This is a genomic window from Terrabacter sp. Root85, assembly GCF_001429185.1.
GTDB lineage: Bacteria > Actinomycetota > Actinomycetes > Actinomycetales > Dermatophilaceae > Terrabacter.
In genome coordinates, this window is record NZ_LMIW01000001.1 from 1,002,714 (window position 1) to 1,231,408 (window position 228,695).

Genomic DNA, 228,695 nt, shown 5'->3' on the forward strand with positions numbered 1-228,695 from the left:
CAGCCGCTGGCCCTCGGTGCGCGGATGGTCGAGCTCGTCGAAGAAGACCGCCGTGTCACCGGCGATGACGACGGAGCGACCGCCCGTGCGGACGACCACGACCTGCGAGCCTCGCGTGTGGCCGGGGGTCGACACGAGCTGGATGCCGGGCAGCAGCTCGAGCGTGCCGTCGACGGTCTCGTAGTCCACTCCCGGCGCCTCGACCCACTCGCGGATCGTGTAGTCGTCCTGGGTCCGCGCGTCATCCAGCTCCGCCCTCTGGACGTACACCGGCTTGCCGGCAAAGAGGTGGTTGCCACCGCAGTGGTCGAAGTGCAGATGGGTGTTGACCACGACGTCGATGCCGGCCACGTCGAAGCCGGACTGCTCGCTCAGTGGAGTCAGCCGAGGATCCATGTCGTCGACCGCAGGGTGCAGCTGCGTCATGCCGGTGTCGACCAGCACGCGCGCGTCGGGATGGTCGATGACGTGCACGTAGACCGGCATCCGCTCGCCGTCGGCCAGCAGCTCGGCGACGAGGACGGGAGTGACCGTCACCGTCGATGGCCCGCCTTCCGATTCCGCGCCCGTCTCCATCCGTGGATCACCCATGGTGGCCAGTCTGGGGCAGAGCGGCGGACGACGGTGGCCAAGTGCCGAAGTCGGCCACCGTCGCTCGCCGATGCGTCCTGCGTCAGTCGCCGGGCGCGTCCGGGCCGGTGGAGATCTGGCGCAGCGTCGAGATCACCGTGACCTCGGGCCAGTGCTCGGCGTGCAGCTCGGCGAACTTCCGCTGGTCGGCCACGGCCTCCTCGACGGTGTCGTACTGCAGGATCGACCATCCGCCGATGACCTCCTTGGACTCGGCGTACGGCCCGTCGTGCTGGGTGATCTCACCCTGGCTGACGACGAAGTTCACGGCGTCCTCCGTCCCGTAGAGCCCACCACCGTCGAGGAACACGCCCGCGGCGGCCCGCTCGCCGACGTGGACGTCCATCGCGTCGAAGAGCGCCTGCGGCGGCGTCCCGATCCCCTCTTCCATCCTCACGAACCCCATGAAACGCGGCATGTCGATCACTCCTCCTGGTTGCTGTGGTGTCCTTCGTACTCGTACGTCGACCGGGTGGGCAGGTCCTCGACACACGTCTCGAGAATTCTTCGGAAGCCCAGAATGATCCGCTCCGCCGTGCCCCGACGGTGTCGTCACCCAGCACTAGAGTCGGCACGGTCGCCAAGCACCTGCCTCGCGGCGACCACCGGCGAGCGCCTGGACCATCACGGAGGACACCGATGTCACGCACCCGGATCCACAACTTCTCGATCTCCCTCGACGGGTTCGCCACCGGCGAGCCGCAGTCGCTCGAGACCCCCTTCGGGCACGCCGGCCAGAAGCTCCACACGTGGATGATGCGCACCCAGTACTGGGACCCGGACGGCACCGACGGGGTCGACCACGCCTACGCCGAGCGCCACGGCCCCGGCATCGGCGCGGAGATCATGGGCGCCAACAAGTTCGGCCCGCCCGGCTGGCACGACGACCCGGACTGGAAGGGGTGGTGGGGCCCCAACCCGCCGTTCCACACACCCGTCTTCGTCCTCACCCACCACGCCCGCCCCTCCCTCGAGATGGAGGGCGGCAACGTCTTCCACTTCCTCGAGGCCACCCCGGGCGAGGCGCTCGAGACGGCCCGCGCGGCCGCCGACGGCCAGGACATCCGGATCGGTGGCGGCGCCACCGTCGTCCGCGACTTCCTCGCCGCCGGGCTCGTCGACCACCTGCACCTCGTCCAGGTCCCGATCGTGCTCGGCCGCGGCGTCCGCCTCTGGGACGGTCTCGAGGGCGTCGAGGACGCCTTCGACATCGAGACCGTCGCCTCCCCGACCGGTGTCACGCACTTCACCTTCACCCGCAAGGCGTCGTGAGGTCACGTCCCACGCGGGCCCGGGCACGCGGCATACGCCATCGGTGGGGGTGACGCGTCCAGACGGGCACTGGCAGGCTGGCTGCATGATCCTGCCGAAGGTGCGCGACCCGCGCCTCGTGACGATCCGCCGTGGCGGACTGCTCACCGACGCAGATCACCGGCTGCTGTCGCTGTGGGCCGCCACGTGCGCTGAGCACGTGCTGCATCTCTTCGAGGCGGAGGCGTCGTCGGACACTCGCCCTCGGGACGCCATCGATGCGGCTCGGGCGTGGGCCCGCGGCGAGATGAGGATGATGGATGCGCGAGCCCGCGGTGGGCTTGCGATGGGAGCCGCCCGGCCGCTGCAGGGAGCGGCCCGGTTTGCGGCATACGCTGCCGGCCAGGCAGCCTGCGTGGGCCACGTGGCCGAGCACGACCTGGGCGCCTCCGCGTACGCGATCAAGGCCGCTCGCGCTGCACACCCCCACGAGGTCGACGCCGGACGGCTCGAGCGTGACTGGCAGCGAGACCAGCTCGACGCCCGGGTCCGCGCACTCGTCCTCGACGACCAGGTCCGCCGGAACGCCATCTGCTGGGGCGTCTTCGAGGACTGACGATGCCAGGCCCCCAGCACCGGCCAGGCGGCCACGGGCCCACGCCACACGGCACACGGCACACGGCATCGGTCGCGGTGACGCGGCTAGCGTGTGGGCCGTGACGACAGACCTGACGGCAGACGAGACCACCGACCACGCCGCGATCCAGGGGATGGTGGACGCGTTCTTCGGGGCGTTCGTCTCGGGGCCCGGCTGCGCCGAGCGGATGGACCTGCTGCGCGGGCTGCTGCTCCCGCGGGCCGTCATCGTGCGCACGTGCGGGATGGAGCCCGCGGTCATGGGTGTCGAGGAGTTCATCGCACCGCGGGAAGCGCTGCTGACCGGCGGCTCGCTCACCGACTTCCGCGAGTGGCCCGCCACGGGGCGCGTCGAGGTCTTCGGCGACATCGCGCACTGGTTCGACAGCTACGCCAAGGCGGGCACGCAGGAGGGCGAGCCGTTCACCGGGAGCGGGATGAAGACGATCCAGCTCGTCCGCACCGCCGACGGGTGGCGGATCAGCGCAGCCGCGTGGGACGACGAGCGCGAGGGCCTGACGCTGCCGACCGACGCCGGCTGAGACCACCCGGATCCAGCCGGCGCCCGGCTGCGGTTCACTGGGATCGTGGCTGCGCAACGCCTGGGGACCGCGCCCCTGCCGGACGGGACGCGGGTCGCGTATGCCGTCACCGGCGGCGGTCCGTTCCTCGTCGTCGCCCCGGGTTGGCTGAGCCACCTCGAGATGGGGTGGGCGATCCCGGCCGAGCGGATGTTCCACGAGGCGCTGTCGTCCGGACGCACGCTCGTGCGCTACGACCGCCCCGGCTGCGGCCTCTCCGACGCCTACGACGGTCCCCGCACCATGGACCTCGAGGTCGCGACGATCGGTGCCGTGGCCGACGCGGTCGGCGCCCAGCGGTTCGACCTGCTGGGCTGGTCGCTCGGCGCGGCGGCGGCCGTCCAGTGGGCCGCCGAGCGGCCCGAGACCGTGTCGCGGCTCGTGCTCTACGGCGGGTGGCCCACCGGCAGCTCCATCGGTGACGACGACAGCCGGCAGCACGTGCTCGGCCTGCTCGCCACCCACTGGGGACTCGGGTCGGACCTGCTCACCGACGTCTTCGCCCCCGACGCGGACGCGGGCACGAGGCGCACGCTCGCTCGCTACCAACGCGCTGCCTCCTCGGCCGAGACGGCGGTCGCGCTGCTGCGTCTCGCCTACGAGCTCGACGTCAGCCCGGACCTCAGGCAGGTGGCCGCGCCGACCCTCGTGCTGCACCGGCGCGGCGATCGGGCGGCACCGATCGCCGGGGGACGCACTCTCGCACAGGCGATCCCGGGCGCCGAGCTCGTCGAGCTCGAGGGCCGCTCACACCTCCCCGCCATGGGCGACGCGCAGTCGGTCGTCGACGAGGTGCGGCGCTTCCTCGGCCTGCCGACGTTGCGCCGGGCCGTGCCGACCGGGCTGACGACGCGCCAGACGGAGGTCGCAGCACTGGTCGCGGAGGGCCTGACGAACCGCCAGATCGCCGACCGGCTCGGCATCACCGAGCGGTCTGCCGAGTCGCACCTCGAGCGGATCCGCGTGCGCCTCGGGTTCAGCTCCCGCGCGCAGGTGGCCGCCTGGTACGTCGCCCGGACCCCATAGAAAGAGACCCCGAGAAGTGGGGTAGTTCCACGGCTGTGCTGCTGACTGTCCGTGGACAGCATGAGGAGATGACCCGACGCATCGTGCCCCTCGCCGTCTCCGCCGCCGCCTGGTGCGGCTTCGTCGCCATCACCGCGTGGACGATGGCCTTCCTCGCCGGCGCGCTGCTCCCCCGCACCGTCGACGGCCCGGCACGCACGAGCACCGGTTGGGCCGTCGCCGTCGACCTCGCCCTCCTGCTCCTCTTCGCCCTCCAGCACTCGGTGATGGCGCGCCGCCCGGCGAAGGCCTGGCTCCGGCGCCGGGTCCCGGCCGAGCTCGAGCGCACCACCTACGTGCTCGCGACCGGCGTGTGCCTCGCCCTCCTGCTGGCGCTGTGGCAACCGTGGGACCAGGTCGTCTGGCACGTCGAGGGGGTGGCGGCATACGCCCTCTGGTCGCTGTGCGCGGCGGGCTGGGCCCTCGCGGTCGCGGCGACCTTCGCCGTCGACCACCTCGAGCTGATCGGGCTCAGGCAGGCCGGCTGGGGTGCCCGGACGACTCCGTCCGACGACGGACCCGCCGCGCTGCAGGTCGGCGGCCTCCACGCGATCGTGCGGCATCCGTTGATGACCGGGATGGTGCTCGCGTTCTGGGCGACTCCGCGGATGAGCGCGCCCCACCTGCTCTTCGCCGTCGCCGCGACCGGCTACATCGCCGTCGGGATCACCTTCGAGGAGCGCGACCTCCGCCGCACGTTCGGGGCGGACTACGACGCGTATGCCGCCCGCGTCCCCGCGCTCGTGCCCGGCCTCCGGCTGGGGCGTGCGGCGCACGTGGCGGCGCCGTCAGGGCGCGACCGGGCCTGACCCACCTCGCGGTCGAGGCAGCAGTCACTCGCCGCGGATGCGGTCCGGCTTGAGGAGCACGAGGGCCAGCGCGACGAGCAGACCGGCGACGATGCCGACGACGAGCCCGCGGCCGACGTCCTGGGTCAGCGCGCCGCCCATGAGCCCGGCGAGCGCCCCGATCGACGCGCACCCGGTGAACGTCGCGATCACCTTGGCCCAGAAGGGCGCCTGCACCTGACCTGCCATGCCGCCACAGTAGTCGCGCACGTGTCCCGCGGATGCCCGGCCGCAGATCCGTCGCCCTGTCCCCGCGCTCGGCTAGCGTCTCGGGCATGGTGGTCCACCGGCTCACGGTCGAGCAGGCACGTCGCATCGCGGTGCACGCGCAGCTGCTCGACCTGCCGCGCCCGACCGATCTCGTGCAGACCGTCGAGCGCCTGACCTTCCTCCAGATCGACCCCACCGCGGCCATCGCGCCGAGCGCCGACCTCGTCCTGTGGAGCCGGCTCGGCCGCACCTACGACCCCGCCGACCTGACGAAGACCGTCGAGCACGACCGCACCCTCGTCGAGACCGTCGCCTACGTGCGCAGCCCGACGGACATCCCCGCCGTCATTGCCGAGGTGCGCGAGGCCGAGCCCTACCCCTTCATGGCCACCTGGCTCGAGGCCAACGACTCCTTCCGCCGCGACATCCTCGCCACGCTCGAGGCCGACGGCCCGCTCCTCTCCCGCGACATCCCCGACACGAGCGTCGTCCCCTGGCCCTCGACCGGCTGGACGAACAACCGCAACATCACGAAGATGCTCGAGGCCCTGGCGCTGCGCGGCGAGGTCGCCATCTCCGGACGCAAGGGCCGTCAGCGCTACTTCGACCTCCCCGAGCGCGTCTACCCGCCCGACCTGCCGAGGCTCACGCTCGAGCAGGCCGTCGACCACCGCAACGAGCGCCGGCTCGCCTCCCTCGGGATCGCCCGCGCCACCGGCACCGTCATGCCCGGCGAGGGCAACTACGTCGGCGACGCCGGTGAGCCCGCCGAGGTCGACGGCGTGCCGGGCACGTGGCGCGTCGACCCGGCATACCTCGACGTCGCCGACGCCTTCACGGGCCGGACCGCGCTGCTCAGCCCGTTCGACCGGCTCATCCACGACCGGGTCCGCGCCGAGCAGCTCTGGGGGTTCGAGTACATCCTCGAGATGTACAAGCCCAAGGACCAACGGCGCTGGGGCTACTTCGCGCTGCCGATCCTCCACCACGACCGTCTCGTCGGGAAGCTCGACGCCCAGGCCGATCGCAAGGCCGGCACCCTCGTCGTCAACGCCGTCCACGAGGACGTCCGCTTCACCAAGGCCGTCCGGTCCGCCGTCGACCGCGAGATCGCCGACCTCGCGGCGTGGCTCGGACTCACCCTCAGCGGCCCCGCCGCGCCCTAGACCCCGCACCACACTGACCTCCAGGAGAGCACCGTGCGCAGGATCGTCGCCTACGTCATCACCTCCCTCGACGGCTCCGTCGACGACCCCACCCGCTGCTTCCCACCCGACGTCGACCCCGACAAGCCGCAGCCGCCGACCTTCGACGACGTCCTCATCGAGCGTGAGACCGCGCTCATCGGGCAGCAGGACGCCGTGCTCCTCGGCCGCCACATGTATGACGAGTGGGCGCGCTACTGGCCGACCTCCGACGAGCAGCCGTTCGCCGACTTCATCAACGGCGTCACGAAATACGTCGTCACCTCCACCCCGCTCACCACACAGTGGGGCGAGGCCGAAGCCGTCCAGGGACCGCTCGCCGACATCGTCCGCGACCTGAAAGCCCTGCCCGGCAACGACATCGGCGTCCACGGCAGCATTCAGCTCGCGCAGTCACTCCTGGCCGAGGGTCTCGTCGACGAGCTGCATCTCGCCGTCGCGCCGGTCCTCGACCCCGAGGGCCGCCGCCTCTTCGACGGCCTGCCCGAGCTGCAGCGCCTGACCCTCGTCAGCGCGACTCCCACGCCCGGCGGAGCCCTCTGGCTCGTCTACCGCCCTGCCTCCCCGGTCTCGTAGGCGCGCCGCCGACCCAGCGTCCCGCTGACGCGGTAGCCGGGCATCGCCCGCTGCGAACGCGCCGAGAGGATCGACCCGTCGCTCTGGTGCGAGAGCACCGACAGGCGCGACATGTTCGACAGCAGCGACGCCATGCTCATCGACGACCCGACCGACAGGAACGACGCGAACGACCCGACGCTGCCGATCGAGAGCACCGACCCCACGCTCCCGATCGAGAGCACCGACCCCGTCGACCCGATCGACAGGAACGAGTCCCGCGACGCGATCGACCACTTCCCCGTGCGCGATGTCGCCATGACCGCAGCCTAGGCACGCGTACCCAATTCCGATGGCGTATGCCGTCCCGCCCGCTCTTGAGGTATCACCCCCTCCGCCCGCTCCTCCTCTCCTGCAACGGCGGCGCCCCGCGCCACACGGCATACGCAGACCCCTCAGGAGCACCTCGTGAGCAGCACGTTCGCCTTCACCGTCCACCCGCGGGCCCGCCTCGGTGAGGACCTCGCCCGCGTCTGGTCGCCGCTCGGCCGTGTGCCGGACCCCGTCTACGACACCGCCCTGCGCCGGCTCCCGCTGCGCCCGATCTCCATGGCCGGCATCCACATCGGCGGCGCGCACGTCGGCCACGTCGTGCTCGTGCCCTTCGGGGCGCGCCACCTGCTCACCTCCCCCAGCGAAGGCCGGGCCCGCGTTCACCGTGCGGTCGACAAGGCCCGCGCCCTCGGCTGCGACGTCGTGGGGCTCGGCGCCCTGACCGCCACGGTGACCGCGGGCGGGGTCTCGCTCCGCGGCCGCTCCGACATCGGCGTGACGAACGGCAACGCCTTCACCGCAGCGATCGTCGACGACCAGGCCCGACGCCTGCTGCGCGACGCCGTCGACCACGCCTCCGATCCGCGCGTCGCCATCGTCGGGGCCACCGGCAGCGTCGGCGGGGCGGTGACCCGGCTGCTCGCCCGCGACCGCGCCGCCGCCCGGCTCACCCTCGTCGCCCGGTCGACGGGACGGCTCGACGCGCTCGCCGCCGACGTCGGCCGTCAGGTCCCGACGACGACCGCCACGACGATGGATGCCGTCGCGACGGCTGACCTCGTCATCCTGCTCACCGCCTCCGCCGACGCGCTCCTCGAGGCGCGGCACCTCGCGCCCGGCGCGGTCGTGCTCGACGCGACCCAGCCGCGCAACGCCTCGCCGACCCTCGTCGACGAGCGGCCCGACGTGCTCGTCGTCGACGGCGGAGTCGTCGACATCCCCAGCCTGCGCCTCGTCGGCGGCAACATCGGCCTGCCCGACGGCCGCTCCTACGCCTGCTTCGCCGAGACCGCCCTCCTCGCCCTGACCGGCCACCGTGGCCACTTCTCCATCGGGGTGCCGACGCTCGAGCTCGTCGACCGGACCCGTGGCATGGCGGCCGACCTCGCCCACCTCGGCTTCCGGGCCGCGGAGCCGACGAGCTTCGGCCGCTCCGTCACCGTCGGCCGCTCCGCCACCACCACGGTCTCCACGATGGCGGTGGCGTCGTGACGACGCTCGTCCGCGGCGGCCACCGCGCCCGCTACCGCGTCGTCCTCCTCGGCGGCGGCTACGTCACCCTCCACGCGTATGCCGGCCTCATGCGTCACGCCGGACGTGCCGTCCGCGCCGGCGACGTCCAGGTCGTCGTCATCAGCACGGACGACGCACACAGCTTCCACGGCTTCACCGGGGAGGTGCTCGCGGGCTTGCTGCCCTACGACCGGACGCGCACGCCGCTCGTCGACGCGATGCCGCACGCGCACGTCGTCCTCGGCCGTGCGACGGCGATCGACGCCGACCGTCGGGTCGTGCGCTACGTGCTCGCCGACGACGAGGCGGGCCGGCACGTCGACCCGCAGCACGACTCGGACTCGGACTCGGGCTCGCACTCGGACGCGAACTCCGACCCACACCACGAGCGCGTCCTCGACTACGACGCCCTCGTCGTCGGCACCGGGGGCCGCGAGCCCGCGACCGCGGTGCCCGGCCTGGCCGAGCACGGCTTCACCCTGCGAGCGCCCGGCGACATCGCAGTCCTCACCGAGCGGGTCCGAGAGGCGGCGGCGCACCGTGGCCTCCGCCGACACACGGTCGTCGTCGCCGGAGGCGGGATGGCCGGGGTCGAGATGGCGGCGGCCGTCGCCGACCTCGGCGGGGCGCGCGTTCGCGTCGAGCTCGTCCACTCCGGCGACGCGATCCTCCCCGAGCTGCGTGACGAGCAGCCCCGTCTGGCCCGCCGTGCCGAGCAGGAGCTGAGGCGTCTCGGTGTCCGGGTCCGGCTGGGAGTGCGCCTCGCGTCGGTGACGGAGGACCACGCATACCTCTCCGACGGGACGAGTCTCCCGGCGACCACCGTCATCGCGACCATCGGACAGCGCCCCGTACACGTCCCGGGACTCGACGCCCACCGCGACCCGCGCGGCCGGCTCGTGACGCGCCCCGACCTCGCCGTCGTCGACGGGGTCTGGGCTGCTGGCGACGCGGCGTGCGTCGTCCACCCCACGACCGGCGAACCCGTCCCGGCCAACGCGCTGTGGGCGATCAAGGGCGGCGAGCACGTCGGCCGCAACCTCGCGCGGACGCTGCGTGGTCGCCCGACCCGGCCGTTCGCATACCGCGGTCTCGGCCAGGCGGCCTCCTTCGGGGTCGGCCGCTCGATCTCCGAGCTCTACGGCATCCCCTTCACCGGCTGGGTGGCGTGGGTGCTGCGGCTGACCTTCTTCCTGCGCTTCATGCCGTCGCGGCGCAAGGCGGCGCAGGTCGTGACCGACTTCGCCCGCCATGCCGCACACGGCCGCAACGCTCCGGCACCCGCCGGGCCCGCGGTCGCCGAGCCAGCGGTCGCCGAGCCCGCGGTCGCCGACCTCGCCGCCGCCCGCACTGCCTAGCGCGACCCGGTCGTCCATTCGCGCGGGGCGGATGTCGCCGGAGTGTCGAGATGCGAGGGCGCCGTTCGACGTGGTGGCATGACGACCACCTCAGGAGGAGCCATGACCACGCAGCCCATGACTGGCAACCCCGCCAGCCCCGCACCCAAGGGCCCGGCGTCCTACTTCCCGTCGATCGAGAAGACCTACGGCCAGCCGATCGAGCACTGGATCGGCCTCGTCCGCGAGCAGCACGCCGCCGGCACGGTCAGGCACGGCGAGCTCGTCGCCTGGCTCAAGACCGAGCACGGCCTCGGGCACGGCCACGCCAACGCCGTCGTCGCCCACACCCTCGGGCTCATCGAGGCCGAGGCGTGACCGAAGCCCACGTGACCGAGCCGAGCCACCACGAAGAGCCGAGCCACCCCACCGAGCCGAGCCACGTCACCGAGACGCGAGCCGCCTACGACACGGTCGCCGTCGACTACGCGAGCCTCCTCGAGGGCGAGCTCGCGCGCAGCCCGCTCGACCGGGCGCTGCTCGGGCACTTCGCGGAGCTCGTCGGCCTCGAGGGCGGCGGCCCGGTCGTCGACGTCGGCTGCGGACCGGGTCGTATCACCGGCCACCTAGCGAGCCTCGGGCTCGACGTCAGCGGCATCGACCTCTCGCCGGGCATGGTCGCCGAAGCGCAGCGGCGGCACCCCGACCTCGACTTCCGCACCGGGAGCCTCGCCGCGCTCGGCCTCCCCGACGCCTCGGTCACGGGCGTCGTCGCGTGGTACTCGATCATCCACACGCCGCCTGAGCTGCTCCCCGAGGTCTTCGTCGAGCTCCACCGGGTCATCCGGGCGAACGGCCTGCTGCTGCTCGCCTTCCAGGCCGGCGGCTTCTCGGTGCGGCACGAGCAGGCCTACGGCCACGCGGTCACCTTCGAGGCCCACCGCCACGACCCGGACGGCGTCGCCGCACAGCTGGCCGACGCCGGCTTCCGCGTCACCGTTCGCACCGACCGGGTCCCGCAGGACTACGAGAAGACGCCCCAGGCCTTCCTCCTCGCCCGCCGCGGCTGAGCCTCGCCGCCGCAGAGGCTGTCCAACGTTCGGAAGTAATCCGCCGATCCGGGAGTTGTCGCTGAGGACGGCCCAACCGGGGCCCGACCGATGAGGAGCTCAGCGTGCGTGCGATCTGGAACGGCAAGGTCATCGCCGAGAGCGACGACACCGTCGTCGTCGAGGGCAACCACTACTTCCCCCGCGAGTCCGTCGACGACAGCGTGCTCGTCGACAGCAGCACACAGACGACGTGCCCGTGGAAGGGGGAGGCGTCGTACTTCTCGGTCGCCGTCGACGGAGACACCAACCGCGACGCCGCCTGGTACTACCCGACGCCCAAGAGCGCCGCAGCCGAGATCAAGGACCGCGTCGCCTTCTGGCGCGGCGTCACCTTCACCGACTGAGCGCCGCCACGACACTCACGCCCGGTGGCGCGCCGCGAGCGCCCGGGCGACCCGCTCGATGAGGTCGTAGGGCACCGGGTCCTTGTAGAAGAACTGCACCGTGTCCTTGGCCGCCCGGTGCGGCGCGATCTCGGCCTCGAGATCGGGGTCGAGCTCGCCCACCGGGTAGAGCCCGACGTGCTTCTTCCACCCCGCGAAGTGGATGCCGTAGCGGTCGGCGAACATGATGGCCGGCATGCCGTAGCGGATCTTCTCCTCGCCGCCGGGCACCGCCCGCCGGAGCGCGGCATGCACCTGCTCGAGCACCTGCCGGGGCCCGTCAGGAAACCCGTGGACGTAGGCGTCGACGGTCGTCGGTGCGCCCGGGGCCTTCGCGTCGGGCGTGGTGTCTGTCGCGGTGTCGGGCGTGGTGTCGGGCGTGGTCTCCGGCTCGCTCATCGGTCCCCCTCGTGCCCTTCATGGCTGCTGCGTCGTCCCTCGCCAGTGTGACCCACTCGGGGCCCGGCGACCATGGTCCATTCGCCGGACAGGGCGGTGCCGATCACCTACGGTGAGCCGATCACCAGGGGATCAGGGAGCACGATGCGCAGTCGCAGCACCAAGGGACTCGTCACGGCCGCGGCTCTCGTCGCGCTCGCGGCGATCGGCGGCAACGCCGCACGAGGCTCGGACGAGATCGCGCCCAGGGGCGCGGGTGCGTCGCCCGTCGTGACCGTGACGAGCACGCCGGCGCCGAGCGTGACGACCGACGGAGACGCAGCACGACGCGCCGCCGAGGCCACCGCCGACCAGGCTGCTGCTGACCAGGCTGCTGCTGACCAGGCTGCTGCGGACCAGACTGCTGCGGCGAAGAAGGCGGCGGATGCCAAGGCTGCCGCCACTCGCGCCGCCGCGGCCACGGTCGCGGCCGACCAGGCTCGGGCCGCTGCGGCGGCGAAGGCCACGGCGTCTGCCGCCACGTGGGCGGTCACGAAGGTCGTCGACGGGGACACGATCTGGGTCTCGCGCTCGGGGATATCCCGCAAGATCCGCTTCATCGGCATCGACACCCCCGAGACCGGCCAGTGCGGCTTCACCGAGGCCCGCAACGCGCTGCGCGGCATCATCGGGGGCCAGCGCGTCACCCTCACCGCGGGTGCCCGGGACGACGTCGACCGCTACGGCCGACTGCTGCGCTACGTCGACGTGAACGGCGTCGACGCGGGCCTGCGCCTCGTCAAGCAGGGGTATGCCGTCGCCCGCTACGACTCGCGCGACGGCTACGGCTCGCACACCCGGGAGGCGGCCTACGTCCGCGCCGACGCAGCAAGCCCCAAGGCCGCCTGCGCCGACCCCGGTGCCGGCACGTCCAGCGGCAGCACGGGCGGCAGCGGGTTCACCGGGTCCTGGCCGCTGGCCGGCGACACGTACCCCTGCCCGCAGTCGCGTCCGGTCAAGGGCAACGAGAACTCGATGATCGCCCACGAGCCCGGCGACCGGTACTACACCGTGACGAAGCCCGAGCAGTGCTTCGCGACGATGGCCGACGCCGAGGCGGCCGGCTTCCGCCCCGCCAAGGTCTGACCGTGCGTCGACCGTTGTCGGGAGGACGCCGCGGTCACCCGGTCCCGCGCCCCACGTCGGAACTCCACCAGCGGGAGCAGTGACGCAGGGCGCGCGTGATGATGCCGCTGGTGCCTCAGTCGTCGAGCTCGAGGATGCAGGCGGTCCCGACGTCGACGAAGCCGACCCGGCGGTAGATGTCGGCAGCCGCATCCGATCCCGCCGAAAGGAAGACGATCTCGACGCCCTGCTCGCGGCAGGCGGCGACGAGGGTGCTCGTGATCGCCGTGCCGTGACCGCGGCCTCGGTGACCCGGGGGCACGGCGATGCCCATGAGCTCGGCGACGTCACCACGCGGAGCGGCCGACCCGGCGCCGCAGAGGCGGTTGCCCTCGAACGAGGCGACGACGAGGAGGTCTCCGCGCTCCATGAGCTCGGGTCGCTTGCCCGGGTCCTTCGGCTCCACCTCGTCGCGCCCGGCGAAGCCCGCCGACACCGCGCCCATGGCCAGCGACAGGTGCGGCTCGGCCGGGTTCAGCGCCCGGGCCCGTGGGTCCGCCGCCACCGGAACGTCCGACGGCATGACGAGCAGCGGGTAGCGGTGCGGCTCGTGGCCGGCCGCACGCACCGCAGGCAGCAACGACGGCGTGACCTCGTCGACCCACTCGACGGCCCGCGGCACCTCGAGCTCGCGCTGGGTCTCGAGCACACGGCATACGTCATCGGCGCTGAAGGCGCCCCGGCCACCCAGCCGGGGGCGCGCGTAGAACTGCCACCCCGTGCCCTCCTCGGCGACGAAGAGGGTGAAGGGCCCGACCTCCTTGGCGCGGGCGACGGCGCGCGGGACGCAGTCGTAGTACGCCTCGATGCGGTCCAGCCGCGCCTCGTGAGCTCGCCCCATGGCGCCACCATGACAGTCCGCGGCACGCGCGAGCGACCGGATTACGGCGTCAGCGCTGGACCGGGTAGACGAGGTGCGTGACCCGCTCACCCTCGACGACCGTGGTCGGGTCGCCGAGCACGACCTGGCCGGCGGCCTCGGTGAAGTACGGACGCCCGACGCCCAGGAAGCACGGCACGAGGTCGATCGCCACCTCGTCGAGCAGCCCCTCGGCGAGGCACTGGCTCGCGATCTCACCGGCCGCGACACCCACGGCGGAGTCACCCGCGACCTCGCGCGCCCGGGCCACCGCGTCGTGGACGCCGCCCGTCACGAACTCGACGGTCCCGCCGGGATAGCCCCAGCCTTCGGGCGGCTCGTGGGTGAGCACGACGACCGGGACCCCGAGCGGATGCCTGCCCTTCCACCCGTCGGTGATGTCGAAGAGGTGCCGGCCGACGACGAGCGCGCCGAGGCTGCCGGCCCACGACCGCCAGTAGTCCGCGTCGGTCCGGGTCAGGTGGAAGGTCATGTCACCGCCGGCCGACTCCCACGGCACATCGCCGGCCTCGTACCAGTCGAAGAGCGGACCGACCTCGTCGTCCGGACCGGCGACGAACCCGTCCAGCGACATCGATGCCGATGACACGACCTTGCCCATGGTGCTCTCCTGTCTGCGAGGTGCTCGTCCACCAGTGCGGCCCCAGCGCTCAGCGGCGGCCCCGGCGGGTGCGAAGGTAGTCGGCGACGACGTACTCCCCGAGCCGCGAGATGTCGGGCGTGAAGACGCGCCCACCCGCCCGCCGGGCCACGGCGTCGACGAAGCGCGCCAGCCCCGGGTCGTCGCCGAGCATGAAGATGTTGAGCTGGGCCCCCGAGCGCCGCAGCTCGTCGACCTGCGCCACCGTCGCGCGCACGGTCTCCTGCGTCGCCGGCCAGTGGAAGGTCGGGCGCCCGTCCACCTCGATGTGCGCCGTCGGCTCACCGTCGGTGACGACGAGGACGACCGGCTCCGCGTCCGGGTGCCGCCGCAGGTGCCGCGAGGCGAGCATGAGCGCGTGCTGGAGGTTGGTGCCCTGCACCCACTCCGGCTCGGCCTCAGTGAGCTCCGTCGGCGTGAGCGTGCGGGCCGCGAGGTTGAAGCCGATGATCTGCAGCGCGTCGTGCCGGAAGCGGGTCTGCACGAGGTGCGAGAGCGCGAGCGCCGTCTGCTTCATCGGCCCCCACCGGCCCTCCTGCATCATCGAGAACGACATGTCGACGCACAGCGCGACCGCCGCCACCGAGCGCCGCTCCGTCTCTGCCACCTCGAAGTCCTCGACGAGCAGCTCGACCCCACCGCCCGAGGCCGTGCTCCGTCGGGCCGCGTTGCGCTGCAAGGCGTTCGAGACGGTGCGCACCGTGTCGATGGGCAGCTCGTCGCCGAACTCCCACTGACGGGTGAGCCCGGTCGGCTCGTCGGCCTGACCCGCCGCGCGGTCGTCGTGGTCGCCGCGGCCGGCCGCCTCGACGCGGTCGAAGACCCGCTTGAGCGCGGTCTCGCCGAGGCGTCGCACGGCACGCGGCGTGAGTCGCAGGCCGTCGTCCCCGCGGGAGACGTAGCCCTGGCGTTCGAGCTCGCGCTCGAGCTGGCGGAGGGCCTCCATGTCACGGGCGGCGTCCGCGCCGAGGTACTGCTCGAGCCGCTCGACGTCGACGTCGTCGAGGGTCGCGCCGAAGTAGCCCTGACCGAGCTGCTCGCCGAGCTGCTCGAGATCGGCGAGCTCGGCAACCGCCCCGACAGCCTCCCCGTAGCCCATCGGCTCGCCGCCCTGACCCGGCTGCACGGGGCTGCGCCGGTCGAGACCGGGCCGCAGGGCGCGCAGGTTGTCGGAGAGCTGCGCCATCTGCGACGCGAGGTCGGGGTCGCCGAGGGCGTCGGACATGAGCTGGCCGAGCTGCTCGCGCTGCTCGGGGGTCAACGAGGCCATGAGCCGGTCTGCTGCGGCCTGTCGCCGGGCCAGGGCGTCGATGAGCTCGTCGACGTTCTCGGGGTGCTCCGGGAAGAGGTCGCCGTGCTTGTCCATGAAGTCGCGGAACTGGTCCTCGGTGTCCTCGTCACGGGCGTGGGCGGCGAGGAGCTGGTTGAGGTCGGCGAGCATGTCCTTGACCGCCTGCATCGCCTGGGGGTCGTTGCCCGACAACGCCTGCTTGAGCCCCTCGAACTGCGCCCCGACGACCTCACGCTGGAGCATCTGCTGGATCTGCTCGTACGTCTGCTGCGCCTCGGGCGAGTGCCACGCGTAGTCCCCGAGCGCGCGGACCGCGCCGGCCACGTCGTCGGGGATCGTCGCGAGGTCCATCTCGGCCAGCCGGGCGTCGTCACCGTCCTCACCGGCGAGGGTGTCGCGCTCCTCGGCGAGCGCCTGGTCGAGCATGGCGCGCACCTGGTCGAGGGTGCCGCCGAGGTCGCCGCGCCGACGCGCAGCCTCCCGCAGACGGCGTACGCGGTCAGCGAGGTCGTCGAGGCCGCGACGTCCGTCCATGCCACGTCGCATGAGCTCGCGCAGCGCCTCCCGCAGGGAGCCACCGGCGAGGACGTCGTGCCCGACCTCGTCGAGGGCTGAGCGGACGTCGAAGGGCGGCGCGAGCGGGTCGGGCCCACCGGACCACGGCGCATAGCGGAACCGCCCGTGCACCTCGTCCCCGTCGCGCGGCGTCATCGGCACGACCTACGCCCCGTAGACGGTACGGCCGGCGACGGAGTCCTTGTCGATGCGTCGCGTCAGGTGCAGTCCCTCGAGCACGAACTCGACTGCGGCAGCGACCTGCCCGGGGGTCGCGTCGTCGCCGTGCCCGAGGCGGTCGAGCACCTTGGACAGGCCCGGCACCGGGCCCACCTGCGCAAGCAGGTCGGCGCCCGGCACGAGCTCCCCGGTCTCGACGACGGCGCCCTCGGCGAAGAGGTTCGTGAAGCCGGTGAGGTCGAGGCCCGCGAGGCGCGAGCGGTAGGTCTCTGCGACGGCGAGGCGCAGCAGGTGCGTCAGCACGTCGCGCTCCCGGCCCTCCTCCCCCATCTCGAACTCGACCTTGCCGAGCAGGGTCGGCACGACGGTGGGGACGTCGCAGACGCGCGCGACGGCATACGCCTCCCCGGAGCGGGCGGCGCGGCGCAGCGCGGAGCCGGCCACGCCCTCGGCCCCCGCGATGGCGAACCGCGCGGAGACACCGGAGCGCTGGTCGACGGCCGACGACTCGCGCAGCCCGCGGGTGAAGCGGGCGACGACCTCGAGGAGGTGCTCGGGCACGTCGGCGACGAGCGCTGACTCCTGCGCGATGAGGGCGACCTCGTCGCTGACCTCGGTCGGGTAGTGGGTGCGGATCTCGGCGCCGAAGCGGTCCTTGAGCGGCGTGATGATGCGGCCGCGGTTCGTGTAGTCCTCGGGGTTGGCCGTCGCGACGAGGAGGATGTCGAGGGGCAGCCGCAGCGAGTAGCCGCGGATCTGGATGTCGCGCTCCTCGAGCACGTTGAAGAGGGCGACCTGGATGCGCTCGGCGAGGTCGGGCAGCTCGTTGAGGCCGAAGATGCCACGGTTGCTGCGCGGCACGAGGCCGTAGTGCACCGTCTCGGGGTCGCCGAGCGTGCGGCCCTGCGCGACCTTGACGGGGTCGACGTCGCCGACGAGGTCACCGACGCTCGTGTCGGGCGTCGCGAGCTTCTCGGTGTAGCGCTCGCTGCGGTGGCGCCACACGACGGGCAGGTCGTCGCCGAGCTCGGCAGCGAGCCGGCGGCAGCGGGTGCACGACGGCGCGTGCGGGTCGTCGCCGATCTCGCAGCCCTCGACGACGGGGCTCCACTCGTCGAGCAGGCCCGAGAGCGTGCGCATGAGGCGGGTCTTGCCCTGGCCGCGCTCGCCGAGCAGGACGAGGTCGTGGCCCGCGAGCAGCGCCGTCTCGAGCTCGGGCAGGACGGTCTCCTCGAAGCCCACCATCCCGGGGAAGGCGTCGTCGCCCGCGCGCAACCGGGCCAGGAGGTTCTCGCGGATCTCGCTCTTGACGCTGCGGTGGACGTGGCCGATGTCGCGCAGCTCGCCGAGGGTGGTGGCACGACCGGTGTCGGGGTGGGTCATTGCTTCACGCTACGTCCGACTCCCGACCCTGTCGAAGGGTGCATCGAGGGCTGGTCCGGCATCGCCCTGCACGAGCCACCACCAGGGCCCGTGACGCCGGCTCGCGCCCTCGTTGAACGCGTGGTGTCGGGCGCTGCCCTGCTTCCGTATGCCGTGTGCCCGGATCCGCCGGGACGCGTGACGTGCGCGAGGTGTCGTCGTGCGCGCCCGGGCGGTCCTCCGTTCAGTCGGTGGAGGACTCTGCGCGGTCTCCGGCCCAGTCGGTGTGGAAGGTGCCCCCGCGATCGACGCGTGTGTAGGTGTGCGCGCCGAAGTTGTCGCGCAGCGCCTGGATGAGCGCGGCCGGCAGACGGTCGCGGCGCAGGCCGTCGAAGTAGGCGAGCGAAGACGCGAAGGCCGGCGCCGGGACGCCGCGCTCGGCCGACACGGCGACGACGCGGCGCCAGGCCTGCACCCCGTCGCCGATGGCGTCGGCGAACCACGGCGCAGTCAGCAGCGTCTCGAGGTCGGGCTCGGCGGCATACGCCTCCTTGATGCGGTCGAGGAAGCGGGCGCGGATGATGCAGCCACCGCGCCAGATCGTCGCGACCTCACCGAGGTCGAGGTCCCAGCCGTGCTCCTGCGAGCCGGCGGCGAGCTGGTCGAAGCCCTGGGCGTAGGCGACGATCTTCGAGGCGTAGAGGGCGGCCCGGACGTCGTCGACGAAGGCGTCGCGCTCGACGTCGCGCTGCGTGGCGGGGTCGAGGTCGGCGAGGTCCGTGAAGGTCTCGCGCACCGCGGCGCGCTGGCTCGTGTGGCCCGACAGGCTGCGCGCGAAGGTCGCCTCAGCGATGCCCGTGACGGGGACGCCGAGGTCGAGGGCGCTCTGCACGGTCCAGCGGCCGGTGCCCTTCTGCTCGGCCGCGTCACCGACGACGTCGACGAACGGCTTGCCCGTCGAGGCGTCGGTGTGGGCGAGCACGTCGGCGGTCATCTCGATGAGGAAGGACTCGAGGTCGCCCTCGTTCCACTCTCGGAAGACGTCGGCGATCTCGGCGGGCTCGAGACCGAGGACGCTGCGGAGCAGGTCGAAGGACTCGGCGATGAGCTGCATGTCGGCGTACTCGATGCCGTTGTGGACCATCTTGACGAAGTGGCCGGCGGCGTCAGGGCCGAGGTGCGCGGCGCACGGCGTCCCGTCGACCTGCGCGGCGATCGACTCGACGACCGGAGCCAGGCGCTCGTAGGCGTGGTCGGACCCGCCGACCATGATCGAGGGACCGTTGAGCGCGCCCTCCTCGCCGCCCGAGACGCCCATGCCGACGAAGTGGATCCCCTGGTCGGAGAGAGCCTTCTCCCGTCGGAGCGTGTCGGCGAAGTGCGCGTTGCCGGCGTCGACGACGATGTCGCCCTCGTCGAGCAGGGGCACGAGCTCGTCGATGACGGCGTCGGTCGGGCCACCCGCCTTGACCATGACGATGATGGCTCGTGGCTTCTGGATCGCGGCCACGAAGTCCTCGACCGTCTCGGCGGGGACGAAGTCGCCCTCGTCGCCGAACTGCTCGACGAGGCTCGTCATCCGCGAGGTCGTGCGGTTGTGGACCGCCACCGTGTGGCCGTGGCGGGCGATGTTGCGAGCGAGGTTGCGACCCATGGTCGCGAGGCCGGTGACGCCGATCGTTGCGCGTGTGTCCATGTGGGCGGCAACCTCCCCGGCGACCGGTCCATTCCGCGGTGTCCACCCACCGGGCCGGACCGCACAGCCTCCGATGGGGTTGAGTGGTGCCATGGGAACGGACGCGCAGCGGATCCGCGAGCTCGCCGAGGGGTTGACGACAGCGCTGGCCCGGCCGGTCGGCGCCAGTGACGAGATCGCCGGCGCCCTCGCGGAGAGCGTCGCCGCGCTGCGCCGGCTCGCCGACGTCGTCGAACGGCACTCCGATGCCGCCGCGGCCTCCGGGCGCCCCGCTCCGGTCGAGGTCGTCGCGCCCGTGCTCGGTGTCGACGGGTGCACCGCCGGCTGGGTGGGCGCGCTGCTCGAGCCGGGCGCCCCACGTCCGCGCATCCTCGTCGCCCCGACGATCGCCGAGCTCGTCGCCATGGTGCGCGAGTCGACCGGCATCCGAGTCGTCGGCATCGACATCCCGATCGGCCTGCCGGACAGCACGATCCGCCAGGCCGACGTCCTCGCACGCAAGGCACTGCCCGGCAAGGCGTCGTCGATCTTCTCGACACTGACCCGCACCGCCTACGGGGAGGCCACGCGTCTGGACGCCGACGCCGTCAACCGTGGCCTCGTCGGCCAGGGCGTGGGTGCCCAGGCGTTCGCCCTGCGCGACAAGATCGTCGAGGTCGACTCCTGGCTGCGCACGCGCCCCACCGTGACGGTGCTCGAGGTCCATCCGGAGGTGTCGTTCGCGACGATGACCGGCGCACCGATCCTCGCGAGCAAGAAGACCGACGACGGACGCGACCAGCGGCTCGCAGCGCTCGCGGCCGCGGGCATCGCGCGCCCGTCCGTGCTCCAGGGCCAGGGGTATGCCGCCGACGACGTCCTCGACGCCTGCGCGGTCGCGTGGTCGGCCGCGCGCCACGCGGCAGGCCTGGCCCGGTCCCTGCCCGACCCGCCGGAGGTCTTCTCCGACGGCATCCCGGCCGCCATCTGGGCCTGAGCGACGCACGCGCGCAGTCGTGTCCGACGATGGGCGCATGCAGATCACGCTCGACGACCTCACCCCCTTCGGCAGCTACCGCCTCGACCCGCACAGCACCTTCATGACCCTCGAGCTCTGAGTCGCCGGTCCGACGCCGGCTCCGTGTGCACGGGGCGGCGTCAGTGCCCCGCCGGCATCAACGTCTGACCGCTCTCGCCTGACGCCCGGTGCACACGGCACCACGATGCGACCGAGGTATGCCGTCACGACCGGGCGCGACGGCATACCTCGTCCGGTGGTGGGCCGGGGCTCAGGCGGCAGGTGCCACCTGCGGAGCCCGACGGATGAAGAGGACGACGACCGCGGCGAGGAGAGCCGCGCCGGCGCAGAGCGCGAAGAGCTGGCGGTACGCCGTGAGCGACGGCACCGCGAAGCTGCCGAGGATCACGGTGTTGGCGGCGAGGATGCTGCCGCCGAGGGCCGAGGCGAGCGAGCTGCCGAGGCTGCGGAAGAGCGCGTTGAGCCCGTTGGCGGCGGCGATCTCGGTGCGCGGCGTGTGCTCGTTGATGAGCGAGGGGATGGCGGCGTAGCCGATGCCCGTGCCGATCCCGACGATGGTCGTGCCGATGATGACCTCGGTCAGGCTCGAGGTCCAGACGATGCGCATGAACCACCCGGCGGCGACGACGACCGCGCCGAGGGCGAGGGTCTTCGGGGCGCCCCACGAGCCGATGAGGCGCGCGGCGATCGGCGAGAAGATGATCATCGCGATGCCGCTCGGGAGCAGGGCGAGACCGCCGGTCATGAGGCTCGCGCCGAAGCCGTAGCCGCTCGCCTCGGGGGCCTCGACGAAGGCCGCCGTGCCGAGGAACGACGCGAAGAGGGCGAAGCCGAAGAGCACCGAGGCGACGTTGGTCAGCACGATGGGACGGCGGCGCAGCGCCCGGAGGTCGACGAGGGGGTCCTGGATGCGGGTCTGGCTCCAGCCGAAGACGGCGAAGAGCACGGCGGACGCGGCGAGCAGCCACCACACGCGGGGGTCGGACCAGCCCCAGGCGGCGCTCTGGGTGAGCGGGAGCAGGAGCGTCAGCAGGGCGGCACCCATGAGGGTCGCACCGACGAGGTCGACGCGGCCGCCGCTGCGGCCCGGAGCCTCGGGGACCATGATCCGGATGCCGGCGAAGGCGATGAGCCCGGCGACGGAGGTGATCCAGAAGAGCGCGTGGAAGGAGAAGTGCTCGGCGACGAAGCCGGCGAGAGGCAGGCCCAGCGCACCGCCGACGCCGAGCATGGCGCTGACGAGGGCGACCGACGACGCGACGCGTTCCTTGGGCATCGTCGTCATGAGCAGGCTGATGCCGAGCGGGATCGCCGCAGCCGCCATGCCCTGGATCGAGCGCCCGAGGATGAGCAGGCCGATGTTGTCGGTGAGGGCCGTGAGGAGCGAGCCGAGGGTGAGGGCGGCGAGGGCCACGAGGAGCATCCGGCGCTTGCCGAACATGTCACCGAGGCGGCCCAGGATCGGCACGGAGATGGCGGCGACGAGCAGCGTCGAGGTGAGCAGCCACGAGACGTTGCTGGCCGACGTGTTCAGGTCGGCCGGCAGTGACGAGAGGACGGGGACGAGCAGCGACTGCGAGAGCGCGACGACGAGCGCACCGAGGCCGACGAAGACGAGCTGGACGGTGGCCCGGCTCGACTGTGCCCTCGACGTCGTGCTCGGTGCGGTGGCGACTGCCGTCTCGGGCGGCTCGGTGCTGACGGACATGCGGACTCCTCCGGAGGATCTGGGTGTGGTGACACTGTACGCCCGTTGTGACACTGAGTGTCAAACGCGGCATGAGATGCCATCCGGTGCTAGGATCGGGACATGCCGCCGACGCCGACCACTCTCCGCGACCGGGCACGCGGGGCCGTGCGTGACGAGGTGTCCAAGCAGGCGTGGCGCCTCTTCGCGGCCCAGGGCTTCGAGCTGACCACCGTCGACCAGATCGCCGCCGCGGCAGGCATGTCGCGCCGCACCTTCTTCCGCTACTTCGAGAGCAAGGAGGACCTCGTCCTCGACCGCCTCCTCGAGTCGGGTGAGTCCGTCGTCGACGCGATGCACGAGCGGCCGGCGGACGAGCCGCCGTGGACGGCGCTGCGCGGCGCCTTCGAGGCCATCGTCAGCGTGATGGAGGCCCATGCCGTCAGCTCCCGGCCGCTCCAGCTCATGCTCCATCGCGAGCCCGTGCTGCGTGGCACCGTCACCGAGCTGCACCGACGCTGGCTCGAGTCGCTGACCCCCCTGGTGGCCGGGCGCATGCCCCGCCGCCGTGGCCACCGAGGTCCCGACGTGCGCGCGGCCGCGATGACGAGCAGCGCCCTCGCCTGCCTCGAGATCGCGCAGACGACGTGGGCCGCCGACCCCTCGGTCCGACTCTCGTCGCTGCTCGACGAGGTCATGGGCGCCGTCTCGCCGCTCGACTGAGCACCGCCCGCACACCACCCGGACCCGCCACGACGTGACCGAGGTATGCCGTCGCGACCGGACACGACGGCATACCTCGTCCCAGCGGGGCCTGTCTCTCTGACCCCGTGGAGCTCAGCCGGTCACAGCGACCCGGAGGGCTCCGGCGGTCGCGTCCCAGCCGGGCTGGGTCGGGTGGACGAACTCGGCGACGTCACGGCCCGGCGTGCCGACGGGCACGAGCCACGCCTTCGAGTTGTCGGCGACGACGTGCGGGTCGAGACCGTGGACGCGGCCGCCCCAGGCCGCCTTGACGGTGTCGACGAAGTGGTACTGCGTCGTGGCGTCCTCCGCGTCGAGCTCGGCGATGCCGCGCGCCTGGAGGTCGTCGCCGAGGCGCTGGAGGTCGTTGAGCGCCGTGCCGGAGTCGTAGACCGGCGCGACCTCGGGGATGCCGTAGCTCTCGGTGTTGACGAGGAACGGGTAGCTGAGCAGGTAGACCTGCGCGTGCCCACCGGACCGGGCGACGACGGCACGCAGGGCCGCCTTGGTGCGGTCGACCATCTCGGGCGCCTTGGCCGTCGCCGCGTCCAGCGCCTGCTTGCAGCTCGACGGGTCGCGGACGGTCAGGCAGTTGACGACGATGGTCGAGAAGCCGATGTCGTTGCCGCCGATGGTGACGAAGACGTAGTCGGTGTCGGGCGTGACCGCGTCGATCTGCGGCCGGGCGACGAGCTGGCACGAGACGGTGCCGGTGTAGAGGCCGCCCACGCCGACTCCGGCGACGAAGGTGTAGGTGTAGGAGAAGTCGGGCTGGGTCGGGACGCCGCAGAGTCGCTCGTTGTGCGCCCGGCGCAGCCACTCGGTCTTCTGGTCGGGGTGGCGCGCCGGGTCGATCGAGTAGGTCGCACTCTTCGTGGACGGGTCGCCGAGCTCGCGCGGCTCGAGGATGTCGGCGACGACCCCACCGCTGCACGCCACGTCGCTGTAGCTCGCGCCGATCGAGGCCGCGACCTGCGAGCCGTAGTTGTCGGGCGAGCGGTAGCAGCTGCGCTCCTCGTAGCTGCCCGTGCCGTTGCCGGCCGAGTAGGAGTCGCCGAGCTGGACGACGTGCGGCGCGGTCGTCGTGGTGGACGGAGCAACGGCGGACGGAGCGACGGCGGACGGGGAGGCCGCGGCTGACGGAGCGGCGGCCGCGCCGGCCGTGAGTGCTGCGGCCGTGGCGAGCGCCGCGACGAGGGCTGCGGCGGGGCGGGCAGGGCGGCCGGTGGGTGCGGAACGGGGCACGGCGGGACTCCTTCGTCCGGTGTCGGTCTCCGAGGAGAACGACACCGACACGACGGAGGTCACGCGGGCGCCGTGGCCGCCACCCCACGCGGAGGAGGTATGCCGTCACGGACGTGCGTGACGGCATACCTCCTCGGGTCCTGGCGGGGGTCAGCCCTGCGCGAGCTGGGACACGTCGTCCCACTTCTCCCAGGTCTCGATCCGTGAGGCGTAGTCCGCCTTGGCGATCGAGAGCGGGGCCGCGCCGAAGAAGACGCGCAGCGGCGGCTCGTCGGCGTCGACGACCTCGAGCACGGCCGCCGCGGAGGCCTTGGGGTCGCCGGGGCCGGAGGTGTTGCGGGCCGCGCGCTCGCGGTGGGTGCGTTCGCGGATCTCGTCGTAGGTGGACGACGGCTCGGAGTGCTTGGCCGACGGGCCGGCCCAGTCGGTCGAGAAGCCGCCGGGCTCGATGAGCGTGACCGTGATGCCGAAGGGCGCGACCTCCTGGGCGAGCGACTGGCTCAGACCCTCGAGCGCCCACTTCGACGCGTGGTAGGCGCCGACGATCGGGAACGCGGAGATGCCGCCGATCGAGCTGACCTGGATGATGTGGCCCGAGCCCTGCTCGCGCATGATCGGCAGCGCCGCCTGTGTCACCCAGAGCGCACCGAAGAAGTTCGTCTCGAGCTGGTCGCGGACGTCGGCCTCGCTCAGCTCCTCGACGAAGCCGAAGTGGCCGTAGCCGGCGTTGTTGATGACGACGTCGAGCCGGCCGAAGCGATCGTGCGCCTGCTGCACGGCGGCGAAGTCCGCGTCGCGGTCGGTGACGTCGAGGGCGATCGGCAGCAGCCGCTCGCCGTAGGTCTGGACGAGGTCGTCGAGGGTGGAGGTGTCGCGGGCGGTCGCGGCGACGTTGTCGCCTCGCTCGAGTGCGGCGATCGCCCACTCGCGACCGAACCCACGGGACGTTCCGGTGATGAACCACGTTTTCGTCATGCGTTCGACGCTATGACTTCGAGTGCGCTCCAACGCAAGCCGCGCCGTCGCTGCCAGACCCCGGTTCGAGGTGATGCCGACGCCCCGCGTGGACCCCGCGATCACCTCGAACCAGCCGGGGGCCGGCCCTCAGGATCGTCGGGCGGTCCGGGCCAGCCAGGTGAGCGCGTCCTCGGCGGTGCGGAGCACCGAGATGTGGCCGTCGCCGGGCTGGAGCCAGAGGTCGGCGTCGGGCACGGCGCCGGCGAGCCACTGGCCGTGCGAGGCCGGGACGATCCGGTCGGCCCCGCCGTGCACGACGAGCGTGGGGGCCGACACGGCGCCGGGCTCGAAGCCCCAGTCGGAGACGTAGGCCAGGTCGTCGTCGATGAGCGCCGCAGGACCCGCAGCGAGGGCGGGCCCGACGACGGAGCCGAACCAGCCCCACGGTCCGGCGAACGCCGCCTCGTCGGCCGGCACGAACCCGACGTCGATCTCACCCTCCGGCCCCTGTGCGGCGGCGGCCTCGTGCGCCTCCTTGGACTCGCGACCAGCTGCCGCAGCGCGGAGGGAGGCCTCACCGCCGGGCGCCATGCCGGCGAAGAACGCCAGCCCCGAGGCGCTGAACGGGGCGACCGCGGAGACGCTGACGACGGATCGCACCCGGTCGCCGAGCAGCGCGCCCGACGCGAGGGCGTGCGTGCCGCCGCCCGAGTGCCCCATGACCGCGAAGGACCCCACGCCGAGGTGGTCGGCGACGGCAGCCACGTCCCGGGCGGCCGAGGCGACGTCCCGACCCGGCCGAGGCGTCGACCCGCCGTAGCCGGGCCGGTCGTAGGACACCCAGCGGATGCCGAGCCGGGCCGCGGCCTCGAAGAGGGGCCGTGGCGGTGCGCCGATGTTGGGCGTCCCGTGGTGCCACACGACGACGAGCGGCTCGACGTCGGTGGCTCCGCCGGCCCCGAGGTCGCCGGTGTCGTAGACGTGCAGCACGTGCCCGTCGCCGAGGTCGACGTCGCTCTCGGTGACGGCGCTCGGGGCGGCTGGGGTGTCGCTCACAGGGCTTCGGCCTTTCGTCGGAGGTGGTCCTGCTCGGGGATGCTCGTCGTGAGCCGGGACGCGAGCAGGTAGCTGTCGCGAGCCCCGGCGGCGTCTCCCGACATCTCGAGGAGGTGGGCGCGCACCGCGTGCAGCCGGTGGTGCCGGGCGAGCCGCTTGTCCTGCTCGAGGTCGTCCAGCACGGCGAGCCCGGCGACAGGTCCCTCGACCATGGCGAGCGCGACGGCGCGGTTGAGCGTCACGACCGGCCCGGGCGCGAGCTGCTCGAGCAGCCCGTAGAGGGCCAGCACCTGCTCCCAGTCCGTCTGCGCCGCCGTCGGCGCCTCGTCGTGCACGGCCGCGATCGCCGCCTGCACCTGGTAGGGCCCGAGCCGGGTCCGCGTCAGGGCGTCGGTCACGAGGGCGACGCCCTCCCGGACGTATGCCGTGTCCCACCGAGAGCGGTCCTGCTCGGCGAGCGGCACGAGCTCACCGGCCTCGCTCGTCCGGGCCGGCCGTCGCGCCTCGGTGAGCAGCATGAGGGCGAGCAGCCCGGCGACCTCGCCGTCATCGGGCAGGAGGGCGTGCGCCTGGCGCGTCAGGCGGATCGCCTCTGCCGTCAGGTCGATCCGGTGCAGCGAGTCACCACTGCTCGCCGTGTGACCCTCGGTGAAGACGAGGTAGAGGACGTGGAGCACCTCCCGCAGCCGCTCGGGCACGTCGTCGGGCGGCGGCATCCGGAACTCGGCCCCCGACTCGCGGATCCGCTGCTTGGCGCGGCTGATCCGCTGCGCCATCGTCGCCTCGGGCACGAGGAACGCATGGGCGATCTGCGCCGTCGTCAGACCGCCGACCGCCCTGAGGGTCAGGGCGATCCGTGACGCTGGAGCCAGCGCGGGGTGGCAGCAGAGGAGGAGCAGCGTCAGGGTGTCGTCGTGGTCGGCCGGCCCGGCGGCATACGCAGGCGGAACGACGAGGTCGCCGACCGGCACGTTGGTCGCATCGGCGAGCTCGCGTCGGATCCGCGCCTCGTCGCTGCGCAGGCCGTCGATGAGGCGACGCGAGCCGACCCGGATGAGCCACGCCTTGGGGTCGTCCGGCACGCCCTCCTCGGGCCACTGCGCTGCCGCGGCGAGCAGCGCCTCCTGGGCGGCCTCCTCGGCACGGTCGAAGTCCCGGTAGCGACGCACGAGCGCCCCGATGACCTGCGGCGTCACGCTGCGCCACAGGTCGTCGGTCACCACGGATCCGCCCACGTCACAAGCCTTCTCAGAGGTCCTCGGCCGATCCACCCATGAGCGGGCGCACCTCGACGACGGCGAACCGAGCGTCGGGGAAGCGTCCCGCGATCTCCTCGGCCCGCTCGGGAGTCGCACAGTCGACGACGAAGTAGCCGGCCATCTGCTCCTTCGACTCTACGAAGGGACCGTCGGTGACGAGGCTCTCGCCGTCGCGCACCCGCACGCTCCGGGCCGTCAGCGGGTCCGCGAGCGCCTGCGCGGTCACGAGCTCACCCGACTCGCTGATCTCGCCCATGAGCTCCTCGAAGTCGCGCAGCATCCCGGCGCGCTCGTCGTCGGTCATGGCCGCGGCCTCGGGCGTACGCAGGAAGATCGGGTGCCCCCACGTCTGCGGGTTGCTCCAGATCATGAGCAGGTACTTCACGTCGACTCCTTCGTCCTGGCGCCGTCGCGGCGGCCGGTTCACGTCTCGTCAGGGACGTCGGAGCCGTGGCCGCGATCTCGACACCGCCACCGACCCTTCCACAGACCGGTGTGGCGGGGGCCGCGGTAGCGTCGCAGCGTGTCCGCCGCCGCCCCCTCGACCGCTCCCCCGACGCCCCTCGACGAGCGCGCCGCCGAGGCCGAGCGGTCCGTCACGGCGCTCTTCGCCGGGCGGCTCGGGCGTATGCCGTTGACGCACCTCGCGCGCATCGTGCACCCCGCGCCGCCCGGGTCACGGACGTTCGGCGGCCTCCGCGGGGCGTGGCACTACTGGTGGCAGGCGCACTACCTCGACGCGGTCGTCGACGCCGGCCTCCGGTCCCTGCGCACCGGTGACCCGGCAGGCGCGGAGGCCCGTGCCCGGCAGGGTGACCGGCTGCTCTCGACGATCCGGCTGCGCAACCGGGTGCGCTGGGTCAACGACTTCTACGACGACATGGCCTGGCTCGCGCTGGCCTCCGGTCGGCTGCAGGACCTGCACGACGAGATCGGGCGCACCGCGCGTGGCCGACGCCTCCGCGCGGCCGGCAGCCACCTCACGGCGCAGCTGCGGTCGGCGCACACGGACGACCTCGGGGGCGGCCTCTTCTGGAGCCGGGACCGCGACTTCAAGAACAGTCCCGCGACGGGCCCGGCCGCGCTGCACCTCGCCCGTCTCGGCGACACGGACGAGGCCCGCCGGCTCGTCGACTGGCTCTACGCGCGCCTGTGGTCGGTGGAGAGCGGGCTCGTGCTCGACGGCATCCGGCTCCTGGGTGGTGAGGAGGTGCTCGTCCCCGACGTGTGGTCGTACAACCAGGGCACGGTGCTCGGCGCGCTCGTGACGCTCGGGGACGACCAGAGCCTCGCGCGGGCGGCCGCGCTCGTCGCCGCGGTGGACGCGCGGCTGACGACCGAGGTCGGTGGCGCCCGGGTGCTACGGACGCACGGCGGCGGCGACGGCGGCCTCTTCACCGGGATCCTCGTGCGCTACCTCGCGCTCGCCGCGAACGTCCCGGCCCTCGACCCGGAGGCGCGGGAGGCCGCACGGCGGCTCGTCACGGGCACGGCCGACGCGCTGTGGACGGGTCGCGGCAGCCTCCGGGTCGCGGGTCGGCGTGACCCGTCGGTCTTCGCCGTCGAGCCGGGCGGACCCGCACCGGTGCCACCGCTCGAGCTGTCGCCGCAGCTGCAGGCCTGGACCGTCCTCGAGGCCGCCGCCGCGCTCCGCTGACCCCGTCGGGAAGGTCTCGGATCGGGCACGAAGGCTGGGAGCGGGCTGGGAATCCCGCCTCCCACGGGTGAGACTCGAGACGTGCGCACCCCACGAGCCCTCGCCGCCGGCCTCACCGCCGCGGTGCTGCTCGGCGCCTGCTCGACCACGGGGCCCACCGATCACCGAGGGGGCGGCACGACGGGAGCCGGCCCGACGGCATACGCCAGCGCGTCCAGCGCTCCGTCCCCGGCGCCCTCCACGACGGCACCGGAGCAGACCCCCACACCCGCTCCGACCAGCACGCCGAAGCCCGCGCCCGATCCGGCGTCGATCGCGGCGCTCATCGCGATGCAGTACGACGGCGGCAACCTCAGGCTCGGGCGCGAGCGCGGCAGCACCGACGCGTACCGGCAGTACTTCGCGACCTACGAGAGCAACGGGCTGACGATCTCGGGGCGCATCAACATCCCGCGCGGCACGGGCCCGTTCCCGGCTGTCGTCCTCGCGCACGGCTACGTCGACCCCGCGGTCTACACGAACGGCGAGACCATGCTCCGCGAGCGCGACCACCTCGCGCGGCAGGGCTACGTCACGCTGCACATCGACTACCGCAACCACGCGCAGTCCGACAAGGACCCGCGCAACGACGCCAACCTCCGGGCGGGCTACGCGGTCGATGCCATCAACGCCGGGCTGGCGCTCAAGAAGGCGCAGGTCGTCGACCCCGACCGCATCGCGCTCATCGGCCGGTCCATGGGCGGCGGGGTCGTCTACACCGCCCTGGTCGTACGCCCGGGGCTCTTCCGCGCTGCCGTGGCCTACGCGCCGGTCAGCTCCGACACCGTCGACAACTTCGACAAGTGGGTGCGGCGCGACGCCTCCCGCTCGGGCGCGGCCCGCGCCGTGATCGGCCGCCTGGGCACTCCCGAGGCGCAGCCGGCGGCCTGGGCGGCGACCAGCCCGCGCACCTATTTCGGCCGCATCGCCGAGCCGCTCCTCATCCACCACGGGACCGCCGACGAGGACTGCCCGCTGTCGTGGTCGCGCGAGTCCGTCGCGGCGCTGAAGGCCGAGGGCAAGGATGTCGAGCTGCGCATCTATCCCGGCGGGCGGCACACGCTGACGTCCCCGCAGTGGGACACCTCGATCCGCCGCACCGAGGCCTTCCTCGCCGAGCACCTGGGCTGACGTCCGGTGCGACTTGCCACGGCTACGTGGTGGGCAGACCCAGCAGACGGGCGCCGTTGTGCCAGAGCACGGCACGCATCCAGTCGTCGCCGAGGTCGAGACGGGCGAGCGCGTCGACCTGGTGGGCGTAGGGGTAGGGGATGCTCGGGAAGTCCGAGCCGAGCACGACCCGGTCGCGCAGCCCGCCGAGACGGTCGACGTAGCCGTCCGGGAAGGGCGCGAAACGGTTCGTGAAGTCCGTGCCGCTCATCGTCGTGTCGAGGTGGACGCCGGCGAACTCCTCTGCGAGGTCGGCGAACTCGTGGTACTCCGGCATGCCGAGGTGGGCGACGACGAGGACGAGGTCGGGGTGCCTGCGCAGCACCTCACGCACCGCTCCCGGGCCGGTGTGGGTGCCGCGGATGGGCGCCGAGCCGGCGTGGACGACGACGGGCACGCGGGCGGCCTCGAGCCGCGCCCACGCCGGGTCGAGCCGGTCGTCGTCCGGGGTGAAGTCCCCGACCTGGACGTGGATCTTGAAGAGGCGGGCCCCGTCGTCGAGGGCCGCCGCCACCTGGTCACCCACGCCCGGCTCCGGGTAGAACGTCGCGCAGTGCACGGCGTCGGGCACCTTCCGGGCGAAGTCCGCACACCACTCGTTGAGCCACGTCGTCATGCCGGGCTTGTGCGGGTAGACGAGAGCCGGGATCGCCCGGAGGCCGAGAGCGCGAAGCGTCGCGAGACGCGTCGGCTCGTCGTCGCGGTACGTGATCGGCCACGGCGCGCCGTAGTGGCTCTCGGCCTCGTCGAAGTAGGCCCACACCTTGCGTTGCATGGCGTCGGGCAGGAAGTGCACGTGGACGTCGGCGAGCCCCGGCAACCCGAGGGAGCGGACGTATGCCGGCACGTCGGCGTCCGTCGCCGGGCCCGATGTCGTGCGGGGTGCGTCAGAGGTCGTCATCGTCTGGCAGCGTAGGTCAGGCCGGTCGCCCTCGCCGGGCGGGCGATCACGTGCCACGCACCGTCAGCACGGCACCGACCCACGATTGGTCGTCGAGGCCGTCGAGCGCGGCGCCGATGCTGCGCTCCTCGAAGGCGAAGTGGGAGTCCATGATCGCCATGAGCCCGTCGAGCTCCCCCGCGAGACGAGTCCGGCGCGCCCCCGACGCCTCCGATGTCTCCGACGCCTCCTCGGCGAGGACGGCCACCCGGGTGAGGATGCCGGCGACGAGGTGATGGTCCTCGGCGAGCTTGTCGAGCATCGGGCCGAGGTCGGGGCGCTCGGCCCGAAGCGCGGCGAAGAGTCCGTCGTCCTCACCGGTGTGATGGGCCTGGAGCGCGCGGCAGAAGCCGAGGCAGTGCGCGAGGAGCCCTGCCACCGGCGAGGAAGCGCCGACCGCCGGCGCGCCGTCCCGGCCGAGGCCGTCACGGAGGACGCGCACCCGTGCCCGCAGGTCGTCGTGCACGGCGCTCAGCTGGGCAGCGAGGGCCGCCGTGCGGTCCTGGTCGTCATGACGTGGGTCGCGGGAGCTCGGGGGCATGGTCCACCCAGTCCATCACGTGCACCCGCCGACGCAGAGCGCGCCGCTGCCTGACCGGCAGCGGCGCGCTCGACGCGGAGCGGAAGGGAGTCAGCCGGCGAGGGCGCCCATCGGGTCCCAGGCGGGGAGCACGATCGGGTCGCGGGTCAGCGCCTCCTGCAGCTCGGCGGGCAGCGCGTCGCGGCGCACGGCCACCTCGAAGACGAACTCGGCGAACCACGAGTCGTTCATCGTCATGAAGCCCTTGTCGCCCTTCTCGGTGCCCCAGCTGTTCTCGACGCGCCAGCGACGCGGGACGTCGTCGAGCAGGTCGACGCCGGTGAAGAGCATGGCGTGCGTCATGAGCGACTCGTGGTGCAGCAGCCGGTCGGCCTTGCCGAGACTCGGCTCGGTGCCGTAGATCGCGGCGCGGTCGAAGAGGCCGGCGTCCCAGAGGCCGAGGGTGGCGTTGGACATCTGGCCGGTGTCGCAGCCGAACCAGACCGGCTCGCCGCCGACGATCGCCCGTGCCGCAAGGGACTTCATGAGGTCCGGCTCGACGTTGAGGTAGGTGACCGGCGGCGCCCCGACGACGTTGCCGAGGTGCTCGACCGTGAAGGTGTGCCCGTAGGGGCTGCTCGCGCGAGGGTCGTTGACGAGGCACACGTAGTCCTCGAGCGGCACCGTGACGTAGCGCTCGGCGAACTCGAGCGGCGTCATCGTGCCGTCGCGGTGGAAGCCGCCGTCGGTGTCCTTCCACTGCCACACGAACGACTCCGGCGGCGTGCCGAGGTGGATGCAGAGCAGCCGGTGGACCGTCGCGAGCACCTGCTCCTTGGCGTCCTGGAGGTCCTCGGCGCCGGCGCCGTCGGCTGCCGCGGCCCGCAGGTCGCGCGCGGCCTGGCGCAGGATCGTGCTGAGGTCGCGGTTCATCTGACCGGTGTTGCTCGAGCTCTTCGTCTCGGGCATGGCGACCTTGGGCACGAGGCCGTGCTTGACGACGAGCGCGACGAACATGTTCCACTGCCCGCCGTCCTCGGCCGGCGTGGCGAGCAGGTGCGCCACGGTGCGGTCGTCGACGTCGCGGTCGGCCGTCGCGATGACGGACTCGAGCCAGTGGTTGGCCTTCTCGAACTTGTCCCAGAAGAGCAGGTGGTTCTGCGAGAACTCGAAGTCCTTGACCTTGAGCTTCTCGCGGGCACTCGCGCGCAGCAGGTTGGTGCCGGCGAAGAGCCAGCAACGGCCGCTCTTCTCCTGGGAGGTCGCCGTCCAGTCGTCGAGGAGGTTCGAGACCGAGTGGTCGATGCCCGTCACCACCCGGCGGTCGAGCGCGATCTCGTCGACCGACGTCGTCGTGACGGCATTCTGGAGCATTCGTGCGGTGGGGTCGGCCTCGAACGCCTTCGTGAGGCGCTCGACGAGGTCGGGGGCGAGGTCGCGCGGCATGGGCCACTCCTTCGAGCTTCTCGGGATCCCAGCATCGTATGCCGCCCCGCCGGCACCCACCCGGTCCCGCCCCACTCGAGTGAGCGCCAGGCCCCACTCGAGTGAGCGCCCCGCCACACCCGTCGCGGCAGGTCGGTCACAGGCTCTCGGCGACGACCTCGATCGGCACCACACCGGTGTACGCCTGCGCGGCAGCCCGGACCTCGTCGGCGGTGAGGGAGCCAGGGACGAGCGCCGGGTCGGGCCGGAACTGGACGACCGTCCCCGGCGGCGCCTGACCGGGCACGGCCTCCAGCACCCCCTGTGGCAGGCCGTGCTCGAAGCGCTGGCTCCAGCCACCCTCGGCACGCCGGTTGGTGTGGACGACCCACTCGCTGAGGGCGGCGACGACCGAGATGCCGGCTCGCGGCGACCCGTCGGGCAGCAGCGGTGCGTCGTCGCGGCCGTAGAAGCGCAGGTCCTTCGTCGCCATGATCGGCTTGACGCGCGCGACACCGTCCTCGTCGACGCGGGTCTCGGTGCCGCGGCCGTCGTCGGCCACCGAGACCGAGCCGTCGGCGTGGAGCACGACACGGATCCGGGTCGTGCGTCCCTCGACAGCCTCGTCGACGGGGTAGGCGAGCACCTCGAGGACGAGCCGCACCGGGCCGCCGGCAGCGAACGCACCTGCGTTGGTGCGGATCTCGTCGAGATGGTCGGTGTCGACAGCCCTGCTCCAGTCGTGCGTGGTTCCCACGCCCCCACCCTGTCAGAGGTCAGCGCGCCGTCAAGGCCATGATCGCCGCCGAGGCCGCGAGCTGGCCGGACGCCGCCGCGGCGACGACCGAGGCCATCGGCATCGGGTAGGCGGGCAGGTGCGCCATGTCGCCGGCACAGAGCACCCGCTCCCGGCTCGACCGGGCGAACTCGTCGACCCGCACGGCGCCGGACGCGTTGAGCTCGAGTCCCAGCTGCTCGGCGAAGGGCGCCGACTGGCTCAGCTCCGGCTTCACGAAGAGCCCGGCGACCTGCTCGGTCGTCCCGGCGGGCACCGGCTCGCCATCAGCACCCGCGAGCACCACGCGTACGCCCCCGTCGTGCCGCTCGGCCGAGACGACACGCTCGGTGCGCACGGTGGTCCCCACCGGGAGACCGTCGGGCACGGCGTCTCCGTCGGTGAGCACGACGATCTCGGACGCGATGCGTCCGAGCAGGCCCGACAGGTGCGGGGCGATGGTCGCCCCGAGGATGCCGACGCGCTGACCGCTCAGCTCGTGGCCGTGACAGAAGGGGCAGTGCGCGACGAGGTCGCCCCACAACGCGTCCAGCCCGGGCACGGGCGGGAGGGTGTCACGGACGCCGGTGGCGAGGACGAGGGCCCGCGCCGTCACGGCCGTGCCGTCGGTCACGTACACCCGGAACAGCCCGTCAGCCTCCTCGACCGACTCGACGCGCTGCTCCCGCACGCTCACGGTGTCGTATGCCGTGAGCTGCTTTCGCGCGTCGGCGCGGAATTCCGCCGGCGGAGTGCCGTCGTGGGCGACGACGTTGTGCATGTGGCTGACCGTGGCGTTGCGATAGGTGCCGTCGTCGAAGAGGACGGCGTCGCGGTGGACGCGACCGAGGGTGAGTGCGGCCTGGAGCCCGGCGGGGCCTCCGCCGATGACGGCGACGTCGGTGTGTGTGCTGGCGGTCATGGTGGCTCCCTGGGTGATTGATCCGGCGAGTGCTGGGCGGCTCTGTGCCTGTTGCGATCCAGCGTGTACCTTCATGTCGACATGAAGGCAAGGGCGCGCGACGAGAGCTGGACCGTCGGAGAGCTGGCGGCACGCTTCGACCTGCCGACGAACGTGCTGCGCCACTGGGAGACGCTCGGGCTGCTCACGCCCGATCGCGACGGGTCCGGCTACCGGCGCTACGGCCGGGGCGACCTCGTCCGTGTCGCGGTCATCCTCCGCAACAAGGCGGCCGGCATGACGCTCGAGCAGATCGGCGTGCTGCTCGACGGCGAGGCGGCCGGACGGCACGAGGTGCTCGAGGCCCACCTGCGCGACCTCGACGAGCGGGCACGGTCGATCGAGCGGTCACGCGAGATGACCGAGCACGCACTGCGGTGCAGGGCGCACGACATCGTCGCGTGCCCGCGCTTCTCGCAGCACGTCGCCGACCTGACCGACGGTCGCGCGGCGACGGCGCGCATCGACGACTGGGCGTAGGCACACGTCCCATCCGGACCCGCGCTGGTCTTACGTCGACAGCGAAGGGGCCTTGGCGCGGCGGCCGGCGCAGGCGAGGATCGTGCCCATGAGACTGCTCGTGCTCGGAGGCACCCACCACGTCGGCCGCGCGTTCGTCGAGGCTGCCCTCGCCCGCGGCGACGACGTCACGACGGTGACCCGGGGCCTCACCGGCACCGCCGTCGAGGGCGCCGAGGCGCGCCACGCCGACCGCCTCGACCCCGGCGCACTTCGCACGGCGCTCGGGGACGACGAGTGGGATGCCGTCGTCGACACGTGGTCGGCCGAGCCCGTCGCCGTGCAGACGTCGGCGCGGCTGCTCCGCGGTCGCGCAGGGCACTACACCTACATCTCGTCGTGCTCGGTCTACACGTGGCCCATCGCCGTGGGATCCGACGAGGGCGCGCCCGTCGTGGAGGGCGACCCGGCCTCGACGGACGCCTCCGACTACGCCGCGGCCAAGCGGGGCGGCGAGCTCGCCGCCCTGGCGGAGTTCGGCGGTGACGTGGCCATCGCCCGGGCGGGCCTGATCCTCGGGCCCTACGAGATGGTCGGCCGGATGCCCTTCTGGCTCAAGCGGATCGCGGCGGGCGGGCGCGTGCCCGCGCCGGGACCCCACGAGCGGCCGCTGCAGTACGTCGACTGCCGGGACATCGCGGACTGGGTTCTCGGGTCACGGCCGGTCGGCACCTTCAACATGGTGAGCGAGCCGGGTCACACGACGATCGGGGCGCTGCTCGACGAGGTGCGCACCGTGACGGGGAGTGACGCCGAGCTCGTCTGGCTCGACCCCGCTGCCGTCGAGGCGGCCGGGGTGCAGCCGTGGACCGAGCTGCCGATCTGGGTCCCGCCGACGGGCGAGCTCGCGGGCCTGCACGCCCTCGACACCTCTGCCGCCCGGGCGGCGGGGCTGCACTGCCGGCCGATGCCCGAGACGGTCGCCGACACGTGGGCCTGGCTGCTGCGCGAGGGCCTGCCGGAGCGGCCGACGAACCGCGGTGGTGGCCCGATGGACGCCGACGCCGAGGCCCGCCTCTGGGCCGCCCACGACGCCGCCGCCACCTGAGAGCCCCACCCCCCGTCGCGTGGGTCCGGGGGATCGTGGGGTCAGCGGGTGCGGGCGCGGTGAGCGGCGGCCTTGACGCGACTCTGGCACCGGGCAGAGCAGTAGCGGCGTGTGCCGTTCTTCGACCCGTCGACGTAGACGCGGTCGCAGACGGGCGCGTCGCACACGCCGAGCCGTCCGCCGAGGTCGCTGCCGATGGCCACGGCCAGGCCCGAGGCGATCCCGGCCTGCCAGCCCCGGACGTAGCCGTCGTCGGGGCCGTGGAAGTGCAGCTGGTGCCGGCCTTCCTCGTCGGGGTCGAGCCGCGGCCGCGCGGCCGTCGATGCGAGCAGGTCGTTGACGACGGCGGCCGCCGCCGCGAGGTCGTCACGGTCCGCGGCCTCGAAGACGACACGCGCTTGAGGCACGACCTCGAGCAGCCCCCGCGCATTCACGGCCGTCGGCCGCGAGCGCCGGTCGGGCGAGGACGTCGCGTCGGCCACGCCGCGGACGAGGTCCGCCCCCACCGGGGGGTCGTAGGCCGCCCCGTGCGCCTCTCCGGGGCTCGCAAGGTTGACGAGGGCCACCGTCGCGTCGAGCAGTCGCTCGACATGACTGTCGAAACGCATTTGACCAGTCACCGTTCCCTTCGTAGCCTCGTGACCACCAAAGTCTAGTTCGACAGTCAGGAGCCGCCGTGGACCGACCACCGCGCACGACCTCCCTGCCGCCCCGGCTGCGGGTGCTCATCGCAGCCCGCTGCGTCAACCGACTCGGCGGCTACTCGATGGCCTTCCTCGGCGTGCTCCTCGTCCGCGAGCTGGGTGCGGGACCTGCCGAGACGGCCCTCGCGCTCACCTGCTTCGGGGTCGCGACGATCCCCTCGCGCATCCTCGGTGGTCACCTCACCGACGCGTGGGGCCACCGGCCGACGATGCTCCTCGGCCTCGTCGCCTGCGCCGCGGCACAGCTCGTCATCGCCGGCGCGCCGACCCTCGCCTGGGCGCTCCTCGGTGCCGTCCTCCTCGGGCTCGCCTACGAGGTCGTCGAGCCACCGACGCAGGCGCTCGTCTCCGACCTCGTGCCCGAGCACTCCCGCGCCTACGCCTACTCGGCGCTCAACGCCTCACTGGCCGTCGCAGGCGTCCTCGCCGGTGTCGTCGCAGCAGCCGTGTCGGGTCTCGGCCTGCGCTGGCTCTTCGTCGTCGACGCCGCCACCTGCCTCGCGTGCGCAACCCTCGTGGCACACCGCATCCCCCGCGCCACGACACCCACGACGAACCGCCCCCTCGAGCAGGACGGCCGTCGGGTGGGCACCCTGCCACGCCACGACGTCTCGGCCGACGCGCGCTCGACCCCGGCCCGCGCGCGCTGGGTCGCTGCCCTGACGGACCGCCGCCTGCGCCCCGTCGTCGCCTTCGGGACGGTCGCGGCGACGGTGACGATGGTCGTCGTCTTCGGCGTGCCGCTCCTCGTCGAGCAGCGGGGCCTGTCGCCGGCCGTCACCGGCTGGGTCCTCGCCGCGGGCGCTGCGGCCAGCGTCCCGGGCGCCTGGCTCGCGGCTGCACTCCGTCACCGGACCGACGACGCGGGGGTCCTCCTCGTCGGCGAGGTGGTCGCGTCGGCGGGGCTCGCGACGATCGCCCTCGCCGGCCACCCGGTGACCCTCGCCGCCGGCCTCGTCGCCTTCGACGTCGGCGGGCTGCTCGTCATCGCGACGACGATGGCCCGCGCCGGCACCCTCGCTCCCGACGGCGCCCGCGGCACCTACCTCGCCGTGCTGGGACTGACGTGGGGTCTCGCCACGTCCGTCGCGCCGGCGATCCTCACGACGCTCGGGACGGCATACGGCCCCGGGGCACCCTTCGGCGCAGCAGCGGCCCTACTGCTCGGGACAGCCGTCGTCCGCGCCGCGCGACGGGCACCGCGGGTTGCCGGTCACCTCTCGGCCGGTCACTGACCCGGCGAGCCCCCGGACCTGGCGCGGCGGCATACGTCATCAGTGGCAACCCGGCCTCCGGGCTGGTCGACACGGCCGGGGTCCGCAGCGCCGGAGGTCGCGTCCGCGTGTCAGGGATGCGGGCCCATCGGGCATGGGGGGAGGGCGACGTCAGACGACTCGCCCCGTCGAAAGGACCTTCCCCCATGTGGGCTCTCTTCTCCCGCCGCGCCCGGCTGTGGCTCATCACCGTGCTCGTGGCTCCTGTGGCCAGCCTCGTCCTCGGCCGGCTCGGAGTCGCGCTCGAGAAGCGCAACGGCCCGAGCACCATCAGCCGCGGCCTCCGCGGCGGCAGCCGACTGCTCGACCGGACACGGTCGAAGGCCAAGGCGAAGCGGCGCTCGTAGGTCACGACGGCCGAGCCCGCACCCTCCGGCCGGCGCTAGCCCCCGGGGCTCAGCGACCGCGGTTGCGGCGGCGGACGTCCTTGGGGGGCCTGCCGCCGGCATACGAGCGCGACGGGTCGACGACGTAGCCCTGGCGCAGGGCCTCGCGGCCGACGAGCATCCGGAAACCCATCCGATCGCGCTTGCTCAGCGTCACCTCGGCCGGCACCGTGCGCCCGGCGAGCGAGAGGTCGAGGCGCACGACGTAGCGCTTCGTCACGTGGCCCGACGAGCTGCGCACGCTGCGGCGGTCGTGGACCGGGCACTCGATGGTGCGGCCGTCGTCGTCGGCGTCCTGCCAGGGGTGCACGGTGAAGCGCACCCAGGGCTGCCCGTCCCGGTCGAACTCCTCGATCTCCTCGGCGTGCAGCGACGACGTGCGAGCGCCCGTGTCGATCTTGGCCTTGAGCCACGGCAGGTCGATTCCGGGCATACCGACCCACTCCCTCCACCCGACGGGAGTGCTTGAATAGGCCGGCCCAGACACCCGCCCATCTTGGCAGGACCCTGCATGAAACTCGCGATCCTCTCCCGCGCGCCGCGTGCCTACTCGACGCAGCGCCTGCGCACCGCAGCGCTGGACCGCGGGCACCAGGTGCGGGTGCTCAACACGCTCCGCTTCGCCATCGACCTGTCGGGCCCCGAGCCGGACCTCCAGTTCCGCGGACGCCCGATCTCCGACTACGACGCGGTGCTGCCGCGCATCGGCAACTCGATCACGTACTTCGGCACGGCCGTCGTGCGGCAGTTCGAGCAGATGGACGTCTACACGCCCAACACGGCCAACGGCATCTCCAACGCCCGCGACAAGCTCCGTGCCGCGCAGATCCTCTCGCGCCACCAGATCGGCATGCCCGCAACGACGTTCGTGCGCAACCGCGCCGACGTCATGCCGGCCATCGAGCGGGTCGGCGGCGCTCCCGTCGTCATCAAGCTGCTCGAGGGCACCCAAGGCATCGGCGTCATCCTCGCGCCCGACATCAAGATCGCGGAGGCGATCATCGAGACGCTGCACAGCACGAAGCAGAACGTCCTCATCCAGAGCTTCGTCACCGAGAGCCGGGGCCGCGACATCCGCGCCCTCGTCGTCGGCGACCGCGTCGTGGCCGCGATGCGGCGACGGGCCAGCGGCGACGAGTTCCGCTCCAACGTCCACCGCGGTGGCACCGTCGAGGCGGTCGAGCTGACGCCGGAGTACGAGCAGGCCGCCGTGCGCTCGGCCCAGATCATGGGCCTGCGCGTCGCCGGCGTCGACATGCTCGAGGGCAACGACGGGCCGCTCGTCATGGAGGTCAACTCCTCCCCCGGCCTCGAGGGCATCGAGGCCGCGACGAAGCTCGACGTCGCCGGCGCCATCATCGACCACATCGCCGGCCAGGTCGCCTTCCCCGAGATCGACGTGCGCCAGCGCCTCACCGTGTCGACGGGCTACGGCGTCGCGGAGCTCGTCGTCCACGCCGGCGCCGACATCATCGGCAAGACGATCGGCGACTCCGGCCTCGAGGAGCGCGACCTCCAGGTGCTCACGCTGCACCGGGGCACGAGCGTCATCCCCAACCCGCGCCGCCGCGTCGTGCTCGAGGCCGAGGACCGGCTGCTGTGCTTCGGCCGCCTCGAGGAGATGCGCTCGATGATCCCGGAGCGCCGGCGCCGCCGCGCCAAGGTGCGCAAGCTGCCGAGCGACCCGATCCACACCGTCGCCTGACGGAGCGGGCGTGTGCGGTCAGGCCCGATGGCGTATGCCGTCAGCCCCGGGGCGTCACGTAGACCTTGCGGAGCGTCTCGGTGACCGTCCACGTCGTCCGAGCGCCCTCGGGCAACCGCACGACGGAACCGGGTCCGAGCTCGAGCGTCGCACCGCCCTCCACCCCGAGGGTGGCGCGGCCGGAGAGCACGACGAAGACCTCGTCGGCCTCGACGTCGGTGACCGTGCCCGGGGTCATCTCCCAGACGCCGACCTCGGCACCCGCGACCTCGGCGAGAGACGTGACGGCCGCGGTCGGCACACCGGCGAGCACCTCCACCCCTGCGGGGACCTGCTCGTCCAGGGGCTCCGCACCCGCGTCGGCCACGAGGAGCGCCACCGCTGCTGGCGGTGCGGGGCGCTCGGCGGCTGACGGGTTCTCGGGCTCGGCGTCGGGTCCCGGGGTGGAGGGGTCGCTCGTCACCGTCGCAGACTAGTGCGAGCCGCTCGCGTGCCTTCGCGTCTCGAGCTCGGCGCGCAGCCGGGCCACCTCGGCGTCGGCAGCCGCCACGCGGTCGTCAGCCGCCGAGAGGGTCCCGTCGGCGGGTCCGGCGGTGGTGCTCCCGGCGGGGCCGGCGGTGGCGTCGGGCTCCGACCGCATCTGGTCGACCTCGGACTTGAAGATGCGTGCTGACCGTCCGAGGCTGCGGGCCATGTCGGGCATCCGCTTCCAGCCGAAGAGGAGCACGACGGCGAGGGCGATGATGCTGAGCTCCGGCCACCCGAGATCTGCCACGGGAACCTCCTGGTGTCGGCGGCACCGGCGACTTCCGGCGCCCGGGCACGCATGGTGATGGGGCACCGTAGGAGCCGCGGGTGGGAAACGGCCGGGAGCCGGCTGTGAGCCCGCCGAGCGCGGGGTCAGCACCGGTCGGCGCGTCAGCGCGCGACAGCTCCTGCGTCGACTCCGGCGTCGACTGCGGCGTCGACTCCGGCGTCGACTCCGGAGTCCTCGCGGGCAGCGAGCGTGTCGAGGTCGCGCTCGGCGTAGAGGCGGTGCTGCCACTCCTCGTTGAGGATGGTGCGCAGGATCCGGGTCACGGCGTACGGCTCCGGCTCGGGATAGCCGGCGGCCGTGACGGGCTCGGTCGTGCGGGCGAGGTCGTCGTCGGTGAGGCCGTCGACGACGCGACGCACCGTCGCCATCCGGTCGGCCCGCAGGGCGAGGACCTCGTCGAGCGTCGGGCGCGCAGCACGGTCGCGCGGCACGGGCGGACTGTCCGGCATGTCGTCGTGCGGCAGGTCGAGGGCGTCCCAGGGCTCCGGGTCGCCGAGGAGCGCTCGGCACACCCACGCGTCGGTGGCGAAGACGAGGTGGCGCTGGGTCTCGATGAACGACCACTCGCCGTCGACCCGCTCGTGCAGCTGCTCGGGCGTGAAGGTGCGCGCCCGCTCGACCGTGCCGGCCCAGAGTCGCTCGACGACGTCCCAGCCCTCGCGATAGCCGGCAGCGTCTGTCGGCCGCATCTTGGGCCGGTCGGGGTCACGGCGGTCGAGCTCGGCCTCGATGAGCGGCGCGACGTCGACCCCGTTGATGACGAGGTTCTCGACGTCGCCGGTGATGTCGACGTCCTCGAGCCAGACGTCACGCGCCCGCAGGCCACGCAGGTCCACCATCCGCAGGGAGGCACCCCGCAGGTCGACGTCGTGCAGCCGGGCTCCGTCGAGGTAGACGTCCTCGAAGGTCGCCCCGGTCAGCCGCACTCTCTCGAAGCGGGCGCCCTGCTGGTCGTCGTAGGTCACGTCGCTCATCCCGGTCTCCTTGGCTCGTGGTCGCTGGCGCCAGAGGAAGCCTAGAACCGGTCCCGGACGATCCGCGTCCCGAGACCTCCGGTCAGTGGACTCCCTCGACGATGAGCAGGACACCGAAGACGACGAAGGCCGCGGCTGCGCCCCACGTGATGACGCGCTCGGGCAGACGCTTGCCGAGGGTGGCGCCGACGACGATGGCGAGGGCGTCCGCGGCGACCATGCCCACGGTGCTGCCCAGCCAGGTGCCGAACCACCCGTGCTGGGTCGCCAGGGTGATCGTGGCGAGCATCGTCTTGTCGCCGAGCTCGGCGAGGAAGAAGGCGACGGTGACGGCGATGATCGCCGTGCGCCTCGTCGTCCGAGCGACGGCGGCCTCCTCGTCGGAGAGGGAGTCGCCGCGCAGCGTCCAGGCGGCGAAGAAGAGGAAGGCGACCCCGGCGGTGATCGAGATGGCGTCGCGCGGGAGGTTGTCGCCGATGGCGGCGCCGATGGCGACGGAGCCGAGGTGGACGACGGCCGTCGCGATCGTGATGCCGGCGAGGACGTGGAGCATCTTGAAGCGGGTGGCGAAGGTCATCGCCATGAGCTGGCTCTTGTCGCCGAGCTCGGCGACGAAGATGACTGCTGCACTCAGCAGGAACGCGGACATCGGATCGGTCTCCTCGGCGCAGCCACGAGGCACCGCAGGGAGCCTCGACCTGGCGCGCCCGTCGGTGGGTCGGCACGAGGTCGAAAGTCTCGTCCGCCGCGGGTCCGCGCCTGCCGTGCTGGCGTCGCGATCAGGGCCGACCGCACCGGGCCGGAGCCAGTATGTCGATGCGGTCGTTGGGGACTACTCCCTTTCGATGCGCCGACCGTAGGCCGAACGCCACGCGTCGTGCAACGTCTCGGTGCGCCTAGCGATTCTTCTCGGAAACCCTTGGGACGCCGATGTGCCGACAGCCGACGTAGTGACATCCCTTGTCGTTCAACGGATCCGGCGAGGCCGGTTCGAAGCTGACGAGGAGGGCGGCGACGGCCTGGTCGCCGAGCTCGACCTCGTGGGACACCTCTGCCGGCTCGCCGGGTGGGGTGACCTCGACCCGGGTCGCGCCGCCGAAGGGCTTGCGCTCCCGGACGACGACCTCGGCGTCGACGGCGATTCCGGTCTCGGCGAACCAGCGGAGCAGCGCCGGGTCGTCGTCGTCGATGCGAGCGACGAAGCGGCGCTCCCCCGCGGGGCTCGTCGCGAACGGCTCGGCGGTCGGCTGGTGCAGCACGCCGTCCGGCGTGGGGATCGGGTCACCGTGCGGATCGCGCCACGGGCGGCCGAGCTGGTCGTCCATCCGGTCGACCATGAGCGTCGAGACGGCGTGCTCGAGCACTTCGGCGTCGTCGTGCACCTCGTCCCAGGAGTAGCCCAGGGACCGGACGAGGAAGGTCTCGACGAGGCGGTGACGGCGCACCATCCGCAGCGCCTGCTCGAGACCCTCGTCGGTCAGCCGCATCCCGCCGTAGCGCTTGTGGGCGACGAGCCCGCCGTCGGCGAGCTTGCGCGCCATCTCCGAGACCGACGACGTCGAGACCCCGAGCCGGGCGGCGACGGCCGCGTTGCTCACCGTCTCGTCCTGCCACTCACCCAGGGAGAAGATGACCTTGAGGTAGTCCTCGACGGCGGTGCGGTTCTCGGTCCTGGCCACCGCCAGAGACTACGTGAGCAGCCGGGCCAGCAGCACGAAGCAACCGACGAAGAGGATCGTCGTGAGCGTCCCGGTGACGAGCCGCCTGGTCTCGAAGTTCGGCATGCCTAACTTCTATCATGGGCGCACCGAGCGACGGTCGGATCCCCGACGAGAGGCGCGTCACGCCAGGCCGTCGGCGACCGCGACGACGAGCCCGCCGAGCATGAACGCAGCGATGGCCGCTGCCAGCGCCGGAGCGGGCAGGTCGGGGATGAACCGGCGCCAACCGGTGACCGCCCCGCTCGCCCCGTGGTGCGCGTGGGTCAGGGCGTGGCCCTTCCCCCGCGAGAGGAGCTGTCGGTTGACCGGATAAGCCGCGGCGAACGCCGCGACGAGCGAGATCGACATACCGACCCAGAAGACGGCGTTGACGAGGCCGGCATCCATGGCGCCGGGGATCACGGCCATGACGAGGTTGTCGACGACCTCCATGGTGAGGATCGAGACGGTGTCGGCGGCCAGGACGAGCGCGAGCGCGGCGCGCAGCGACAGGCCGCTGCGCAGCAGGGGGAGGCTCGAGAGCGCGTAGCCGAAGAAGAAGGCGAGGGCCACGGAGAGGGCGATGGTCGCGCCGGCGGCGAGCCCGACGGCGGTGCCGATCATGAGGCCGAGGATCTCGCCGACGGCACAGCCGGTGAGGCAGTGCAGCGTGGCGCCCGCCGCCATGGAGGCCAGCCCGCCACCCGGGCCCGCAGTCGCGTCCTGGGCACCAGGGTGCTCGTGGGCGTCGTGGTGCTCGTGCGCTGACGTCGCCGCCTCGTTCATGGTCGTCCTTCCGGTCCGGGGGCCACGGGACCCCGCGGGGCCCGTCACCCGGCATACCCCCCATGGGTATGCCGCCGCTGGCGTCAACGCGCGCCCGCCGTCGAGCATTCCCGTCCTCCTAAGTCGGGCGTTCGCCACTCGAACGGTGGAGCCATGCACAAGGATTGGATGCGTGACACAGCACGTCGACGGCGAGCACGCGCACCGGATCCTCCTCGACCACGCCGACCGGAAGGTGACCGGCCCGCTCGAGGACCCGGCGGTCCTCGCCGCGGTCGTCGGGATCGAGCGCCTCGTCGTCGCAACGGGATCCACCGACGTGCAGGTGCTGCACGCAGCGCTCGCGGGGCGGCGCGTGCCGGGCGCGGACCCCGAGCGCGTCGCCACCCTCGTCGCCGAGGCGACCCGTCACGTCGTGGCCGGACTCATCCGCCGCAGCACGGGCCAGTCCATCGACGCCGGCGTCGTCAACCCGGCCTCCGGCGGCTACGAGATCACGACGGACGCGACCCTGCTGCGTGCCGCCGTCCGGGCCGCGCAGGGCTCGATCGACACGATGCCCTACTACGGCATCCGCTACGGCGAGCGCGGCTCCCGCTTCGCCACGACGGACTCCGCGTGGCTCATCTCGCTCGCCGCGCTGGCCGAGAGCCGCGCCGTGCACCAGGTCCAGTGGCTCTCGCGCGTGCTCGCCGCACGGGGGATGCCGACCTGGCTGCTCGAGATCCACCTCGACGCCCTCGTGTCCGAGGTGCGCTCCGTGGCCGATCCGGCCGCGGTGGGGTCGCTCCCCGCGGCGGCGGACGTGTTGGCGGTGGCCCGACGCCGACACGTCGACGACGAGCTGATCCGCTCGGCAGACGACTGGGCCGACGAGGCGCTCCGCCAGGACCTGCCGGTGCCGCGCACCGGCGCCCTCATGGCGGCAGCGATCGCCGACGAGCGGTCCGGGGTGACGCGGGACGACCGCGCCCTCATGGACTGGGTCACCGACCCGGCGCGGGTGGAGACCGACGTCGCGACGCGGCTGCTGGCCCTTCGGCGACGTCTTCTCGCCAGCGCCCGCTGACGGGTCGCGGGCGCACTCGAAAGTCGGTCGCGATCAGCGCTTGACCTTGACGCAGCGTCAGGGTTGCACGCTGTCCACATGACCACGAAAACAGCCATCGAGATCGTCGGGCTCACCAAGTCCTACGGCGACCACGCAGTGCTCAAGGGAGTCGACCTCAGCGTCCCCGCGGGCACCATCTTCGCCTTGCTCGGCTCCAACGGCGCCGGCAAGACCACTGCAGTCAAGATCCTCTCGACCCTGCTCAAGGCCGACGGCGGGACCGCCGCCGTCGACGGCCACGACGTCGCCACCGAGCCCGACCAGGTCCGCGCGGCGATCAGCCTCACGGGGCAGTTCGCCGCCGTCGACGAGATCCTCACCGGACGCGAGAACCTCGTCCTCGTCGCCCAGCTGCGACGTCTCGACGGCCCGGGAGCGATCGCCGACTCCCTGCTCGAGCGGTTCGGCCTCACCGAGGCCGGCGGGAAGCGCGTCGCGACCTACTCGGGCGGCATGCGCCGCCGACTCGACATCGCGATGAGCCTCATCGGCGACCCGCCGGTGCTCTTCCTCGACGAGCCGACGACAGGGCTCGACCCGCAGTCGCGCATCGAGGTGTGGAAGACGGTGCAGGAGCTCGCCGGCCGGGGCACCACCGTCCTGCTCACCACGCAGTACCTCGACGAGGCCGAGCACCTCGCCGACCGGATCGCGGTGCTCCACGAGGGCCGCATCATCGCCGACGGCACCCTCGCGGAGCTCAAGCAGCTCCTCCCGCCGGCGAAGGTCGAGTACGTCGAGAAGCAGCCGTCCCTCGAAGACATCTTCCTCGCGATCGTCGGCCACGACGACGCCGCCCACCAAGGAGCCCAGCGATGACCACCTACGTGTTCCACGACACCGACGTCCTGCTCAAGCGGTCCCTGCGCCACATCCTGCGCAGCCCCGACACCATCATCACCACGGCGATCACGCCGATCGCCATGCTGCTGCTCTTCGTCTACGTCTTCGGCGGTGCGATCGACGTCGGCGGCGCCTCCTACGTCAACTACCTGCTGCCCGGCATCCTGCTCATCACCGTCGCCTCCGGCATCGCCTACACGGCCTTCCGCCTGTTCACCGACGTCTCGGGCGGCATCTTCGAGCGCTTCCAGTCGATGCCGATCACCCGCTCGGCCTTCCTCTGGGGGCACGTGCTGACCTCGGTCGTGGCCAACCTGACCTCGCTCGTGCTCGTCGTCCTCGTCGCCCTGGCGATGGGCTTCCGCACCGGCGCCGGCGTGCTCGCCTGGCTCGCGGTCCTCGGGATCATGCTGCTGTTCACCCTCGCCCTCACCTGGCTCGCGGTGATCCCGGGCCTCACGGCCAAGACCGTCGACGGCGTCAGCGGGTTCTCCTACCCACTGATCTTCCTGCCCTTCGTCAGCTCGGCCTTCGTGCCGACCGAGAGCATGCCCGGCCCCGTCCAGTGGTTCGCCGAGCACCAGCCGGTCACCTCGATCGTCAACACCATCCGCAGCCTCTTCGAGCAGCAGCCCGTCGGCAGCGACGGCTGGATCGCCCTCGCCTGGTGCGTCGGGCTCCTCCTCGTCGCCTACGCGCTCGCGATGCGCACCTACCGCAGCAAGCTCGCCTGACCCGGCATACGCCATCCACCTCGTGAAGGAGACCCTCATGAACAACCTGCTGAGCAAGATCATCGGCGACAAGAAGGAGTGGAAGGCCATGGAGGCGCGGGCGCACGCGTTGCCCCACGACTACCGGGTCGTCTACGGCGAGATGAAGTCGTACATGTGGCGCTTCACCTCGGGCGACGGCATGGACGTCGTCGCGGTCCTGCGCGACGTCCTCGAGCTCTTCGAGACCAGTGCTCGCGAGGGGCGGCGCGTCCTCGACGTCACCGGCCGCGACGTCGCCGCCTTCTGCGACGAGCGCCTGAGCGGCGTCACGACGTATGCCGACACGTGGCGGTCCGAGCTGAACCGCGCGGTCGCGTCGAAGGTCACCTCGAAGGTCGCAGAATAGGGCCATGCTGACCATCAGCCAGCTCGCGGCGTACGCCGGCGTCACCGTGCGCACCGTCCGGCACTACCACGCCAAGGGTTTGCTGCCCGAGCCCGAGCGCGACCACTCGGGCTACCGGCGCTACGACGCGGCGGCGGTGGTCCAGCTCGTGCGGATCCGCACCCTCGCCGACGCCGGGGTCCCCCTGTCCCGCGTCCACGAGCTCCTCGACGCCGGCGACGAGGAGTTCGCAGCGGCGGTCGAGCAGATCGACCGCCGCCTGCGCACCGAGATCCGCGAGCTGCAGCGGCATCGTGAGCGCATCGCCAAGCTCGCGGCCGGAGACAGCCTGGCCCTGCCGCCCGAGGTCGTCGCCTACGTCGACCGGATGCGCGAGCTCGGCTTCCCCGAGCGGCTCATCGAGGTCGAGCGCGACAGCTGGATCCTCATCGCGGCGCAGATGCCCGACGAGGTCGCGGCCTTCATGGAGATCAAGCAGAGCCAGATCGAGCACGAGGTGCTGCGCCGGCTCTACCTCGACATCGGCGACCTCGTCGACTGCGCCCCTGACGACCCCCGGCTGCCCGCGCTCGCCGACCGGGTGGCCGCCTTCATCGAGGCGGCGTCCGCCGAGGCCGAGGGCATCGAGGACGTGCACCCCGTGAGCGACGACCTCATCGCCCTGCTCGACGCGGCGTTCCTCGAGTCGTTCGCCTGCGCCGCCCGGCTGCTCGAGCTGCTCGAGGAGCGCGGGTGGACCGGGTGGACCGACATCCGGCGGATGGAGCCGGCGCGCTGAGCGATCGCGGACTGTCACATCTGCCGCGTCCCGCTCGTCAGTAGAGCGAGACACCCCCGCGAGAAGGAGACGACCATGAAGACGATGACCTGCCGAGACCTCGGCGGACCGTGCGACCTCGCCCACCAGGCCGACACCGCCGACGAGATCATCAAGGCCCAGGACCGCCACCTCAAGGAGGCGGAGAAGTCGGGCGACGCCACCCACGATGAGGCCCGTCAGGCGATGAAGGCCCGGTGGCGGCACCCGAAGAAGTCGATGGCCTGGTACACCGGGACCAAGCAGACCTTCGCCGCCCTGGCCGACGACTGAGAGCTGGCGTCGATCCGGCCACCCGCCGTTCGTGTGGACGGGCAGGGTGGCCGTGTCGCGCTCAGTCCAGGCAGAACTCGTTGCCCTCGACGTCCTGCATCACCTGGCACGACTCGTTGAAGCCGTCGGCGCGCAGCAGCGTCCCCCGGGTGGCTCCGAGGGCGACGAGCCGTGCGCACTCGGACTCGAGGGCCGCCAGGCGCTCGTCACCGACGAGCCCCGTGCCGACCCGGACGTCGAGGTGGACCCGGTTCTTGACGACCTTGCCCTCGGGGACGCGCTGGAAGAACAGGCGCGGACCCACCCCCGTCGGGTCGGAGCAGGCGAACGCCGAACCCTGACGCTCCGACGGCAGCGACCGGTCGAACTCGTCCCACGAGGCGAAACCCTCGGGCGGTGGCGGCACCTCGTAGCCGAGCACCTCGCACCAGAAGCGAGCCACGCGCTCGGGATCCGCACAGTCGAACGTGACCTGGACCTGCCTGACCGTCGCCATGCGCTCACCCTAGAGGCGCCCCCGCGGGGCTCGCCACGCCGATTCCCTTGAGGGTGCGGGCGTCTCCGGTTGTCGGCCCCACCCACCTGTGTGAGCCTTGAGCGCGGCCGACCAAGGGCGTCGGCCCTGAACCAGGGGATGGGACATGCGAAATCGAACGCTTGCCCGCAGCGTCGCGGCCACGGCCGCGATGGCCGCGATCGTCATGGGAAGCAGTGGTGCGGCTTCCGCCAACGACAAGACGATGGTGCTCAAGAAGGCCGACGGCACCGTCGTGGTCAAGGCCACGTGGGATGACCTGACCGACAACCTCTGCGTCATCGTCTACGGCGGCTCGGGCGCGTGGGGACAGGTGGCGATCGGCTCCCACTACGGGCTGTCCGAGCCCGACCGCGCCATCCGTTCCGCGTCGAACTCGGGTGGGGCCGGGTGGTACTGCACCGGCAACCTGAGCATCCGTGAGGACGCGTTGTACGACATGCAGCTGCGTTGGGAGAGCTCCGCCGGCACCTGGCTCTACTCGCAGAAGCAGACCTTCTACACCTGAGCCGGCGACCGCCTCGGCGCCCGCCGCTGCTGCCACCACGATCGAACGCCGGTCCGACGTCAGTCGGGCCGGCGTTCGTCGTGCCACCTCGGGAGGCGTCTCAGAAGTTGTTGGCCATGTTGGTGAAGCGGCTGAAGTGGCCCTGGAACGCGACGACGATCGTGTCGGTGGGGCCGTTTCGGTGCTTGGCCACGATGAGGTCGGCCTCGCCCTCTCGCGGAGAGTCCTTCTCGTAGGCGGCCTCTCGGTGGAGCAGGATCACCATGTCGGCATCCTGCTCGATCGATCCCGACTCGCGAAGATCGCTCATCGCGGGCTTCTTGTCGGTGCGCTGCTCGGGACCACGGTTCAGCTGCGAGATCGCGATGACCGGCACCTCGAGCTCCTTGGCGAGCAGCTTGAGGGCACGGGAGAACTCCGAGACCTCCTGCTGGCGCGACTCGACGCGCTTGCCCGAGCTCATGAGCTGGAGGTAGTCGATGACGACGAGCTTGAGGTTCTCGCGCTGCTTGAGCCGGCGGCACTTGGCGCGGATCTCCATGAGCGACATGTTGGGCGAGTCGTCGATGAAGAGCGGCGCATCGGAGACACGGCCCATGGTGGAGGCGAGGCGGGTCCAGTCCTCCTCGCGCATCGTGCCCTTGCGCATGTGCTGCAGCTGGATGCCGGCCTCGGCCGAGAGCAGACGCATGGTGATCTCGGTGCGGCTCATCTCGAGCGAGAAGACGACGGCGGCCATCTTGTGCTTGATCGCGGCCGACCGGACGATGTCGAGACCGATGGTCGAGTTGTGCGTCGGGATCATCGACTCGCCGGCGAGGTACAGGTGGTCATCCGCCGCCACCTCGATGCAACGAACCGGGACCGACGCGATGCGACGCACGTCGGTGATGAACCGCGATGACCGGCGGGTGAGCGTCTTGCGTCGAAGCTCCTTGTGCAGGAGCGCCTTCCGAGGAAGCCAGAACACGTCGTCGTCACACGTGAAGTTGACGTCGTAGGCCGTGGACGACTCGACCGAGCGGCCCTTGACCGCGCGCGTCGCGATGGTGCACCGGTAGCCCAGGCTGACGACGAGCTCACGAACGCCCTCGGCCAGGACGCGGTTCGTCACGGTGAACTGCACACAGCCGGCATTGGTCACGGTGCCGTCGGTGTCGAGCAGACCGGCCAGCAGATCGCGACGCTGGGCCTCGCTGGCGCGCAGGTACGCCTGCGGGACGTGCTTGTCGCCCAGGACGCCGAGACCGCGCAGCAACGCGGTCACCGTTCCGTGCTCGTCGCGACAGACCTGGCACCTGCGGAGACCGGATGAGGGCCGGCCGCAGTCGGGGCACGAGGGGTGGGCACTGGAACCGAGACCCTTCGCGCGACCTCCGCACGACCTTCCGCAGGTCTTGACCTGAGAAGTCCGCGGGACGAACTCTTCGCCGCAGACGACACACGTCCGGGCGACGACGGGCTCGTCGGGCAGGGACAAGGAGTAGCGCATCCGGGCCCCAAGGGGCTTGACGACGAGACCCTCGGCCTCGAGTCGCATCACCAGCTCGGGGTCCGCCGTGGTGATCGAAGCCCCGGCACTCGTGCCGTCTCCGAGCCAGGCACCGAGTACATAGGGCGGGACAGGCAGCGACCGGCTCTCGAGCTGAAGGGCGCCCGCGTTCGCGATGGAGTGGTTGAGCCTCGCCTCGACCGTGGTCGTGCGCACAGAGAGCGCAATCTCTCCGGTGGTGCGCACCGACCCCACACCCTTGCCACGCCGCTCGGCGCGCGAGTGCGTCAACCACTGGTGCTGCTCGTCGGCGACCAACACCGAGCCGTCCGAGAACTCCACCTCGTAGCAGGGGCGGTCGTCCATGACCTCGGTGGCCGCCACGACGCGAGTGGGACGGCCGTCCGAACCGATGACGAAGTCACCGACGGCGACCTCGCCCATCGTCGTCCACCCGGCGGGTGTCGGGAGCGGCGTGTCGAGGGCGAGCGCCTTGCCCATCGCCGGTCGGGCGGCGATGACGATCATCTGGCCGGGGTGCAGGCCGTTGGTGAGGGCGTCGAAGTCGGTGAATCCCGTTGGCACACCGGTCATCTCACCGGAACGGCCCGACGCGACCTCGATCTCGTCGACCGTGGCCTCGATGATGTCGCCGATGGCGTGGTAGTCCTCGCCGCCGCGCTTGTCGGCCACGGCGTAGACCTCCGCCTGCGCCGCGTTGACGATGTCCTCGACGTCGCCACCACCCTGGGCGTAGCCGAGCTGGACGATGCGGGTGCCGGCCTCGACGAGGCGGCGCAGCACGGCGCGCTCGGCGACGATCTGGGCGTAGTAGCCGGCGTTGGCCGCGGTGGGCACCGAGGCGATGAGCTGGTGGAGGTAGGCCTGGCCGCCGACGCGCCCGAGGTCGCCGCGCTTGGTCAGCTCGTCGCTGACGGTGATGGCGTCGGCGGGCTCACCGCGACCGTAGAGGTCGAGGACGGCGTCGTAGATGAGCTCGTGGGCGGGACGGTAGAAGTCGGTGCCCTTGAGCTGCTCGACGCAGTCGGCGATCGCGTCCTTGGACAGGAGCATGCCGCCGAGGACGGACTGCTCGGCCCCGACGTCCTGCGGCGGGAGACGGTCGTCCGGGGGGCCTTCGTCACGGGTCGACGACGACGCGAACGCGCTCGTGCTCAGCTCAGCGAGCGACACGTGCTCCCCTTCCCCTGAGTAATGAATGACATCGGTGCAACCCGGTCCACATCAGTAGACAGCGTGGCGCTGACAGCGCCGGGCAGGACGGCGCCGACGAGACCTACCCAGCCCGTCGCGCGCCCTTCCCGAGGAGCACCCGCCCCACCGTAGGTGCGGGGATCCACGGACAACAACCTCAGCCGCCCCTCGACCTCGTCCCCCTGTGGACAACCGGTGGACGGACACCCTCGACACGCCGTCAACAGGTGTGGACAACGTGTGTGAACAACTGTGGGCATGTGGCGCCGGTCACATCACGTCGTGCTCGGTGACCTGCACAAATGGCTGTCCACGGGCTGTGGAGAACAAGTTCTCACCCCTGTGCGTTGTCCACAGCCCGTCGCGACACGCCCGACCATGGGGTATGCCGTCCGCCGCGGTCGCGCGGGCACGCTCAGAGCCCGGCGGCCGAGGCGTCGTAGTAGTCCCGGTTGCGCAGCATCGAGGCGGCAGCCTCGTCGAGCAGCGCGGTCGCGTCGGCGTGCCACTGGAGCACCGAGGCCGGGCACGAGGCCGACAGCGGACCCTCGAGCGCGGCCGCGACGGCCGCGGCCTTGCCGGGTCCGGAGGCGACGAGCACGAGACGTCGCGCGTCGAGGACGGTGCCGAGACCCTGGGTGACGCAGTGGGTCGGCACGTCCGTGATCCCGTCGAAGAAGCGTGCGTTGTCGTGGCGCGTGCGGTCGGACAGCCGCTTGACGCGCGTTCGCGACGAGAGTGCCGAGCCGGGCTCGTTGAAGCCGAGGTGACCGTTGGCACCGATGCCGAGGATCTGCACGTCGACCCCACCCGCGTCACGGATGAGTCGCTCGTACTCCGAGGCCCCGGCGACGAGCTCGTCCTCGTCGTGGCCGGAGCCGTCGGGCACGTGGAGCCGGTCGGGCGACAGCCCCAGCGGCCCGCAGACCTCGCGGAGCAGCACCTCGCGGTACGACTGGGGGTGACCGGCGGGCAGGCCGACGTACTCGTCGAGCGCAAAGCCACGGGCGCCGCGCAGGTCGAGACGACCGGTCGCCACGGCCCGCGCGAGCTCCGCGTAGAGCCCCAGGGGCGACGACCCGGTCGCGAGCCCGAGGACTGGCTCGTCGCGGTGTGCGGCCCCGAGGCCGTCGATGACGACCTCGGCCGCCCGGCTGGCGACGTCGGCAGGCGTGGGCAGGACGAGGACCTCCATCACCCCACCCTCTCACCGGGCACGGTGACGCCGTTGAGCCCGTCCGGGGAGCCGACGGAGGCCAGCCGCGGGGCGCCGGGGAGGTCCGGTGCGGACAGCCACGCGGCGCCGAGGGCCGCCACGGGCACGTCGGCCGGCAACAGCTCGACGCGGTCGGGCAGGCCGAGGGCGTCGATCATCCGAGAGCTGCGTGCGCGCCGTTCGAGGTCAGCGCGGATCCCGTCGAGGAGCGGGGCCCCCAGCCCGGCCAGGCCGCCACCCACGACGACGCGTTCGGCCCCGGAGGCGAGGGCGAGCAGCTGGACCGCCAGCCCCACCCCCGTGCAGAGCACGTCGACGGCGGCGGCCGCGAGGGCGTCGCCGGCAGCGGCGGCCGCGAACGGGTTCGTCGCCCGACGCCCGGCCACCGGCCAGAGACGGGCGAGCGCCGAGCCCGAGGCCACGGTCTCGAGGCAGCCGACCTGGCCACACGTGCACGGGGCGTCCCCGCCGACCGGCAGGTGCCCGATCTCGCCTGCCGCCCCGTCGATCCCGCGGACCACGACGCCGTCGCGCACCACGGCCGAGGCGAGCCCCGTCCCGAGGTTGAGGTACGCGAGTGCCAGACCACCGGGGCCGGCAGGACCACCAGGACCACCAGGACCGATGTCGGCAGCCGTCGACCCCTCGGCCCATGGCGCGCGCAGCCGCCAGGCACCGAGGGCGGCGGCCTTGACGTCGTTCTCGACCGCGACCGGCACGCCGAGGCGTACGGACAGCTCACCGGCGAGGTCGAGCGACTCGACCCCGAGGTTGACGGCGTGCCGGGCGACCCCGCTCACGGGGTCGACGAGCCCGGGCATGCACGCGCCCACCGACACGACGTCCGCGGCACCCCCGGCGGCCCCGGCACCCCCGGCACCCCCGGCGGCCCCGACACCCCGAGCCTCGGCGGCGAGGACCTCCCGGGCGAGGCGCACGGCAACGTCGACGACCCCTGACGCGCCGCGTCCGGACGGTGCCGAGCGCATCGCCAGCACCGAGCCGTCGGCCACGAGGACCACAGCCGTCTTCGTCCCGCCGATGTCGATCCCGAGCCGCGGCTCGGCCGTCATCGCGCCGGCACCCCGAGGTAGCGGCCGAGGGCCTGGGCGACGACGACAGAGCCCCCGAAGGTCACGAGGTCCGCACCGCCGCGAGGCCAGCCGCAGTCGACGACGATCGTCGGATGTCCTTGCGCACGAAGGCGATCGGCGACCTCCCAGAGCGGGTGCCCCGCGGCGAGCCCACGGCCGGCCACGGCGACCCTGGCACCCTCGGGCACGTCGCCCTCGGGTGTCGTCAGCCCGGCGGCCGTCGGGCCCCAGGCGACCCGCCCGACGGCGAGGTTCGGGTCGGAGGCCACCTGCACGATGACGGCCTCGCCCGGGGCGTCGAGCCACGTGCGCACCGCGTCCCCGACCTCGAAGCCGCCGACGAGCGCGCCGTTGGCCCAGCCGGGCTCCACCACGTCGGCGGTTCTGCCGTGCGCACCCGGGCCGCCGGCTGCGAAGCCCTGGGACAGCAGGACGACCCGCGCCGCCGCCTCCTCGAGTCGCTCGAGAGGCAGCCGACCCGACTCCGCCGCCCGCACGACCGCCTCGACGACGGCGAGGTAGCAGTCCTCCGTCGTCTCGGACCCGACACAGAGCAGGTCGCACCCCGCGACGAGGGCGCGAACCGCGGCCTCGGGGATGCCCGTCTCGGCCGAGGCCCCGGCCATGTCGAGGGCGTCGGAGACGATGACCCCCTCGAAGCCGAGCCGGTCGCGGAGCACGTCGCCGAGGACGACGGGCGAGAAGGTCGCCGGACGTTCGGCGTCGATGGCGCTGACGACGACGTGCGAGGTCATGATGCACGCGACCCGCGCCTCGATCGCCGCACGGAACGGCTCGAGCTCGCGCGCGTCGAGCACGTGCGCCTCGGCATGCACCCGCGGCAGCGCGTGGTGCGAGTCCGTCACGGTGTCGCCGTGGCCCGGGAAGTGCTTGGCGCACGCGGCGACCCCGACCGACTGCACACCGTCGACGTAGGCGGCCGAGTGCCGCGCGACGTGGGCCGCCTCGGCGCCGAAGCTGCGGACCCCGATGACGGGGTTCTCGTCGGCGGAGTTGACGTCGACGACGGGCGCGAGGTCGAGGTTGATGCCGTATGCCGCGAGCTCGCGGCCGATGGCCGCGGCGGAGTCCCGGGTCAGCGCGGTGTCGTCGAGGCGACCGAGCAACGCGTTGCCGGGCTGCGTCGACCCCGTCGGGTAGTGCAGCCGCGTCACGTCACCGCCCTCCTCGTCGACGGCGACGATGACGTCCGGCGCCACCGACCGCAGCGACCCACACAGCTGGGCCAGCTGGTCGGGGTCCACGACGTTCGCGCCGTACAGACAGACGGAGGCCAGCCCGGCGGCATACTCCCGCTCGATCCACGCGGGGACGGTGGTGCCGACGAATCCGGGCATGAGCGTGCCGACGGTGAGGCGCCGCAGCGCCTCTCGTGAGGTCTTCATCTCAGCCCTTCACCGCCCCGCCGACGAGGCCGTTGCTCATGCGCCCCTGGACGACGAGGAAGAAGATGATGACCGGCACGGCGACGACGGTCGACGCGGCCATGACCTGGCCCCAGTCGGTCTCGCGGGTCGCGCTCGCCTGGACGAAACCACGCAGCCACAGTGGCAGGGTGCGCGACTGCTCCTCGGTCATGACGACCAGGGCCACGGTGAACTCGTTCCACGCCTGGAGGAACGCGTAGACGCCCGACGCGACGAGCCCGGGAGCCAGCAGCGGGAACGTGATCCGCAGGAAGGCCTTGGTGCGTGAGAGCCCGTCGACCATGGCCGCCTCCTCGAGCTCGACCGGCACGCCCGCGACGAAGCCGCGGAGCATCCACACGGTGAACGGCACGACGGCAGCGGTGTAGAGCAGCGCGAGCCCGAGCACGTTGTTGAGCAGCCCGACCGAGCTCATCATCTTGTACTGCGCGATGAAGAGGCCCTCTGCCGGAAGCATCTGGATGAGCAGCAGGGCGAGGATGAACGAGCGCCGGCCCCGGAAGCGGAAGCGGCTGATCGCGAGGGCCCCGAGGAAGGCGATGACGATCGCGGCAGCCACGGTGACGAGGGTGACGGCGAGCGAGATCCCCAGGGCGCGAACGAATCCCGCGTCGCCGAAGACCGTGGCGAAGTTGTCGAACGAGCCGCCGAAGGGCAGGAAGGTCGGCGTGCTCGACTGGAGCGTCACCTTGTCGAGGAAGGCCGAGTTGATCATCCAGTAGACGGGGAACGCCCAGACGAGGGCGAGGAGGACCGCGACGACGGTGAGGACCGAGCGCCTCCTCGAGCCACGGATCGATCGACGGGAGCTGACCGGGCCGAGGATGCGGGTCACGACTCCTCCTTCATGAGCGAGCGGACGTAGTACCAGCTGACGGCGACGGTGAGCAGGAGCATGAGGATGGAGACCGCGCTGGCCATCCCGAAGTCCCCGGCGCCCGTGCCGAGCTGGTAGATGTACGTGCCGAGCAGGTGGGTCTCGTTGGCCACGCCACCGGCGTCCTGGAGCAGCTTGATCTGCGTGAAGACCCTCAGGTCCCAGATGAGCTGGAGCAGCAGGACGATCGAGATGACCGGCGCCACGAGGGGAAGGATGATGTGCCGCAGGCGTTTCCAGCCGCCGGCACCGTCGATCTCGGCCGCCTCGAGCACCTCCGGGGAGAGCTGGGTCAGGCCGGCGTAGATCGACAGGGCGACGAAGGGCACGCTCATCCAGACGACGATGACGGCTGCGACGACGAGGAACGAGAGCGGCTCGACGAGCCAGTTGTGGCCCTGGGCGTCGACGCCGACGCGCTCGAGCGCCCAGTTGAGCAGGCCGTTGCGCCAGTTGACGATCCACGTCCACACCGTCATCGAGGCGACGACGGGCATGGCCCAGGCGAGCAGCAGTGCGACCTGGAGCACGAGGCGGCCGGCGCGGCTGACCGCGCCCATGAGCAGGGCGAGGCCGAGGCCGATCGCCACCGTCGACAGGGCGCACACGAGGCAGAAGGCGATGGAGCGTCCGACGATGACCCAGAGCTCCGGGTCGGTCACGAGGGACGCGTAGTTCGCGAGGCCCACCCACTCGGGCGGCTGGCCGAACTGCTGCATCATCCCGAAGTGCTGGAAGCTCGTGACGACCTGCCACCCGACGGGGTAGCCGAGCGCGGCGACGAGCAGGACGAGCGAGGGAAGCACGAGCCACGCGGGCGTATGCCGTCGGGCGGGGCGGGCGGGAGCCGTGGGCTCCGGCGCGGGAGCGGTCTCGGGGGGAGCGGTCGCCGTGGAGGTCATGGGCGGGCCTTTCGAACCTGACGTCCGGCGGTCGGGGTGGAGGGATCTCCCGACCGCCGGACGTGGTGTCATGCGAGGGTCAGGTCACTTGAGGTTGAGCAGCGGCGTGATCTTCGCGTCGTACTCCTGGGCCAGGGCCGTGAGGTCCGAGGCGTCCCGGATCTTGGAGAAGAACTCCTCCATGACCATCTTCGACTCGACGGTGGCCCAGCCCGGGGCCGCCGGCGTCAGCTTGGAGTTCGTCGCGGAGTCGATGAGCGCCTTGGCGAACTGGTCGTCACCGAGGGAGCTGACGTAGTCGGTGTTGGCCGGACCGAGACCGGCACCGCCGAGCTTCTTCTGGTAGTCCGCGGAGAAGATGATCTTGAGCAGCTCCTTGGACAGGGCCTGGTTCTGGCTGGCCTTGGAGATGGCGATGTTCGAGCCACCGGCGAAGACCGGGGCGGCCTTGCCGTCGTTGCCCGGGAGCACGAAGGCGCTGAACTTCGCGTCGTTCCACTCGCGGACCTTCTTGCCGTCCTTGTCCTTGAGGTCGCCGATCGACCAGTGCGCCCAGCCGGGAGCCATGATCGTCGCGGCGGCGAGCGACGTCTTGCCGGTGACGTTCCCGGACTCGTCGAGGATCTCGTCGGCGTCGTTGACGTAGAGCCACGGGGTCTGGTCCTTGGCATCGGCCGGGGCCTTGGACGCGTTCCTGTAGAGATCCTGCAGCTGGGTCAGACCCTTGACCGTGTTGGGGTCCGCGAGCGTCGAGACCCACTGGCCGTTCTCCTGCTTCGCGAGCTCGCCGCCGTTGGCGAAGATCCACGAGATGCCGTTGCGCCAGTCCTGGCCGCCGAGGAAGAAGCCGGAGAAGTTCTTGATGGTGCGGGGGTTCTTGGTGGTGATCGTCGTGACGGCGGCGTTGAACTCGTCGAGGGTCTTCGGCGCGGCGACACCGGCCTCCTTCCAGATGTCCTTGCGCGCGAACATGTAGCGCGAGCCGAAGTAGTAGGGCAGCGCGTACTGCTTGCCGTCGACGCTGCCGACGTCGACGAACGACTGCAGCAGCTTGCTGCCGCCGAGCTCCGGGTAGAGGTCGGAGACGTCGCTGAAGGCGCCGACGTTGGTGAAGGTCGGGCTCTGCGTGTTGCCGATCTCGGTGACGTCGGGGGTGTTCTTCGGGTCGGGCAGCGACGTCGTCAGCTTCGTGACGAGGTCGCCCCAGCTCTGCTCCTCGATCTTGAGGGTGGCGCCGGTCTTGCTCTTGAAGGTGTCCTGCAGGTACGTGCGCAGCTCCTTCGGGGTGTCGGTGCCGGCGAGCCAGAGGGTGATCGTCTTGCCGGCGTTGCCCGACGCGCCCGCGGTGGGGTCGGTGGTCGAGCCGGTGGCACCCCCACCGCACGCGGTGAGGACGAGCGCCGCGGTGGTCGTGGCCACGGCCAGACCCAGGGTCTTCTTCATTCCTTGTCTTCCTTTCGAAGGGCCGCGGTGCGGACCGGTTGTTCGCTGGACGCGAGTGGAGGGGTGTCCCTGTGGAGGGGAGTTCGAGGGGAGGTGCGGTGTCGTGGTGCGGTGTCGGGGAGCGATGGCGGGGAGCGATGGCGTATGCCGCCGGGCCGGGTCGGGGTGGACCGCGGCGTCAGGCGACGCCGAGCTGGTCCCAGAGCACGAGGACGGCGGCGCCGCGCAGGACGATGTCGTCGGAGCGGTGCGCGAGGCGCACCGTGAGGTCGGTCGTCGTGCGGGCGAGGAGGCGGGCCCGGAGGGTCTCCTCGACGGCGTCCCGCAGGACCCCGCCGAGCAGGTGCTCGGGGCCGCTGAGCACGACCTCCGACAGGTCGAGGGCCGCGACGACGGGGGCGAGGGCGATGCCGAGCCGCTCGCCGGCCTCGCGCAGCGGCCCCTCCGGGTCGTCGCCTGGGGCGGCGGCGAGCGCCTTCTCGAGGTTGGGCGCCGAGATCCACGTCTCGAGGCAGCCGACCTTGCCGCAGCGGCACGTCGCACCGCCGTCGGTGCCGACGGTGACGTGGCCGATCTCGCCGGACGCGAAGTGCGCACCGCGCACCCGCTGGCCGCCGACGATGAGCCCGCCGCCGACACCGCGGCCGATCTTGACGAGGACGAGGTCGTCGCCGCCGTCGCCGAGGGTGTAGTCGGCGTGGACCGCCGCGTCGGCGTCGTTGACGACGAAGACGGGCAGGCCGGTCGCGTCGGCGACGATGTCGCGCAGCGGCACGTCGGTCCAGCCGAGGTTGGGGGCGGTGTCGACGACGCCGCCCGGGCCGACGATGCCGGGGGTGCCGACGCCGATGCCGAGCAGGGGCGCGGTGGCGGCGCCGATGACCTCGTGGACGAGGTCGAGCACCGTGTCGACGACGGCCTGGCCGGAGTCGTCGCCGATCGGGCGCTCGGCGCGGACGAGGATGTTGCCGTCGAGGTCGAGCACCGCGGCGCGGAGCACCTCGTGGGCGGCGAGGTCGACGCCGATGGCCTGCAGGCCGGTGCGGTTGACGTCGACGAGCGTGCCCGGCTTGCCGGGACGCACGACCTCGGACGGGCCGAGCTCGACGGCGTGGCCGCTGTCCATGAGCTCGGAGACGAGGTCGGAGACGGTCACCTTGCTCATCCCGAGGCGACGAGCGAGGTCGGCCCGGCTCATCGCGCCGACGGAGTAGAGCATCTGCAGCACGAGCGAGAGGTTGTGCCGCCGGCCGTGCGCAGGCAGTACGGCGGTGCGGGGGGAGACGCGGCGGGCTCGCGGCAGTGCGGTGGTCACGAGAGTTAGTAAAGTTTACTAACTCTCGATGTGGCAACCCCTTCGTCGAGAAAAGTTCACCGGCCCTCCGGCCGATCGAGGTGATGCTGACACGGAGGTGGGTAGCGCCATCACCTCGAACGAGGCGGTCTGGAGGGGCCCTGCGTGGGTGCCGCGACATACAGTCGAGGCATGTGCCGCAACATCCGACAGCTTCACAACTTCGAGCCCGCCGCGACGAGCGACGAGGTCCGTGCCGCCGCGCTGCAGTACGTCCGCAAGGTCAGCGGGAGCACCAAGCCCAGCCAGGCCAACCAGGCGGCGTTCGACGAGGCGGTCGAGGCGATCGCCCACGCGACGGCCCACCTCCTCGAGCACCTGACGACGACCGCGCCGCCCAAGGACCGCGAGATCGAGCGCCAGAAGGCGCGCGAGCGCAACGCCGTCCGCTTCGGCACCCCCGCCTGACCCGCGCCGGCTGACCTCCTTGTCGTTCTTCGTCGCTGCCGTCGCGGCGCTCCTCGCGCTGCTCACCCTCATCCTCCACCGTCGCCTCGCCGTCGCACCCGGCTGGCCCACGGCCGCCCGACGCGGCATCGCCGTCGTGCTGACGCTCGGTTGGGCCGCGACCCTCTGCGCCTTCGCCGTCCAGAGCGGCGTCATCGACCCGCGCGGCACCCGGTGGCTCGCCTGGGTGGGCATGACCTGGCTCGCGTTCGCGTGGTACCTCCTGCTCGGTGCGCTCGTCCTCGGGATCCTTGCTCTCGCAACGAGACTCGCCCACCGCCCGGACGCGCGCCGGTCGATCCTGCGCGGGGGCACGCCGCTGGTCGTCGTCGCGGCACTCGGCACGACGGCCTTCCGGAGTGATGTGCCGGAACTCGCAAGCTCGTGACGCCACATCCCCGGCTCCAGCCTCCACGAGGCGTCGGAGCCCACGGTCTCGACGGTCACCGACGCCGACGTCCCGGCCGAGCTCAACGGCCTGCGCGTCGCGCTCGTCACCGACCTGCACGTCGGCCCGATCCGTGACGCGGGCTTCACCCGCCGCGTCGTCGATCAGGTCAACGCGCAGCACCCCGACGTCGTCGTGCTGGGCGGCGACCTCATCGACGGCAAGGTGAGCCAGGTGTCCGACGCACTCGCTCCGCTCGCCGACCTCGACGCCCCGTTCGGGGTCTTCGCCGTCAGCGGCAACCACGAGTTCATCTCCCAGGAGGCCGACGCCTGGATGGACCACTGGGAGACCCTCGGCATCGACGTCCTGCGCAACGAGAACGTCACGCTGACTCGGGGATCCGCCTCCATCCGGATGGCCGGCATCCACGACGAGACCGGCCGCGGACCCGACTCCCCCAACATCGACGACGCGCTCGCCGGCGTCCCCGCTGACACCTTCACGATGCTCGCCGCGCACCAGCCCAAGGCCGCCGAGTCGGGTCAGGGCAAGGGCGTCGACCTCCAGCTCTCCGGCCACACGCACGGCGGCCAGCTGTGGCCGTTCCGGTATGCCGTCCTGCTCCAGCAGCCGGTCATCGACGGCCTCGGTGCGGTCGGCGACGTGCCGGTCCTGACGAGCCGCGGCGCCGGCGCCTGGGGTCCCCCCGTCCGGGTCCTCGCGCCGCCGGAGATCCCGGTCATCACCCTGCGCGCCGGCTGAGTCCCGCCCTAAGGTGGCCGCATGGGCATCTGGGCGACCCAGGTCACTCCGCGGCTCGTCGCAGCCGGCGGCGAGGACGAGAAGGTGCGCGCCCTCCGGGCGCGGGCCTGCGAGGGGCTCCGTGGCGAGGTCGTCGAGCTCGGCTTCGGCAGCGGGCTCAACGTCGGGCTCTACCCCCACGCGGTCACCCGCGTCGTCGCCGTCGAGCCGTCCGACGTCGCCTGGGAGCTGGGCGCCCAGCGACGTGCCCGCAGCCCGATCCCGATCGTCCGGGGCGACCTCGACGGCCAGTGGCTCAGCCTGCCCGACGCGAGCGCCGACGCGGTCCTCTCGACGTTCACGCTGTGCACCATCCCCGACGTCGGCCGCGCCCTCGCCGAGGTCCGGCGCGTGCTGCGCCCCGGCGCCTCGCTCCACTTCCTCGAGCACGGCATCGCGCCGGAGCAGGGCGTGCAGCGGTGGCAGCGCCTCATCGAGCCCGTGCAGAAGAGGGTCTTCGACGGGTGCCACCTGACCCGCCCGATCGACCGTCTCGTCGAGCAGGCGGGTCTCTTCATCGAGGACATCGAGCGGGCCTACGCGCCGATGCCGAAGGTCATGAGGCCGTGGGTCTTCGGCTACCTCGGCCGGGCCGTGCGGCCGGCCTGACGGCGAGCACGACCCAAACGTCCGGCACACCCCCTCGTCAAGGCAGAGACGGACGCTTCGGCGACGATCCACACGGACAGGGGACGGTGCAGCGGGCGGACGAGGTCCTCGCCGACCCCGCTCTCGATGTCGTGGTGCTCGACGGCTGACGGTCCCGTCCGCGGCGCCGACTACGGTTGGCACATGTCGATCGGCCCGCACCCCGACCTCGTGTCGGAGGTGCGGGCCGCTCTCGTCGCCCGGGCCGACCCGGAGCGGGCAGCCGGCCAGCAGCGCTACATGAAGTCGGCGATGCCGTACGTCGGCCTCACGTCCCCGCAGCTCAAGGCGGCCCTCGCTCCCCTGCTCCGCGACCCCGGCCTCGCCATGGAGTCACGGGAGCAGTGGGAGGCGACGATCCGGGCCCTGTGGGACGGCGCCACCCACCGGGAGCAGTGGTATGCCGCCATCGCCCTCGCGCGTCACCGCCCCTACCGCGCGTGGGTCGACAGCGACGCGATGCCCTTGTGGGAGAGCCTGATCCGGGCCGGTGCGTGGTGGGACGTCGTCGACGACATCGCGACCCACCTCGTCCGCGACACGGTGCTCGCCCACCCGACGGTCGAGGGGCTACGGATGCGCGACTGGGCCGGATCGGACTCGCTGTGGGTGCGCCGAGCGGCGATCATCTGCCAAGTCGGCGCGCGTGACCGACTCGACCAGTCGCTGCTCACCGACGTCGTCGAGCCCAACATCGATGACCCGGACTTCTTCAGCCGCAAGGCGATCGGCTGGGCGCTGCGCGACCATGCCCGCGTCGACCCGCAGTGGGTGCGCTCGTTCGTCGCCGCCCACCCCGACCTGTCCGGCCTGTCGCGACGCGAGGCGATCAAGCACCTCGGACCGCTGTCGTGAGGCCGTCGTGAGCAACACCGCCCCCCTGCCCACGAACCACCGCCGCGAGATCGTCCGCCTGGCGGTCCCGGCCTTCCTCGCACTCATCGCCGAGCCGCTCTTCCTCCTCGCCGACTCGGCGATCATCGGCCACCTCGGCACCGCCGAGCTCGCCGGGCTCGGGGTCGCGAGCGCGTCCCTCGTGACGGCAGCCGGCATCTTCGTCTTCCTCGCCTACGGCACGACGAGCGTCGTCGCGCGCCACCTCGGCGCCGGCGACGAGCGCTCCGCGCTGAGCGCCGGCCTCGACGGCTTCTGGCTGGCCCTCGGCCTCGGCACCGTCACGGCCGCCGCGGTGGCTGTGTGGGCCAGACCGATCAGCGCTGCCTTCGGCGCCTCCCCGGCCGTCATCGAGCAGGCGACGACCTATCTGCGCATCTCCGCCCTCGGCATCCCCGCGATGCTCGTCATCCTGGCGGTCACGGGCGTGCTGCGTGGCCTCCAGGACACGACCACGCCCCTCGTCGCCTCGGTCGTGGGCTTCGGCGCCAACATCGTGCTCAACCTCGTCTTCGTCTACGGGTTGCACTGGGGCATCGCCGGATCCGCGTGGGGCACCGTCATCGCCCAGACCGGCATGGGCCTCGCGCTCGTCACCGTGCTGCTCGTCAAGGCCCGGGCCCGGCAGGCCCGGCTGCGCCCGCACCCGGCGCGCGTCCTCGCAGCCGCGCGGACCGGCATACCTCTGCTCGTGCGCACCGTCGCCCTGCGCGCGATCCTCATCGTCACGACGTGGGTCGCGGCCTCGCTCGGCGACGTGACCCTCGCGGCCCATCAGGTGGCGATGACGGTCTGGTCGTTCCTCGCCTTCGCGCTCGACGCCCTCGCGATCGCGGCGCAGGCCATCACCGGTCGCGCCCTCGGCGCCGGCGACCGGACGGCGGTTCGGGAGGCCATGGGCACGATGATCCGCTGGGGGGTGTGGGGTGGGCTGGCCCTCGGGCTCGTCATCGCCGGGCTCCACTCGGTCGTGCCGCCGCTCTTCACCCCGGACCCGGCCGTCCAGCAGGCGCTCGGTGCGGCCCTCGTCGTCGTCGGGCTCGGGCAGGCGGTCGCGGGCTACGTCTTCGTCCTCGACGGCGTGCTCATCGGTGCGGGCGACGGCCGGTGGCTCGCGTGGGGCATGGTCGTCACGTTCGTCGCCTACCTGCCGCTCATCCTCGCGGTGCGCGCCGCGGGGCCCAGCGGCTCCGCGACCCGCGACGTCGTCGTGCTCTGGCTCGCCTTCACCGGGTTCATGGTCATCCGCGGCGTCCTGCTCGGTTGGCGGGCCCGCCGTGACGACTGGATGGTCGTCGGCGCCCGCTGAGCGTCAGCTCGCCCGGACGGCACCGGCCACGAGGAGCCCCGCGGAGGCCAGCGACAGCGCGGCCCGCACGTGGTTCATCGCGACCCAGCCCGGCGCATACCCCTGCCAGGCCGCCGCCGCGGCGGCGGAGCCGGCGTCCACCCGGCCGAGCGCGTCGTTGCGCGGCACGTGGTAGGCCGCGGTGACCCCGAGGGCGACGGCGCCGGTGAGCGCCCCGGCCACGAGCAGGGCCCGAGCGCTGCCGCTCGAGCGGGCGAACGCCCAGCCGCCGACGGCGAGCGACCCGAGACCCGAGACGACGAGGGGCACGGCGAGGCCGCGTGGCGCCGTGACGTTGATGGCCTGCATGGCGCGCACGGCGTCGCTCGCCGCCAACCGGTCGAGGCCAGGCATGACGAAGGTCGAGAAGCCGACGAAGACGCCCCCGAGCACGCCGGTGCCGAGGGCGGTCGCGAGGGTGACGGTGCGCATGAGAGTCGTGTCCATGTCTCCATGACACTGCGCCGGGGTGAGCAGGTGAATGTTCTTTCGGCTCATCAACCTCAGCGATCGTCTCATCGGCGTACCGTGTGGCGATGGACACCCTCAGCGCCGTCATGGACGGCCACCGGGCCCGCGGCGCCTCGCTGCTGCGGTGCGAGATGCGTGCGCCGTGGGCTCTGCGGATCGAGGACGAGGCCGCCCTCGGGCTCGTGGTCATGGTGGCGGGGACGGCTGAGCTCCTGCCCCAGCGGGGCGAGGCGATCGCCCTCGGCACCGGCGACCTCGCGCTCGTCAAGGGCACCCACCCGTGGGTCTTCGCCGACGACGTCGCGACCGAGCCCGGCGTCGTCATCGAGCCCGGTAACGTCTGCCGGTCCCTGACGGGCGAGCACCTGGCCGTGTCGCTCGGGCTCGGCACACGCACGTGGGGCAACGCGGGTGACGAGCCGGGAGACACGACCTTCCTCACGGCGTCGTGGGAGCTCGCGAGCCAGGTGACGGGCCGGTTGCTCGACGCCCTGCCCGACGTAGCAGTCGTCCGTGCCGACGAGGCCGACCCGACCCTCTCGGGGCTGCTCGCCCGTGAGGTGCAGCGCGACCTCCCCGGCCAGGACGTCGTGCTCGACCGCCTCGTCGACCTCGTGCTCATCGGGGCCGTCCGCCAGTGGTTCTCGCGCGCCGAGGACTCGGCGCCCTCCTGGTGGCGGGCCGGGTCCGACCCGCTCGTCGGCCGCGCGCTCGCGGCGCTGCACGACGAGCCGGGGCAGCCCTGGACCCTCGACGTCCTCGCCGCCCACGTCCACGTGTCGCGCGCGACCCTCTCACGCCGGTTCACCGAGCTCGTCGGCCAGTCGCCGATGGCCTACCTCACCCACTGGCGGCTGGCCCGCGCCGCCGACCTGCTGCGCACGGGCAGCCTCAGCGTCGAGCAGGTCGCACACGCCGTGGGCTATGCCAACGCGTTCGCCTTCAGCGCCGCCTTCAAGCGTGAGCACGGGTCGGCGCCGCGCGCCTTCCGGTCGGCGCCCGTGGTCCCGGGAGCCTCGAGCCCCGTCCCCGGCTGACCTTCCGGCGCCTCGGACAGCGCACCTATGACGTCCCGCAGCGTCCCAGCGACCCTGACCGACGCGTGGGCTCGGTCAGGGCCAACTGCTACGGGTTTCCCAGCGTTCTTTAAGGTCGGGCGCTCATAGTCGATGTCGTGAGTTGCTCCTGTGCGACTCGGTGATCTCCTCCCCCTGTCGGATCACCGGGTCAAGGGCACCCGCCCCTGCTGGTCGAGTTCGGCGACGTGACCAGCAGGGGCGGGTTTTTCTCGTTTCCGGGCCTGCTCGCGCGCTCTCGACGGCACCCTCACACGGCACCCTCACACGGCACCCTCACATGGCGCCGTCGGCGACCTCGACATCGGACAGCAGGGCCTGGACCTCGGCCGTCGTCGGCATCGCCGTCGAGCACCCGAGCCTGCCGGCGACGAGAGCACCGGCGACGTTGGCGAAGTGCAGGACGCGCTCGAGGTCCCACCCCTCGAGCAGGCCGTGCACGAGCGCCCCACCGAACGCGTCGCCCGCACCGAGGCCGTTGACGACCCTCACGGGGAAGGCGCCGACCCTCACCTGCTCGGAGGGCGTCATGGCGAGCACGCCCCCTGGTCCCTGCGTGACGACGGCGAGCTCGACGCCCGCCGCCAGGAGCGCGCGGGCCGCCCGCTGGGGGTCGGCCTCCCCCGTCGCGACCTCGCACTCCTCGATGTTGCCGACGGCGACGGTCGCGTGACCGACGGCCTCGCGCACCCGCCGACGGGCCTCGTCGGGGTCGCTCCAGAAGGCGGGCCTGTAGTCGAGGTCGAGGACGGTGAGCGGTGCCCGGCCGCGCTCCTCCCAGGCAGCGTGGTGGGCCGCTCGGCTCGGCTCCTGGCTGAGCCCGGTGACGGTGGACCAGTAGACCCGCGCCTCCCGGATCGCTTGCAGGGGAAGGGAGTCCGCCGTGATGAGAAGGTCTGGCGCGATCGGGTAGCGATAGGACCAGATCGGGAAGTGGTCAGGTGGGAACACCTCGCAGAAGGTGACCGGGGTCGGCGGCCCAGCGGTGATGGTCTGCACGTGAGCGTCGTCGACGCCGAGCTGCAGCAGCTCGCGATGGACGAAGCGTCCGAAGGCGTCGTCGGCCGTGGCGCTGACGAGCGTGGCGCGCCGACCGTGGCGGGCCGCGGCGACCGTGACGTTGGCCGCGCTGCCGCCGAGAAACTTCTCGAAGGTGCGCACCTCGTCGAGCGTGACGCCGTGCTGGAGGGGGTAGAGGTCGACGCCCACCCGACCCATCGCGACGAGGTCGTAGACGGTCATGGGAGCCTCCCACCGGTGCCGGTCCCACGCCGGCGTCTGGACCTCCACGCTAGCCGCGATCAGGTCACGGAATGGTCACGGCTCTTGACCGATGCCCTCCGGCACCCTCATTCTCCTCGTGAGAGCGCTCTCACGGCCACGTCTCACGCACGGAGAGCGCTCCCACACCCACACTGGGGATGAGACCAAAGGAGCTCTCCATGACATCCCGTTCCACCCGGATCGGCGCGCCCTCCGTGCGCTCTCGCCACGCCGTACTCGCCACCCTCACCGTCGGACTGCTGGCCCTCTCGGCCTGCAGCTCGGGTTCGGGTGCCGACAGCCCCTCCACCCAGGCCGGCAGCACCGGTGGCGGCGGACCCGTCACCCTGACGCTCGCCACCTTCAACCAGTTCGGCTACGAGGAGCTCATCCCCGAGTTCGAGAAGTCGCACCCGAACATCAAGGTCACCCACAAGAAGGCCGCGACCTCCAACGAGGCCCGCGACAACTTCTTCACCCGCCTCTCGGCCGGCAGCGGCATGGCCGACGTCGAGGCCGTCGAGGTCGACTGGCTCCCGGAGATGCTCCAGTACTCCGACAAGTTCACCGACCTCAACTCCGCCGACGTCCAGGGCCGCTGGCTCGACTGGAAGGCCAAGGCCGCCACGGATGCCGAGGGCCACCTCATCGGCTACGGCACGGACTCCGGCCCCGAGGCCATCTGCTACCGCAGCGACCTCTTCAAGGCCGCCGGCCTGCCGAGCGACCGCGAGTCGGTCGCCAAGATGTTCGGCAACACCTGGGAGAGCTACTTCGCCGCCGGCAAGCAGTTCAAGGCCAAGTCGAAGGTCCCCTTCTTCGACAGCATCGGCGCCACCTACCAGGGCATGGTCAACCAGCTGGAGGCCGCCTACGAGAACCCGAGCGACGACGCGATCACCGCGACGGACAACGCCGCCGTCAAGAAGATCTACGACCAGGTCATCCAGGCCGGCATCACCGACGGTCTCTCGGCCAAGCTCCAGCAGTGGGGCGACGACTGGACCGCGAGCTACCAGAAGAACGGCTTCGCGACGATGCTCTGCCCCGGCTGGATGGTCGGAGTCATCGAGGGCAACGCCAAGGGCGTCAAGGGCTGGGACGTCGCCAACACCTTCCCCGGTGGCGGTGGCAACTGGGGCGGTTCGTACCTGACCGTGCCGAAGCAGAGCGCCCACCCGAAGGAGGCCCAGGAGCTCGCCGCGTGGCTGACCGCGCCCGAGCAGCAGATCAAGGCCTTCAAGAAGGTCGGTGCCTTCCCGAGCCAGAAGCAGGCCCTCGAGAGCCAGGACCTGCTCTCCTTCACGGTCGCGTCCTTCAACAACGCGCCGACCGGCCAGATCTTCGCCGACCGCGCCAAGGCCGTCACCATCACGCCGTACAAGGGCACCCACTACTTCGCGATCAACGACGCGATGCAGCAGGCCCTGACCCGCGTCGAGCAGGGCAGCTCCCCGCAGGAGTCGTGGGACAAGTGGGTCGGCGACGTCAAGGCCCTCGGCTGACCTGATCCCGCCGGTCGACGGGTCGAACGCCCGACCCGTCGACCAGCCGACCGCGGACGGCCCGGTGCACCCCTCACCGTTCACCCGGGCACCGGGCCGTCCGCCCGACCATCGGAAGCGCCATGACCGTTCAGTCCCCCACCCGCACGACGCAGCCGGACCCGCCCGGCGCCGCGGCGATCGTGCAGCGCACGCCCCTGCCGCCCCGCTCGGGATGGCGGCGCCGCCTGACGAAGCTCGACGAGAAGGCCGCGCCCTACGCATACGTCTCGCCGTTCTTCATCCTCTTCGGCATCGTCGGGCTCTTCCCGCTGCTCTACACCGCGTGGGTCTCGCTCCACAAGTGGAGCCTCATCGGGGGCCAGGGCGACTTCGTCGGGCTGAAGAACTACGCGGACGTCCTCGCGCAGCCCTACTTCTGGAACGCGCTGAAGAACACCGTCAGCATCTTCCTGCTTTCGAGCGTGCCGCAGGTCATCGCGGCCCTGCTCATCGCGGCCGCCCTCGACAGCGGGCTGCGGGCCCGCACGTTCTGGCGGATGGGGGTGCTGCTGCCCTACGTCGTGGCCCCCGTCGCCGTCGCCCTCATCTTCAGCGACCTCTTCGGCGACAAGTTCGGCCTCGTCAACCACCTGCTCGGCCTCGTCGGCATCGACCCGATCCAGTGGCACAAGGAGGTCCTGCCCAGCCACGTGGCCATCGCGACGATGGTCAACTTCCGGTGGACCGGCTACAACGCCCTGATCTTCCTCGCCGCCATGCAGGCCATCCCCCGCGACTACTACGAGGCGGCCATGATCGACGGCGCGGGCCGCATCCGCACCTTCTTCTCGATCACCATCCCGCAGCTGCGCGCGACGATCATCTTCGTCGTCATCACCTCGACGATCGGCGGCCTGCAGATCTTCGACGAGCCGCGGATGTACGACCAGTACGGCCTCGGCGGCGCCGACCGCCAGTGGCAGACGCTGACCCTCTACCTCTACCAGCTCGGCTGGACGCAGAAGAACTTCGGCCGCGCGGCCGCCGTGGCGTGGATGCTCTTCCTCATCGTCATCGTCTTCGCGGTCGTCAACTTCCTCGTCACCCGCCGGATCGCCTCGAAGGGACAGCGATGACCGCCCCGACCCTGACCCCTGCGCCCGTGGTCAAGCCCCGACGGGGCACGAAGCTCGTGCGCCGCACCCAGGCCAGCCCGACGGCATACGTCTTCCTCGCGATCGTCCTCGTCGGCTCGGCGTTCCCGCTCTGGTGGTCCTACGTCATCGGCAGCAAGGACTCCGCGGCCATCGTGCAGGACCCGTTCTCGTTCGTCCCCGGCGGGCACTTCCTCCAGAACGCGAGCACCGTCGTCACGACGATCCCGTTCTGGAAGGCCCTCGGCAACAGCATCCTCGTCAGCTCCACGGTGGCCGTGCTCGTCGTGCTCTTCTCGGCGATGGCCGGCTTCGCCTTCGCCAAGCTGCACTTCCGGGGTCGCAACGGTCTGCTCGTCTTCGTCATCGCGACGATGGCCGTGCCGACCCAGCTCGGGATCGTGCCGCTCTTCATCGTCATGAGCAAGCTCGGCTGGATCGGCAGCCTCTGGGCCGTCATCCTGCCCAGCGCCGTCAGCGCGTTCGGCGTCTTCTGGATGACGCAGTACCTCCAGGAGGCGCTGCCCGACGAGCTCATCGAGGCCTCGCGCGTCGACGGCGCGTCGACGCTGCGGACGTTCTGGTCCATCGCGCTGCCAGCCGCCCGCCCGGGTGCGGCGATGCTCGGCCTGTTCACCTTCATCGCGACGTGGACGAACTTCTTCTGGCCGTTCATCATCCTCGACCCCGGCAACCCGACGCTGCCCGTCGCCCTGCAGCAGCTGCAGGCCGCCTACTTCGTCGACTACTCCCTCGTGCTCAACGGGGTCGTGCTCATGGCGCTGCCCCTCATCGTCCTGTTCGTCTTCGCCGGGAGGCAGCTCGTCTCCGGCATCATGCAAGGAGCCGTCAAGGGATGACCGCCCAGACGCGTACCCACCAGACCCTCATCACGCCGGGCACGACGCCCGCGACGAATCTCCCCGTCGCAGAAGGACGCCCGGTGCCGCAGGACTTCCTCCTCGGCGCCGCGACCGCGGCCTTCCAGATCGAGGGGGCCCGTCACGAGGACGGCCGCACCGACTCGATCTGGGACACCTTCTCGCACACCCCCGGCGCCGTCGTCGACGGTGACACCGGTGACGTCGCGTGCGACCACTACCACCGGTATGCCGCCGACGTGGACCTCATGAGGTCGCTCGGCCTGCAGTCCTACCGCTTCTCGACGTCGTGGGGACGCATCTGCCCCGACGGCGGACCGGTCAACGCGAAGGGGCTCGACTTCTACGAGCGGCTCGTCGACTCGCTCATCGAGTCGGGCATCGCGCCGTGGCTCACGCTCTACCACTGGGACCTGCCGCAGGCCCTCGAGGACCGCGGCGGCTGGACCTCGCGCGAGACCGTCGACCGCTTCGTCGACTACGCGCTCGCCGTGCACGACCGGCTCGGCGACCGCGTGCGCACGTGGACGACCCTCAACGAGCCGTTCTGCTCGGCCTTCCTCGGCTACACCGCCGGCATGCACGCGCCGGGCCGCACCTCACCCGCCGACGGTCTCGCCGCCGCGCACCACCTCCTGCTCGGCCACGGCCGGGTCGTGCAGGAGCTGCGGGCCCGCGACGCCTCGCTCGAGCTGGGGCTGACCCTCAACTTCACCGTCGCCGACCCGCTCGACCCCTCGGACCCGCGCGACGTCGACGCCGCGCGCCGGGTCGACGCGCAGATGAACCGGATCTTCCTCGACCCGATCTTCCGCGGAGAGTATCCCGCCGACCTCCTCGAGGACGTCCGCCACCTGGGACTGACCGACCACGTCATGGACGGCGACCTCGAGGTGATCTCCACGCCCATCGACGTGCTCGGCGTCAACTACTACAACGGCGAGGCCATCGGCCACGAGCCGCCTGCCGACGCCCTCGACGACAGCGTGAACGGCGGCCGCACCACCCGATCGCCGTTCCCCGCCGCCGATGACGCCCACCGCCACCCGCGCGGGCTCCCCGTCACCGCGATGGACTGGGAGATCCAGCCCGAGGGGCTGACCCGCCTGCTCGTCCGGCTTCACGAGGAGTATGCCGGCCCGGCCGGGGTCGCCCTGCACGTGACGGAGAACGGCGCCGCCTTCGACGACGCCCCCGACGAGGACGGCTTCGTCGACGACCGCGGCCGGACGGCATACGTCCGCTCGCACCTCGGCGCGATCCTCGACGCCGTCGACGCGGGGGTCCCCGTGCGCGGCTACTTCTACTGGTCGCTGCTCGACAACTTCGAGTGGGCCTGGGGCTACGCCAAGCGCTTCGGTATCGTCCGAGTCGACTACGACACCCAGGTGCGCACGCCCAAGGCGAGCGCGCTCGACTTCGCCCGCATCATCTCGACGCGGAGGCTGCCCAGCCCGTGGGACGCCCCGGCCACGAGCGGTGACGGCGACGACCCTGCAGGAGAATCGACACCATGAGCGACGGGACGCTGGCCACCCCCGTCGGACGACCCACCCTCGAGGAGGTCGCCCGGGTGGCCGGCGTGTCCCGGGCCACGGTCTCGCGCGTCATCAACGGCTCACCCCGGGTCAGCCCGGACGTGCTCGTCGTCGTCGAGAAGGCCATCGCCGAGCTCGACTACGTGCCCAACCGGGCCGCACGGTCACTCGTCGCCCGCGCGACGATGTCGATCGCGCTCGTCGTGCCCGAGGACACGCACCGCTTCTTCGGCGACCCGTACTTCGCCGACGTCGTCCAGGGCATCAGCGACCGGCTCGACGACAGCGACTACGTGCTCAACCTCCAGCTGACGCACCCGAGCTCGCCGTCGGAGAAGACGAAGCGCTACCTGCTCGGCGGCAACGTCGACGGCGCCATCGTCGTCTCGCACCACTCCGGCGACCACTTCCTCACCTCGCTCAGCCGGTCGCTGCCCGTGGTCTTCGGCGGGCGACCGATCGGCGAGGCCAAGGACCGCGACTACTACATCGACGTCGACAACCGGCTCGGCGGCGTCCGGGGCACCCAGCACCTCATCGACCGGGGTCGCACCGCCATCGCGACGATCACCGGACCGGCCGACATGCCGGCATCGGTCGACCGCGAACAGGGCTGGCGCGACGCCCTCGCCGAGGCCGGGCTGTCCGACCACCGCCTCGCGCGTGGCGACTTCACCGAGGCCGGCGGCATCCGCGCCGCGCTCGCCCTCATCGACGAGCACCCCGACCTCGACGCGCTCTTCGTCGCGAGCGACCTCATGGCGAGCGGGGCGCTGCTCGCGCTCGACGAGCGCGGGCTGCGGGTGCCTGACGACGTCGCGATCGTCGGTTTCGACAACAGCAAGTACGCCACGCGCGGCAAGGTGGGGCTGACCACCGTGGCCCAGCCCGCCCAGGAGATGGGCGTCGTCATGGCCGACACGCTGCTGCGCCTGCTCGCGGGCGAGTCCCCGCCCCGGGTCACGACGCTCGACACGGAGCTCGTCGTCCGCGACTCGAGCTGACGGGCAGCGGAAGTGCGGGGAACTCGTGTGCCCCCCGTGACAACCTCCCGCGGTACGCGAGCGTCCTGATCTGCATCGGCTCGACGAGCGAGCCCACCAGACAGGGGATCCATCACATGTCCGTCACGCGTGCCCTCACCGCCATCGCCCTCGCCACCGCGACGACCATCGGCACGACCGCCCTCGTCGTCGCTCCGGCGCACGCCGGGGGCGCACCCGATCTCGGCACCGTGGACGTCGACCGTCAGGCCCGCCTGCACGACGGCGTCGTCACCCTTCGAGGCACCTACACGTGCACCCTGCCCGACTCGCCGGCGCTCTCCGGTCCGGGGACGCTGGGCCTCGAGCTCGTGTCGCGGTCGGGGGCAGCCGCCACGACACCGCTCACGGTCTCGGTCCCGGTCACGTGCGACGGGACCGAGCGCAGCTGGACCGTCTCCACCGCCGCGGGTTCACTGCGCCAGGGCCGGGCCTGGGTGCACGGCCACCTCGAGGTGCCCGATGCCGCCGGCAGCACGCCCTGGGAGTTCTTCGACACGACGGTCGCGGTGGTCGGCCGCCGCTGAAGGGCCCGCCTCACCGGCGAGCCGACGGCACACCTTGGGGTCAGCGACAGCTTGGGGTCAGCGGCTCAAGGAGGACGGCGTGGGTCGACCCGAGCGTGTGCGCGCCGCCGCTCGGGGAGGTATGACGAAGGGCCGGGCTCCGCCTGTGCGGAGCCCGGCCCTTCGACGTGTCAGACCTCGACGGTCAGGCGGGGACGACCTCGAACTTGAGGGTCGCCGCGACCTCGGGGTGCAGACGGACGGTCGCCTCGTAGGAGCCGAGCGTCTTGATGGCCTGCTTGACCTCGATCTTGCGCTTGTCGAGCTCCGGGCCACCGGCAGCCTTGACGGCCGCGGCGATGTCGCCGTTGCTGACGGCACCGAAGAGGCGACCGGACTGGCCGGACTTGGCCGGGACCTTGACCGACGTGGCCTCGAGCTGGCCCTTGACACCCTTGGCGGTGTCGAGGTCCTTGATCTCGCGGACCGCACGGCCCTTGGTCAGGGCGTCGACCTGCTTCTGGCCGCCCTTGGTCCACGGGGTCGCGAGACCGCGCGGCATGAGGAAGTTCCGGCCGTAGCCGTCCTTGACCTCGACGATGTCACCAGCAGCACCGAGGCCGGTGACCTCGTGGGTGAGAATGAGCTTCATGGTGTTCTCCTCGTTCCCGAAACCGGCTCAGCGAGCCGAGCTCGAGTAGGGCAGCAGGGCCATCTCACGGGCGTTCTTGACGGCCGTGGCGATGAGACGCTGCTCCTGGGTGGACACACCGGTCACGCGACGCGCGCGGATCTTGCCGCGGTCGGAGATGAACTTGCGCAGGAGCGCAGTGTCCTTGTAGTCGATGTTCTCGACCTTCGCCGCCTTCAGCGGGTTGGCCTTCTTCTTGGGCTTGCGCACAACGGGCTTTGCCATCGTGGTGCTCTCCTTCTTGATGAGAGCCCGGGGTTTGGTGCCCCGGGATGGGTTAAAGAACTAATGGGGTATGCCGTCTGGCTGCGTCACCGGACGGCGGTGCTGACCTGCTCGATCAGAAGGGGGGCTCGTCGTAGCTGGGGGCTGCGCCCCAACCACCACCCTGCTGGCCACCGGCAGCCGGCTGACCGCCACCGGAGCCACCGCTCCAGCCGCCGCCCTGCTGACCACCTGCGGCCGGGGCACCCTGGGCACCGCCGGCAGAGCCGCCGGTCGCCCACGGGTCCTCGGCCTGGCCGCCGCCGGAGCCACCGCTCCAGCCGCCACCCTGGCCCTGGCCGCCGCCGAAGCCGCCACCACCGCCGCCGGCACCGCGCTGGGTCTTGTTGACCTTGGCGGTGGCGCTGCGCAGGGACGGGCCGATCTCGTCGACGTCCATCTCCACGACGGTGCGCTTCTCGCCTTCCTTCGTCTCGTAGGAACGAGACTTCAGCCGGCCGGACACGATCACGCGCATGCCCCGCTGGCACGACTCGGCGACGTTCTCCGCCGCGTCGCGCCACACCGAGCAGCGCATGAACAGCGTCTCGCCGTCCTTCCACTCATTGCTCTGGCGGTCGAACTGCCGCGGCGTCGAGGCCACGGTGAAGTTCGCGACCGCAGCCCCGGACGGCGTGAAACGCAGCTCGGGGTCGGCGGTCAGGTTGCCGATGATCGTGATGACGGTGTCGCCTGCCATGGACCAGTCCTTCGTCGGTTGATCGAGCGGATCAGTAACTTCGCTGAATCAGGCGCCGGGGCGCAGCAGCTTGGTGCGCATGACCGACTCGCTGAGGTTCAGCTGGCGGTCGAGCTCCTGGGCGGTGGCCGGCTCGGTCGTCATGTTGACGACGACGTAGATGCCCTCGGACTTCTTCTTGATGTCGTAGGCAAGACGGCGGCGGCCCCAGATGTCGACGTTCTCGACGGTGCCCCCGTCGTTCTTCACGACGGTGAGGAACTTGTCCATCGTCTTGTCGACGGTGCGCTCTTCGGTCTCCGGGTCGAGGATGACCATGAGTTCGTACTGACGCATGCTTCTAACCCACCTCCTCTGGTCTCGGCGGTCACGAGTCTCTCTCGTGACAGGAGGGTTGCATTCGTCCCGCCGCGAGCCTGGGGCCCGGCCTGATCTTCCAGCCGGGTTCAGCCTCGCAGACCTCACCGACATCGGTCGGTTCGATCCACAGGCCACCGGGCACACGGCGAACTGGGCAAGACTACCGGCCCGGACGGCATACTCCGAAATCGGAGGGCCCTCGCGCGGCCACGGCTCAGGAGAAGCGGACGATGAGCCGGTCCTCGGCGCCGCTCATCGGGCCCGCCAGGTCGTCGGGCTCACCCTTCGACCGGCTCCACCGGTCGCGGGCCCGCAGCCACACGACGGCCACGAGCCACAGCACGGCCACGACGCGCAGCATCGAGAAGAAGGCGTACCACGACGCCGGCAGACCACGATCGGGCACGGTCGTCGCCGCGATCGTCAGCCACACCGCGACGAAGTTGAGCGTCTCGGCGCCGGCCCAGATGAGGTGGTCGCGCCACTGGAGGGCGCACCACGCGATGAGCGGCAGCAGCCACAGCGAGCTCTGCACGGTGAACGACTTGCCGGTGACGAGCACGATGCCGACCATGACGAGCGACACCTCGGCGATCGTCGGGCGTCGGGCCGACGACAGCGCGAGCACCGCCCCGACCACGAGGGCGACGAGCCAGCCGACGACGGCGAGCGCCGTGACGGCCCCCGTGGGCAGGGGGTGCCCGGCGAGCTGCGGCAGCAGCCACGGTGAGCCGTAGCCGGCTCCGGCCGACGCCCACCCCTGGTAGGGGGAGGCGGCCGCCTCGCGGTTGAGCAGCCAGAGCCCGGAGAGCAGCGCGCCGAACGTCAGCAGCGCGTAGCCGACGACGCGACCCATCTCGCGCAGCCGACCAGACCGGACGCAGAGCAGCGCGATCGCGACGAGGATGAGCACGGGATAGGTCCGCGCCCCGATGGCGAGCCCGAGCAGCACTCCGGCGAGCGTCGGGTTGCGCCGCGACCACGCCCACATGCCGGCGCTGGCCAGCGCCACACCGAGCAGGTCGGCCGAGATGAACCCGGCCAGCACGACGACGGGGGACAGCGCGACGTGCGCCGCCGAGATGGGTCGAGCGGCCGACGACGCGACGAGCCACACGATGACGAGCAGCAGCAGGGTCAGCAGCACCGACCACAGTGCGAAGTACCACGCGGCCCGCGTCTTGAGCGATCCGTCGTCGGGGCCGAGGCTCGCGACGGCCGTGAGCACGAGCCCGGTCAGGGGCGGCTGCCCGGTGACCGGCGCGCCGTCGCCGCCCTGGAGGTATGCCGCGAGGCCGGCCTTGAGGTTCGCGTCGCGGTACGCCGTGGGCAGGTCGGCGTAGCAGGCGCTCCAGAACTGGGTGTCGCCCGTGAAGCCGGTGCGCAGGCAGGGGGCGCGCAGCAGGATCGCGAGCCCGGCGGTGACGGCCGTCAGGGCCGACAGCAGCGCGGCCGTGAGCACCCACGGGAGCTCACGGGCTGCGGCATACCGTCCGCGGGGGCCTCCGATGATCTCGGAGGCCGCCCGCACGACGGGGTCGTCGACCTTCTCGGTCACCGGACGGTCACCCCGTCACCCCGTCACGGTCCCCGGCCCGCGCGCGCGTCATGGGGCGTTGCCGGGTTTGGTCGAGGTGGGCGACGGCCCTCCTCCCCCGGGCAGGGGAATCGTGATCGTCGGCTGCGTCGTCGTCGGCTGGGGCTTCCCGGTGCCGATCGTCTTCGTCGGCTGCTGCGTCGTCGTCGGCGGTGCCGTCGTGGTGGTCGGCGCCTGTGTCGTCGTCGTCGCGGGCGCCTGGGTCGTCGTCTGCGGCGGCGGCGTGAACGTCGTCGTCGGGGTCGGGATCTTGTCGTCGCCGACACCAGCGCGGTTCGGGAAGTCCTGGACCTCCATGTTGTCCGTCACGACCTTCATGAAGTCGTAGAAGACGTCGGCCGGGATCGTGCCACCCGTGAGGTTGGTGTCCTCGGAGCTCGTCAGCGTCTGCGGGTTCCCGTTCGCGTCGGGCTTGTACATGCCGATGGACACCGCGAGCTGCGGGATGAACCCGGAGAACCAGATCGACTTCGCCTCTGAGGAGGTGCCCGTCTTGCCCGCGACCGGGCGGTTCAGGCGCTGGAGCTTCGTCGCGGTGCCGCCGTCCTTGACGGTGTAGGTCATGGCGTCGGTGACGTCGGCGGTCACGTCCTTGTCGAAGGCGCGCTTCGTCTGCGGCTTGGCGTCGTAGGTGAAGTCACCGGTCGTCGAGGTGACCTTCTTGACGAAGTACGGCTTGGCCCGCACTCCCTGCGAGGCGATCGTCGAGTAGGCCGTGGCCATGTCGATGACGTGCGGCGAGGCCGTGCCGAGGACGTTGGTGAGGGTCTCGTCGAGACCCGGCGTCCGCGCGGGGATGCCGGCGTCGATCGCCGCCTGCCGGGTCAGGGCCGGCGTGATCGTGCTGTTGAGGTTGACGAAGGCCGTGTTGATCGAGCGACCGATCATCCGGCGCATGTCGACCATGCCGTAGGAGCGGTCGCCGAAGTTCGTGATCTTCGTGCCGTCGATCTCCTGGGGCTGGTCGCCGTCGAACTTCGTCTTCGTGGACACGCCGTCGCGGACCGCCGCGAGGACGGCGAACGGCTTGAAGTTCGAGGCGCCCTGCATGATCGCCTGGGTCGAGGTGTTGAACTGCGACTTGGCGTAGTCGGCGCCGCCGTACATCGCGACCACGGCACCGTCGCCGGGCCGGACCGCGACGAGGCCGCCCTGCACCTTCTTGGGCAGGTTGTCCTGCATCGCCGCGATCGCCGCGGTCTGGGCCTTCTTGTCGATCGTCGTGACGATGCGCAGGCCGCCGTTGTCGATGTCCTGCTCCGAGAGGCCGGTCGAGACGAGCTCGCGCTTGACCTGGGCGGTGATGAAGCCGTTGGGGCCCGACGAGAACTTGTTGCCCTTGTAGGCCTGGATCTTCGGCAGCTCGGTGTACTTGGCCCGCTCGGCCGCGCTGAGCCAGCCCTCCTGCACCATCCCGTCGAGGACGTACGCGTAGCGCTTGGTGAGGTTGGCCTCGGCCGTGTCACCGTTGGCCGGGTCGTAGAGGGAGGGCGCGTTGATGACCGACGCGAGCACGGCGCCCTCGCCGACGCTGAGCTTGGAGACGTCCTTGCCGAAGTACGCCTTGGCCGCGCTCTGGATGCCGTAGGCACCGCGGCCGTAGTAGATGGTGTTGAGGTACTTCTCGAGGATCTCGGCCTTGGAGAGCTGGCCGTCGATCTTGACCGCGATGAGGATCTCCTTGGCCTTGCGGGAGATCGTGCGGTCCTGGGTGAGGAAGTAGTTCTTGACGTACTGCTGGGTGATCGTGGAGCCACCGACCTGGGTCTCACCGGTGACGCTCGTCTTGACGGCGCGCAGGATGCCGCCGACCGAGATGCCGTTGTTCTGGTAGAACGTGCGGTCCTCGGCGGCGATGTGGGCGTCCTGGACGAACTTGGGCACCTGCTTGAGCTTGACCGACTCGCGGTTGCCGTCCTGGACGGCGATGCGGTCGAGCTCGGTCTTGCCGTCGCTGTAGTAGACGATCGAGACCTGCTTGTTGGCCAGCTCGTTGGGCTGCGGGATGGCGGTCTGGTTGTAGGCGATGACGACGCCGACGACGCCGAGCACGAGCAGCACCGCGGCGGCGATCGAGCCCCACTTGAGCGTGCCGATGGCCCACTTCTTCCAGCCGGTGCGGCCCTCGCCCTCACCGTCGGCGAAGCCGGCGGTCCCTGCGGACCGGCCGTTGCCGTTGCCATTCCCTGCGCGCTGGGGCCGGCCCTTGTCGGCCGCCAGCTGGGCAGCGCGGATGTCGCGCCTGCTCTGCGTCACAACCTGCTCCATTCACTGATCAGGCCCGAGAAACCGTCCCGGGCCGCCACTCAGTATGACCTGACCGGCGCCGTGACGACGAAACGACGGAGGCGGCTCACACGAGCGGCACAAGCACCCCACAGACTGTTTTCACATACCCGGGGGCGGCGTGCAACCTTTCTCCGGGGTCAGCCGCTCCTGCAGGATGTGACGACAGTGACAGGCACCGACGCCGGGGCGAGCAGCCTCTCCGCCGGGCCGCTGACAGGGGGACGAGCCGTGGACCGAGGGTCCTTCGACGACTTCGTGGCGACGCGCTCGACCCGACTGCTGCGGACGGCATACCTGCTCACGCACGACCGCGCACTCGCCGAGGACCTCGTGCAGACCTCGCTCGCCAAGGCGTGGTTCGCCTGGGGTCGCATCGACGGCCAGCCCGACGCGTACGTCCGCCGGGTCATGGTCAACACGTACTCGAGCTGGTGGCGGCGGCGCTGGAACGGCGAGCAGGCCACGGCCGAGCTGCCCGAGCGCGCCACGGCTGCCGGGCACCGCACCGAGGCCGTACGCGTGGACGACCGCACCGACCTCTGGCGGGCGCTCGCTCGGCTACCGAGGCGCCAGCGGGCCGTCGTCGTGCTCCGCTTCTACGAGGACCTGTCCGAGATCGAGACCGCCGAGATCCTGCAGTGCTCCGTCGGCACCGTGAAGAGCCAGGCGAGCCGCGCGCTGGCCAAGCTCCGCATCGACCCCACCCTGAGCCCGACCTCCGACGAGGAGCGTGTCCGATGAACCTCACCGACCTGCGCGACGAGCTGACCACCCACGCCGACGACCTCGGCACCGCCCCTGACTTCACGGCCGGCGTCGCCGGCCGGGTGCGCACGACGAAGCGCCGTCGCGCCGTCGCCGCAGGCTCGGTCGCGACGCTCGCCGTCGCCGCCCTCGCCGTCGGGGTCGTGACCTCGCTCGGCCGTCCCGCGCCGACGGTCCCGGCCGGGCCGCCGTCGAGCGCTGCTCCGATGATCGGGGCCGACGGCATGCCGTTCCGGTCCGTCCCCGACGCGCCCGGCGACGTCGTCAAGGACGGCCTGCGCTACCGAGCCCGGGTCGGCGACGACACCCTCGTCGCCGGTTTCATCGGTGACCGCGGCCAGGGTCAGTTCTCGCTCGTCTGGGAGCCCACGACGACCCACGTCTCCATCGGCGCCGAGTGCTACCTGCCCGGCCTGACCGACGCCGAGGCCGCGACGTACATGGTCACGGTCAGCTTCGGGGGGACCGCCGGCTTCTTCGGCAGCTCGTGCGCGGCCGGCCGGCCCGCGGAGCGCGACTTCCCGGCCGGGGGAACCGTCCCCGGCGAGCCGGGCCAGGGCTGGACGGAGCTGACGGTCGGGCGCACCGCCTCGGTCCGCATCCAGCTCGTCGACGCGAAGACGCGCAAGCCGGCCTCGGTCGACGGCGCCCAGCTGACCGGCGCCATCTACGCGCAGGGCGCACGGGCCCTGATCAGGGACCTGTCCGGCACGCCGGTCGCGGCGCTCCCCGACGTCATCGAGCGTGAGGGCTACCGCTACCGCCTCACGGCTTCGATCGCCGGTCCGATAGACGTCGCCGGTACGCCACTGGAGACGGCAGCCCCGCAGAGCGGGCCGTTCCTCGTCACGTCCGGCACGGTCGTCACCGGCTCCCCTCGCCGCGAGCCAGCCTATTTCCAGCTCGAGGGCCTGGTCGGGGAGCAGACGCAGTGGATGGAAGGCGGCTCGCAGACCGCACCCCAGCCGTCCGGCGACGGTCGGCCGCTGCAGCTCGTCGTCGCCGAGGGGTCGGCGCCGCCGCACGGCACGGGCTTCATCGCCATCTACACCCCAGAGCCCTGAGCCGCCCACGCGTCGCGTCGCCCAGCCGCTGAGCGCGACCGCAGGCCCGGGTCAACCAACAGGCACGAACCACCAGGACGTCGAACAGACGCCGAAACCTGGGTTCGGTCCTGTTGGTTGACCCGGCGTCGAGGAACGTGTCACGCGATGCGTCGGCGTGATGTATCGCAGCGATATATCTGGGTGTACCGTAGTCACGTGCCGAAGTCCGAACGTCCTCAGAGCCGCCGCGCTGCGCTGCTCGAGTTCGCGGTCCTCGGCCTGCTCCACGACGGCCCGCTGCACGGCTACGAGCTGCGCAAGCGCCTCACCACCGCGCTCGGCATCTTCCGGGCGCTGTCCTACGGCTCGCTCTACCCGGCGCTGCGCCACCTCGTCGACTCGGGCTGGATCCACGAGACGACCGAGGCGGCCTCGGCCAGCAGCAAGCGGCCCCGGATCACCTACGAGCTGACCGCCGACGGCAAGGAGCACTTCCAGGACCTCGTCGCGGCCAGCGGCCCCGACGCCTGGGACGACGACGACTTCGACGTCCGCTTCGCCTTCTTCTCGCGCACCGAGGCGCAGGTGCGCCTGCGCATCCTCGAGGGCCGGCGCTCCCGGCTCGAGGAGCGGCTCGCCAACATCCGCGACGCCTCCCAGGCCCGCCGCGAGCGGATGGACAGCTACACCCTGGCCCTCCAGCAGCACGGCGAGGAGCGCGCCGAGCGCGAGGTGCGCTGGCTCGAGGAGCTCATCGTCGCCGAACGCCGCGCGGCCCTCGACCCGGGCCCGGCGGCCTACGACGAACCCGGCCTGGCCACCACAGACATCACCACCCCCCAGAGCACGACCACCAACAACAAGGAGTGATCCATGGGATCCGTACGCGTCGCCATCGTCGGCGTCGGCAACTGCGCGAGCTCGCTCGTGCAGGGCGTCGAGTACTACAAGGACGCTGACGCCACCACCGGCGTCCCCGGCCTCATGCACGTCAAGTTCGGCGAGTACCACGTCTCTGACGTCGAGTTCGTCGCCGCCTTCGACGTCGACGACAAGAAGGTCGGCAAGGACCTCTCCGAGGCCATCAACGCCTCGGAGAACAACACCATCAAGATCGCCGACGTCCCCACCACGGGTGTCGAGGTCCAGCGCGGCCACACGCTCGACGGTCTCGGCAAGTACTACCGCCAGACGATCGACGAGTCCGGCGCCGAGCCGGTCGACGTCGTGCAGATCCTCAAGGACCGCAAGGTCGACGTCCTCGTCTCCTACCTCCCGGTGGGCTCCGAGCAGGCCGACAAGTTCTACGCCCAGTGCGCCATCGACGCGAAGGTCGCCTTCGTCAACGCGCTCCCGGTCTTCATCGCCTCCGACCCCGAGTGGGCCGCGAAGTTCGAGGCCGCCGGCGTGCCGATCATCGGTGACGACATCAAGAGCCAGGTCGGCGCGACCATCACGCACCGCGTCATGGCCAAGCTCTTCGAGGACCGCGGCGTCGTGCTCGACCGGACGTACCAGCTCAACGTCGGCGGCAACATGGACTTCAAGAACATGCTCGAGCGCGAGCGCCTCGAGTCCAAGAAGGTCTCCAAGACCCAGGCCGTCACGAGCAACCTCACCGGTCCGCTCTCGGGTCTCGTCGACAGCAAGAACGTCCACATCGGCCCGTCCGACTACGTCGCGTGGCTCGACGACCGCAAGTGGGCCTACGTCCGCCTCGAGGGTCGCGCCTTCGGCGACGTGCCGCTGAACCTCGAGTACAAGCTCGAGGTGTGGGACTCCCCCAACTCGGCCGGCATCATCATCGACGCCATCCGTGCGGCGAAGATCGCCAAGGACCGTGGCATCGGCGGCGCCCTGCTGTCCGCCTCGTCCTACCTCATGAAGTCCCCGCCGGAGCAGCGTCCGGACGACCTCGGTCGCGCCAAGCTCGAGGCCTTCATCGCAGGCACCGAGGAGCGCTGACCCAACCGGTCAGTCCCGAGCCCGTATGCCATGAGGCCCCTCCCAGCCGGGAGGGGCCTCATGGCTGTCGCTCCTCGAGGGTCACTCCTGGCGCCGGACGCGGCTGGACTGGATGACTGCCGTGACTCCCAGGGCCACGAGCACCAGGGCCGGCAGCAGCGCCGGTGACCGCCAGGGCGTGAACTGCGGGTACGAGGCGACGGCGACGGCGGCACTGACGGCGCACACCAGCCCGGCGAGCACCTCGAGGAGGCCGAGCGCGCGCGAGAGGCCGGCGGCTCGGTGCGGGTGGTGGGGCGTGGAGCGAACGACGTTGACCGCGACCGCACCGAAGACCAGAGCGACGCCGCAGACCGCCACGCCGATGGGGGTGTAGAGCGTCTCCAGCTCGGCACCGGACCGCGTGCCAGCCACGACGAGGACGATCCCCGTGCCCAGTGCCGCCGTGGCGACGACGACGTGCCCCATCGCGATGGCCATGGCCTGAGCGGACGGTGCACGCCTGCGTGAACCGAGGTGCGTGGAGGTTGTCATGCTCCAGCACAGCACCGATCCGGCCGCTGCGGACGAGTATGTCGACTCAGTCGGAGCCGGTGACCAGGGCGCAGCGCTCGGGTCGCGGTGGAGACGAAGGCCGAGGAGCGACCCCGACGTGCGCGCTCAGCCCGCTGACGGCATACGCGAGGGGTTCCCGCCGCCCTCCGCGTCGGCACCTTCGGCAACCCCCGCACCCTCGGCGCCCTCTGCACCCTCGGCGCCCTCGGTGCCCTCGGCGCCCTCGGCGCCCTCGGCACGGTGGCGGCGCACCTGCCAGACGACGAGGGCCACCACGACGACGACACCCACGGCGACGGCGGCGCCGCGCCCGAGCCACGTCTCGACCCGGGTGTACGAGCGGCCCGCGAGGTAGCCGGCCGTGACGACGGCGCTCCCCCAGGCGATGCCGCCGGCGGCGTTCCAGACGAGGAAGGTCGGGTAGTGCATCTTCGACATCCCGGCCAGGGCCGGCATGACGGCGCGCAGGAACGCGGTCCAGCGGCCGAGGAAGACGGCGGCGCCGCCGCGGCGGCCGAGGAAGCCCTGCGCCTGGTCGATGCGCCCGCGGTGCCGGTCGAAGGCGCGCAGGGCCACGACCCGGCCACCGAGATGACGGCCGACCTCGAAACCGACGGTGTCGCCGACGATCGCGGCCACGACGACGACGACGAGGACCGCGGCGAGCGGCACGTGCCCGAGCGAGGCGGCCACGCCACCGAGGATGGCGACGGTCTCACCGGGCACGACGAAGCCGACGAAGAGCGCGTCCTCGACGAAGACGATCCCACCGACGACGAGGAGCACGAGCCACACCGGTGCGTGGAGGACCTGGGTGGTGATGGTGTCGAGCAGGGCGCTCACGTCGGGGGCTCCTATGGGTGGCGACAGATTCCACGCGCAGTCTCGGTGAGTCGGCTGGGAGTCCACTGGATGCGCGTCACAACATTTGGACACCCATAACGTGATGCATGGTTCTGTGGTCAGAATGGCATGCAGACCGGGGCGCGCCGTGCGCCCGACCGCGAGAGGACGAGCCAATGGCAACACCGCGACTGGGCGAGATCGCCCCCGACTTCGAGGCCACGACGACCGAGGGCCCGATCCGCTTCCACGACTGGAAGGACGCCAGCTGGGCCGTCCTCTTCAGCCACCCGGCCGACTTCACGCCGGTCTGCACCACAGAGCTCGGCCGCGTCGCCGCCCTCGACGACGAGTGGAACAAGCGCGGCGTCAAGGTGCTCGCCGTCTCGGTCGACCCGATCGAGCAGCACGAGGAGTGGAAGGGCGACATCGAGGAGGTCAGCGGTGCGACCGTCGGCTACCCGATCATCGCCGACGACTCCCGCCAGGTCTCCGAGCTCTACGACATGATCCACCCCGGCGAGGGCGACACCTCGGGCGTGCGCTCCGTCTTCATCATCGACCCGGCCAACAAGGTCCGCCTGTCGCTGACCTACCCCAAGAGCGTCGGCCGCAACTTCGACGAGATCCTCCGCGCCGTCGACGCGCTCCAGCTCACCGACAGCGGCCCGTTCTCCACGCCGGCCGACTGGCGCGAGGGCCAGAAGGTCATCGTGGCCCCGACCGTGTCGACCGCCGACGCCCGCGAGCGTTTCGGTGCCGACGCCGTCGACGAGGTCAAGCCCTACCTGCGCTTCACGACCGCCCCGGCCTGAGCGGCGGGACGGACGGTGGCCGGCCCGTGCGGGGTCGGCCACCGTCGACGTACCGATTGTCCTGTCACGACACGGGTGACGTCAGCACCCGGGTCAGGCGGTCGGGCTGGCGTCGCCACTGCCGAGCAGGCGGGCGCCGACGCCGACCCCGGCCTGACCGCGGGCGACGTCCAGCAGCGCGTCGACCGCGCCGCGGGCGCTCTCGCCGCTCCACGTCATCCGCGACACCGTGAGCCCGGCGACCATGGGGGCCGCGAACGACGTGCCGCTCCAGGCGGCGAGCCCGTCCGGGAAGTCCTCCTTGCGGCCGACGAGCGGGGGCTCGCGGTAGACGTAGGTCCCCTCGGGGAAGGCGTTCACGACGTCGGTGCCCAACGCGTACACGTCGACCCAGCTGCCGTGGTTCGAGAAGCCCGCGCGGGCGCTGCCCTCCTCGTCGGCGAGCGCCCCGACCGACACGGCCCACGGGAAGGCAGCCGGCCAGAACGGGCCGCGGTCGCCGTCGTTGCCCGCGGCCGCCACGAGCACGGTCCCCTTGAGGTGACGCAACCGTCGCTCCCAGAAGACCTCGAAGGACAGCAGGGGCAGGTTGCGCCGGGTCCGCGTGCCGCCCGACAGGTTGATGACGTCCGGCGCGTGCCGGAGGGCCCGGACGAGGCCCCTGACGACGTCCGTCTCGAAAGCCGCGCCCCCGACCGAGAGCACGGCCTCGACGCGGACCTCGGCCGCGGGCGCGTACGTCCGCACGACGCCCGCGATGAACGTGCCGTGTCCGGTGTAGTGGCCGACCGTCGGGGGCTCGGGCGGGCCCGTCACACCCTCGAGCCACGAGTGGGCGGCGATGACGTCGCGCAGTGTGCCGGTGTCGACGACGACGACCCGTCCGCTGCGGCCGTCCATGTTGTCCGGGACGACGGACTCGTCGAAGGAGTCGACGGACCGGGGCTGGGGCTCCTTGGCCATGCACCACGTCACTGGCGTCACGTGGATGAGGTGGTCCGGGGTCGCCACCCCCACCCCGAGAGCGTCGTCGAGCTCGGCCACGACCGAGGGCACGTGCGCACGAGCGGGCAGGACGAGGGCGTGCAGGCCGACGGTCTGCTGCGGCGTCTCGTCCCCGGCCTTGTCGACCGGGAGGTCGAGGCCGAGGTGCGTCACGACCCTCGGCACGTCCTCGTCGCGGACGAGGACGACGCCGGGCCGGTAGAGGTAGCGGGCCACGCCGTGCGCGTCGCGCTCGACCCCGAGGTCGCGTCCTGCTCGTCGGAACGCCTTGACGATGCGGCGCACCTGGACGTCGGACCGGTCGGTGACCACCCCGTCGTCCCAGGGATCCCACCACTGGATCGCGCGCAGGACGTCATCGCGCCCGCCCACGTTCGAGTTGCTGCCATCATCACTGGTAGTCATGAGTTACCTCCGGGGCGGGGACATGAAACAGGTCCGACATGAACGCCAGACATGCAGCAGACGAGGCGGCCGCCGCGGCTGATACACGTCCCCCGAGCCCTGTCGCGGACGACCTGCTCCCTCTCGCAATATCCCAGCCCGGCCTCGCCACCACAACGGCTCTGGAGCTGCTGGCCGGACCGGCCGGGCCCCACGAGCGTTCGCTCGCACACCACGCCCTCGCCATCGTCGAGCGTGACCGCGGGCGCACGGAGGCCGCCCTCGCCCAGGCGAGACGGGCCGTGGCGTACGCCCGTCGCGCGGGGCCCGACCGCGAGGCGGAGGTGCGGGCGACGCTCGGCACGACCCTCGTCTTCGCCGGGCGCACCGCCCAGGGACTGCTGCAGCTGGAACGCGCGCTGCGGCTCAGCACCGGCCCCACCCGGCACCGGGTGCTCCACCTGCGCGGGTGCACCTTCTGGCTGCTCGGTCGCTACGACGAGGCCGTGCAAGACCTCACGCGGGCCGTGGAGCTGAGCCGGCGGGCACACGACCGTCTCTGGGAGGGAAGGGCGCTCGGGTCGCGTGGCGATGCCCGCCGAGCGCTCGGTGACGCCGACGGGTCGAGCGCGGACTACGCCGCCGCCGAGGCCGTCCACCTCGAGATGGGGGCCGTCCTGGAGGCGACGCTCTCGGCACGCAACCGGGCCCTCGTCGCCCTCCAGCGCGGCGACGTCGTCGTGGCCCTGACGCTGATGGACCAGGCGGAGGAGCGCTACCGGACGGCCGGGGTCGACTCGGTCGAGCAGCTCGTCGACCATGCCGAGGCACTGCTCACGGCCCGGTTGGCCGCCGAGGCGGAGGGCCTGCTGGAGGCCGCGCTGGCGCGCCCCGACCTGGCGCCGGTGTGGCGGGCCGACCTGCTCCTCGCGTCGGCGCGCGCCGCGCTCCTGCAGGGCCGGTGGGAGGCCGCGGCCACGCGCGCCCGTGAGGCCGAGCTGACCTTCCGCGCTCACCGTCGCCACCGGTGGGCGGCCCGGTCGACGCTGCTCGGGCTCGAGGCGGCGTATGCCGCCGAGCAGGAGGCTCGCCGGTCCACCGAGGGGGTCAGCGCCCTGCCCCGTCCGTCCTTGCCCGAGCTGCTGCACCGGACACGGACGCTCGTACGGGCGCTGCGCCGACTCGACGACCCGTCCCTGCCGGAGGCCCTCCTGCTGCTGGCGCAGGTCGCCGGCGACACCGGCCACGAGCGCCTGCGGTCTCAGTCCCTCCGAGACGCCTCCGACCGGCGCAGCTACGGCGCGCCCCTGCCCCGTGCCGCGGCCTGGCTCGCCCAGGCGCTCCTCGCCGAGCAGGCCGGCGACCGGCGCGCGCTCCGGCACTCCTGCCGGCGGGGGCTGGACGCCGTCGACGAGCACCGGTCGCTCATCGGCGACCTCGAGCTGCGCGCCCTCGCGAGCGGTTACGGGCTCGACCTGGTCTCGATCGCCGTCGCGGACGCGGAGGCGGCCGGTGACGCCCGGGCCGTGCTCTGGTGGACCGACCGTTGGCGCGCGACCGCCCTCACCGGGCCGGCCGTGCGCCCGCCCGACGACCCGGAGCTGGCGAGCCAGGTCTCGGCGCTGCGTGACGTGACGCGCCGCCTCACCCTCGGCGGGGAGGAGCACCACCTGGTGCGTGAGCGCGCGCGCCTGGAGTCGGCGGTGCGCAGCCGCTACCGCCGGCTGCGCGCCGGAGGCACCGACCACGTCGGCCGCGACCTCGACCGTCTCACCGACCGTCTAGGTGAGACGACGCTGCTCTACGTCGCGATCGTGCGCGGGTCGCTCGTCGCGGTCACCGTGGCCGACGGACGGGCTCGGCTGCGACGCCTCGGCGACGCCGCGTCGGTCGAGCGCGAGGCGACGTACGCCCGCTTCGCCCTGCGCCGGGCCGCCTACGGGCGCGTCGTCGACGTGTCGGCTGCCGGGCAACGGCTCCAGGACGCCCTGCTCGGGACGCCCGATCCGGCCTGGTGCCGTCCGTCAGTGCTCGTCGTCCCGGCCGCCTCGCTGCTGACCGTGCCCTTCGCGCTGATGCCGGCGCTGCGGGACGCGGCCCTCACCGTCTCGCCCTCGATCGCCCTGTGGGCTCGGTCGCGCGAGGACGCTCCGCCTCGGTCATCGCACGGGCACGTCGCCCTCGTCACGGGCCCGGGCCTCAGCTCCGAGCAGCGCGAGGTCGCCGACCTGCGTCGCCTCCACGGGGACGCCGTGGTGCTCGGCGGCGACGCCGCGACGGTCGAGGCCACCCTCGGTGTGCTGGAGGGAGCCCGACTGGCCCACCTCGCGGCCCATGGCGACTTCCGGGCGGATGCGCCGCTGTTCTCGTCGCTCCTGCTCGCCGACGGGCCCCTCATGGTCCACGACCTCGACCGGCTGAGACGACCCCCACGCTCGGTCGTGCTGTCTGCGTGCGACTCCGGGGGCGTCCACCCGATCGGCGCCGACGAGGCGCTCGGTCTCGTGTCGAGCCTGCTCGCCATGGGCACGCGGTCGGTCGTCGCGAGCGTCAACCCGGTCAACGACGCCGCCACGGTGAGGGTCATGTCGACCGTCCACGCAACCGTGGCCGCGGGCGGGTCGCTCGCCGACGGCCTTCGTGACGCCCGGGCCGCCGGAGCCGAGGACCCGCTCCTCGCGGCCACGGCCGCATCGTTCACCGTGTGGGGTGGCTGAGGGCCTGTGCCGTGCGGGTCAGCGGGCGTCGAACCATGGCGTCGACATGACCCGCGCGCCGTCGTGCTCCAGCACGATGCGAGCCAGGCCGAGCGGCACCCGCTCGAAGGTGAACTGGCCGTCGTCGAGGTCGAGGCGGGTCAGCGACGCGGACGTCTCGAGCAGCACCTGGGAGCCTGCGGCATACGGCCGCTCTGCCCGCATGACCACGCCGACGACGTTCGAGAAGTCACCACGACGACTCATCTCCAGCTCGATGGACACGCCCTCGTGCTCGAAGACGATGAGGTGGGAGGCCATGCCCGACCCGTTTGCGTCGCGCACGGCTGCCTCGTCCAGCGTCCCGGTCATCAGGCGCATGAGCGCCGTGTCGACATGGCGCAGCTCGAAGGCGGCCCGGCCGAGCTCGACGACGGCATCGGGCACGGGGTCGACGACCGCCGCGATCCGTCCCAGACGGTCGAGGAGCTCGAGGTCGTCCGGGTGCAGCTCCTGGTCAGACATCAGGGCCTCCCCCTCGGGTCGAAGATGTAGCCGGAGGCGCCGATGAGGTCGCGCAGCTTGTCGAGGCACCGCATCCGGGTCGGCCCGATCGAGCCGACCGACATCCCGAGCGCGTCCGAGATGGAACGGTAGTTCGGGCGGTCGCTCGCCATGAGGGCCCGGAGGAGCACCTGACAGCGCTCGGGCAGGTGGCAGAAACACGTCCAGAGCTCGCCGTCGCGCTCGTCGTCGAGCAGTGCGGCGTCGAGCGCCAGCACCTGGTCGTCGACGACACGCGTCGCGAGGTCGTCGTCGCGCACGAGGTGCTCGCGGCCCCTCTTGCGCAGGACGGCGAGGCACTCGTAGCGAGCCGTCGTCGAGAGCCAGCCCGCCAGGGCTTCGGGCTGCGCGATGGTGTCGAGGTGGTCGAGGAGCTTGAGCCACGTGTTCTGCACGACGTCGGCGGCGTCCTCCTGTCGGAGCCGGTGGCCGCGCGCGACGCCCCACAGCAGTGACGAGAAGCGCTCGACGACGGTGTTCCACGCGGCGGCGTCTCCCTGCGAGGCGCGGGCGACCAGCTCGGTGAGTTCACCAGGTTCGCCCATGCGTCGCCCCTCCTCTGGGTGCTCAGTCTAGGTCTCACACCGGGCAGACGCGGCTGTCAAGCGAATTGATACGTCCCAGGGGGCACGCGTGGCCCGGGCATGCGAAAGGGTGGCCGCTCCTCCCCTGTCCGGGAGCGACCACCCTTCGCGTCGGGTGCTGCGGAGCCGTGCTCACGCGGCAGCCGGGCTCACTTCGACGACGTCTGCTTCTGCGACTCGGCGTTGGTCTTGCACTTCTTGCCCATGGCGTCGAGCTTGTCGCCGGCGGCCGAGACGACCTGGCGCTGGCCGTGCCAGTCGCTCTGGAAGCGGTCGGCGTCGGTGCCGCCCCAGTTGCCCTTGATCGTGGAGACGGCGCCGTTGACGGCCTCGACGATGCCGTCGAGCTCGCCCTTGTAGCCGACGAGCTTGTCACCGGACGCGGACACCGCGTCGGCGTTCATACCCTTCTTGTAAACAGCCATGTCAGTTCCCCTTCAGGAGTGAAGCGTGTGTAGGTCGTGGTGAGATGAGGTGGATCAGTACTGCGACGAGGTGCTGCGCTGCTGCTGGACCTCGTGGTCGATCGTCGACTTCATCTCGGTGAGCAGCTTCTGGGCCTTCTGGAGCTCGGGACGGTGCGTGCCGGTCCACTCCTGCTCGAACTGCTTGGAGTCGTCACCCTGCCAGTTCTGCTTCAGGGACTCGACCTCCTGGTCGACCTTCGTGATGAGCTTCTGGATGGCCTCCGCCTGCTGCTGCAGGACGTTGCCCTGAGCGTTGACCTCATCGTCGTTCATTCCGAGCCAAGCCATGACCTTCTCCTTTGCCTGTGTTCCCCCGACTGATTCGGGAAGTTCTCTTCCGGACCAACCGTGCAGGCCCGCGCTGTGCCAACTCCTCGACGTCCGCTGGGCCCTTCGGGCAGTTCGTCCCGATGGGCGGCATTCGTCGACATGCAGAAACCTATGTCAGCCCTCGGGGGGTGTCGATGGGGAGCACTCCCCATGATTCGTGACCCTGTCGGGCACCGATGGCGTATGCCGTGTCGTGGCGCGAGTTCGCCTGTGCCCCAAAGCGTCTCCCCCGCAACACACCGTGAAGGTCGCAACTCACCGGCATCCGATCCCGGTGTGTCGTGACCTACTCGGTGTGTTGCGGGGGGAAGGGTCACGGGCGGGCTACCTGGAGCAGCTCGAACTTGCCCTTCTCGATGATGAAACCGCGGCCCGGGGGGAGCTCTGCCCGGTTGAGGGCGGGGAGGTTGGCCTTGAAGACGGAGAGCCCCTCGTTGCCGTCGGGGTGCAGGGCGAGGCCGGAGCGCGACGTCTTGAGCAGGGCCTGGAGGCCGAAGTTGCTGCTGAAGAACGCTGCCTCACCCTCGGCGACGACGAGCTGGTCGTTGTCGACGCAGGCCTTGGCGAGGGTCGTCAGGGCGTTCTCGGCGCCCGACGGCGCGAGGTCGTCGATGCGTTCGACGAAGACGGCGATCGGCCTCGTGACGCGCCCCTCCTCGATCTCGGCAGCGAGCCGGCTCGCGAGCGCCGACGTGGCCTCGCCGCCGACGGCGGTCTCGGCCCAGATGCCGAGGTCGAGCAGCTCCGAGGTGCGGCGCGGGGTCATGAGGTAGAGCGCCGAGCCGGAGCTGAACCGGAAGAGGCCGGCGGCGGTCGTCGCGACGGCGGTCGTGCGTCCCGACCCGGACGGGCCGGTGATGATGAACGTGCCCTTCGGGTCGAAGCCGATCGGCTCGAGCGTCGAGGACGCGACCCCGACGACGGGACGCCCGCCGAACTCCGACGGGAGGTCGCCGAGGGGGATGACCTCGGCGAGGCTCTCGATCGGCGGGGCCTGGCTGACGCCGGCCTTGCGGGTCGCGTCGGCGAAGGCCTCGATCGCGGCGGCCTGCACGGTGACGTCGGACGAGCCGCCGAGCACCGCGACCTGCACCTCGGACCCGGACATGAGCCCGCGCCCCGGGGGTGACGCCATCGTCAGGACGTCACCCGGCACGCCGAAGACGGAGTAGTCGTCGACGTTGCTCATGCGCAGGATGATCCGGCCCTGCACGGCCGCGGCGAGGTTCGTCGGCAGGCCGGTGCGCTGGTCGGACGCGATGATGAAGTGGACCCCGACCGGTCGGCCGTCCGCGGCGAGGCCGGCGAGCAGGTCGAGCCACTGGAAGCGGCCGCCGACCTCGTAGGCCTGGCGGAACGCCGTCATGTTGTCGATGAGGACGATGACGCGCGGCTCGTCGGGGCGGCCGGCGAGGCGGCGGTAGTCGGTGATCGTCGCGGCACTGACGGCCGAGTAGCGCGAGGCGCGCTCGTCGATCGTGGACCGGAGCGTGCGGAGGAGGCGGATGACGCGCTCGTGGTCGCCGCCGGGGATGATCGAGCCGACGTGCGGCAGGGCCTCGAGCATCGCGAGACCACGGTTGCCGAAGTCGAGTCCGTAGACGTGGCAGGGACCGCCGCGCACCGTGTAGCCGGCCGCGACGGCCATCGAGCGGAGGAAGACGGACTTGCCGGAGCCCGACGTGCCGTAGATCGCGATGTTGCCCTCCTTGTCGGGGCGGAACGCGATCTCGGGCTGGGCCTGGTTGTCGGGGTCGTCGGCGACGCCGAAGACGAGCTCGTCGTCGCGGCGCTGCGTCGGGAGGGTCGCGAGGTCGTAGACCGAGCGCATGTCCGGCAGCCACGGCTTGCGAGGCTTGGGCAGCTCGGCCACGCGGGCGGCCCGACCGAGCGTGCTGACGAGACGCTGGATGTCGGTGGGCCCGAGGTCCGCGGCGTCGTCGGCGCCCTCGACGCGCGGCGGCTCCCACTCGACGCCTCGGCCGAAGGTGAGCGTCTCGACCTTCATGTCGGGGGGCGGCGGGACGTCGGAGGTCCACCCACCGGCATACCCCGTCTGGAAGGGGACGAGCCGGCCGGGGCCGGTCTTGGACACGGCACGGCCGGGCAGCGCTGGGTCGAAGAAGGCGGCCTCCTTGGACCCGAGCACGTCGTCGGAGTCGTTCTCGTCGGCCATCCGCAGCGCCATGCGGAGGTTGGTGTTGGCGCGGAGGTTGTCCTTGATGACACCCGCGGGACGCTGCGTCGCGAGGATGAGGTGCAGCCCGAGCGAACGACCGCGCTGCGCGACGTTGACGACGCCGTCGACGAACTCCGGCACCTCCTGGACGAGCGCGGCGAACTCGTCGACGACGAGGATGAGCGACGGCGGGGCGTCCACCTCTCCGCGACGCTCGAGCTCGAGGAGGTCCTTCGCCTTGTGCCGGGCGAGCAGGTGCTCGCGGTAGTGCAGCTCGGCCGCGAGGGAGGCGAGAGCGCGGCGGACGAGGTGCGGCGAGAGGTCGGTGACGAGACCGACGGTGTGCGGCAGCTTGACGCAGTCGCGGAAGGCCGAGCCACCCTTGTAGTCGACGAGCAGGAAGGTGACGCGCTGCGGCGAGTGGGCCGCGGCCATGCCGAGGATCCAGGCCTGGAGCAGCTCGGACTTGCCGGCGCCGGTCGTGCCGCCGACGAGGGCGTGCGGGCCGTCGGAGCGGATGTCGACGGAGAAGGTGCCCTGGCTCGACTGGCCGACGATGGCACGCAGGTTGCCGGGCTTGCGGGGCAGCACTGCGGGCGCGTAGGGACCGGTGAGGATCGAGCGCGACTCGCCCCACTTCTCGATGACGGCCTCCTCGGAGCTCGCGAGGTCGGTGCCGGCGAGGGTGAGGAGCGAGACGGCACGCGGCAGGTCGCTCGCGTCGTCGACGGGGACGCCGGCGTCGACGACCGGTGCGAGCTGGCGGGCGCAGGCCATCGCCTCGTCGTAGCCGATGCGGTCGACGGCGACGGGCTGGACCTCCTCGCCGGCGTGGACGTAGCCGGCGAGCGAGCTCTGGTCGTCGCTGACGACGAGGAAGGTGTGGCAGGCCGCCGGGAGCAGCTGCTGGGTCTCGGCGACCCAGAGCACGAGCACGCCCTGGCGGTGGCCGCGCTCAGCGATGGCGACGAGGCGGCTGCGGTCGATGGGCGCGTCGCGCTCGACGAGCACGAGGACGGTCGGGCGCTCGGCGCTGGCCTGCTCGCGCTCTTTCGCAGTGCCCTTGGCCTCGATGATGTCCTCGAGGGCGTCGGCGAGCGCCGAGCAGGCCGGGGCGCTGGCAGCGAGGTGGTCGGTGCCGATCGGGCTGTGCGGCGACGTCGTGTGCGGCAGCCACTTGAGGAAGTCCCAGTCGCGGGCCGAGCTGCCCGAGGCGAAGGAGCAGATGGCGAGCTCGGCGGGCGAGTGCAGCGCCGCGGTCTGGAGCACGACCGAGCGTGCTGCGCCGAGGGCGTTGGCGCGCTGGCCGGCGACGCCGATGGCCCCGTCGGCGAGCGGGCTCGCGACGATCGGCACGTCGTGCACGACCTCGAGGCCGTGCAGCTGCTCGGAGACCTCGAGCCAGGCCTCGGCCTTGGAGCGGCCGACGGCCGGCATCTTGATCGCCGAGCGGGACGGACGGGTGCCGAGGCCGAGCCGGAGCTCGGCGTAGCCGTTGCCGTCGCGACGACGGGTCCAGAGCAGGGCGCTCCGGTCGCGCACCGCGGTCAGGCAGTCGACGCCGCTCGGGTGCTCGCCGCGACGGGTATGGCCCTCGACCTCGAGGGAGCCGCGGATGCGCTGCGAGAGCAGGGCGAGGTCCTCCTTGAAGTCCTCCATCGCCTGCGTGAAGTCCTTCTTCTGCTGGCGGCGGGCCTCGTAGTAGGTGCCCGCCATCATCATCGGCATCATCAGCATGAAGATGATCGAGAAGGCGCTGCGGGTGATGAGGTACATGACGATGCCCATGAGCAGCGGCACGATCATCGCGACGAGCGGCATCGGGTTGGGCTTGCCGCGCTCGGGCAGGTCCGGGACCTGGAACTCCTGGCCGGAGAAGAGCGGCGCCACGCGCGGAGAGCGCGAGAAGGCCACGGTGCCGGCGTCGCCCGACAGCACGCCGCTGCCGGGTCGCGTCACGACGCCGTCGCCCTGGAGGTGCACCTCGAGCTCGGTGTCGCCGATGCGCACGACGTCACCGCTCTTGAGGTGGGCGCGGGTGACCTGCTGCCCCCCGGCGGTGATGCCGTTGGCCGAGCCGAGGTCGACGACCTCGACGACCTCCTGGATGACGAGCTTGGCGTGCTTGCGCGAGACCGACTCGTCGGACAGCTGCACCTCGCTGCCGCGTCCGCGGCCGATGTATGCCGTCCCGCGGGCGAGCGGGAACTCGCGCCCCGCGTCCGGTCCCGACCGGATGTAGGCGACGGCCGCGGGACGGCCGCGGTCGACGAAGCCCTCACCGGCGCGGGTCGTCGAGACGCGCATGCCGGACTGGAGGCCGCTCTCGGCGACGGTCGCGCGGGGGTCGAGGCCGCGCATGTCCTGGTCGACGAGGGCGAGCGTCATCGGCGCGTCGACCCCGAGCACGGTCGAGCGGTGCGGGTCGGCCGCGGCGAGGTAGGCGGCGAGGTCCCCGACCGTGGTCGCGGAGTCCGTCGTCGCGACGAGGTCGGTCTCACGGTCTCCCGACCGGAGGACGAACTTCAGCTTCACGCGTCACCCTTCGTGCTGTTCGAGGCGTTCGAGGTCGAGCCCGCTCCGCGACGGCTGCCGCCCCGGCGTCCTGCGTCCCCGGTGGTCGGCGCGGTCGTGCCGATCCCGGCCTTGGTTGACTTGCCCCGACGGGTGGGCTGCTGGGGCCGACCCTGGCGACGGGACGTGCGCGCGAGGGCAGGTCCGAGTCCGGCCCCGGTGGGCAGGTGGTCTCGGAAGGTGCGCAGCGACACGTCGCCCCGCAGCTTCTGCCAGAAGCCCTGCCCGCTGCGGATCCGCTTGCGCGCCGTCTCGACGTCGGCCCAGAAGGCCTCGACCTCCTCGGGCGTCGGCTCGGCGACGTCGAAGACGTGGCCGTTGGCGGCGGCCGCGAGCGGCACGAGCGCCAAGTTCGGCGCCGGGGCCCCGTCCGGGGTCGCCCCCGTCTGCGAGGGCTCGCCGGGGCGGAGGGGCTCGGTGCGCCCGGGGTCGGCCGGCTCCGAGACCGAGGAGGTCACGCGGACCGGGGCGCCCATGAGGGCGCCGTCGACGACCGGGCTCGGCTTCTCGGGCGGCGGCCCGAAGACGTGCTCCTCGAGGGCGCGCGCCTGTTCGAGGCGAGTTCCCTTGACCGGCAGCGGCATCCGCAGGTCGCGGGCCGTATCGACGACCTCGCGCCACCCGCCGCTGACACGGCTCGCCGTCTCACCGGTCGTGCGCCGTCGGCGACGCCGCAGCCACTTGGCGAGTCGGATCGCGCCGTAGACGACGAGCAGGACGAGCAGCGGCACGGCGACGAAGAAGATGAGCCAGCGCAGCCAGTCGGGCCAGTTGTCGGGGTCGAGCGGGTTCTTGTCGTCCTTGGGCGGGTTCTTCAGCTGCGTCGCGTTCTGCGCTTGGTCGGGACCCTGGAGGACGCTCGGTGGGTTGTTGGCCGCGGGCGGCGGCACCTGGGCGCCGGTCTTCTTCTCCTCGGACTTCTGGATCAGCTGCTGCGGCTTCTTGTTGCGGTCTGGGACGAACTGCTTCCAGTAGATCGGCTGCCACGAGCCGTCGGTCTTGGCGACCTCGACCCAGGCATGGACGTCCTTGCCCTTGATCGCGCCGGTCGCGTCGGGCTCGGCGCCGAGCACGACGCGGGCCGGCACGCCGAGGCGGTTGGCCGCGAGGGCGAGCGCCGACGCGTACTGCTCGTCGTTGCCGGCGAGCTGGGTGGCCTTCATGAACTGGGTCATCCGCCGGAGGCTGTGGCCGGGGAGGAAGACGTTCTGGTAGTCACCGGGGGCGCCGCCGTCGGTGTAGGCGCCGTCCTGCATGGCCTTGGCCACGGCGACGACCTTCTGCCACTGGCCGTCGACGCGCTCGGTCCACGGCGAGATCTTGTCGTCGATGAAGGTGAGGTTCTGGCTGTCGACGACGGTGCCGTCGGCCACGTCGACGTCCTTGGGCAGCTGCGCGTCGACCTTCTGCGCCAGGGCGCTGACGGAGTACGTGTCGCCGGCCTGCAGCTTCTCGGGCAGGACGCCGGTGTCGGTGTCGACGTTGAAGCGCAGGTCGTCGGCGAGCTGGTCCCCCCGGGATCCACCGAAGTCGAGACCCGTGACGGTGCCGAAGGTCGGCAGCCACACGTCGCTGTAGCCACCGGCCGGCACGCCGACGGTCGCGGTGACCGGGTCACCGGCCCCCTCCGCGGCGATGTGGCTGCCGACCTTGCGGAAGCTCGTGCCCTCCGGGTCCTCGCCCGTGCCGAGGTTGGCGATGTTGCCGGCGCCCCACACGAAGTCGTCGTAGGAGTCGAGCGCCGCGATGCGCACCGGGACACCGGCCGGCAGTCCCTTGACCGTGAGCAGCGTCTTGTCGAAGAGCTCGGAGCCGTTGGGCTCGGTGTACTGGCGGAAGCCGGCGAGCGGGGAGGCGTACTGCGTCACGTCGAAGGGCGGCTGGAGGCCCGTGCGGAACACCGTGCGGTCACCGGGATCGGCACCCGGCAGCATCGGACCGACGAAGAAGCCACCCACGGTCGCGACGGCGAGCAGGGCCGCGGTGGTGACCGCGCGCGTCGCACGGCCCGCGCCGTTCTGCAGCGCGGGTCGGTTGCGGTTGCTGCGCAACGCCGTCCACCCGATGGCGACGAGGGCGAAGAGGGCGCCCTGGAGCAGCACGCCTGCCGGCGTCAGCGTGCCGAGCACGATCGACGCGACGAGCAGCACCACCGGTGCGACGAGCGCCGTCACCGCGCCGGTCCACCGGCGCGCCACGCCGTAGGTCAGCGACCCACCGACGAGCGCGAAGAGGAACGGCAGGGCCATGTAGGGGCCCTCGGAGTCGACGGGCGGGAGCGCAGTGAGCAGCTCCTTCCAGCCGGGCACGGCCATGTGCACGAGGGTCGCGAACGTCTCGCCCGACGGGATGAACCCGGCGATGAGGTCCTCGCGGACCGCGAGCGGACCACCGAGGAGGAGGTATGCCGCCGCGACCGCGAGCAGCGTGAGCACCCCGGGTGCCCGGAAGGTCGCGGTCACGTGGGCGACGAGCAGGCCGATGACGAGACCGGCCAGGCCGACCCAGAGCCAGCCGAGGCCGAAGAACGTCGTGCGGAATCCGACGAGCGCCAGGCCGACGAGCACGACGGTGAAGCCGGCGTCCACGAGGTGGGCGGTGCTGGGCCGCAGGCGGGCCAGCTGGGCGCGCGCTCGCTCGCCCGCGGTCGGCGGCGTGACCAGCGCGGAGGGCGGCGGGGCCGGGATCGAGCCGGCAGCCCCGGCGGACGTCGGAGAGCTCATCGGGCCACCCCTGAGACGAGAAGTGTGCGGAGGTCCTCGAGCGCGGCGAGCGTGAGGATGACGAGGCCGCCGCCTCGACGGATGCCGTGGTCGGCCTGCGGGTCGAGGACGACGATGACGCGCGTCACCTCGGGCGGGAACTGCCCGGCCGCGCGCTGCAGCTCGATGAACGGCCGGTGCGGACCGGTGACGATGAAGCACGTGCTCGTGTCGGGCGCGAGGTCGGCGGCGTCGAGCGAGGTGGTGAAGAGGTCGACGGGCCCGGGCTCGACCCGGGACATCGCGTCGAGGCCGACCTGCGGCACCGACTTCGTGACCTTCTGCGACCCGCAGACGATGGTGCAGTCCTGCTCGTCGAGCATGACGCGGACCATGATCGAGGAGCCGACCGAGATGGCCGTCTCGACGTCGGCCTGGATCGCCGTCGGCGCGTTCGCCGCCATGACGTCCCGCTCGACGTCGCGGTCGCTCCGGCCGGTCTTGCCGTGACCCGAGCGGTACTGCTCCGGGTCGGGGTCGACGATGATCGTCACGTGCGACCGGCGCGTGTCGAGGAACTGGCGCACGAGGAGCTTGCCGGCCTTGGCCGAGCTGCGCCAGTGGATGTATCGGCGGTCGTCGCCGGGCTGGTACTCGCGCAACGCGTGGAAGGCGAGGTCGCTCATCGACACGTCCTCGGTGGTGCTGCCCTCGAGGTCGCGCAGCAGACCGGCGCCGAGCGACTCGAGCGCGACGGTGCGGGGGTGGACGAAGAGCTCGGTGCGCTCGGTCCACGTCAGGGTGCGGCGCATGAGACCGAGCGGGTCACCCTGGACCGTCGTCGCGGGACCGACCTGGATGACGCCGCGGCGCGACGTCGGCACGACGAAGAGCTCCTCGTGGGCGTTGCCCGGGGTCAGGGCCGGGAGCACGAATCGCGCCGCCGACAGACCCACCGGCAGCTCGACGAGGATCGGCAGCATGGGGGTGCGGGCCTCGTTGGTGACGAGGATGCGCCCGGTCGCGGGGTCGCCGACGACGACGCGGCGCGGGTCGACCTCGGCGAGGATGCGCACCTTGGTGCGACCGAGGGCGAGGACGAAGCAGATCGCGAAGAGGAGCAGGGCCGCCGCGGCCACCATGAGCAGCTCGGTCCAGCCCCCGCGGGCCCCGACGAACCAGCAGACGAGGCCGAGCGCGAGGATCGTCCAGCCGAGCGGTGAGATCCACCGGAGGATGCCGGCGACCGGGCGCCACACGCCCTCGGTCCGACCCGCGACCTGCTCGATGGATCGCGTGATCGGCTGGGTGATCTGACGGATCCCCCGGCTCGTCGTGCCCGGGACGGCGCGCGCCCGACCGCCGGTCGTGGTCGCCGTGGGGGCGGACGCCGCCACGGGCGCACCGGCACCGGCCGGCGCTCCCTTGCGTGACGGCATACGGAAGCGGCCGCCGCGACGCGACGACGTGGCCCCCTGGTCCTGCTGGGTCATGCGGTCCCCTTGGTTGCTTCTGCGGTTCGCGGTCAGGCCGAGGCGCGCTCGGCCGGCGGCGCGATGTCGCCGAGGATCTGGTCGACGCACTGCTCGACGGTCGTCCCGGCGAACTGCGCCTCGGCGTTGAGCAGGAGGCGATGGCTGAGGATCGGCTCGGCGAGCAGCTTGATGTCGTCGGGCACGACGTAGGTGCGGCCCTGGCTCGCGGCCCACGTCTTGGCGCAGCGGACGTAGGCGAGGCAGCCACGGACCGAGAGGCCGAGCTTGAGCGACGGGTGACGGCGCGACTCCTCGGCGATCCGGCTGACGTAGCCGAGGATCGCCGGGTCGACGTGCACCTCGTCGGCGAGCTTGGACATCTCGACGATGACGTTGCTCGCGATGAGCGGGCTCAGCGTCTTGGCGCGGTCACGCGTCTTGGCGTCGGCGAGGACGGCGATCGTCGCCTCGTGGTCGGGGTAGCCGACGCTCGCCTTCATGAGGAAGCGGTCGAGCTGCGCCTCGGGCAGGCGATAGGTGCCGGCCTGCTCGATGGGGTTCTGGGTCGCGATGACCATGAACGGCTCACCGACGGAGTGGGGCTTGCCGTCGATGGTGACCCGCCCCTCCTCCATGACCTCGAGCAGCGCCGACTGCGTCTTCGGCGAGGCGCGGTTGATCTCGTCGGCGAGCACGATGGTCGCGAAGATCGGGCCCGGGTGGAACTCGAAGCTCTGCTTCGTCGGCTCGTAGATCGTGACGCCCGTGACGTCGCTCGGGAGCAGGTCGGGCGTGAACTGGATGCGGCTGTGCGTGCCCTGCACCGTGGCCGAGAGGGCGCGGGCGAGCTGCGTCTTGCCGGTGCCCGGGAAGTCCTCGAGGAGCATGTGGCCCTCGGAGAGCAGGCAGGTCAGCGCGAGCCGCGTCACGTGCTGCTTGCCGAGGACCGCCTTCTCGATGTTGCCGACGAGCTGGTCGAAGGTGTGCGCGAACCAGGTGACCTGCTCCTGCGTGATGCGACCTGTGGTGGGAGTGGCCGTCATGGGTGTCGTTCTCCTGTCATGTGTTTCATCGATCGTGGGGTATGCCGTGTGGCTGGGTCGGGGCGCGGCCGGCTCCCTCGCGGGAGCGGACCGTCACCCCCAGGGATTGCGTTGCGCGGAGTCGGACCCGTTCGACGACGAGCAGGTCACGCGGACCCAGCCGTTGGGGAACCCGAAGAACTTGTTGGAGTCGTTGCCGCCGTTGCTCGGGCGGTGCGACCCGCCGGAGCCGTTGTCGGGGTTGGACCAGCCGCCGTCGGAGCTGTCGACGGTGCAGCTGATGGCGCCGATGTAGTTCGACAGGTTGTAGCCGATGTGGTTGCAGTTGGAGCCGCACTGGGTGCCGTCCGGCTTCAGACACCCGGTCGCGCCGCAGCCGCTGCCCTTGTAGACCGAGTTCACCTTGGGCTTGGGCGCGGCGTTCGTCGTGCCCGAGATCGAGGTGTACGGACCCCAGCCCGAGTCGGTCGCGAAGGCGCGGACCCGGATGGTGCGGGTGTCGCTGTAGCCGAGGCCACCGATCGTCGTCGACTCCCGGCCGGCGCCGAACGTCTCGTTCTTGTCGCCGGTCACCTGGTACTGCGTGATCGGGCGGCCGTTGTTGGTCGGCGCGTTCCACGTGAACGTGATGCTGTTGTTGTCGTGGTTCTCGCCCGGGTTGCGGATGGCGTTGGTCGGCCCGTAGGGGTGCACCCGGATCGCGTTGGACATCGGCGAGCAGTAGCCGGCGGAGTTGCAGGCCCGGATGGCGATGGTCCTCGACGTCGTGTCGAGCGGCCGTGTCGTCCCGGCAGTCGGGCAGCTGGTGCCCGAGCAGGGGAACGAGCCGGTGACCCCGTCGGTCGTCCAGTGGATCCGGTCGTAGCCGCCGGCGTGCGCGCTCCCGACCCGGAAGGTGACGTCGATCGTCTTGTCGGCGCGGGGGGTCGTGGCCGTGAGGAGGGTCGGGGTGTCCGGGTAGCCGTTGGCCGTGTAGCTCGAGAAGTTGGCCTTGTCGGAGGTTGCCGGACCGCCGTTTGTGGCGGTCACGACGTACTGCACCGTCTGGCCCTCGTAGGGGATCGTGTCGCTCGCGACGCGCGAGTCACCACCGGAGCGGGTCGCGATGAGGCTCCAGGCGCCACCACCGGTGCGACGGAACACGTCGTACTTCGTGATGGGCGGACCGTTCGGGTCCGTCGCCGCCCAGGCGATGGAGACCTGGGCGTTGGTCTCGCCGGGCACCGGGTCGCGCGGGCTCAGCGTCGGAGCGGGCACGGCAGCCGGCTTGCCGAAGGACTGGGCCTTGACCTGGACCCCGAAGGGACCCCAGCCGGCCTCGTTGTTGGCCTGGACGCGGACGTTGTAGGCGTCGTTGTTGATCAGGCCGCTGATGACCTTGGTCAGACCAGGGGCCGCGACCTCCGCCTGTCCGGTGGCGCCGGCGCTGCCGCCGATGTTGACCCACTGGACGCGGTACTTGAGCACCTTGCTGCCCTCGTTGGGCGGCTCGCTCCAGCGCACCGTCAGCTTGCGGTCGCCCGGCGTGATGTCGGTGATCGACGTCGCCTTCGGCTTGGTGTCGGGCCGCACCGTGTTGCTGCGCGGGCTCTGGTCGGACCAGCCGACCGGGTTGCGGCTGCGGACGGTGAACGAGTAGTCCTGACCGTTGGTCAGACCCGTGATGGTGCACGGTGACGACGAGCAGGCCTTGGTGCCGCCGCCCGGTCCGATGGTTGTGACCTCGTAGGCCTGGATCGGCAGGCCGCCGTCGTAGGCCGGCGGGCGGAAGTCGACCCGCGCGCTGCTGCCGAGGATGCGGTCGGCGACCGCGGTCGGGGCAGCCATGGGGTCGGGCTTGCTGCGGACGCTGACGGAGACCTGGCCGAGCGCCGAGGGTCGACCGGGAGCGTCGACGGCCTGCACCGTGATGCGGGCGTCACCGCGACCCTTGTCGGAGGCCGAGACCGTGAGCTGGCACCCGCTCTGGGTGACGCTGACGCCCGTGCCCGAGACGACCCGGGCCGACTGCACCTGGCAGCGAGGGGCCGTCAGCGGGCTGTCGAGGTACTGCGAGAGGTTCACCGTGCGGCTCGTCCCGGCGATGAGACCCTCGATCCGGACCGGACGCAGGGTCGCGGCGGGTGGGGCGCTGACGACCCGGACCATGATCTTGTAGGACTCCGCCCCGCCCTTGGCCTTGACGGTGACCGCACCGGTGGAGCCCTCCTGGGCGGCCGGCTGGGCCCTGAGCACGACCTGGCGCCCACCGGCGCCGGCCTGGCTGAGGTCGACACGGTCGATGGCCGGGTCCCACGTCGCTTCGTACTGCGCGGTGTTGGCGTCCATCCCGGTGGGCAGCCACGCGTGGCAGAGCCTCGGGATGTCGAAGGTGCGGGCCGGGCCGTCGGCGACGAGGCGGACCTCGTGGTCGGGGCAGCGCAGCACCGGCACGTCGGGCCCGATCTGGACCGGGATCGTGACGTAGGCCGTCTGGGCAGTCTTGTCGGCCGGACCTGTCGCGTTCGTGACCTCGAGCATGACCGCGGCCGGACCGACGTAGCCGTTGGTCGCGGTCAGCTTGAGTGCGGTGGCCGACGTCACCGACGACTGGAGGTCATCTTCCGGCGACGTCGAGACCGTCTCGGGCGAGGTGACCGCGATCCTGCCGCCGCGCGGGTCGACGACGTAGTCGGCAAGGTCGACGTCGACCGTCGAGTCGGCGCCCATCTTGATGGTCTTGCCGTCGACGACGTAGGGCACACCGTTGGTGCCGGCCGGCACGTAGATGAGGGCCATCGCCGAGGCGCCGTCGGCGTCCTCGATGACGTACGGGACGACGCGGGCCTGCGGTCGCAGCTGGATGCGCAGCTTGCGGCCCTCGCGGGCGACGCCGTCGCCGATGAACTTCGTGATCTTGAGACTCGCCTGGTCACCGTCGAGGTCGCGGTCGTTGGCGAGCGCGTCGACGAGGATCGAGGTCTCGCCCTGCTTGGCGAGGCCGGTGTCGTCGACGGCGATCGGCGGGTTGTTGAAGTCCTTCTGGCCGCGGACGGTCAACGTCGACTTCGACGCGTCGAAGAGCCCGTCGGTGATGCCGTAGGTCAGCACCTTGGCCGGGCCGTCCTCGGGGGCGACGACCTTGAAGGTGTCGTCCTTCTGCTTCTGGAAGTCCTTGAGCACGTCGGCGTCGTTGAGCGTCGACAGGTCGACGAACGACACCGAGTCACCCGCCGCGATGAGGTCGTTGGACAGGACGTCGGCGTGGACCGTGCGCCCGGGGGCGGCGACGACGTCGTCCTCGACGGCGACCGGCGGCTGCGGGTCGCCCGGCTGGACGACGCCGACGCGGACGAAGCCCTCGCTCGTCAGGCCGAAGCGGTCGCGCAGCTGGTAGCGGATGACCTCCGTGCCGGCGCTGCGGGGGTAGGCCTCGTAGCGGATCGTCGCGGCACCGAAGCCGAGGACACGACCGAGCTTGAGGTCGACGGCCTTGCCGTCCTCGCCGACGATCCCGCTGACGAAGGTGAGGTCACCGTCGGGGTCGACGCCGCTCGTCGGCACCGTGATGGCCAGGGTGTCACCGGCCGTCACGCTGGCCGAGAAGCTGCGCGCCGACGGGGGCTGGTTGGGGTACTTCACCGCATCGGGCAGCGGGTTGATCGTGACGTTGATGCGCCCGGTCACCGCCCGGGCGCGCAAGCCCTCCGGGTAGGTGGCGTACTCGAGGATGGCCGACGTCGGGCCCTTGAGGGTCTCCTGGTCGGGGACGTAGCGCACGACGGTGCCGGAGGCGAAGGCCTGACCGCCGCCGGAGAGCACCTTGACGCCGGCGGGGTCGAGCTTGAGCGGGATGCCCTCGCTCATGGAGTCGTTGTCGAGCGCCGGGATCGTCACGGCGTCACCGACGCGCACGGTCGCGACGTCGTCGACGACCGTCGGGAGCACCTTGTCCTTGGGCTCCGGCTTCTGCACGACCGACAGCTGTCCGACCGCGGTCTTCGTGCCGTCGCTGATCGTGTAGCTGACGGTGCCGCGGCGCGGCGTGTCACCGTCGAGCGGGGCCGTGGCCTCGGCGCGGACCCACCGGCCCTGCACGACCGAGACGCGCAGCCACGCGTCACCGGTGACGACGCGCTGGACCACGAGGACGTCGCTGCGCGGGCTGTAGTCGTTGGAGAGCACGTCGGCGATGACCGGCGTCTGACCACGGAGCACGGCGGCGTCCGGCGTCGCGACGGGCGGCAGGTCGACCGACGGGTTCGGCAGGATGTCGACGCGGATCCGGCCGACGCTGACGCCGGAACCGACCTGGGCGGCATACGTCACCGTCGAGGTGCCGGGGGTCTGCCCCGTCACCGTGAGGACGCTCGTGTCGAGGTTGGTGTCGAGCTTGAGCTGGCCCGGGCCCTTGACCGACTGCGCGAGGCGCATGCGGGCCTGCGGGTCGGTCGGGTCGGCGCCGGCGATGTCGTTGCCGAGCGGCTGGAGCTGCACCGGCTTGCCGACGACCGCGCGCACGACGTCGGGCTGCGTCTTCGGCGGGACGGCCTTGCTGTCCTGCTCGCTCAGCACGTCGAGCGTGACCGACGCCTTCTGGGTGCCGCCGCGGCCGTCGTCGACGACGTAGTCGACGACCTGGTCGCCCTTGTCGCCCTGGGCCTTGACCGTGAGCGCGCCGGAGCCGTCGACGCCCGTGGTCGTCGGGTCGACCGCCGAGACCTGGATCGGGTCGTTCTCGGCGTCGCGCCAGTCGGCGATGACGCCGATGCGCACCGAGCCACTCGCCACGACGGGGTACTTCGCCTGGGCGAGCTTGGCCTGACCCGTACGGATCTTCGGCGGGGTGTTGGTGTCGGCGCCGACGATGCGGACGTTGACCTTGGCCGTGGCCCGGCCGTTCTTGGCGGTCGTGCCGTTGTTGACGGTGTAGTCGAAGGAGAACGAGCCGCTGGCCTCCTCCGGCACGGTCACCTGGACGGTCTGGCCGTCGGCCGAGGCGCTCGAGGAGATGCCCTCGACGCCGGGCTGGGTGACGTCCCCCGGGGAGATCGCGAGGATCGAACCCTGCGAGTCGGAGTCGTTGTCGAGCACGTGCAGGGTCGAGGTGCGCCCGGCACGGACCTGGAGGTTGTCCGGCTGCGCCTTGGGCGGCGTGCGGCTCACCTCGTCGTCGACGAGGTTCTCGTCCTTCTTCTTGTTCTTGTCGTCGGTCTGCGGCGGCGGGATGACCGAGTTCCAGTTGTCGATCTTGACGCGGTTGCGGTCGATGTCCCAGACGTCACCGGAGTCGAGGTCGTTGAGGACGATGAGCCCACGGTTGACGCGCAGCTTGACGCCGTCGGTGCGCACGCCCTTCTTCATCGCTCCGAGGTCGACCGTGTCGGCGTCGGTGGGCGACCCGCAGTTGCGGCCGTAGTAGACGTTGGAGGCCCCCGCCCACGCCGCGTGGATGCAGCTCGCGAGACGCACGGGCGCGGAGAGGAAGAGCCGCTGGCCCGGAGCGCCCTGGCTCAGCTTCACGCCACCGGTCGTCGGGCTGTCGCCGGTCAGGGAGACCTGCGTCAGCTGCGCCTCGTCCTGGATGAGGACGGACGCCGCGTCGGGGCCCGGCTGCTGGAGGGCGGCGAAGGCGGGGTTGCCGGGCTCGGCGTTGCCGAGCGAGAGCTGCTCCGGCTCGGTGAGCGCGTCGGAGTAGAGCTTGCCGGTGGCGGAGTCCCAGACGACCCAGTGGCTGCCGACCGCCGTCACCTGCGCCGACTTCGACGTGAAGCCGAGCTTCGTCGTGACCGGCTTGGCGAAGGCGTTGCCCTCGGGCCTCAGCAGGGTGACCGTGCCCACCTCGGCGGACACGGCATACACCGTGCCGTCGACGCCGACGGCGACGGCGGAGTTGCCGCCCACCTTCGCGAGCGGCTTGGCCTGGGTCTGGAGGGCGTCGAGGCCGGTGATGCCGCTCCGGTCGTCGACCCGCTGGGCCCGCAGCTCGCCCTTGGCCGGGTCGATCATCGCGATCGTCCCGCCGCGCACGTCGACGAGGGGGGTGGTGAAGACGCGGTTGCCGGTGGCCGTGCTCGGCTTCGGCACGACGATCGACTGCTCAGGAGCGAGGGTGCCCTCGGCCGGGTTGATCGGGACGATCTGGTTGCTCGCCTTGGAGTAGCCGACGATCGCGGCGCCGTCCTGGAAGATGTCGAGACCCGAGCCGGTCGAGCCGTCGGACAGGACGCCGGCGTCGAGCTGCCCCGCCGGCTTGTTGATGCGGCCGAAACGCGCCTGCTCGGAGTTGGTGACCCAGATGCCACCGTCGTTGAGGTCGGCCTTGCGCGCCACCTCGCCCTCGCTGCGGGCGGCGAGCCACACGAGCAGGCTCGCGACGAGGGCGACGACGACGGTGGAGATGACTCCGACCCGTCGCTTGGTGGCGGCGGTGCTCATGCGTTCCCCTGTTCGGCGACGACCATGCGGTCCTCGGGCCGGTTCTCTTCAGCTGGCGTGGTGTCGGTGGTGGCCGGGTCGTCGATGAGGGCGAGGTCGTCCTCGGTGACGAGCTTCGTCGAGAGCGCGTGCTCGACGAGTCGGGCCTTGCGGTTGGTCGCGAGCTTGCCGACGCCGCCGTGCAGGCCGCGCGTGCCGGCGTCGGCGAGCTTCTGGCAGACGTTGTCGAGCTTGCGGTTGAAACGGGTGATGGTCCAGCCGAGCCGGTCGGCGGCAGCGGCCGAGGAGGGTATCTGGCTCGTACCCGCTTCCCGGCGGCGGAGGAACGGCTCGCAGAGCGCGACGATGAGCAGCTTCTGGTCGGGGGTGAACGAGACGCGCCCGACCGTGGCCGCGCCGACCTCCTCGTCGTCGGAGTCGGCGGGTGGGTCGGCCGTCACCGACGTGAAGGCGGGGCTCGCGACGTGGATCTCGAAGTCGTAGGTCGTGGGGCCGGCCGTGAACCAGACGATGAGCTGCTTCATCGCGAGCGGGATCTTCGCGCCCGGGTTGAGCCACGCCTGGAAGAGGCCCTGCTCGTCGGCGACCGTGGCCGTCAGCGTCGAGCCGGTGTTGCTCAGCCACCAGAAGCCGTTCTCGAAGGACACGACGAGGAAGGTGCGGTGCAGGTAGGGGTTGTCGTCCACCTCGATGTCGCCGGTGCGACCGATGGTCAGGCCGGTGTCGGGTGACACGGAGTACTCCTCGCCGCAGAACACGACGGTCACCTTGCTGTGGATCACGATCAGGTCCCCTAATTCCTGTCGACACGCTCTCGCGCGGGTGCTCGCGGCTAACGATGTCCGGCCGCGCGGCGTTACGGACGTCTGTGGTGGTTTGGTGGTGTCTGCGTCGAGGTTGCCGGTCCGACCGTTTCGTGTCCACCCGCCGGCATACTCAGCAGCTGGTGCCGCCCGCCCTCACTGCGCGGTCTCGCACTGGACGTCGGCCCCCGGGGAGGCCTGGCCAGCGCGGGCCACGACGACGGTGGCACACACCTTGGCGCCCTTCGGTGCCTTGACGGTGTAGGTCCTGGCCGTGACGGAGACGAGCCTGGCCCGCTCCGGGTTCCCCGCGTCGGACGGCGTCGGTCCGTAGGACACCCGGAAGGTGTCCTTCGTGGAGGGCTGCGGGTAGTTCCACGTGAAACGGACACTGCCCCGGCCCGACGTCGCCGAGATGGTGGGCTTGTCGAAGACACCGTCGCCGATCGCGCTGTCGTCACCGGGCATCGAGACGGTGGCGCTCGGCGTGGGCGTCGCCGGACCCGGACCGGACCCGGACCGGAGCACGAGGAAGACGACGAGACCGACGAGCACGACGACCGAGGCGGCCAGACCCCAGAGCACCGCGGGCTTCGCGAGCGGGGACGTCGGTGCCGGCGCGGAAGCCGGAAGTGCTTGTGTCCCTTGCGTGCTCGCGGCGCGACGGACCGTCGCCTCCTCAGCGGAGTCGCTCCCGAGCGGAGCGGTCTGGCTCCTCACCGGGTCGGTCACGGCGGACGGACGAACCGGGGCCGCTGCGGCCGCGACGCTCGGGCTCGGCATCGGTGCGGGCGACCACCGCTGCCCGCCGGCCTCGGAGCGGCGGCGCGTCTCGTCGTCGAGCATCGTCGGCGACGGACCGACGGGTTGGGCGACCACGGTCTGCGGCGCCTTGATCCGGGTCCGGTCGTCGTCGTCACCGCCGCGTCCGGTCGGCGAGCCCTGGGTCTGGCTGACGAGCGTCGTGTGACCCTGCTCGTCGAGGACGACGATCGGCGTGCGGCCCAACCGCTGCTGCTGCTCGACCGCCTGCAGCGCCCGGGCGAACTCGAGCGCCGACGCCGGTCGGTGCGCGGGGTCCTTGGCCATCGCCTGGGCCAGCAGGCGCTCGAGACCGGCCGGCACGTCCTGGCGACCCGTCGCGGGCGGCGCGGTGCTCCGGATCCGCGGCATCAACGCATACGCCGAGTTGTCACCGCCCGGGATCTCGAACGGCGAACGGCCCACGAGCAGCTGCCACAGCGTCGCGGCGAGCGAGTAGACGTCGGAGCGCTCGTCGCCGTTGCTCTGGCCGTAGAGCACCTCCGGCGGGGCCCACGGCACCGAGACGCCGACGTCGTCGGTGGTCTCGGCCGGGGCGTCGCCCTCGCGGGCGCCGCGACCGGCGATGCCGAAGTCGGTCAGGCCAGGAGCGCCGTAGGCGCTGATGAGGACGTTGGCCGGCTTGATGTCGCGGTGCGTGATGTGGGCGCGGTGCGCCGTCTCGACGGCACTCGCGAGCTGGATGCCGGTGCGCAGGACGTCCTCGACGGAGAAGCGCTCGGCCCGGGCCCGCATCGCCAGGTTGGGCGGCGGGTAGTACTTCATGACGAGGTAGGGCCGGCCGTCGTCGGACGCACCGGAACGGAAGACCTGCACGATGTACGGGTGGTCGCCCAGGGCGGCCATGGTGTCGGCCTCCTCGACGAACTGCTGGCGCAGCGCGTCGGTCAGGCCCTCGGACTTGAGCACCTTGACCGCGACCGGCATGCGGGGGCTCTGCTGCTCGTAGAGGAAGACGTCGGCGTAGCCGCCGGAGCCGAGCGGCTGGACGAAGACGAGACCCGGGATCTTCGGGGGCGCACCCTTCTTCACGAGGCATCTCCGTCCGCGGCCGGCAGGTGGTCGGGCGTGCGGGTCACGACGCCGCCTCGAAGGTGAAGGAGACCTCGTCGGCCATGGACACGAGCGACCCGGGCTCGAGGACCTGCTGGTCGTTGGCACGCAGTCGGAGCGGGCTCTCGCCGGGCAGCGTCACCGTCGTGCCGTTCGTCGTCCCGAGGTCGCGGATGAGCACGTGCCAGCCCTCCAGGATGACCTCGACGTGGTTGCGCGAGACGTCGCGCTCGGGGCTCGGGACCTTGACCACGTGCGGTCGGTCGTGGACGGCCAGGCCGTCGCCGAGCTTCGGGGCGCGGCCGAGCAGCACGCTGCGGTCGAGGGTCACGACGTCACCCGTCGACAGGCGGAGCACGCCCAGCGGCGGTCGCGGCATCGTGAACGGCTCCTGCGGCGGGATGCTCGCGCCGCACACCCGGCAGCGATCACTGTGCGGAGGCGTCGGGTGGCCTGCTGAGCAGAGGACGGCGAGGACGCTGGGTCCGGAGAAGGTCTGGTTCTGCGCGGCGTTGCGGGCCTCGAGGAGAGCGCTTCGGTCGACGGTCAGCTCCGTCTCGTCGTCGTCCGTCCCCGCGCCGATGTCGGCGGTGTGTGCGGGCGGGTCCGCGACGGGTTCCGTGCCCGTGGCCGCCGGGGGGACCGGGGGCAGGGCGACGGGGAGCGAGACGGGCACGTCGAAGGTGGGCTCGGCAGGCGGCTGCGCCGCGCTCGCGTATGCCGTCGCGGCCGTCGGTGCGGATGGCGCGGTCTGCGCGGGGGCGGGGGCGGGGGCGGTGCTCGCCGGCGGCGGTCCGGTCGAGATGAGCGGGGTCGCCTCTGGTGCGCGGACGCCGGGGGGCGGGGTGTTCATCGGGGGGAGCAGGCTCGGGGCCGGCGGCGGCGTGTGCCGCCCCGAGAAGGTCGGGACCTCCGGCTCCGGCTTGGGCACCTCGGCGGCCGGGGTGGACCGAGCCCACGGCACGGAGGAGATGAGCCCACCCTCGGGCACGACAGGCGCCGACGGGATGGGCCGCGCCGGCACCTCGGGCGCCGGGGCAGCGTTCGTGACCGGCGCGTCGGACGCGTCGGCGACGGACGGGACGAACGGGACGGACGGGACGGACGGGTTGGGAAGGTGGTCGTCCTCGTCGTGCCCGGCCTCGTCCTCGTCGGACCGCGTCAGTGACGCGAGCACCTTGCGGTGCTCGTCGGCGGCCGTGGTGTGGCCGAAGAGGTAGTCGTAGCTCGGGGGCGCAGCGGGCTGGTCGTCGTCCGCGTCGTCCGTCTCGTCAGGGTCGTCGAGTGCGGAGGTGGTGGGCCCCGCGGCCGGACGACGGACTGCTCCGGCGACGGGGGCGGACGGAGCCGTCGACGTCGGGGACGCGTCGGGCTCGAGCACCGGGCGGGCGGCCCACGTCGAGTCGACGTCACGCGGCGCCGCCGCGGGCAGGTCGTCGGCCACGGGCGCCGGCGCTGTTGGCCCTGTCGGCGCTGTCGGCCCTGTCGGCGCTGTCGGCGCTGGCGGCGCTGTCGGTGTCGGTACGGGTGTCGTCGCCGGTGCCGTCGTGGCGACGGGTGGCGGGGACGTCGGCGCCACGGGCGCGGTCAGCGGCGAGGGCGCCGGAGCAACGGCCTCGGTCGGCGAGGAGGCCGACGGCTGAGTCGGCGACGTCACCGGCTCGGACGGCACGGACGTGTCGTGACCGGATGCAGGGGCGGGGGCGGGTGTCTCGCCGGACGCACCTACCCCGTCGCCCAGGAGGTCGCTCGACGGGGTGGCACGCACCGGCACGGCCGGGGTGACCGAGGTCCACGAGCGGAGCGCCGGCAGCGGAGCGGGGAGAGGCTCTGTGGCGACGACCTCCGGCGTGCGGGACGGCTCGGCCGCACTCTTGGAATGACCTTGCGCTGCAGGCTCTTCCGCACCCGACGTGTCGGACGTCGCTGCAGCAGAGGTGGATTCGTCGTTCGAGGTGCCGACATCGGATGTCGTCGGCGGAGTGCCACCCTGGGCCCAGCTGCGTTTCCACGTCGAGCGGCCAGGCAGGCTCCGTGCGTCAGGACGGTCCGAGGCCGCACTGCCGTCCGCTGTCGACGTGGCGAAGGTCGGGATGCCCGGCCCCATGGCGTCTTCGCGCCCGGGCGCCACCTCCGGCTCGGACACGGCCGCTGCGTCGGGAGGGTCCACGTGCTCCTCGCTCACCACCGGCGCACCGGCCCCACCGGTGGACGCCGCGGTCTGCGGCGGGGTCGCGTCGGCGGCCTCGTCCGGCACGGTGGGCTGCGCCGACTCGACGCCGAGCGCTGCAGGGGATGCGGTGCCGGGCGACGGCGATCCGGCCGCGAGGCCCTGCGTGGGCACGGGCTGCGCCCGCTCGGCCTCCTCGAGCACGCGGAGCACGACCCGGTCGGGATGGTCGGGCAGCTCGAGGTCCGTCCAGACCTTGCTGCTCGTGGCTCGCACGTCGTGCTCGGTGCCGTCAGCGAGGGTCACGAGGGCCGAGACCGGCCCGAAGGCGACGATGCGCGTGCGGGGCTGCCAGTGCACGCCGACGAAGTGGTGCGCCTTGCGCATCCCGCCGACCGTCAGCACCTCGACGACGTCGTCGATGTCACCGCCGTCGGCAGCGTCGCTCGCGGCGATGGTGCGCTCGTCGTCCTCGTCGAGTCCGATGAGCAGGTGCATGCCGGGGCCCCCGATGTGCGTCCACCCTTCGGGGGCCCGGTCGACAACCACGGACGGGCCACTCACGTCTACGACCTGCTCTCCCCTGATGAGCCGTTCACGTTCTCGCGCGGGGTCGTGTCCTCGTCGACGTCCGAGTCGGAGTCCTCGCCCTGTACGGCGACGACGATAGCAGTGACGTTGTCGCGGCCACCGGCTGCGACACCACGTCGCACGAGCTCCTCGGCGGCCTCGTGGGCGTCGGGGTGATCGGCGAGGACGGCCTCGATCTCCTCCCGGGTGAGCTCGTTGGACAGACCGTCGGAGCAGATGACGAACGCCTCGCCGGGGTAGGGCGGGAAGACCCACGTGTCGACGACACCCATCGGGTCGCGCCCGAGCGAGCGCGTGACGACGTTGCGCCCGGGGTGGCGGTGCGCCTGCTCCGGGGTGAGGAGGCCCCGCTCGACGAGCTCCCAGACCTCCGAGTGGTCGACGGTCACCTGCGAGAGCCGGCCGTCGAGGCAGCGGTAGACGCGGGAGTCGCCGATGTTGAAGACCGCCCAGTGACGCGACCCTCCGACGGACACGAGGGCGAGGCCGGCGACGGTCGTGCCCATCCCGGTCTGCTCGGGGTGTCGCGCTGCCGACGCGAGGATGCGGCGGTTGGCCTCGCCGACCTGGGCGACGATGTCGCGCACCTGCACGACGGGCCGGTCGGCGAGCTCGGCGACGGTCTCGGCGGCGATCCGGCTCGCGACCTCGCCCGCAGCATGGCCACCCATGCCGTCGGCGACGACGTAGACGGTGCCCCGCGTGCACGCGGAGTCCTCGTTGTGCGCCCGGACCCGACCGACATCGGTGGCCAGGCCTGCCGAGATGGCCGGCAGCGTCGTGCTCATGCGTCCACGTCCAGGTCGGTGGCAGTGGTGGCAGCGCCGGCGTCCGTGCGGTCAGCGGAGCCCCACGGGGTGACGCGCGCCGTCGTCAGCACCCGGCGGATGAGCTCGTAGTCGGCCACGGCGTCGGTGCCACCCACGGCGCCGGTCAGCTGGACGAGGTGTGCCGGGGCATCGGCCGCGGCGGACGCCCCGGAGGTCACGAGGTGGAAGAGGTTGGCCTGCAGGACGGTCTCGACGTCTGCGTCCGGCCACGTCGCGTCGCAGCCGACGAACTGCGCGCCCCCGAGGTCGGCGGCATACGGCTCGGAGACGGCTCCGCCCCGCGAGGTGGCCAGGGAGGCGATCTGCTCGAGGGAGTCCTCGATGCGGAAGGACGGCCCGCACTGCTCGATCGTGACGACGACGTTGGGTGCGAAGGCCCCCTCGCGCGGGAGTCGCGCCGCCATCGTCGTGCCCGGCGCGTGCGCGGGCTCCCAGCCCTCCGGCACCTCGAGGGCCACCGACGGCTGGCCCGGGAAGTCGGCGCTCGGGTAGGCGAGGGTGCTCATGGGCTCGTTCCTTTCGGTCGTTCCCGCGGGGGTCGGGGACGGCGCGGTCAGTCAATCATTCACGGCATGCCGTGTCAGATCGGGTGACGCACCGTCACGGCGGCGATGGCGGCGCGGGAACGAGGTCCCGTCGAGCGTACGACCGCACCACCGGCGCCGCGATGGGGAGAACTCCCCACCGCACGATGGGCGGCCGCTCAGGCGCAGCCCACGCGGCGCAGCCCGCTCAGGCGCGGACACAAGGGGAAGCCCGACGGCCGCGAACCGTCAGCCCACCGACTCGCGGGCGGCCCACCAGGCGAGCAGCTTCTCGCGGGCGGCGTCCTTGCCGATGGGTCCGTCGTCGAGGCGGACCGACAGGAGGAAGTCGTAGGCCTCCCCCAGCACCGGACCGGGACGGATGGCCAGGGCCTCGGCGATCTCGTTGCCGTCGAGCTCGGGACGGACGCTCGCCAGCTCCTCCTCGGCCGCGAGGCGCTCGATGCGCTTCTCGAGGTCGTCGTAGGCCCGCGACAGCCGCTGCGCCTTGCGGGCGTTGCGCGTCGTGCAGTCCGACCGCGTCAGCCGGTGCAGGCGCGTGAGCAGTGGCCCGGCGTCGTTGACGTAGCGCCGCACGGCCGAGTCGGTCCACTGCCCGTCGCCGTAGCCGTGGAAGCGCAGGTGCAGCTCGACGAGGCGCGCGACCTGCTTGGTCGTGTCCTTGTCGAAGCGCATCGCCTTCATCCGCTTGCTCGCGAGCTTGGCGCCGACGAGCTCGTGGTGGTGGAAGGAGACGCCGCCGCCGTCCTCGAAGCGCCGGGTGGCCGGCTTGCCGATGTCGTGGAGGAGGGCGGCGAGACGCAGCACGAGGTCGGGGCCCGGCACCGACTCCGGCGGACCGTCGGCGGGGCCCTCGAGGTCGATCGCCTGCTCGAGGACGATGAGCGAGTGGTCGTAGACGTCCTTGTGCCGGTGGTGCTCGTCGAGCTCGAGGCGCAGCGCGGGCAGCTCGGGCAGGAAGACCTCGGCGAGGCCGGTGTCGACGAGGAGGGTCAGACCGAGCCGGGGCCGGGGCGACAGGAGCAGCTTGGTGAACTCGTCGCGGACCCGTTCGGCCGAGATGATCGAGAGCGTGCCGGCCCGCTCGACCATCGCGGCACGCACCTCGGGCGCGACGTCGAAGCCGAGCTGCGAGGCGAAGCGCGCCGCCCGCATCATCCGCAGCGGGTCGTCGGCGAAGGACTCCTCCGGCGCGGCCGGTGTCATGAGGCGCTGCCGCACGAGGTCGGAGAGCCCGCCGTGGACGTCGACGAACTCGAGGCTCGGCAGCCGGATCGCCATGGCGTTGACGGTGAAGTCGCGCCGGACGAGGTCGCCCTCGAGGTGGTCGCCGAACATCACCTCGGGCTTGCGTGACGTGCGGTCGTAGGTGTCGGCGCGGTAGGTCGTGATCTCGATGACGTGCGCACCCTTGCGCAGGCCGATCGTGCCGAACTCGCGACCGATGTCCCAGTGCGCGTCGGCCCATCCGACGACGAGCGCCAGGATGTCGTCGGGACGGGCGTCGGAGGTGAGGTCGAGGTCGGGTGAGACACGCCCGAGGAAGGCGTCGCGCACCGGGCCGCCGACGAGGGCCAGCTCGTGCCCGGCGGCGGCGAACCGCTCCCCCAGCTCGGTCAGCATGGGCAGGACGGGTGCGAGCCGGGCGACGGCGGCCCGCAGGAGCGGGAGTCCGGCGTCGACCGGCTCGTGGCTGTCGGCGAGGGGCGTGTCGGAACGGTCAGGCACCCGACCAGCCTAGTGAGCGTTCGCGCTGCTCCTGACCGCGCGCGTACGCGAGGGGTGGGCCACGCATACGCGCCCGGGAATCGCCCGGGAATCGCCCGGGACCCGACGGGGACCCGACCGACCCCGCCCCGGGCCCGCCGGTCGGCACCCCTCGCGTGCGGGGTCTCCCCGACGACGAGAGCGCTCCGGGCCTTGCCCGTTATGGTGGCGATGTGAGCGCGCAGCCCGTCCCCAGCCCCGTGCCGGGGAGGCGTCTGCCCGCCGTCGAGGAGCGTTCTGCGGGCGGCATCGTCGTGGACGTGCAGGAGGGCCTGGCCCTCATCGCGATCATCGCTCGCCGCAACCGGGCCGGCCGCGTCGAGTGGTGTCTGCCCAAGGGCCACGTCGAGCCGGGCGAGACGCTCGTCGAGACGGCCGCGCGCGAGGTGGCCGAGGAGACCGGCATCGTGGGCCGCGTGCTCGTCGAGCTCGGCACCATCGACTACTGGTTCGCGACGTCCAACAAGCGCGTCCACAAGTTCGTGCACCACTACCTCCTCGAGGCCACGGGCGGTGAGCTCTCCATCGAGAACGACCCCGACCACGAGGCCATCGACGTCGCCTGGATGCGTCTCGACGAGGTGCACCGCAGGCTCACCTTCCCCAATGAGCGCCGCATCGCGCAGGCGGCGTGGAACCGGCTGGCGGGGACGGCGTGATCCTTGGAGGGTCGCGGCGTCCCGACACGAGGGGGCGCCGCGGGAGCCACCTCGTGCGCCGGCTGACCGCCACGGCAGCGACGCTCGCGGCAATCGGCCTGTCCGTCGGCCCGGCCGCGAGCGCCGTCCCGTCCCCGGCCGGGCCGAGCACGTATGCCGCCGGGCCCGGTTCGTCCGCCACCCACCGAGCCGCCGTGGTGCCCGCCAAGGACGTCGCCGTCGTCGTGCTCGACACGCTGACACCCGCTGTCGTCGGACCCGGCACGGACGTCACGATCACGGGCACGGTCACCGCACCGCTCACCGGACCGCTCTCGGGCCCGGAGGTCCGGGTCGTGCGCGGCGACGTGACGGTCAACCAGCGCAGCGCCCTCGACGACTGGGCCACGGGCCGCACCGAGACGTCCGGCCGCACCGTCGACACGACGTCGCTGGCCACGGTCGCCGCCGGTCAGACGCAGCCCTTCACCGCGACGGTCCCGTGGGAGCGGCTGCGGTCCGACGATGCGTTCGCGGCGCTGCCGATCTCCGTCGAGGTCGTCCAGGAGGGCGCGAGCGAGCCCACCGGCATGACGCGCACCTTCATCGCCTGGAACGGCCGCAAGGAGTACGTCCCGCTCAAGGTCGCGACGGTCCTGCCCGTGACCCTCCCCCCCACCGTCGCGCTCGCCGCGCGCGACGACGCGGCCCGCCTGGCGGCCTGGGAGCAGGCGATCGGCCCCGACTCGCGGGTGGCCCGCATCCTCGAGGGCACGCGTGGCACGCCGGTCGACCTCGCCGTCGACCCGTCGGTGCTCGGTCCCGATCTGGGCGCCGGCTCCGGGACGACCGGTCCGACGCCGAGCGGTACGTCGACTCCCGGCGGCACCGGCACCACCGCTCCAGCGCCCTCCGGCACCTCGGGCACTCCCGCCCCGTCCGCCTCGGGAGCCACGGGCACCACGGGCACCCCGGCCCCGGCAGCCGGGACGAGCGCCCCCGCCCCCGATGGCACCACCCAGACCCCGTCGACCCCGCCGACGACGTCGACCCCGCCGCCGGCCGGCACCCCGTCCGAGGCCACGCTGGCCATCGCGCGCCTCGGCGACGACGTCGTCACGCAGCTGAGCGGGCGGAGCGTCTGGGCCCTGCCGTACGCCGACGCCGACGTCGCCGCCACGGTCGGCGTCGACCCGGTGAACTCCCTCGTGCGCGACCTCGTCAGCCGGGCGTCCACCCTCGCGGGCCGCCTCGGGCAGCCGGCCCGGGCCGACATCGTCTGGCCCGTCGACGGCCTCCTCCCCGCCGGGCGCGAGCAGGGCATCAAGACGCTGCTGTCCGGCACGACGGTCAAGAAGCCCGCCGGCATCGTCGTCAACGCCGCGGCTGTGACGAAGGAGACGGCATACACCCCGACCGCGCGGCGGGTCACGGCGAGCGGGACGCGGCTGCTCGCGTACAACACGCGTCTGTCCGCACTGCTCCCGAAGCGCACCGACCCCAGCCCCGTCCTGTCGGTGCAGCGCTACCTCGCCGAGACGCTCGTGCTGCTCGGCGAGCGCGCCGGCACGCCGCGCTCCGTGCTCGTCACCGCGCCGCGCACCTACGACCCCGACGCCGCCGACCTCGCGACCTTCCTCGCGGCCACGTCGAGCGCGCCCTGGCTCGAGACCGTCGACGCCGCGTCGCTGCTCACCGACAGCGGCAACGACAAGGCCGTGCCGCAGACGAGGCCGACCACCGCCGTGGCCTCCGCCGCCCCGAAGCCCGTGCTCAACGCGCGCCGGCTCGCCCGGATGGCCGACCAGCGCGACACGCTCCTCAGCGTCTCGTCGGTGCTGCGCGACGGCGAGGAGTTCGAGCGCACCTACCGCGAGGTGCTCGACGGGCTCGCAAGCGCCCGGTGGCGCTGGAACCCTGCCGGGTGGGTCACCCTGGCCAACTCGGTGGACGCCGACATCAAGGCCGCGACGAGCGCCATCCGGGTCGTGCCGCGCACGAGCACGATCAACCTGCTCGCCGAGAACGGCACGTTGCGCATCACGGTCGAGAACGGTCTCGACTACACCGTCGAAAACATCCGCCTGCGGCTCGTGCCCGACAACCCCCGGATCCGGATCGTCGAGCAGCCCGACCCCGTGACGATCGGGCCGTCCTCGCGCACCAACGTCCCCGTCGAGGTCGCCGCGGTGGCCGCGGGGCGCGCCGAGATCCGTGCCTTCCTCACGACCGCCGACGGCACCCAGATCGGCTCGCCCGCCACGATCCCCGTGTCGGCCAACCCGCTCGACGCCGCCATCTACTGGGTCGGCGGCATCCTCGTCGGGCTCGTCCTGCTGGCCGGCGTCATCCGCGCCGTGGTCAAGGGCACCTCGCGTGTCGACGAGATCGCCGACATCGAGGCCGTCACCGCGGCACACGAGGCGCTCGGCGATGCGGACGACCGGGATCACGACTGAGTCGGCCTAGGATGGGTGGCGAGCCACGCATCCGCGCACGACATGACGAGGGAGGGTGACGCACGTGCAGGGAGTCGGACCCGGATCCGTCCTGGGCGGCCGCTATGCGGTCACGCTGCGCACCTCCGAGGGCACCCACCACGAACGCTGGCGTGCCAACGACCACACCCTCGAGCGCGAGGTCGTTCTCGTCTGCTTCCCGGCCGGTTCGTCGGTCGCCGCCGCCGCCCTCGATGCGGCCCGCCGCGCCGCCGGCATCGAGGACTCCCGTCTCGTGCGGGTCCTCGACGTGGGCACCGACCAGGGCGTCGGCTTCATCGTCGAGGAGCCGCTGACCGGCGCCGCGCCCCTCTCGCACCTGCTGCAGAGCGGTGGCCTGTCACCCGACGAGGTGCGCCGCCTGACGGGCGAGGCCGCCACCGCCCTCGACAAGGCGACCCATCGCGGCCTGCACCACCTGGCCCTGACGCCGAGCTCGCTCCTGCGCATGTCCGACGGCGCCGTCAAGGTGCGCGGCCTCGCCACCGAGGCCGCCCTCACCGACGCCGACCGGCTCTCCGACGAGCGGGCGTCCCGCGCCGACGCGGTCGGCCTCGTCAAGATCGCGTATGCCGGCCTCACCGGTCGCTGGCCGATGGTGTCCGTCGACGACGGGCTGATCCCCGCCGGCGGGCCGGTCGGGCTCGAGGCCGCCCCGACGATCGTCGGCGGCGTGGCCGCCCCCTCGGAGATCGCCGTGGGCGTGCCCAACGACCTCGACCTCATCTGCCGGATGACCCTGGGCAGCGGCCGGCGTGGACCGGTCTCGCCCGGCGACCTCGCCCTGCAGATCGCGCCGTGGCCCAGTGAGCAGGCGTCGTCCGACGGCGCCACCGGCATCGGCCTGCGCAGTCGTGACGACCGCGAGTCCCTCGAGCCGACGCGCGTCATGCCGTCGGTGCGCGCCGGCGCCGCCGCGGTCGGCGCTGCAGGCGCAGCCGGTGTGGCCGGTGTGGCCGGGGGATCGATGGCGGGCGCTGCCGGCGACTCCGGCCCGTCCAGCACGATCTTCTTCGACAGCGTCCCCGACGCACAGTCAGGCACGACGCCCGCCCGCGGCGCCACCACCGAGCGGCTCCAGGGCGGCGTCGCCGCGGCCGGGGCGGCAGCAGCCGGCGTGGCCGGAGCCATCGGCGACAAGGTCGGCTCGTTCGCCCGCGCCGCCGCCGACAAGGCCGCCTCCCGGGCCGCCGAGCGCCGTTCAGCGCACGACGACGACTTCGACGGCGAGGACATCGGCCTCGTCGACGCGCTCGACGAGGCCCCCGCGACCCGCCTCGAGCCGCCCCTGCCCGTCTTCGGCCGCGAGGCCCCTGAGGCCCCCAGCGGTGCCCAGTCCCGCATCGCGCTCGCGATCGTCGGGGTGCTCGTGCTCATCGCGCTCTTCATCGGCATCAACAACGTCATGAAGATCGGCCAGCACGACGGCCCGGCTCCCGCCGTCACGGTGACCAAGACGCGCACCCCCGCCGCCACGCAGACGCAGGGCACGACCACCCAGGCGCCGCCGAGCACGACCCAGGCGCCGCCTGCCGCCGCGGTCAGCGTCGTCGGCGGCACGGGCTTCGACCCCGAGGACGGCACCGAGGCCGACCAGAACGTCAAGCTGACCTTCGACGGCGACCCGAGCACCCAGTGGCGCTCCCGCTGGTACGGCACTGCCTCCTTCAACGGGAACAAGGACGGCGTCGGGGTCCTGCTCGACCTCAGCGCGCCCACCGTCGTCAAGGAGGTGGAGCTCGTCCTGCCCGCCGAGCAGAACGTCACCGTCTACGCCACCGACTCCGGCTCGACGAAGTCGCTCGACGGCGCGCAGAAGATCGGCTCGATGAAGAAGGCCAACGGCACCGTCGTCATCAAGACCAGCGGCCAGCTCCAGCCGGCGAGCAAGATCCTCGTCATCGTCACCAAGGCGGCGCCCGCCGAGGCCGCGAACCACTACCGCGCGCAGATCAGCGAAGTGACGGTGCGCTGACCGTGAGCCCGGGGGTTGCCGCCCCGATCGCTGATCTGAGCGACCGGGAGTTGCTGGCACTGCACGTCGACGGCGACGACCATGCCTTCGCCGAGCTCTTCCGCCGGCACAAGGACCGGATGTGGGCCGTGGCGCTGCGTACCGTGCGTGATCCCGAGCTCGCGGCCGACTGCGTCCAGGACGGCTTCATCGCGGCCTTCCGCCGTGCCGAGTCCTACCGCGGCGAGGCTGCCGTCACGACGTGGCTGCACCGCATCATCGTCAACGCCTGCCTCGACCGGCTCCGTCGGCGCAAGCCGACCGCCGAGCTGCCCGAGTACGAGCTCGCCGACCGGCACGACCACCACGCCTCGACGGAGGTCCGCCTCGACATCCAGGAGGCCCTCGCCAGGCTCCCCGAGGGGCAGCGGGCGGCGCTCGTGCTCGTCGACATGCACGCCGTTCCCGTGGCCGAGGCCGCCGTCATCCTCGGCGTGGCCGAGGGGACCATCAAGTCGCGGTGCGCCCGCGGACGCGCGGCCCTGGCCCAGCACCTCGGGCTCACGCCGGGCGTCCGTCCCGTCGAGCAGGACTGACGGCGGTCCACGTCCGGCCCCCATGGGGTACGGGACGACCGGTGACCGGTCGGCCCCTGGGCTCGCTGGGCCACCGCTCGGGCACCGGCCTAAGAATGGTTGAATCCGGTGGAACCCGACGGCCACAGGGGGCCGTCGAAACCACGGCGACCGGCATACCCCTGCCCTGCCCGTACGACCACCGCACGCTCTGCCCGAAGGACCACATCCGTGGACGAGTCCGCGCACACCCCTGAGCACGACCCTCGCGTCCGTGACCCCGACGGACGTGCGGCGACGGAGCCGGCACCTCCCGCCCATCTCGACGGGCTCTACGGGCTCGACGGGCACGAGGTCGCGGACGACGCCCCTCTGACCCGCCTCGACGCGGACGTCGAGCAGCACGTGCGCACGCTGCTCGCCGGCGCGGCCGACCCGGGACCGATGCCCGACGCCGTGTCCGAGCGCATCTCGGGCGCCCTGCTCGACGCGGCCCGGCTGCGGGTCGACCCCGGACCGCTGTCCGCCTCACGTTCCGGCTCGGACGCCATGGGGACGGACGACGCGGACCACGACACCGTGCTCGCGATGCCGACTCGCGCCGTCCGTCCCAAGCCGATCTACCTCGTGGCCGCGGTCGCCGCGGCTGCCGCCGTCGTCGCCGTGGGCGCCTCGGCCCTGCACGTGACCAAGCGTCCCAACGGCGCGGCGGTCGTCGGCGACACGTACGCCTCGGGGGCCACGACGTCCCCGCCCAGCCCGCCGGGGACCTCCGGCGGGCTGCACATCCAGCTCAGCACGACGGCATACACCGCCGGCACGCTCGCCACGCAGGCCCGAGCGCTGCTCGACCACCCCGGCCAGCCGATCCGCGACCTGGCGGCCGAGTCTCCGGGTATCGGGCCGATCGCGACGCCGATCGGGCTGGAGGCGTGCCTCGAGGAGATCGGCGCGGTCGGTGCGGCCGACCCGGCGCCCGATGCCGTGTCGGCAGACCTCGCCACGTTCGCCGGACGTCCAGCGGTCGTCGTCGTCGTCACGAGGGCCGGCGCCAGCACTGCCTGGGCCGTCGAGCGCAGCTGCACGACCGGGGCGCCGGGCCTGCTCGCGGGTGCCACGCCGGTCCCCTGAGCCCCACGAGCGCACTCGCACCACGCGCTGTCCCGCCACGCGGGCGCACCCGCGCAGGCTGACAAGCGCGGGAACAACAACCGCCTAGGATCGGTTGAGGCCTATGCGGCTCGCGGCCTCCCGCCGTACCGGTTCCAGTCGGTCACCGGGCAGGGACGAGCGGCCACGACACGAGTTTCACGAGGAGCAGCCCACATGTCCGACGTCCGCAACGTCATCATCATCGGCTCAGGCCCGGCGGGATACACCGCCGCCGTCTACGCCGCGCGCGCGAACCTCGCGCCCCTCGTCTTCGAGGGCGCTGTGACCGCCGGTGGCGCGTTGATGAACACGACCGAGGTCGAGAACTTCCCCGGCTTCAAGGACGGCATCATGGGGCCCGACCTCATGGACGGCATGCGCGCCCAGGCCGAGCGCTTCGGCGCCGAGCTCGTCACCGACGACGTCACGGCCGTCGACCTGACCGGCGAGGTCAAGACCGTCACCGACGGCGAGGGCACCGTCCACCGCGCCCGCTCGGTCATCCTCGCCATGGGCTCGGCCTACCGCGAGCTCGGCCTGCCCCGCGAGAAGGAGCTCTCCGGCCACGGCGTCTCGTGGTGCGCGACCTGCGACGGCTTCTTCTTCCGCGACCAGGACATCGCCGTCGTCGGCGGCGGCGACTCCGCCATCGAGGAGGCGACCTTCCTGACGAAGTTCGCCCGCACGGTCACGATCATCCACCGCCGCGAGGAGCTGCGCGCCAGCAAGATCATGGCCGACCGCGCCTTCGCCAACGACAAGATCCGCTTCGCCTGGAACTCCGAGGTCGCCGAGATCCACGGCGAGGGCAAGCTCTCCGGCATCACGCTGCGCGACACCGTCACCGGTGAGACCCGCGAGCTGCCCATCACCGGACTCTTCGTCGCCATCGGTCACGACCCCCGCAACGAGCTCCTCGCGGCCGGCGACGGCGTCACGGTGTCTCTCGACGACGCCGGATACGTCCTCGTCGACGGCCGGTCGACCCGCACCAACGTGCCGGGCGTCTTCGCCTGCGGCGACCTCGTCGACCACACCTACCGCCAGGCCATCACCGCGGCCGGGTCCGGCTGCGCCGCTGCCCTCGACGCCGAGCACTACCTCGCCGCGCTCGAGGACACCACGTCACCCGCCGAGGCCGCTGCCGAGGCCGCCGTCATCGACGAGACGGACTCGGGCGAGATCCCCGACCCGCGCGTCACCGTCGGCGCCGACGCCTAACGTCGATCCCGACGCCCGAACTCACGACCCAGCCCCGCCGCCCCCGCGCCAACCACGAGAAGGAATCTCCATGGCACTGAAGAACACGACCGACGCCACCTTCGCCGACGACGTCCTCATGAGCGACAAGCCCGTGCTCGTCGACTTCTGGGCGACGTGGTGCGGCCCGTGCCGCAAGGTCGCCCCGATCCTCGAGGAGATCAACGAGCAGTACGGCGACAAGATCGAGGTCGTCAAGCTCGACACCGACGCCAACGTCGACACCGCCGCCCGCTACGGCGTCGTCTCTATCCCGACGCTCAACGTCTACGTCAAGGGCGAGGTCGTCAAGACGATCGTCGGCGCGCACCCGAAGCCGAAGCTCCTGCGTGAGCTCGAGGAGTTCATCGCCTGACCGGCAAACGTCGAAGGGGTGGTCCACCGTCACGGTGCCACCCCTTTCGCGTACTACGCTGCTGACGGCGCCCGACCGCTCCGGACTGACGCACAGCCACCCGCGACCCCCTCCGGAGCCCCTCAAGGAAAGGAGCCGAGATGACCCCACAGCAGTCAGTCGTGCTCCGGCGCGGTGACTCCGGCCCGGCCGTGGCCGCCGTGTGCGAACGCCTCGTCCTCTCGGGCGACCTTCCCGGCGGCTCGGGGCACAGCGACCGCTTCGGCGACGCGGTCTACGACGAACGCGTCGAGCAGGCCGTCAAGTCCTTCCAGCAGCGTCGTGGCCTCATCGTCGACGGCATCGTCGGTCGCTCCACGTATGCCGTCCTCGACGGCGCCCGCTGGGCGCTCGGTGACCGGGTGCTGCGCTACGTCCCCGAGCACTTCGTCGAGGGTGACGACGTCGTGGCCCTCCAGTCCCGGCTCGTCGAGCTCGGCTTCACGCCCGGCAAGGTCGACGGCCTCCACGGACCGAGCACCGACGCCGCGCTGCGCGCCTTCCAGGCCGCGGTCGGGCTCGTCCCCGACGGCACCGTCGGACCCGAGACGATGCGGGCCTTCGCGGGGCTGCGCCGCTCGGTCAGTGGCGGATCGGCCAACGCCCTGCGCGAGCGCGAGCAGATCCGTCGCAGCGGCTACAGCCTCAGCGGGCGCACCATCGTGCTCGACCCCGGACACGGCGGCGGCGACGTGGGTGCCCAGGGCCTGCGTGGGCTGGCCGAGGACCGGCTCGCGCTCGACCTCGCCCGACGCATCGAGGGCCGGCTCTCCGCCCACGGCGTCAGCGTCGTCTTCACCCACACCGAGGCCACCGACGGCGGCACCGACGAGGAGCGGGCGGCCTTCGCCAACTCCTGCGAGGCCGACCTCGTGCTCTCGCTCCACACCGACCACTCCGTCACGGGCTCGGCCCACGGAGCGGCCACCTACTTCTACGGCCACCCCGACAACGCCGCGCATGCCGACTGGTCGGTCATCGGCGAGAGCTTTGCCGACCTGCTCCTGCGCGAGGTCGTGGCCCGCACCGGCCTGACCGACTGCCGCGCTCACGCTCGCACGTGGCCGCTGCTGCGACGCACGCGGATGCCCGCGGTCCGCCTCGACTTCGGCTACCTCAGCCACGAGGGCGACGCCTCGGCCCTGGCCAGCGCGCAGACCCTCGACCATGTGGCCGAGGCCGTCGTCGTGGCCCTCCAGCGCGTCTACCTCGGCGAGGCCGACACGTCGCGCACCGGGGTCCTGCGTCTCGACGACCTGCGTCGCCACCTCGAGACCATGCGCGCGCAGCAGGTGGGAGCCGAGCGCACGGTCGGCTGACGCGCGGCAGCCGTCTCGACGGCTCAGCGGCGGTCGGTCACGTGCGCGTGGCTCGACCCGTTGGGATGCGTCTCGGGCACCGGCCGCACCCGGGGCACCCGGTCCAGGGCCCGGACGATCGCTGCCGCCGCCCCGTCGCGCAACGTGACGACCGTGCGCAGGTCGATCCGCAGCCGCGGGTATGCCGGGTGGTCGCGCTCGACCCGGAAGCCGACCTTCTCGAGGAAGGCGACGTCGAGCACGCAGGTGTGCCTCGAGACGGCGAGCGGGCGCGCCGCCACCGCCTCGAGGGATCGCGTGCGGTGCCGCAGGGCGTCCTTCGCGGCCGACTGCACGAGGGCCTTGCGCAGTCCCCGGCCTGCGTACCCGGGCCTCGTGACCGCCGTGACGAGCATGAGCGTCGACGGGTCCTGCGGCGACGTCGGGAACGCCGCGAGCCGCGCGACGTGTCGCGCCGGGGCGAGGACGACGTGACCAGCCGGGGTGCCGTCGACGTAGGCGATCCGACCCGGAGGTCCCCAGTCGGCCGTCACCGTCTCGACCCACTCGGCCAGCGCGTCGAGCGGGTCGTCCGCGTCGGAGTGGCCGTTGCGCGGCACCGTCTGCCAGAACGTGCACGGCGCACACGCACCGACCAGGTCGCCGACGACGTCGGGCGTCAGGGGCCGGAGCTCACGCATCGCGTCTCCTCACAGCCCTCATGCTCCCCATTCTGACCCGCCGCCCCCCGGTCGGCAGCATGACCACGAGAACCGCCGTGTCGAGGTGGTGTGGACGCGGTGTCGAGGTGGCTCGGGGGTGGTGGTGAGTTCGCCACGTGGCCCTGCCGAGAGTGCCGGTGGGCGCTCCCCGAGCCACGCGGCATACCGAATTAGGGTGGGCAGCATGAGCGAGCCGGGCACCTACGTCGAGAAGAACTTCAAGCGCGACACGAACTACATCACGACCCGCATCACGGCCGACGCTCGGGACGGCTTCCCCGTCGAGGCGGGCCGCTACCGCCTCGTCGTCTCCCGGGCGTGCCCGTGGGCCAACCGCGCGATCATCGTGCGGCGCCTCCTCGGGCTCGAGGACGCCCTGTCGATGGGGATCTGCGGCCCGACCCACGACCGGCGCAGCTGGACCTTCGACCTCGACCCCGGCGGCCTCGACCCGGTGCTGCAGATCCCCCGCATCCAGGACGCCTACTTCACGCGCGACCCCGAATACCCCCGCGGCATCACCGTTCCCGCGATCATCGACGTGCCGACCGGCGCCGTGGTGACCAACGACTTCAAGCAGATCACCGTCGACCTCGAGACCCAGTGGCGCGACTTCCACCGCGAGGGTGCACCCGACCTCTACCCCGAGGCCCTCGCCGACGAGATCGAGTCGGTGAGCGAGCCGATCTACCGTTACGTCAACAACGGCGTCTACCGCTGCGGCTTCGCCGGCACCCAGGACGCCTACGACAAGGCCTACCGCCGGCTCTGGGAGAACCTCGACCTGCTCGAGGAGCGCCTGTCGACGCGCCGCTACCTCGTCGGCGACCACATCACCGAGGCCGACGTGCGCCTCTTCACGACGCTCGTGCGCTTCGACCCCGTCTACCACGGCCACTTCAAGTGCAACCGGAGCAAGCTCATCGAGATGCCGGCTCTGTGGGGCTACGCGCGTGACCTCTTCCAGACGCCCGGTTTCGGCGACACGGTCGACTTCACGCACATCAAACGGCACTACTACGTCGTGCACAGCGACGTGAACCCGACAGGAGTCGTGCCCCTCGGCCCGTCCCTCGAGAACTGGGCGACGCCGCACGGCCGTGAGGAGCTCGGCGGTTCGCCCTTCGGTGACAGCACGCCGCCGGGGCCGCCGCGTGAGGTCGTGCCGCCGGAGCACAACCCCGTGCTCGCCCTGCTCGCCGGCTGACGAGTCCCTCGACGGCGTATGCCGTTGGGTTGCCTTGTCACACAAGGCAACCCAACGGCATACGCGCGTCAGGAGCGATAGAAGTCCGCGAGGACCGGGGCGAGCACCGCCGCGGGGACCTGGTGGAACTCGCCGGGGAGCTCGACCGCCCGGGCGTCAGGCAGCGCGTCGGCGAGGACTACGGCCGAGTCGTGCAGGGCCGGCATCATCGTGCCGCTGCTGCAGACCGAGAGGAAGGGCACCGTCACGCGGCCCAGGGTCTCGGTGGGCAGGTTCTGGTCGTCACCCCCCAGGCAGAGGCCGTCGTACTTGACCGTGTAGGTCATCGCGAGCATCGGATCCCACATCGGTGTGCCCTTCATCCCCTCGACCATCTCGTCGGGCATCCCGACGACGATGTTGTTGAAGTAGCGCAGGATGCCCTCGCGGTCACCCGCCGCCTCGAAGCGCTCGAGGGTGCCGATGTAGTCGTCCGGTGCCGGCCAGGCGTCGCTGCGGTAGGGCACCTCGATGGCCGACCCCTTGGCGATCGGTGCGCCCGCGGCGATGGCCTCGACGACGAGCGCGCCGCCAGACGAGGCGCCGAAAGCGTAGGCGGGAGAGGCGGATTCACCTGCTGCCGCGATGACGGCGTTGAGATCCTCGACCTCGCGCGCAACCGCGTACGGCTGCGTGTCTCCACTGTCGCCGCGTCCACGACGGTCGTACGTCACGCCCGTCAGTCCCAGCTCGCCCAGCGCCTGGGCGAGGTCCCGGAACGCGCCGCGGTCACAGAAGGCGCCACCGACGACGACCGCGACGGGTCCCGTGCCGTAGGCCTCGAAGGCGATGGTCGTGCCGTCTGCGGATGTGGCCTTCTCGACCTGGCTCATGTCTGACTCCTGGCTGCGTGCGGCCCGCGTGTCGGACCCTCACTCCCATGTCGATCGGGGGTCACCCTTCTCGACACTTCGATTTTCGAAAGGGACACCTGGTCACGTGCGCTTCCGGGAGAAGACCTCGCGGCGGTCGGCCTCCGGCACCGTCTCCATGAACTCCGTGACGGCCGCCGAGAGCGCGGGCCACGTCTCGTGTTGCTCGATCGGCACCACGGTGGCGACGACCTGGTCGGCGTGCACCTCGACGAGGTTCCACGACTGGGGACCGTCGACGCCCATGAGCAGCTCACGCGGCGCTCCGACGTCGTCGACGTAGCTGACGCCACCCGCGACGATGACCGGGACCGAGCCGAGCGTCCCGAAGCTCGTGACGTGGAGGTGGCCGCTGAGGACCGCGCGGACGTCGCTGCCCTCCACGACCGCGCGCAGTCGATCCACGTCGTCGAAGTCGAGCAGCTGCATCACCGGAGATCGGTAGGTGATGGGGGCGTGGTGGATGACGAGAATCGTGCCGTGCTCCGCCGGTGTGGCCAGTTCGTTTGCCAGCCAAGCATATTGGTCGTCGGTGAAGCCCCCGTGGTGATAGCCCGGCACCGCGGAGTCGATGGCGATGACACGCAGCCCCTCGCAGTCGGTCACGGTGTCCTGCGGGGCATCCGTGTCGATGCCGTGGAGCGTGCGGGCCATCGGGCGACGCTCGTCGTGGTTGCCGCCGGTCAGGACGAGGGCGCAGCCGAGCCGCGCGACGACGGGGTCGACGATGTCGCGCAGCAGCTCGTACGCCGCGGGGTCACCGCTGTCGGCGAGGTCACCCGAGAGGACGAGGGCGTCGACCCGCTCCCCCGACGACTCGACCCGCGCAAGAGCCTTGCGCAGCTGCGCCTCGGTGTCGATGTGGCCGGCGAGCAGTCCGCCGGCGGCGATGAGGTGCGTGTCGGACAGGTGGGCGAGCACGTGGGTCGGCGCCGGCCGCGATCCGGTGAGGGCCATGGCGCCAGCCTAGGCGGGCGTGGGCCCGGCAGGGACAGGTGGAGTGTCTCTCTGTCGTCAGGCCCGTGGGAGACGTTCCGGGGTGCCGGCAGGCGTCGCGGGTGCGAGGCTGGAGGCGGAGGTCCCGATGCCGATCCCTCGTGCGGTCACGCAGCTGAACAAGAAGCTCAACAAGGCCCTCGTCCACCTCGCCGGCCATGGCTGGTTCGTCGAGCTCGAGCACGTCGGCCGACGGTCGGGGCGCACCTTCCGGGTGCCGATGATGGCCTTCGACCGCGGCGGTGTCGTCACGGTCGCCCTGACCTACGGTCGCAGGGTCGACTGGCTCGCCAATCTCGGGGCCGCAGGCGGCGGGCGCATGCACCTGGGTGACGAGGTGCTGACCCTGGGCGCCCCCGTCGACCTCGCCGAGGACGAGGGCCGGTCCCGGATGCCCCAGCCGCCCCGGATGATGCTGCCGGTGCTCGGTTGCCACGACTACGTCGAGATCCCCGTCCTGGCGCGTGCGCCGTTCAGGGGCTGGTGAGTCGCGCGGGTCTCAGTGCCGCACCTGGCACGCCAGGCACCAGTAGAGTCGACGTCCCGCAATCTCCCTCTCCTGCAAGGGATTCGAGCACCTCGGGCACGGTTCTCCGGTGCGCTTGTAGACGAGGAACCTCCGGTCGAAGGTGTCACCGAGCCGCTCCCCCGTCAGCCGTCGGCTGATCTCCCGAGCCCGCCCCGAGCGCTTGGCGCGGGCGGCGGCCTCCACCTGGTCCGGGACGGTGAGGATCTGCGAGAACACCCGACCGAGCGGCATGAGGAGGACGAGGTCGGCCCAGATCTCGCGCCAGACCTCCTCGGACACATCGACGCCTCGCGTGAGCGGGTCGACGGCGAGACGATGGAGCACCTCACAGCGGTAGACGTTGCCGACCCCGGCCACGACGGACTGGTCCATGAGCAGCTCCGCCACGGTGCGACGGCTCCGTCGCACCCGGTCCCACCCGGTATCTGCACGTTGGCCACGCCGCAAGGGGTCGGGTCCGAGCGTCCCGACGATCTCGCGTTGTCTCGCCCGGTCGACGAGGGTGCAGATCATCGGCCCGCGGAGGTCGGCCCAGTGCCCGGGACCCACGAGCCGCAGCCGGACGGCTCCCACCGGGGCCGGTGGGACGGCAGCGTCGAGATGTTTCACGGGAAACATGCCGATCAGTCCGAGGTGGACGTGCAGCGTCGCATCCCCGATCTCGACGAAGAGGTGCTTGCCCCAGGCCTGGGCCCGCTCGAACACCCGTCCGTCCAGGCGCTCGGCGTCGGCCGCGAACCGGCCCTGCGGACTCGACGCCTCGACCTCGTGGCCCCGGAAGGCCCGGTCGAGGCGGTCGGCGAGCGCGTGGATGGTGTGACCCTCGGGCATCCTCGACCTCCCTGTGCCCCTCGTTGCCCCGGTGGCTCGATCCTGCAGGACGTACCCGATCCGCGACGCACCGGGTCCTGGCATCGACGTACCAGTGACCGTGCAGGTGCTGGGGCTACCGTGGTGCGGGAGAGCAGAGTCAGGGGCTGTGCCCGTATGTTCGACCCCACCGGACCCAGGGGGCCGCATGACCCACACCGCCAGCGTGACGGCGGAGCCGGCGACGAGGGAGCGCTCGTCGTGGCGCCCTCGGCGCACACTGCCCGACTGGCTCGTGGTCCTCGGCGCCCTGTGCCTCGCCCTGGTCGTCACCGGAGCGGTGCTGCAGGTGGCACACCCGTTCATCCGGCACGACGACTGGTCGTTCACTCTTGGTCGCCACGAGCCGGGATCAACGGCACAGCTCATCCGCAACCTCTACGAGGGCCGCTGGGTGAACACCGTCTACTGGTACGTGATCGGACAGCGCACCTCGATCGTCGTGGCCTCCACGGTCTTCGTCGTGGCCTACTCCGCCTTCGTGTGGGGGTTCGTCCGCGCGCTGGCGCCGCCCACCCGGCTCTCGACGTTCGTCCTGACCTTCGCCGTGTTCGTGTCGGCGATCTGGATCCGCCTCATCTACTGGCCCGGCACGCTCTCGGCCTCGATGATCGTCGCCGCCACGGCCGTGTGGACGCTCCCCTGGGCCCGGAGACGCCGCTGGATGCTCGCGGTCTGGATGGTGGTCTTCGTCGTCCTGTCGATCCTGTCCTACCCGCCGGTGGCCGCCCTCGTGTTCCTCACGTTCGTCGTCACGGAGCTCGGTGAGTCCACGCGCCGCCTGCTCGTCGGGGCCGTCGCCTTCGTCGCGTCGTACGGCATCGGTGTCCTGACGGTGTACGCCCTCAACTGGCTCGCGTTCGGCACGTTCGGCCTGACCATCTCGGCCTGGCGTCGGCCGAACCCGCTCAGGAGCCTCGACGACCTCACGACCAACGTCGGGCGCTACGGCACCCAGTTCGCCTCCCTCGTGGCTCTTCTCGGATGGGCGGCCGTCGTCGCGGCCGTCTGCGTCGTCTGGGCGCTCGTCGACTCCACGACGCGACGCGCGGCCGTCATCGTGCTCGGCGCCGTCGTCATCGTCGTGGGACTCGAGGCGGGGCTCACCGTCTACTCCGGCGTGGTCACCGGCACGAGGGCATCGCTCTGGGCCTGGCCCGCCGTGTGTTTGCCGGCAGCCTTGCTGCTCAAAGGAATTCGGCCGTCACGGATCGCCGGCCTGGTGGCGCTGGCGCTCATCGCCGTCGTCGGCGTCGTCTCTTGGCGCACCGACCTCGGGGCGCACCGGGTGACGCGTGACCAGTACGACGTCATCGTCAGCGACACGGCAGCCCTCGTGGGCCAGCACCCCGGCGACACCGTCGTCATGTGGATGGAGCCGCGCTGGAAGGCGACGGCCCGGGGCTCGATGACCGCCGTCACCGTGCGGTCCATGCTCTACGACCAGCAGGGTCTCTACCCGCGGTGGTGCCAGCCGGCCGAGTGCGCGTCCATCGCCCAAGCCGTGCAGCAGGATCCCCACGCCGACGTGCTGCGCGTCGGCGGTCTCACCGTCGTGCGCATCCCCCGTCCGCCGGCCTGGCTCTGACGGACGGTGTGCGTCAGTCGCGCGCCGGGGACGACATGCCCATGAGCCCGAGGATGCGGCGCAGGTCCTCCATCGAGGCGAACTCGACCGTGATCTTGCCCTTGCGCTGACCCAGCGCGATCGCGACCCGGGTCTCGAGGTGGTCCGAGAGTCCCGAGGTGAAGTCGTCGAGCTGCGGGTGGCGGCTCCCTGCACGCGGCCGACGGGGCTTGGGGGCGTCATTGCCCTCGCCGAGCGCGACGAGCTCCTCGACGTTGCGCACGGACAGGCCCTCGGCCACGATGCGCTGGGCCATCCGCTCCATAGCCGCACCGTCGGCCATGCCGAGCAGGGCGCGAGCGTGGCCAGCACTCAGGACACCGGCCGCCAGGCGTCGCTGCACGAGTGGCGGGAGCTTGAGCAGCCGCAGGGTGTTGGAGATCTGCGGTCGGGAGCGACCGATGCGCGTGGCGAGCTCCTCGTGGGAGCACCCGAAGTCGTCGAGCAGCTGCTGGTAGGCCGCGGCCTCCTCGAGCGGGTTCAGCTGGCTGCGGTGCAGGTTCTCGAGCAGTGCGTCGCGCAGGAGGTCGTCATCGCTCGTGTCCTTGATGATGGCCGGGATGACGCCCAGGTCCGCAGCCTGCGAGGCACGCCAGCGGCGCTCACCCATGATGAGCTCGAAGGTCTTGCCCTCGGCCTCGTCGAGCTGGTCGGCGGGGATGCGCCGCACGACGATGGGCTGGAGCACGCCGATCTCACGGATGGAGTGCACCAGCTCGCCCATGTGGTCCTCGTCGAAGACCGTGCGCGGCTGCTTGGGGTTCGGGCGGATCGAGTCGATGTCGAGCTCGGCGAACTCGGCGCCGGGGACGACGGCGAGTCCACTGCTCGTCGTCTCCGCTTCCTGGACCGGAGCGTCACTGCTGGATGTCGACGTGCTCGGGGCGGCCGTGCTCGGCGGCGTGGTCAGATCGGCAGCCCCGTCGGGACCGGCCGGTGCACCCGGCGCCTCGGCCGTGGTGAGCCCTGCCTGCTTCTGCTCGGTGAAGAAGACGTCCACGGGTCGACCGGCGCCTCCGCTCGGCGCGCTCGGGATGAGTGCCCCGAGGCCTCGACCCAGTGCTCGACGCTTCTCCGCCATTCGCCAACCCCTCGCCATCTCCGACGCGGCCATCGCGTCCGTCGGTCAGTCTAGGTGCACGTGACCACTCCGCCCGCGCACCTGACCTCATGTCGCGCTATCACGTCGACACGCCAGCGGCGACGTTCCACGTGAAACGACGCCGGTCGCTCCGAGTCTCACGATGTTTCACGTGGAACGGTGGGTGGCCGTGACAGGCCCGTCGTCCCCCTGCTGGAGAGTGCGCCTGGACGCCCGAGTCCTCTGACGCCGAGCCGCGTCCGTCTCGTTTCACGTGAAACGAGCGTCGACGGGACTGGCAGTGACACGCCTACCCCACCCTGTCGAGCCGCTCAGCGACTTCCTCTTGTTTCACCTGGACTCTGCGACGTCTCGAGGTGCATCGAGCGGCCGCCGGGCGCAGCGCTCCTCAGCTCAAACGGATGCGAGTGCGCGTTTCACGTGAAACGGGGCCGTCACCAGACGATGACGGCCCCGTTTCGGGACGAGGATCGTGTCGAGGTCAGGTGCGACCGGCGGCTCCGCGGTCGGCGATCTCACCCGCCGCCTCGAGGTACGCGAGAGCCCCACTGCTTGCCGGGTCGTAGGTCATCACGGTCTCGCCGAAGCTCGGCGCCTCCGACACCCGGACCGAGCGGGGCACCGACGTCCGGAGCACTTCCGTGGGGAAGTGCTCGCGGACCTCGTCGGCGACCTGGGCCGACAGGCGCGTCCGGCCGTCGTACATCGTCAGCAGGATCGTGGAGACGTGCAGCGCCGGGTTGAGGTGACGCTTGACGAGGTCGATGTTCTTGAGCAGCTGCGAGAGACCCTCGAGGGCGTAGTACTCGCACTGAATGGGGATGAAGACCTCGCTGGCGGCGACCATGGCATTGACGGTGAGCAGGCCCAGACTGGGCGGGCAGTCGATGAGGATGTAGTCGAACTCGTGTCCGGCCTCAGCTGCGGCAGTGATCGCCTTCTGGAGGCGCGACTCACGCGCCACGAGCGAGACCAGCTCGATCTCGGCACCGGCGAGGTCGATCGTCGCCGGTGCGCAGTAGAGGTTCTCCACCGTGGTGCAGCGCTGCACGACATCGAGCAGCGGGGTCCCCTCGACGAGCACGTCGTAGATCGACGGCACCTCGGCGTGGTGGTCGATCCCCAGGGCCGTGCTGGCATTGCCCTGCGGGTCGAGGTCGATGACGAGGGCCTTGAGTCCCGACTGCGCGAGGGCGGCCGCGACGTTGACCGTCGTCGTCGTCTTGCCGACGCCGCCCTTCTGGTTGGCCACGGTGAGGACCCGTGGACCCACCGGCTTCGGGAACGGACGACCGGTCAGCTGGATGCGGCGACGGGCGTTCTCGGCGAGCTCCATCGCCAGCGGCGTGTCCTGGCCGGCGGTCGGGATGGCCGCTGCGAGGGCCTCACGATCGGCATGGTCGGCCCTGAGCTCGGAGGCGCGTCGGGCTTCGTCCACAGCGTTGTCCCCAGCCTCGGTCGACGTGATTTCCCGTTCAACAGAGGCATTTCCCGGAGCGTCATCCACCGCGTTGTCCACAGGGGCCGGCAGCTCGTCGTGCGCCGCTTCGACCCCCGGAACCTCGGCCTCCGAGGGTGTGAGACCCGAGTCCTCGACCGGCCGGTCGTCGGGTGCCGCTCCTGCAGCGGGCTCGATCACCTGACCCTCACCGAAGGCCGCGGCCTCGTCGGCGAGCGGCTGCTCGGTCGACGGCAGCGGCTCGTCGGAGGCCGAAAGGTCGTGCCCGAGCTCGAGGGGATCGGGCTGCGCGCCCGGCGCCTCGGTGTCGGAGGACATGGGCTCGACGTGCGCTTCCACCGTCCCGGGGCCACGCTCGCCGGCCCCGTCATCCGAAGCGATGTCGTCGCCGGGCTCCGTGGCGCCGGGCTCCGTGTCGACGGTGCTCTCGTCGACCGCACCCTCGTCGTGCGTCCCCGCCCCGTCATCGGTTCGGGACGTGGCGTCCGCCGGAGACAGGGTATCCGCGACCTCGCCGGTGCCGGAGTGCGCCGCCTCGGCAGCGTTCGCTGCCTGCGTCTCGTCGCCCGACGTCTCGCGTCCCGACTCTGCCTGCTGCCCGTCACTCGTTTCACGTGAAACGCCCAACATGCGCGCGAGCCACCCGAGACGTCGGTGCTCCGGTCCCGGTTCGGGTTCACTCGGCCAGCCCAGGTTGGTCGACATCGTCACAGGGAGTGCACCTCCGGGTTTGAGGGACGGCCCGCGGCTGGATCCGCGAGGGTCGTCCATCGAAATGGTCTGGACACGATCATGGCTGATGGCGCGGACGCCCGCCCGCTTCCGGGTCGGAGCGTCGCGAACCGCGCGGCCGATCAGCCCGACGGCGGGCCGAACCGGCACTGGACGGCTGGCGCGAGCGGAACCGTCGACGGTCCACGACCTCGCCGATCGTCGCCCGGAGCACGATGGTGGGGTCACCCAGGAGGTCCCCACCGTACTCGTGCACCTCGGCGTCGATCACGCCGAGACGCGTGAGTGCCGTACGTCCTTCGGCCAGCTCGTCGACGGCGCTGCTCCCCTTCAGGGCGAGCAGGCTGCCGCCCGACTCGAGCAGCGGGAGCGTCCATTCGGCGAGCTGCACGATGCGTGACACCGCCCGGGCCGTGACCCACGGGGCGTGCAGCCGGTCCCACATGGTCTCGGCCCGCGCCGTGTGCACCGTGACGTTCGTCAGACCGAGCTGGGCGACGGTGCCCGACAGCCACCCGGTGCGCCGGGCGAGCGGCTCGACGAGGTGCAGGTCCAGGTCGGGACGCGCGATGGCCAGAGCCAGACCGGGGAGACCGGCACCCGACCCCACGTCGATGACCTGCTGCGTCTCCCCGCTCCGGGGGATCGCCTCGTGGACGACGCCGCAGTTGAGCACGTGACGGTCCCAGAGCCGCGGTGTCTCACGAGGGCCGATCAGGCCGTGGCTGATCCCGGTGTCCGCCAAAACCGCCACGAAGTGCTCGGCCAGCGCGAGCCGGTCCCCGAAGACCGCGGATGCCGCGGCCGGCGTCGCGGGCAGCTCCGCCGGGTCGAGAGCATCGTGGGTCACGCGCTCTCACTCCTCGTGGATGCCGTCTCGGATGCAGCGGTCGATTCCCGTTTCACGTGAAACGGGGGGTGGTCAGGCAGGAAGGATGACGATGTGACGGTGCGGGTCGACACCCTCGGACTCGGACACGAGACCGGCGGCTGCGACCTCGTCGTGAACGACCTTGCGCTCGAAAGCGGTCATCGGCTCGAGCGCGCGCTTCGTCCCCGACTCCTGCACTTCGGCAATGGCGACCTTGGCCAGCTCGACGAGAGCCGAACGACGCTGCGCGCGGTGGCCGGCGATGTCGAGCATGAGGCGGCTCCGCTCGCCGGTCTCGACCTGCACGGCCAGTCGGGTCAGCTCCTGCAGGGCCTCGAGCACCTTGCCGTCGGTCCCGACGAGGCGACGCGGGACGCGGCCCTCGTCGGAGTCGACGATGGCGATCGCGGCTCGGTCGCCGTCGACGTCGACGTCGATGTCCCCATCGAGGTCGGCGATGTCGAGGAGGGTCTCGAGGAAGTCGGCCGCCACCTCACCCTCGCGCTCGAGCATCCGGACCCGCGACTTCTTCTCGCCCTTGTCGGCCTTGTTGCCCTGGTCCTCGACCTCGGGCTCGTCGGAGTCCACAGTCGCGTCCGAGCTCTCGGCCGACGAGGCGGTCTCCACCGCCTCGTCGCTCCGGGAAACCTCGACCGACGGGGTGGACTCGGGCACCTCGGTGACCTGCTCGGTGGTCTCGCCGGTGGTCTTTCCGGTGATGGGCTCGGCAGTGGCGTCAGTGGGCGTCTCGACGTCCGTGGCCTGGGTGTCGCTCATTGGAAACTCCTTCGTTCACCGGGGGGCAGATCTGTGGACAACTCACGTCTTCGCAGGTCAGAGGCCCCAAGGCAGTGTGGACAAGTGTGTGGATGAACCTCAGCGGCGGTTCTTGGTCGGCTGCGTGCGGGCACGCTTCTTGCCCTTCGGCTGCTGGCGCTGACCCGACTTGACCGCGTCGTCGGGGACGGTCTCGGTCGACTCGAGGCCCGGCACGGTCAGCTCCTGCATGTCCTTGCCCTTGCGCTTCATCCGCTCACGGCGGGCGCGCTCGGCCTCGGACCCGGGCGCCGGCATGTTGCGGATGACGTAGAACTGCTGGCCCATGGTCCACAGGTTGGTGGTCAGCCAGTAGATCAGGACGCCGATCGGGAAGTTGACGCCCGAGATCGCGAAGAAGATCGGCATCAGGTACAGCAGGACCTTCTGCTGCTTCGCAAACGGGTTGTCCAGAGCGGCTGCGGGCATGTTCTTGCGCATCAGCTGGTACTGCGTCGTGAACGTCGTGGCCGACATGAGGATGATGAGGACGGCCGTGAGGATCTTGACGTTGAGGGAGGCTCCCGGCGTCAGGAAAGAGTCCGACAGCTTGGCGCCGAAGATCGTCGAGCTCTCGATCTGCGCCGCCACCTCGCGGGTGATCGGGCCGATCGCGTCGTGGCCGGGCACCCCCTCGGCCTGGGCCTTGAGGTTGTTGAGCAGCTGGAAGAGCGCGAAGAAGAAGGGGCTCTGGATGAGGATCGGCAGGCAGCTGCTGAACGGGTTGGTCCCGGTGCGCCGGTAGAGATCCATGATCTCCGCCTGCTGGGCCTTCTGGGACTCAGGGTCTCGCTTGCCCTTGTACTTCTTCTGGATCTTCTGCATCTCCGGCTGGATGAGCTGCATCCGGCGGGAGGAGTGGATCTGGCGCACGAAGAGCGGGATGAGCAGGAGTCGGACGACGACCGTGAGGCCGACGATCGACATGGCCCAGGCCCAGCCGGCCAGGTCACCGTTGAGGCCGATCTTGTCGAAGAGCCAGTGCCAGCCGTACATGACCCAGGCTTCACCGAGCTTGATCGGATAGAGCAGGGTGTTGAAGAAGTCGATCACGTGTTTCCTCTGTGGTCTGGTGGGCCGGCCGGTTCAGCTCGGGCTCGAGGTGTCTGGGCCACTCACCACTGATCGGCAACCATATGCCGGTTGGTCAGGTCGTGGGTTCGCGGTGGGAGACCGCGTGCGGGACTGCGTGCGGGGCGTGCTCGTCGTGCTGGTGGTCGTGCTCGTCCTCGGCGGTTCCGGCCGGACGGAAGTCCTCCGGCCGCACGTCGTTTCGCGTCGCCCACGTCTGGGGAACGGGGTCGACCCCGCCCGGGTTCCACGGGTTGCAGCGGCCGAGCCGGCGGATCGCGAGCCAACCACCACGTAACGGTCCGAACCGGGTCAGCGCGGTGACGGCATACGCCGAGCAGCTGGGGTAGAAGCGGCAGCTGGGTCCGGAGAGTGGGGAGACGAACCGCTGGTAGAAGCGGACCGCCAGCAGCAGGGGCGCCGCGAGCACCTGGTTGACCGTGGGGCTCATGGCCGACACGCCTTCTCGAGCTGGCGCCCGACGGCGAGGTCGAGCTCGTCCCACGTCGCCTCCGCCGCGGCCGGGTTGGCGCGCACGACGAGGTCGAGGCCGGTCGGCATGCCGGTCAGCCGGGTCGCGACGCTGGCGCGCAGCCGGCGCTTGGTCCGGTTGCGCACGACGGCGTTGCCGACGGCCTTGGACACAACAAAACCGACGCGCGGCGGAAGTTCCGCACGCGCATCGGTCCGGTTGGCATGCACGACGATGAGTCGCCCGCCTGCTCTGCTGGCGCCGGGCCCGCGTACTGCCGTCGTGAAGTCCGTCCGCTCACGCAGTCGGTGACGTGCCGGCAGCACGCCGCGGCCTCCGGCTGCTCAGGCCGAGAGCTCGGCGCGGCCCTTGCTGCGGCGGCGGGCGAGGATGGCGCGGCCGGCGCGGGTGCGCATGCGCAGGCGGAAGCCGTGCGTCTTGGCGCGGCGACGGTTGTTCGGCTGGAAGGTGCGCTTGCTCACGAGGTTCTCCGTAGGTTGCAGGGGCCCGTCCGACGTCACGACGACGTCGGTCCGGCTCCCGTTGTGGGGCTGTCGGTGGCCGATGCGACCGCAATCGGCAAGCCCGTGGAGGGCCGAGGGGGTCCGGCTGGGCCGGGCTCGGGGCCATGGGCATGCGAAAGAGGTCGCAGACACGCTCGGTCAACGATACGGGAGCCGTCGAGAGAGGGTCAAACCGACGGAGCCGCCCCGGGCGAGCAGACCAAAACTCACGATCCTCGAAGGTCCCACGGCGATTGCAAGCCGACACGCCGTCCGGCCGGAGATCTGTGGACGACTCGATTGTCACCGGCGAGCCTGCGGCTGTAGGTTTTCGACTCTCACGATCCTCGCCACCCCATGCACAGGCTGTGGACAAACGTGTGGACAACAGGGCATCGTTCACCAGGACACGGACGGACCCCGCAGGTCCGACCCCGGCGCACTCGAGCCCTTGCTCGAGACGAACCGAGCCGGGATCGCAACAGGTGCAACGGAATTGACTCAGGGGCAGGTGGGATCAGGTGGCCGAGACAGGCGTCGATTACGCGCAGATCTGGCAGCAGACGCTCGGCACTCTCGACTCGGTGGGCCTGTCGAACCAGGAGCGCGCCTTCGTCCGGCTGTGCCGCCTCGTCGGCGTGCTCGACCAGACGGCGCTCGTGCGTGCACCCAACACGTTCACCAAGGACTTTCTCGAGCAGCGGGTGCGTGAGCAGATCCACGAGGCCCTCGCGAGCCAGCTCGGCCACCCGGTCCAGCTCGCGGTCTCGGTCGACGAGAGCCTCGAGACGGACCTCGGCATGATCAGCGACGAGCCGAGTGGTCAGGTCCACGACGGCTCGCGCAGCGGTCCGGGCGCCGGACAGATCGGGGGCGCCGGCTCCGGCTCCCCGTCCGGCAACGGCTCCGGGGCCATCGGCGGCCACCAGAACGGCGGCTACGGCCAGGCCGCCCACAACCCGCTGCGCGACCTCGCCGAGAGCGCACCAGCGCTCAACGGCGCCGACCTCGACGAGCCACGGCAGCCGACCTACGAGTCGCAGACGCGGATGGAGCTCGGCCCCGACCCGCTCAGCGGTGGCGAGAGCGGGCCGCTGCGCCTCCAGCAGCGGCCCGAGCCCAGCTCGCCGGGCGACACCAGGCTCAACCCGAAGTACACCTTCGACACCTTCGTCATCGGCGCGAGCAACCGTTTCGCCCACGCAGCCGCGGTCGCGGTGGCCGAGGCCCCGGCCAAGGCGTACAACCCGCTCTTCGTCTACGGCGAGTCCGGGCTGGGCAAGACCCACCTGCTCCACGCGATCGGGCACTACGCCCGCACGATGTTCCCCAACGTGCGCGTGCGCTACGTGAACTCCGAGGAGTTCACCAACGACTTCATCAACAGCATCCGCGACGACAAGGCGAGCGCGTTCCAGAACCGCTACCGCAGCGTCGACGTGCTCCTCATCGACGACATCCAGTTCCTCCAGGGCAAGCTGCAGACGCAGGAGGAGTTCTTCCACACCTTCAACACGCTGCACAACGCGAACAAGCAGATCGTCATCACGAGTGACCTGCCGCCGCGCGAGCTGTCCGGCTTCGAGGACCGGATGCGCACCCGCTTCGAGTCGGGCCTGCTCACCGACGTCCAGCCGCCCGACCTCGAGACCCGCATCGCGATCCTGCGCAAGAAGGCGATCCAGGACCGGATGAAGGTGCCGGACGACGTCCTCGAGTACATCGCGACGAACTTCAGCACGAACATCCGCGAGCTCGAGGGCGCGCTCATCCGCGTCACGGCGTTCAGCAACCTCAACCGCCAGGCGGTCGACCTGCCTCTCGCGGTCATCGTGCTCAAGGACGTGCTGCCCAACGAGACGCCGAACCAGGTGACCGCGGCGACGATCATGGCGGTGACCGCGGCCTACTACGCGGTGACGCTCGAGGACCTCTGCGGCTCGAGCCGCTCGCGCCAGCTCGTGACGGCCCGCCAGATCGCGATGTACCTCTGCCGCGAGATGACCGACCTCAGCCTGCCGAAGATCGGCCAGCACTTCGGCGGCCGCGACCACACGACGGTGATGCACGCCGACCGCAAGATCCGCGAGCTCATGGGTGAGCGCCGCGCGATCTACAACCAGGTCACCGAGCTGACCAACCGGATCCGCCAGCAGTCGCACTGACACCCGAGCACGCCCGCTGACGCGGCCCGATGGCGTATGCCGTCGGGCCGCGTCGGCGTCAGGCCGCGGCTCCCGCGTGGGCCGGCCTCGCAGCCTTGGCCGCGCGCCGGGCGGCCACGGTCGCCGCCAGCGCCTCGTCCCACGGGGTCGGTGCGAGCCCGAACGTGCGCTGGGTGAGCTCGGAGTCGAGGACGAAGGGCCGCTCGAACTGGTGGCGGGTCTCGCGCAGCTCGCGCATGAAGGGGACGACGATGCCGGCCGCGGTGCCGAGCGGCCGGGGCAGCACGCGTACCCGACGCTGCTTGACGCCGGCGACGCGCGCGACGTCGCCGGCGGCCTCGTCGAACGTGCGGGCCGGCGCGGTCGGCACGTGCCAGGCCCGACCCCAGCCGTCGTCGCCGGCGGCGACCCGGGCTGCGAGCCGGCCGACGTCGGGGACGTAGGTCCACGAGTGGGCCGCGTCGGCCCGGCCGGCGGGCACGAGGGGCGGTCGGCCGGCGAGCAGCGCGTCGATGACCACGTCGCCCAGGTAGCTGGTCCGCGGCGTCGTGCCCGGTCCGAAGTAGTCGCTCGAGCGCAGCTCGGTGACGCGCAGCCGGCCGGCCTCGTGGCGGGCCAGCGCCTCGGTCCACATGTCGGCACGGATGCGGCCCTTGTGACCGGACGGCCGCAGCGGGTCGTCCTCGTGCATGGGCGCCTCGACCTCGCCGTAGCCGTAGAGGTTGCCGATGATGACGAGGCCGGCTCCGGACTCCTCGGCGGCGGTGAGGGTGGCGGCGGCGATGGGCGGCCAGTCGGTGTCCCAGGTCATGTAGCTGGGCGGGTTGACGGCGTTGACGACGCTCGCGGCACCGCGCGCCAGGGCCGTCAGCGCGGACGCGTCGCTCGCGTCGACGGCGACGACCTCGACCGCGTCCGGGTGGGTGTCCTGCCAGGGGCGTTCGACGACCCGCCCCGAACGGGACGCGAGGGTCACGGTGTGGCCGAGGGCGACGAGTGCGGCGGTCGTCGAGCGGCCGACGCCGCCGGCGCCGAGGACGAGGTGGTGGGTCATGGTCTGCTCCTTCGAGGATGTGGCGTGAGCACCGCTCACATTTCGAGGGTGACAGCAGTCGGCGACGAAAGCAAGAGCACTGCTCACATTTTCGCGCGAGATGTGGCAGGCTCGGTCCATGGACCCGTTCGACGTCACACCCGCGGACGCATCCGCCCATGCACCCGCCGATGCACCCGCCGACACGCCTGCCGGCCCGCTGGGCAAGCGCGCCCGGAACCGGCTCGCCGTCGAGGCCGACATCCTCCGCGTGGCGCGTGAGCACCTGGCCACTGACGGGGCGGCCGCGCTCAGCCTGCGCGCCGTCGCCCGCGACCTCGGCATGGTCTCCTCCGGGATCTACCGCTACGTCGAGAGTCGCGACGAGCTCCTCACCCGCCTCATCGTCGACTCGTACTGGTCACTCGCCGCTGCCGTCCGCCGCGCCCACGACACCGTCCCCCACGACGACCTCGAGGCACGATGGGACGCCATCGGCCGCGCCCTGCGCGCGTGGGCGGCCGACCGGCCGCACGACTTCGCGCTCATCTACGGCTCTCCGGTCCCGGACTACGAGGCCCCGTCCGAGCGCACCGAGGAGCCGGGCACGGCCGTCCTCGTCCTGCTCGTCGCCCTGCTCGACGACGTCCGGGCAGCGGACCGGCTCGCCGACCCTCGGCGGCTCGGCCTCGTGCCGGCGCGCGCCGAGGCCGGTGTCGGCGCACTGCTCGAGGCACCGATGTTCGCTCTGACGCGGCTGGACGCCGTCGCCCTGACCCAGGGCCTGGCCGCCTGGACCCTGCTGCTCGGCGCCGTGACGAGCGAGGTCTTCGCCCAGCTGGGCCCGGTTCCGGACGGCGAGGCCCTCTTCGAGTGTCTTCTCGCGGCCTCGCGACGGTGCGTCATCGCGCCGGCCGGTGACTAGTCGGCCCCCTCCGGGACGGCTGCACCCGCCCAGGCACACGGCATACGTCCACATCCGTCCACAGGTTTGTCCACACCTGTGTGCACAGCGTGACCTCCCCGTGACCCGAGGCCCATAGACGCGACGAGACCGAGGACCACAGAGTTGTCCACCGCCTGTGGACAACTCTGTGGAAGCCGTGGGCCGGACCGTGCACAGGTGACTAGTCATCAATCATTTCAAATCGGACATATCCCGACCGCTCTTCCACACGCCTCTGTGGAAACGTGTGGACGACGGCCGGAAAGCTGCGGACAACCCACGGGCTTCCTGTGAGGACGATGTGCACGGCCGAGATCCGTCCACAGGGCGGGGCCGCCGCATCCGGCGCGACCCCACACGCCGTGCACACCCCCATCGGCAGGCTGACCTGCACCGACGCCGGTTGTCCACAGCATCCACAGCACCTATGACTATGACGAGATCCCAGTCATAGAGGGGAGCCCCGACAACGAGGGTCCGACCGGACGCCCAGGGCCGGCTCGAGAGGGTCCACGGACCCGGCGGGCAATCGTGTGATTTCGCCGCCTCGGCGATTCGGGGAGTGTCTGTGGTGCCAGTCACCGGCAGGCACTAGTGTCTGAGCCCCAATGTCCTTCCCCGTCGAAGTGAGTGCACCGTGAAGTTTCGGGTTGAGCGAGACGTCCTGGCCGAGGCCGTGACCTGGGTGGCCCGTGGGCTCCCGGCGCGCCCGCCGGTTCCTGTGCTCGCTGGCGTGCTCGTCGACGCGAACGAGGACGGCACGCTGACGCTGTCCGCCTTCGACTACGAGGTGTCCGCGCGCATCACCGTGCCGGCAGACGTCGCCGAGGCCGGCCAGGTGCTCGTGCTCGGTCGCCTGCTCGCCGACATCTCGCGCAACCTGCCCAACAAGCCGATCGACGTCAGCACCGACGGCAGCAAGGTCAACGTCGCCTGCGGCTCGTCCCGCTTCGCGCTCCGCGAGATGCCGGTCGCCGACTACCCGACGCTGCCGCTCTCGCCCGAGACGAGCGGCACCATCGCCGGCGACGTCTTCACCCAGGCGGTGGCCCAGGTCTCGATCGCCGCCGACAAGGGCGACACCCTGCCGATCCTCACGGGCGTGCGGATGGAGATCGACGGCGACAAGGTGACCCTCCTCGCGACCGACCGCTACCGCCTCGCGATGCGCGAGCTGACGTGGAGCCCGTCGGCCACCGACGCGAGCCACGTCGCGCTCATCCCGGCTCGCCAGCTCTCCGACACGGCACGCGCCCTCGGTGCGTCCGGCTCCGTCGAGCTCGCGCTCGGCCAGGGCGGCGACGGCCTCATCGGCTTCGAGGCCGGCCAGCGCCGTGCGACGACGCGTCTGCTCGACGGCGAGTACCCCAAGGTCACCTCGATCTTCCCCACGTCGGTCGACACCGAGGCGGTCGTCGAAACAGCGGCGCTCGAGGAGGCCGTCAAGCGTGTCGCCCTCGTCGCCGAGCGCAACACCCCGGTGCTGCTGAAGTTCACCGACGGCCAGGTCGCCATCGAGGCCGGCACCGGCGACGACGCCCAGGCCTCCGAGGCCGTCGAGGCCACGCTCAACGGACCCGAGATCCAGATCGCGTTCAACCCGCAGTTCCTCCTCGACGGCCTGCACGCCGTCGGCACCGCCTGGAGCCGTCTCTCGTTCACCCAGCCGAGCCGCCCGGCCGTGCTGACCGGCCAGGCCGAGGCCGACTCCGAGCCCGACACCAGCTACCGCTACGTCCTCATGCCGGTCCGCTTCGCCAGCTGACACCCACCTCCCGCACCGCCCTCGCGGCGCACCCGAGCGCCCGGTGCCGTATGCCGCCGGGCAGGCGTAGCCTCGAACCGCGCCACCCGCTCCGCCCCGCACGCTTCCCCGCCAGACTCCCCCGCAGAAAGGCTCGCGACATGCAGCTCGGTCTCATCGGTCTCGGCAAGATGGGCGGCAACATGCGCGAGCGCTTGCGTCGCGCGGGCCACGAGGTCGTCGGCTTCGACCGCAACCCCGACGTCGCCGACGTGCGCACGCTGCCGGCGCTCGTCAAGGCACTCGAGGCCCCGCGCGTCGTGTGGGTCATGGTGCCGGCCGGCGACCCGACCCGTGAGACCGTCGCCAAGCTCGCCGAGCTGCTCGAGCCGGGCGACCTCGTCATCGACGGCGGCAACTCGCGCTTCACCGACGACTTCGAGAACGCCAAGCTGCTCGGCGAGAAGAAGATCGGCTACGTCGACTGCGGCGTCAGTGGTGGCATCTGGGGCCTCGAGAACGGCTACGGGCTCATGTGCGGCGGCGACAAGAAGTGGGTCACCCGGGCGATGCCGATCTTCGACGCGCTGCGGCCGGACGGCCCGCGCGACGAGGGTTTCGTCCACGCCGGCAAGGTCGGTGCCGGGCACTACACGAAGATGGTCCACAACGGCATCGAGTACGGCCTCATGGCTGCCTATGCCGAGGGCTACGAGCTGCTCGAGAAGAAGGACATCGTCACCGACGTCCCCGGTGCCTTCAAGGCGTGGAGCCGCGGCACCGTCGTGCGGTCCTGGCTGCTCGACCTCATGGTCGACGCGCTCGAGGAGAACCCCCACCTCGACGACGTGTCCGACTACACCAACGACTCCGGCGAGGGGCGCTGGACCGTCGAGGAGGCCATCGCCCTCTCCGTGCCGATGCCCGTCATCTCGGCCTCGCTCTTCGCGCGCTTCGCCTCGCGCCAGTCGAGCTCGCCGACGATGCAGGCCGTCGCGGCGCTGCGCGGCCAGTTCGGCGGGCACCAGGTCATGACGATCGCCGAGGGCGAGAAGCTGCGCCAGGGCGACGTGCCGGCGGCCCCGGCCAAGAAGGCCGCGGCGAAGAAGGGCGCCTCGCGTCGCTCCGCGACGAAGCAGGCGAGCAAGCGTGCGTCCGCGACGGCCTCGCAGGCCAACGTCGGCGCCGCGAAGAAGGCCGCCTCCTCGGGTCGGGCATCGGCGACGACGGCCACCGACATGGCCGACTCCGCGCGCGGCCAGAAGCGCGCGGCGAAGAAGACCGCCAAGAAGGCCTGAGCAGAGCGCCGCACCCTCCTTGCACGTCCGTCACCTGACCCTCAAGGACTTCCGCAGCTACCCGAGCGCCGAGCTCGCGCTGACGCCGGGCGTCACCACGCTCGTGGGTCTCAACGGCCAGGGCAAGACGAACCTCGTGGAGGCGGTCGGCTACCTCGCCACGCTCGGGTCGCACCGCGTGGCGACGGACCAGCCGCTCGTCCGGTTCGGCGCGGCCCAGGCGATCGTGCGTGGGGCCATCGTCCGCGACGACCGCGAGACGATGGTCGAGCTCGAGATCACGCCGGGTCGCGCCAACCGCGCCCGCCTCGGGCGCTCCCCCGTCTCGCGGCCGCGCGACGTGCTCGGCACGGTGCGCACGGTGCTCTTCGCGCCCGAGGACCTCGCGCTCGTCAAGGGCGACCCTTCGGAGCGGCGGCGCTTCCTCGACGAGCTGCTCGTGCAGCGACAGCCACGGTGGTCGGGGGTCCGGTCCGACTACGACAAGATCCTCAAGCAGCGCAACGCCCTGCTCAAGTCCGCGGCGCCGGTGCTCCGCAAGGGTGCCCGTCGCCCGCCGCGTCCGCCGCGCGACGGCGACCAGCCGGTCGACGAGGCCCGCGAGGCGGCCCTGCACACCCTCGACGTGTGGAACGACCACCTCGCCTCGGTCGGGGCCCAGCTGCTCTACGCACGGCTGCGGCTGCTGCGCGACCTCGTGCCCGACCTCTCCGAGTGCTACGACGCGGTGAGCGCGGCCGCCTCGAACGCACGCGCCACCTACAAGAGCTCCCTCCACGAGGACCTCGCCAAGCGGCTCGCGGCCGGTGAGGTCCCCGAGATCGAGGAGCTGCGCACCGGGATGCTCGACACCCTCGAGCAGGTGCGCTCCAGCGAGATCGAGCGGGGAATCTCCCTCGTCGGACCCCACCGCGACGACCTCGTCCTCTCGCTCGGCGAGCTGCCCGCCAAGGGCTACGCCAGCCACGGCGAGTCGTGGAGCTTCGCGTTGGGACTCAAGCTCGCGGCATACCGGCTCCTGCGCCGCGACCTCGGCGACGACCCTGTGCTCGTGCTCGACGACGTCTTCGCCGAGCTCGACTCCGGCAGGCGCGAGCGGCTCGCGGCGCTCGTCGCCGACTGCGAGCAGGTGCTCATCACCGCCGCGGTCGGGGCCGACGTGCCCGACGTGCTCCGCGAGAACGGCACGACGTATGCCGTCGTGCTCGGTCAGGTCCAGGCCGCGGGCTCCGTGGGTGCGTCCGTGAGCGAGCCACCTCAGGCCCTCGCGGAGGACACCGCCGGCGATGAGTCGGGTGGGGAGGGCGACGATGAGTGACGACGCCCCCGGGGCCGAGCCCCCCGACACGGCGGCCGGTGCTGCCGAGGACGCTCCCGCGCCGACCGACGAGGACACCCGGATCGCCGACGCCGCGGCCTCGGCGCTGGCGCGGGCGCGGGCCGGAGCGGCCGAGAAGGGCCTGCGCCCCGGCATGCGGCCGAAGAAGCGACGCCGCCCGATCGGTGACGCGCCGGTGCTGTCCGGCTCGGCCCGCGACGGTCGCGACCCGGCCCTGCTCGGTGACCAACTCGACCGGCTGCTGCTCGATCGCGGCTGGAAGGTCGACGTGGCGGTCGGCTCGGTCATGGGCCGCTGGCCCGAGATCGTGGGGCCCGACATCGCCGGCCACGTCGAGCCGCTCACCTTCGTCGACGGAATCCTCACGGTGCGCGCCGACTCGACGGCCTGGGCCACGCAGATGCGCCTGCTCGCCTCGTCGCTGCTCGCCCGGATCGACGAGGAGATCGGGGCCGGCGCGGTCAGCGAGCTCAAGGTCGTCGGCCCGAGCGCGCCGTCGTGGAACCGCGGCGCCCGTCGCTCCCCCGACTCGCGAGGACCGCGCGACACCTACGGCTGATCGGCGGCGCCGCTCAGACCTCGCTCAGACCCCCCTTAGACCCCGCTCAGGCCGATGACGACGACGGTGGCGACGAGCAGCACGGTGCCGGCGATGACGACCCACGCGAGGACCCGCGGCACGCGCCGGGATCGCGCCGGCGCGGAGGCGTCGGTGTCCTCGGTGTCCCCTGTGTCCTCGGCGTCGGTCTCGACGGCCGCACGCTCGACGGCGGGCAGGCTCTCGGTTGTGGTCGGCGCCGGCGATGCGTCCGGCTCGGCCACCGGCCCTCTTCCGGCGGTCGGCGCGACCGGACCGACGGCACCGTGCAGCGCCGAGCCCAAGGCGTCGGCGATGGAGGACAGCACCTCGGCGACGACGGGAGGCAGGGGCGCACCGCCGGGTCCGGTGACGGTGGTGCGTCGCGTGACCGAGCCATGGGCACGCGACAGGTCGACGGAGTCGAGGCGTCCGTCCGGTCCCGGGTCGACACCGGCTGCGAGCAGCTGGGCCCGCACCTCCTCGGGCAGCGCGTCCCACGAGTCGTACTCGCGGCCCCCGACGTTGATCGTGATCACGCTGCGAACTGTAGGACCGCTCGGAGGGCGGGTGTCGGTGTTCCGACGCAGACTGTCGTCATGACCTCGACGCAGCCAACGCCGCAGACCCGGACGCCGCACTGCACGATCGTCCCGCCCTACATGCTCGAGGCCCTGGCGGCCAGCGACGAGCCGGCCCTGGCCGCCCACGCCCGCGAGGCGCTCCGGCACGACGAGGAGCTGCGCTCCTCGCGGCACACGCCGACAGCCCGCCCGACCACGCGACGGGCCCCGCGTCGTGAGGACGTCACGTCGCCGACGGCCCACGGCACGGGACCGCACCGCACGATCGCCGACGCCCAGGGCAGCCAGACGACCCCAGGCACGACGGTGCGCACCGAGGGCGCGGCCGCGAGCGGCGACGTCGCGGTCAACGAGGCCTACGACGGACTCGGCGCGACCTGGGGGCTGTGGTCGACGGCCTACGACCGCGACTCGCTCGACGGCAAGGGGATGCCGCTGCTCGCCACGGTCCACTACGGCCGCAACTACGACAACGCCTTCTGGGACGGCTCGCAGATGGTGTTCGGCGACGGCGACGGGGTCGTCTTCGAGCGGTTCACCCAGAGCCTCGACGTCATCGGGCACGAGCTCGCCCACGGCGTCACCGAGCACACGGCCGGCCTGCTCTACCAGGGCCAGTCGGGCGCGCTCAACGAGTCGATCTCCGACGTGTTCGGCGTCCTCGTCAAGCAGAAGACACTCGGCCAGAGCGCCGCGCAGGCCGACTGGCTCGTCGGCGCCGACCTGCTCAACCCTTCGGTCCAGGGTCGCGCCCTGCGCGACATGCGCAACCCCGGCACGGCCTACGACGACCCACGGCTCGGCAAGGACCCGCAGCCCGCGCACATGGACGACTACGTCGAGACCCAGGACGACAACGGCGGGGTCCACATCAACTCCGGCATCCCCAACCGCGCCTTCGTGCTCGCGGCCGACGCGATCGGCGGCAATGCCTGGGAGGGCCCGGGCGCGATCTGGTATGCCGTCGTGTCGGGTGACGGCATCAAGGCCGACTGCGACTTCGCGACGTTCGCCGGCCTCACCGTGGCCGCCGCGGGCAGTGCCCACGGTGACGGGTCCGCCGAGCAGACGGCCGTGCGCTCGGCGTGGGAGCAGGTCGGCGTGCTCACCGCGGCTGCCGGTGCTCCGGTCGGTGAGGCGGGCGGCGGCGGCGGTTCGACCCCGACGCCTGGTCCGGCAGGGGGCGGGCCCTCCGGACAGGTCCCGGGCGCCGACGCCCAGGTGCTCCTCCGTCGCTCTGGTGGCTTCGCCGGCCAGGTCCGCGAACGCCGCCTGGCCCTGGGCGACCTGTCCGAGCGGGACGCGAAGGACTGGCAGCACCTGCTGGCCGCACCGACTCTCCAGCGCATCGCCGCCTCGACCGAGCGCACCCACCCCGACGCGTACATCTACTCCGTCGTGTGCGACGAGGCCGGCTGCGACGTGACGCTCCAGGAGCCCCACCTGCCCGAGGCGATCCACTCCCTCTTCGAGCGCACCCTCGCCGACGACTGAGCACGCGCTCAGTTGTCGGCGAGGAAGTACGGGTCCTCCCCCTCGGGGATGTCCGTGTCCCGGGCCCGACCCGGTGCGACGACGATGCACTCGCCGTCGAGGGTGCAGCGCTGCAGGCTGCGGTCCCCGGTCGTCGCACCGACCTGCACGGTGACGGTGCCGTCGCCCCCCAGGCGATAGCTGACGGGTGAGGCGCCACCACGTGCGCTGCTGCTGCCGCCCTCCATCACGACAGCGCCGTCGCTGGTGCGCACGACAACCAGTCCGCCATAAAGGAACGTCCGGTCGGGGCCCAGCTGCGAGTCGTCGAGCCCGTCGATGTAGCCGGTCGCGAGCAGGTAGGCGCCGTCCGCCGAGAACGCCCGAAAGACGAGCGGCCCGCAGAGCCGCCAGATCGTCCGACCTGAGGTGAGGTCCGTCAGCTCGTTGCAGACCTGCTTCGAACCCGGCTTCGGTGCCACGCCGACGAGGGCCGTCCCACGGGCGGCATCGACGAGTGTGGGGGATCCGGCGACCGCTCGGCGTGTTCCCGTGGCGACGTCCCACGCGACCGAGCTGCCGGTGAAGCCTCGGCTGGCATAGACGACGGGCCCGACGATCCCGACGGCGTCGTACCCGGGCGACTCGGCGTCGGCCACCCCCTGAGGAGCACAGTCGCAGGTCGAGGCCGTGAGCCGGCCGATGCGGGCCCCCGCGGCGTCGTACGCCGTGAGCGAGACTCGCGACTCGATGACGAAGACGCTGCCGTCGGCGTTGACCGTGCTGGACTCGCCGTCGAGCCGCACCGTGTTGGCCCCGGTCGAGTCCACGACGTAGTAGACACCGGTCTCCCCCTGGGCCACGAGCCACCCGCCACCGGCCAGCCGCGCGAGCGAGCCGCCGGTCAGCTTGCCGGTCAGCGCGATCTGCCTCGTCCCGTCGTAGATGACGCCGTCCGCGACGTAGGGGACGGTCGTGGTCCCGGTCGGCCCTCCCGTGGCGAAGCGGACCGTGACCGGCGCGGGGGCGCCGTCGGCGGTGAGGGTCGGGATCGACGTGGGAGTGGGGGCGCTGCTGGCGCTCCCGGTCGGCGCGGACGGTCGCCCCGTGGGGGCCGTCGTCGACGCCGACGGTCCGACGGGCAGCGGCCGGTCACCGGTCGGTCGCACGGCGGACCACCCCACCGGCACGGCGACGGCCAGCACGAGGCCCGCCACGAGCGCGGTCCCGCCTAGCTCGCGGCGTCGGTTGGAACGGTCGCGAGCGATCGCGCGCTCCGCGAGGTCGGCCACGACGCGTACGCCCTCGCCGCGCTCGTCGAGCACCTGCTTGAGACCGGGGTCGATGGGGTTCATGCCGTGGCCTCGCTCATTCGGGAGCGCAGCGCGGAGATCGCGCGGCTCGTGTGGCTCTTGACGGTGCCGATGGAGCAGCCGAGCACCTCGGCGGTCTGGGCCTCGGTGAGGTCCTCGTAGTAGCGCAGCACGACGGCGGCGCGCTGCTGGCGCGGCAGGCTCTGCACGTGGTGCCAGAGGTCGATCGACGTCGCCGGGTCGAGCCCGGCTGCCCCTGGCGGGTCGAGCACCTCGAGGACGTGGCTGCTCGGTGACTCGTGGCGGCGCAGCAGTCCGCGCCAGCGGGAGTTGTTCTCGTTGACCATGACCCGGCGCACGTAGGCGTCCGGCAGCTCGGCGACCTGCACGCGGTCCCAGTGGCGGTAGACCTTGGCGAGCGCCTTCTGCAGCAGGTCCTCGACGGCGTCCCGGTCCCCGCTCAGCAGGTAGGCGAGTCGGGCGAGCGACTGCTCGCGCGCCCTGACGTAGGCCGTGAAATCGGCCCTCCGCTCTGCATCGTCCATGACCCGCGTCCCCTGTTGTCGGCTCGTCCCGGCACGTGCCGGCATCCATCCAGACCGTCATCCGCACGGAAAGGTTGTCCGCGCAGTGTCCCGACTCGAGCCTTCGCGCGGTGGCGCCTGACGTCACGATCGGGGACGGTCTGCCCGGGTCGTCCCGACGCCGCTGCCCGCCCTGCCGAAACGAGGGGAAGTCTTTACGAATCCTTTCCGGACGCGGACCTCCCGCGCGTGGTTGCCTGTGTCGTTGGCCTCCACTCCTCGAAAGGTTCGACATGCGTCGTACGCCGCTCATCGCCACCGCCTCGGTCGTCGCCGCGGTCGGTGCCCTGCTCTCGACGGCGGCCGCCGGCTCCGTCGCCGCGCCGGCCCCCGCCACGGCCGGGGCCTCCGTGCCCGCGGACCTCACGCTCGTCCAGGTGCGCCAGAGCCTGCTCGGCTCGCACAGCTGGTACGCCCAGACCTACCGTGGCGTGCCGGTGCTCGGCGGCTGGTACGCCGTCCACGCCACGGGCGCCGCCGCCTCGGTCGACGACGGTCGTCGTGCCGTCACCGGCCTCACCTCGGTCTCACCGGGTGTCGCGCGCGCCTCCGCCGCCACCGCCGCGAAGGGCCACGGCAACGCCCGCGGCAGCCGGCTCGTCGTCGTCCCCGGAGCCGCCGGGGCCGCGGCCACGCTGGCCTGGCAGGTCACGACCGACCAGGACAAGCAGGTGCTCGTCGACGCCCGCAGCGGCCGGGTCACGAAGGTCACCGACGAGCGGGTCCTCGCAAGCGGCTCGGGCAAGGTCTTCGACCCCAACCCCGTCGTCGCCCTGCAGAACGAGTCGCTCAAGGACGCGAACAACGCCGACAGCGCCGTCCCCGCGTCGGCCTACAAGACGGTGACCCTCGCCAACCTCGACGGCTCGGGCTACCTCAAGGGCAGCTGGGCCAACGTCACGAACAGCAAGAAGGGCAAGAACGCCGCCGCCTTCTCGTCGACGCTCTCCTTCCCCTACACCCGCAGCGACACACGGTTCGAGCAGGTCAACAGCTACTACGCCGTCGACCGGGTCCAGGCCTACATCCAGTCGCTCGGCTTCGCCGACGTCAACCACGAGTCCCAGGACCTCAGCGTCAACACGACGACCCAGGACAACTCCTGGTACACCCCGAGCCAGGACACCATCACCATCGGCACGGGCGGCGTCGACGACGGCGAGGACCAGGAGGTCGTGTGGCACGAGTACGGCCACGCGGTCCAGGACGACCAGGTGCCGGGCTTCGGCAGCGGCTCGGACGCGGGCGCCATCGGTGAGGGCTTCGGCGACTACCTCGCGGCCACGATGTCGCAGGGCAACTCGGCCGACACGGCCACGACGCCATGGGTCTGCGTCATGGACTGGGACTCGACCTCCTACACCTCGACGACGCCGCACTGCATCCGCCGCCTCGACACGACCAAGACCGTCGCCAACCGCACCGGCGAGGTGCATGACGACGGCGAGATCTGGAGCCACGCGCTCTGGGACGTCAACAAGGCCTTCGGCCGGGACAAGGCGACGCGCATCATCCTCGAGGCCCAGTTCTCCTACGCCCCGTCGACGACGTGGGCCGCGGCAGCGGAGAAGACGGTCGACGCCACGACCGCGCTCTACGGTGCGACCGACGCCGCCACCGTGCGCGCGGCCTTCCACGCCCGCGGCATCCTCTGACGCGGGGATCCACCCCACCGAGGTCGTATGCCGGGAGGCCGGGTTCCGCTGGGACCCGGCCTCCCGGCTTACCCGGGTTCGGTGCCCTCTTTGGTGCCCTCTTTGGTGCCCGGCTCGGGTCGCGGCAGGGCCCGGACGGCCTGTGGACGACGGCTCTCGGGCCGCCCAGGACGGAGGAGAATGGGTGCGGACGGACGCCTCGAGGTGGCGCAGGGCGCTGCGGCGGGTGAGGGTGCCTGAGGGGCGCTGGAGACCCGGGGCGTGATCCTCCCCTCGGATCCACGGGTTCTCGGGCCGGAAAGTGCCCGTTTCGCGCGTCTGAGGGCACGGTTTACGGCCCCGGACCGTTAGACTGATGAGGTTGCGGCTCGACGTCCACGTCGGGCCGCCCACATGAGGTCTGACCATCGAGGAGAGCCGTGTCCGACGCCGACGAGCCGATCACCACCAGCACCACCCCCAGTTCCACCGGATCCGACTCCGTGGCAGCACCCGACACCGCGACTCCCGACCCCGACGCGCCCGTGGTCCCTGCGGCACCGGCGGTCCCGGCCGACGTCCGGCCCAACGGCGTCGACTACGACGCGAGCGCGATCACCGTCCTCGAGGGTCTCGAGGCCGTGCGCAAGCGCCCCGGCATGTACATCGGCTCGACCGGTCCCCGCGGCCTGCACCACCTCGTCTACGAGATCGTCGACAACGCCGTGGACGAGTCGCTCGCCGGCTACGCCGACACCATCGACGTCACGCTCCTCGCCGACGGTGGCGTCCGGGTCAAGGACAATGGCCGCGGCATCCCCACCGACATCCACCCCGTCGAGAAGATCAGCGCCGTCGAGCTCGTCCTGACGCAGCTGCACGCAGGCGGCAAGTTCGGTGGCGGCGGCTACAAGGTCTCCGGTGGCCTGCACGGCGTCGGCAGCTCCGTCGTCAACGCCCTGTCGACCCGCCTCAAGGCCGCGGTCCGCCAGAAGGGCCACGTCTTCCGGATGAGCTTCACCGACGGCGTGCCCGACGGGCCCCTCGAGAAGCAGGAGGCCACCGACGAGACCGGCACGACGATCACCTTCTGGGCCAACGCCGACATCTTCGAGACCGTCTACTACGACTTCGAGACCATCCGGGCCCGGATGCAGCAGATGGCTTTCCTCAACAAGGGCCTGACGATCAACCTCGTCGACGAGCGCATCGAGCAGCCCGCGGGCGAGCGCGACGTCGACCTCGACGACCTCGACGAGGACCTCGAGCTCGTCGAGGAGTCGACCGAGGACGACGAGCCCCAGGACGCGGCGGCCGACGCCGGCTCCGGCGAGAAGAAGACGCTCACGGCCAAGCGGGTCAGCTACCGCTACGACAACGGCCTCGTCGACTACGTCAACCACATCAACGGCAGCAAGCGCAGCGAACCGGTGCACCCCGAGGTCATCTCGATCGAGGTCGAGGACGAGGCCCGCTCGCTGAGCCTCGAGCTCGCGATGCAGTGGACCAACGCCTACAGCGAGTCGGTCCACACCTACGCCAACGCGATCAACACCCACGAGGGCGGCACCCACGAGGAGGGCTTCCGCGCGGCGATGACCAAGCTCGTCAACGACTTCGCGCGCCGCCAGAACCTCCTCAAGGAGAAGGACGAGAACCTCACCGGCGACGACGTCCGCGAGGGCCTCACCGCCGTCATCTCGGTCAAGCTCGCCGAACCGCAGTTCGAGGGCCAGACGAAGACCAAGCTCGGCAACTCCGAGGTCAAGGGCTTCGTCCAGCGCGCCATGACCGAGGAGTTCGGACACTGGCTCGGCGCGCACCCCAACGAGGGCAAGGACATCGTCCGCAAGTCGGTGCAGGCCGCGGCCGCGCGCATGGCGGCCCGCAAGGCCCGCGAGGCGACCCGCCGCAAGGGCCTGCTCGAGTCGGGCGGCCTGCCGGGCAAGCTCAAGGACTGCCAGAGCAAGGACCCGAGCCTTTCCGAGGTCTTCATCGTCGAGGGTGACAGCGCCGGCGGCTCGGCCACCCAGGCCCGTGACCCGCACACCCAGGCGATCCTCCCGATCCGCGGCAAGATCCTCAACGTCGAGAAGGCGCGCATCGACAAGATCCTCGCCAACAACGAGGTCCAGGCGCTCATCTCCGCCTTCGGCACCGGCATCGGCGAGGACTTCGACATCGACAAGGCGCGCTACCACAAGATCGTGCTGATGGCCGATGCCGACGTCGACGGCATGCACATCCGCACGCTGCTGCTGACGCTCCTCTTCCGCTTCATGCGCCCGCTCATCGAGGCCGGCTACGTCTACCTCGCGCAGCCGCCGCTCTTCCGCCTGCGGTGGAGCAACGGCATCGACCACCAGTTCGCCTACTCCGACAAGGAGCGCGACGGACTCCGCGCCCTCGGCGAGAGCAAGGGCTGGCGCCTGCCGAAGGACAACCCGATCCAGCGCTACAAGGGCCTCGGCGAGATGAACTACTCCGAGCTGGGCGAGACGACGATGGACCAGAACAGCCGCACGCTGCTGCAGGTGACGCTCGACGACGCCGCCAAGGCTGACGAGGTCTTCGCCGTCCTCATGGGTGAGGACGTCGAGTCGCGGCGCTCGTTCATCCAGAAGAACGCCCGCGACGTGAAGTTCCTCGACATCTAGCCCACCGAGGACGTATGCCGTTCGCCCGGCCCCTCTGGGACGGGACGTTCCACGTGAAACGCACGACACGGCATACGCCATCACCGGTGCCCCACGAACTGTACGAATGTGACTGAGAGACAAAGGGATCTGACGTGAGCGACGACCTGCCTCCCAACGACGGAGACGACGCCAACGAGACGCCCGGCAACGAGACACCTGGCGACGAGACGCCCGACCAGAGCATCGAGGACATCCTCGGGCCCGACCCGGACGCCACCGACGCGAACGACGACGACGGCGACCCGAACGCCAGGGCGGTCGTCGTGCCGACCGACCTCCCGCAGCACGACCGGGTCGAGCCGATCGACCTCAACACCGAGATGCAGCGCAGCTACATCGAGTACGCCATGTCGGTCATCGTGTCGCGCGCGCTGCCCGACGTCCGCGACGGCCTCAAGCCCGTGCACCGCCGCATCGTCTACGCGATGTACGACGGCGGCTACCGCCCCGACCGGGGCTACAACAAGTGCGCGCGCGTCGTCGGCGACGTCATGGGTCACTACCACCCGCACGGCGACTCGGCGATCTACGACGCCCTCGTGCGCCTCGTGCAGGACTGGTCGCTGCGCTATCCCCTCGTCGACGGTCAGGGCAACTTCGGCTCCCGCGGCAACGACGGCGCTGCTGCACCGCGATACACCGAGTGCCGGATGGCCTCGATCGCGATGGAGATGGTGCGCGACATCGAGCAGGACACCGTCGACTTCGTCCCGAACTACGACGGCAAGACGATGCAGCCCGCCGTGCTGCCGAGCCGCTTCCCGAACCTGCTCGTCAACGGCTCGGCCGGCATCGCGGTCGGCATGGCCACGCAGATCCCCGCGCACAACCTGCGCGAGGTCGCGGCCGGCGCGCAGTACTACCTCGACCACCCGGACATCTCGCGCGAGGACCTCCTCGAGGCGCTGCTCGGGATCATCAAGGGCCCGGACTTCCCGACCGGCGCCCTGATCATGGGGCACAAGGGCATCGAGGACGCCTACCGCACGGGCCGCGGCTCGATCATCATGCGGGCCGTCGTCGAGGTCGAGGAGATCCGCAACCGGCAGTGCCTCGTCGTCACCGAGCTTCCGTACCAGGTCAACCCCGACATGCTCGCGATGAAGATCGCCGACCTCGTCAAGGACGGCAAGATCTCCGGCATTGCCGACATCAACGACGAGACCTCGGGGCGCACGGGCCAGCGTCTCGTCATCACGCTCAAGCGTGACGCCGTCGCCAAGGTCGTGCTCAACAACCTCTACAAGCACACGCAGCTGCAGACGACCTTCGGCGCCAACATGCTCGCCCTCGTCGACGAGGTGCCGCGCACCCTGCCGCTCGACGGCTTCATCCGGCACTGGGTCGACCACCAGGTCGAGGTCATCGTCCGGCGCACGACCTTCCGCCTGCGCAAGGCCCAGGCCGACATCCACATCCTGCGTGGCCTGCTCAAGGCGCTCGACCGGCTCGACGAGGTCATCGCCCTCATCCGGGGCTCGCGCACCGTCGAGATCGCCCGCGACGGCCTCATCGAGCTGCTCGAGATCGACGAGATCCAGGCCAACGCGATCCTCAACATGCAGCTGCGCCGCCTCGCGGCCCTCGAGCGCGAGAAGCTCATCGAGGCCCACGACGAGCTGCAGGCACTCATCGACGAGTACACCGCGATCCTCGCCTCGCCGGTGCGCCAGCGCGAGATCATCAGCGAGGAGCTCGCCGGGATCGTCGAGCGCTACGGCGACGAGCGGCGCACGACGATCGTGCCCTTCGACGGCGACATGTCGATGGAGGACCTCATCCCCGAGGAGGACGTCGTCGTCACGATCACCCGTGGCGGCTACGCCAAGCGCACGCGCGTCGACCAGTACCGCTCGCAGAAGCGCGGCGGCAAGGGCGTCCGTGGTGCATCGCTGCGTGGCGAGGACGTCGTCGAGCACTTCTTCACGACGACGACCCACCACTGGCTGCTCTTCTTCACCAACCTCGGCCGGGTCTACCGCGCCAAGGCCTACGAGCTGCCCGAGGGCTCGCGCGACAGCAAGGGCCAGCACGTGGCCAACCTGCTCGCGTTCCAGCCCGGCGAGCAGATCGCCCAGGTGCTCGCGGTCCGTGACTACGCGAAGGCCGACTACCTCGTCCTCGCCACCCGCGCGGGCCTCGTCAAGAAGACGCGCCTGGCCGACTACGACTCCAACCGTTCCGGCGGCCTCATCGCGGTCAACCTCCGCGAGGGCGACGAGCTCGTCGGCGCCGGCCTGGCCTCCAACCGCGACGACCTGCTGCTCGTCTCGCGCAAGGGCCAGTCGGTGCGCTTCACCGCGACCGACGAGGCGCTGCGCCCGATGGGCCGCTCGACCTCGGGCGTCACGGGCATGAAGTTCCGCGACGGCGACGACCTGCTCGCCATGTCGGTCGTCGAGGAGGGCGAGAGCCCCGACGTGTTCGTCGTCTTCGAGAACGGTCTCGCCAAGCGCACCCCGGTCTCGGAGTACCGCCTCCAGGGTCGCGGCGGCCTCGGCATCAAGGTCGCCAAGCTCTCCGAGAAGGGCGGCGACCTCGTCGGCGCCCTCACGGTCATCGACACCGACGAGGTCATGGTCGTCATGGAGAAGGGCAAGATCGTGCGCTCGCGCGTCGACGAGGTGCGCCACACCGGCCGCTCGTCGCAGGGTGTCAAGTTCGCGACGCCCGACAAGGGCGACTCGATCGTGGCCGTGGCCCGCAACGCCGAGTCCGCCATCGTCGTGGGCGAGGTCGAGGACGGCGAGGGGGCTGAGGGCGACGCGACGTCCGCTCCGGGAGCGCCCGCTACGGTTCCCGGCGCCGATGGCGTACCGTCGGACCAGACGTCGGGTGACGAGGCGAGCTCGTCGGACACCGACAACGGAGGTGACGAATGAGCGCGACCAGCCCTGAGGGCTCCCTGAGCAGCCCGGGCACGTCGACCCGGACGGGCAGCGGCTCCGGCTTCACCGACGACCAGGGCCAGAACGGCTCCTACTACGCCTCGACCGGTTCGAGCGGGTCGTCCGGCAGCACGTCGGGTGCCTCGAGCGCGGACCCGGCCACCGCGCTCTCGCGCGGGGCGGTCACCAACCGCACGGCCCCGACGCAGCGGGTCGGCTCCGGCCAGTCCGGCGCCGGGTCGTCGACCGCCGCCGGTGCGCGCACCACGACCGCGCACCGCAAGCCCAAGGGCCCGCGGCGCGTCCGCCTCGCCGTCGCGCGCGTCGACCCGTGGTCGGTCATGAAGATGAGCTTCCTGCTCTCCGTCGCGCTCGGCATCGCCGGCGTCATCCTCACGGCCGTCCTGTGGATGATCCTGTCGACGATGAACGTCTTCACCGACATCGAGGGCGTGCTCCAGTCGCTCCAGACGACGACGTCCGACCCGTTCTCGATCAAGGACTACGTCGGCTTCGGCCGCGTCGTGTCGCTCTCGATCGTCATCGGTGTCATCGACGTCATCCTCATGACGGCGATCGCGACCGTCATGGCCTTCCTCTACAACATCTGCTCGGCCCTCGTCGGCGGCGTGCAGCTGACGCTCACCGACGACTGAGCCGGTCCGAGCCGGTCTGAGCCGGCCCCCGTCGACTCTCGGCCGGCGTCGCGGACGCGGCCACACGGCATACGCAAGCGGCCCCTACCCTCACGGGCGGGGGCCGTTTTGTATGAGGCGAGGTGCATCGGGTAACGTTTCCCCTCGCGTCCGGTCGTCATCTCTGATGGTGTGGATCGGGCGCGCGAAGGTGACGATGGGCCTATAGCTCAGACGGTTAGAGCGCTTCCCTGATAAGGAAGAGGTCGGAGGTTCAAGTCCTCCTAGGCCCACCATCACCGCCACCACGGAGAGGATCCCTCGCATGCTGAAGCGTCTCGCCCTCGTCGGTGCAGCCGTCGCCGGCGTCGTCTTCCTTCGCAAGAAGGCCAAGCAGCAGCAGGCCGAGCAGGACCTGTGGACCCAGGCCACCGACGACGTGCAGGCGCCCGTCGCACCGGCCACCGCCCCCACGGCGACCGACGAGGCCGACACCTCGGCCTGAGGCCGCTCTCCCCCACTCGGGGCCATGGCGCAATTGGTAGCGCACCTGCTTTGCAAGCAGGGGGTTAGGGGTTCGAGTCCCCTTGGCTCCACCACATGTCAGAACCCCTTTCCGGTCACCGGGGAGGGGCTCTTTCGTGCCCGTACTGCAAATAAGTACTGCAGTTCCGGTCGTCAGGACCCTCATCCGAAGGCCTCCCCACTGCCGCCCGTCACGCGATCAGCCTGTGCCACGAGTGCCCCGTCCGCGCCATGTGTCTTGCCTCCGCGCTCGTGTTCCGCGAGGAGTACGGCGTCAGCGGTGGACTCACCCCGGGCGAACGACGGCCCCTCGAAACTCGCCTGGCTCGAGGGGAAGCACTGGGTGAGGTGCTCAGCTCGGCACTAAGCTACTCCGACGAGCGCAACCAGCAGGGTGCGGCCCGATGAGCTCCCACCTGGACGCGGCGTCGTCCACGAGCTCGCCCTCAAGGAAGGCGTCTGCGTTCGGCCCCTGCTCCATCGCGTGACGGACCGAGAGACCGGGGAGCACACCGTCGTCGTGAGCCATGCCGCTCGGTCCGCGAGTGGCGCTGCCCCAGCTGTGCCGAGGTCGCCAGACGCCTGCGGATGCAGCAGTGCTCAGAAGGCTGGCGCCTCGACCACGAGCCAGGTCGTCTCGGCGCCTCGTGGAGCGAGTTCTGAGTGTGGGCTGCCCATCCTCTTCCGGCGCGGACTCGTCCGCATTCTCCGCGGTGTCGACGACGCTTGAAAACAAGGCCATAGCGACGGTCGAAAACGAGGCCACCCAGACAGATTGGTTGGGTGATCTCAGTGGAGGATTGGGCTCTGATCGGGCGGCTGGTCGCGGACGGTGTTCCGCAGCGCCAGGTAGCCAAGGATCTCGGGGTCGGACGGTCGACGGTGGCGCGGGCGTTGGCCTCGGATCGGCCGCCGAAGTACGAGCGGCCGGCGGTGCCGACGTCGTTCACGCCGTTCGAGTCGCTGATGCGGCAACTGCTCGCGGCGACGCCGGACATGCCGGCCACGGTGATCGCCGAGCGGGTCTGCTGTGGCGGGTCGATCACGTGGTTCCGTGACAACGTCCGACGATTGCGTCCGCAGTATCGGCCGGTCGACCCCGCGGACTGGTTGGCGTGGCTGCCCGGGGACGCGGCGCAGTGCGACCTGTGGTTCCCGCCCAAGAAGATCCCGCTCGAGGACGGCTCGAAGGTCCTGCTGCCGGTCATGGTGATCACCGCGGCCCACTCACGGTTCATGGTCGGCCGGATGATCCCGACCCGGCACACCGAGGATCTGCTGCTCGGCATGTGGGTGCGGCTCCAGCGCCTCGGCCGAGTCCCACGCAGGCTGATCTGGGACAACGAGTCCGGCATCGGCCGCGGCAAGAGGCACGCCGAAGGCGTGGGGGCGTTCACCGGCACACTGGCTACCACGCTGCAGCGGTTGAACCCCTACGACCCCGAGTCCAAGGGCGTGGTGGAGCGTCGCAACGGGTTCTTCGAGACCTTCTTCATGCCGGGCCGGACCTTCGAGTCACCGGCCGACTTCAACACCCAGTTCGCCGACTGGCTCACCATCGCGAACGCCCGGATCGTGCGCACCACCAAGGCTCGTCCGGTCGAGCTGCTCGATGTCGACAGGGCGGCGATGCTTCCCCTGCCGCCCGTGGCGCCGACCGTGGGTTGGGTTAACCGGGTCCGTTTGGGTCGTAACTACTACGTCCGCGTCGACTCGTCGGACTACTCGGTCGACCCGGCGGTGATCGGCCGGTTCGTCGACCTGACCGCGGACCTGGCCAGGGTCGAGGTGCGCCACGAAGGACGCCTCGTCGCCGCTCACGACCGAGTCTGGGCACGCGGCATGACCATCACCGATCCCGTCCACGTCGCCGCGACCAAGGTGCTGCGCGAGCAGTTCCAGCGACCCCGACCAGCGCCGGATCCCCAGGAGGGCTTGGCGCGCGACCTGGCCAACTACGACCGCGCGCTCGGGCTCCTCGACGGCGGGCTCGCCGATGGTGAGGTGGCCTGATGACCACCAGGACCAACAAGGCGAAGAGCAACGGCAGCGAGCCGCTCAAGCAGCTGACCTACTTGGCGTCGGCGTTGAAAGCGCCCCGGATCATCGAGGCCGCCGCGCGGCTGGCCGACCACGCCCGCGACGCGGGATGGACCCACGAGGAATACCTCGCCGCAGTGCTGGACCGTGAAGTCGCAGCCCGCAACGCATCCGGCGCACAGCTACGCATCCGGGCCGCCGGGTTCGCCGCAAGGAAGACGATCGAAGAGTTCGACTGGGACGCCCAACCCGCGGTCCGTCAGCAGATCGCCGCACTCGCCTCCGGCGGCTTCCTCACCGAGGCCCGCAACGTCGTGCTACTCGGCCCGCCCGGCACCGGCAAGACCCACCTGGCCACCGGCCCGGGCATCGCCGCCGCGCACCACGGACACCGGGTCCCGTTCGCGACCGCGACCGAGTGGGTCACCCGCCTGACCGAGGCCCACCGCGCCGGCCGGCTCCCGCAAGAGCTCACGCGGCTGCGGCGCTACGGACTGATCATCGTCGACGAAGTCGGCTGCCTGCCCTTCGAGCAAGACGCCGCGAACCTGTTCTTCCAGCTCGTCTCATCCCGCTACGAACACGCCTCGCTGATCCTCACCTCCAACCTGCCGTTCAGCGGCTGGGGAGGTGTCTTCGGTGACCAAGCCGTCGCCGCCGCGATGACCGACCGCGTCGTCCACCACGCCGACGTCCTCACCCTCAAAGGCGCCAGCTACCGGCTCCGCAACCGCGACATCGACACGTTGCCCAGCATCAGAACCCAGGACACGGCAGACTAGAAACCACGAACTGGTGGCCTCGATTTGGAACGTCGGATCGGCCTCAGGTGTGAGCGTTGTCGACACGCGGGTCATCCTGGTCGCTGGGATCCGGCTCATGGGCTAGTTCTGCTAATCGTCTTCGTAAATGCGCAGACTCCAGCCACGAACTCGTGCTCCATAAAACCCGGGACACCCCAAAGTCTCCCGACATCCCGGGGCGGTTCAGACCGCCACCACGTCATAGGACGGGCAGCCCGCCAGTTGCGGCGCGGACTCAGCCGTGACGGTGAGCCTGCCAGATTCTGGTTCGACCTCGATCACCGTGCAGGCCCTCGAGGCCGACCAGCGCGTCGCAGTTGTCGCAGTTGTTGGTCAGGGAACACTGCAGCACAGCACGAAGCGAGCTCGGTCATCGTCGAGGTCCTCGGAAGATCCGGCTCTCGGTCGTTCCACCTCCTGGGGGCCTCGACCCCACCTCAGCGAATCACTAGCGCGGCGTGTCCACCCGCCCGTCTCAGGTACGAAGAGCCCAGCTATTGAGGCCGCTTCTCCGATGCAAGCTCACAGGCGATCGCCGCCGAGGTGAACTACCGCAAAGATCAGCGGGCCGGATCCAAGGCAAAGCGGATGCCGCGCGCGCTTATCGCTTCCACAGTTCCGAGTCAATGCTCCTATTGCGAGGACTGCTCCGGCGTAGGTTACGCGAAACATCATTGAGATCACGCGTAATGTGGCTCAACCAAGCGTGTCTATCCCCGACATCGAGGCCCAACTCGCTGAGCATATCCTCACTCCATTCCTGCTCCTCCGACAGTTCCGGCCTCAGTGAGAAGGAGACGTTCGAAATCTGATACAGACTTGGCCTCTTCTCGAAGCCGTGGCGACCGAATTTAGAACTTGAGGGGAGGCCGCCACTCCTTGATACGCCGAAAGGGTTGCCGAAAGGGGTCTCCGGACTTACATCTCCAACGACTCCATCGGCGCTCCAGTGGGAAAACCTCCCCAAAGATTGTCCTTGCATGTCGATTTCATTAACCTTAGCATTCTTCTGCACGACAACTTTAGGCACCTTGGTTCGCCTCACCCGAAGATGAGACATCCCCAAGCGGTACTCCACACGAAGGAAATCAACGTACGAAAGATAAACGTCAGTCTCAGTTCTAACATGCGTTAGGGCCGAAGGTCGAGGCGTGGAAGTCTTTACGGAGAAGACTTGATGCCTCCTCTCCGCCGTGAGTTCATCCGGCTGCCGCCAATAGTCTGGCAGGATGGCAGATTTCACGTCATCCCTAGCCTCACGAACGCGCGACCGCACTCCATCCGTCGTCTCGTACGCTGACAACGCCTCCGACAGCGAGGAAGCTGTGCCCGGCCGGAGAACCGAGTTTCGTACGGTCTCACGAATGTCGGGGACCGGCGAAACGACTAAATAGCGCTTTGGAGAAGTGGCACTCGGACTAAGTTCTGTCGGGTCTACTCGCGACAGGCACCTATCACGGCTGACCCAAGAGTGCTCGAGCACTAGGTGCAAGCGCATCATCCTAAAGATCCACTGACGATCTCCCTGAAACCAGTTGCTTCTCCGTGTCAGATCGACCGCCAGGGGGATTGACAGATATGTCGTTGTATCTGCCGTTTTCGGCAGGAGAGTCGGGGGCAGCGCGAGATCGGTCACAATGACTGGCCTCCGAGATTCAGAAAGAGTCGTGGTGCCGGAACGAAAAGCCGGGTGTATCCGGAGTGGACTCAGGCAAACCCTCATCCTCCGGATCCCGCTTGTTCCATCCCAGCCGTGAAGCGTGGATCAAAGCCGCTCTGTATACTGGCTCACTGATAAGCCTAAGTTCCTCAGCACGTTTGAGAGCGGCTAGTCTCGTGACTCCAAAAGCCTCACTGATCGACTCTACGACTTGCCACGCGAATGGCTTAATTCCGGTTGCTGGCAGTGCTTGTGCAGGGATAAGCAGAGATCCAGCAAAGCGATTTGCTTGCTTCTCGGCGAGCTTGGAAGGGGCAAATTCTCGGTGCATCAGCAGGTGCCCCAGCTCGTGAGCGGCGTCGAAACGTACACGCTTTCGACCCCCACCCTCCGTCTTTACCAAGACCAACGGCTGATCGAACACCCAGCATGAAAATGCACTGATATTCTCGGAAGTTTGTGGCATCTTTCCCAAGACAATCCCCAAGTTTGACAAGACCCAGTTGACGTTGGGGATCGGGCCGTTGCCCACACCGAGCCTGTCTCTGAGCACTGTCGCGAGAATCTCCGGAGCCAGGGCCGACGACCCGGAAATGCTCGGCTGGGGGTGATCTTGGAGAAAGGGTCGCCAATCCTCCCAAACCGCGTTCACTCTTTCGTACACCAAGGACAGGTCCGCATCGTCTGCAGCATGGGCGGCTCGAAAGTGACCGAAGTCAACGGCGTGGAACATCGGCTCATCCAGCTCGAACTTTAACTGTGTCACAACTGGCCTCCTGCGAACCGGGGCGATGATTCACGATACGGCCCGCGACCGCGTCGAGGGAACCAACACGCCGCATCACTTCGTGCCGCCTTCCAGGGTTGGAGCGGGGTGGGTCGCCTTTAGGGTGGAGACCCTTGACTCCAGAGCGGTCAGCGGGTGCGCAAGTAGGCCGCTGAGACACGCCTGTCGTACCAGGCTCCGTGCTGAGATGGCCAAAGACAGGCCACGCAGCCCCAAGACGCATGCGCACGCAACGATCAAGATCGCCATCCACAACGGAAATTTGGAAGCAGCAGACAACGCGAGGATCAGCAGGGGCAGCAGGAGACTCAACCGAAACGCGGCCTCACTCTCGTACCGGTCACACGTCGAGTAGATCTCCTTGTTAGCTGACAAAAGTTCTGTCTTGAGCGTGGCATGGTCGGTGGCTCGTTTCGCCGCCAACTCTGCTTCCAGCTCATCCATCAATTCGGGATCTATCACCTCCCGCATTTCACCCAACGCCCTTCGTGTTCTTCCAAAAGCCCAATCGCTGGACGCTTCATAGTCAGTGTAATTGGCTCCGAAGTGCCGATCGAGTCGCGAAACTAGAGCTTTCGTGATCCCCTTGTCCGGGGAAACATCCAACACGCTCCCCACGAGGAAGGCCGCGAATGCCGTGATGGAGAGCGCTGCGCCCTGACCCAGCCATTCCGGCCAGGCCAAGCCCCTAAATGGTGCCACTAGCGAGTCGAGCGCGTCGGGGAATCGCCAGGCCATTAGCAGGTAAAAAGATGCGAGCCAAGCCGCACCACAACCAAGCGGCACACGAAGTTCTCGTAGCCCGGGTAGGAGGTTCGTAAGGATGAGGGCCCCCTCTTGATTCACCCCGTGAGGAGGCCCGTGTGGCATCCACCCACACGCTACCGCTAGTGATCGGCGTGCGCACCCGATAGCCACAAGGTTGCTGGCGTGATCCAGTGGCCGAACGGCTCGGCCACCCCACTTGGCGGACCGTGACGTCGGAGCCAGGCCCCGGCCCGTTGACTCCCCTCATTTGTTGGCTAAGAACGTCCTCTCACTGCAACCACCGCGGGCACAGCCGGCCTATGGCCGACAGCCCTGCCGTACCTAGAGCAATCGAGCTCAACTGGGCCGAGCAAGACGCAGGCTGGGTCAGCGACCCTGAGCGTCGGGAGCAGCCAGGACTCGCGCCGGAGCGTGGCTTGCCTGGAGTGTGTCTTGTCTGGAGTGCCATTGCTAAATTGGCCTCTTATTCATCAAGGCGCGGCTGCGCCGCGGGAGCCCCTGCGGGCGGCGCTGGCGCGCCGTCCTCGGCGGCTACGGGATAATCTCCAGGTTCTTGGCCAACTGGGCCTGCATTCTCGTCCATCGCTTCTTCACGAGCGCGCGGTACTGTGCGTCGGTCATGGAGTCTTTGCCATTAACCTTTGGGATTGCGGTGTCAGCCGCGGCGCAGAACAGGAGCGCCTCTATCTCCGTTTGTTCTGCTGAGCTGGGCGCCCTGCTGGTGCGGTTGAAGTACTCATCAATAGTTTCCGACTGCTTTTTTCGGTTCACCGACCGCTCAAGAAGGGCGAGGTTTCCCAAAGCCCCCAAGGGCCATCCGGTCTGGCCAGCGCCGAGCGTCATCTTGAGGACTCGATCGACGGGAATCAGATGCTCGACATCGTACTGATTCTTTGCTTGATCGTGCACCGAGATTTTCTTGGAGTAGAGGAACTTCAAGATGACCTTGTCGCTCGATGACACATTTGGCCTCTTGGTCGCTGCCTCCGATAACTGCTCAGTGAGCCAAACCCCCATAGCGTTCGACCACTCCTCCTTGCTATGCACGGAAGCGTAGTGATCTGATGGCGCGCCAGTTGAGTCCCACACTCGTTCGTATGCGTACGTGTAGAGCGGCCCTCGCCACGTCTGGCGCATGATGTCGATCAGGTAGTGCTGCGGGAAGGCTGCCCGCAACTTTTGCTCCTTGGCCGCCGCGCCCGGACGGCGCGAGTAGTTCGAGGCCCGGTCATAGCCGTGCGCTGCGGCCGCGGCGACCATGCTGACTATCTGCAGCTCACCGTGTGCTAGAGCACTGGACTCCTTGGTCAGCGACAGGGCAAGGAATGGAGCGAGCGTCTCGTCAACCAGCTTGGCGGCCTTGAGGATGCACTCAGTGACAGCATCGAGCTTGTATCGGCCCCGCCCGTCCTTCTCGAGCTGGCTGGGGATCTCGTCCATGTCTTCCAAGCGCAAGCCTAGGACTAGGGCGACCAAGGGGAAGGCAGAAGACGACTTGCTCGCCTCGGCTGCGGATGCAGAGAACAGGCGTGGAAATTTCTTGCCCAGTACCTGACTGAGGCCGAATAGGTACTCGAACAGACTAGCCTCGTTAGCGACCTGGGACCTGTCGACGGTATACCCCTCGCTTTCCAACTTGGCATAGCGTCCGTCGATCGCTGCGCGAATCTCCTTATCGGCGACGCGCACCTTCATGCCAACCCACGCAGCGGCGAAGATCTCGTACTTGGACAAGATCGTGCCCTGCGTGTTAATGCGTTCGAAGATCTCAGGGAGTGCCCCATCCGGTCCCGAATAGATGAGAACTGGGATCTCATATGTACCGATGTCGACGCGGGCCTCAATCTGCTTCAGCAGTTCCAGAACGTGCACCTGCAGTTTCTTGTCTTGGGCCTTTGTAGTCTCGGGGAGGCCTAGTTGAGCACAAACGCTTTCGACCAGTTTCGACCACTCGAAGGCCGTTCGGTCGACCTTCTTAACGGTCCTAAGCCACTCGACAATCGCGTTACTGACCGCCTCGTCGGTCGGAGGCTTTCGTTTGAATAGGGCCCGCAGTTCCGCAGCAAGCTTGCCCACTTGGTCCACGGGCAGCAGTTGCGCTGTGGCCTCGGCGAACGGGGCTAGGAGGTGGTCAGCGATGGTGTTCGCTCGCTGCAAGCCATCTACGATCGCATACACCGGAGAGTCGACGGACTTGCCATTGATAGTAACGCGGCGTTTGGTTCGCTCACTCAACAGGAGGGCGCCGATCGGATACCCTGACACGATCGAGTCGATCAGTTCTTGTCGCTTCTTGGGAGGCCACACAAGCGATCGCTGGAACTCCGGAACTTCGAAGGAGATGGGATCTTCCAGGGCTGGGCCAGTCTTGACGGTCGCGAGTCTGGACAGTCGCCAGAGAACCGGTTGCGTTGCCATGATATCCCCTCTATTGCAGCCCATTGCGGGTCCAGTAAACTGCGTGTCTCTTTTGGTGTGACTGTGTTTAGCGCAACTAGTTATCCATCATGCCAAGGACGGCATTGATTGCCGCTTGCGCCTGCGCGGCGGACAACAACCCTTGCTGCTCCATGCGCTTGACTTCCTGAAGCCTCTCGACGACATCAGAGCGGGATTTTGCAGCTTGCTGACGGAAAGCGGAACCGAGTCGTTGGAAGTGTGGCTGCATCACGAGCGCGCGGATGATGTCCATAGCCGGATCCACCTCCTTCGCCCCTGGATTTGGCGGCACGACTAATGGGATGACGTGGTCGGGGCACGCTTGGGCGTGGTCTTGAAGGGCTTGCAGGGGGAGGACCCATGCGTCGCCGTCGAACCTGAGAGAGGTAAGGACCTGCTGATGTTCCAGAGGGTCGACGTGCACGATCCCAGGGAGCAGCGGGTGAAGAAAGAGCGTCTCCTCCATCTTGCCCTCCGTCCTGCCTTCTTCCTTTCGACCGCGGACATTCTGAACGATGAACTGGTAACTGCGCTGCTTGGAGAACGAAGACTTGACCGACCAGCGATACTTGGCAGCGTCACGCAGTCCTGCGACGTCGTCCCCGTCAGCGTCGTGCCCTTGTGGAAGCGTAAGGATGCCCGCCGAGAAGGCGGCGAGAGCGATGCCCCACTCGACCAGCGCCCCGATGATGAACCGGTTAGCTCGACTGGACGGGTTGAAGTTCTCGACAGCGATGTGCAGCAGCCACTGGAGTTCCTGCGCCAACTGTGGGTCGGCGGCAAATGCCTGCTTCAGCTGCGCGAAGTCCGAGGTGGAGTCAGCTGGTGCTGTTGCGTAGCCATGATTAGTTCTGCCGACAACCACCTCGACCCGCGGGCTCGGGATTCTGATGTCGATCGGTAGGTGCGGCTCGTCAGACACCCTCGAACCCTAACCATCGGTGTCCTCTCTGTCCTAGAAAGGAGCGGTCAAAGATGCTGCCATGCCGAGAAGCTAGCCCACGCGCTGTGTGGCCACTGGGTGGCCTTGGGACATGCTCGATTCGTGCAGGTGAGCGGCAGGCGACAACGCATCCCCGCTTGGGCTCAGAGTGGCACTCAGCACAGCCTTGACGAGCCGGCCGGGTAGATCCGCAGCACTCTGCTCGACATGTGTCCGAAAGACATGCCATGCCGCTCCGACGGCCACACCGTTGCCTACCTGCTTGTACGAGGCCTGGTCCCGCTGGTCCCCAAACGAGAAGGAGCGAGAGAAGCCCTGTAGGCGGGCGGCTTCGTGCGGCGTCAGACGACGTCTGCGGCTGCCGATGATCGAAGTCTGGGTGATTGCAACCAAGGCCGGCAGGTAGGTCGGTGCCTTGGCGCGGATGCCTGATGGCCGGAGGTGCATGACCGTCTCCCACAGCGATCCGGTGTCCTGCGCCTGCCACTCCAGCTTGCGCCGCGACTCCGGGAACTTGGCGAAGGAGCGGTTGGCTTTTTTCCAATCATCGATGATGTCGCGGTGCTCGTCGTAGAACCGGGCATTCTTTATGAGGAAGTCAGCCTTCCAGCGCGGCAGGGCGTCCAGCTCAATGGGGTCAAGTCCTCGCTCCGGAATCCAGGCATCCGCCCACAGGGGGAAGCCCGGGAGGCGTGTACCGCGAGCGGACCACATGCGCTGCACCAGGTCGTCCCAGACGTTGATCCACTCGGTCTCGTCGCCCGTGAGTTGGTACTTGGACAGGTTCGGGATCGTTGAGTCGTTGTCGAGGATCCAGTCAGCGTCCCAATCCTGCACACTCCATCCGTCAACGGGGGCGCGAACAACAGTGGGCGGAACGTCAACCTCCGCCATGGCCCGCTCTGGACCAACGTACGTGCCGAGAATGAACACCCGGTCTCGGACCTGGGGCGTTCCACCCAGCGAAGGCGGCAGGAAGTGCGGTGAGAAAACCGACGGCGTCGACGACACTCGGTACCCAAGCTCGCGCAGCGTCTGGATGATGACATCCCACTCATGGCGATGGCGCGGGCCCGCAAGGTTGCGAACGTTCTCCAGGAGAACGACCGCCGGAGTGCGCTCCTCGAGGATCCGCGCGATGTTCCAGAACAGGGTGCCCCGTGCCTCGTCCATACCGCGCTGATAGCCGGACTTCGAGAAGGGCTGGCACGGGAATCCGGCTGCGAGGACGTCGTGGGCTGGGACCTCAACGGGTCCGTCGTCGGGCGTCGCGATGGTGATGTCGGTGTTGACGATCGGCTGGTGCGTCTCAGGCAGAGGGTCCACCCAGTTGCGGATGTAGGTCTGGCGCGCTTCGGGGTCGATCTCGGAGACGTAGACGCACCGACCGCCGGCGTGATCCAGCATGGCGTGAAAGCCGCCGATGCCAGCGAATAGATCCACATAGGTGAACGGTGCGAATCCCTTTGGCATAGAAGAAAGCTTAGCTGAGATTTCAGCTGGGTCAAGCTCCCGCGCGGGGTAAGCGGAGCCCAGGGGCGAGGCGTCCATCATGGCAAGTCATACCTCCGTTGATGCACATCCCGGAGGCCGACCCGATGCGCTTGTAGTTGGTTGATCGATGCTGCGAGGCAGCCCACCACAAGCCGCCGACAACGTTGGTCGCAACATGCCCCGTCAGGCCAGAAGGAGTTTGGCGACCGCTGTTGGGTCGTCCTGAACGCGGCACTCCCACACCCGCACGACGTGCCAGCCGTACGCCTCGGCGAGCTCAGTGGACCGCTTGTCGCGCTCGGCATTTCGGCGCATCTTGTCTTCCCAGAGGGACGCGTTCGGTCCGGTCCAAGGTCTCTTCCGTCCGTGATCTGGGCAGCCATGCCAGAAGCACCCGTCCACGAAGACGGCGATGCGTCGGCGCGGTAGAACGAAGTCAGGCGTGCATCCCTTGGCAATGCGAGGGTGAAGGCGAAAGCGGCCTCCGATGGCATGCACGGCCTTCCGCAGGAGCACCTCAGGCGCGGTGCTCGTTCGCCTCCGGCCGGCGAGGTGGGACCCGGCACGGGTGCTGACCCACTGCTCAACCACCCGGCGAGCCTACGTCGATGCGGGTCGCGGGGCCATCTCGCCTTGATCCTCACCATGCTGGTCACAGTGCTCTCGCCTCGAGCTCGCGGGCAGACGCGCACGCCGCAAGGGTCGACCTCGCCCCCGTCGGGCTTGCCGTCCCCGGCGGGGAGGTAGGTTCAGTTCCATGAGTGACGAGTGTCGGCATGGCATGAACCCGCAGTGGTGCTCGATGTGTCGCGGTGTCGACGACAGCGCTTTCAACGGCGTGCGCGGAACAGGACTGCAGGGCGGCCAGGCTAAACAAGATCAGTTGGATCGGCTCTGCCGTCAGCTGGGCGTCCCAACCGTTCCCGTCGGTGTAGGCAGCAGTTTGCCGTCGCACATCTTCGAGGCCGCCGCTCGCCAGTGCGGCGTCCCGCTTGGATCCATGCCGGAGATCGGGGAAGCCCTTGCCCGCAAGGCTGGCCTCCCTTGGACCGCCGACTGTGACAGCCGCGGCACGGTGAGTGGCGGCGGATCCACCGTCACGCGAGAGGGCCTCGACGTAATCAACAGGGCTGTTGCTGGACTGCTTCTTCGCAAATAACGTCAGGCGTCCCCCTGCCTCCGGCTTCCTTGCGTACTGCAACGAAGTACTGCAACAGGCCCAGCTGCTGGTGCCTTCAACAGACAATCCACGGCGCCCGCCACACCTGGACGCTGTAACCCGCGATCCTTGCGCCGAGTTTGCAAAGCAGGGGGTTAGGGGTTTGAGTCCCCTTGGCTCCACCAGCAACGACCTCGTCCGTCTCGGGCGGGGTCGTCGTGTTTGCGGGCCAGGGTCGTGCGCGCGATCAGGTGGCCGCAGGTGGTATCCGGTCGACCGGCTCGCCAGGTAGCGCCAGTGCTGACAGCAGGAGCACGAGGCACATGAGCGTGAGTGCCGGGACGGCGTGCGGGTCGATGTCCATGCGGGTGTAGTACATCCACTCCGAGACCACAAAGCTGAGAGCGCCCACGGTCCAGCCACCGAGCAGGACCCGCCCGACAGCGCGTTCGAGCAGCACTGCGGACACGGTGAACGCCAACGTCAACAGACCCCAGACCAAGGTGACGGCCCCCCAGTACGTCGAGGCCTGGTCCGCGACGTGAGAGGCGTACGCGATGAAGACGGCGGTCGTGGCGATCCCGAGACCCAGGGCCACGACCGATGTCCAGGCACGCTGGTCGAACCGTCGGAACGGCACCCGTGTCCGCGACGTCACGGCCAGCAGGGTCGCGAGCGCTGTTGCGCCGACGAGGAGCTCACCGACCAACGCCACCAGCCAGCCGATGTCGACGCGGTCGGCGCCGGACGCGTTGAACACCCCGACGAGGGTGAGCGAGCCTGCACCGCAGGCGGCGCCGGTCGAGGTGAGCAGCGCCACCGCCACTGCTGCCCTGACACGGGGCACGAGCATCGTGACCCCGGCGGCCAGAGCCAGCAGGCCACGGGTGATTGCTGCGGGGAGCTGCTCGGGTGCGTTGTCGGCGTAGGTCCCGCCGTCGAACCAGGGCAGGAAGATGCTCAGGAGGAGGAGCAGCCCACCGACGAGGGTCGCCCCACCCGCGACTCGTCGCCACACAGGCGCCGTCGTGCGGTGTGCCGCGGCGGCCGTGACGGGGTCGGGCTGCGCGGGAAGGTCGCTGGGGACGGCAGGCTCGTCGGGTGTCGCGGGTGGAGCGGACGGTTGGGGCGGGGATACCGACTCGGCTTCCGCCGGCGCAGCGGTCGGTCCCACGACGGTGGCCGACGACGCCGACGCAGGCCCTGACACCGACGCGTCGTCGCGTGAGGTCTCGACGGGCCGGAGTCGTCGACCGACGAACTGCTCGTCATCGGGTCCGGAGTGGGAGTCGGGGTCCGTCACGCTGGCCGCGGTCGCTGCGGGCTCGGGCGGGCGTGGAGGTGACTCGAGGAACCCGGTCCGACGTCCGACCGAGGCGGTGACCGGCACGATGACGGACCCCGTCGGACTCGTCAGGGTGAGGCTGCCGGCATACGGCCTGTCGGTCGGGGAGAAGGTCACGGTCACGACGGAACCGTCCACGACAGCGCTGAGCGGTGGGTCGGCCTCGACGCGGACCTCTCGTGCCAGCGGCACGCCGGCCACCTGCAGCTCGCGCTCGACAGCGACCGCAGCCCCGAAGGCGATCTCGCCGAAGTCCAGGGCCGGAGGGCTGACCCGGGGTGCCGAGGCGTCGATGACAGCGGCGGCATCGTCGGCCACGGACTTCGTGTCGGCACGGGCGACGGCCTGGAGCGCCTCGAGTGCGCCGAGCGCAACGCCCAGGTCGGGGTGTCCGAGCCGGTCGCGGAGCTCGACGACGGCACCGCGTCGGTAGGTCGGGTCGGGCTCACGCAGGGCCGCCACGATCGCCTCCGGGATCGGCACGGGCCGCACCTTCTTGTGGCGGCTCTTCGCGAGGTAGACGTCGCCGGACATCTCGACGTCCCGCCCGGGTGTCTGACGGGGATTTTGTTCTCGGACCCGGTCGAAGACGTAGTCGTAGAGCTCGCCCAGCGACACGAGGCCGTCCTCGTCGCGGTCCGCCTCGCCCGTCAGCAGCCCGTGCACGACCGCCGAGGTGAAGACCGACGGCTGGACCTCGTGGTCGCTGGTCAGGGTCGTCCCCTCGAACGCGTACTCCATGGCGCTCGAGGCACTGATCACCGCGCGCCCGCGGCCGCCTCCCAGGCGCCCGGCCGGGAAGCTCTCCATGACGTTCACCGGACCGGCCGCCCGAACCGCGACGCCCTCGCCGAAGGCACCGCCGTAGCAGCAGTCGAGGAAGAGCACGATGGTGCGAGCCCGCGCGGTGCGCATGCAGCGCTGGATGAAGTCGGCCGGCACCGCCGTGGAGCCCAGCCGGTCCGGGCGGGTGTTGCGCGCCGCGACGAACAGCTCGCCCGAGTCGCTCTTGAGCCCGTGGCCTGAGAAGTGCAGCAGCAGCAGGTCGTCCGGGCGACTCTCCGTGAAGAGGTCGTCGATGTGCGACTGCACCTCGTAGGAGGCGGCGTTGTGCACGATCGACACCTCGAAGCCGCCGATCTCCGGATCGCCGAGGACGGCCGCGAGGGCGCGCGCGTCGGCCTCGGGGGCGCGCAGCTGGCCGAGGCTCGCGTGGTCGTAGGTGTCGTTGGCGATGATGAGCGCTCGCCGGGCGCCGGCCGCCGCGGTGTCGTTCATGGCGGTGGTGCCCCGTGCCGCGCCAAGAAGATCCTGAGCAGGTCCTCCTGCTCGACCGAGCTGGCCCCGGACAGCTCGATGACGTCGCCGCTGATCTCGAGCCGCACGCTTCGCGTCTCCTCGGACGCGCGCCCGAGCCACGCCCGCAGCGACGAGATGAGCCCCGCGAGACCACCTGATCCGATCACCGCGACGGCCAGGGCGTTCATCGTCTCGGGGTCCAGCCCGCGCGCGCCGGGTTCGACAGGTCCGGGGAGCTGTCCCGAGGACGGCACGACATCGACGGCGTCCACGTGCCGCAGCTCCTGACGGAACTGTCGGTGCAGCAGGTCGACACGCGCGGCATCGGCCCCACGCTCGTGGAGCGTCACGTCAATGCTCGTCCCCATCGGCCCACCTCACGGCGCCGGACCCGCTTCCTTTCGATGGTAGCGGGGCCCGGCGCGAGCGAGACGTGGCTTTCAACAGGTCAGGAGACACTCCCGGGCCCGCGGGTCCGGTCGTTGGGGCGCCGGGACGGGTCGGGCGAGGGCAGACTGCCGTCATGAGCTCGAGCGTGCCGGACGCCGATGACCTCACCGAGTCCCTCACCCGCCAAGGCGTACGCGTCGTGGCCGGGTGGGCGACCAACGCCTCCAACCTCGTCCACGCGAAGTCGATGCCCGTCGAGCGCACGGCCGCCTTCGTCGCCGCCGGAGCCGGCATGTCGCCGGTCCACCACGGCTACTCCCTCGACGGCTCGATCCAGTTCACGCCGTTCTACGACGCGGTCGGCGACCTGCGGATGCGTCTCGTGCCCGAGGGCGTACGCGTGCTGCCCGGTGGGCTGGCCGCTGGGCCCACCCACGTGGTGACGCAGGACGGCGAGCCGGACCCGACCGCGCCGCGGCACGTCCTGGCCGAGGTGGTCGCCCGGCTGGCCGCCGCCGGCCTGACCGCCCGGGTCGGCCACGAGCTCGAGTTCGTCCTCGTCGCACCGGACGGCTCTGCGCTCCCGCACGGCGCGTGGACGCCCTACGGCCTGTCGGTTGTCGTCGACCGATCGGCGCTCATCGCCGAGATCGTCGATGTCGCGGCGGCTGCCGGGCTCGGGATCGAGCAGCTCCATGCGGAGTACGGCCCCCACCAGCTCGAGGTGTCGCTGGCGCCGGCAGGCCCCGTCGAGGCCGCGGACTCGGTGGTCCTGCTCAAGACCGTCATCGGGATCGTCACCCGCGCGCACGGCCTGGCGGCCTCCTTCTCACCGGTCCCCTTCGCCAGCACGGTCGGCAACGGCGCGCACCAGCACCTCTCCCTCGCCTCCGAGGGCGTCAACCTCTTCGACGACCCGGCGGTCACGACGCCGCACCGCCTGTCGACGCGGGGTGGGCACGCCATCGCCGGGCTTCTCGACGGGCTCATCGGGGCGCAGGCCGTCCTCACGGGCTCGATCGTCTCGGGTCGTAGGCTCCGACCCGGTCTGTGGTCGGGAGCGACGATCTGCTGGGGCGCCGAGAACCGCGAGGCCGCAGTGCGTTTCCTCGCCGGCGGACCCTCGAACCCGCACGGCGCGAACATCGAGGCGAAGCTCGCGGACCCGTCGGCAAACCCCTACCTCGCCTCGGCGGTGCTGCTCGGCCTGATCCATGACGGCATCCAGCGCCGGTTGCCGCTCCCGCCTGAAACCGTCCGCGACACAGGGCAGCTCGACGACGCCGACCGCGCGCGGACCGGACTCTCGCTCGTCCTGACCGACCAGGGTGCGATTCTCGACGCCTTCACCGGATCGGTCGCTGAGCGCGTCCTCGGTGAGCGGGCGGCGGCAGCCCTGCTCGCCGTCCGACGCCACGAGCGGGACGCCTTCGCGGGCCTCGCACCTGAGCAGCTCTGCGAGCGTCTCCGACTCACCTGGTCGATCTGAGATGACGCTCGGCCTCGACGGAGCCGCACGCGACCTGCTCGCCGAGCTCGCCGCCACGCCCCTCGTCGACCACCACGTGCACGGCGCCTTCCGAGCGGCTCCCAGCCGGGCGGCCTACGGCGACGCGCTCAACGAGGCCGACACCGACCCCCTGCTTCCCGACGTGGACCCCTTCGACAGCCAGGTGGGCTTCGCGGTCCGTGCGTGGTGCGCTCCCCTGCTCGGGCTCGACCGCCACGCGAGTCCCGACGACTACTGGGCCCGGCGGTCCGAGCTCGGCGAGGACGAGGTCAACCGGCGCTTCCTCGCCGCGGCGGGGGTCAGCGACTGGCTCGTCGACACCGGGCATCGAGCGGACGACCTGCTGACGCCCACCGAGCTCGCCGCCACCGGCGGCGGCCGCGCCCACGAGGTCGTGAGGCTCGAGTCGCTCGCCGAGTCGATGGTGGCCGACGGGATCGAACCGACGGCGTATGCCGCCGCATTCCGCACGCTGCTCGCCGAGCGGGCGCGTGGTGGCGTCGCGGCGAAGTCGGTGCTCGCCTACCGTGCGGGGTTCGACGTCGACCTGAGCCGTCCGAGCGACGCCCAGGTCGAACGCCACGTCGCGGCCTGGCTCAGGGACGTGGCACGCACCGGCTCGGTCCGACTCACCGACCCGCGGCTCATCGCCTTCGGCATCCACGAGGCGGCCGAGCTGGGACTGCCCCTGCAGCTCCACGTCGGCCTCGGCGACCGGGACATGGACCTGCGCCGCTCCGACCCCCTGCTCCTCACCGACCTCCTCCGGCTGCCCGAGATCGCGCGCGTGCCGGTCATGCTGCTGCACTGCTACCCGTTCGAGCGACAGGCTGGCTACCTCGCGCAGGCCTTCCGCAACGTCTTCCTCGACGTCGGGCTCTCGGTGAACTTCGTAGGGGCGCGGGCGACCGCGCTCGTGGCTCGCAGCCTCGAGCTCGCCCCCTTCGGCCAGGTGCTCTACAGCTCGGACGCCTGTGGTCCGTCCGAGCTGCACTTCCTCGGAGCACGCTTGTGGCGCAACGCGATCGCCCGGGTGGTCGGTGGCTTCGTCGACGCCGACGAGTGGTCCGCCGTGGACGCCAGCAGGGTCGTCCGGATGATCGCCCGCGACAACGCCGTCCGCGCCTACGGCCTGCCGGCGACCGGTCCCTGAGACGACGAAGGCCCGGTTCGAGGTGGTCGCGTGCGTGTTTCCACGCGCGGACTACCTCGAACCGGGCCCGACCCGGCGGTCGACTCAGCGAGCCGACGCCGGCAGGTGGATCGTCAGGTAGCGGTTCTCGCCCTCACGGAGGGTGACGACGGTGGCGCCGGACTCGGTCGACGACGAGTCGTACCAGGCCTCCTCGCCCGTGTAGGCGTTCTCGAGGTGGATGCGGAAGTCGCCGGCCGGCAGGGTGACGGGCCGGAAGGTGTTGCCACCGAACACGTCGAAGTCACCCATGTGTGCACCGGTCGAGCTCTCGATGAACCCGATCCAGCCCTCGCCGGCAGGAGACCCATCGGCGTTGACGAGCTCGCCGGAGATCGTGCTGGCCGGCGCGAGCTGTGCCGAGAAGGCGGCGGACCGCCCCGCCTTGATCGTGATCGGCGTCGCACCCTCGTACGTCGTCGAGTTGCCCGACCACTCCGGTGCCCACGTGCCCGAGCTGAAGTAGCCGGTGTAGACAACCGGACGGTAGGTGCCCGCCGCGATCAGGCCGAGCGTGTAGCGCCCGTCCGCGTCGGTCGTGGCGCAGTCGAAGCACTCGCCGCTGCGGTCGAGCAGCTGCCCACGCGGGTTGACGGTGGCCCCCTCCACGGGGTTGCCGAACGGGTCGGTGATCCGGCCCGAGATCGTCACCGGCGGGTCGATCTTGACGTTGCGGATCGTCTTCGTCGCGCCGGCCTTGACCGTGACGAGGTCGGCTGTCGCCTGCGAGGTCGCCTTGAACGCCCAGACGTCACCCGACGGGTAGGGGCCGTGGCCCATCCCGAGGTGGACGGCATACGACCCGGCCGGGAGGCCTGAGACCGTCCAACGGCCGGTCGCGTCGCTGCACGTCGCGACCTGGCCGTCGACGCGCGCGCCGGCGTGGCCGACGTACGCGTCGGGGCAGGCGCCGGCGAGAGGCGTGCCGAGCTTGGCGTCGACGGCGAGGCCGGTGATCGTCGCGCTCTTCGCGAGCGCTGCGTCGACGATGGTCGGCCGGCCACGGACGACGCTGAACGTGTCGGCGGCCGTCAGGGCCGCCTTGTCGTCGTAGTACTCCTGGACGAACCGGCCTTCCGGGTCGGAGATGCGCGCCGTGAAGGTGCCTCCACCGCCCCAGAGGTCGGCCTCGTAGTGACCCGATGCGTCGGTGCAGGCCTGGCCCGCCGTCTCGGGCCAGTCGACGACGGGCATCCGGATGACGTCCACGCACGCGCCCTCGACGGGAGCGCCGGTCGTGCTCGTGACGGTGCCGCTGACCTGTGCTCCGGGCAGCAGCTGGTCGGACGCGTCGACGGTCTCGCCCTCACCGACGGTGAAGACCGTGGCCTCGTCGCGGGTCGAGGCTCCGACGGCCCACTGGTCCGCGCCTCCGGACGAGAGCTCGACGCGGTAGGCGCCGGGAGCGACGACGGACCGCCACGTCCCGTCCATCTCGATCGACGCGTAGAGACTCGGCGAACCGTCGTCGGGCTCGATGTAGACGTAGCCGTCCGAGACGGGCTGACCGTCGGTCCCGCGCAGGGTGCCGGTCAGGGAACTGCCGGTGGCGAGTGCGACGTCGACGGTCGCCGGGGTGACGTACTCGTCGGCCGTGCCGAAGTCGGACGCGTCCTGGGCCCACTCGCCGAGGTGGATCCCGTCGTAGCTGCTGACCTCGACCTTGTAGCCGACCCCGACGGGCAGCCCGTAGATCTTCCACTGGCCGGTCGTGCCGTCTTCCCATCCGGTGCACGCGGAGGAGGCGTAGTCGTACGTCTCCGCGACGTAGGCCGTGACGCAGCCGTCGAGGGGTGCTCCGGTCCGGGCGTCGGTGATGGTCCCCTCGAGTGACACCGCCTCCTCGACGGTCAGGACGTCGTCGACGGTCGTGTCGGCACCGGCAGCAGCGGTGAACACCGTGGCTGCTCCGCGGTCAGCCGCACCGGTGGCCCACTGGTGGAACGGCTGGTTGCTGAACTCGACCTGGTAGCTCCCCGGAGCGACGAGCGCGCGCCAGGTGCCGTCCGAGACGTAGGCGAAACCCGTGGCGGCGGCAGCGTTCTCGGGCCACAGCGACACCGAGGTGCCGTCGGCGGGCGAGCCGTCGGACCGGGTGAGGTGCCCCGTGACGACGGCGCCCTCGGCCACCCGCGCCGCGACGGTTGCGGGAGCCACGACCTCGGCCGCCGAGTCGAAGCCGTCGGCGTCCGTGGCCCACTCGGGCAGGTGGACGCCGTCGTAGGGCTGGATCTCGACCTTGTAGGCGACGCCGGACTCGGTCGTGGTGACGCTCCACGCGCCGAGCTCGTCGGTGCAGGCCTGGTCGATGTACGAGTACGACGTGTCGTAGACGATGACGCAGGCCGGGACGGCGGCGCCCGTGGCGTCGTCGACGACCGTCCCCGAGAGGGTGGCGGGTTCGGCGGATGCAGGAGCGGCGACGACCGAGGTGGCGATCAACGCCCCCGCCAGTGCCGCTCCCACGCGCTGCAGTGCTGAACGCATGTGTGAGGTGCCTTCTGTGAGTCCCCTGTTGCTCCGGCGGCTGCCGGGCGAGCAGAACGTAGCAGTGCGGACCGACACGATCGAGACATAGCACGGTCCTCGTTGAGGACGACGTGTCACGACGACCTGCGGATGCGGGTGATCCGGGGGAACGTCGCCGTTTCGCACGCGTTCGCGGCATACTTCGTCGGACATCGCTGCGGGTGACAGGGGAACACGTGCTCACACGACCATCTCGGCTTGCCACGGCCATCGCCGTGACGACCTCAGTCCTCGCGGCGGCCCTCGCCGTTCCCGGGGCCAGTGCCGCTCCGTCAACGGGCGGCGACCCGGCCGGTACCCAGACCATCGCGACCGGGCGAACGGCGTCGATCCCGACGGCGCCCGTGCCCACCGGGGCCACGGACGTGGGGCTGCACCTGCGCGGTGACCAGGAGCAGTTCCTCGTCCGTCCCGACGGCACGGCCGAATCCCTGGCCCTGCCGGCGCGAGCAGCCTTGAACGGCTGCGGTTCCATGGCATCCGGCCTGGACGACACGTTCGACGCTGTCCGCTGGCACGACGACGTGACGGATGAGCAGGGCAGTCGCCGGCTCGCGCCGGGCAGGACCCTCGTCAGCGGGGCCCCGGCGGGATGGCTGGAGGCGCAGGCCCTGGTCGCCTCGGACGGCGAGCGGACGGTCGAGCTGCACCGGATCGACGCGCGCACCGGCGACGACGTGCTCATCGCCTCCGTCGTCGACCCGGAGGACCCCACTCAGGCCCTGACCGTCACGGCGACCTGCCAAGCCGACGGGTGGACGGTGATCGGAAGACACCTCACGCAGGTGCACGTCTTCCGGCTGACCGGCGACGGCAGCTCGCTCGAGCTGCTCATGTCCTCGCCTGTCAGCTCGCTGGACACGTTCGGTGTCGTGGCGCGGGACGGGGACGCCCTCGTCTACCTGCGCACCGCACGCGACGGCGACGGCGTCTTCCGGGGCACCGTCTACCGGCGGGACGGCGCCGGTTCGGAGACGGCGCTGGTGCCTGCGCGTTCGGTCCGATCGGCCCTGATGACACCGTCTCGCACGTTCCTCAGCGTCCGGGGCGAGACGGGCTACCAGTTCCTCTCGATCCCCGTCGGGGGAGCTCCGACGGAGCTCCCCGTCCTGCGCGACGCGACGTCGGTGCGGCAGACGGGCGACGTCGTGCTCGCCGCTGTCCCCTCCGGCACTGCCGGCGGCGTCTACCGGCTGGACGGCACCACGGCGTCACGTATCTGGCAGCCCCCGGCGTCCAGGGTCTGGGCCTACGAGGCGAGCCTCCCGCCGGGGCGGGTCCTGTGGAGCGACAACCTCGACGGCGGTTGGTCCGTGCGCTCGGCATCCGTGCTCGAACGCTCGCCGCTGGAGATCGGGCCGCCCGGCAGGCTTGCCGCGTCCACCTACCCGAACGTCATGGCTGACGGCCGGCGAACGGCCTTCCAGGACAAGACGACCTCGAGGATCGCAGTGGACGACGGCGTGATCACACGCTCAGCGGGGCCCAGCTCCTGGCCCGTGGGCATGTCGGGGCACCGAGTCCTGGACGCGAGTCCCGGCGGTGGCCCGAACCGCTTCTACGACGTGGTGACCGGAACGTGGCGCGACTACGGCGTCGTCGGTGCGCGCACCTTCTGGGGACCGTATGCGGCCGTCGACTCAGGAGCCGGCAGCATCCGTCGCGTCGACCTCGGGACGGGACAGACCTCGATCTGGCTGACCCCGGCGATGGTGGGACTGCCGTCCGGATGGTCGATCACGCCGTTGGCAGTCGGGTCCGAGCTGCTCGTCTACGCGTTCGGCGATGGTGGCCCCTCCACCGGGACGCAGCAGGTCGGGTGGTACGCGTGGCGCACGGGCGTGCACGGGGTGATCTCGGGCGTCTCCCGCCCCGGTTCACAGTCGACCTTCGACGAGTTCGTCGTCACCACGGCCCTGACCGACAGCGGGCCGGCCCGGACGGTCTGGGACACCTCGAGCGGGTCCCCGGTGCTGGCCGTCCCCGGTTGGGAACCCATGCACATCGGCAGCTCCGGCGTCTACTGGACCGACGACGTCACCGGCGAGGGCAAGGCAGTGGCGCTGCCGCGCGCTCCTCATGCGCCCAGACACGAGGGCAACCCGATCGCCCCGAGCACTCGCTACCGCTCGAGCCCGACCCCGTGGCGCGGCGAGTGGGTGTTCACGGAGCCCCTGACCAGCTGCTCGCTCAGGATCAGCACCAGTGCGGGGGCGAGCGTGGCCACCAAGCCGTGCGCTCCGGCCTACGCCGCGTTGGGTGAAGCCGTGGTCGACTGGGACGGTCGAGACGCGGTCGGCGGGGTCGTCCCGGCGGGCGCCTACACGTGGACGGTCCAGGCCGAGGGGGTCGGCGGCCGGGCCGTCGACGTCACGGGCAGTCCCACCATCACGGGTGTCATCTCGGTCCTCGCCGACTCCTACGTCCCGCTCCAGCCCGCCAGGATCCTCGACACCCGCACGGGACTCGGCAGCGTCAAGGGCCCGCTCACCGGTGGGCACGAGCTCGCGCTCCAGGTGGCCGGACGCGGCGGGGTGCCGGCGAACGCGTCGGCCGTCGTCCTCAACGTGACGGCGGTGACCCCCGCGGGACCCGGATTCATGAGCGTGTACCCGTCCGGCACGACCCGCACCGCCGCCTCGACCCTCAACTACGCCAAGGGTCAGACGATCGCCAACCAGGTCGTGGCGACGCTCGGTGGCGACGGGAAGGCGCGCATCTACTCGCACGCCGACAGCCACGCCGTCGTCGACGTGGCGGGCTACTACCCGCCCGGTCGCAACTACGCCGCCCTCCCTCCGGCACGACTGCTGGACACGCGGGCGACGAAGGTGCGGCTGCCTGCGGGGGGCAGCGTCGACGTGCAGGTGACCGGTCGCGGCGGTGTGCCGTCAGGTGCCGCGTCGGCCGTGCTCAACGTGACCGCGGTGAGTCCGTCGGCGCCCGGCTTCCTGACGGTCTACCCCACGGGCGTGGCCCGGCCGGACGCCTCGAACGTCAACGTGCCCACGGGCGGGGTCGTGTCGGGCATGACGGTGGCGAAGCTCGGGACCGGTGGGAAGGTCCGCATCTTCTCGCACTCGGCCTCGGACGTCCTCGTGGACGTGGCCGGTTGGCTGCCGTCGTCCTCCGACCTCACGGCGCTGACCCCGGCGCGAGTCCTCGACACCCGGACGGGGCTCGGGGCGCCGAAGCGGGCACTGACCGCAGGTCAGGTCGTCGGGCTCCAGGTCACGGGCCGTGGGGGCGTCCCGGCGACGGGGGTGACCGCCGTCCTGCTCAACCTCACCGTCACGGCCGCCGGGGCTCCCGGGGTGGTGACGGCCTACCCGAGCGGGTCGAGCCGTCCCCCGACCTCGACCCTGAACTTCGTCGCCGGGCAGACGGTCTCCAACAGTGTCCTGGTCAAGGTCGGAACGGACGGACGGGTCAACCTCCACACGAGTGCCGGGACGCAGCTGGTCGCCGACGTGCAGGCCTACGTGCGTCGCTGACGTGGGAGGCCCGGTTCGAGGTGTTCGCGTTCCCACGCGTGGAACGCCTCGAACCGGGCCCGACCCGGCGGCGGTTAGCTCGCCGTCGCCGTCCAGCGCTGGGTCGCCGCACCGGTGTCGGTCACCTGGACGACCTTGCCGGAGCCGTCGACCGCGAGCGACAGTCCGCTGTGCTTGGCCGTCAGCTTCAGCTGCGTGCCCGACCGCGTGACGTTCCACTGCTGGTTCGTCGTCCCGGTGCAGGTGTACTGCCCGACGAGGGCGCCGGACGTCTGCGAGCTCGAGAAGACGTCCATGCACTGCCCGCTCTGCGCGTTCTTCACCTGGTACGCGCCCGAGTCCTGCAGCGTCACGACCCACTTCTGCGAGGCCGACGACGACACCGCCGCGGTGCCGAGCTGGGCCGAGTCGGCCCCCGGCGCCTCGAGGGCGAGCCCCGACCCGACGTTGCCGAGCGAGTACTGCCCGTCGGCGATCGGCGGCGGCACGACGTCCTCGGTGCCCACGGTCATCGCGAAGACGTGCACCGCCGAGTTGGCCGGCAGCGTCACCGCGGTGACCTCCTTGGCCGGGTCGAGCCGCACCGTCTTCGTGTAGAGCCGGTACGCGACGGTCGGGTATGCCGATCCGGTCGGCGTGTTCTTGCCCATCGTCGTGACGGCCGTCTTGGCGCCGTAGGTGTCGGTCGCGAGGCAGCACCAGTTCGGGAAGCCGACGGTCACCGCGGCCGACGAGCCGTCCGTGTAGTGCACGGTCGCCGCACCACCCGCCGAGCCACTCGTCCCCGTCCCGAGGAACGCCAGGGCGTTGCCCCGCCCCGAGACCTGGATCGTCTCGCCGGCCGACGCGACGTTGTCCTTCGTCCCCGGCTGCGACGACGGCCAGGTGAAGTCGAAGCCGTTTGCGGGAACCTTCGCCCCGGGCGAGACGCCCTGCGCCGCAAGCCGTTCGGCGATGAAGCTCGAGCCGCCGCCGTCGATGTCACCGGCGGCCGGCGACGCCTGTGCCGTGACGCCGACGTTGCTGAAGGCGCTCGCGAGCGACGGGAACGCCAGCCGCGTCTTCGTGGTGTCCGTGACGGTCCGTGAGACGTCCCGCACGGTGTATGCCGCCGAGGCCGTCACGGCATACGACCCGGGTGTAGCTCCTGCCGGGGGTGTCACGCTGAAGCGGGCGGTGAACGTGCCACCGTCCTTGAGGTCCGTGGCCGTCGTCGGCCGGGAGGCCACCGACGTCCAGCCGGACGGGACGCCGACCGACGCCGACGTCACCTGGACCGGCTTGCCCGTCGCGTTCGTGAACGTCGCCGAGACCTCGCGGCCCTCCCCGGGCACCGAGATGACCGGGGCCGTGACGTCGAGGGTCGCGTTCAGCTCACCCGGCTGGGCGCCCCCGACCGCGCCGGCACCGGTGATCCGCACCGAGTGCGAGGTGCCCGTCGACACCGACGCCGTCTTGACGTGGATGACGCCCGTGGCGGCGTCGTAGAACCACCCGGAGGCAGTGGCGTCGAGCGCCGACGTCGAGGCCACGCCACCGACCTCCACCCCGTCGACGGCAATTGCCGAGGGCGCGGTGTTCGTGTGCACGGCCAGGCCGTAGCCACGCGAGGCAGGCTTGCCGGCGTACGAGCCGTGCACCGACCCGAGGGTCACCGTCACCGGACCCTTGCCGGTCGCAGGCGCCGCGACGTCGAAGCGCTGGGACGCGCTCGCGCCGGACTTCCACGCCTGCGAGCGGCCGTCGTCCTCGTAGTTCGTGAAGGTCGACGTGCCCGACGGATAGACGTCGAGGTCGAGGCGGCCCGAGTCCTTGCCGGCCTTCCAGTCGAGCGTGCCCTCGGGGAACATCGGCACGACGGCGCCGGCGCGGACGAAGAGCGGCAGCCGGTCGAGCGGCGCCTTGTAGCCGTTCACCGTCTGCCCGCCGGAGTAGAGCCGGCCCGTCCAGTAGTCGACCCACGTCCCCTCGGGCAGGTAGATGCCGTCGCGCACGGAGGTGTCGGAGTAGACCGGTGCGAGGAGGAAGTCGTCACCGGCGAGGAACTCGTACTTCGCCGCGTCGCCCCACGTCGCTGGGTCCTTCGGGTAGTTGGCGTAGAGCGGACGCGTCGGCCCCAGACCGGTGCGGGACCCGTTCACCGTGTGCGTGTAGAGGTAGGGCAGCAGCCGCTCGTGCAGCTCGAGGTAGCTCCGGTTGATCGAGGTGTACGGCTCGCCGTAGCGGTACGGCTGCTTGTCCTTGGCCGCCCACCCGCTCATCGCGTACGTCATCGGGAGGAACATCTTCCACTGGAGGTCACGCGTGTACGTGTCCGCGCTGCCCCCGAAGATGCCGTCGATGTCACCCGTCGTCACGTGCTGCCCCGACAGGGTCGAGCCGGCATACGTCGGGATCTGCCACTTGATGTAGTCCCACGAGCCCGACTGGTCGCCGCTCCACATCGCGCCGCAGCGCTGCGTGCCTGCCCACCCCTCGATGGTCAGGACGGTCGCGCGGTCGGTGCTGCCCGACTCGATCCCGTCGCGGGCCTTCTCGCACGCGTCGAGCGCGAAGCGGTAGCCCGGCCCGACCCACGCCACGTCGGTCTTGCGCACGCGCACGCCGCTCGCGACCTCGTACGGCTGGTTCGTCAGGTCCGACTGCGTCCACAGCCCGAGCTCGGAGCCGTGGTCGACGAGCATCTCGTGCGTCTCGGGGAGGTCCTCGTAGCCGCAGCCGTAGCCGTCGTTGACGAGCGTCCACCCGAGCGGCATGCGGTTGGCCGCGTAGCCGTCGGCGATCGCGGTCGTGTCGCGCAGCGTCTCGCGCTCACCGCGGTTGGCGTTGTGCAGGTAGCAGTCGGCGTCGCCGACCTCGAGCGCGTACATCGGCAGCATGAGCGGGCGTCCGGTCAGCTCGGTGTAGCCGTCGAGCACCTGCCGCGTGTCGCCGACGAAGTAGTACGCGTCGAAGCGCTGCTCCTGGTGCGTCGTGCGCACCGGAGCGTGGAAGTCGTAGGTGCCGGGCGCGAAGGTGTTGCGCAGCACGCCGTAGCCCGCGCCGGAGAGGTAGAAGGGCGCCGCGTTGGGATTGCCGCCGTCGTCCCAGTTGTCGTCGCGGCTGATCGTGATCGAGGTGTCCCGGTGGCTGAAGCGGCCGTTCTGCATGCCGCCGCCGAAGAACTGCTCCTGAGCTCCCCGGGCGAGGGTCTGCGTCATGCCGCTCGCGTTCCACGCCAGTGGCGCCGTCTCACGCATCAGCTCGGCGCCGCTCGCGTCCTGCAGCCGGAGGGTGATCGGGGACTTCGTGACCGTGAGCCGCGCCTTGGCCGTCGAGATGACGTATGCCGTGCCGGTGTCCGTCACGCTGGACCCGCCGCCGGCGTAGTCCCGCTTGACGACGATGTCGGCGTCCGGAGCGGACGGATCGGCCGGGTCCGCCGACGCGGGGTCGGTGAAGGTGCCGTCGGGCGCGACCTGGACGCGCAGCAGGTCCGTGTCGTCGACCTCGACGCGCAGCTTCGCCACGCCCGAGCCGAACGTGTAGGTGTCGCCGCTGCGGCTGTAGGCCGTGACGTCACCGAGGTGCGCATCGGCGGCCTGTGCCGGGCCGGAGACCAGCACCAGGCCCGAGAGGGCGACGGCGGCGCCCGCGAAGGCCACCACCCCTCTCCGCGCTGTGTGTTTGAAACTGCTCATTCAAGCATCCTTTCGCTCACATTCAGTCACCCTCTGTGGGTAGGACCGTAGAGGTGGGCGAAAAGGGGCGTCAAGAGTTCGGGGCAAATCAGACAGTCCTGGACGATCTCCGTCCTGCTCGAGAGCCCACAGCGAATCCACGGGATCTTCCTCTGGCGCAACCCCGGCTCTGGTGCCATGCTCGGTGGTGCAGCAAGTCTCCGAGTCCCTTCAGGGACACCGGAGCTCGTGGGTGTGATGCGTGGAAGGAACCGAACTGACGCGCTTGATGTGATGCAATCTTCATCGAGCCCCTCGCGCAACCAGCCGGACAGGGTCTAGACTGGTGGTAGCGAAGGGTTGGGCCCGCACGAACCGCGCCCAGCCCTTCTGCATGTGCTGGCTCGCTCTGTCCCCCTGTCGGAGCGAGCCAGCTCAAGCAGAGAAGGACCCGGATGCCCACGGCATCCGGGTCCTTCTCTGTGTGCCTCCGGTCCGGCGCCGGGCCCCGAGGGGACCGGCACCGGAGGGTGTCACTTCGTGCTGTCGCCGTTCTCCTGCGCGAGCTTGGCCTTGGCCGAGCCACGCGGGGACGACTTCGTCGAGGCGCCGTTGATCGTGCCGCCCTCGACCGCATCGGACGTGATCGCGTCGGAGTCGGGCGCGGCGTCGACCGCGGTGACCTCACCCTCGGCGGTCGCGGGTGCACCCGCGAGCTCGTCCACCGCGTCGGTCGTCGCGTCGGTCGCGTCGTCGACGGCCTCGCCCGAGCGGTCCTTCGCGTCGGCGATGGCGGCCTGGCCCTTGGCCGCGAGGTCGCCGGCCTTGTCCTTGGCGGCGTCGGCGAGCTCGGAGCCCTTCTCCTTGGCCTTGCTCGCGGCGTCGGTGACGGCGTCCTTGGCGTGGCCGACCTGCTCGGCCGCCTTGTCCTTGAGCGTCGCCGCGTCGGAGGCCAGGGCCGAGGTCGTCGAGCCACCGCCACCGGCGCCGGCGCGCGTGTCGAGCGGCGTGGCCCACGGGTCGTCGGCCTGCTTCTGCTTGCGGAAGGCTGCGACCGCCGCGACAGCGGCGGCGGTCAGGCCGATGGCGATGAGCCACTTGCCCTTGCCGCCACGCTTCTTGGCGACCGCGTCACCCTTGAGCACCGAATAGGCGTCCTGGGCACGGTGGCCGCCGACGGCAGCCGACTCCCTGGCCTGGACGGCTGCCTGCTCGAGGTGCGGCTGGGCCGCCTCGCGAGCCTGCTCGGCGCCGGCCGCGAGGGCGGCTGCGGCGGTCGCGATGGCCGCGCCGACCTTGGGCAGCACCGTGTCGACGAGCGTCGACTGGGCGGCCTCCACCTTCGGCTTGGCGCGGTCGGCCGCCTCGTGGAGCGCGTCGCCCGCGGCGTCCTTGGCCGTGGCCGCAGCGTCGTAGAAGCGCTCACGGGCCGTGTCGGCTGCGTCCTGGAGCGCAGGCGTCGCCGCCTCCTTGGCCGCCACGAGCCGCTCACGCGCTGCGCCGGCGGCATCCTGGACAGCCGGCGTCGCGGCGTCCTTCGCGGCATACGCGCGATCCTTGGCGGCTGCGGCGGCATCGCTCGCGGTGTCAGCGGCGCTGTCTTTCAGCGTGCCGATCCGGTCACCTGCCGCCGAGCCGAGATCGGCTGCTGCGGAGCGTGCCTGGTCAACTGCAGCCTCAGTGCGGGACTGCTTGGTTCGGAACATACGTCCTCCTAAGTCCACTCGTCCTTACCCATCCTGCCAACTTCGGCCACTCACCGCACGGTTGCCTCCGTGCGTGGACGGCATCGTCACCGATCCCGATCGCGGATGCCGTCACGCGCTCCGTTCAGCTCGTGGTGTCGTGCGGCGGTCGCGGCACGTGCGGGGCGGCGTCGGCGTCCTCGGGAGCCGGGGCGCCCGGGTGCGCGGCCGGAGCCGTCGGCGGGTGGTCGAGACCGAGGACGGTGTCCTCGAGGGTCGTGTCGGTGAGCGCCTCGCGGGTCGGGACCGGCACGTCGCCGGCGGCGGCGTCGAAGCCGCGCTCGTCGACCGGCGTCGGACGGTCGATCGGGGCCGGGGCCTCGAGCGGGCTGGCCGACACCGGGGCCGGGGCGTCGGGGTCGACCGGGAAGGGCTCGCCGCCCGTCACGTCCGTGGCTCCCGCCGCTGCGGCAGCGCCCGTGGCGGTCGACGGTCCCGAGGTGTGACCCTCGGCGACCTTGTCGACGCCGCGGCCGACGTGCTCCTTGACCTTGGCCACCTTGTCGGCGTACTTGCCCTCGGTCTTCTCGTCGATCTTCGTCGTGGCCGTCTCGACGTAGCCGTCGATCTTCTCGCGGTTCTGCGCGGTGTAGTCACCCGCCTTCTCACGCGCCTGCTTCGCCGCCTGCTTGGCGGCGTCCTGCAGCTGCTTGGCCTTGGTCTCGAGGTCGAGCTCCTCGGCCTTCTTCTTCAGCTTGTCCATGAACGACATCGGCACTCCGTCCTGCGCCGGCTCCGGGCCGGCTGTCATCGGGTCGCGTCCTCGACTGCTGTGAGGATGATCCTTCTCCTAGGCCAACGGTGGGTCCACCCCCAGCGTTCCGCCACCCCTGCCGCATACCCGCCCGGACGGCATACGTGCTCGGTCGTGCGAGGATTGGGCCCATGAAGGCAACCCTGCACACGAACCACGGTGACATCGTCATCGACCTCTTCGAGCACCAGGCCCCGAAGACCGTGGAGAACTTCGTCGGTCTCGCCAAGGGCGAGAAGGAGTACAAGGACGACGCCGGTCGGACCAACCCGACCCCGTTCTACGACGGCCTGATCTTCCACCGCATCATCCCGAACTTCATGATCCAGGGCGGCTGCCCGATCGGTCAGGGCTTCGGCGGTCCGGGCTACGCGTTCGACGACGAGATCAGCCCCGACAAGGACTTCACCAAGCCCTACATCCTCGCCATGGCCAACGCCGGCAAGCGCATGGGCAAGGGCACGAACGGCTCGCAGTTCTTCATCACCACCGCTGCGACGACCTGGCTCCAGGGCAAGCACACGATCTTCGGTGAGGTCGCCGACCAGGCGTCCCGCGACGTCGTCGACGCGATCGGTGCCGTCTCCACCGGCGCCAACGACAAGCCCGTCGAGGACGTCGTCATCAACTCGGTCACCATCGAGGACTGAGCCTCCGCTCCACCCGCACGACAGCACCACCCGCATCACCGAACCACCGCCCACGGACGTGACCGGCAGGGGGACTCCCGTTGTCTGACAACCCACCCAGCGGCCAGCAGGATCAGCCCCCGCTCGAGCCGGGGGTTCCGCAGCCCGCTGCCGGTCCGTCCGTGTGCCCGCGCCACCCCGACCGGGAGGCCTACGTCCGCTGCCAGCGCTGCGGCCGACCGGCCTGCCCGGAGTGCCAGCGCCCGGCCGCCGTCGGCATCCAGTGCGTCGACTGCGTGCGTGAGGCCGCCCGCACGACGCCGAGCGCGCGCACCGTCTTCGGTGGGCGAGCGACCGACGGCACGCCCGTCGTCACCTACTCGATCATCGCGATCTGCGCCGTCGCCTACCTCGCGCAGCGGGCCAACCCGAGCGTCACGCAGAACTTCGCGTTCGCGCCGGTCGTCGGGTGGACCGAGCCGTGGCGCTTCGTCACCGCGGCCTTCCTGCACTCGCCCGCGACGATCTTCCACATCCTGCTCAACATGTTCGCGCTGTGGAGCCTCGGGCAGTACCTCGAGCCGATGCTCGGTCGGGCCCGGTTCGCGGCGCTCTACCTCATCAGCGGCATCGGCGGACAGGTCGCCGTGACGCTCCTCGCGGGATCGCCGACGATCCCGGGTCTGCGGGCCGGCCTCGACGACGCGTGGCTCACCCCGGTCGTCGGCGCGTCGGGCGCGATCTTCGGACTCTTCGGCGCGCTCCTCGTGCTCAACCGGCACCTCGGACGCTCCTCGGCGGCGATGTACGCGACGATCGCCATCAACGCGGCCTTCGGCTTCTTCTACCCCGGCATCTCGTGGCAGGCCCACCTCGGCGGCCTCGTCACCGGCGTCGTCTGCGCCGGCGTCATCGTCGTCTTCCGACGACAGGGCGTACGCCATCTCGTCTGGGCCGCGCTCAGCGCCGTCCTCGTGCTGCTCGTCGCCGTCACCGTCGTCAAGTACCTCACGGTGCCCGAGGCCATCCGCGAGCTCAGCATCTTCGGCTGAGGTCGCCGTGCACCTCGTCTGCGTCACCGGCCCGCCCGCCGTCGGCAAGATGACGGTGGGCCGTGCCGTGTGCGACCTGACGGGCTTCCGGCTCTTCCACAACCACATGTCGATCGAGCCGCTGCTCGGGGTCTACGACTTCGGCACGCCCTCGTTCCAGCGGATCAACGGCCTGATCCGCCGCGAGGTCATCGCCGAGTCGGTCGTCGCCGACCTGCCCGGCCTCGTCTTCACCTTCGCCATCGACCTCGACCACCCCGGCGACCTCGCGCAGCTGCACGAGCTCGTCGAGCCGGTCGAGCGAGCCGGCGCACCGATCGACGTCGTCGAGCTCTACGCGCCCCAGGACGTGCGGCTGGCCCGCGAGGGTGGCACCGACCGGATGGACCACAAGCGCAGCAAGCGCGACGTCGAGTGGGCCCGCTCCCACGTCGTCGACCTCGAGTCGCGGGCCCGCCTCAACACCGACCCCGCGCGGGACGGCGAGCAGCTGCTGCCGGGTCACCGTCACCTGCGCCTGGACAACGCGCACGGAGACGCCCGCGCCACCGCCGAGCGGGTCGTCGACGAGCTCGGGCTGCCGCGGCTCTGACGGCCGTCGGGTCCTTCTCCACCCTGGGAGCCGAGAGTTGTCCACCGGGTGTGGATAAGCCTGTGGATGTAGTTACACATGTGTCATTCATCCCCAGCTGGGGACAACTGTGTGGATAACTCGCGCGATCCGCGCTGGAGGTTGTGCACGGCCGTCATCCACAGCTGTGGACGTGAGAGCCGTGCGCCGGCTGTCCACAGGTGTGGACAGCCGGCGCCCAGTGGGGTGTGTGCAAAAGGGCCGCTCCGTCGTGATGACAGGAGCGGCCCTCAGGATGCGGGTCGGTGCGGGGTTTCGGTGGGCTCAGCGCCACCGCATCGTCATGATGAAGCCGCCCATGAGCAGGACGAAGCCGATGCCGAGGTTCCAGACCCCGATGGACCCGATGGGGTACTTGTACTCGGTCACGTAGTAGACGACGATCCACAGCAGCCCGAGGACGAGCAGCGTGATGAAGACGGGCGCCCACCAGGTGGGGTTGGGCTCGGCGGCCTTGCTCGTGCGGGGCGGGGTGTATGCCGCCGCCTTGTGGTCGCGGCCTTTGGACTCGGGCACTGCGTTCTCCTTGCTCTGAGTTGAGGCAAGGGTAACCAATGACGCGCTCGGCGTCCCCGTGCAGGCGTGCCGGCACGGTGATCGGGGCGATGCCCTCGGACGGACCGGTCGGTCCGGTTGCCCCCTGCGCTCGGCGGTGCCCCTCGAGAACGTCTCGAGGGGCACCCCGACGGGTGGCTCGGCTGTCGACGGCGAGCGGGCGGATGCGCCCCCTGTCTGCGCCCCGCCCGCCGCCGATCCACACCCGGTGACCGGGTCGAGGATGACAGGCGCAGGCCCGCGTGTCGCGTCTGCGCTTCCTCCGTTGCACGAACCTGCAGGACGGGGTGCGTCCAGTGAGTTGACCTGAGTCCGGAACCGGGCATGCTGGCAGTCACGGACAGCAGATCAGGGGACGATGCGATGACCAGCCCGATGTCGGGTTCCGGGCCGAGCAGGGACGACGCACAGCTGCGAGCGCCCTCGCTGGCCGCGGCCGCCGTCGAGCTCTCGTCCGTCGTCAACGGGCTCGCCGTCACCAGTCTTGACGGGGGCAGGACCCCCGGCTTCCGCCGGCTCGGGGTCGGCGCCGAGCAGATCGAGCGCAACCTGGCGACCGCGGTCGAGCCGCTGACCCGCCGCTCGGTCTGGTCGATCCAGCCGATCATGAACTTCGACCCGGTCGACGGCAGCCGCACGACGAACGCGCGCTCGATCGAGCGCGGCCTCACGCTGCTCACGATCACCACGGAGCGCACCCTGCGGCTCAACCCGCTGCTGTCGTCCGAGAAGCCCGACGTCCGGGTCGGGCCCGCGCAGTTCCAGTGCATCATCGCCGACGAGGCCACGGCGGTCGTGGCCGGACCGCTCAGCGAGGACGGCTTCCCCACCGCGTGGCTCGCCACCCGGTCCGACGTCGTCGACCGGGTCCTCTCGCTCTGGCACGAGACCCTGGCCCGATCGAGGGCCGCCGTCCCCGAGGGGACGAGCCCGCCGTTCACCCCGCGGCAGTGCCTCGTCGCCCGGCGCCTCGTCGTGGGCACCAAGGACGCCGCGATCGCCCGCGAGCTCGGGGTCTCGCTGCGCACCGTCGCGGCCGAGATCTCCCACCTCGTCACCCAGCTCGGCGCGCCCAACCGCGCCGCGGCGACGCTCGCCCTCCGCGGAGGCACCCAGACCAGCGAGCTCTCCCCCTACGCGCCCTACCTCCGGTCGGTCCACGAGCCGTGACGAGGCACAATGGAGGCGGCGCGGAGGGTCCGCGCGAGCGAGGACACGAGTCATGACGGACGCCGAGCAGCCTGAGCCGCCCGTGCACGCCGAGCAGCCCGAACCGGCGACGGTCGACGACGCCATCGACGCCGGCGACGCCAACGACGTGGAAGCGTCCCCCGCGCCCTCCCGCCGCCGACCCCGTCTGACGTGGGGGCTGGTCGTCCCGGTGGTCATGGCCTCCGCCGGCGTGATGTTCGCGATGAGCTTCCAGACCGCGCAGGGCCGAGACCTCCGCGCCGACCGCGACCTGCCCCAGCTGATCATGGAGGGTGACTCGCGCGTCGCGGAGAAGGCGAGCGTCCTCGACGGGCTCGAGAAGGAGGTCGAGGCGCTCTCGAAGACGAACGCCCCCACCGACGAGCACCTCTCGAGCCTGACCCGCGCTGCCGACGAGCTCGCCGCCCCCGCCGCGACGACGAAGGTCCGGGGCGCCGCCCTCGAGGTGACCCTCGACGACGCGAAGCGCACCGCCGACTCCCTGCCCGACGGCTTCACCGCCGACGACATCGTCGTGCACCAGCAGGACGTCCAGGCCGTCGTCAACGCGCTCTGGACCTCGGGTGCCGAGGCGATGATGATCCAGGACCAGCGGGTCATCTCGACGAGCGCCGTCCGCTGCGTCGGCAACACCCTCATCCTCCAGGGCCGCGTCTACGCCCCGCCCTACCGGATCACCGCCATCGGCGACATCGACCGCATGCAGCAGGGCCTCGACGCCGACGCCTCCGTCAACATCTACAAGCAGTACGTCGACGCCGTCGGTCTCGGCTACGCCCTGCACACCCACAACTCGATCGAGTTCCCGGCATACTCGGGCTCGGTCGACTTCCAGTACGCGTCACCGATCCGCTGAGCGCGCCCCACCACCCCTCTGAGGCCCCCGCATGACCAGCCCCACCCGCATCCTCGTCGTCGACAACTACGACAGCTTCGTCTACACGATCGTCGGCTACCTCGAGCAGCTCGGCGCCGAGTGCACCGTCGTGCGCAACGACGCGGTGCCGGCGACCGACGCCGCGGCCTACGACGGCGTGCTCGTCTCGCCCGGCCCGGGCACTCCCGAGGACGCCGGGGTGTCGATGGACATCATCCGTGAGTGCGCCCGCATCGGGAAGCCGATGTTCGGCGTGTGCCTCGGGCACCAGGCGCTCGGCGTCGTCGCCGGTGCGGTCGTCGGGCGGGCGCCGGAGCTGCTCCACGGCAAGACCTCGCTCGTGCACCACGACGGCACCGGCGTCCTCGAGGGCCTGCCGAGCCCCTTCACCGCGACCCGCTACCACTCGCTGACCATCGACCCGGCGACCCTGCCCGACGAGCTCGTCGCCACCGGCAGCACCGACTCGGGCCTCGTGATGGCGGTGCGCCACCGCGACCTGCCGCTGCACGGGGTGCAGTTCCATCCCGAGAGCGTCCTGACCGAGGGCGGCCACCGGATGCTCGCGAACTTCCTCGCGCTGTGCGGTGACACCGCTGCCGTGCAGCGCTCGGCGGGGCTCAGCCCCCTCGTGACCGCCGCCGTCTGACGCGACGGTCGACACGGCATACGCCAGCACGCACGACGAAGGGCCCCTCCCGGTCGGGAGGGGCCCTTCGTCGTATGCCGGGTGCTGACCCTAGGGGGTCGGCGGCGGGGTCGTGGTCCCCGGGCCGGTCGTCGTCGTGCTGGGCGGCGGGGGCGTCACCGTGACGGTCGCCGTCTGGTTCGGGGTGCGCGCGACCTTGACGGTGATCTGGGTGCCGAGCTTGACGACGTCGCCGGCCCGGTCGACGGAGAGCACCTCGTCGGGGTTCTTGTCGGAGTCGACGGTCTGCTTGACCGGGCTGAGGCCGGCGTTCTGCAGCGCGACGGCGGCGAGGGCCCAGTCCTGGCCGACGAGGTTGTCGGGCACCTTGACGTTGCCGGTGGCGTAGAAGATCTTGATCTTCGAGCCCTTGGCGACGACGGCCTGGGCGGCCGGCTCGGTCTTCGTCACCTTGTTCTTCGCCTGGTCCGGGGTGTTCTCCTCCTGGAAGCCCGACACGACGAAGCCCTGCTTCTCCAGCTCGGTGCGTGCGTCGTCCTTGTTGAAGCCGGTGACGTCGGGCACGGTGAGGTTGTCGGGACCGGTCGACACGAGGTACTTGACGACCGACTGCTCCGCGATCCTCGTCCCCGGCTTGGGGTCCTGGCTGATGACGTCACCCTCGGTGACCGTCGTGCTCGCTGCCGGGGACTTCTCACCGCGGAGACCGTTCGTCGCCAGGGTGCGCGCCGCGACGTCCTCCTGCATGCCCTCGATCGTCGGCACGGCGACGAGCGTCACGCTCGGCGTCTGGTTGCCGAACCACTTCACGCCGCCCCAGCCGACGAGGGCGAGGAGGGCGATGACGAGCCCGGTGATGAGCACCGCCTTGCCAGTGCCGCCCTTCCGGTCGTCCTGCTCCAGCTCGTCGTGGCCGACGGCGGGCAGGCCCGCGGTGTTCGCGTAGCGCTCGCTCCGGGAGGTGACGGGGGCCTGCACGGCGGTCGGGGTCCCCGGTGCGGCATACGCCTGCGGGAGGGTCTGGGTTGCGGCAGCCCCGACGGCGGCTGCGGTGCCGAGCGCCGCGGCGCTGATCTGCCGGCCGAGCCGGACGTTCTCGAGGTCGTCGCGGAAGGCCGTGGCGTCCTGGTAGCGGGCCTCGCGGTCCTTGGCGAGGGCGTGCAGCGTCACGGCGTCGAGGTCACCGGCGACGGCGTCGTTGAAGACGCTCGGCGGCTGGGGCAGCTCACCGACGTGCTGGTAGGCGATGGCGACGGCTGAGTCGCCGGTGAAGGGCGGCCGGCCGGCGAGCAGCTCGAACAGGAGGCACCCGGTCGAGTAGAGGTCGGACCGCTCGTCGACCGTCTGGCCCTGGGCCTGCTCGGGAGAGAGGTACTGCGCGGTGCCGACGACCGACTGGGTCTGGGTCATCGTCGCGGCCGTGTCGGCGATCGCCCGGGCGATGCCGAAGTCCATGACCTTGACGTGCCCACCGGTCGTGATCATGACGTTGGCCGGCTTGATGTCGCGGTGGACGATGCCCATCCGGTGGCTGTAGGCCAGGGCGTCAAGGATGCCCTCGGTGACGCGGATCGCCTCGGCCGGCTGGAGCTGCTGCTGGTCGGTCAGCTTCTGGCGCAGCGTCTCGCCGTCGACGTACTCCATGACGATGTAGGGCAGGGTCGTCCGCGTGCCGTTGGGGCCCTCGACGACGCTGTCGTCCTCGCCCGAGTCGAAGATCGCGACGATCGCCGGGTGGTTGAGCCCGGCTGCCGACTGCGCCTCGCGCCGGAAACGCATGAGGAAGTTCGCGTCGCGGGCGAGGTCCGAGCGAAGCATCTTGATCGCGACCTGACGACCGAGCCGCGTGTCATGGCCCAGGTGGACGTCGGCCATGCCGCCCCGACCGATGAGCTCGCCGACCTCGTAGCGTCCGCCGAGGACACGGGGTGCGGTGCTCACGTCGTTGGCCTCTGCTCGTTCGGGTGCTGGGTCATCCTGGTCCACTCGTCGGGCGCCTGGATCGCGCTGCTCGGGCTGGTCGGTCATGTCACTTGCCCTTGCCCTTTCCCTTGCCCTTGCCGGCATGGGCGGGCTGCGGCTTGGTGCTCGTCTGCTTCGTGGCGGCGGTGGCCTTCGTCGCCGTGCTGGTCGGCGCGGCCGTCGTCGTCGTCCGGGAGGCGCTCGCGGTCGGAGTCGTGGTCGCGGACGTGGACGGAGTGGTGGTCGCGGGGGGCGTCGGGCGGGCGGCGGGGCTCGCGGCGGCGCCGTTCATGACGCTGCCGAGCGCGAAGGCGCCCCACGCCACGAGGGCGACGGCCGGGACGGCCAGCCACGCCCAGCGACGTCCCGCCGAAGGCTCCGTGGCGGTCTCCGAGGGGCGCGTGAACCGACCGCGACGCTCGGCGCCGACGAGCTCCCGTGCGGCAGAGACGAGTCCGGCCGCAGCGCCACCGGCGCGGCCGGCTCCTGCAGCCGGTGTCCCGGCCAGCGCGCGGGTCGGGTCGGCCGCGGGGATGACCGTCGTGGAGTCGACCGCCGCAGGAGGTGGCGTGACCCCGGGCAGGGACCCGAGCGGCACCCCGGCGGCCTCGGCCACCGCGCGCGCGTCGGCCGGGCGGTCGGAGGCGGACTTCGCGAGGCACGCGTCGACGACCTCCCGCAGGTCCAGGGGCACCGTCGAGGGCAGCTCGGGCGGCGCGTCGTTGACCTGCGCGATCGCGGTCGCCACGGGCGTGCCCATGTCGAAGGGCTTGCGGCCGGTGATCATCTCGTGCGCCACGACGCCGAGGGAGTAGATGTCGCTCGAGGCCGTCGCCGGCTCGCCGAGGGCCTGCTCCGGGCTGATGTAGTCGGGAGTGCCCAGCACCTCGCCGGTCAGGGTGTGCCCCGACCCGTCACCGACCCGGGCGATCCCGAAGTCGGTGAGCTTGGCCTGCCCCTCGGGCGTGACGATGATGTTGGCGGGCTTGACGTCGCGGTGCACGACGCCGGCCTCGTGGGCCGCCGACAGGGCCAGGGCGGCCTGGCCGAGCAGCGAGCGCACCTCCTCGGCCGGCATGCCGCCGTCTCTCTCGCGGATGATCTCGCCGAGCGTGCGTCCCGGCACGAGCTCCATGACGAGGTAGGCCGTGCCGTCCTCCTCGCCGTAGTCGAAGACGGACGCGATGTTGGGGTGGTGGAGCGAGGCGCTGCCCCGGGCCTCGTCGCGGAAGCGCTCGAGGAACGCGTCGTCCTCGGGGCCCTGCGGGCGCATGACCTTGACGGCGACGGGACGCCGGAGCACCTCGTCGATGGCCTCCCAGACGGTGCCCATGCCGCCCGAGGCGATGGCCGTGCCGAGGGTGTAGCGACCGCCGAGGGTCGCGCCGGTGGAGAGGGTCATCGGCCCAGCACCGCCTCCATGACCTGGCGGGCGATCGGGGCGGCGACGCGGCCACCGCCGATCTCACTGCCCGTGACGCCGCCGTCCTCGACGACGACGGCGACGGCGATCTTGGCGTCGGTGGCCGGCGCGAACGAGATGAACCACGCGTGCGGGGGCTTGCCCGGGTCGTGCTGCGCGGTGCCGGTCTTGCCCGCGACCTCGACGCCGTCGATCTGCGCCCGCGCGCCGCTGCCGTGGTCGACGACGGAGACCATCATCTTGGTCAGGGTCGAGGCGGTCTGCTCGGACGTCGCCTGCGACAGCTCCACCGGGTCGGGCGTCGACTCGATGATGTCGAGGTTGGCGCTGCGCACGGAGTCGATGAGGTAGGGCGTCATGACCCGGCCCTGGTTGGCGATGCCGGCCGCGACCATGGCCATCTGGAGCGGCGTGGTGCGCACGTCGTACTGCCCGATCGCGGCCTGGGCGGCCTGCGGGGCGTTGAGGTCGGCCGGGACCGAGCTCACCGAGACGCGCATCGGGATCTGGAGGGCGTCACCGAAGCCGAACTTCGCGGCTTGGGCGCGGATCTTCTCGCCACCGAGCTCGAGTCCGAGGGAGCCGAACGTCGTGTTGCACGAGATCTCGAGCGCGTGGATGAGCGTCGTCTTGTCGCCCGGCCCGCAGGGGCGGCCGTCCTCGTTGGGCAGGTTGGTGCTCGTCAGCGGCAGGTCGAGCTCGGCCGGGCCGGGCACGGAGGAGTTCTCGTCGCTGACGACGCCGTTCTCGAGTGCGGCGGCCGCCGTGATGACCTTGAAGGTCGACCCGGGCGGGTAGACGCCGTTGATGGTGCGGTTGAGGTAGGACTTGTCCTTGTCGTTGGACAGCGTCTGCCAGGCCTTGGAGGCCTTGGTGAGGTCGTGGCTCGAGAGCGGGTTGGGGTCGTAGGACGGGTGGCTCACCATCGCGAGGATGGCCCCGGTCTTCGGGTCGAGGGCCACGACGGCGCCCTTGTTGTCGCCGAGGGCCTTGTCGGCCGCCGCCTGTGCCTTGGGGTCGATCGTCAGCTCGATCGTGGCGCCGGAAGTCTTGCGACCCGTGATGAGGTCGGTGACGCGCCGCACGAAGAGGGTGTCGGCATCGCCCGAGAGCAGGTCGTCGGAGGCGTGCTCGAGACCGTAGGGGGCGCCTACGGCATACGAGTAGAAGCCGGTCATCTGGGCGTACAGCTCGTCCTGGGGGTAGGTGCGCAGGAAGCGGTACTGGTCCTGGACGGGCACCGACTTCGCGACGGCCTGGCCGCCGACGATGATCGACCCGCGCTCGCGGGAGTAGCTGTCGAGCAGGGTGCGCTTGTTGGACGCCATCCCGTTGAGCGTCTTCGCCTGCGTGAACTGCACCATCGTCGCCGCGACGAGGAGGGCGGTGAAGAGCGCGGCGATGACCACGGACAGGCGGCGGATGGGGGTGTTCACGTCAGCCTCACCACCTGGGTCACCTCGGCCGGGGCCGGCTCGTCGGCGGCGACACCCACGGGGATCTCGGGCATCGGCCTTCGGGCCTGGTCGGAGATGCGCAGCAGCAGCGCCATGATCACCCAGTTCGCGAGCAGGGACGAGCCACCGAGCGACATGAAGGGCGTCGTGAGGCCGGTCAGCGGGATGACCCGAGTGACGCCGCCGATGACGATGAAGAGCTGGAAGGCGACGGAGAACGACAGGCCGATGGCGAGCAGCTTGCCGAAGCCGTCACGCACGCCGAGGGCGGTGCGGATGCCGCGCTCGCAGAAGATGAGGTAGAGCACGATGATCGCGACGGACCCGAAGAGGCCGAGCTCCTCCCCGAGGCTCGGGAAGATGAAGTCGCTCTCGGCGAAGGACGTCAGGTAGGGCCGACCCGCGCCGAGCCCGGTGCCGGTGAGACCGCCGGAGGCCATGCCCCACAGGCCGTTGGCCAGCTGGTTGGACCGCTCGAGGTTGTCCGGCGAGAAGGGGTCGAGCCACAGGTCGACGCGCTTCTGGAAGTGCGTGAAGGCCGACAGGGCGAAGGCGACGGCCGCGGCGAAGAGCAGCAGGCCGATGGCGATCCACGAGACGCGCTCGGTGGCGACGTAGAGCATCGCGACGAAGAGACCGAAGAAGAGCAGCGCCGAGCCGAGGTCCTTCTGGAAGACGAGGACGAGCAGCGCGAGCACCCACGCGACGAGGATCGGGCCGAGGTCGCGCCCGCGCGGGAAGGTGAAGCCGAGGACCTTCTTGCCGGCGAGGGAGAGCACGTCACGGGTCTGCACGAGGTAGCCGGCGAAGAAGATCGCGAGGGCGATCTTGGCGAACTCCCCCGGCTGGAAGTTGAGCGGGCCGATCGAGATCCAGATCTGGGAGCCGTTGATCGTGCGGCCGATGCCGGGGACGAGCGGCAGCAGGAGCAGCACGAAGCCGACGGCCATCGTCACGTAGGTGTAGCGGCGGAGCAGGCGGTGGTCGCGCAGCACGAAGAGGACGGCCACGGCGAGGGCCACGGCGAGCGTCGTCCAGATGATCTGGCGATAGGCGTCACCGTCGGTGCCGAGCTTGCCGCGGGCGAGGTCGAGGCGGTGGATCATGACGAGCCCGAGCCCGTTGAGCACCGTCGTGATCGGCAGGAGCACCGGGTCGGCGTAGGCCGCCTTCCAGCGCAGCACGAGGTGGACGGCAAGCACGAGCGCGGTGAAGCCGCCGGCGATCGGGATGATGTTGGCCGGCACCGTGCCGTTGCGGTTGAGGTCGGTCGTGACCCAGGCGAGCAGCACGATGCCGATCGCGAGGATCAGGAGCATCAGCTCGGCGCCGCGGCGCGTCCGCGGGGTGAGGGGCTCGACGGTCGTCGTCACGCGAGGCTCCCCAGGGGTGCCACGAGGCGGACGGCGGGCGCGGCCACGGCCGGCGGCGTCGTGATCGACGGGTTCGGGCGCGACGTCGACGGCCGCGGGATCGGCAGCGTCGTGCTCGGGCTCGGCGTCGTCGGGGGTGTCGTGGGCACCGGCGTCGGTGTCGGCGACGTGCCGCACGGCGTGCCGGTGGCGGCGAGGCGCTGGCAGCGCTCCGCCTCGCCGCGCAACGCAGCGACCTTGACGAGTGCGTCGGCGAGGTCGCGCGCGGGGATCGTGTTGCCGACCGAGGCCTGGACGTCGCTCGGCAGGTCGGAGACAAGGACGTCGGACGGCGACTCGACGTGGGAGAGGCTGATCGGTCCGAGGTCCTGGGAGACGCCGCGGAAGATCGCGACGTGCGCTCCGTCGGTCGCGACGTAGTACTGCTTCTGCGACCAGGCCCAGGCGGCATACCCGCCGCCGACGAGGATCGCAGCGACGACGATGACGCCGATGGTGCGCAGCACGATCTTGGAGCGGCGCGAGCGCGTGTGGTCCTCGGCGAGCTCGAGCGAGTCGTCGTCGGGCTCGGCGCGGCCCGTGGCCTCGCGCGACAGGGCGGCGGCCTTCTCGGCAGGGCTCGTCGGGATCGCACGGGTGCGGCCCCGCATCCGCTTGCCGGCGGCGCCGACGACCTGGGGCACGGTGGTGGGCAGGTCGTCACCGTCGGCGTCGACGACCTCGGCGACGATGACCGTGACGTTGTCGCGGGTGCTGGCCTTGAGGGCGACCTCGATGCACCGGTCGGCGGCCTCGTCGGGCGTGCGCGCCTCACGGAGGATCTCCTCGATGACGTCGGCGCCGACGAAGTCGGACAGGCCGTCGGAGCAGAGCAGGAAGCGGTCGCCGATCTTGGCCTCGCGCAGCGAGGTGTCGGGCTCGTCGTCGGGCTGGCCGGTCATGACCCGGGTCACGACCGAGCGCTGCGGGTGGTGGCCGGCGTCCTCCTTGGAGATGCGGCCCTCGTCGATGAGCTGCTGGACGAAGGAGTGGTCCTTCGTGATCTGCGAGAACGTGTCGCCGCGGAGCATGAACGCCCGCGAGTCGCCGATGTGCGCCATGGCGAGCTTGTTGCCGGTGCGCAGCATGACGATGGTCGTGCTGCCCATGCCGGCGAGGTCGGCGTTCTCCCGCATCGCCTTGGTGAGCTTGGCGTTCGCCGCGTGGAGGGCCTCCTCCAGGAGCGGGATCGCCTGGTCGGCGGTCACGTCCTCCTCGTCGAGCGGGGCGAGCTCGCCGACGATCATCGAGCTGGCGACGTCGCCTGCGGCGTGGCCGCCCATGCCGTCGGCGAGCACGAGCAGGTTGGGCCCGGCATACCCCGAGTCCTCGTTGCGGGACTTGGGTCCCAGGCCGAGGTCGGAGCGCGCGGCATAGCGCAGAGCGATGGCCATCCGGTCAGCCTCGCAGTTCGAGGACGGTCTTGCCGATCCGCAGGGTGGTGCCGATCTCGACGGGTCGCGCCCCGGTCAGCCGGTCACGTCCGATGAAGGTGCCGTTCGTCGAGCCGAGGTCCTCGACGACCCAGCCGTCGCGGCCCGACGGGTCGGGATGGATGCGGCAGTGGCGGCCCGAGGCGTAGTCGTCGTCGAGGACGAGGGCGCACTCGGGGTTGCGCCCGATGAGGATGCCGCCGCTGCGCAGGGGCAGCGACGTCCCGGTCAGGGGGCCCTCGGTGACGACGAGCGTCGTCGGGTTGCCCTTGCCGCGGCGACCCTTGCGAGCGGGCGCCTCGGGGGTGACGGCGGCGGCACCCGCCGCGCCGGCACCGACGGCCGCCGGGGAAGGCGTACGTCTCGGGGCCGCCTTGCGGTCCTGCTTCGCGGCCTGCTTGAGCGCCTTGCGCTGCCCGCGACGGCTCACCGCCGTGCCGTAGATGTCGGTGCGCAGCACGCCGACGACGCTGAAGATGAAGATCCACAGCAGCGCGAGCAGACCCAGCCGCAGCAGGGTCAGGGTGAGTTCACTCATGCGTCACCAGATGTCATCAGCGGAGGGCCGTCCAAGGGGGTCATCGCGCTCACCGGCGTCCGGCGCGGAAGGTCGCGGACGTGCGGCCGATCGTCAGGCGGTCGCCGTCCTGGAGCCGCTGGCTCGAGACGCGCTCGCCGTTGACGAAGGTGCCGTTGGTGGAGTTGAGGTCGCGGATCGAGGTCACGAGGTGCGGGCCGTCGGTCGTCACGCGGATCTCGCTGTGGCGGCGGGACACCCCGGGGTCGTCGATGACGATGTCGGCGGTCTCGTCGCGGCCGAGCGTCGTCAGGCTGCCGAGGAGGGGGTAGCGGTCGCCGCCGATGTCGAGCCACGGACGGGCGGACGGGTTGGAGCGGGGTGCCGGGCGGTGGACCGGGGCCTCGTCGATGGCCGTGCCGTTGGTGGTCTGCGGCCGCGGTGCGGCCGGGGCCGGCTCGCGGGCGGCGGACTCGCGCCCGGCCTGCTTGGCGGTGGCCGGGCGCACGCGGAAGACACCGGTCTCGAGCCCCTCGCCCTCGACGAGCGCGACCTCGAGGGGGCCGCCGGGCTGGTAGCCCTGCGAGTCGGCGTGCTCCTGCGCCGCGGCGACGAGGTCGTCGGACAGGTCGTCCTCATAGTCGCCGAGCCGCTCGTAGTCGGTCTGGCTCAGCTCGATCGTGTAGAGGTTGGGCACCATGGCCCGGCCGTGGCCGAGCAGCGCCGCCCGGTCGTCCATGGCGCGGCGGATCGCCGAGGCGATCTCGACGGGCTGCACCTCGGACTTGAACGCCTTGGCGAAGGCACCGTGGACAGCCTTGGCGAGACCGTGCTCGACACGGTTGATGATTCCCACGCCGTCTCCTCCTCCTTGGTGAGCGCTCCTGTCGGGCGCTTCATCGTAACCGGGTCAGCACCCCGAGCCTCCAACCGACAGTCGGCGCGGGGTGCCGCGAAACGTCCGTTTCGCCCCCGTGAGCCCCGGTCGGCGGGTTTGATGTGCGACGGAAGCATGGGACGATCACCCGGGGTCCCGCGGCGGGTTCCCGCACGTGGTTAGGCCAGCAAGGAGCGCTCGATGAGCAAGGACGAGACCGGAAACACCGAGAGCCAGGGCATCCCCGGCTTCTCGGCGAACAACTCCATCCCGGGTGGTTTCGCCCTTCCCATCCCGACGGCGACCGCCGGCGCGGCCCAGCCCGACGAGGCGCCGGCCGACCCGTGGAGCTCGACGTGGGAGGACACCTCCTGGCAGACCGGCGACACCGGTGCCATCCCGACCGTCGCCGCCGGCGACGCAGCATCGGCCTCCGACGACTGGACCGCCTCCTATGAGTACGGCGGCGAGAGCGCCGCCGGCGACGCCCACGAGCTGAACGGCCACGCCCAGAACGGCTCGACCCAGAGCGCCTCGGACACGTCCGGCGCCTCCGGCGCGACGAACTCGTGGACCGACTGGCACCCCTCCGACCCCGGTACCGCCGAGTGGCCGGCCGCGAGCAGCGACGAGCCCGAGGAGACGTACACCGGGTGGACCCCGGCGGGGGCGAGCCTCGCGGACTACGCGGCGGGCACCGTGCCCGGTCCCTCGGCCGCGGCGTCCACCGACCACTCCGCGGCGCAGGAGGCGTATGCCGCCCGGCCGGCCGTCGACCCCGACGTGGCCGCCGCGGCTGCCGAGCTCGGCCACGACGTCGAGTCCCCTGCGGAGCCGTCCTACGACCTGACCCCCGCGGCGCGCACCGGCAACTCCGACCGCCCGAGCGCCGAGGACCTCATCACGGCCCGGTCGAAGGGTGAGCGCCAGAAGGTCAAGGCCAACTCCGGCCTGCGCAAGGCGTTCGGCCTCGGCCCGAGCGTCAAGGAGATGCTCGAGCGCGACCGCATCGACCGGATCGCCCGCCCGCTCAACGGCCGCAAGACGATCATGGTCATCAACACCAAGGGCGGCGGCGGCAAGACCCTCGTCACGCTGATGCTCGCGAGCTACCTCGGCCGCTACCGCTCGGGCTCGGTGCTCGCGTGGGACAACAACGAGACCGAGGGCACCCTCGGCATGCGCGCACCGTCGCAGAGCCACCACCGCACGGTCGTCGACCTGCTCGGTGCCCTGCCGACGATCGCCAACGACCCCAACGCCGGCACGTCCGAGCTCGAGCACTGGGTGCGCGAGCAGCGGGGCCTGAGCTTCGACGTGCTGGCCTCGGCCGACGACGACGAGGCGATGCGCATCATCGGTGAGTCGGAGTTCGAGAACCTCCACACGCAGCTCTCGCGCTTCTACCGGATGATCGTCGTCGACACCGGCAACAACCGTCTGTCGCCGAACTGGCTCGCGGCCGCAGCCCGCGCCGACATGCTCGTCTTCGCGACGTCGCTCAAGGACGACACGTCGGTCGTCGCGGCCAAGAACCTCGACGCGCTCGTCGCGATGGGCCGGGGCGACCTCGTGCGCAACGCCGTCTGCGTCATCTCGCACACGTCGGCCAAGGGCAACGACGTCGGCGCCGGCGTGCACACCCGCGAGCACTTCGAGCAGTGGGTGCGCGCGGTCGTCGACATCCCCTACGACCCGATGCTCGCACCGGGCCTGCACCTCGACCCGCTGAAGATCAGCCCCAAGACGCACCAGTCGTGCATGGAGATGGCTGCCGTCGTCGTCGACGGCCTCTGACGCTTGTCGCCCGGTCGGGGAGGCTGCTGACGTGGCCCTCATCGCGCTGACCGGAGCCGCCGGGCGCATCGCGACGGCGCTGCGCCCGCGACTGCGCGCGGCCGGCCACCGGCTCGTCCTCTGCGACGGCCTCGGGGTCGTCGTCCGCGACGTCGACACCGCGACCGAGCGAGCCGTGGAGTGCGACCTGCGCGACGTCGACGGCCACGCGGCGGCGTTCGCCGGCGCCGACCTCGTCGTGCACCTCGGCGCACACTCCGACGAGCGGTCCTGGGCCGAGATCCTCGCCGTCAACATCGACGGCACGCACGCCGTGTGCGAGGCGGCGCAGCGGGCGGGGGTGACGAGGATGCTCCTCGCGAGCTCGGTGCACGCGGCCGGCTACGTGCCGGTGGACTCGCCGGGTGCCGCCGAGGGCATGCCGCTCCCGGCGCCCGACACGTACTACGGCGTCAGCAAGGCGGCGCTCGAGGCGCTCGGTGGGTTGTATGCCGGCCGCTTCGCGATGACGGTCGTCAGCGCCCGGATCATGACCTCCGACGACGCGCCGGGCGGCCCGCGCTCGCTCCAGTCGTGGCTTTCCCCCGACGACATGGCGCGGCTCGTGCTCGCGACGCTGACGACGTCGGCCGGTGGTCACCACGTCGTGTGGGGCGTCTCGCGCAACACGCGGCGCCGGGTCGACCTGGCGCCCGGACTCGCGATCGGCTTCGACCCGCAGGACGACGCGGAGGCGTATGCCGCGGGCGTCGAGCAGCGCGACCCGAGCCGTCCGCCCGGGGTGCTCGGAGGTGGTTTCGCCACGCCCGACTACCGGCTGGGCGAGCCGCACGGCGGCGCCCGGTCCCGCTCCTGAGCAGCACGCGCGCTTTGGTGTGCGTGATGGTCCTGCCTCCGGTGGCGTGATCACCCCACCGGACGCAGGACCATCACGCCTTCCATCGGCCGTCGCACGACCGTCCTCGACGGTCTGGAAGGGACGTTCGCGGAGCAGGTGGCCGGCTGAGCGTGGGCCCGGTTTGGCGATAGCGGGCCTCATACAGCACACTGTCTGCTTGTCACGCGCGAGTGGCGGAATGGCAGACGCGCTGGCTTCAGGTGCCAGTGTCCGAAAGGGCGTGGGGGTTCAAATCCCCCCTCGCGCACGCGTGAAGACGAGGGCCCCGACCTATGTGGTCGGGGCCCTTCGTGCTGTCTGGGGCCCTCGTCTTCACGCGTATGGAACAGGCGGATTTGGGAGGAGCCGGAGCGAAGCGGAGGCGACGGTTCCCCCCTCGCGCCGAGATCTGCCACAACACCAGACGAATTCGGTATCTGACCGCCATATCGAGCGTCTGCCTGTCACCCGGCTCGATCAGCTCCGGTCACGGCCCGACGGAATCCCCGAAGGCCCGGCGCCCCCAGGAGCGATCGCGGTCCATGGCGCGGCCGTGCGGGGTCGACTCTCCACGTGAAAGGAGCGCCACATGTCCAGTCAGTCCTCCACCAGCACTCGACTCGGTCGTCGCTCAGCCGCTGCGCTCGGCACCTCCGCTCTCGTCTGTCTGGCCGTCGCCGGGCCGGTCCTCGCCTCCGAGCGACCCGATCCGGTCTCCGGTTCGCAGCCCTCGTCCGTGTCGACGAGCTGCGGCTACGTCGGTGGCGGGTCCGTCGTGTCCTGCACCGACGCGTCGTCTGCATCCTCTGCGTCCTCCGCTTCCGGCGCGGGATCGGCGAACTCCGCCGAGCAGGGCACATCCGCCGTCGTCGCACCCGTGTCGCGCCGGATCGTCCTGCCCACGCCCCAGCCGTCCGACCTGCCCGTGGTCGGTCTCGGCGTCGCCGCAGCGGTCGTCGTCGCGGGTGGCCTCCTCATCGCCTCGACGAACCGGCGCCGTCCCGCCTGACCCTGCGTGACCCCGCGTGGCACCGCCTGGTCGCCCCGCCTGATCGCCTCGCTCGACCCGTCGTCCCATGAACCCACCCAGGCCACGTCGACGACCGACCCGGCCCGGCGGCATACGCCATCGTGTGTCGCCGGGCCCCGGGCGTACGCCCGCAAAACGGGTGTTCGAGGCGCTGACCCGAGGGGTATGTAGGCGGGAGCCGTGCCCGGGGGCACGGTTCAGCAGAGACCAAACCCGTGAATGTTCAATCATCGCCGGGTCCCGTACCATGACCGCTGACGAAGGCCCCTGAGATGTCAACTGACGTGCACCTTCAGACCGAAAGGCCCCGGTGCCACTGACATGAACCGCCTGCAGGAAGGGTTCGTGCTCGGCGACCGCTACCACCTGGTGAGCCGCATCGCCTCCGGTGGCATGGCCGACGTCTGGGCCGGCACCGACTCGGTGCTGCGGCGCGAGGTCGCGGTCAAGGTCATGCGTCCCGACGCCGACCACGAGCGGCTCTTCGCGCTCCGCTTCCGCGACGAGGCTGTCCACTCCGCGGCGCTGCTGCACACGAACATCGCGACGGTCTTCGACTACGGCGAGGACCAGGGTCTCGCCTTTCTCGTCATGGAGCTCGTCTCCGGTGAGCCGCTCTCGGCCGTGCTCAACCAGCGCGGCCCGCTGCCTCCAGCCGAGGTCCGCTCGATCATGGGCCAGGCCGCGCTCGCGCTCGGCGTCGCCCACGAGGCCCGCGTCGTGCACCGCGACATCAAGCCGGCCAACATCATGGTCCGCGAGGACGGCCTCGTGAAGCTCACCGACTTCGGCATCGCGCGCGCCCTCGACGCGTCCGGGCACACCCAGCACGGCGAGATGCTCGGCACGCCCAACTACATCAGCCCCGAGCAGGCCCTCGGCCATGCGGCCACGGGCGCGAGCGACCTCTACGCCCTCGGCGTCGTCGGCCACGAGATGCTCGTGGGCAAGCGCCCCTTCGACCGCGGCACCCCCATCGCCACGGCCCTGAGCCACGTCAACGAGCCGCCCCCGCCGCTGCCCGACGACGTCCCCGAGGACCTGCGCGACCTCATCGCCGAGTGTCTCGAGAAGGACCCCGAGAAGCGTCCGGCCAACGCCGCCGCCGTGGCGGTCCGCCTCGGCCTCGGCGACCAAGAGCTGCGCGGTCTGGCCCTGGGTCTCGCGACGGCCATCAACGGTTCGCCCGCCGAGATGCTCGACGAGGTGGAGGAGCTCCACGGCGAGGTCCGCGACCCGGGACAGCGCACCGGCTCGGGCCCGGCCGTGACCGCCGACCAGCTCGGCGCCACCCAGGCCATGCCGTCCGGAGTCCGCGACTGAGCGTCGGGACCGAGCGCCCCACCGGGCACCCAGGGCTCGACAGCCCACCTGCCACGGTCGCCGTTCCGACCTAGTCTGGCTTCCATGGCGACCCTGCCGCTCTTCCCACTCGGCACCGTGCTCATGCCCGGTGCGCGGATGCCGCTGCAGATCTTCGAACCGCGCTACGTCCAGCTGCTCAAGGACCTGCTCGACGGCCAGGACGAGCGTCTGCCCGTCTTCGGGGTCATCGCGATCCGCGAGGGCTTCGAGGTCGGTGACGACGGTGTGCGCGCCCTGCACCCCGTCGGCTGCGGTGCCCTGCTGGTCCAAGCGGCAGCCCTGGAGGGCGAGCGCTTCCTCGCCGTCTCGGAGGGCACCGACCGCTTCCGCCTCGACGCGATCGACGAGTCCGCCGGCACCCCGTACACCACGGCCCGCATCACGTGGCTGCCCGAGCCCGACGGTGACGTCCCGGCCATCACCGTCCTCGCGGCGCGGCTGCGCGCCGAGCTCACCGCCTTCGCTGCGGCCACCGGAGCCGAGCCGGAGCTCCCCACCGAGGACCGGTCCCTGGCGTATGCCGTGCCGGACACCGTGAGCCTCGACGTGGCCGACCGCCAGCGCCTCCTCGCGAGCAGCGACACGGAGTCCCGCCTGCGCCTCGGCATCCGGCTCGTCCGGCGCGAGCGGGAGTTCGCATCCGCGCTGGGCGCGGTGGGCCGGGCGCCGATCCCGCCCTTCAGCCTGAACTGACGCGAACCGACGCGACGCGAACCGACGCGACGCGAACCGACGCGACGCGCCGCAGCGCGACGACGCGTTCGAGGGCGGCCCAGCCCGACGGCATACCTGGGTCCCCCTGTATATGCCGCCGGGCCGCTGCCGCGGTCATCCATGCACCGGATGCGGCGTGCCCCCGAGGTGGTTCGGGTGGCTCCCCCTGGCCCCACCCGAGCACCGCTTACCCATTTCTCGGTGCGTCGATCGTCGGTGCCGCCGTCCACCGCTCAGCGCAGGGTGGCGACGACCTCGGCGGTGACGACCCACGTCGCGAGAGCGCACATGACGACGAACGAGACGTTCCAGACGGAACGGGGCAGGTGGGTCAGTGAGGCGAGGACCCCGGGGTCGCTGCCGCTGCTCCGGTCCTGGAGCACGGCCACGAGGTGGCGCCACGCGCCGATGACGAGGACGACGCCGAGTCCGACGAGGACCTGGGTCTGGAGCGCGTCGTCGCGCCACCACCACAGCGCCGCCGAGCCGGCGATGGCGACGGCCATGACGACGACGGTGAGCGCCGAGCGGACCCGGACGAGGGCGAAGAGCAGGACGGCCAAGCCGGCCGTGACGACCGGGGCCGCCCAGCCGCGCTCGGCCGCCCACACCATCGCGGCGCCGAGCAGCGCCGGCATCGGGTAGCCGGCCCACGTCGACGCGACGCGACCGGCGCCGCGCACGGGGCCCCGGGTCACGGCGTGGCCGGACATGTCGCCCCGGAGGACGAAGCCGGTGAACTGGCGGCCGACGAGCACCCCGACGACGGCGTGACCGAGCTCGTGCACGAGGGTGACGGCGAGCCGGACGACCCGCCAGAGGGGCTCGACGGCGACGAGCACGAGCGCGACGCCGAGGACGACGAGCAGGCGAGGCGCCGCCAGGGCGACGTCGCCCGTCGCCGGGACGACCCGCTCGCGCACTGCCTCGAACCACTCCACGGACGCAGAACCTAGCCGACGCCCATGTGGGCGCCCGAGGCAGCGTCCCGTTGGGTACGGGATGAGGAGTCGCGCGTGAGGCGCCGGCTAGCGAACGCTCTCGGGGCGACAGGACGGACGGTTCACGGCACCATGCAAGACATGCGTCAGGGGTCCCTCGTCCGCGCACCCGGTCGGCACCGAGCCACCGGCGCGAGCGCGTCCCGCGGCCGTCGGCCCGCGTGGCTCGGCGCCGTGGTCCTCACCGTCCTGGCCGTCGTGGTCCCGCTCTGGCTGTGGCAGGCCCGACCGTTCGACTCGCGGCACGGCTTCGGCGTCGACTCGCCGCCCGCGGGCATCGGCGCCGCCCAGGCCCCGCTCGGCGCCCCGCCGACGATGCCCGGCGGCACGGGCGGCTACACGTTCATGCGGATGCAGGCGAACGGCACGGACCCGGTGGCCTACGACCCCTGCCGGCCGATCCACTTCACGACGAGCACCGTCGGCCTGCCGCCGAGCGGCGACGCCCTCGTGCGCGAGGCCGTGGCGACGATGTCGGAGGCGAGCGGGCTGCGCTTCGTCGACGACGGCCTGACCGACGAGGCGCCGGCGCCCGAGCGCGACCCGTACCAGCCGGACCGCTACGGCGACCGCTGGGCGCCCGTCTACATCGCGTTCGCGACGCCCGACCAGATCCCGCGGCTCGCGGGCGGCACCGTCGGGCTCGGCGGGAGCACGCCGCGCGCGGCCGGGGACGGGGCCCTCGTCTACGTCACCGGCTCCGTCTGGCTCGATGCCAAGGCCATGGACGACCTGCTCGCGGCGGGTCGCCGGGACTCCGCGCGGGCCGTCGTCGAGCACGAGATCGGTCACGTCCTCGGGCTCAACCACGTCTCCGACGGGTCGCAGCTGATGTCGCTGACGGGCGGCGCCGGTGCCGGACCGGCCGACGGGGACCGGCGCGGGCTGGCGATCCTCGGCCGCGGGGTGTGCCGCCCCGACCTCTGACCGTCACGACCGCGCCGCGCCCGCCGAGGGCGTACGCCAGGGGCGGGGTCCCGGGGTCAGCCGAGCAGCGCTCCCGGGTGGCGTGACGTGAGCACCTCGAGGAGCAGCCGGTGCAGCGGGACGTCGACACCCGACTCGCCGGCGAGGCGCACGACGGCGCCCGTCCATGCGTCGAGCTCCGACGGCCGGCCCTCGAGCAGGTCGCGCTGGAGCGAGGTCGTCGCGTCGGCCGGCTGGTCGTCGACGAACGCCATCGTGCCCGCGACGACGCGCTCGGGCAGGCGTATGCCGCGGGCCCGGGCCAGCGTCTCCACCTCCCGCATCGCGTCCTGCAGGAGCGCGCGACGGGGCGGCTGCGAGCGGAGCTCGCCGATGGTCGCGTCGAGGGCGGCACCGAGCCCACCGAAGGGCACGACGAAGAGCATCTTCGACCACAGCTCGGCCCAGATGTCGTCGGGCACCGGCGAGACGGCGCCGGACCCCGTGATGGCCTCGCGCAGCCGCGTGACGCGGTCGGAGGCGGCGCCGGGAGCGGCCGACCACTCGTCGAAGGCCAGCGAGGCCGGACCGCCGGCGTGCGTGATGCGGCCGGGGCCGTCGATGAACGCGAAGATCTTGGCGATGCCGGGCAGCACGGCGGCGCGTCCGACGACGCCGGCGACCTGGTCGGGCGCCTCGACGCCGTTCTGGGTCGTGACGACGGCGGTGTCGGGGCCCACGAGGGAGGGCAGCGACGCGAGGACCGGTGGGAGCTGCCACGTCTTGACGGCGAGCAGGACCACGTCGACCACCCCGATCGAGGCCACGTCGTCGGTGACCTGTGCCGGCTCGACGGTGACGTCGCCGGCGACGCTCGTCACGACGAGGCCGTGGTCGCGGATGGCCTCGAGATGGGCACCGCGCGCGACGAACGTGACGTCGTGCCCGGACGCCGCGAGGCGCCCGCCGAAGTAGCCGCCGATCCCGCCCGTGCCCAGCACCGCGATGCGCATGACCGCCCCCTCCTCGTCGCCCGGATCGGCTCGTCGGGCCGTGCATCGGCCCCGAGCACGAGCCCTCGACACCATCATCGCGCCCGGGCCGGTCCCGGAGGTAGCGTCGTGGCGCACCGTCTCGTCGAGACGCAGCCGCAGGAGGCCCTCATGGAGCTCACCACCACGGTCAACGACGAGGCGCGGGTGCTCGACGTCGACGGCACGGAGTCGGCCGTGGACGTCGTGCGCGACGGCCTCGGGCTGACCGGCACCAAGCTCGTCTGCGGGAGCGGGGTGTGCGGTGCGTGCACGATGCTCGTCGACGGCGAACCGGTGCTCGGCTGCCTCACCCCTGCCACCCGGCTGCGCGACGCGAGCGTCACGACCGTCGAGGGCCTCGCCGACGGCGACGACCTCCACCCCGTGCAACGCGCCTTCGCCCACCACGACGGGCTCCAGTGCGGCTACTGCACACCGGGGTTCGTCGTCGACGCCGTCGCCTTCCACGACCGGTGGCGGGCCGAGCACGGTGCCGACGAGCCGGACGGCCCGAGCCGCGTGGTCATCGCCGAGGCGCTCGCCGGACACCTGTGCCGGTGCGGCTCCTACGAGGGCATCTACCGCGCCGTCGCGGCCGCGTGCCGCGGCGAACACGACGGCGGGGTCGGTGACGTGGAGCGCGTCGACGCCCCGGCCAAGGTCACCGGCGCGGCGGTCTACACAACCGACGTCGTCCTGCCCGGCATGCTGCACGCCGCGATCCGGCGCTCCGACGTGGCAGCCGGGACCGTCGGCCCGATCCGCTTCCCCGACGGCGTCGTCGGCCTCGACGTCCTCGGCGACGACCGACGCGTGCGCTGGGCCGGGCAGCCGATCGCCGTCGTCGCGGCGGAGACCCTCGCCGAGGCGCGCCGGTTCGCGCGCGAGCTCGTCGTGCCCGTGACGGCCCACGACTTCGTGCTCGACCCCGAGGTGGCCGTGCGCCCGGGTGCCCCGCTCGTCTACCCGACCCGGGGCGAGCGGAAGGCCGCGCCGTCCGCCGGTGAGGGCGAGTCGATGCCGGCACCCTGGGACGGCAACCGCCACGGACCCTCGCGCAGCCCCTTCCTCGGCACCCTCGCCAAACGCCGCGTCGGCGCCGCGCGCGCCGCCGGGAGACGCGGCCTCGTCGAGCTGGAGTTCCACACCGCCGCCCAGCTGCACACGGCGTTCGAGCCGCACGCCTGCGTCGCCGACTGGACCGACCCACAGCATCTGCGGGTCTGGCTCAGCACCCAGGGCGTCGACCTCATGCGGCACGCCATCGCCGACCGCTTCGACCTCGACCCCGCGCAGGTGGAGGTCGTCGCCGAGCACGTCGGCGGTGGGTTCGGGGCCAAGCTCTCGCTCACGACGGAGGCCACGAGCGCGATCGCCCTGAGCCGCCTCGCGCGTCGACCGGTACGGCTCGTGTTCGACCGGCACGAGGAGCTGACCGGCACCGGCAACCGACCGGGGAGCCGGTCGCGCGTCTCGATGCTCGTCGACGACGACACGCAGGCCGTCAAGGCGCTCGTCGTCGACACCGACAGCCACGCGGGGGTCGCGATCGGCAACAGCGTGGCCGCCCTCTCGATGCTTCTCTACGAGCGCACCCCGCGCCTGGCCCGCGACGTCGACGTCGTGACGAACGCGCCTCCCGGAGCGCCCTTCCGAGGGCCCGGCGGCCCCACGAGCGCCTGGTCGCTCGAGCAGACCGTCGACGAGGTCGCGCACCGTTTCGGCCGCGACCCGATCGGGCTGCGCGCCCAGTGGGACGGCAACCAGAAGCGTCAGGCGCTCTACCGCTGGGCCAGTGCGCTCCCGACGTGGGAGCGGCGACCCGCCACGGGCAGCCAGTCCGGGCGTTTCCGGCGCGGCGTCGGCGTGGCTGCCGGCAACTGGATCTACCTCGTCGACCCCGACTGCGAGGTCGTCGTGTCGGTCCAGGCCGGACACCTGGTCGCGTCGACGGCGGCGCAGGACATGGGGACCGGGAGCCGCACGGTCGTCGCCCGGGCGGTGGCCGATGTCTTCGACGTCGACCCGACCCACGTCGAGGTCCGGCTCGGCCGCTCCCACGGCGGCACGGCCCACGGCCCGGCGTCCGGGGGCAGCCGCACGACGGTGTCGCTGTGGTCGACCGCCGTCGAGGCGGCCACCAGCCTCCGGGACCGGGTCGGCACCGACCTCGGCCGTGCCCCCGACGGCGCGTCGGCGACGGCGAAGCGCGGGGGCGACCGCGGTCTCCGAGCCGTCCCGATGACGATGAACGGCATCCAGATCGGCCGCGGCTTCTCAGCGGCCCTGCACGTCACCGAGGTCGAGGTCGACACCCGCACCGGGAAGACCCGCGTGCTCCGCGTGCACGGCGGCATCGCCGTCGGCCGCATCCACGCACCCGTCCTGGCCCGGAGCCAGTGCGAGGGATCGATCATCCAGGGCATCGGGCTCGCGCTCTACGAGAACCAGGTCCTCGACCCGCACACCGGCCTCACCCTGACCGCCAACCTCGAGGACTACCGCATCCCCCAGCTCGGCGACACCCCGGAGATCGACATCCACTTCCACGAGGAGGGCTGGGACCGCGTGCCCGGCGGTGGGGTCGGCCTCGGCGAGGTCGCCACCGTCAGCCCTGCGGCCTCCGTCGGGAACGCGATCTTCAACGCGACGGGCTGGCGACCGCTGACGCTCCCGGTGCGGCCCGACCGACTGCTCGAGGGACTCCGCACGGAGGTCACGCGATGAGCCTCACGATCCTCACGGCATACGACGAGCGGCCCGACGACACCGGCGATCTCGTCTACCGCGCCGGCGGCACCGACCTGCAGGAGCGGCTGCGCACGACGGGCGCCACGCCGCACGTCCTCGACCTGACGGGGGTCCCCGGCTTCGCCGCGGTCGAGCGCACCGACGGCGGCACGCGCCTCGGCGCCGGCGTCACGGTGGCCACCGTGGCCCGCGACCTCGCTGCCGACTACCCGGCGCTCGCGCTGACGGCGGCGGGCCTGGCCACGCCCCAGGTGCGTGCGGCCGCGACCATCGGTGGCAACCTGCTCCAGCGCACGCGCTGCTGGTACTTCCGGCACCCGCACACGTCGTGCTTCAAGTCGGGCGGCGTCGGCTGCCCCGCGCGCGACGGGCGCCACCTCTACGGCGTCGCCTTCGACACCGCCCCATGCGTCCACCCGCACCCGTCGTCCCTCGCGATGGCCCTGCTGACGTATGCCGCCACCGTCGACACGACGCAGCGTGACGGTCTCGGGGTGGGCGACGTGCTCGGCGACGGGTCCGATCCCAGCCGTGACCACCTGCTCGCCGACGACGAGGTGCTGACCCGCGTCACGCTGCCACCTCCCGCTCCGGGCGAGCGGGCCGCCTACTTCCGGTCGATCAGCCGGTTCGAGGCCGAGTGGCCGCTCGTCGAGGCGGTGGTCCGCGTCGTGCGCGACGACGCCGGCACGGTCACGTCGTGCGGTGTCGCGATCGGTGGCGTGGCGCCGGTTCCCTTGCGGCTCAGCGCCGTCGAGGAGCTGCTGACCGGCTCGACACTCGACGACGACGTTCTCGCCGAGGCTGCGCACCTGGCCACCGAGGGCGCGAGCCCGCTCCCCGAGACGGGCTACAAGGTGCAGCTCGTCGAGGCCACGGTCCTCGAGGTGCTCGAGCGCGTGCGGTCGTGAGGGTCCTCGTCGTCAGCGACACGCACGCGCCACGCCACTGGAAGGCCTGCCCGCCGGCGCTGCTCCCGCACCTCGGGTCGGCCGACGCCATCCTGCACGCCGGCGACGTCTGCACCCCCGACGTCCTCGACCTGTTGGCGTCGTTCGCGCCGGTGCACGTCGTCATGGGCAACAACGACGTCCCGGAGGTCGCCGACTGGGGTGCCCCCGAGACGCTGGAGGTCGAGCTGGACGGGCTCCGCGTCGGGATGATCCACGACAGCGGGCAGCGCCAGGGGCGCACCGCCCGGATGCGCCGACGCTTCCCGACGGCCGACCTCGTCGTCTTCGGGCACTCGCACATCCCGCTCGACGAGACCGGCGACGGGGTCCGCATCCTCAACCCCGGGTCCCCGACCGACCGTCGGCATCAGCCGGCCGGGACCTTCGCGTGGCTGGACGTGCGCGACGGAGCGCTCGTCGACGCCCGGTTCGAGCAGCTGCCGCGCTGAGCGCGCGACCGGCCCGACCGGCCCGACCGGCGCGACCGGCGCGACCGGCGCGACCGGCGCGACCGGCGCGACCGGCGCGCCCGAGGCTGGGTTCAGCGACCTCCGAAGGTCTCCAACAGGATCTGGCGCTCGCCTTCCGTGAGGTTGGTGGCGACGAGCTTGCTGTGGATCCCGCGGAGCCGCTCGCCCACGCGGTCGAGGTCGCCCTGCTCGGTGACGACGAAGAGCGCCGACGTACCCGGGGTCAGCTCGGTGCGGATCGTCTCCAGCTGCTCCTTGGTGATGCCGGCGTCCTCCGTCATCTTGCTGATCGCCCCGATGGCCGCGCCGACGACGCCCCCGACGACCGGGACGAAGAAGAGCGCTCCGACCAGGACTCCCCAGAGCGCGCCCCAGCCGGTACCACGCCACTTCTCGTCGTTCCCGTGGCTCATGCTGGGATGCTCGTCGCCCTCGGGCCAGGTGACGACGGCGTGGTCGACGACCTTGAGGAACCCCTCCGCCTGACAGTCCTCGAGGACGGACTCGGCGTGGGCGGCGCCGTCGAGGGTGTCGAACTTCCAAACCGTGAAGGCAGCCATGTCCTGCTCCTTTGCGTGACGCCGCTGGCCGGATGGCCAACCGACGGTGGTCGAGGCTGTGTCGTCGGAGCGTGCATGCGTCTGCGGACGAGCAGCCCCCACGAGACCCACCCTGCCGCGCGGCGCCCCCGCGATCCTCCCCCTCACAGGGTGAGGTCTGCCGTCACCAGCCCCACGAGCCGGGGCAGCCCTTGAAGGGACCGACGACGCGATCGGTGACCCATCCTCCGTAGAAGCCGCCCTCCTGCGGCCGGACCTGCTCGCCGTCGACGAAGCACGCGTCGACGAGCCCCGGCATGACGGCGACGTGACCGGCGAGGACGGCATACGTCGGCACGGGGTCGGGGTAGGTCCACGCGGCCCGGGGCGCCCGCCGCCCGCCACCGACGACGTCGAAGTACGCCGCCTGGCCCTTCCACTCGCACACCGAGCTGCCCGGGGCGGCGACGAGCGCACCGTCGACGAAGGCGTCGAGCGGGAGGTAGTAGGTCGGCGGGTGGCTCGTCTCGAGCACCCGGAGCGAGGCCCGGGTGCGCGCCACGACCTCCCCGCCGAGGTGCACCTCGACGAGCTCACCGCTCGGGTCGACGGCCGGTGGGCGCGGGTAGTCCCAGACCGACTCCTGGCCCGGTCCGGCCGGGAGCGGCACCGGGCGACTCATCGGGCCACTCCGCAGATCTGCTCGAGCCCGGACGCGAGCCGGTCGACGTCGTCGGCGCTCGTGTAGGGAGCGAGTCCCATCCGCAGCCCCCCGGTGGCGCCGAGCCCGAGCGCGTGGCTGGCCTCCCACGCGTAGAAGTGCCCGGCCGGCGCGTTGACGCCGCGTTCGGCGAGGGCGACGCGCAGGTCCTGCGGGTCGTGGCCCTCCACGGTGACGAGCAGCGTCGGGGTCCGTCGCTGCGCGTTGCTGTGTGCCGTGAGCCCCGGGACGGCGCGCAGCCGCGCCTCCAGCGTGGCGAGGAGGCCGTCCTCGTGGGCCTCGAGCGCGGCGAAGGAGGAGACGAGTCGCTGACGGCGGGGCTGCGAGGGGTCGGTGAGGGCGAGGTCGGCGAGGAAGTCGACGGCGGCCGTCGTGCCGGCGAGCAGCTCGTAGGGCAGCGTGCCGAGCTCGAACCGCTCGGGCACGGCGTCGGACGAGGGCAGCAGCTTGGCGGGGTGCAGCGTCTCGAGCAGCGCAGGCGCGGCGGCGAGGACGCCGTGGTGCGGGCCGAGGAACTTGTACGGGGAGCAGACCCAGAAGTCCGCGCCGCTGGCCGGCACGTCGGTGAGCACGTGCGCGGTCGCGTGGACGCCGTCGACCCAGAGCAGGGCGCCCGCGGCGTGGGCGATCTCGGCGATGGCGGGGAGGTCGGGACGCGTGCCGATGAGGTTGGACGCGGCCGTCACCGCGACGACTCGGGTGCGCCCGCCGACGACCGCGGCGACCGCGTCGGGGCTGAGCTCCCCTGTGCCCGGGTCGAACTCGGCCCAGCGCACGGTCGCACCACGAGCCTCGGCAGCGAGGACCCAGGGCCGGATGTTGGCGTCGTGGTCGAGGCGGCTGACGACGACCTCGTCGCCGGGACCCCAGTCCGACGAGAGCGTGCGGGCGAGCTGGAAGGTCAGCTCGGTGGCCGAGCGGCCGAAGACGACGCCACCCGGGTCGACCGCCAGCAGGTCGCCCATCGCGGCGCGGGCATCGACGACGACGCGGTCTGCGCGTCGCTCGGCAGCCGTGACGGTGCCACGGTTCGAGATGGCCGAGGTGAGCGTCTCGACGACCGCCGTCGCGACGGTGTCCGGCACCTGGGACCCGCCGGGGCCGTCGAAGTGCGCGGCACCCTCGTGCAGCGCGGGGAAGTGCCAACGGATCCGGTCGACGTCGTACGCGGTGGGTGGTCCCAGTGGTGCCATGGCCCCATCTTGGCCGAGGGGCGAGCAGATCGTTCGTTCGGACCCGCAGGCGGGCGGACCGTCCTACCGTCGACAGAGGGGTGGTCGCACGTCGTCCTGCCCGCACACTTCACGGGGGTTTCCATGACCCGTCCTCTCCTGCTCGTCGTCGACCACGACCTCGATGCACTCGCCCGGACCGAGGGCGAGCTGGCCCGGCGCTTCGGCGCGGACTTCCGGGTGCGCGGCGAGTCCGACAGCGCCGTCGCCCTGCACCACCTCGAGCTCGCGGCCAAGCGTGGCGACCCCGTCGCGCTCGTCCTCGCCGACCCGTGGCTGCCCGTCCTCGGGGGCGCAGAGCTCCTTCGGTCGGTGCGCACCCTGCACCCGGACGCCGCCCGCGCCCTGCTCGTGCCGTGGGGCGCCTGGGCCGACGGGCGCACGGCCGAGGCGATCCTGCGTGGCATGTCGCTCGGCGACATCGACTACTACGTGCTCCAGCCGTGGACCTCGCCGGACGAGCTCTTCTGCCGCACCGTCTCGGAGTTCGTCCAGGTCTGGTCGCGCACCGTCGCGAACCGCCGCCGCGAGGTGGTCGTCGTCGGTGCGGCCCGCGACCCGCGCGGTCATGCGGTCCGGACCCTCCTGACCCGCAACGGGATCCCGCACGCGTACCTCGACCGCGGCTCGGCCGAGGCGGTGGACCTGCTCCGGGCGATCGAGGCCCCGCGCCCGGACGACGAGGACGGTCCGCTCGTCATCTGGCTCGCAGCGCTGGGCGGTCGCGTCCTGCTCGACCCGACCGACGTCGAGATCTGCCAGGCCTGGGGCATCGGGACCGACCTCTCGGTGCCCCGGGGCGACGGGGGCGACGGGGGCGACGTGGGCGACGGGGCGCGCGACGAGGTGCGCGAGGTCGACCTGCTCGTCGTCGGCGCCGGGCCGGCCGGTCTCGCGGCCGCGGTCTACGGCTCGTCCGAGGGGCTGTCCGTGCTCTGCGTCGAGGAGCACGCGCTCGGCGGCCAGGCCGGCACGAGCTCGCTCATCCGCAACTACCTCGGCTTCTCGCGGGGGGTCTCCGGCGCGGAGCTGGCCCAGCGCGGCTTCCAGCAGGCGTGGGTCTTCGGCGCGCGGTTCGTCCTGACCCGGCGCGTCACGGCGATCGACCGGACCACCGACGCCGACGGCACCTCGTGGTTCGTCGTCACGGTCTCCGACGTGGGTGATGTGCGGGCGCGGGCGGTGCTGCTCGCCACCGGGGTCGCCTACCGGCGCCTCGGGGTGCCGTCGCTCGAGGCCCTGAGCGGGTCCGGCGTCTACTACGGCGCGAACGTCTCCGAGGCGCACGGACTCGCCGGAGCGCACACGGTCATCGTGGGCGGCGGCAACTCGGCCGGCCAGGCGGCCCTCCACCTGCAGCGGTATGCCGCGGACGTGACCGTCGTCATCCGCACCCCGGACCTCTCGGCGACGATGTCGCGCTACCTCATCGACGAGATCGAGGCATCGCCCACGATCACGGTCGTCCCGAACGCCGACGTCGTCGACGGGACCGGCGACGGCTGGCTGTCCGAGGTCGTCGTCGCCGACCGCACGACCGGCGAGCGGCGCTCGATCCCGGCGGACGGGCTCTTCGTCATGATCGGCGCGCAGCCCCACACGGCGTGGCTGCCCGAGGCGGTCACCCGCGACCCGTGGGGCTTCCTGCCGACCGGCGCCGACGTGCGCGAGGCCGGTGCCTGGACCCTCGAGCGGCCCCCGTGCGCCCACGAGACCTCGGTGCCGGGCCTCTTCGCGGTCGGGGACGTGCGCGCGGGGTCGGTCAAGCGTGTCGCGTCCGCGGTCGGCGAGGGGTCGGTCGTCGTGTCGGAGGTGCACCAGTACCTCTCACTCGTCGAGGCGGCGTCGCGGTCGAGGAGCTCGGAAGCGCAGGCCGACCCCGATGGCTGACCGACCCGGCGAGGGACGTCCCGGCGCCCGGCGGCGCGCGGCCGTCGGTGCCGTCGCGCTGACGCTGCCGCTGCTCGGCCTCGCCGTCCTGCGGCTCTCCGAGCAGCTCGACATGCAGTGGCAGCACGACCCGACCCACTTCTGGATGGTCCTCGGCGCAGCCGTGCTCAGCGCGCTCACGGCATACGGCACGGGGGCGGCGGCGGTGCGACGCGGGGACGTGCGCGTCATGTACGTCTCGCTCGCGTTCCTGTCCGCCTCGGGCTTCCTCGGGCTGCACGCCCTCGCGACCCCGCACATGCTGCTCGAGACCGCCTCGGCCGGGTTCAACATCTCCACCCCCGTCGGCATCGCCATCGGCTCGCTCTTCGCGGTCGCGTCGGTGCGCGAGGTGGAGGCCGACCGGGCGGCCGCCGAGATGCGGCGGGCGCGGATGCTGCGCGTCGCCCTGCTCGTCACGATGGTCGTGTGGGGCGTCGCCTCGCTGCTGCGGCTCGGGCCGTTCGGCGCCGGGCCGGGGCTCGCCCGCGACTCCCCGCCGATGGTCGTCGCGGGTGTCGTGTCGGTCGTGCTCTTCGGGGTGGCAGCCGTGACGTACGTACGCCTCTGGTGGCAGCGCGGTGGGCTGCTGCCCGCGGCGATGGCCTCGGCGATGGTGCTCCTCGCCGAGGCGATGGTCGCGATCGTGCTGGCCCCGAACTGGCACTACTCGTGGTGGGGCTGGCACGTCCTCATGCTCGCCGCGTTCGTCCTCGTCGCCTGGGGGGCGCAGCAGTCCTGGCACGAGGAGCGCTACGCCGCGCTCTACACCGCCGACACCCTCGCCGGGCGTCGCGAGATGTCGATCCTCTTCGCCGACCTCAAGGGCTTCACGACCTTCTCGGAGGGCCACGACCCGAGCGAGGTCACCGACATGCTCAACGCGTACTTCACCGTCGCGATCCCGGCCGTCGTCAAGCGGCACGGCGGCACGATCGACCGCCTCATCGGCGACGCGATCATGGCGACCTTCAACCGGCTCGGCGACCAGCCGGACCATGCCCGCCGGGCCGCGCAGGCCGGCCTGGACCTCCAGGTCGAGACGGCGCGGATCGCCGACCAGCACCCGGGCTGGCCGCGTTTCCGGGTCGGGATCAACAGCGGCGAGGTGCTCGTCAGCGTGCTCGGCAGCGAGGGCGGACGCACCCACACCGTCATCGGCGACGCCGTCAACGTGGCCTCGCGGATCGAGGGCCAGGCCCCCGTCGGGCGCGTTGCCGTCACCGCCGACACCCTCGCGATGCTCCCCGGTGCCACGACCGAGCCGCTCGGCGCCCTCGCCCTCAAGGGCAAGGGCGAGCCGGTGGAGGCCTTCGTCCTCGTGACCCTCTGACTCCGGTCGAGGTGATCGCGTGAGGCCCGTGGCTCACGCGATCACCTCGAACGCGTCGGCACTCGCGTCGTCACTCGGTGACCGCACCGTCCTCGAAGAGGCGGGGGACGCGGTGGTTGGCGAGGAAGCGGGCGTCGGGGTCGTAGGCCGACCGGATCCCCTTGAGCTGCAGCCACGCCGACTCGGTGTAGCCCGTGCGGGCATCGACCTCGTTCTCGGCGAAGTTGAGGTAGCTGCGGCCCGTCGACCACGGCTCGAGCGAGCCGGTGAGCGCGTGGGCGTCGAGCTGTCCCTGCATCGCGAGCTCCGGCGTCGCCGCGATCGCGACGGCGAAGACGGCGTATGCCGCGTCGATCGTCGCGAGGGCGCCGTGGCCCTCGGGCGCACGGCCCAGGGCGCCGCCGAGCTGGCGCAGCTCGGTCGAGAGCAGCGACGACGTCGAGCCGGGGCCGACCTGCTCGAGGAGCGTGTCGATCGTCGCGTCGCCGAGCTCGCCGATGAGCGTCCCGTCCGAGACGGCGGGCGTCGGGCCCTCTGGGTCCATGTGCAGCCGGGTCAGCGACCGGGCCGGCACGCGGTCGAAGGTGTCGATCTCGGGACCGAGGCCGCGCAGCATCCCGAGGACCCCGCGGGCCTCCGCGTCGCAGCCGAGCACCGCCCCGTCGATGACGACGAGGGACCGGCCGCGCAACGGCTCGGGGATCGCCGGCAGCGGCGGGAGGTCGAGGAAGCGGAACGACGTCGTCACGGCGTCGGGGGCCTCGGGCGCCCAGTCGGCCCAGCGACGCAGCACGCGCTCGGCCTGGTCGCGGTCCCAGACGAGCATGCCGGCATACGCCGTCTCGATCGGGTAGAGGCGGAACTCGAGCGCCGTGACGACACCGAAGTTGCCGCCGCCGCCGCGCAGCGCCCAGAAGAGCTCGACGTTCTGCGTCGCGTCGGCGCGCACGTGCTCGCCGTCGGCGGTGACGAGCTCGACGGCCGTGAGGCTGTTGGAGGCGAGGCCGAGCTTGCGGGCGTACCAGCCGATGCCGCCACCGAGGCTGTAGCCGGCGATGCCGACGTCCGGTGAGCTGCCGTGCAGGGCCGCGAGCCGGTGGTCGGCCGCGGGCTCGGTCGCGTCGATCCACAGGGCACCGCCCTCGACGCGGGCGATGCGGCGGGTCGCGTCGATGCTGACCCCGCGCATCCGCTCGGTGCGGACGAGGACGACGTCCTCGAGACCACGCCCGACGAGCGGGCCGGCGTTGTGGCCGGTGCTCTGCGGGGCGACCCGGAGGCCGGCGGCCGCGGCCGCGCGGACGACGGCCTGGACGTCCGAGACGGTGCGGGGCAGGGCGACGGCGGCCGGACGCTGGTCGAGGGCGACGTTCCACGGCATCCGTGCCGCGTCGTAGCCGGGGTCGCCGGGGAGGTGGACCGCACCGTCGCAGAGTCCGGCGAGGCTCGTGGCCCGTCGGGCGGTGGGGGTGAGGGTGGTCGTCATTGCTGGTCTCCTGGGTCGGGGCGCCCGGCGTCGTTGCGTGTGGTGGGCGCGGGGGTTCAGAGACCGGAGGGGCCGTCCAGATACATCGGGTGGCAAAGGTCCGTTTCGTCCGGCGCGCCTCTGGTGCAACGGATCCGGATCCGCGTGGTGCCGGCACGGCCGGATCCTGTTTCGGCGTCGGATGCATGCTGGTTAGGTGGACGACATGACGACCGACATCGCACGCGACCTGATGCTCGACGGCTTCGGCCGCATCCGAGACGGCCTGCCGGAGGTCGTCGACGGCCTCTCCGTCGACGAGCTGCTCTGGCGCCCCGACGCCGACGCGAACCACATCGCGTGGCTCGTCTGGCACCTCGCGCGCCAGCAGGACGACCAGGTGGCGCAGCTGACCGACGCGAGTGAGTCGGTGTGGACGGGCGACGGCTGGGTCGAGCGCTTCGGGCTGCCCTACCGGGCGGACACCCACGGCTGGAGCATGTCCTCGGCCGACGTGGGCCGCTTCACCGTCGCCGACCCGGCCCTCTTCGCGGCCTACCACGCCGCGGTGCACGAGCGCACCGTCGCGCTCGTCGAGGAGCTCGACGGCACGGCATACGCCCGCGTCGTCGACGACCGCTGGGACCCGCCCGTCACGGTGGCGGTGCGCCTCGTCTCCGTCCTCGACGACGCGGTCAAGCACCTCGGTCAGGCGGAGTACGTCCGGGGCCTCGTCGAGCGTCGCCGCTGAGGCCGTCCGCTCAGGGGCCGGTGAGGGCTCGGTATG

Annotated in this window: 204 protein-coding genes and 3 tRNA genes (2 of these 207 cut by a window edge); 100 read left to right on the forward strand and 107 right to left on the reverse strand. The window is 71.4% G+C overall.

The window, feature by feature from the left end:
- Together ASE25_RS04735 and ASE25_RS04740 are read right to left on the reverse strand one after the other, a co-directional pair.
- On the reverse strand, window positions 1–537 hold the 5' portion of the coding sequence (locus ASE25_RS04735; protein WP_235508541.1) for an MBL fold metallo-hydrolase. Its footprint begins 93 nt before the window's first position; the window shows 537 of its 630 coding nt (coding positions 1–537); it begins with the start codon at window positions 535–537; its stop codon lies off the left edge, out of view.
- A gap of 136 nt (window positions 538–673) precedes the next feature.
- Window positions 674–1,021, reverse strand: a complete 348-nt coding sequence (locus ASE25_RS04740) for a YciI family protein (protein WP_235508542.1) — start codon at window positions 1,019–1,021, stop codon at window positions 674–676.
- A gap of 248 nt (window positions 1,022–1,269) precedes the next feature.
- Here ASE25_RS04740 and ASE25_RS04745 point away from each other — a divergent pair, with 248 nt between their 5' ends.
- From ASE25_RS04745 to ASE25_RS04765, 5 genes are all read left to right on the forward strand, one after another.
- Window positions 1,270–1,902: a dihydrofolate reductase family protein gene (locus ASE25_RS04745; protein WP_056823174.1), complete on the forward strand. Its 633-nt coding sequence runs from the start codon at window positions 1,270–1,272 to the stop codon at window positions 1,900–1,902.
- A gap of 85 nt (window positions 1,903–1,987) precedes the next feature.
- The gene (locus tag ASE25_RS04750) at window positions 1,988–2,497 is read left to right on the forward strand and encodes a putative immunity protein (protein ID WP_056823176.1); all 510 of its coding nucleotides are present in this window, start codon (window positions 1,988–1,990) and stop codon (window positions 2,495–2,497) included.
- 100 nt (window positions 2,498–2,597) lie between these two features.
- Window positions 2,598–3,059 carry a DUF4440 domain-containing protein gene (locus tag ASE25_RS04755; protein ID WP_082622727.1) on the forward strand — a complete coding sequence of 154 codons (462 nt, stop codon included), beginning with the start codon at window positions 2,598–2,600 and terminating at the stop codon, window positions 3,057–3,059.
- A 45-nt stretch (window positions 3,060–3,104) separates the two neighbouring features.
- Complete coding sequence (locus tag ASE25_RS04760) at window positions 3,105–4,124, forward strand: alpha/beta fold hydrolase (RefSeq protein WP_082622689.1); 1,020 nt, start codon at window positions 3,105–3,107, stop codon at window positions 4,122–4,124.
- A gap of 68 nt (window positions 4,125–4,192) precedes the next feature.
- Window positions 4,193–4,972 (forward strand): isoprenylcysteine carboxylmethyltransferase family protein, encoded by a 780-nt coding sequence (locus tag ASE25_RS04765; protein WP_056823181.1) that lies wholly within the window; start codon window positions 4,193–4,195, stop codon window positions 4,970–4,972.
- 24 nt (window positions 4,973–4,996) lie between these two features.
- Here ASE25_RS04765 and ASE25_RS04770 read toward each other — a convergent pair whose 3' ends face one another.
- Complete coding sequence (locus ASE25_RS04770; RefSeq protein ID WP_056779426.1) at window positions 4,997–5,200, reverse strand: hypothetical protein; 204 nt, start codon at window positions 5,198–5,200, stop codon at window positions 4,997–4,999.
- An 86-nt stretch (window positions 5,201–5,286) separates the two neighbouring features.
- Between ASE25_RS04770 and ASE25_RS04775 the strand changes: the two genes are divergently transcribed.
- A complete protein-coding gene (locus ASE25_RS04775) occupies window positions 5,287–6,387 on the forward strand; it encodes a DNA glycosylase AlkZ-like family protein (RefSeq protein WP_056779430.1) in 1,101 nt (366 codons plus the stop codon).
- 33 nt (window positions 6,388–6,420) lie between these two features.
- A complete protein-coding gene (locus ASE25_RS04780; RefSeq protein ID WP_056823183.1) occupies window positions 6,421–7,002 on the forward strand; it encodes a dihydrofolate reductase family protein in 582 nt (193 codons plus the stop codon).
- Here the strand turns inward: ASE25_RS04780 and ASE25_RS22235 are convergent.
- Complete coding sequence (locus ASE25_RS22235; RefSeq protein WP_082619982.1) at window positions 6,975–7,301, reverse strand: hypothetical protein; 327 nt, start codon at window positions 7,299–7,301, stop codon at window positions 6,975–6,977. The genes ASE25_RS04780 and ASE25_RS22235 overlap by 28 nt on opposite strands.
- A 148-nt stretch (window positions 7,302–7,449) precedes the next feature.
- Here ASE25_RS22235 and ASE25_RS04790 point away from each other — a divergent pair, with 148 nt between their 5' ends.
- From ASE25_RS04790 to ASE25_RS04810, 5 genes are all read left to right on the forward strand, one after another.
- Window positions 7,450–8,526, forward strand: coding sequence for an NAD(P)-binding domain-containing protein (locus tag ASE25_RS04790; RefSeq protein WP_056823185.1), 1,077 nt, complete (start codon window positions 7,450–7,452; stop codon window positions 8,524–8,526).
- Window positions 8,523–9,905, forward strand: coding sequence for an NAD(P)/FAD-dependent oxidoreductase (locus ASE25_RS04795; RefSeq protein WP_056823187.1), 1,383 nt, complete (start codon window positions 8,523–8,525; stop codon window positions 9,903–9,905). Before ASE25_RS04790 ends, ASE25_RS04795 begins: the two co-directional genes overlap by 4 nt.
- A gap of 102 nt (window positions 9,906–10,007) precedes the next feature.
- Complete coding sequence (locus ASE25_RS04800) at window positions 10,008–10,262, forward strand: DUF4287 domain-containing protein (protein ID WP_056823190.1); 255 nt, start codon at window positions 10,008–10,010, stop codon at window positions 10,260–10,262.
- The gene (locus ASE25_RS04805) at window positions 10,259–10,954 is read left to right on the forward strand and encodes a class I SAM-dependent methyltransferase (protein WP_056823192.1); all 696 of its coding nucleotides are present in this window, start codon (window positions 10,259–10,261) and stop codon (window positions 10,952–10,954) included. Before ASE25_RS04800 ends, ASE25_RS04805 begins: the two co-directional genes overlap by 4 nt.
- 104 nt (window positions 10,955–11,058) lie before the next feature.
- Entirely contained in the window at window positions 11,059–11,340 is a 282-nt protein-coding gene (locus ASE25_RS04810) for a DUF427 domain-containing protein (RefSeq protein WP_056823193.1), read from the forward strand.
- A 15-nt stretch (window positions 11,341–11,355) separates the two neighbouring features.
- Here ASE25_RS04810 and ASE25_RS04815 read toward each other — a convergent pair whose 3' ends face one another.
- Window positions 11,356–11,778, reverse strand: coding sequence for an iron chaperone (locus tag ASE25_RS04815; RefSeq protein ID WP_056823196.1), 423 nt, complete (start codon window positions 11,776–11,778; stop codon window positions 11,356–11,358).
- A gap of 144 nt (window positions 11,779–11,922) precedes the next feature.
- Between ASE25_RS04815 and ASE25_RS04820 the strand changes: the two genes are divergently transcribed.
- Window positions 11,923–12,903, forward strand: coding sequence for a thermonuclease family protein (locus ASE25_RS04820; protein ID WP_157623317.1), 981 nt, complete (start codon window positions 11,923–11,925; stop codon window positions 12,901–12,903).
- 115 nt (window positions 12,904–13,018) lie between these two features.
- On the opposite strand, the gene ASE25_RS04825 is transcribed toward ASE25_RS04820, so the two are convergent.
- From ASE25_RS04825 to gndA, 5 genes are all read right to left on the reverse strand, one after another.
- Entirely contained in the window at window positions 13,019–13,783 is a 765-nt protein-coding gene (locus ASE25_RS04825; RefSeq protein ID WP_056823201.1) for a GNAT family N-acetyltransferase, read from the reverse strand.
- A gap of 49 nt (window positions 13,784–13,832) precedes the next feature.
- The gene (locus tag ASE25_RS04830; protein WP_056823203.1) at window positions 13,833–14,423 is read right to left on the reverse strand and encodes a dihydrofolate reductase family protein; all 591 of its coding nucleotides are present in this window, start codon (window positions 14,421–14,423) and stop codon (window positions 13,833–13,835) included.
- Between the two features lie 49 nt (window positions 14,424–14,472).
- Window positions 14,473–16,464, reverse strand: coding sequence for a VWA domain-containing protein (locus tag ASE25_RS04835; protein ID WP_157623318.1), 1,992 nt, complete (start codon window positions 16,462–16,464; stop codon window positions 14,473–14,475).
- A 9-nt stretch (window positions 16,465–16,473) separates the two neighbouring features.
- Entirely contained in the window at window positions 16,474–17,871 is a 1,398-nt protein-coding gene (locus tag ASE25_RS04840) for a sigma 54-interacting transcriptional regulator (protein WP_056823206.1), read from the reverse strand.
- A 223-nt stretch (window positions 17,872–18,094) separates the two neighbouring features.
- Window positions 18,095–19,546 carry an NADP-dependent phosphogluconate dehydrogenase gene (gene gndA / locus ASE25_RS04845; protein WP_056823207.1) on the reverse strand — a complete coding sequence of 484 codons (1,452 nt, stop codon included), beginning with the start codon at window positions 19,544–19,546 and terminating at the stop codon, window positions 18,095–18,097.
- A 91-nt stretch (window positions 19,547–19,637) separates the two neighbouring features.
- Between gndA and ASE25_RS04850 the strand changes: the two genes are divergently transcribed.
- Window positions 19,638–20,522 carry a DUF429 domain-containing protein gene (locus tag ASE25_RS04850; protein WP_056823209.1) on the forward strand — a complete coding sequence of 295 codons (885 nt, stop codon included), beginning with the start codon at window positions 19,638–19,640 and terminating at the stop codon, window positions 20,520–20,522.
- Window positions 20,523–20,814: 292 nt separating this feature from the next.
- Here ASE25_RS04850 and ASE25_RS04855 read toward each other — a convergent pair whose 3' ends face one another.
- Window positions 20,815–22,272: an MFS transporter gene (locus tag ASE25_RS04855; protein ID WP_056779473.1), complete on the reverse strand. Its 1,458-nt coding sequence runs from the start codon at window positions 22,270–22,272 to the stop codon at window positions 20,815–20,817.
- A 102-nt stretch (window positions 22,273–22,374) separates the two neighbouring features.
- Between ASE25_RS04855 and ASE25_RS04860 the strand changes: the two genes are divergently transcribed.
- The gene (locus ASE25_RS04860) at window positions 22,375–22,974 is read left to right on the forward strand and encodes a TetR family transcriptional regulator (protein WP_056779476.1); all 600 of its coding nucleotides are present in this window, start codon (window positions 22,375–22,377) and stop codon (window positions 22,972–22,974) included.
- 114 nt (window positions 22,975–23,088) lie between these two features.
- On the opposite strand, the gene ASE25_RS04865 is transcribed toward ASE25_RS04860, so the two are convergent.
- The 5 genes from ASE25_RS04865 to ASE25_RS04885 all read right to left on the reverse strand — a co-directional run bounded on the left by ASE25_RS04865 (window position 23,089) and on the right by ASE25_RS04885 (window position 27,897).
- Complete coding sequence (locus ASE25_RS04865; RefSeq protein ID WP_056823927.1) at window positions 23,089–24,240, reverse strand: SGNH/GDSL hydrolase family protein; 1,152 nt, start codon at window positions 24,238–24,240, stop codon at window positions 23,089–23,091.
- A gap of 150 nt (window positions 24,241–24,390) precedes the next feature.
- Window positions 24,391–25,215, reverse strand: a complete 825-nt coding sequence (locus tag ASE25_RS04870; protein ID WP_056823211.1) for an SDR family oxidoreductase — start codon at window positions 25,213–25,215, stop codon at window positions 24,391–24,393.
- A gap of 129 nt (window positions 25,216–25,344) precedes the next feature.
- Entirely contained in the window at window positions 25,345–26,253 is a 909-nt protein-coding gene (locus ASE25_RS04875) for an alpha/beta fold hydrolase (protein WP_056823214.1), read from the reverse strand.
- Window positions 26,250–27,488: an RNA polymerase sigma factor gene (locus ASE25_RS04880; protein ID WP_056823216.1), complete on the reverse strand. Its 1,239-nt coding sequence runs from the start codon at window positions 27,486–27,488 to the stop codon at window positions 26,250–26,252. Before ASE25_RS04880 ends, ASE25_RS04875 begins: the two co-directional genes overlap by 4 nt.
- Before the next feature lie 13 nt (window positions 27,489–27,501).
- Window positions 27,502–27,897 carry a YciI family protein gene (locus tag ASE25_RS04885; RefSeq protein WP_056779489.1) on the reverse strand — a complete coding sequence of 132 codons (396 nt, stop codon included), beginning with the start codon at window positions 27,895–27,897 and terminating at the stop codon, window positions 27,502–27,504.
- Between the two features lie 138 nt (window positions 27,898–28,035).
- Here ASE25_RS04885 and ASE25_RS04890 point away from each other — a divergent pair, with 138 nt between their 5' ends.
- Both ASE25_RS04890 and ASE25_RS04895 read left to right on the forward strand, forming a co-directional pair.
- Complete coding sequence (locus tag ASE25_RS04890) at window positions 28,036–29,169, forward strand: glycoside hydrolase family 76 protein (protein WP_056823218.1); 1,134 nt, start codon at window positions 28,036–28,038, stop codon at window positions 29,167–29,169.
- An 81-nt stretch (window positions 29,170–29,250) separates the two neighbouring features.
- Complete coding sequence (locus tag ASE25_RS04895; RefSeq protein ID WP_056823220.1) at window positions 29,251–30,339, forward strand: S9 family peptidase; 1,089 nt, start codon at window positions 29,251–29,253, stop codon at window positions 30,337–30,339.
- 22 nt (window positions 30,340–30,361) lie between these two features.
- Here ASE25_RS04895 and ASE25_RS04900 read toward each other — a convergent pair whose 3' ends face one another.
- The 5 genes from ASE25_RS04900 to ASE25_RS04920 all read right to left on the reverse strand — a co-directional run bounded on the left by ASE25_RS04900 (window position 30,362) and on the right by ASE25_RS04920 (window position 34,960).
- Window positions 30,362–31,279, reverse strand: coding sequence for an amidohydrolase family protein (locus ASE25_RS04900; RefSeq protein WP_056779498.1), 918 nt, complete (start codon window positions 31,277–31,279; stop codon window positions 30,362–30,364).
- 46 nt (window positions 31,280–31,325) lie between these two features.
- The gene (locus ASE25_RS04905) at window positions 31,326–31,859 is read right to left on the reverse strand and encodes a hemerythrin domain-containing protein (protein WP_056823222.1); all 534 of its coding nucleotides are present in this window, start codon (window positions 31,857–31,859) and stop codon (window positions 31,326–31,328) included.
- A 90-nt stretch (window positions 31,860–31,949) separates the two neighbouring features.
- The gene (locus ASE25_RS04910) at window positions 31,950–33,284 is read right to left on the reverse strand and encodes an aminopeptidase C (RefSeq protein ID WP_056823224.1); all 1,335 of its coding nucleotides are present in this window, start codon (window positions 33,282–33,284) and stop codon (window positions 31,950–31,952) included.
- A gap of 136 nt (window positions 33,285–33,420) precedes the next feature.
- Complete coding sequence (locus ASE25_RS04915; protein WP_056823226.1) at window positions 33,421–34,020, reverse strand: hypothetical protein; 600 nt, start codon at window positions 34,018–34,020, stop codon at window positions 33,421–33,423.
- A 19-nt stretch (window positions 34,021–34,039) separates the two neighbouring features.
- Window positions 34,040–34,960, reverse strand: a complete 921-nt coding sequence (locus ASE25_RS04920) for an NAD(P)/FAD-dependent oxidoreductase (protein ID WP_056823229.1) — start codon at window positions 34,958–34,960, stop codon at window positions 34,040–34,042.
- A gap of 81 nt (window positions 34,961–35,041) precedes the next feature.
- Here ASE25_RS04920 and ASE25_RS04925 point away from each other — a divergent pair, with 81 nt between their 5' ends.
- Window positions 35,042–35,479: a MerR family transcriptional regulator gene (locus tag ASE25_RS04925; RefSeq protein WP_056823231.1), complete on the forward strand. Its 438-nt coding sequence runs from the start codon at window positions 35,042–35,044 to the stop codon at window positions 35,477–35,479.
- Window positions 35,480–35,567: 88 nt separating this feature from the next.
- On the forward strand, window positions 35,568–36,566 hold the full coding sequence (locus tag ASE25_RS04930) for an NAD-dependent epimerase/dehydratase family protein (RefSeq protein WP_056779511.1): 999 nt from the start codon (window positions 35,568–35,570) through the stop codon (window positions 36,564–36,566).
- 41 nt (window positions 36,567–36,607) lie between these two features.
- Here the strand turns inward: ASE25_RS04930 and ASE25_RS04935 are convergent, their stop codons facing one another.
- On the reverse strand, window positions 36,608–37,174 hold the full coding sequence (locus ASE25_RS04935) for a CGNR zinc finger domain-containing protein (RefSeq protein ID WP_056779515.1): 567 nt from the start codon (window positions 37,172–37,174) through the stop codon (window positions 36,608–36,610).
- Between the two features lie 68 nt (window positions 37,175–37,242).
- Here ASE25_RS04935 and ASE25_RS04940 point away from each other — a divergent pair, with 68 nt between their 5' ends.
- The gene (locus tag ASE25_RS04940) at window positions 37,243–38,505 is read left to right on the forward strand and encodes an MFS transporter (RefSeq protein WP_056823233.1); all 1,263 of its coding nucleotides are present in this window, start codon (window positions 37,243–37,245) and stop codon (window positions 38,503–38,505) included.
- Between the two features lie 185 nt (window positions 38,506–38,690).
- Window positions 38,691–38,891: a hypothetical protein gene (locus tag ASE25_RS04945; RefSeq protein ID WP_056823236.1), complete on the forward strand. Its 201-nt coding sequence runs from the start codon at window positions 38,691–38,693 to the stop codon at window positions 38,889–38,891.
- Window positions 38,892–38,940: 49 nt separating this feature from the next.
- Here the strand turns inward: ASE25_RS04945 and ASE25_RS04950 are convergent, their stop codons facing one another.
- Window positions 38,941–39,417, reverse strand: coding sequence for an ATP-dependent zinc protease (locus ASE25_RS04950; RefSeq protein WP_082619985.1), 477 nt, complete (start codon window positions 39,415–39,417; stop codon window positions 38,941–38,943).
- Between the two features lie 24 nt (window positions 39,418–39,441).
- On the opposite strand from ASE25_RS04950, the gene ASE25_RS04955 reads away from it, so the two are divergent.
- On the forward strand, window positions 39,442–40,635 hold the full coding sequence (locus tag ASE25_RS04955; RefSeq protein WP_056779527.1) for a RimK family alpha-L-glutamate ligase: 1,194 nt from the start codon (window positions 39,442–39,444) through the stop codon (window positions 40,633–40,635).
- A gap of 40 nt (window positions 40,636–40,675) precedes the next feature.
- On the opposite strand, the gene ASE25_RS04960 is transcribed toward ASE25_RS04955, so the two are convergent.
- The 6 genes from ASE25_RS04960 to ASE25_RS04985 all read right to left on the reverse strand — a co-directional run bounded on the left by ASE25_RS04960 (window position 40,676) and on the right by ASE25_RS04985 (window position 44,912).
- Window positions 40,676–41,098 carry a cupin domain-containing protein gene (locus ASE25_RS04960; RefSeq protein ID WP_157623320.1) on the reverse strand — a complete coding sequence of 141 codons (423 nt, stop codon included), beginning with the start codon at window positions 41,096–41,098 and terminating at the stop codon, window positions 40,676–40,678.
- A gap of 9 nt (window positions 41,099–41,107) precedes the next feature.
- A complete protein-coding gene (tatA, locus tag ASE25_RS04965) occupies window positions 41,108–41,410 on the reverse strand; it encodes a Sec-independent protein translocase subunit TatA (RefSeq protein WP_056779530.1) in 303 nt (100 codons plus the stop codon).
- Between the two features lie 143 nt (window positions 41,411–41,553).
- A complete protein-coding gene (locus ASE25_RS04970) occupies window positions 41,554–42,426 on the reverse strand; it encodes a DinB family protein (protein WP_235508543.1) in 873 nt (290 codons plus the stop codon).
- Between the two features lie 82 nt (window positions 42,427–42,508).
- The gene (locus ASE25_RS04975) at window positions 42,509–43,075 is read right to left on the reverse strand and encodes a TMEM165/GDT1 family protein (protein WP_056823239.1); all 567 of its coding nucleotides are present in this window, start codon (window positions 43,073–43,075) and stop codon (window positions 42,509–42,511) included.
- Window positions 43,076–43,322: 247 nt separating this feature from the next.
- On the reverse strand, window positions 43,323–44,105 hold the full coding sequence (locus ASE25_RS04980; protein ID WP_056779535.1) for a metal-dependent transcriptional regulator: 783 nt from the start codon (window positions 44,103–44,105) through the stop codon (window positions 43,323–43,325).
- Between the two features lie 162 nt (window positions 44,106–44,267).
- Window positions 44,268–44,912, reverse strand: coding sequence for a DUF4396 domain-containing protein (locus ASE25_RS04985; RefSeq protein WP_200958974.1), 645 nt, complete (start codon window positions 44,910–44,912; stop codon window positions 44,268–44,270).
- A gap of 172 nt (window positions 44,913–45,084) precedes the next feature.
- Between ASE25_RS04985 and ASE25_RS04990 the strand changes: the two genes are divergently transcribed.
- The 6 genes from ASE25_RS04990 to ASE25_RS05015 all read left to right on the forward strand — a co-directional run bounded on the left by ASE25_RS04990 (window position 45,085) and on the right by ASE25_RS05015 (window position 49,078).
- The gene (locus ASE25_RS04990; RefSeq protein WP_056823241.1) at window positions 45,085–45,981 is read left to right on the forward strand and encodes a hypothetical protein; all 897 of its coding nucleotides are present in this window, start codon (window positions 45,085–45,087) and stop codon (window positions 45,979–45,981) included.
- Between the two features lie 78 nt (window positions 45,982–46,059).
- Window positions 46,060–46,842, forward strand: a complete 783-nt coding sequence (locus ASE25_RS04995) for an ABC transporter ATP-binding protein (protein ID WP_056823242.1) — start codon at window positions 46,060–46,062, stop codon at window positions 46,840–46,842.
- Window positions 46,839–47,600 carry an ABC transporter permease gene (locus ASE25_RS05000; protein ID WP_056823244.1) on the forward strand — a complete coding sequence of 254 codons (762 nt, stop codon included), beginning with the start codon at window positions 46,839–46,841 and terminating at the stop codon, window positions 47,598–47,600. Before ASE25_RS04995 ends, ASE25_RS05000 begins: the two co-directional genes overlap by 4 nt.
- 37 nt (window positions 47,601–47,637) lie before the next feature.
- Complete coding sequence (locus ASE25_RS05005) at window positions 47,638–47,988, forward strand: DUF1048 domain-containing protein (protein WP_056779547.1); 351 nt, start codon at window positions 47,638–47,640, stop codon at window positions 47,986–47,988.
- Window positions 47,989–47,992: 4 nt separating this feature from the next.
- Complete coding sequence (locus tag ASE25_RS05010; protein ID WP_056779550.1) at window positions 47,993–48,766, forward strand: MerR family transcriptional regulator; 774 nt, start codon at window positions 47,993–47,995, stop codon at window positions 48,764–48,766.
- 75 nt (window positions 48,767–48,841) lie between these two features.
- Window positions 48,842–49,078: a DUF1059 domain-containing protein gene (locus ASE25_RS05015; protein WP_056823246.1), complete on the forward strand. Its 237-nt coding sequence runs from the start codon at window positions 48,842–48,844 to the stop codon at window positions 49,076–49,078.
- Window positions 49,079–49,139: 61 nt separating this feature from the next.
- Here ASE25_RS05015 and ASE25_RS05020 read toward each other — a convergent pair whose 3' ends face one another.
- The gene (locus ASE25_RS05020; protein WP_056779556.1) at window positions 49,140–49,574 is read right to left on the reverse strand and encodes a VOC family protein; all 435 of its coding nucleotides are present in this window, start codon (window positions 49,572–49,574) and stop codon (window positions 49,140–49,142) included.
- Window positions 49,575–49,719: 145 nt separating this feature from the next.
- Between ASE25_RS05020 and ASE25_RS05025 the strand changes: the two genes are divergently transcribed.
- Window positions 49,720–50,121, forward strand: coding sequence for a hypothetical protein (locus ASE25_RS05025; RefSeq protein WP_157623321.1), 402 nt, complete (start codon window positions 49,720–49,722; stop codon window positions 50,119–50,121).
- A 100-nt stretch (window positions 50,122–50,221) separates the two neighbouring features.
- On the opposite strand, the gene dnaB is transcribed toward ASE25_RS05025, so the two are convergent.
- The 8 genes from dnaB to ASE25_RS05065 all read right to left on the reverse strand — a co-directional run bounded on the left by dnaB (window position 50,222) and on the right by ASE25_RS05065 (window position 61,123).
- Entirely contained in the window at window positions 50,222–52,807 is a 2,586-nt protein-coding gene (dnaB, locus tag ASE25_RS05030) for a replicative DNA helicase (RefSeq protein ID WP_200958976.1), read from the reverse strand.
- Between the two features lie 436 nt (window positions 52,808–53,243).
- Window positions 53,244–54,023, reverse strand: coding sequence for a glucosamine-6-phosphate deaminase (locus ASE25_RS05035; protein WP_056823248.1), 780 nt, complete (start codon window positions 54,021–54,023; stop codon window positions 53,244–53,246).
- Complete coding sequence (locus ASE25_RS05040; RefSeq protein ID WP_056823249.1) at window positions 54,023–55,117, reverse strand: ROK family protein; 1,095 nt, start codon at window positions 55,115–55,117, stop codon at window positions 54,023–54,025. The genes ASE25_RS05035 and ASE25_RS05040 overlap by 1 nt, the downstream gene beginning before the upstream one ends.
- Window positions 55,114–56,544 carry a beta-N-acetylhexosaminidase gene (gene nagZ / locus ASE25_RS05045; protein WP_056823252.1) on the reverse strand — a complete coding sequence of 477 codons (1,431 nt, stop codon included), beginning with the start codon at window positions 56,542–56,544 and terminating at the stop codon, window positions 55,114–55,116. Before nagZ ends, ASE25_RS05040 begins: the two co-directional genes overlap by 4 nt.
- 1 nt (window position 56,545) lies before the next feature.
- A complete protein-coding gene (locus ASE25_RS05050; RefSeq protein ID WP_056823256.1) occupies window positions 56,546–57,421 on the reverse strand; it encodes a carbohydrate ABC transporter permease in 876 nt (291 codons plus the stop codon).
- A complete protein-coding gene (locus ASE25_RS05055) occupies window positions 57,418–58,365 on the reverse strand; it encodes a carbohydrate ABC transporter permease (RefSeq protein WP_056823259.1) in 948 nt (315 codons plus the stop codon). Before ASE25_RS05055 ends, ASE25_RS05050 begins: the two co-directional genes overlap by 4 nt.
- A gap of 84 nt (window positions 58,366–58,449) precedes the next feature.
- The gene (locus ASE25_RS05060; RefSeq protein WP_056823262.1) at window positions 58,450–59,808 is read right to left on the reverse strand and encodes an extracellular solute-binding protein; all 1,359 of its coding nucleotides are present in this window, start codon (window positions 59,806–59,808) and stop codon (window positions 58,450–58,452) included.
- Between the two features lie 178 nt (window positions 59,809–59,986).
- Window positions 59,987–61,123, reverse strand: a complete 1,137-nt coding sequence (locus tag ASE25_RS05065; protein ID WP_200958978.1) for an ROK family transcriptional regulator — start codon at window positions 61,121–61,123, stop codon at window positions 59,987–59,989.
- A gap of 171 nt (window positions 61,124–61,294) precedes the next feature.
- Between ASE25_RS05065 and ASE25_RS05070 the strand changes: the two genes are divergently transcribed.
- The 6 genes from ASE25_RS05070 to ASE25_RS05090 all read left to right on the forward strand — a co-directional run bounded on the left by ASE25_RS05070 (window position 61,295) and on the right by ASE25_RS05090 (window position 65,652).
- Window positions 61,295–61,570, forward strand: coding sequence for a DUF2277 domain-containing protein (locus ASE25_RS05070; protein ID WP_056823265.1), 276 nt, complete (start codon window positions 61,295–61,297; stop codon window positions 61,568–61,570).
- Window positions 61,571–61,589: 19 nt separating this feature from the next.
- Window positions 61,590–61,997 (forward strand): hypothetical protein, encoded by a 408-nt coding sequence (locus ASE25_RS23390; protein ID WP_235508544.1) that lies wholly within the window; start codon window positions 61,590–61,592, stop codon window positions 61,995–61,997.
- 90 nt (window positions 61,998–62,087) lie between these two features.
- On the forward strand, window positions 62,088–62,762 hold the full coding sequence (locus ASE25_RS23395; RefSeq protein WP_255358378.1) for a metallophosphoesterase: 675 nt from the start codon (window positions 62,088–62,090) through the stop codon (window positions 62,760–62,762).
- A gap of 21 nt (window positions 62,763–62,783) precedes the next feature.
- On the forward strand, window positions 62,784–63,410 hold the full coding sequence (locus ASE25_RS05080) for a class I SAM-dependent methyltransferase (protein ID WP_056823268.1): 627 nt from the start codon (window positions 62,784–62,786) through the stop codon (window positions 63,408–63,410).
- A gap of 183 nt (window positions 63,411–63,593) precedes the next feature.
- A complete protein-coding gene (locus tag ASE25_RS05085) occupies window positions 63,594–64,304 on the forward strand; it encodes a DNA alkylation repair protein (RefSeq protein WP_056823940.1) in 711 nt (236 codons plus the stop codon).
- A 7-nt stretch (window positions 64,305–64,311) separates the two neighbouring features.
- A complete protein-coding gene (locus tag ASE25_RS05090; RefSeq protein WP_056823270.1) occupies window positions 64,312–65,652 on the forward strand; it encodes an MATE family efflux transporter in 1,341 nt (446 codons plus the stop codon).
- Between the two features lie 3 nt (window positions 65,653–65,655).
- Here ASE25_RS05090 and ASE25_RS05095 read toward each other — a convergent pair whose 3' ends face one another.
- Window positions 65,656–66,138 (reverse strand): DUF1772 domain-containing protein, encoded by a 483-nt coding sequence (locus tag ASE25_RS05095; RefSeq protein WP_056823273.1) that lies wholly within the window; start codon window positions 66,136–66,138, stop codon window positions 65,656–65,658.
- Between the two features lie 89 nt (window positions 66,139–66,227).
- Between ASE25_RS05095 and ASE25_RS05100 the strand changes: the two genes are divergently transcribed.
- On the forward strand, window positions 66,228–67,199 hold the full coding sequence (locus tag ASE25_RS05100) for an AraC family transcriptional regulator (RefSeq protein ID WP_056779597.1): 972 nt from the start codon (window positions 66,228–66,230) through the stop codon (window positions 67,197–67,199).
- A gap of 315 nt (window positions 67,200–67,514) precedes the next feature.
- Here ASE25_RS05100 and iolC read toward each other — a convergent pair whose 3' ends face one another.
- Entirely contained in the window at window positions 67,515–68,480 is a 966-nt protein-coding gene (iolC, locus tag ASE25_RS05105) for a 5-dehydro-2-deoxygluconokinase (protein WP_056823943.1), read from the reverse strand.
- 200 nt (window positions 68,481–68,680) lie between these two features.
- Between iolC and ASE25_RS05110 the strand changes: the two genes are divergently transcribed.
- The 6 genes from ASE25_RS05110 to ASE25_RS05135 all read left to right on the forward strand — a co-directional run bounded on the left by ASE25_RS05110 (window position 68,681) and on the right by ASE25_RS05135 (window position 75,131).
- Window positions 68,681–70,006: an extracellular solute-binding protein gene (locus tag ASE25_RS05110; protein WP_056779600.1), complete on the forward strand. Its 1,326-nt coding sequence runs from the start codon at window positions 68,681–68,683 to the stop codon at window positions 70,004–70,006.
- Window positions 70,007–70,128: 122 nt separating this feature from the next.
- On the forward strand, window positions 70,129–71,124 hold the full coding sequence (locus ASE25_RS05115; protein WP_156415665.1) for a carbohydrate ABC transporter permease: 996 nt from the start codon (window positions 70,129–70,131) through the stop codon (window positions 71,122–71,124).
- Window positions 71,121–72,002, forward strand: a complete 882-nt coding sequence (locus tag ASE25_RS05120) for a carbohydrate ABC transporter permease (RefSeq protein ID WP_056823276.1) — start codon at window positions 71,121–71,123, stop codon at window positions 72,000–72,002. Before ASE25_RS05115 ends, ASE25_RS05120 begins: the two co-directional genes overlap by 4 nt.
- A complete protein-coding gene (locus tag ASE25_RS05125) occupies window positions 71,999–73,540 on the forward strand; it encodes a GH1 family beta-glucosidase (RefSeq protein ID WP_082622691.1) in 1,542 nt (513 codons plus the stop codon). The genes ASE25_RS05120 and ASE25_RS05125 overlap by 4 nt, the downstream gene beginning before the upstream one ends.
- Complete coding sequence (locus ASE25_RS05130; protein ID WP_056823279.1) at window positions 73,537–74,565, forward strand: LacI family DNA-binding transcriptional regulator; 1,029 nt, start codon at window positions 73,537–73,539, stop codon at window positions 74,563–74,565. Before ASE25_RS05125 ends, ASE25_RS05130 begins: the two co-directional genes overlap by 4 nt.
- 116 nt (window positions 74,566–74,681) lie before the next feature.
- The gene (locus ASE25_RS05135; RefSeq protein WP_056823282.1) at window positions 74,682–75,131 is read left to right on the forward strand and encodes a DUF6299 family protein; all 450 of its coding nucleotides are present in this window, start codon (window positions 74,682–74,684) and stop codon (window positions 75,129–75,131) included.
- Between the two features lie 184 nt (window positions 75,132–75,315).
- Here the strand turns inward: ASE25_RS05135 and rplI are convergent, their stop codons facing one another.
- From rplI to ASE25_RS05165, 6 genes are all read right to left on the reverse strand, one after another.
- Window positions 75,316–75,762 (reverse strand): 50S ribosomal protein L9, encoded by a 447-nt coding sequence (gene rplI / locus ASE25_RS05140; RefSeq protein ID WP_056750292.1) that lies wholly within the window; start codon window positions 75,760–75,762, stop codon window positions 75,316–75,318.
- 27 nt (window positions 75,763–75,789) lie between these two features.
- Window positions 75,790–76,026, reverse strand: a complete 237-nt coding sequence (rpsR, locus tag ASE25_RS05145) for a 30S ribosomal protein S18 (RefSeq protein ID WP_056779614.1) — start codon at window positions 76,024–76,026, stop codon at window positions 75,790–75,792.
- Window positions 76,027–76,141: 115 nt separating this feature from the next.
- Complete coding sequence (locus ASE25_RS05150) at window positions 76,142–76,765, reverse strand: single-stranded DNA-binding protein (protein ID WP_056779617.1); 624 nt, start codon at window positions 76,763–76,765, stop codon at window positions 76,142–76,144.
- 48 nt (window positions 76,766–76,813) lie between these two features.
- A complete protein-coding gene (rpsF, locus tag ASE25_RS05155; RefSeq protein WP_028785248.1) occupies window positions 76,814–77,101 on the reverse strand; it encodes a 30S ribosomal protein S6 in 288 nt (95 codons plus the stop codon).
- A 238-nt stretch (window positions 77,102–77,339) separates the two neighbouring features.
- Entirely contained in the window at window positions 77,340–78,683 is a 1,344-nt protein-coding gene (locus ASE25_RS05160) for a glycosyltransferase 87 family protein (RefSeq protein WP_056779620.1), read from the reverse strand.
- 48 nt (window positions 78,684–78,731) lie between these two features.
- Window positions 78,732–80,978, reverse strand: coding sequence for a transglycosylase domain-containing protein (locus ASE25_RS05165; protein ID WP_056823284.1), 2,247 nt, complete (start codon window positions 80,976–80,978; stop codon window positions 78,732–78,734).
- Between the two features lie 261 nt (window positions 80,979–81,239).
- Here ASE25_RS05165 and ASE25_RS05170 point away from each other — a divergent pair, with 261 nt between their 5' ends.
- The 4 genes from ASE25_RS05170 (at window position 81,240) to ASE25_RS05185 (ending at window position 84,787) form a co-directional block, all read left to right on the forward strand.
- Window positions 81,240–81,752, forward strand: coding sequence for a SigE family RNA polymerase sigma factor (locus ASE25_RS05170; RefSeq protein WP_056823286.1), 513 nt, complete (start codon window positions 81,240–81,242; stop codon window positions 81,750–81,752).
- Window positions 81,749–82,840 carry a hypothetical protein gene (locus tag ASE25_RS05175; protein ID WP_056823289.1) on the forward strand — a complete coding sequence of 364 codons (1,092 nt, stop codon included), beginning with the start codon at window positions 81,749–81,751 and terminating at the stop codon, window positions 82,838–82,840. The genes ASE25_RS05170 and ASE25_RS05175 overlap by 4 nt, the downstream gene beginning before the upstream one ends.
- Before the next feature lie 198 nt (window positions 82,841–83,038).
- Window positions 83,039–83,692 carry a PadR family transcriptional regulator gene (locus ASE25_RS05180; protein ID WP_056823291.1) on the forward strand — a complete coding sequence of 218 codons (654 nt, stop codon included), beginning with the start codon at window positions 83,039–83,041 and terminating at the stop codon, window positions 83,690–83,692.
- 3 nt (window positions 83,693–83,695) lie between these two features.
- Window positions 83,696–84,787 (forward strand): inositol-3-phosphate synthase, encoded by a 1,092-nt coding sequence (locus tag ASE25_RS05185; RefSeq protein WP_056779634.1) that lies wholly within the window; start codon window positions 83,696–83,698, stop codon window positions 84,785–84,787.
- A gap of 81 nt (window positions 84,788–84,868) precedes the next feature.
- On the opposite strand, the gene ASE25_RS05190 is transcribed toward ASE25_RS05185, so the two are convergent.
- Both ASE25_RS05190 and ASE25_RS05195 read right to left on the reverse strand, forming a co-directional pair.
- Window positions 84,869–85,267, reverse strand: a complete 399-nt coding sequence (locus ASE25_RS05190; protein WP_056823294.1) for a hypothetical protein — start codon at window positions 85,265–85,267, stop codon at window positions 84,869–84,871.
- A 180-nt stretch (window positions 85,268–85,447) separates the two neighbouring features.
- Window positions 85,448–86,185, reverse strand: a complete 738-nt coding sequence (locus ASE25_RS05195; protein WP_056823297.1) for a DedA family protein — start codon at window positions 86,183–86,185, stop codon at window positions 85,448–85,450.
- Window positions 86,186–86,361: 176 nt separating this feature from the next.
- On the opposite strand from ASE25_RS05195, the gene ASE25_RS05200 reads away from it, so the two are divergent.
- On the forward strand, window positions 86,362–87,000 hold the full coding sequence (locus tag ASE25_RS05200; RefSeq protein ID WP_056779644.1) for a peroxiredoxin: 639 nt from the start codon (window positions 86,362–86,364) through the stop codon (window positions 86,998–87,000).
- A 93-nt stretch (window positions 87,001–87,093) separates the two neighbouring features.
- On the opposite strand, the gene ASE25_RS05205 is transcribed toward ASE25_RS05200, so the two are convergent.
- Window positions 87,094–88,410 (reverse strand): S8/S53 family peptidase, encoded by a 1,317-nt coding sequence (locus tag ASE25_RS05205; RefSeq protein WP_082622692.1) that lies wholly within the window; start codon window positions 88,408–88,410, stop codon window positions 87,094–87,096.
- A 38-nt stretch (window positions 88,411–88,448) separates the two neighbouring features.
- Between ASE25_RS05205 and ASE25_RS05210 the strand changes: the two genes are divergently transcribed.
- On the forward strand, window positions 88,449–91,106 hold the full coding sequence (locus ASE25_RS05210) for a CHAT domain-containing protein (protein WP_157623322.1): 2,658 nt from the start codon (window positions 88,449–88,451) through the stop codon (window positions 91,104–91,106).
- A gap of 18 nt (window positions 91,107–91,124) precedes the next feature.
- On the opposite strand, the gene ASE25_RS05215 is transcribed toward ASE25_RS05210, so the two are convergent.
- The 15 genes from ASE25_RS05215 to ASE25_RS05285 all read right to left on the reverse strand — a co-directional run bounded on the left by ASE25_RS05215 (window position 91,125) and on the right by ASE25_RS05285 (window position 117,962).
- The gene (locus ASE25_RS05215; RefSeq protein WP_056823304.1) at window positions 91,125–91,610 is read right to left on the reverse strand and encodes a hypothetical protein; all 486 of its coding nucleotides are present in this window, start codon (window positions 91,608–91,610) and stop codon (window positions 91,125–91,127) included.
- Window positions 91,610–92,194: an RNA polymerase sigma factor gene (locus ASE25_RS05220; protein WP_056823307.1), complete on the reverse strand. Its 585-nt coding sequence runs from the start codon at window positions 92,192–92,194 to the stop codon at window positions 91,610–91,612. Before ASE25_RS05220 ends, ASE25_RS05215 begins: the two co-directional genes overlap by 1 nt.
- A gap of 188 nt (window positions 92,195–92,382) precedes the next feature.
- Window positions 92,383–92,658, reverse strand: a complete 276-nt coding sequence (locus tag ASE25_RS05225) for a WXG100 family type VII secretion target (protein ID WP_156022898.1) — start codon at window positions 92,656–92,658, stop codon at window positions 92,383–92,385.
- A 54-nt stretch (window positions 92,659–92,712) separates the two neighbouring features.
- On the reverse strand, window positions 92,713–92,988 hold the full coding sequence (locus tag ASE25_RS05230) for a WXG100 family type VII secretion target (RefSeq protein ID WP_081633740.1): 276 nt from the start codon (window positions 92,986–92,988) through the stop codon (window positions 92,713–92,715).
- 355 nt (window positions 92,989–93,343) lie between these two features.
- Complete coding sequence (locus ASE25_RS05235; RefSeq protein ID WP_056823310.1) at window positions 93,344–97,744, reverse strand: FtsK/SpoIIIE domain-containing protein; 4,401 nt, start codon at window positions 97,742–97,744, stop codon at window positions 93,344–93,346.
- On the reverse strand, window positions 97,741–100,506 hold the full coding sequence (locus tag ASE25_RS05240; RefSeq protein ID WP_056823314.1) for a transglutaminase domain-containing protein: 2,766 nt from the start codon (window positions 100,504–100,506) through the stop codon (window positions 97,741–97,743). Before ASE25_RS05240 ends, ASE25_RS05235 begins: the two co-directional genes overlap by 4 nt.
- On the reverse strand, window positions 100,503–101,978 hold the full coding sequence (locus ASE25_RS05245) for a DUF58 domain-containing protein (protein WP_056823317.1): 1,476 nt from the start codon (window positions 101,976–101,978) through the stop codon (window positions 100,503–100,505). The genes ASE25_RS05240 and ASE25_RS05245 overlap by 4 nt, the downstream gene beginning before the upstream one ends.
- 32 nt (window positions 101,979–102,010) lie before the next feature.
- A complete protein-coding gene (locus ASE25_RS05250) occupies window positions 102,011–103,003 on the reverse strand; it encodes a MoxR family ATPase (RefSeq protein ID WP_056779668.1) in 993 nt (330 codons plus the stop codon).
- 93 nt (window positions 103,004–103,096) lie between these two features.
- Complete coding sequence (locus ASE25_RS05255; protein WP_056823321.1) at window positions 103,097–109,420, reverse strand: fibronectin type III domain-containing protein; 6,324 nt, start codon at window positions 109,418–109,420, stop codon at window positions 103,097–103,099.
- Window positions 109,417–110,202 (reverse strand): hypothetical protein, encoded by a 786-nt coding sequence (locus tag ASE25_RS05260; protein WP_056779672.1) that lies wholly within the window; start codon window positions 110,200–110,202, stop codon window positions 109,417–109,419. Before ASE25_RS05260 ends, ASE25_RS05255 begins: the two co-directional genes overlap by 4 nt.
- Before the next feature lie 177 nt (window positions 110,203–110,379).
- The gene (locus ASE25_RS05265) at window positions 110,380–112,077 is read right to left on the reverse strand and encodes a serine/threonine-protein kinase (protein WP_056823323.1); all 1,698 of its coding nucleotides are present in this window, start codon (window positions 112,075–112,077) and stop codon (window positions 110,380–110,382) included.
- A 43-nt stretch (window positions 112,078–112,120) separates the two neighbouring features.
- Complete coding sequence (locus tag ASE25_RS05270) at window positions 112,121–114,832, reverse strand: FHA domain-containing protein (RefSeq protein WP_157623323.1); 2,712 nt, start codon at window positions 114,830–114,832, stop codon at window positions 112,121–112,123.
- Between the two features lie 2 nt (window positions 114,833–114,834).
- Window positions 114,835–115,647 carry a PP2C family serine/threonine-protein phosphatase gene (locus tag ASE25_RS05275; RefSeq protein ID WP_056780396.1) on the reverse strand — a complete coding sequence of 271 codons (813 nt, stop codon included), beginning with the start codon at window positions 115,645–115,647 and terminating at the stop codon, window positions 114,835–114,837.
- Window positions 115,644–116,195 carry a hypothetical protein gene (locus ASE25_RS05280; protein WP_056823330.1) on the reverse strand — a complete coding sequence of 184 codons (552 nt, stop codon included), beginning with the start codon at window positions 116,193–116,195 and terminating at the stop codon, window positions 115,644–115,646. The genes ASE25_RS05275 and ASE25_RS05280 overlap by 4 nt, the downstream gene beginning before the upstream one ends.
- Window positions 116,196–116,462: 267 nt before the next feature.
- On the reverse strand, window positions 116,463–117,962 hold the full coding sequence (locus ASE25_RS05285) for a CCA tRNA nucleotidyltransferase (protein WP_056780402.1): 1,500 nt from the start codon (window positions 117,960–117,962) through the stop codon (window positions 116,463–116,465).
- A gap of 212 nt (window positions 117,963–118,174) precedes the next feature.
- Here ASE25_RS05285 and ASE25_RS05290 point away from each other — a divergent pair, with 212 nt between their 5' ends.
- From ASE25_RS05290 to ASE25_RS05325, 8 genes are all read left to right on the forward strand, one after another.
- On the forward strand, window positions 118,175–118,660 hold the full coding sequence (locus ASE25_RS05290; protein ID WP_020141640.1) for an NUDIX hydrolase: 486 nt from the start codon (window positions 118,175–118,177) through the stop codon (window positions 118,658–118,660).
- Window positions 118,661–118,713: 53 nt separating this feature from the next.
- Window positions 118,714–121,098 (forward strand): DUF6049 family protein, encoded by a 2,385-nt coding sequence (locus ASE25_RS05295; RefSeq protein ID WP_056823332.1) that lies wholly within the window; start codon window positions 118,714–118,716, stop codon window positions 121,096–121,098.
- Window positions 121,099–121,162: 64 nt separating this feature from the next.
- Window positions 121,163–123,112 carry a hypothetical protein gene (locus ASE25_RS05300; RefSeq protein ID WP_235508545.1) on the forward strand — a complete coding sequence of 650 codons (1,950 nt, stop codon included), beginning with the start codon at window positions 121,163–121,165 and terminating at the stop codon, window positions 123,110–123,112.
- 2 nt (window positions 123,113–123,114) lie between these two features.
- Window positions 123,115–123,687 (forward strand): RNA polymerase sigma factor SigM, encoded by a 573-nt coding sequence (sigM, locus tag ASE25_RS05305; protein WP_056823337.1) that lies wholly within the window; start codon window positions 123,115–123,117, stop codon window positions 123,685–123,687.
- A 210-nt stretch (window positions 123,688–123,897) separates the two neighbouring features.
- Window positions 123,898–124,797 carry a hypothetical protein gene (locus ASE25_RS05310; RefSeq protein WP_056823341.1) on the forward strand — a complete coding sequence of 300 codons (900 nt, stop codon included), beginning with the start codon at window positions 123,898–123,900 and terminating at the stop codon, window positions 124,795–124,797.
- 195 nt (window positions 124,798–124,992) lie between these two features.
- A complete protein-coding gene (gene trxB / locus ASE25_RS05315; protein WP_056823343.1) occupies window positions 124,993–126,039 on the forward strand; it encodes a thioredoxin-disulfide reductase in 1,047 nt (348 codons plus the stop codon).
- Between the two features lie 64 nt (window positions 126,040–126,103).
- Window positions 126,104–126,433, forward strand: coding sequence for a thioredoxin (trxA, locus tag ASE25_RS05320; protein ID WP_028785244.1), 330 nt, complete (start codon window positions 126,104–126,106; stop codon window positions 126,431–126,433).
- A 140-nt stretch (window positions 126,434–126,573) separates the two neighbouring features.
- Complete coding sequence (locus tag ASE25_RS05325) at window positions 126,574–127,791, forward strand: N-acetylmuramoyl-L-alanine amidase (RefSeq protein WP_056823345.1); 1,218 nt, start codon at window positions 126,574–126,576, stop codon at window positions 127,789–127,791.
- Between the two features lie 23 nt (window positions 127,792–127,814).
- Here the strand turns inward: ASE25_RS05325 and ASE25_RS05330 are convergent, their stop codons facing one another.
- Complete coding sequence (locus ASE25_RS05330) at window positions 127,815–128,471, reverse strand: GNAT family N-acetyltransferase (protein ID WP_056823348.1); 657 nt, start codon at window positions 128,469–128,471, stop codon at window positions 127,815–127,817.
- A gap of 205 nt (window positions 128,472–128,676) precedes the next feature.
- On the opposite strand from ASE25_RS05330, the gene ASE25_RS05335 reads away from it, so the two are divergent.
- Entirely contained in the window at window positions 128,677–129,699 is a 1,023-nt protein-coding gene (locus ASE25_RS05335; protein WP_056823351.1) for a glutathione S-transferase family protein, read from the forward strand.
- Between the two features lie 68 nt (window positions 129,700–129,767).
- Here the strand turns inward: ASE25_RS05335 and ASE25_RS05340 are convergent, their stop codons facing one another.
- Both ASE25_RS05340 and ASE25_RS05345 read right to left on the reverse strand, forming a co-directional pair.
- Window positions 129,768–130,571, reverse strand: coding sequence for an alpha/beta fold hydrolase (locus tag ASE25_RS05340; RefSeq protein ID WP_056823354.1), 804 nt, complete (start codon window positions 130,569–130,571; stop codon window positions 129,768–129,770).
- Window positions 130,572–130,673: 102 nt separating this feature from the next.
- Window positions 130,674–131,567 carry a metallophosphoesterase gene (locus ASE25_RS05345; RefSeq protein ID WP_056823357.1) on the reverse strand — a complete coding sequence of 298 codons (894 nt, stop codon included), beginning with the start codon at window positions 131,565–131,567 and terminating at the stop codon, window positions 130,674–130,676.
- 127 nt (window positions 131,568–131,694) lie between these two features.
- Between ASE25_RS05345 and ASE25_RS05350 the strand changes: the two genes are divergently transcribed.
- The gene (locus ASE25_RS05350; RefSeq protein WP_056823949.1) at window positions 131,695–132,093 is read left to right on the forward strand and encodes a nitroreductase family deazaflavin-dependent oxidoreductase; all 399 of its coding nucleotides are present in this window, start codon (window positions 131,695–131,697) and stop codon (window positions 132,091–132,093) included.
- A 12-nt stretch (window positions 132,094–132,105) separates the two neighbouring features.
- Here the strand turns inward: ASE25_RS05350 and ASE25_RS05355 are convergent, their stop codons facing one another.
- Complete coding sequence (locus ASE25_RS05355; protein WP_056823359.1) at window positions 132,106–132,966, reverse strand: Fpg/Nei family DNA glycosylase; 861 nt, start codon at window positions 132,964–132,966, stop codon at window positions 132,106–132,108.
- A 187-nt stretch (window positions 132,967–133,153) separates the two neighbouring features.
- On the opposite strand from ASE25_RS05355, the gene ASE25_RS05360 reads away from it, so the two are divergent.
- Window positions 133,154–134,593, forward strand: a complete 1,440-nt coding sequence (locus tag ASE25_RS05360; protein ID WP_056823360.1) for a hypothetical protein — start codon at window positions 133,154–133,156, stop codon at window positions 134,591–134,593.
- A 13-nt stretch (window positions 134,594–134,606) separates the two neighbouring features.
- On the opposite strand, the gene ASE25_RS05365 is transcribed toward ASE25_RS05360, so the two are convergent.
- Together ASE25_RS05365 and ASE25_RS05370 are read right to left on the reverse strand one after the other, a co-directional pair.
- A complete protein-coding gene (locus ASE25_RS05365) occupies window positions 134,607–135,713 on the reverse strand; it encodes a ParB/RepB/Spo0J family partition protein (RefSeq protein ID WP_056823362.1) in 1,107 nt (368 codons plus the stop codon).
- A gap of 502 nt (window positions 135,714–136,215) precedes the next feature.
- Window positions 136,216–137,202, reverse strand: coding sequence for a ParA family protein (locus ASE25_RS05370; RefSeq protein WP_369793464.1), 987 nt, complete (start codon window positions 137,200–137,202; stop codon window positions 136,216–136,218).
- Window positions 137,203–137,271: 69 nt separating this feature from the next.
- Between ASE25_RS05370 and ASE25_RS23400 the strand changes: the two genes are divergently transcribed.
- Entirely contained in the window at window positions 137,272–137,811 is a 540-nt protein-coding gene (locus ASE25_RS23400; protein ID WP_235508569.1) for a hypothetical protein, read from the forward strand.
- Window positions 137,812–137,983: 172 nt separating this feature from the next.
- Here ASE25_RS23400 and rsmG read toward each other — a convergent pair whose 3' ends face one another.
- The 6 genes from rsmG to rpmH form a co-directional block, all read right to left on the reverse strand.
- Window positions 137,984–138,775: a 16S rRNA (guanine(527)-N(7))-methyltransferase RsmG gene (gene rsmG, locus ASE25_RS05380; protein ID WP_056823368.1), complete on the reverse strand. Its 792-nt coding sequence runs from the start codon at window positions 138,773–138,775 to the stop codon at window positions 137,984–137,986.
- Window positions 138,776–138,847: 72 nt separating this feature from the next.
- On the reverse strand, window positions 138,848–139,573 hold the full coding sequence (locus ASE25_RS05385; RefSeq protein WP_056823371.1) for a R3H domain-containing nucleic acid-binding protein: 726 nt from the start codon (window positions 139,571–139,573) through the stop codon (window positions 138,848–138,850).
- A 99-nt stretch (window positions 139,574–139,672) separates the two neighbouring features.
- Window positions 139,673–140,665 (reverse strand): membrane protein insertase YidC, encoded by a 993-nt coding sequence (gene yidC, locus ASE25_RS05390; protein WP_056780454.1) that lies wholly within the window; start codon window positions 140,663–140,665, stop codon window positions 139,673–139,675.
- 94 nt (window positions 140,666–140,759) lie between these two features.
- Window positions 140,760–141,134, reverse strand: coding sequence for a membrane protein insertion efficiency factor YidD (yidD, locus tag ASE25_RS23750; protein WP_056823952.1), 375 nt, complete (start codon window positions 141,132–141,134; stop codon window positions 140,760–140,762).
- Entirely contained in the window at window positions 141,131–141,481 is a 351-nt protein-coding gene (rnpA, locus tag ASE25_RS05400) for a ribonuclease P protein component (RefSeq protein ID WP_056780456.1), read from the reverse strand. The genes yidD and rnpA overlap by 4 nt, the downstream gene beginning before the upstream one ends.
- A gap of 18 nt (window positions 141,482–141,499) precedes the next feature.
- Window positions 141,500–141,637, reverse strand: coding sequence for a 50S ribosomal protein L34 (gene rpmH / locus ASE25_RS05405; protein WP_020141619.1), 138 nt, complete (start codon window positions 141,635–141,637; stop codon window positions 141,500–141,502).
- Between the two features lie 542 nt (window positions 141,638–142,179).
- Here rpmH and dnaA point away from each other — a divergent pair.
- Window positions 142,180–143,823 carry a chromosomal replication initiator protein DnaA gene (dnaA, locus tag ASE25_RS05410; protein ID WP_056780458.1) on the forward strand — a complete coding sequence of 548 codons (1,644 nt, stop codon included), beginning with the start codon at window positions 142,180–142,182 and terminating at the stop codon, window positions 143,821–143,823.
- Window positions 143,824–143,881: 58 nt separating this feature from the next.
- Here the strand turns inward: dnaA and ASE25_RS05415 are convergent, their stop codons facing one another.
- Complete coding sequence (locus ASE25_RS05415; protein WP_056823373.1) at window positions 143,882–144,877, reverse strand: NAD-dependent epimerase/dehydratase family protein; 996 nt, start codon at window positions 144,875–144,877, stop codon at window positions 143,882–143,884.
- A gap of 118 nt (window positions 144,878–144,995) precedes the next feature.
- On the opposite strand from ASE25_RS05415, the gene ASE25_RS05420 reads away from it, so the two are divergent.
- The 5 genes from ASE25_RS05420 to ASE25_RS05440 all read left to right on the forward strand — a co-directional run bounded on the left by ASE25_RS05420 (window position 144,996) and on the right by ASE25_RS05440 (window position 150,742).
- A complete protein-coding gene (locus tag ASE25_RS05420; RefSeq protein ID WP_082620065.1) occupies window positions 144,996–145,781 on the forward strand; it encodes a TetR/AcrR family transcriptional regulator in 786 nt (261 codons plus the stop codon).
- Window positions 145,782–146,439: 658 nt separating this feature from the next.
- Window positions 146,440–147,567 carry a DNA polymerase III subunit beta gene (dnaN, locus tag ASE25_RS05425; protein WP_056823375.1) on the forward strand — a complete coding sequence of 376 codons (1,128 nt, stop codon included), beginning with the start codon at window positions 146,440–146,442 and terminating at the stop codon, window positions 147,565–147,567.
- Between the two features lie 140 nt (window positions 147,568–147,707).
- Entirely contained in the window at window positions 147,708–148,844 is a 1,137-nt protein-coding gene (gene gnd, locus ASE25_RS05430; RefSeq protein ID WP_056780463.1) for a phosphogluconate dehydrogenase (NAD(+)-dependent, decarboxylating), read from the forward strand.
- A gap of 19 nt (window positions 148,845–148,863) precedes the next feature.
- Window positions 148,864–150,162, forward strand: a complete 1,299-nt coding sequence (gene recF / locus ASE25_RS05435) for a DNA replication/repair protein RecF (RefSeq protein WP_200958980.1) — start codon at window positions 148,864–148,866, stop codon at window positions 150,160–150,162.
- The gene (locus tag ASE25_RS05440; protein WP_056823377.1) at window positions 150,155–150,742 is read left to right on the forward strand and encodes a DUF721 domain-containing protein; all 588 of its coding nucleotides are present in this window, start codon (window positions 150,155–150,157) and stop codon (window positions 150,740–150,742) included. The genes recF and ASE25_RS05440 overlap by 8 nt, the downstream gene beginning before the upstream one ends.
- A 35-nt stretch (window positions 150,743–150,777) precedes the next feature.
- Here ASE25_RS05440 and ASE25_RS05445 read toward each other — a convergent pair whose 3' ends face one another.
- The gene (locus tag ASE25_RS05445) at window positions 150,778–151,299 is read right to left on the reverse strand and encodes a hypothetical protein (protein ID WP_056823380.1); all 522 of its coding nucleotides are present in this window, start codon (window positions 151,297–151,299) and stop codon (window positions 150,778–150,780) included.
- A 60-nt stretch (window positions 151,300–151,359) separates the two neighbouring features.
- Between ASE25_RS05445 and ASE25_RS05450 the strand changes: the two genes are divergently transcribed.
- On the forward strand, window positions 151,360–152,838 hold the full coding sequence (locus ASE25_RS05450) for a protealysin inhibitor emfourin (protein WP_056823382.1): 1,479 nt from the start codon (window positions 151,360–151,362) through the stop codon (window positions 152,836–152,838).
- A gap of 8 nt (window positions 152,839–152,846) precedes the next feature.
- On the opposite strand, the gene ASE25_RS05455 is transcribed toward ASE25_RS05450, so the two are convergent.
- Together ASE25_RS05455 and ASE25_RS05460 are read right to left on the reverse strand one after the other, a co-directional pair.
- Entirely contained in the window at window positions 152,847–154,172 is a 1,326-nt protein-coding gene (locus tag ASE25_RS05455; protein ID WP_056823385.1) for a hypothetical protein, read from the reverse strand.
- Entirely contained in the window at window positions 154,169–154,675 is a 507-nt protein-coding gene (locus ASE25_RS05460) for a SigE family RNA polymerase sigma factor (protein WP_056823387.1), read from the reverse strand. Before ASE25_RS05460 ends, ASE25_RS05455 begins: the two co-directional genes overlap by 4 nt.
- A 272-nt stretch (window positions 154,676–154,947) precedes the next feature.
- Here ASE25_RS05460 and ASE25_RS05465 point away from each other — a divergent pair, with 272 nt between their 5' ends.
- The 10 genes from ASE25_RS05465 to istB all read left to right on the forward strand — a co-directional run bounded on the left by ASE25_RS05465 (window position 154,948) and on the right by istB (window position 165,917).
- The gene (locus ASE25_RS05465) at window positions 154,948–156,369 is read left to right on the forward strand and encodes a M36 family metallopeptidase (protein WP_056823390.1); all 1,422 of its coding nucleotides are present in this window, start codon (window positions 154,948–154,950) and stop codon (window positions 156,367–156,369) included.
- A 419-nt stretch (window positions 156,370–156,788) separates the two neighbouring features.
- The gene (gene gyrB / locus ASE25_RS05470) at window positions 156,789–159,005 is read left to right on the forward strand and encodes a DNA topoisomerase (ATP-hydrolyzing) subunit B (RefSeq protein WP_082622694.1); all 2,217 of its coding nucleotides are present in this window, start codon (window positions 156,789–156,791) and stop codon (window positions 159,003–159,005) included.
- A gap of 134 nt (window positions 159,006–159,139) precedes the next feature.
- The gene (gene gyrA, locus ASE25_RS05475) at window positions 159,140–161,929 is read left to right on the forward strand and encodes a DNA gyrase subunit A (protein WP_157623325.1); all 2,790 of its coding nucleotides are present in this window, start codon (window positions 159,140–159,142) and stop codon (window positions 161,927–161,929) included.
- A complete protein-coding gene (locus ASE25_RS05480; protein ID WP_235508546.1) occupies window positions 161,926–162,591 on the forward strand; it encodes a DUF3566 domain-containing protein in 666 nt (221 codons plus the stop codon). Before gyrA ends, ASE25_RS05480 begins: the two co-directional genes overlap by 4 nt.
- A 198-nt stretch (window positions 162,592–162,789) precedes the next feature.
- Window positions 162,790–162,866: transfer RNA gene (locus ASE25_RS05485), tRNA-Ile, on the forward strand.
- Window positions 162,867–162,895: 29 nt separating this feature from the next.
- Entirely contained in the window at window positions 162,896–163,075 is a 180-nt protein-coding gene (locus ASE25_RS05490; protein WP_056780483.1) for a DLW-39 family protein, read from the forward strand.
- A gap of 18 nt (window positions 163,076–163,093) precedes the next feature.
- Window positions 163,094–163,169: transfer RNA gene (locus ASE25_RS05495), tRNA-Ala, on the forward strand.
- 64 nt (window positions 163,170–163,233) lie between these two features.
- Window positions 163,234–163,503 (forward strand): WhiB family transcriptional regulator, encoded by a 270-nt coding sequence (locus tag ASE25_RS22240; RefSeq protein ID WP_082622695.1) that lies wholly within the window; start codon window positions 163,234–163,236, stop codon window positions 163,501–163,503.
- A 375-nt stretch (window positions 163,504–163,878) separates the two neighbouring features.
- Entirely contained in the window at window positions 163,879–165,108 is a 1,230-nt protein-coding gene (istA, locus tag ASE25_RS05500) for an IS21 family transposase (protein WP_200958982.1), read from the forward strand.
- Window positions 165,108–165,917 (forward strand): IS21-like element helper ATPase IstB, encoded by an 810-nt coding sequence (gene istB, locus ASE25_RS05505; protein WP_056823395.1) that lies wholly within the window; start codon window positions 165,108–165,110, stop codon window positions 165,915–165,917. The genes istA and istB overlap by 1 nt, the downstream gene beginning before the upstream one ends.
- A gap of 1,676 nt (window positions 165,918–167,593) precedes the next feature.
- Here the strand turns inward: istB and ASE25_RS22250 are convergent.
- From ASE25_RS22250 to ASE25_RS23755, 6 genes are all read right to left on the reverse strand, one after another.
- Window positions 167,594–168,364 (reverse strand): ImmA/IrrE family metallo-endopeptidase, encoded by a 771-nt coding sequence (locus ASE25_RS22250; RefSeq protein ID WP_082622696.1) that lies wholly within the window; start codon window positions 168,362–168,364, stop codon window positions 167,594–167,596.
- Window positions 168,365–168,439: 75 nt separating this feature from the next.
- Window positions 168,440–169,069: a hypothetical protein gene (locus ASE25_RS05510; RefSeq protein ID WP_157623326.1), complete on the reverse strand. Its 630-nt coding sequence runs from the start codon at window positions 169,067–169,069 to the stop codon at window positions 168,440–168,442.
- A gap of 615 nt (window positions 169,070–169,684) precedes the next feature.
- Window positions 169,685–171,571, reverse strand: coding sequence for a DUF262 domain-containing protein (locus ASE25_RS05515; protein ID WP_162260587.1), 1,887 nt, complete (start codon window positions 171,569–171,571; stop codon window positions 169,685–169,687).
- Window positions 171,572–171,647: 76 nt separating this feature from the next.
- The gene (locus ASE25_RS05520) at window positions 171,648–172,514 is read right to left on the reverse strand and encodes a hypothetical protein (RefSeq protein WP_056823403.1); all 867 of its coding nucleotides are present in this window, start codon (window positions 172,512–172,514) and stop codon (window positions 171,648–171,650) included.
- Between the two features lie 72 nt (window positions 172,515–172,586).
- Window positions 172,587–174,008, reverse strand: coding sequence for a DNA cytosine methyltransferase (locus tag ASE25_RS05525; protein ID WP_056823406.1), 1,422 nt, complete (start codon window positions 174,006–174,008; stop codon window positions 172,587–172,589).
- 204 nt (window positions 174,009–174,212) lie between these two features.
- Complete coding sequence (locus tag ASE25_RS23755; RefSeq protein ID WP_056823408.1) at window positions 174,213–174,620, reverse strand: very short patch repair endonuclease; 408 nt, start codon at window positions 174,618–174,620, stop codon at window positions 174,213–174,215.
- A 166-nt stretch (window positions 174,621–174,786) separates the two neighbouring features.
- Here ASE25_RS23755 and ASE25_RS22655 point away from each other — a divergent pair, with 166 nt between their 5' ends.
- Complete coding sequence (locus ASE25_RS22655; RefSeq protein ID WP_157623327.1) at window positions 174,787–175,188, forward strand: hypothetical protein; 402 nt, start codon at window positions 174,787–174,789, stop codon at window positions 175,186–175,188.
- A 247-nt stretch (window positions 175,189–175,435) separates the two neighbouring features.
- Here ASE25_RS22655 and ASE25_RS05535 read toward each other — a convergent pair whose 3' ends face one another.
- Window positions 175,436–177,811, reverse strand: a complete 2,376-nt coding sequence (locus tag ASE25_RS05535) for a caspase family protein (RefSeq protein WP_056823411.1) — start codon at window positions 177,809–177,811, stop codon at window positions 175,436–175,438.
- Complete coding sequence (locus tag ASE25_RS05540; RefSeq protein ID WP_157623328.1) at window positions 177,808–178,200, reverse strand: hypothetical protein; 393 nt, start codon at window positions 178,198–178,200, stop codon at window positions 177,808–177,810. The genes ASE25_RS05535 and ASE25_RS05540 overlap by 4 nt, the downstream gene beginning before the upstream one ends.
- A gap of 155 nt (window positions 178,201–178,355) precedes the next feature.
- On the opposite strand from ASE25_RS05540, the gene ASE25_RS05545 reads away from it, so the two are divergent.
- Window positions 178,356–179,711: a glutamine synthetase family protein gene (locus tag ASE25_RS05545; RefSeq protein ID WP_056823414.1), complete on the forward strand. Its 1,356-nt coding sequence runs from the start codon at window positions 178,356–178,358 to the stop codon at window positions 179,709–179,711.
- A gap of 1 nt (window position 179,712) precedes the next feature.
- Window positions 179,713–180,885, forward strand: coding sequence for an amidohydrolase family protein (locus ASE25_RS05550; RefSeq protein WP_056823417.1), 1,173 nt, complete (start codon window positions 179,713–179,715; stop codon window positions 180,883–180,885).
- Between the two features lie 84 nt (window positions 180,886–180,969).
- Here the strand turns inward: ASE25_RS05550 and ASE25_RS05555 are convergent, their stop codons facing one another.
- Window positions 180,970–183,411, reverse strand: coding sequence for a carboxypeptidase-like regulatory domain-containing protein (locus ASE25_RS05555; protein ID WP_157623329.1), 2,442 nt, complete (start codon window positions 183,409–183,411; stop codon window positions 180,970–180,972).
- 257 nt (window positions 183,412–183,668) lie between these two features.
- Between ASE25_RS05555 and ASE25_RS05560 the strand changes: the two genes are divergently transcribed.
- Complete coding sequence (locus tag ASE25_RS05560) at window positions 183,669–186,947, forward strand: FlgD immunoglobulin-like domain containing protein (protein ID WP_056823423.1); 3,279 nt, start codon at window positions 183,669–183,671, stop codon at window positions 186,945–186,947.
- Window positions 186,948–187,021: 74 nt separating this feature from the next.
- Here ASE25_RS05560 and ASE25_RS05565 read toward each other — a convergent pair whose 3' ends face one another.
- From ASE25_RS05565 to ASE25_RS05575, 3 genes are all read right to left on the reverse strand, one after another.
- The gene (locus ASE25_RS05565; protein WP_056823426.1) at window positions 187,022–190,627 is read right to left on the reverse strand and encodes an RICIN domain-containing protein; all 3,606 of its coding nucleotides are present in this window, start codon (window positions 190,625–190,627) and stop codon (window positions 187,022–187,024) included.
- Between the two features lie 512 nt (window positions 190,628–191,139).
- Complete coding sequence (locus ASE25_RS05570; RefSeq protein ID WP_056780503.1) at window positions 191,140–192,312, reverse strand: hypothetical protein; 1,173 nt, start codon at window positions 192,310–192,312, stop codon at window positions 191,140–191,142.
- A 124-nt stretch (window positions 192,313–192,436) separates the two neighbouring features.
- Window positions 192,437–193,102 carry an antitoxin gene (locus ASE25_RS05575; RefSeq protein ID WP_056823429.1) on the reverse strand — a complete coding sequence of 222 codons (666 nt, stop codon included), beginning with the start codon at window positions 193,100–193,102 and terminating at the stop codon, window positions 192,437–192,439.
- A 134-nt stretch (window positions 193,103–193,236) separates the two neighbouring features.
- Here ASE25_RS05575 and ASE25_RS05580 point away from each other — a divergent pair, with 134 nt between their 5' ends.
- The 3 genes from ASE25_RS05580 to ASE25_RS05590 all read left to right on the forward strand — a co-directional run bounded on the left by ASE25_RS05580 (window position 193,237) and on the right by ASE25_RS05590 (window position 195,378).
- Complete coding sequence (locus tag ASE25_RS05580; protein ID WP_056780509.1) at window positions 193,237–193,755, forward strand: peptidylprolyl isomerase; 519 nt, start codon at window positions 193,237–193,239, stop codon at window positions 193,753–193,755.
- A gap of 80 nt (window positions 193,756–193,835) precedes the next feature.
- Entirely contained in the window at window positions 193,836–194,786 is a 951-nt protein-coding gene (locus ASE25_RS05585) for a rhomboid family intramembrane serine protease (RefSeq protein WP_056780512.1), read from the forward strand.
- A 7-nt stretch (window positions 194,787–194,793) separates the two neighbouring features.
- Complete coding sequence (locus ASE25_RS05590) at window positions 194,794–195,378, forward strand: hypothetical protein (RefSeq protein WP_056780515.1); 585 nt, start codon at window positions 194,794–194,796, stop codon at window positions 195,376–195,378.
- Between the two features lie 303 nt (window positions 195,379–195,681).
- On the opposite strand, the gene ASE25_RS05595 is transcribed toward ASE25_RS05590, so the two are convergent.
- On the reverse strand, window positions 195,682–195,933 hold the full coding sequence (locus ASE25_RS05595; RefSeq protein ID WP_056780519.1) for a cell division protein CrgA: 252 nt from the start codon (window positions 195,931–195,933) through the stop codon (window positions 195,682–195,684).
- Between the two features lie 402 nt (window positions 195,934–196,335).
- On the opposite strand from ASE25_RS05595, the gene ASE25_RS23145 reads away from it, so the two are divergent.
- Genes ASE25_RS23145 through ASE25_RS05610 form a run of 3 tightly spaced genes read left to right on the forward strand, consistent with a single transcriptional unit; the run spans window position 196,336 to window position 198,710 of the window.
- Window positions 196,336–197,142, forward strand: a complete 807-nt coding sequence (locus ASE25_RS23145; protein ID WP_056823432.1) for a LuxR C-terminal-related transcriptional regulator — start codon at window positions 196,336–196,338, stop codon at window positions 197,140–197,142.
- A 52-nt stretch (window positions 197,143–197,194) separates the two neighbouring features.
- Entirely contained in the window at window positions 197,195–198,040 is an 846-nt protein-coding gene (locus tag ASE25_RS05605) for a DUF881 domain-containing protein (protein ID WP_056823435.1), read from the forward strand.
- A gap of 31 nt (window positions 198,041–198,071) precedes the next feature.
- Window positions 198,072–198,710 (forward strand): aminodeoxychorismate/anthranilate synthase component II, encoded by a 639-nt coding sequence (locus ASE25_RS05610; RefSeq protein ID WP_056823438.1) that lies wholly within the window; start codon window positions 198,072–198,074, stop codon window positions 198,708–198,710.
- 90 nt (window positions 198,711–198,800) lie between these two features.
- Here the strand turns inward: ASE25_RS05610 and pknB are convergent, their stop codons facing one another.
- The 7 genes from pknB to ASE25_RS05645 form a co-directional block, all read right to left on the reverse strand.
- Window positions 198,801–200,651, reverse strand: a complete 1,851-nt coding sequence (gene pknB / locus ASE25_RS05615; RefSeq protein WP_056823439.1) for a Stk1 family PASTA domain-containing Ser/Thr kinase — start codon at window positions 200,649–200,651, stop codon at window positions 198,801–198,803.
- Window positions 200,652–200,739: 88 nt separating this feature from the next.
- Entirely contained in the window at window positions 200,740–202,074 is a 1,335-nt protein-coding gene (locus ASE25_RS05620) for a serine/threonine-protein kinase (protein ID WP_056823441.1), read from the reverse strand.
- Window positions 202,071–203,531 carry a penicillin-binding protein 2 gene (locus ASE25_RS05625; protein ID WP_056823443.1) on the reverse strand — a complete coding sequence of 487 codons (1,461 nt, stop codon included), beginning with the start codon at window positions 203,529–203,531 and terminating at the stop codon, window positions 202,071–202,073. The genes ASE25_RS05620 and ASE25_RS05625 overlap by 4 nt, the downstream gene beginning before the upstream one ends.
- A complete protein-coding gene (locus ASE25_RS05630; protein ID WP_056823957.1) occupies window positions 203,528–204,871 on the reverse strand; it encodes an FtsW/RodA/SpoVE family cell cycle protein in 1,344 nt (447 codons plus the stop codon). Before ASE25_RS05630 ends, ASE25_RS05625 begins: the two co-directional genes overlap by 4 nt.
- Before the next feature lie 50 nt (window positions 204,872–204,921).
- Window positions 204,922–206,358 carry a PP2C family serine/threonine-protein phosphatase gene (locus tag ASE25_RS05635; protein ID WP_056780544.1) on the reverse strand — a complete coding sequence of 479 codons (1,437 nt, stop codon included), beginning with the start codon at window positions 206,356–206,358 and terminating at the stop codon, window positions 204,922–204,924.
- Between the two features lie 4 nt (window positions 206,359–206,362).
- Window positions 206,363–206,935 carry an FHA domain-containing protein gene (locus ASE25_RS05640; RefSeq protein ID WP_056780547.1) on the reverse strand — a complete coding sequence of 191 codons (573 nt, stop codon included), beginning with the start codon at window positions 206,933–206,935 and terminating at the stop codon, window positions 206,363–206,365.
- 49 nt (window positions 206,936–206,984) lie between these two features.
- Window positions 206,985–207,770, reverse strand: coding sequence for a DUF3662 and FHA domain-containing protein (locus tag ASE25_RS05645; RefSeq protein WP_056823447.1), 786 nt, complete (start codon window positions 207,768–207,770; stop codon window positions 206,985–206,987).
- A 222-nt stretch (window positions 207,771–207,992) separates the two neighbouring features.
- Between ASE25_RS05645 and ASE25_RS05650 the strand changes: the two genes are divergently transcribed.
- From ASE25_RS05650 to ASE25_RS05675, 6 genes are all read left to right on the forward strand, one after another.
- A complete protein-coding gene (locus ASE25_RS05650; RefSeq protein WP_056823450.1) occupies window positions 207,993–209,588 on the forward strand; it encodes a hypothetical protein in 1,596 nt (531 codons plus the stop codon).
- Window positions 209,589–209,619: 31 nt separating this feature from the next.
- On the forward strand, window positions 209,620–210,444 hold the full coding sequence (locus ASE25_RS05655) for an NAD(P)-dependent oxidoreductase (protein WP_056823453.1): 825 nt from the start codon (window positions 209,620–209,622) through the stop codon (window positions 210,442–210,444).
- Window positions 210,445–210,650: 206 nt separating this feature from the next.
- Window positions 210,651–210,733, forward strand: a tRNA-Leu gene (locus tag ASE25_RS05660).
- A 321-nt stretch (window positions 210,734–211,054) separates the two neighbouring features.
- Window positions 211,055–211,474 carry a hypothetical protein gene (locus ASE25_RS05665; RefSeq protein ID WP_056823456.1) on the forward strand — a complete coding sequence of 140 codons (420 nt, stop codon included), beginning with the start codon at window positions 211,055–211,057 and terminating at the stop codon, window positions 211,472–211,474.
- Between the two features lie 342 nt (window positions 211,475–211,816).
- A complete protein-coding gene (locus tag ASE25_RS05670; protein ID WP_082620043.1) occupies window positions 211,817–212,818 on the forward strand; it encodes a serine/threonine-protein kinase in 1,002 nt (333 codons plus the stop codon).
- 84 nt (window positions 212,819–212,902) lie between these two features.
- On the forward strand, window positions 212,903–213,553 hold the full coding sequence (locus ASE25_RS05675) for an LON peptidase substrate-binding domain-containing protein (protein WP_056823459.1): 651 nt from the start codon (window positions 212,903–212,905) through the stop codon (window positions 213,551–213,553).
- Window positions 213,554–213,807: 254 nt separating this feature from the next.
- Here ASE25_RS05675 and ASE25_RS05680 read toward each other — a convergent pair whose 3' ends face one another.
- Window positions 213,808–214,515: a M50 family metallopeptidase gene (locus ASE25_RS05680; protein WP_056780563.1), complete on the reverse strand. Its 708-nt coding sequence runs from the start codon at window positions 214,513–214,515 to the stop codon at window positions 213,808–213,810.
- A gap of 141 nt (window positions 214,516–214,656) precedes the next feature.
- Between ASE25_RS05680 and ASE25_RS05685 the strand changes: the two genes are divergently transcribed.
- Window positions 214,657–215,502 carry a hypothetical protein gene (locus tag ASE25_RS05685; RefSeq protein WP_056823461.1) on the forward strand — a complete coding sequence of 282 codons (846 nt, stop codon included), beginning with the start codon at window positions 214,657–214,659 and terminating at the stop codon, window positions 215,500–215,502.
- A 56-nt stretch (window positions 215,503–215,558) separates the two neighbouring features.
- Here the strand turns inward: ASE25_RS05685 and ASE25_RS05690 are convergent, their stop codons facing one another.
- Window positions 215,559–216,494, reverse strand: a complete 936-nt coding sequence (locus ASE25_RS05690) for a 2-dehydropantoate 2-reductase (RefSeq protein WP_056823465.1) — start codon at window positions 216,492–216,494, stop codon at window positions 215,559–215,561.
- A 108-nt stretch (window positions 216,495–216,602) separates the two neighbouring features.
- On the opposite strand from ASE25_RS05690, the gene ASE25_RS05695 reads away from it, so the two are divergent.
- The 3 genes from ASE25_RS05695 to ASE25_RS05705 are packed head-to-tail and all read left to right on the forward strand — an operon-like array spanning window position 216,603 to window position 220,668.
- The gene (locus tag ASE25_RS05695) at window positions 216,603–219,242 is read left to right on the forward strand and encodes a molybdopterin-dependent oxidoreductase (protein WP_082622701.1); all 2,640 of its coding nucleotides are present in this window, start codon (window positions 216,603–216,605) and stop codon (window positions 219,240–219,242) included.
- Window positions 219,239–220,177, forward strand: a complete 939-nt coding sequence (locus ASE25_RS05700) for a xanthine dehydrogenase family protein subunit M (protein WP_056823468.1) — start codon at window positions 219,239–219,241, stop codon at window positions 220,175–220,177. The genes ASE25_RS05695 and ASE25_RS05700 overlap by 4 nt, the downstream gene beginning before the upstream one ends.
- Window positions 220,174–220,668 (forward strand): metallophosphoesterase family protein, encoded by a 495-nt coding sequence (locus ASE25_RS05705; protein ID WP_056823472.1) that lies wholly within the window; start codon window positions 220,174–220,176, stop codon window positions 220,666–220,668. Before ASE25_RS05700 ends, ASE25_RS05705 begins: the two co-directional genes overlap by 4 nt.
- Window positions 220,669–220,760: 92 nt before the next feature.
- Here the strand turns inward: ASE25_RS05705 and ASE25_RS05710 are convergent, their stop codons facing one another.
- The 3 genes from ASE25_RS05710 to ASE25_RS05720 all read right to left on the reverse strand — a co-directional run bounded on the left by ASE25_RS05710 (window position 220,761) and on the right by ASE25_RS05720 (window position 223,142).
- Window positions 220,761–221,249: a DUF1269 domain-containing protein gene (locus ASE25_RS05710; protein ID WP_056780579.1), complete on the reverse strand. Its 489-nt coding sequence runs from the start codon at window positions 221,247–221,249 to the stop codon at window positions 220,761–220,763.
- A 163-nt stretch (window positions 221,250–221,412) separates the two neighbouring features.
- Window positions 221,413–221,910 (reverse strand): DUF427 domain-containing protein, encoded by a 498-nt coding sequence (locus tag ASE25_RS05715; protein WP_056823476.1) that lies wholly within the window; start codon window positions 221,908–221,910, stop codon window positions 221,413–221,415.
- Window positions 221,907–223,142, reverse strand: coding sequence for a cysteine desulfurase-like protein (locus ASE25_RS05720; protein ID WP_056823479.1), 1,236 nt, complete (start codon window positions 223,140–223,142; stop codon window positions 221,907–221,909). Before ASE25_RS05720 ends, ASE25_RS05715 begins: the two co-directional genes overlap by 4 nt.
- A gap of 123 nt (window positions 223,143–223,265) precedes the next feature.
- Here ASE25_RS05720 and ASE25_RS05725 point away from each other — a divergent pair, with 123 nt between their 5' ends.
- Both ASE25_RS05725 and ASE25_RS05730 read left to right on the forward strand, forming a co-directional pair.
- Window positions 223,266–225,071, forward strand: a complete 1,806-nt coding sequence (locus ASE25_RS05725; protein ID WP_056823481.1) for an FAD-dependent oxidoreductase — start codon at window positions 223,266–223,268, stop codon at window positions 225,069–225,071.
- Window positions 225,064–226,443 (forward strand): adenylate/guanylate cyclase domain-containing protein, encoded by a 1,380-nt coding sequence (locus ASE25_RS05730; RefSeq protein ID WP_056823482.1) that lies wholly within the window; start codon window positions 225,064–225,066, stop codon window positions 226,441–226,443. The genes ASE25_RS05725 and ASE25_RS05730 overlap by 8 nt, the downstream gene beginning before the upstream one ends.
- Window positions 226,444–226,513: 70 nt before the next feature.
- Here ASE25_RS05730 and ASE25_RS05735 read toward each other — a convergent pair whose 3' ends face one another.
- A complete protein-coding gene (locus ASE25_RS05735) occupies window positions 226,514–227,929 on the reverse strand; it encodes an FAD-binding oxidoreductase (protein WP_056823485.1) in 1,416 nt (471 codons plus the stop codon).
- A 205-nt stretch (window positions 227,930–228,134) separates the two neighbouring features.
- Between ASE25_RS05735 and ASE25_RS05740 the strand changes: the two genes are divergently transcribed.
- Window positions 228,135–228,659: a DinB family protein gene (locus ASE25_RS05740; protein ID WP_056780598.1), complete on the forward strand. Its 525-nt coding sequence runs from the start codon at window positions 228,135–228,137 to the stop codon at window positions 228,657–228,659.
- A 10-nt stretch (window positions 228,660–228,669) separates the two neighbouring features.
- Here the strand turns inward: ASE25_RS05740 and ASE25_RS05745 are convergent, their stop codons facing one another.
- Window positions 228,670–228,695, reverse strand: partial view of a hypothetical protein gene (locus ASE25_RS05745; RefSeq protein ID WP_156415688.1) — the 3' portion only. It continues 691 nt past the right edge of the window; the window shows 26 of its 717 coding nt (coding positions 692–717); its start codon lies off the right edge, out of view; the stop codon is at window positions 228,670–228,672.

What these genes read in the sequence shown, in the direction of transcription:
- ASE25_RS04740 (WP_235508542.1), bottom strand. Translation starts at nt 1,021, where the DNA reads ATGGAAGAGGGGATCGGGACGCCGCCGCAGGCGCTCTTCGACGCGATG.
- ASE25_RS04745 (WP_056823174.1), top strand. Translation starts at nt 1,270, where the DNA reads ATGTCACGCACCCGGATCCACAACTTCTCGATCTCCCTCGACGGGTTC.
- ASE25_RS04750 (WP_056823176.1), top strand. Translation starts at nt 1,988, where the DNA reads ATGATCCTGCCGAAGGTGCGCGACCCGCGCCTCGTGACGATCCGCCGT.
- ASE25_RS04765 (WP_056823181.1), top strand. Translation starts at nt 4,193, where the DNA reads ATGACCCGACGCATCGTGCCCCTCGCCGTCTCCGCCGCCGCCTGGTGC.
- ASE25_RS04770 (WP_056779426.1), bottom strand. Translation starts at nt 5,200, where the DNA reads ATGGCAGGTCAGGTGCAGGCGCCCTTCTGGGCCAAGGTGATCGCGACG.
- ASE25_RS04775 (WP_056779430.1), top strand. Translation starts at nt 5,287, where the DNA reads ATGGTGGTCCACCGGCTCACGGTCGAGCAGGCACGTCGCATCGCGGTG.
- ASE25_RS22235 (WP_082619982.1), bottom strand. Translation starts at nt 7,301, where the DNA reads ATGGCGACATCGCGCACGGGGAAGTGGTCGATCGCGTCGCGGGACTCG.
- ASE25_RS04800 (WP_056823190.1), top strand. Translation starts at nt 10,008, where the DNA reads ATGACCACGCAGCCCATGACTGGCAACCCCGCCAGCCCCGCACCCAAG.
- ASE25_RS04815 (WP_056823196.1), bottom strand. Translation starts at nt 11,778, where the DNA reads ATGAGCGAGCCGGAGACCACGCCCGACACCACGCCCGACACCGCGACA.
- ASE25_RS04820 (WP_157623317.1), top strand. Translation starts at nt 11,923, where the DNA reads ATGCGCAGTCGCAGCACCAAGGGACTCGTCACGGCCGCGGCTCTCGTC.
- ASE25_RS04825 (WP_056823201.1), bottom strand. Translation starts at nt 13,783, where the DNA reads ATGGGGCGAGCTCACGAGGCGCGGCTGGACCGCATCGAGGCGTACTAC.
- ASE25_RS04830 (WP_056823203.1), bottom strand. Translation starts at nt 14,423, where the DNA reads ATGGGCAAGGTCGTGTCATCGGCATCGATGTCGCTGGACGGGTTCGTC.
- ASE25_RS04835 (WP_157623318.1), bottom strand. Translation starts at nt 16,464, where the DNA reads ATGACGCCGCGCGACGGGGACGAGGTGCACGGGCGGTTCCGCTATGCG.
- ASE25_RS04840 (WP_056823206.1), bottom strand. Translation starts at nt 17,871, where the DNA reads ATGACCCACCCCGACACCGGTCGTGCCACCACCCTCGGCGAGCTGCGC.
- gndA (WP_056823207.1), bottom strand. Translation starts at nt 19,546, where the DNA reads ATGGACACACGCGCAACGATCGGCGTCACCGGCCTCGCGACCATGGGT.
- ASE25_RS04850 (WP_056823209.1), top strand. Translation starts at nt 19,638, where the DNA reads ATGGGAACGGACGCGCAGCGGATCCGCGAGCTCGCCGAGGGGTTGACG.
- ASE25_RS04855 (WP_056779473.1), bottom strand. Translation starts at nt 22,272, where the DNA reads ATGTCCGTCAGCACCGAGCCGCCCGAGACGGCAGTCGCCACCGCACCG.
- ASE25_RS04860 (WP_056779476.1), top strand. Translation starts at nt 22,375, where the DNA reads ATGCCGCCGACGCCGACCACTCTCCGCGACCGGGCACGCGGGGCCGTG.
- ASE25_RS04870 (WP_056823211.1), bottom strand. Translation starts at nt 25,215, where the DNA reads ATGACGAAAACGTGGTTCATCACCGGAACGTCCCGTGGGTTCGGTCGC.
- ASE25_RS04900 (WP_056779498.1), bottom strand. Translation starts at nt 31,279, where the DNA reads ATGACGACCTCTGACGCACCCCGCACGACATCGGGCCCGGCGACGGAC.
- ASE25_RS04905 (WP_056823222.1), bottom strand. Translation starts at nt 31,859, where the DNA reads ATGCCCCCGAGCTCCCGCGACCCACGTCATGACGACCAGGACCGCACG.
- ASE25_RS04910 (WP_056823224.1), bottom strand. Translation starts at nt 33,284, where the DNA reads ATGCCGCGCGACCTCGCCCCCGACCTCGTCGAGCGCCTCACGAAGGCG.
- ASE25_RS04920 (WP_056823229.1), bottom strand. Translation starts at nt 34,960, where the DNA reads ATGACCGCCAGCACACACACCGACGTCGCCGTCATCGGCGGAGGCCCC.
- ASE25_RS04925 (WP_056823231.1), top strand. Translation starts at nt 35,042, where the DNA reads ATGAAGGCAAGGGCGCGCGACGAGAGCTGGACCGTCGGAGAGCTGGCG.
- ASE25_RS04930 (WP_056779511.1), top strand. Translation starts at nt 35,568, where the DNA reads ATGAGACTGCTCGTGCTCGGAGGCACCCACCACGTCGGCCGCGCGTTC.
- ASE25_RS04935 (WP_056779515.1), bottom strand. Translation starts at nt 37,174, where the DNA reads ATGCGTTTCGACAGTCATGTCGAGCGACTGCTCGACGCGACGGTGGCC.
- ASE25_RS04945 (WP_056823236.1), top strand. Translation starts at nt 38,691, where the DNA reads ATGTGGGCTCTCTTCTCCCGCCGCGCCCGGCTGTGGCTCATCACCGTG.
- ASE25_RS04955 (WP_056779527.1), top strand. Translation starts at nt 39,442, where the DNA reads ATGAAACTCGCGATCCTCTCCCGCGCGCCGCGTGCCTACTCGACGCAG.
- ASE25_RS04970 (WP_235508543.1), bottom strand. Translation starts at nt 42,426, where the DNA reads ATGAGCGACGTGACCTACGACGACCAGCAGGGCGCCCGCTTCGAGAGA.
- ASE25_RS04975 (WP_056823239.1), bottom strand. Translation starts at nt 43,075, where the DNA reads ATGTCCGCGTTCCTGCTGAGTGCAGCAGTCATCTTCGTCGCCGAGCTC.
- ASE25_RS04985 (WP_200958974.1), bottom strand. Translation starts at nt 44,912, where the DNA reads ATGAACGAGGCGGCGACGTCAGCGCACGAGCACCACGACGCCCACGAG.
- ASE25_RS04995 (WP_056823242.1), top strand. Translation starts at nt 46,060, where the DNA reads ATGACCACGAAAACAGCCATCGAGATCGTCGGGCTCACCAAGTCCTAC.
- ASE25_RS05000 (WP_056823244.1), top strand. Translation starts at nt 46,839, where the DNA reads ATGACCACCTACGTGTTCCACGACACCGACGTCCTGCTCAAGCGGTCC.
- ASE25_RS05005 (WP_056779547.1), top strand. Translation starts at nt 47,638, where the DNA reads ATGAACAACCTGCTGAGCAAGATCATCGGCGACAAGAAGGAGTGGAAG.
- ASE25_RS05010 (WP_056779550.1), top strand. Translation starts at nt 47,993, where the DNA reads ATGCTGACCATCAGCCAGCTCGCGGCGTACGCCGGCGTCACCGTGCGC.
- ASE25_RS05015 (WP_056823246.1), top strand. Translation starts at nt 48,842, where the DNA reads ATGAAGACGATGACCTGCCGAGACCTCGGCGGACCGTGCGACCTCGCC.
- ASE25_RS05020 (WP_056779556.1), bottom strand. Translation starts at nt 49,574, where the DNA reads ATGGCGACGGTCAGGCAGGTCCAGGTCACGTTCGACTGTGCGGATCCC.
- ASE25_RS05025 (WP_157623321.1), top strand. Translation starts at nt 49,720, where the DNA reads ATGCGAAATCGAACGCTTGCCCGCAGCGTCGCGGCCACGGCCGCGATG.
- ASE25_RS05035 (WP_056823248.1), bottom strand. Translation starts at nt 54,023, where the DNA reads ATGGAGGTCCTCGTCCTGCCCACGCCTGCCGACGTCGCCAGCCGGGCG.
- ASE25_RS05040 (WP_056823249.1), bottom strand. Translation starts at nt 55,117, where the DNA reads ATGACGGCCGAGCCGCGGCTCGGGATCGACATCGGCGGGACGAAGACG.
- nagZ (WP_056823252.1), bottom strand. Translation starts at nt 56,544, where the DNA reads ATGAAGACCTCACGAGAGGCGCTGCGGCGCCTCACCGTCGGCACGCTC.
- ASE25_RS05055 (WP_056823259.1), bottom strand. Translation starts at nt 58,365, where the DNA reads ATGACCTCCACGGCGACCGCTCCCCCCGAGACCGCTCCCGCGCCGGAG.
- ASE25_RS05060 (WP_056823262.1), bottom strand. Translation starts at nt 59,808, where the DNA reads ATGAAGAAGACCCTGGGTCTGGCCGTGGCCACGACCACCGCGGCGCTC.
- ASE25_RS05070 (WP_056823265.1), top strand. Translation starts at nt 61,295, where the DNA reads ATGTGCCGCAACATCCGACAGCTTCACAACTTCGAGCCCGCCGCGACG.
- ASE25_RS05080 (WP_056823268.1), top strand. Translation starts at nt 62,784, where the DNA reads ATGGGCATCTGGGCGACCCAGGTCACTCCGCGGCTCGTCGCAGCCGGC.
- ASE25_RS05085 (WP_056823940.1), top strand. Translation starts at nt 63,594, where the DNA reads ATGTCGATCGGCCCGCACCCCGACCTCGTGTCGGAGGTGCGGGCCGCT.
- ASE25_RS05095 (WP_056823273.1), bottom strand. Translation starts at nt 66,138, where the DNA reads ATGGACACGACTCTCATGCGCACCGTCACCCTCGCGACCGCCCTCGGC.
- ASE25_RS05100 (WP_056779597.1), top strand. Translation starts at nt 66,228, where the DNA reads ATGGACACCCTCAGCGCCGTCATGGACGGCCACCGGGCCCGCGGCGCC.
- iolC (WP_056823943.1), bottom strand. Translation starts at nt 68,480, where the DNA reads ATGACCGTCTACGACCTCGTCGCGATGGGTCGGGTGGGCGTCGACCTC.
- ASE25_RS05110 (WP_056779600.1), top strand. Translation starts at nt 68,681, where the DNA reads ATGACATCCCGTTCCACCCGGATCGGCGCGCCCTCCGTGCGCTCTCGC.
- ASE25_RS05115 (WP_156415665.1), top strand. Translation starts at nt 70,129, where the DNA reads ATGACCGTTCAGTCCCCCACCCGCACGACGCAGCCGGACCCGCCCGGC.
- ASE25_RS05120 (WP_056823276.1), top strand. Translation starts at nt 71,121, where the DNA reads ATGACCGCCCCGACCCTGACCCCTGCGCCCGTGGTCAAGCCCCGACGG.
- ASE25_RS05125 (WP_082622691.1), top strand. Translation starts at nt 71,999, where the DNA reads ATGACCGCCCAGACGCGTACCCACCAGACCCTCATCACGCCGGGCACG.
- ASE25_RS05130 (WP_056823279.1), top strand. Translation starts at nt 73,537, where the DNA reads ATGAGCGACGGGACGCTGGCCACCCCCGTCGGACGACCCACCCTCGAG.
- ASE25_RS05135 (WP_056823282.1), top strand. Translation starts at nt 74,682, where the DNA reads ATGTCCGTCACGCGTGCCCTCACCGCCATCGCCCTCGCCACCGCGACG.
- rplI (WP_056750292.1), bottom strand. Translation starts at nt 75,762, where the DNA reads ATGAAGCTCATTCTCACCCACGAGGTCACCGGCCTCGGTGCTGCTGGT.
- rpsR (WP_056779614.1), bottom strand. Translation starts at nt 76,026, where the DNA reads ATGGCAAAGCCCGTTGTGCGCAAGCCCAAGAAGAAGGCCAACCCGCTG.
- ASE25_RS05150 (WP_056779617.1), bottom strand. Translation starts at nt 76,765, where the DNA reads ATGGCAGGCGACACCGTCATCACGATCATCGGCAACCTGACCGCCGAC.
- rpsF (WP_028785248.1), bottom strand. Translation starts at nt 77,101, where the DNA reads ATGCGTCAGTACGAACTCATGGTCATCCTCGACCCGGAGACCGAAGAG.
- ASE25_RS05175 (WP_056823289.1), top strand. Translation starts at nt 81,749, where the DNA reads ATGAACCTCACCGACCTGCGCGACGAGCTGACCACCCACGCCGACGAC.
- ASE25_RS05185 (WP_056779634.1), top strand. Translation starts at nt 83,696, where the DNA reads ATGGGATCCGTACGCGTCGCCATCGTCGGCGTCGGCAACTGCGCGAGC.
- ASE25_RS05190 (WP_056823294.1), bottom strand. Translation starts at nt 85,267, where the DNA reads ATGGCCATCGCGATGGGGCACGTCGTCGTCGCCACGGCGGCACTGGGC.
- ASE25_RS05200 (WP_056779644.1), top strand. Translation starts at nt 86,362, where the DNA reads ATGGCAACACCGCGACTGGGCGAGATCGCCCCCGACTTCGAGGCCACG.
- ASE25_RS05205 (WP_082622692.1), bottom strand. Translation starts at nt 88,410, where the DNA reads ATGACTACCAGTGATGATGGCAGCAACTCGAACGTGGGCGGGCGCGAT.
- ASE25_RS05210 (WP_157623322.1), top strand. Translation starts at nt 88,449, where the DNA reads ATGAACGCCAGACATGCAGCAGACGAGGCGGCCGCCGCGGCTGATACA.
- ASE25_RS05215 (WP_056823304.1), bottom strand. Translation starts at nt 91,610, where the DNA reads ATGTCTGACCAGGAGCTGCACCCGGACGACCTCGAGCTCCTCGACCGT.
- ASE25_RS05220 (WP_056823307.1), bottom strand. Translation starts at nt 92,194, where the DNA reads ATGGGCGAACCTGGTGAACTCACCGAGCTGGTCGCCCGCGCCTCGCAG.
- ASE25_RS05225 (WP_156022898.1), bottom strand. Translation starts at nt 92,658, where the DNA reads ATGGCTGTTTACAAGAAGGGTATGAACGCCGACGCGGTGTCCGCGTCC.
- ASE25_RS05230 (WP_081633740.1), bottom strand. Translation starts at nt 92,988, where the DNA reads ATGGCTTGGCTCGGAATGAACGACGATGAGGTCAACGCTCAGGGCAAC.
- ASE25_RS05240 (WP_056823314.1), bottom strand. Translation starts at nt 100,506, where the DNA reads ATGAGCTCTCCGACGTCCGCCGGGGCTGCCGGCTCGATCCCGGCCCCG.
- ASE25_RS05245 (WP_056823317.1), bottom strand. Translation starts at nt 101,978, where the DNA reads ATGACCCAGCAGGACCAGGGGGCCACGTCGTCGCGTCGCGGCGGCCGC.
- ASE25_RS05250 (WP_056779668.1), bottom strand. Translation starts at nt 103,003, where the DNA reads ATGACGGCCACTCCCACCACAGGTCGCATCACGCAGGAGCAGGTCACC.
- ASE25_RS05255 (WP_056823321.1), bottom strand. Translation starts at nt 109,420, where the DNA reads ATGAGCACCGCCGCCACCAAGCGACGGGTCGGAGTCATCTCCACCGTC.
- ASE25_RS05275 (WP_056780396.1), bottom strand. Translation starts at nt 115,647, where the DNA reads ATGAGCACGACGCTGCCGGCCATCTCGGCAGGCCTGGCCACCGATGTC.
- ASE25_RS05280 (WP_056823330.1), bottom strand. Translation starts at nt 116,195, where the DNA reads ATGAGCACCCTCGCCTACCCGAGCGCCGACTTCCCGGGCCAGCCGTCG.
- trxB (WP_056823343.1), top strand. Translation starts at nt 124,993, where the DNA reads ATGTCCGACGTCCGCAACGTCATCATCATCGGCTCAGGCCCGGCGGGA.
- ASE25_RS05325 (WP_056823345.1), top strand. Translation starts at nt 126,574, where the DNA reads ATGACCCCACAGCAGTCAGTCGTGCTCCGGCGCGGTGACTCCGGCCCG.
- ASE25_RS05330 (WP_056823348.1), bottom strand. Translation starts at nt 128,471, where the DNA reads ATGCGTGAGCTCCGGCCCCTGACGCCCGACGTCGTCGGCGACCTGGTC.
- ASE25_RS05335 (WP_056823351.1), top strand. Translation starts at nt 128,677, where the DNA reads ATGAGCGAGCCGGGCACCTACGTCGAGAAGAACTTCAAGCGCGACACG.
- ASE25_RS05340 (WP_056823354.1), bottom strand. Translation starts at nt 130,571, where the DNA reads ATGAGCCAGGTCGAGAAGGCCACATCCGCAGACGGCACGACCATCGCC.
- ASE25_RS05345 (WP_056823357.1), bottom strand. Translation starts at nt 131,567, where the DNA reads ATGGCCCTCACCGGATCGCGGCCGGCGCCGACCCACGTGCTCGCCCAC.
- ASE25_RS05350 (WP_056823949.1), top strand. Translation starts at nt 131,695, where the DNA reads ATGCCGATCCCTCGTGCGGTCACGCAGCTGAACAAGAAGCTCAACAAG.
- ASE25_RS05355 (WP_056823359.1), bottom strand. Translation starts at nt 132,966, where the DNA reads ATGCCCGAGGGTCACACCATCCACGCGCTCGCCGACCGCCTCGACCGG.
- ASE25_RS05360 (WP_056823360.1), top strand. Translation starts at nt 133,154, where the DNA reads ATGACCCACACCGCCAGCGTGACGGCGGAGCCGGCGACGAGGGAGCGC.
- ASE25_RS05365 (WP_056823362.1), bottom strand. Translation starts at nt 135,713, where the DNA reads ATGGCGGAGAAGCGTCGAGCACTGGGTCGAGGCCTCGGGGCACTCATC.
- ASE25_RS05385 (WP_056823371.1), bottom strand. Translation starts at nt 139,573, where the DNA reads ATGAGCGACACCCAGGCCACGGACGTCGAGACGCCCACTGACGCCACT.
- yidD (WP_056823952.1), bottom strand. Translation starts at nt 141,134, where the DNA reads ATGAGCCCCACGGTCAACCAGGTGCTCGCGGCGCCCCTGCTGCTGGCG.
- ASE25_RS05415 (WP_056823373.1), bottom strand. Translation starts at nt 144,877, where the DNA reads ATGACCCACCACCTCGTCCTCGGCGCCGGCGGCGTCGGCCGCTCGACG.
- ASE25_RS05420 (WP_082620065.1), top strand. Translation starts at nt 144,996, where the DNA reads ATGGACCCGTTCGACGTCACACCCGCGGACGCATCCGCCCATGCACCC.
- gnd (WP_056780463.1), top strand. Translation starts at nt 147,708, where the DNA reads ATGCAGCTCGGTCTCATCGGTCTCGGCAAGATGGGCGGCAACATGCGC.
- ASE25_RS05440 (WP_056823377.1), top strand. Translation starts at nt 150,155, where the DNA reads ATGAGTGACGACGCCCCCGGGGCCGAGCCCCCCGACACGGCGGCCGGT.
- ASE25_RS05450 (WP_056823382.1), top strand. Translation starts at nt 151,360, where the DNA reads ATGACCTCGACGCAGCCAACGCCGCAGACCCGGACGCCGCACTGCACG.
- ASE25_RS05455 (WP_056823385.1), bottom strand. Translation starts at nt 154,172, where the DNA reads ATGAACCCCATCGACCCCGGTCTCAAGCAGGTGCTCGACGAGCGCGGC.
- ASE25_RS05460 (WP_056823387.1), bottom strand. Translation starts at nt 154,675, where the DNA reads ATGGACGATGCAGAGCGGAGGGCCGATTTCACGGCCTACGTCAGGGCG.
- ASE25_RS05465 (WP_056823390.1), top strand. Translation starts at nt 154,948, where the DNA reads ATGCGTCGTACGCCGCTCATCGCCACCGCCTCGGTCGTCGCCGCGGTC.
- ASE25_RS05480 (WP_235508546.1), top strand. Translation starts at nt 161,926, where the DNA reads ATGAGCGCGACCAGCCCTGAGGGCTCCCTGAGCAGCCCGGGCACGTCG.
- ASE25_RS05490 (WP_056780483.1), top strand. Translation starts at nt 162,896, where the DNA reads ATGCTGAAGCGTCTCGCCCTCGTCGGTGCAGCCGTCGCCGGCGTCGTC.
- istB (WP_056823395.1), top strand. Translation starts at nt 165,108, where the DNA reads ATGACCACCAGGACCAACAAGGCGAAGAGCAACGGCAGCGAGCCGCTC.
- ASE25_RS05515 (WP_162260587.1), bottom strand. Translation starts at nt 171,571, where the DNA reads ATGGCAACGCAACCGGTTCTCTGGCGACTGTCCAGACTCGCGACCGTC.
- ASE25_RS05525 (WP_056823406.1), bottom strand. Translation starts at nt 174,008, where the DNA reads ATGCCAAAGGGATTCGCACCGTTCACCTATGTGGATCTATTCGCTGGC.
- ASE25_RS22655 (WP_157623327.1), top strand. Translation starts at nt 174,787, where the DNA reads ATGAGTGACGAGTGTCGGCATGGCATGAACCCGCAGTGGTGCTCGATG.
- ASE25_RS05535 (WP_056823411.1), bottom strand. Translation starts at nt 177,811, where the DNA reads ATGAACGACACCGCGGCGGCCGGCGCCCGGCGAGCGCTCATCATCGCC.
- ASE25_RS05540 (WP_157623328.1), bottom strand. Translation starts at nt 178,200, where the DNA reads ATGGGGACGAGCATTGACGTGACGCTCCACGAGCGTGGGGCCGATGCC.
- ASE25_RS05545 (WP_056823414.1), top strand. Translation starts at nt 178,356, where the DNA reads ATGAGCTCGAGCGTGCCGGACGCCGATGACCTCACCGAGTCCCTCACC.
- ASE25_RS05550 (WP_056823417.1), top strand. Translation starts at nt 179,713, where the DNA reads ATGACGCTCGGCCTCGACGGAGCCGCACGCGACCTGCTCGCCGAGCTC.
- ASE25_RS05555 (WP_157623329.1), bottom strand. Translation starts at nt 183,411, where the DNA reads ATGCGTTCAGCACTGCAGCGCGTGGGAGCGGCACTGGCGGGGGCGTTG.
- ASE25_RS05565 (WP_056823426.1), bottom strand. Translation starts at nt 190,627, where the DNA reads ATGAGCAGTTTCAAACACACAGCGCGGAGAGGGGTGGTGGCCTTCGCG.
- ASE25_RS05570 (WP_056780503.1), bottom strand. Translation starts at nt 192,312, where the DNA reads ATGTTCCGAACCAAGCAGTCCCGCACTGAGGCTGCAGTTGACCAGGCA.
- ASE25_RS05575 (WP_056823429.1), bottom strand. Translation starts at nt 193,102, where the DNA reads ATGACAGCCGGCCCGGAGCCGGCGCAGGACGGAGTGCCGATGTCGTTC.
- ASE25_RS05580 (WP_056780509.1), top strand. Translation starts at nt 193,237, where the DNA reads ATGAAGGCAACCCTGCACACGAACCACGGTGACATCGTCATCGACCTC.
- ASE25_RS23145 (WP_056823432.1), top strand. Translation starts at nt 196,336, where the DNA reads ATGACCAGCCCGATGTCGGGTTCCGGGCCGAGCAGGGACGACGCACAG.
- ASE25_RS05605 (WP_056823435.1), top strand. Translation starts at nt 197,195, where the DNA reads ATGACGGACGCCGAGCAGCCTGAGCCGCCCGTGCACGCCGAGCAGCCC.
- ASE25_RS05610 (WP_056823438.1), top strand. Translation starts at nt 198,072, where the DNA reads ATGACCAGCCCCACCCGCATCCTCGTCGTCGACAACTACGACAGCTTC.
- ASE25_RS05620 (WP_056823441.1), bottom strand. Translation starts at nt 202,074, where the DNA reads ATGACCCTCTCCACCGGCGCGACCCTCGGCGGTCGCTACACCCTCGGC.
- ASE25_RS05630 (WP_056823957.1), bottom strand. Translation starts at nt 204,871, where the DNA reads ATGCTCCTGATCCTCGCGATCGGCATCGTGCTGCTCGCCTGGGTCACG.
- ASE25_RS05635 (WP_056780544.1), bottom strand. Translation starts at nt 206,358, where the DNA reads ATGGCCATCGCTCTGCGCTATGCCGCGCGCTCCGACCTCGGCCTGGGA.
- ASE25_RS05640 (WP_056780547.1), bottom strand. Translation starts at nt 206,935, where the DNA reads ATGAGTGAACTCACCCTGACCCTGCTGCGGCTGGGTCTGCTCGCGCTG.
- ASE25_RS05650 (WP_056823450.1), top strand. Translation starts at nt 207,993, where the DNA reads ATGAGCAAGGACGAGACCGGAAACACCGAGAGCCAGGGCATCCCCGGC.
- ASE25_RS05665 (WP_056823456.1), top strand. Translation starts at nt 211,055, where the DNA reads ATGTCCAGTCAGTCCTCCACCAGCACTCGACTCGGTCGTCGCTCAGCC.
- ASE25_RS05670 (WP_082620043.1), top strand. Translation starts at nt 211,817, where the DNA reads ATGAACCGCCTGCAGGAAGGGTTCGTGCTCGGCGACCGCTACCACCTG.
- ASE25_RS05675 (WP_056823459.1), top strand. Translation starts at nt 212,903, where the DNA reads ATGGCGACCCTGCCGCTCTTCCCACTCGGCACCGTGCTCATGCCCGGT.
- ASE25_RS05685 (WP_056823461.1), top strand. Translation starts at nt 214,657, where the DNA reads ATGCGTCAGGGGTCCCTCGTCCGCGCACCCGGTCGGCACCGAGCCACC.
- ASE25_RS05690 (WP_056823465.1), bottom strand. Translation starts at nt 216,494, where the DNA reads ATGCGCATCGCGGTGCTGGGCACGGGCGGGATCGGCGGCTACTTCGGC.
- ASE25_RS05700 (WP_056823468.1), top strand. Translation starts at nt 219,239, where the DNA reads ATGAGCCTCACGATCCTCACGGCATACGACGAGCGGCCCGACGACACC.
- ASE25_RS05710 (WP_056780579.1), bottom strand. Translation starts at nt 221,249, where the DNA reads ATGGCTGCCTTCACGGTTTGGAAGTTCGACACCCTCGACGGCGCCGCC.
- ASE25_RS05715 (WP_056823476.1), bottom strand. Translation starts at nt 221,910, where the DNA reads ATGAGTCGCCCGGTGCCGCTCCCGGCCGGACCGGGCCAGGAGTCGGTC.
- ASE25_RS05720 (WP_056823479.1), bottom strand. Translation starts at nt 223,142, where the DNA reads ATGGCACCACTGGGACCACCCACCGCGTACGACGTCGACCGGATCCGT.
- ASE25_RS05725 (WP_056823481.1), top strand. Translation starts at nt 223,266, where the DNA reads ATGACCCGTCCTCTCCTGCTCGTCGTCGACCACGACCTCGATGCACTC.
- ASE25_RS05730 (WP_056823482.1), top strand. Translation starts at nt 225,064, where the DNA reads ATGGCTGACCGACCCGGCGAGGGACGTCCCGGCGCCCGGCGGCGCGCG.
- ASE25_RS05735 (WP_056823485.1), bottom strand. Translation starts at nt 227,929, where the DNA reads ATGACGACCACCCTCACCCCCACCGCCCGACGGGCCACGAGCCTCGCC.
- ASE25_RS05740 (WP_056780598.1), top strand. Translation starts at nt 228,135, where the DNA reads ATGACGACCGACATCGCACGCGACCTGATGCTCGACGGCTTCGGCCGC.